We start from the raw sequence: 172,474 nt of genomic DNA on the forward strand, positions 1-172,474 counted from the left end.
CCAGCAACGCTTCCCCGACTCCCGCGGCGTCCGCAGCCTCCGACCAGCGGCGTAGCCCGTACGCCGTGGTGATCACGGCGTAGTCCGGCCGAGCTGCAATGATCTGCTGCGTGTCCTCGACGAGCGGCAGGTCAGCTGCCACGGGAGCGATCTTGAGCGCCGGCGCGTGCATCACCGTAGCGCCGCGCCGCTCCAGCGCGTCAATGAGGTCAGCCGAACGCCGATCGGACGTCACGCCGATTCGGAATCCGGCGAGGGAGCCCTCAACCGGTAGATCCGGTGCTTCCGGCGACGGCGTCGATGAGGGCGCTGTCACCGTCACGATGCTCCCAGCGGCTGCGCCAGAACGTGCTCAAGCGTGGCGGAAAAGTCCCGGTGCTGACGCACCACCTCACCGATCACGACGACGGCGGGAGACGCGCAGCGCGCCCGCCCCGCCGCTGTGACGGCGTCACCCAGGGTGGTGACGGTGGTCCGCTGCTCGGGGCTGTAGCCTTTTTCGACGATGGCGACGGGCACGCTCGAAGCCAGTCCGGCCTTGCGCAGGCCGGACGTCAGCTGCGGAAGCGTCCCGATTCCCATCAGCACCACGATAGTGCCGCCGAGCTTCGCCAGCGCCTCAAACTCGGTATCAATGAGCGGTTGATGACCTGAGATGACGGTGAACGCATGAGCCACCCCTCGATAGGTGACGGGTATGCCCGCGGCCGCCGGAACGGCAATGGAGCTGCTGATCCCCGGCACGGTGGTCACCGGGATGCCCTCCGCCAGGCAGGTGTTGACCTCTTCGCCGCCCCGCCCGAAGACAAACGGATCGCCGCCCTTGAGCCGCACCACGTGCTTGCCCTCGCGCGCCTTGGCGACCATGAGCTTCTCGATCTCCGCCTGACTGACCGGGTGGTGGCCTGGGGTCTTCCCGACGTCGATCAGCTCTGCACCCGGGGCCAGCTGCGGCAGCGTCCGGTACGGTCCCAGTCGGTCATAGAGCACGACGTCGGCCTCCCGCAGCGCCTGCTTCGCCCGCACGGTCAGGAGGTCCTCCACACCTGGCCCGCCGCCGATCAGGGTGACCCTCCCGCCCGTCGTGGCGGGTTCCTCGGAAGCGGTGAGGATCCGGCGCTCGCGGCAGGCCGCACGCAGCGGTTCCCAATCCTGCTCACCGAGGGGAGCGCCGCCGGCTCCGGAATAGCCTGGCATCGTCCTGTCCGCAGTAGCGCCGTCCATCACTACCGCAAGGCTCACTGCGTCCAGCAGCCGCGGCTGGAACTGGGCCGGCGTCGCGATGCGGCGGACTGTCGCTCCACCGGCGGTGTAGCGGCGCACCGTGTGGCGGGCCGCCGTCGTCGTGCCTGCGATAAGGACGGTCAGTCCTGCGCAGTCGAGGGTGAGTTCGATGCCGTTGACGTTGATTCCAGCAGCGGTGCTCATTCTGCTGCCTCCAGCGTCTCCATTGCTTCCAGCGACCCCGGTCTCTGCGGCAGTGCGGCGCGGACCGGGATCCCGGCACCCAGCAGCACCGGCCCGGTACCGGCCTGCGCGGCTGCACGTTCCTCGTCGGTGGCGGGTCGGATCTGGCCCCGTTCGGGAACATTGGCGATCCAGTCGTCCTTCTCATGCGGGGCGTTGACAAAGGAGCGGAAGCGGCGCAGGCGCTCGGGGTCCTTGAGGGTGGCGGCCCACTCGTCCTCGTAGTTGTCGATGTGGCGGGCCATGGCGGTTTCGAGGTCGTCGGCGATGCCGAGGGAATCGTGGATGATGACGTCTTCGACGTGCTTGAGGCCGCCGTCGAGCTCTGCCTGCCACGCCGCGGTGCGTTGCAGCCGGTCGGCGGTGCGGATGTAGTACATGAGGTAGCGGTCGATGTAGCGGATGAGGGTGTCGTCGTCGAGGTCCTTGGCGAGCAGCTGCGCGTGGGCGGGCGTCGCGCCGCCGTTGCCGCCGACGTACAGGTTCCAGCCGTCCGAGGTGGCGATGATGCCGACATCCTTGCCGCGGGCCTCGGCACACTCGCGGGCACAGCCCGAGACGCCGAACTTCAGCTTGTGCGGGCTGCGCAGGCCCCGGTAGCGCAGCTCCAGGTTGATGGCCATGGCCACCGAGTCCTGGACGCCGAACCGGCACCACGTCGAGCCGACACAGGACTTCACGGTCCGCAGGCTCTTGCCGTACGCCTGGCCGGACTCAAAGCCGGCCTCGACGAGGATCTTCCAGATCTCGGGGAGTTCCTCGAGCCGGGCACCGAACAGGTCGATGCGCTGGCCGCCGGTGATTTTGGTGTACAGGTTGAAGTCCTGGGCCACCCTGGCGATGACACCCAGCTTCTCCGGGGTGATCTCGCCGCCGGGGATGCGCGGGACCACTGAGTAGGTGCCGTTCTTCTGCATGTTGGCCAGCGCGCGGTCGTTGGTGTCCTGCAGGATGCCGCGGCCGCCGTCGAGCACGTACTCGGCGCGCTGCGAGGCGAGGATGGAGCCGATGACGGGCTTGCAGATGTCGCAGCCGAGGAGCCCTGATTCGGGGACACCGAAGCGTTCGATGATGCCTTCGAAGCTGTCGAGCTCCAGCACCCGGACGGCTTCGAACAGCTCCGGGCGGGACATGGTGAAGTGCTCGCAGAGTGCCTTCGAGACCTCGATACCGCTCTTCTTCAGCTCGCCCTCGAGGAGCTTCTTGAGCATCGGCACACAGGATCCGCAGCCGGTGCCGGCCTTGGTGCAGCCCTTCAGCGGGCTGAGTTCCCGGACCGGTGCGGAACCCTCGCAGGTGCCGCAGCCGTTGACGGCGTCGCGGATGGAGCCGGCGGAGACGTTGTTGCAGGAGCAGAGAATGGCGTCGTCGGGCAGCTCGGTGTCCGGGGCCTCACCTGCGCCGGCAGCGGAGAGGTAGGCGCCCGGCTCGGCGCTGAGCTCGCGTCCCAGCAGCGGGCGGAGTGCCGTGTAGGGGGAGGCGTCGCCCACGAAGATGCCGCCGAGGAGGGTCTTGGCATCATCGGTGACCACGAGCTTCTGATAGAGGCCGCGAGCGGGATCCGCATACACGATTTCGAGGCTGTGCTCGGTCTTCGCGAAGGCGTCACCGAAGCTGGCAACCTCCACGCCGGAGAGCTTGAGCTTGGTGGCGGTGTCAAAGCCGGGGAAGGTTGCGGTGCCGCCGTGCAGCCGGTCAGCGACGATCTCCGCCATGGTGTTCGCCGGCGCCACGAGGCCGAGGCACATGCCCTCGAAGCAGGCCACCTCGCCGATGGCCCAGATGCTCGGATCCTCGGTGGCGCAGGCGTCGTCGATCACCACGCCGCCGCGCTGGCCCATGGTCATTCCGGCGTCGCGGGGGAGCTCATCGCGGGCGCGGACACCGACCGCGACGACCACGAGGTCAGCCGGGATCCGGCGGCCGTCGGCCATGTCGACCCCGGTCATCCGACCGTCCTCCAGCACAAAGCCGGCGGGGAAGACGCCCCCGTGCACGGTCAGCCCCTTGGCGGTGATCAGCCGGTCGAGGGCCTGCCCGGCGCCCTGGTCCAGCTGGGTATTCATGAGCCAGGGAGCTCCGTTGATGACGGCGGCGTTGGCGCCGAGGGACTGCATGCCGCCCGCCGCTTCAAGGCCCAGCAGACCTCCACCGATGACGACGGCGTCGATAGTCCGCCCATACTCCTCCGTCAGGCGGGCGACTTCCGCGCGGAGGGTACGGACGTCATCGACTGTTCGGTAGACATGCGCGGATTCCATGCCGGGAAGCGGTAGCCGGGCAGCGTTGGAGCCGGTGGCGAGAACCAGTTGGTCATAGGGGTACACCTCGCCGGCCTCGGTGGTGACCGTGCGGGCTTCCCGGTCCAGCGACACCGCACGGGAGCCGGTTGCGAGGGTGACGGCCGGGTGGTGCCACATGGTTGGCTCGCCGAGGGTGAGGTCGACGTCGTCGAGCAGTGCCTGGCTGAGGGCAACGCGGTCATACGGCAGCCAGGTCTCCTCGGTGAGGACGGTGACGCAGAACCCGTCCAGCCCACGGGAGACCATGGCCTCGACGAAGCGGTGGGCAGCCGGGCCGCCGCCGACGACGAGGATCTGTTGGAAGTTCATGAGGGGTACCTTTCGCCGCTTTGCAGCTTCCGAACTCAGCCGGTTGCCGCACTTAGGTACCGAGCGTACGGACGCCCAATTGCCCCGCGATTTCGCTTATGTAAACGAAGATTAACTTCACACTCACCGGTGACAGGCGGCTTGGTGAGGTGCGTTTTACGCAGCCGCAACACTTCGGGCGGGAGCGCGTAACGCGGCGTTCCTAGCGTCGGATGCAGGCTCAGTTAACCAGTAATCGCAACTGATCAAACAATCCGAACGGGGAGACTCATGACTCTGCAACTCGATCACACACCGACGCTCGCTGCTTTCGAGGACGGCACCTGGTATCCCATCTGCCGGCTTGAGGACCTCGAGCTGTGCTGGGGAGAAGCTGCGCTGATCCACGGCCGTCAGGTGGCGCTGTTCCGGGTGGATTCAGCGACGGTGTTCGCCGTTTCGCACCGCGACCCGGTCAGCGGCTCACAGGTCATGGCACGCGGAATTGTCGGCTCACGCGGGCAGAGGTTCACCATCACCTCGCCCCTGCACAAGGAGGTCTACTTCCTGGATTCCGGCGTTCCCGCAGCGGGATCCGGGACGGCCCTGCGAAGCTTCCCGACGCGGGTGATCAGCGGAATGGTGGAAGTGCTCGTCTAGAGCCCTAGCGCTTCCTCAACATCGCGGATCACGGCATCGAGCCGGGTCCGCGCTGTTGCTTTCGCGTCCGCTACCTCTGCTGCGGAATCCACCGGTTCAATGACCTCCAGGTAGCACTTGAGCTTGGGCTCGGTGCCGCTGGGGCGGATGATCACGCGGGTGTCGTCCCGGGTGACGTAGAGCAGCCCGTCGGTGGGCGGCAGATGGACGCCTTCAGCCAGGTCCTCCTCGACCACCACATCTGAACCCGCAAACGACGACGGCGGCGCCTCGCGAAGGCGGTTCATCATGGCTCCCAGCAGCCCCAGGCTGCCTACCCGTACTGACAGTTGGTCGCTGGCGTGCAGCCCGTGGACGAGTGCCAGTTCGTCGAGGATGTCGAAGAGGGTCTTGCCCTCGGCTTTGCAGGCAGCGGCGAACTCGGCCAGCAGCAGGGCTGCGGACAGGCCGTCCTTGTCCCGTACCAGTTCCGGTGCCACGCAGTAGCCGAGTGCTTCCTCGTAGCCGTAGGTGATGTCCGGAACGCGGGAGATCCACTTGAAGCCCGTGAGCGTTTGGGCGTGGCTGATGCCGGAGGCGTCCGCGATCCTGCCGAGCAGTCGCGAGGAGACGACCGAGTTGGCGAAGACGGCGCCGTGCTTTGCATCGTCCGCGAGCCGGGCCGCCACGTGGAGGCCGAGCAGCGCGCCCGTTTCATCCCCGCGCAGCATCCGCCATTCACCTGTCGCAGGGTCCTTGGCCGCGGCGGCAACGCGGTCGGCGTCGGGATCATTGGCCAGCACAAGGTCGGCGTCCTGATCAGCCGCAGCGGCCAGCGCCAGGTCGAGCGCACCGGGCTCCTCGGGGTTGGGGAAGTCGACCGTGGGGAACGTGGGGTCCGGTTCTGCCTGTTCCTCGACGACATACACGGTGTCGAACCCGGCGGAGGCGAGGACGCTCTGCGCGGTCCGCCCGCCCACTCCATGTAGAGGCGTGAGCACGATCGACAGGTCGCGGGACGGGTACGCCTCCCGGTCCGCGAGGGCAAGAACGGAAGCAACGTAATCCGTCTCAATGCTTTCGGGGAGGACGTTCCAGCCCGGCGCCAGTTGAATATCGCCAGCGGCTGCAATCTGCTCGGCGATCTGCGCGTCATGCGGGGCGACAATCTGCACGCCGCGCGCAGTCTCCTCCACCGCACGGCCGCCGAGGTACACCTTGTACCCGTTGTCCTGCGGCGGGTTGTGGCTCGCCGTCACCATCACACCGACCTCGCACTCAAGTGCACGGACCGCGTAGGCGAGCACCGGCGTCGGCAGTTCAGAGGGCATGAGGAAGGTTTCGAGGCCGGCCGCAGTGAAGATCGCTGCAGTTTCCTCCGCGAAGATGCGCGAGTTGCGGCGTGCATCAAAGCCGACGACGGCGCGCGGCGAGTAGGCGCCTTTCGCCAGGTTGAGCGCGTGGGCGGCCACTCCCGCCGCGGCACTGCGCACGACGACCCGGTTCATCCGGTTGGGACCGGGGCCCAGCGCGGCACGCAGGCCGGCCGTGCCGAAGAGCAGCGGTCCGCTAAAGGCGTCCTCAAGCTGCTGCAGGGCAGCGGCCTGGCCGGCGTCGTCGTCGTTCCGGGCTCGGGCGAGGAGGTCTTCCAGTTCGGCGCGGGTCTCGGGATCCGGGTCCTGGGCGGCCCATTCGCGGGCGGCGGTGAAGAGGTCGGTGGAGGATGGCTGCATGTCTAGAGCCTGCCGATGATGTCGGCGAGGAGCCGGGAGATGCGCGGGCCTGCTGCCTGCCCGGCTTCGAGAACCTCGGCGTGGCTGAGCGGGATGGGGCTGATGCCGGCGGCCAGGTTGGTGACCAGGGACATGCCGAAGACCTCCATGCCTGCGTGGCGGGCGGCGATGGCCTCGAGTGCCGTGGACATGCCGACGAGGTCCGCGCCGATCCGCTTGGCGTACTGGACCTCGGCGGGGGTCTCGTAGTGCGGGCCGGTGAACTGTGCGTAGACGCCCTCGTCCAGGGTGGGGTCAACTTCCCGGGCCAGGTTGCGCAGGCGTGGGGAGTAGAGGTCGGTGAGGTCCACGAACGTGGCGCCCTCGAGCGGGGAGGCGGCCGTGAGGTTGAGGTGGTCCCTGATGAGCACCGGTGTGCCGGGGGTCCACTGTTCCTGCAGGCCGCCGCAGCCGTTGGTGAGGACGACGGTCTTGGCGCCTGCGGCGGCGGCGGTGCGGACACCGTGGACCACTGCGCGGACACCGCGGCCCTCGTAGTAGTGGGTACGGGCGCCGAGTACGAGCGCGCGCTTGCCGGCGGGCGTGAGGATGGAGCGGACGGTGCCGACGTGGCCTTCGACCGCGGGGGCGGCGAAGCCGGGAATGTCCGTCGCCTGCAGGGTGTGCGTGGTTTCGCCGATCAGCTCGGCGGCCTCACCCCAGCCCGAGCCCAGCACCAGGGCAATGTCATGGGACGCTACCGACGTCTGGCGGGCAATGTAGTCCGCGGCATCGCGGGCAAGGGCAAACGGGTCCGTCGAGGATTGGTCAATCACCGGTCCAACCTACCGGTCGAGCGCGTGTTGTTCCACCCGTCCGGGGCTTCGGCGCGGTGATTCGGGCGGGTGCGTGGCGCCGTCGGGCTGTTTGAGGGCTGGTGCCTGATAGGACAGAATGGCAGGTGTGACGAGTCAACTGGATTTCAGCGCCCTCCGTATCGCAATCCTCGGGGGTGGTCCGGGCGGCTATGAGGCGGCCATGGTCGCTGCCTCGCTGGGTGCGAAGGTCACCATCGTTGAGCAGAACGGGCTTGGCGGCTCAGCGGTGCTCACCGACGTCGTTCCTTCCAAGACACTCATTGCCACGGCGGACACCATGGCGCGCGTGGCGAATGCCCACAGCCTTGGCGTGAAATTCGCTGATGCCTCCTCGGCGTACGCCGACTTCACCCAAGTGAACCAGCGGCTGCTTGACCTGGCCGTGGACCAGTCCAAGGACATTTCGGCGGCGCTGGAGCGGGCCGGCGTCACCATCATCATCGGCACCGGGAAGCTGCTGGACAACCACCGGCTCGAAGTTGAAACGGACGCCGGCACCAGCATTGTGGAGGCCGACGCGATCCTCCTGGCCCTCGGCGCCCATCCGCGCGAGCTTCCCACCGCTGTTCCCGATGGTGAGCGGATCTTCAACTGGAAGCAGGTCTACAACCTCACCGAGGTCCCGGAACACCTGATCGTGATCGGCTCAGGCGTGACCGGCGCGGAGTTCGCTTCCGCCTATCACGGGCTCGGCGCTGAAGTGACGCTGATTTCCAGCCGCGACCGCGTGCTTCCGGGTGAGGACGCCGACGCCGCCGAGGTGCTGGAGGGCGTCTTCCGGTCCAGCGGGATGACCGTGCTGTCGAAGTCCCGCGCCGAGGGCGTGGAGCGGGTAGGGGACGGCGTCCGGGTCACGCTGTCCGACGGACGAACGGTTGACGGCAGCCACTGCCTCGTTGCCGTCGGTGCCATTCCCAATACCGCAGGGATCGGGCTCGAGGAAGCGGGCGTTGCCCTGACCGAGTCGGGGCACATCAAGGTGGACGGCGTCTCGCGTACCACCGCGCCGAATGTGTACGCATCGGGTGACTGCACGGGCGTGCTGGCGCTCGCCTCGGTGGCCGCGATGCAGGGGCGGATCGCCATGGCGCACCTGATGGGGGATGCGGTGTCACCGCTCAAGCTCAAGACCGTCGCCTCCAACATCTTCACGGCTCCGGAGATCGCCTCCGTGGGTGTTTCGGAAGCCGACGTCGAGTCCGGCCAGTACCAGGGCGACATCTTCAAGCTCTCACTCAGCACCAACGCCCGCGCCAAGATGCTGAACGTCAAGGACGGGTTTGTGAAGATCATTGCGCGGAAGGGTTCGGGGACGGTGATCGGCGGCGTTGTGGTTGCTCCGCGTGCGTCTGAGCTGATCTTCCCGCTGGCGCTCGCCGTCACCAAGAAGCTGCACGTGGATGATGTGGCCAACACGTTCACCGTGTACCCGTCGCTGACCGGGTCCATCTCGGAGGCCGCGCGCCGCCTGCACGTCCACTGATCCCTCTGATTCGCGCCCGCGGGCCGGATCCCCCAGGTTCTCCCGTCGTCGTCGTTGTTTTGGCGGCGTGTCGTCGTGCGACACGCGGGTTGGGGCTCAGTAGGTGGGGGATCCGGCCCGCCTGCGGGGAGTCGACCGTCCCTGCACAAGCCGCGATATGCGGGCATTTTGTTCACATCGTCGTTGTTCCTCCGCAGGCTGACGTGGGCGCACGTGAGCATGGGATCGTGGATGCAGTTGAGCTGTTGCGGAGCGTCGGGTCGGTAGCGCGAACCCAGACACTTCGGGACCGCGGGTTGAGTAAGCGGCAGATCGCAAACGCCGTGGCGCGCGGTGAGATGATGCGGCTGCGGAAGGGGGTCTTGGCTTTGCCCGGAGCCTCTGACGATTTCAAGGCCGCGCTCATCAACAACGGGCTGCTGACCTGTGCATCGGCCTCGCGGCACTACGGTCTCTGGCTACTGAACCCGCATAGTCGCCTCCACCTTAGTTGTCTGCATGGCCATGGACGGGGTTTCGCAAACCATCGTGAGCGCTCCGTTCCCCCGCATGAGTACCTGCCGCTCGTCGGAGTGGTCGACGTACTGATTCATGCTCTGCATTGCCTTCCACCGGTGGAAGCTGCTGTCATGGTGGAGTCTTCCCTCAGGCGGAGCGACACCGTGAAGCCCTTCCTGCTTGAACGACTTCAGGGAGACCGAAATGGAAAGGCTCGTTCCGCACTCGAGCTGGTGACAGGCTGCGCCGACTCGGCGCTTGAGGTCGTTGCCAGAATCCTGTTTCGCAACGCCGGATTCCATGTCGAAACCCAGGTGCCCATCAACGGAGTCGGCCGCGTTGACTTCCTGCTCGAGGGTTTTCTGGTGGTGGAAGTCGACGGCGCTGCCTACCATTCCGACCGCAGGGCGCTGCGCCGCGACCTGCATCGCAACAACACTACGATCGCCGGCGGCTACCTCGTACTGCGCTACAGCTACGAGGACATCATGTTCAACCAGGAAGCCGTTCTCGAGCAGGTACGCGCTGTGCTTTCCGGCCGGGTAATCCGGTGAAAGGCGGGCCGGATTCCCCAGGTCCCGGCGTCGTCGTCGTTGTTTTGGCGGCGTGTCAGGGCGGGACACGCGGTTTGAGGCTTTGTACCCGGGGAAAGTGGGCCGGGCCAGGGCGTCAGACGGACGCGGGCTGTTGGAAGTGCTGCTCGATGATCGTGCGGATGTCCGCGTGGCAGCCGCCGCAGCCCGTGCCCGCCCGCGTTGACGCCGACACCTCCGCCACACTCGAACAGCCGACGACGGCGGCCTGCTCGATGCTGCCCCGGCTCACCCCCGCGCACCGGCAGACAACGGACGCGGGATCCGTCACCGAAGCCGACGCCGACGATGACGCTTCCGCTCCATCCAGCCGCAGCAGGCTCGACCGGTCCGACGGCAACACCGCACCGCTCTCGAACAGCAGCACCAGCTCCGCCCCCGCACGCGGCATTCCGACACACACCAGACCCTGCAGCACTCCGTTTCGCGTGACCATTTTCGCGTAACTGCCCTGCTGCGGATCGGCCCAGAGCGCGACGGCGGTGCCGTCCTCGTGCGCGGCCCACGGGTTGGCAGAAACGTCACCCGCCACCACGGCATCCAGGCCACGAGCCTTCAACATCAGAACCGGTGGGAGAGCCGCCTCCACATAGCGGCGGGAGCCTGAAGAAGCGCCAGCCGCGCGCAGCCTGCCGCCAGCCGCGCGGTGCCCGTTGCCGGCCAGATCCGCAGCGAACGACTCCGCCAACCACTCGGCCTGCTTCCACCCCGGACCAATCAGCCCGGACGGCGCAGTGTTACCCGAGCAGTTCCCGCAGGAAGGAGAAGCACAGCGGACCTCGGCACAATCTCCGATGGCATAAACGTGCTCGTCATGATGCGCCCGCAGCGAGTGGTCCACGAGGATGCCCGACGAGACCGGAAGCCCCGCGCCCTCGGCCAACTCAACCCGGGGCCGCACTCCGCAGGACAGCACCAGCAGGTCGCCGGACACCAACCTGCCATCATCGAGCCGCAGGCCAGTGAAAGCACCACCGCCCGACTGCTCAAGACCCACGGCCTTCGCCCCGGACACCAGCCGCACGCCCTGCGAACGGAGCACGGACGCCAGAACCAGCCCGCCGCCGTCGTCAATGTTCCGCGCCAGCGGATAGTCGCCGTGGTGCACCACGGTCACCCGCGCGCCCTCCTCAGCTGCGGCGAGCGCCGCCTCAAGTCCGAGGATTCCGCCACCCAGAATCACCACATCACCCCGGCGCTCGACGACGGCGCGGAGCACACGCGCGTCAGCCAGGTCCCGCAGTGCCGTGACGCCGTCAGGCAACGCAGGGTGCAGGGGATCCGGATTCAAGCCGGCCAGGTACGGAATCACCGGGCGTGCTCCGGTTGCGAGGACCAGGCGGTCATAGGAACGGACGGTGCCGTCATCGAGCAGAACCTGGCGCCGCGCCCGGTCGATCCGCCGTACGCCGGTTCCGAGCAGCACCTCCGCCCCCAGCGAGGCGAGACGGTCAGCATCACTCAGCCCGATCGCCGAAGGGGAAGTCCGCCCCACTCCGACGTCAGCGACCAGCACACGGTTATACGCGGCGTCAGCCTCGGATCCGATCACGGTCAACTGCACGGCTTCCGAAACCACGGAAGGCTCCAGGACGTCGATGAAACGCGCCGCCACGGGCCCGAATCCCACCACCACAACGCGCTCGGAGGAACTCATACCCCCACCACCTCACTCTGCGCAGGCCGGTGCACCCGCACCAATACCTGCGTGGTCTTGAATTCGGGCATCCCGGACACCGGATCCGTCTCCGACGACGTCAGCACATTCGCGTTGCCCGTCCCAGGGAAATGGAAGGAGAGGAAGACGGAGTCGGGCCGCACGGCAGGGGAAAGCCGGGCGACAGCACGCACGATTCCCCGCTCATTGCTGACCTCAACCTCCGCACCGTCCAGGATGCCGAGGCCCGCAGCCGTTACCGGGTGGATCTGCAGCGCCTGCTCGCTGCTTGTGGAGTGGAGGTCACTCACCCGCCGGGTCTGCGCGCCGGACTGATAATGCTCCAGCAACCGCCCTGTCATCAGCGTGAGCACGCCATCTGGAGTAGAGGCAAAAGGAGCAGACGACGACGGCGCAACCGGATGCAGCACGGCCCTCCCGTCCGCGTGGGCGAACCTGTCGAGGAAGAGTCGCGGTGTTCCGCTGGAACCGGCCGGGTAGGGCCAGTAGGCGCCGGCGCCGCCGTCGTGCAGTTCCCTGCCGTGCAGTTCCCCGCGGTGCAGTTCAGCATCGTGCAGTTCCGCATCGAGCATCGCGTAGTCCACGCCGGAGTAGTCCGCGAGGCCCCCGGCGCTCGCAGCCCGCAGCTCGGTGAACACCGTTTCCGGGTCATCAGGAAACGACGACGGCGCCTCCAGCAACTCCGCCAGCCGCGCCATAATCCACAGCTCACTGCGTGCCCCCGGGGGAGGGCTCACCGCTGCACGGCGCCGCAGGATGCGTCCCTCGAGGTTGGTCATGGTGCCTTCCTCCTCCGCCCACTGCAGCACCGGCAACACCAGGTCCGCCTCCGCTGCGGTTTCGGAAAGGAAGAAGTCGCACACCACCAGGAAGTCGAGGCTGCGGAGGCCCATCAGCACGCTCGACGCGTTCGGAGCCGATACCGCCACGTTCGCGCCGTGCACAAACAGGCAGCGCACCCCGCCCGGCTGGCCAAGAGACGCCAAGAGTTCGACGGCGGGAAGTCCCGGTCCCGGAATGAGAGACTCCGGCACTCCCCAGACTCCGGCGACGTGTTTCCGGGCTGCCGGGTCGGTGATCTTCCGGTACCCGGGAAGCTGATCCGCCTTCTGCCCGTGTTCGCGTCCGCCCTGCCCGTTGCCCTGCCCGGTCAGGGTGCCGTACCCGTTTCCGGGTGTTCCCGGCAGGCCGAGCAGTAGGGCGAGGTTGATCGCGGCCGTTGCGGTGTCGGTGCCGTTGGCATGCTGCTCGACTCCGCGTCCGGTCAGGATGTACGTGCCGCCGGGCTCCGCCAGCCGATGTGCCGTCTCGCGGATGAGCCGGGCCGGGACGCCCGTGACCGAGGAAACGCGTTCGGGCCACCAGGGGGCTACGCTGCGCACGACGTCGTCGTACCCGTTGGTTCGACGGTGCACATACGGCTCATCGATCAGCCCCTCCATGATCACCACGTGCGTGATCCCGAGCAGCAGGGCGAGGTCCGTTTTCGGTGCGGGCTGCAGGTGCCGGCCGCGGCCTTCCGAGGTGAGCTCGGCGGTGGCGGACCGGCGCGGGTCAACGACGATCAGCCCGCCTGCATCCCGCGCGGCCTGCAGATGCTGCACAAACGGCGGCATCGTGTCTGCGGTGTTGGAGCCGAGCATCAAAATGGTCCTCGCTGTCCCGAGATCCGTCAGCGGGAACGGTAGGCCTCGGTCCAGACCGAACGCCCGATTGCCGGCGGCAGCCGCCGAGGACATGCAGAACCGTCCGTTGTAGTCGATCCGCGAGGTACCCAGAGCCAGGCGTGCAAACTTCCCGAGCAGGTAGGCCTTCTCGTTGGTGAGCCCACCGCCGCCGAAGACGCCCACCGCATCGGCGCCGTACCGGGCGCGGGTCGCAAGGACACGGTCACGGATGAGCCCCAGCGCACGGTCCCAGGAGATGGGGTGGTGCTCGCCGTCGTCGTTCTTCAGCAGGGGTTCGCGGAGGCGGTCCGGGTGCTTCAGCAGCTCGGCGGAGCTCCAGCCTTTCCGGCACAGGCCGCTCTGGTTGGTGGGGAAGTCCCGGCCGCTTACTTCGACCGAAGCCGAAGCCGAACTAGACGCGGCCCCCGGCCCGGACACAGTCAGCGTCATGGCGCACTGCAGCGCGCAGTAGGGGCAATGGGTGGCGGTGGCGCCTGGCGAACTGCACATGCTAGACGTGACCCACCCTCGAGGTGCTGCGGCGCAGGTAGAAGAACCACGTCACCGCGAGCATCAGGACGTACGCGGAGACGAAACCGTAGAACGCGGCGTCGTACGTGCCGGTTGCGCCCTTGGAAGCGTTCAGGACCTGCGGAATCACGAAGCCGCCGTAGGCACCGATCGCGGAGATGAGGCCCAGCGCGGCTGCCGCTTTGCGCCCGGTACTCATGGCCGCGTCCGACCGTCCGCGGAGCGCGAAGATTACCGGGATCATGCGGTAGGTGGAGCCGTTGCCTGCGCCGGCGGCGGTGAAGAGCACCAGGAAGAGGCCGAGGAAGAGCCAGAAGTTCCCGAGCGGTAGGGTCCACACCACGGCCAGCGCCGTCAGGGCCATGACGGCGAACGCGCAGACTGTGATCCGCGCGCCGCCCCATCGGTCAGCCAGCCGGCCGCCGTAGGGCCGCGCGAGCGAGCCGACCAGCGGACCGAGGAACGCCAGCGAGAGCGCAGCAGGCCCCAGCGCAAAGGTGGAGAACTCCGGGAACGAATCGAGGATCAGCTTGGGAAAGACTCCGGAGAACCCGATGAATGAGCCGAACGTCCCGATATACAGGAACGCCATAATCCACAGGTGCGGTTCGCGCAGGGCGGCGAGGGAGCCGGCGAGGTCGGACTTCGCGCTGGACAGGTTGTCCATGTACTTCCACGCGCCGAACGCGGCAACGAGAATCAGTGGGACCCAGATCCAGCCCGCCAGCGGCAGATTCAGCGTCGCGGCGGCACCCGCTGCAATCACCAGCGGAACCACCAACTGCGCGACGGCGGCGCCTAGGTTCCCGCCCGCGGCATTCAGTCCCAGCGCCCAGCCCTTTTCGCGGACCGGGTAGAAGAAGGTGATGTTCGCCATCGAGCTTGCGAAGTTGCCGCCGCCAAAGCCGGCAAGCGCCGCAATGCCGAGGAGTACTCCGAACGGTGTGTCCGGATTGCCCACCGCGACCGCCAGGCCAACCGACGGAATCAGCAGCAGGAGCGCCGAGACGATCGTCCAGTTCCTGCCGCCGAAGCGCGGCACCATGAAGGTATAGGGAATACGCAGGGTAGCGCCGACGAGGCTGGGCATCGAGATCAGCCAGAAGATCTGCGAGGTGGTGAAGTTGAAGCCGGCAGCCGGCAGGTAAATTACCACAATGGACCAGAGCTGCCACACCACAAAGCCGAGGAACTCGCAGACAATGGACCACTGCAGGTTGCGGCGGGCAATCGCCTTTCCACCGGACTCCCATTGCTCGGCGTCCTCAGGATTCCAGTTGTCGATCCAGCGGCCCGGACGCTGAGCAAGGCCCGGACGCTGAGCAAGCGCTCCGCCGGGCGTCGTCGTCGGAATATCCGGGGAAACTGCGCGGTCAACGCTCATGGTGAACCTTTCATTCAAGGAGCAGTACCGCCACACTAGGAAAGGCGCGTTTCGACTCTGGGCGCTGCGTGTAAACGGGATGTGACATCCGGCTATCCGCGAACGGGAAGATTTGCGCAGCTCCGGTGACTCCGACGCCGTCGGAATCCACCGAAGATGCGCAAAAGTTCCCGATGGGGCGAGATGTCCACTATGTGGACGGGTTATCTCACGCTTCGGTTCCGGTGATGAGATTGATAGGCACCAAATACTCCGGCTTTCGGTTTCCTCGACGGCCGTCTTCGAGAAAGCAAGCAACCATGTCATCGTCATCTTCGACCGTGGAGCCGGCGGCAACAAAGCCCCTGAACTCTCGTGGTCGCGTTATCTTCGCCAGCCTCATCGGCACCACCATCGAGTTCTACGACTTCTACATCTACGCCACGGCGTCGGTGCTGGTGTTCCCGGCGCTCTTCTTCCCCGACTCCACCCCCGCCAATGCGCTGCTCCAGTCCTTCGCGGTCTTCGGCGTTGCCTTTGTTGCTCGTCCGCTTGGGTCCATCCTCTTCGGGCACTTCGGGGACCGGATCGGGCGCAAGGGCACCCTGGTGGCGTCGCTTTTGACGATGGGTATTGCTACCTTCCTCATCGGTGTCCTGCCGGTTGCCAAGGACAACCCAGGCTGGATTTTCCTGGCCCCGGCCCTGCTCGTCCTGCTGCGTTTCCTCCAGGGCCTCGCACTCGGCGGCGAATGGAGCGGCGCAGCGCTGCTCGCCACGGAGAACGCACCCAAGGGCAAGCGGGCCGTCTACGGCACGTTCCCCCAGCTTGGCGCACCGATCGGCTTCATCCTCGCCAACCTGCTGTTCGTTGTCCTCAACGCCACCCTCTCACCCGAAGCGTTCATGGCATGGGGCTGGCGTGTTCCGTTCATCGCCAGCGCGGTGCTCGTCATTGTTGGGCTGTACGTCCGGCTGAAGCTGATCGAAAGCCACTCATTCCAGCAGGTGCTGGACAAGGGCAAGGTCGTCAAGCTGCCGCTGGCCTCGGTATTCACGAAGCAGTGGCGTCCGCTGCTCCTCGGCACGTTCATCATGTTCGCCACCTACGTTCTGTTCTACCTGATGACCTCCTTCACGCTGACCTTCGGCACCTCGCCGGCCTCGGTGGAAACGGCTTCCGCAGCGGCGGAAGCGGCAGGCAAGCCCTTCAACCCGGACGCCTTTGTGCCGGGTCTTGGAATTGCCCGCGGTGACTTCCTCTGGATGCTGATCATCGGCGTCGTGTTCTTCGGAATCTTCACCCTCGTGTCCGGACCGCTGGCGGAGAAGTTCGGCCGCCGTCGTATGCTGCTGGCCGTCACTACCGGTATTGCAATCTTCGGCCTGACCTGGGTTCCGCTCTTCGGTGCCGGAACCATGGGCGCCATGGCGCTGCTGATCATCGGCTTCATCCTCATGGGCCTTACCTTCGGACCCATGGCCGCGATCCTGCCCGAACTGTTCCCCGCGAACGTTCGCTATACCGGTTCCGCGGTGGCCTACAACCTGTCCAGCGTGATCGGGGCGGCACCGGCGTCGTTCGTTGCTATTGCGCTGTGGCAGGCGGCGGACGGCAGCACGTTCCTGGTGGGCCTCTACCTGAGCGCTGCCGCCGTGCTGACCTTCATTGCTCTGTGGCTCACCCGTGAAACCCGGGACAACGACTACGAGAACAACATCGCCTAACCCGAACCGCAATTTCAAGGCTCCCGTTCACCTGCAAGGGTTGGACGGGAGCCTTTTGCATGGGCTCACTTCCCAAGTTTTCCGCAGGGCGCCTCGGCCAGAATGATCCACAGGCTTACCTTCTCTAGCGGGAGCGAATTGGCATGAATCAGGAAACGCTCGCGAGCGGACGGTACGTCCTCGACCGCGTGATCGGCGCCGGCGGCATGGCCGATGTCTACCGCGCACGGGATACCCGCCTGCACCGGGATGTTGCGGTGAAGATGTTCCGCCGCGGTTCTGCCGAGGGTGTCGCGCGCGGGTCCGGCGAGGCGCGCATGCTGGCCGCCCTCCACCACCCCGGCCTGGTTCGCGTCCTGGACATGGACGCCGAGTGCGCCAGGCTGGAACCGTCCTACCTCGTCATGGAGTACATCAAGGGCCCGGACCTCGGCGCAGTCCTGAGGGATGGCGCACTGCCGATCCACAGCACGACGACGGCCGGCCGGGACATCGCCCGCACCCTTGAGTACATCCACGGCCAGGGCATAGTGCATCGCGACATCAAGCCCTCGAACGTCCTCACCCGCTACGGCGAGACATCCTCCGGGATGTTCAGCTTTCTGCTCACGGACTTCGGCATTGCACGGTTCTTCGAGAGCAGCCGGGTCACCGCCACGGGAAGCCTCATCGGCACCGCAACCTACTTCAGTCCGGAGCAGGCACGCGGAGACCGGGTAGGTACCCCGACCGACATCTACGCACTCGGCCTCCTGCTGATCGAATGCCTCACCGGCGAGCCGGCCTTCCCCGGCACCGGACTGGAGAGCGCGCTTGCCCGGTTGAGCCGCCCGCCGGCGATCCCTGAGTGCTTTGGGGAGGGCTGGCACCGCCTGCTCACCAGGATGACGTTGGATAATCCGCTTGAGCGTCCCACCGCAACCGAGGTGGTGCGGCTCCTCGATGCCATCGACGTCCCTTCCGTGGGCGCAGGATTTCCTGCCGGACTCGCTGCCGGAACGGGCACTGAAGAAACGACGACGACGACGGCGCAGCCTTTCGCTGCCGGGAGCGAAGTCGCTGTCGCGACCGACGGCGCTGATGCGCCGGCCGTCGTCGAGTCAGGCACAGTCGAGCCAGGAACCGTCGAACCTGCTCCCGCCGAATCGGCCGCCGCCGTGCCAGCCGCAGATCGATCCGCGGCCACCACGTCGCGGAGCTTGCCCCCGAGTCCGGCGCAGCGGCCGTCCGGTCACCGCACGCTCGAGTCTTTCGATGTGGAGACGGCGTTCCGCCCTGAGCCCCCGCGCGGACGAGCGGCAGCGAAGGTGAGGCTGCGCGCCCGTGCGCTGGCCGCCGTCGTCGTGTTGGTGGGGTTGACGCTTGCCGTCCTGTTCACTGTCTTCGACGTCAATGCCGGGCCGGGGCCGACTCCGCTGCCCACCGTGCCCGGCAGCACAGGCGCAATGCTCGATAGCCTGTATGAAAGCGTCCAGCCGTGAACCTGCGTGCCGGTCTCAGCGCGCTGATCGTGTCCGCGTTCCTCACGTTCAGTGGGTGTTCTGCGCCACCGATTGCGGCCGACGTTGCCCAGGAACTGCAGTCCGAAGTGCAGGGGATTGCCGTCCTCACAGCCCGCGGGGACACCTCAGATGCCGTAGCCGCTGCCCATGGCCTCGCCTCGAGGGTGCGGACTGCGCAAATCAACGGGGAGATTTCCGGTGACCGAGCGGTGATGATCCTGCAGCGGATCGAGCAGCTCATCGACCGGCTGGTGAGCTCCGGTGCGGCGCCCGCAGCGGCGGACCTGCCGCAACCCCTCGCCGGCCCGGCCGTGCCGGTCGTGCCGCCGCCTGCCGTGCCCGAACCTGTCAAAACCCTCGAGCCTGCTCCTTCAGCGGCACCGGAACCTCAGCAGGCCCCCGTATCGCCGGAAACGCCCGAGCCGGTCCCCAATGTGAACACCGACACCCCGGAGGCGGGCGAGCCGGAGGGCGACGCTCAGGATTCTTCGGGCAGCGGATCCTCGGGAAGCGGTTCCGACGTCGGCAGCTCATCAAACGGCGGTGCGGGTAACCGGAGCGTCCCGGTCCCCGTTGGCGCCGACCCCGCGAACGACGCAGACGATGATGATGCGAACGACGCCGCTAACGATGACGACGATGATGACGACGGCGGCAAGGGCCGCGGCCGCGGCCGTAGCAGCGACGACTAGCCCGGATCCGGGGGAGATTCTGTGTCACCGCATATGCGCAACCGTTCCCTACCAGCGAACGTCCACGAGGAGTGGGGCGCAGAAATCGGAGAGCCAGGCACGGTCAGGACCAAGTTCAAAAACCCGGGCGAAATCTGGATCGATGTGGAGGTCGGTGTAGCTGACACGGTCGCCGAAGAAGACGAAGGCTCGGTCGGTGTTGCAGCGGTGACTCATCCACACCATTCCGTCGTAACCTGCCCCATGAGCTGCCTTGGCCCAAGTCACAGTCTCTCCATACCTGGAAGCCGGTGTTGCGGTGACATCCGTTTCCTCCACCTTGAGCCGACGCAGCCCCGTCCCCATGAAAGAGGCCAAATTCAGGTCGCGGGCCACGATGAGCCGGGCCATGACCTGGTCGCCGTAGTCGTCGTGGTTGATCATCCCACCGTCGACCGGAACATCGTGCAGCAGCGTTTCGCAGACTGCCGCTTGCTGAGTTTGGGCTGCATAAAGCACCGGGACGACAGGATCGCCGAAGAATGCGAAGCGAGTTGGTCGGCCCATGCCAGGGTTGAAGACGTTCGCGAGACGGCCTGATCGATTGCTGAACACCCGGTAGAGCTCCGACGAGGACTCGAGCTCAAAACTCTGCGGGTTGAAGGCGCCCTTCGGCCCCGTTACCACTCCACCCCGTAATGGTTTTCAGCTGCTTCGAGGACCAGGGAAGCCTGGTGCAGATGATCGACCGGCCGGTCACCGTCGAGTTGGCCAGTTGGCGCGCACAGCCACTGCGCCAAACCCTCTTGCGTTTTGCCGTACTTCCTGGCAACCATCAGCAGCTCGGGGATGACGGGCAGCACCGTGCCTTCCGTCCGATCAAACTGAAACGCCGGGTAGTGGAATGCGTTGCGGCGGCGGACACCGATCAGCTTCCCGGCGCGCCGCTTGTCAGTGGCATATCCAGTGGGGCTGCTGGAACGAGAGCCCAGCAGTTCGGCGACTTCGGCCCCGGTGAGCATTCCGAACTCTGCTTCGATCTCGCGCCAGGCATTCTCGGTGGCCTGTACACCGCGGGCCATCTGCGGAGACACCGGGACCTCCACCGCCGAAACGGCGGCGCCAAGGGCCGCCATGCTCTTATGCATATTGGCGATAGCCTGTTCGGCTTCAGCGGATAACCGTTCGGGAAGTGCTGTACTCACGGGAAAGACCACCTCTTCCATTTTTTCCAGATAAGCAGTCTATCGCTGGAAAAGCTTGATCGGAAGGTGCTGTCCGCCAGGGGACAGTTTACGGTCTCGATCGCATATAGGCGGTAAATCTAGTTGATCGCCGCGATGACCGCGCCGGCGGACACAGTGTCTCCGGGCACCGCCGTCAGACCGGAGAGCGTTCCTGCCTTGTGGGCCGTCAGCGGCTGCTCCATTTTCATGGCTTCGAGCACCACAATGAGATCGCCCTCGGACACCACGTCGCCGTCCTGGACTGCCACCTTCACGATGGTGCCCTGCATGGGGGACGTGAGGTCATCGCCGCCGGCACCGGAGGCCGCACCTGCCCGTGAGCGGGCAACCTTCTTTGGTTTCCCGGGCTTGCCTGCCCCTTTGCCTGCGGCTCTGCCGGTGGCGACTCCGAGGGAAGCGGGAAGCACAACTTCCAGTCGCTTGCCGCCTACCTCAACGGTCACGCGCTGGCGGGTGTCGTCGTCATCAGCCGGCGCCGCAGCACCGCCTTCGGGGGTCCACGGCGCGATGGTGTTGGCAAACTCAGTCTCGATCCAGCGGGTGTGCACCGAGAAGGTTCCGGACTCGGGCGCAAAAGCCGGGTCGCTGACCACGGCGGCGTGGAACGGCAGGACGGTCGGCATGCCGTCAATCTGCATTTCCGCCAGCGCACGCCGGGACCGCTCGAGGGCTTGTCTGCGGGTAGCGCCGGTGACAATGAGCTTGGCGAGCATCGAATCGAAGTTGCCGCCGATAGTCTCGCCTGCCTCGATCCCGGAGTCCACACGGACGCCGGGTCCGGTGGGAAGCTTCAGGGTCTGAACGGTCCCGGGCGCGGGCATGAAGTTCCGGCCGGCGTCCTCGCCGTTGATGCGGAATTCGAAGGAGTGGCCGCGGATCTCGGGGTCGGAATAGCCGAGCTCCTCGCCGCGGGCAAGGCGGAACTGCTCTCGCACCAGGTCAATACCGGTGACCTCTTCAGAGACCGGGTGCTCAACCTGCAGACGCGTGTTGACCTCGAGGAACGAGATAGTGCCGTCCTGACCGACCAGAAATTCACACGTACCCGCACCCTGATATCCGGCCTCCTTCAGGATGGCCTTCGACGCCTCATACAGCCGGCGGTTCTGGTCTTCGGACAGGAACGGCGCAGGGGCCTCCTCCACCAATTTCTGGTTGCGGCGCTGCAGGGAGCAGTCGCGGGTGGAGATGACAGCGACATTGCCGTGTGCGTCCGCGAGGCACTGAGTTTCGACGTGGCGGGGCGCGTCAAGGAAGCGTTCCACGAAGCACTCGCCGCGACCGAACGCCGCAGTTGCCTCACGTACCGCCGACTCGTAGGCCTCGGGAATCTCATCGCGGTCACGTACCACCTTGATGCCGCGTCCACCGCCGCCATAGGCAGCCTTGATCGCCAGCGGCAGGCCGAACTCATCGGCGAAGTCGAGGACTTCCTGGGTCGAATCGACGGGATCCTTGGTGCCGGGAACCAGCGGTGCACCGACCTTCTCAGCGATGTGGCGGGCCTGCACCTTGTCACCGAGCTGCGCAATCGATGAGGGGGAGGGGCCAATCCAGGTAAGTCCGGCGTCGATGACTCTCTGCGCAAACTGGGAGTTCTCGGACAGAAAACCGTAGCCAGGGTGGATGGCATCCGCACCGCTGCGTGCGGCCGCGTCGAGGATCTTGTCCATGACCAGATAGGACTCGGCAGCGGTGTTGCCGCCCAGCGCAAACGCCTCATCGGCCAGGCGCACATGCAGCGCGTCCCGGTCCGGCTCGGCGTAGACGGCGACCGAGGCTATACCTTCATCACGGGCCGCCCGGATCACACGCACCGCGATCTCGCCGCGGTTGGCAATCAGGACTTTGGTCACGGGCGCGGAAGGTGCGGACATCGACTCGCTCATGGGTTAGGGGCTCCTTTGATCTGTTGGGAGCCTAGCGCGGTTTTGTTGCTACTGCCCATAAACCATGCCGATTCCCCGTGTTGGGCAGGGATTATTTGTAGGGAAGCTACAAAGCGCTGCTACTGCCACACATCGGTGATGCTCACTTCTGCAGCGCGGAGCAGCTCGCGCAGCGTGGAGACACTGAGCCCGACGACGGCGTGTGGGTCACCGTCGACCTTGCGGATGAAGGCCCCGCCGCGTCCGTCGATTGTGAAGGAGCCGGCACAGTTCAGCGGCTCACCGGTTGCGATGTAAGCCTCGATCTCGGCGTCATCCAACGGCATGAAGTGAACCTCAGCGGAGGCGACTGCGCCCGCCGCGGCGCCTGATCCGCCGTCGTTCATTTCCCGGGTGTCCACGAGCCAGTGGCCGGTGTGGAGTGTTCCGGAGGAGCCGGACATGCGCTTGATGCGCTCCCTGGCAACCTGCGCCTCATACGGTTTGCCGTGCGCCTCGCCCTCGAACTCGAACACCGAATCGCAGCCGATCACCAGGGCGCCGCGCGCTTCGGGAAGCGCTGCAACGGCCTCGGCCTTGGCGCGTGCCAGCAGCTGGGCGGTGTCGTACGGACTCGGCGAGCCATGTGCGGCTGTGACGGCGTCCTCGTCAACGTCGGACACCGTGACCGTATGCGCGATGCCCGCCTCGGTGAGGAGTTTCGTGCGTGCGGGGGATGCGGAAGCGAGGATCAGCCGGAGGGTCATGCGAACCAGCCTAGTGTTCCCGGAGCTCCTACAAACACCCGTGAGTTGGAAGGACACACCCCTTACGAAGGTTCATGAGGGGTGTGTCCTGCCAACTCAACGACGGTGGTTAGGCCTTGGCCCCCGCGAGCTCAGGCGCTGCGTCAGAGCTCGGGGTGTCATCCACGAACGGATCCCCAGTGCGCTTTGCGTTGTAGAGCTCCGTGTCGAGGAGGTTTTCCCGCTTCGCGACGATCGTCGGGACGAGCGCCTGGCCGGCAACATTCACCGCGGTTCGGCCCATGTCCAGGATCGGGTCGACGGCAAGCAGAAGTCCGACGCCGGCGAGCGGCAGTCCCAGCGTGGACAGAGTCAGGGTAAGCATGACGACGGCGCCCGTAGTGCCCGCGGTCGCAGCCGATCCCAGTACGGAAACCATTGCAATCAGTACGTACTGCCCGAAGTCCAGCTGGATGCCGAAGAACTGGGCCACGAAGATCGCTGCGATGGCGGGGTAGATCGCGGCGCAGCCGTCCATCTTGGTGGTAGCGCCGAGCGGCACGGCGAAGGATGCGTAGCTGCGCGGTACGCCGAGGTTGCGCTCGGTCACCCGCTGGGTCAGCGGAAGGGTGCCGATGGACGAGCGGGAGACGAAAGCCAGCTGGATGGCGGGCCATGCGCCGGAGAAGTACTGCTTCACGGATAGACCGTTGGCGCGGATCAGTACGGGATAGACGGCGAACAGCACCAGCGCAAGACCAACGTAGATGGCGAGCGTGAACTTGCCGAGTGAACCGATGGTGTCCCAGCCGTAGACAGCAACGGCCTTGCCGATCAGGCCGACGGTGCCGATCGGTGCAATCCGGATGATCCACCACAGCACCTTCTGGATGACGGCGAGAGCGGAGGCATTGAGAGCGAGGAACGGTTCGGCCGGCTTGCCCACCTTCAGTGCGGCAATGCCGATGGCGACGGCGACCACCAGGACCTGCAGCACGTTGAAGCTGAGTCCAGTGGTGACGGCGCCGGCGTCGTCCACGCTGGACGAGGCCTGCAGGCCAAGGAAGTTTGCGGGAATGAGTCCGGTCAAAAACGCCCACCAGTCGCCGGTTCGGCCGGTGTACTCGCTCGGAGGCGCCGCGTTGGTATTTGCACCGGGCTGGAAAATTGTTCCAAGCCCGATGCCGATCACCACAGAGATCAACGCGGTGATGGCGAACCAGAGCAGCGTCTGTCCAGCCAGGCGTGCAGCATTGTGGACAGCGCGGAGGTTGGCGATCGAGCTCACCACTGCGGTGAAAATCAGGGGTACGACGGCGGCCTTCAGGAGCGCGACGTAGCTTGAGCCGATGGTCGCGAGGGTTGTGCCGAGGGCGGTGGGAGTCTCTTCGGTGTGGCCGGAGTACTTGGCCACGAGGCCGAGCGCCAGGCCAACGATGAGGGCAGCGATGATTTGCGGTCCGAAGGAGGTAGCCCAGCGGGGCAGCCTGCGGGACGCCGGAGCGGAAGTTTCTGAAGTCACCCGAGAACAGTAGGTTCGTTCCTCTAACAAAAAAATTGCTTATTGCGAAATGTTTCATCCTGAACTAAATGAGTTGGCAGGACACACCCCTGATGAACCTTCATGCAGAGTGTGTCCTGCCAAACTCAACGCCGGGGGACCAGCGAGGGGACTAGCTCAAGAGCGCCCGGCGGAGCGTGTCGAGACCGACCGAGCCGAGGTTGAGCGCGCGGGTGTGGAAGTCCCGCAGGTTGAAGGACTCGCCTTCACGCTGCTTCACCTCGTCGCGGATCTGCTCCCAGAGACGCTGGCCGATCTTGTAGGAGGGCGCCTGTCCCGGCCAGCCGAGGTAGCGGTTGAACTCGAAATTCAACTGACCCTCACTGATGGCGATGTTCTTCTTCAGGAACTCGTACCCCTTGTCCGGCGTCCAGGTACCGGAGCCCCACCGCTCGGGGATCTCGAGCTCGAGGTGGACGCCGATGTCGAAGACCACGCGGGCCGCGCGCATCCGCTGGGCATCCAGCATCCCGAGGCGGTCTCCCGGATCATTCAGGTAGCCGAGGTCTTCCATGAGCCGCTCCGCATACAGCGCCCAGCCCTCGCCGTGCCCGGAAACCCAGACGGCGTTGCGGCGCCAGGAGTTCAGGAGCCCGCGCTGGAAGGTTGCCGTGGCAATCTGCAGGTGGTGTCCCGGAACGCCCTCGTGGTAGACCGTGGTGGTTTCCTTCCAGGTGGTGAAGGTGTCCTCACCCTCCGGAACCGACCACCACATGCGGCCCGGGCGGGCGAAGTCGTCGCTGGGACCCGTGTAGTAGATTCCGCCTTCTTTGGTGGGAGCGATCATGCATTCGATGGTGCGCATGATGTCCGGGATGTCGAAGTGCACACCGGCAAGCTCCCGGACAGCGCGGTCGGACAGTCCCTGCATCCAGGCCTGCAGCGCATCGGTGCCCTGCAACTGGCGCTCGGGCGATTCATCGAGGATGCGCATGGCTTCCTCGATGGATGCGCCTTCCTTGATCTCGTTGGCGACGGACTCCTGCTCGGCAATCAGCCGGTCCAGTTCCTCGACGCCCCACTGGTAGGTCTCCTCGAGGTCTACCGCCGCACCCAGGAACTGGCGTGACATCAGCGAGTAGCGCTCACGGCCCACCGCGTCCTTCTCCGGAGCCTCGGGCAGCAGTTCCTCCTCGAGGAAAGTGCTGAGGTGGCGGTAGGCGTTGCGTGCGGCCTCGCAGCCGGCGGCGAGTTCCGTTAGTACGGAGTCCGGAAGGCCGCCGTCGTTCTCCATGGTTGCGCCGCTGACGTATTCATCGAAGTAGCCGCCGTCCGCAGCGTAGGCGTTGGTCTGTTCCATGACGATGCGGATCTGGCGCGCTGCGGGCAGGATGCCGCGGTTCTTGCCCTCGCGAAGGGAAGTGATGTACCCGCCGATGGCGTCCGGCACATTGCAGAGCCTGCCGGCAATGTGATGCCACTGCTCAGCGGTGTCAGTGGGCATGAGATCAAAGATCATGCGGATTTCCTGCGCCGGGCAGGCCAGGTTGTTCAGGTCCGCGAGGTTCAGGCCCGTCTCGTGGATCTCCAGTTCCAACCCGAGGCGTTCATGCATCGCATCGAGGGTGACGGCGTCGACCTCGTCGGTAGGTTCGAGGTCATCAAGGCGGCCGAGGGTTTCCCTCGTGGCCTCTGCGAAGGCCTCCAGCCCGGCGGGCGAGTAGTCGCGGTATTCGGTCTCGTGTCCCGGCAAGCCAAGCTGGGTGGCAAACCCGGGATCGAGTTGCAGCAGCATCTCCGTATAGGCCTCGGCAACGGCGTCGATGGCCGTCTGGGCGCGGGTGGGTGCCTCAGCGGTCAGGTGTGCGGTGGAAGTCTCGTTGATCACCCGTAGAGCCTAACGGCACGTTATCGCCCACGGCCACAGAGCTGTCCATAGTTCAGCGGGATCGTGACCGGATTGTGTTCCGGCCCTGCTGGAGGCCGGCCCCGATGGTGCCCTACGTTTGAAGTCCGGCGGTTCACTCAAGGGAGACAGCCATGGGCACCATTCCGAAACGCCTCCTCACCTCCATTTTGGCCGCCGGAATGCTGGTGCTGACCGGTTGCGGATCACCGGCGCTGCCAGAACAGCGGATCGCCGATGTGGAGCGGGAAACCGTTCTGCTCACAGATCATCCCGACGCCGTCGCAGCCCTCCGCGACTCCTCCTACCGGCTCGGCGCAGCAATGCTTGCCGCAGATCCCGAGGGCAACCAGGTCACCAGCCCCGTCAGCGCGCTCGCGGCCCTTGCCATGCTGAGGATCGGAGCAGGAACGACGACGGCGGAAGAGTTGGACTCCGTTCTCGCCTTCCCGGCGGAAAACCGGGACGAGGCGATGAACGCGCTGCTCACCAACTGGGCCGCATATGATGGCGATCCCGCCACGGTCGATGATGAAGAACCGCCGGAAGAACCTCTGCTGCACCTGGCGAACGGGCTATTCCCGGCGGAGGCCCTCGTGCTCGAGGATGACTTCCTGGAACCTCTCGCCCAGCACTTCGGCGCCGGTGTGTACCCCGTGGATTACCCCAGCGGTGACGCACTCGATGCAATGAACGCGTGGGTGAAGCAGCACACCGGCGGGCGGATTGAAGAAGTACCACTGGAACCGACGCCGGACACCCGCCTCAACATCATCAACACCGTCTACTTCGCAGCGGCCTGGGCTGCCCCCTTCGACCCTCAAAGCACGCAGACCGGACCTTTCAGGACGAGCGGCAGCGTGATCCAGACCCCTCTGATGCACGCCGTGCTCCCGCTGAAGTACGTCGACGGCGGCAGCTGGCAGGGCGTTGACCTGCCCTATAACAACGGGTTCGTGATGCGATTGCTCCTGCCGGAGGAAGGCTCAAACCCGGTCCTGGGCGAGGCTGCCCTCGCGGAGGCCAATGGGAAGATGGACGGCGCCGGCGAAGGGTTGGTGGCGCTGACGCTGCCTTCGTGGGACCACACCCGTGAGCTGGACCTCAAGGAGGTGCTCACCACCATGGGACTGGAAGAGGCCATGGGTAGGACGCCGGACTTCAGCGGCATCGGCGCCGACGGACTCTACGTGGAGGGCGCGGCCCAATCGGCGAACATCACCGTTGCCGAGAAGGGCACCATCGCCGCTGCCGTGACGCAGATCAGCATGGCCGAGAGCGGATTCGCGGAGCCGGACGTCGAGATTACGTTCGACCGGCCGTTCCTCTACCAGATCCTCCACGAGGACACCGGCATGCCGCTGTTCCTGGGCACAGTGATGGACCCGAGTGTGAGCTAGCCGGGCGACTCAGGAAAGTTTCGCCACCGTCAGGAGAACGATCGACTCCTCGATCGCCTCCAGCGAGTGGCGGGCCTGCGGGACAATCAGCAGGTCCCCGGGAGACCCTTCCCAGGACACGTCCCCTGCACGTAGCGTTACCCTGCCCTGCAGCACCTGAACCGTCGCCTCACCGGGATTCTCATGTTCAGCCAGGTGCGAGCCCGCAGCGAGGGCGATCATGGTCTGGCGCAGGGTCTGCTCATGCCCGCCGAATACTGTCCGGGCGCTGCGCCCGCTCGAAGCGTTGCGGGCGAGCTCGAGTTGATGCCGCATCAGCGCGGTCAGTGACGATTTTTGCATGGGCTCCTCCGCCTCAGACTGCCTGGACACTGCGGCCGCTGATCTGTGTGGGCTGAATTCCGACGAACGTTGTCCGCGATCCGCCCGCCCATGGTTCCTCTGCTGAGCGCCCCCAGAGTTCGGTCAGCAGCGCCTCGTCGCGCACGGCGTCCGCAGTTCCATTGGCCAGCACGGACCAGCCGGCCATCGCCTCCGAACGGACCTCGTCCACCTGGAAAGCGCAACCGTTGAGGGGGAGCAGACTGCCGATGTCCCCGTCATCCCGGGTGCGGAAGTAAATTGCGCCGTCGTGCACCAGATAGTTCACCGGGTAAATCTGCACGGCGCCGTTCCGGAGGAAACCGATCCGGCCCGTCTGGTGCGTACTCAGCAGCGCCCAGCACCTGGTTTCCGAAAGATCCTCCGACATGTGAAGCGTGCCGGGCTGTCCTCGCCACTCGTCTTCCCTGGAATCCATCAGCTTCCTTCCGCCGGAACAATTCCGCGATTGCCGTGCTCGGTCTCGTACCCCCACCCTAGGGTGGTTGCCGACGGAAGTGGAAGGATCCTGCCTATTGTGGCCGTGTAAGTCACCGCCGGGCGCTGCGCCGCCACGATCCCGGGCCCGGCCGGGGTCCGAGCCGCAACTGATCGCGGCGGATCCAGGTGCGGTGCGGCGCGTGTCCGCGCGCGCCGTCGTCGTTCGCCTGCAGTCCAAGCACGACGACGGCGAGAGCCGCCAGCTCCTCCGCCGTCGGGTTCCCTGCCACCACCTGAAACAGCGGCTCGGCTTCTTCTGTAGGCGAGAGGTCCGCGCTCACAGCGGGATGTTCCCATGCTTCTTGGCGGGCAGCGAAGCGCGCTTGTCGCGCAGCGCGCGCAGACCGCGGACAACCTGAATCCTGGTGTCCGACGGCGCAATCACCGCGTCCACATAACCCAACTGCGCGGCCTGGTAGGGATTCAGCAGTTCCTCTTCATACTGATTGATCACCTCGCTGCGGGCGGCTTCAACGTTGCCTCCGGCGTCGGCTACTGATTTCAGGTGACTGCGGTACAGGATGTTCACCGCGCCCTGTGCGCCCATGACGCCGATCTGCGCCGTGGGCCAGGCGAGGTTGAGGTCCGCGCCAAGCTTCTTGGAACCCATGACGATGTACGCGCCGCCGTAGGCCTTTCGGGTGATGACGGTGATCTTGGGAACCGTGGCTTCGGCGTAGGCATAGAGGAGCTTGGCGCCGCGACGGATGATGCCGTTGAACTCCTGGTCCTTGCCCGGCAGGAAGCCCGGGACGTCCACCAGGGTGAGGATGGGAATGTTGAACGCGTCGCAATGGCGGACAAACCGTGCGGCCTTCTCTGAGGCAGCGATGTCCAGGGTGCCCGCGAACTGCATCGGCTGGTTGGCGACGATTCCGATGGTGTGGCCCTCCACACGGGCGTACCCGATCACCACGTTCGGCGCATAGAGAGACTGCATCTCCAGGAAATGGCCGTCATCCACGATTGTTGAGATGACGGTGTGCATGTCGTACGGCTGGTTGGCGGAGTCGGGGATGAGCGTGTCCAGCTGAGTGTCAGCCTCATTGATTTCGAGGTCCTCGGTGAACTCGGTCAGCGGTGCTTCGGCGAGGTTGTTGGAGGGCAGGAAGTCGAGCAGCTCCCGGACAAAGTCGATGGCGTCCTGCTCATCGGTGGCCAGGTAGGCGGAGGTTCCCGTGGTGGAGTTGTGCTGCCGCGCGCCTCCCAGGGTTTCCATGTCCACGTCCTCGCCGGTGACGGTCTTGATGACGTCGGGGCCGGTGATGAACATATGCGAGCTCTTGTCCACCATGACCACGAAGTCGGTCAGCGCGGGGGAGTACGCCGCGCCGCCGGCACACGGGCCCATGATGAGCGAAATCTGCGGGACCACGCCGGAGGCATGCACGTTGTTGCGGAAGATGTCAGCGAACATCGCGAGCGACGCAACGCCCTCCTGGATGCGTGCGCCGCCGCCGTCGTTGATCCCCACCAGCGGGCAGCCGTTACGGAGCGCGAATTCCTGAACCTTGACGATTTTCTCGCCGTTGACCTGGCTGAGCGATCCACCGTAGACCGTGAAGTCCTGGCTGTAGATCGCGATCTGCCGGCCGTCCACGGTGGCGTAGCCGGATACCACCCCGTCGCCGACGGGCTTTTTCTTCTCCATGCCGAATGCCGTGGACCGGTGGACGGCAAGGGCGTCGAACTCCACGAAGGAACCCGGGTCCACGAGCAGGTCGATGCGCTCGCGTGCCGTGCCCTTGCCCCGGGCATGCTGCTTCTCGATCGCCTCCGGGCCGGAAGGCGCTAACGTCCGTTCCTGGCGTTGCCGGAAGTCGGCTAGCTTGCCTGCGGTTGTCTGGAGGTCTGGCCCGGTGTCGACTGCGTCTTCGGTGCCCTGCTCGAGGGGAAGCGTTTCGGGTTGCATCGAGTCTCTTCCGATTGGTGTCCTGGTGGCGGGCGAGTAGCCGGTCTCGAGGGGCCTTAAGTAGGTTTCCTCCAAAGAACCGGGCTTCTCGCCCAGTCTAGTAAGCAAAACGAACCGCATAGCTGTAGAACACCTACAACAACTTCTTGAAAGACTTAGCGCCCGCCCCGAAGTTACCCACGAGTAACAATTAGGTTTCCCACCCCCTGTGCCGATTATGGTGTCACCTATGACCCGCAATGGCGCACCTGTGTCCGGCACCCTTTCAGGGCGCACCATCCTCATGTCCGGCGGCAGCAGGGGGATCGGCCTGGCCATCGCCCTCCGTGCGGCGCGTGACGGCGCCAACGTCGCCATTCTCGCCAAAACGGGCGAGCCCCACCCCAGTCTCGAAGGCACCGTGCACACCGCCGCGGAAGAGATCCGCGCAGCCGGCGGCGGAGCACTGGCCCTCGTGGGGGATGTAAGAAACGACGACGACGTCGCCTCGGCGGTGGAGGCGACGGTCGCCGAATTCGGAGGTATCGACGTCGTTATCAACAATGCGTCGGCGATCGACCTCTCGAAAACCGCCGACGTGTCCATGAAGCGCTATGACCTGATGGCGGACATCAACGTGCGCGGGACGTTCATGCTGAGCAAGTTCGCCTTGCCGGCGCTGTGTAAGGCTACGAATGCCCACATCCTGACGCTCTCCCCGCCGCTGAACCTGGATCCGGTCTGGGCGGGAAAGCACCTTGCCTACACCATGGCCAAGTACGGCATGAGCCTGACAACGCTCGGGCTCGCCGAGGAACTCCGGGACGAAGGCATCGCCGTCAACTCGCTCTGGCCGGCCACGTTGATCGACACCGCGGCGATCCGCAACATGCCCGGCGGGAGCGAACTCATCAAGGCTGCCCGGACACCGGACATCGTCGCTGACGCCGCCCACACCGTGCTGGTCCGGCCGGCGCGCGAGTGCACCGGGAACTTCTTCACCGACGAGGAAGTCCTGCGCTCCGAAGGCGTCACCGACTTCAGCCGCTACAGCCTCGGCGCTCCCGAGGATCGCCTGGTGCCTGACATCTTCCTCTAGGTTGACGGCTGCCCGGCAGCCGTGCGCCGGCCGGGCCCTGCATCTGCCTGGTGGGAACCGGTCATCGGTGCTGTACTTCTGTCATGACTGATCCAGGAGGACACGCGGCTGAACCGCATGACAACGGGGTTGCAGCTCGCTTGAACTGGCTTCGCGCCGCAGTCCTGGGAGCAAACGACGGTATCGTATCGACTGCCGCCACCGTCGTCGGTGTCGCAGGAGTGACTAATGTTGTCGCCCCGATCCTCATCGCTGGAACGGCCGCCGTCGTCGGCGGAGCGGTGTCCATGGCGCTCGGCGAATATGTTTCGGTGAGCAGCCAACGGGACAGCCAGGAAGCCTTGATCGAGAAGGAGCGCCAGGAACTGCGCGATGATCCGGACGGAGAGCTGACCGAGCTGGCCGGTCTGTATGAGCAGCGTGGGCTCAGCAGCGAAACTGCCCGCCAGGTCGCCGAGGAGCTGACCCAGCACGATGCCCTCGCCGCGCACCTCTCAGCGGAGCTGAACATCGACGAACTCGAGGTCGTCAATCCGTGGCATGCTGCCTTTGCGTCTGCTGCATCCTTCGCGGCAGGGGCCGTCCTGCCCCTCCTGACAATTCTCATCCTCCCCGCAGGTGTCCGCATCCCGTTCACGTTTGTAGCGGTTCTTGTTGCACTGGCCATCACCGGTGCAGTCAGCGCGCAGGTCGGGGGCAGCTCCCGGCGCCGGGCGATGGCGAGGCTCGTCCTCGGCGGAGCGCTTGCCATGGCCGTCACCTACGCCGTGGGATCCCTCCTGGGAACCACCGGAATCGTCTGACTGCGGGCCGTCTCCAGCGCGGTTCCGGCGCCCAGTAGGCTTGGACAATGACATCCCGCTACTCCAACCTTGAACGTCCGGGCCTGGACGAGAACGGCCTGCGCGAGGCGCTGTGCCGCCCGCAGGGTCCCTACGGCAGGCTGGACCTGGTGGAGGCAACGGGCTCAACCAACACCGACCTTGCGGAGCACTGCGTCGAGGATCCCGGGAACTGGCCGGATCTCAGCGTGCTCACCGCCGAGGAGCAGGCGGCCGGCCGCGGCAGGCTGGACAGGATCTGGACGGCGCCGGAGCGCTCCTCGCTGTTCGTCAGCGTTCTGCTGCGCCCCCATAATCCGGAGGGCCGGCCCCTGCCAACGCAGAGTTACGCGTGGATGTCCCTGCTGGCGGCGCTCGCGCTCTCGGAGAGCATCGAGGAACGCACCGAAATCTCTCCCCAACTCAAGTGGCCCAATGACGTCCACGTTGACGGCCGCAAGCTGGCCGGTGTCCTCGCCCAGCTCGTGCCGGGCGCCAACGCCGAGCCGCCCGCCGTCATCGTCGGTGCGGGTGTGAACGTCAGCCTCACCGATCAGGAACTGCCGGTCCCCACCGCCACCAGCCTGCTGCTTGAATACGCCGCCACCACGGACCGGAACATCCTCCTGAAGGCCTATCTGCGCCGCCTGTCAGCACATTACGGTGACTTCACCGCGGTCGACGGCGACGCAACCCGCCCCTGGAAGGGCGGCGCCTCGCTGCTCACACGGGTCAGCGAACGCATGGTGACGCTGGGCCAGGATGTCCAGGCTGATCTGCCCAACGGCAGCGTCATCACCGGGCGTGCCATGAATCTCGATTCCCACGGTGCCCTGGTGGTGCGCGATGAGGATGGTGAGAGGCATACGGTCTCGGCGGGCGACGTCGTACATCTGCGGCCGCTGACGCTGTAAGGAGGAGCTCGACCAATGCGGCACGCACCGGATGCACGATCATGCGGATAAGACTCGAGCCGGGGGAGCACGTGGTGGTGCGTACCCGGCCACACCCGCGGCGCCTGCTGGTTCCGTTCTGCCTGGCCCTGCTGATTCTGGCCGGTGCCGGCTACGGGCTCGGTTGGTTCAGCCGGTCACAGCTGCCGCTCGGGTGGGAGCAATGGGGCCCGGCGACTGTCACCGTATTCCTGCTCCTTATGCTGCTTTTCCTGTTCCGCGTCTTCCTCCGGCCGCTGCTGCGCTGGGCCGGCACCCGGTATATCCTGACCAGCCGGCGGCTGATCCGGCGGGCAGGTATCACCAGGCGCAGTGAGCGGGAAGTTCGGCTGACGGGAATCTTCCAGATCATCATCGAGCAGGCCCTCGTCGAGCGGCTTACCGGTGGAGGCACTTTGTTTGTTGATCTGGGCCGAGACCGGATCCTCTCCTTCCGCGAGGTTCCGCAGGTGCATACGTTCAAGGAGTACATGGTGGCTGCGATCAGCGACCTACCGCTGACCGCCATGTTCGATGGTGTAGATATGGAAGCGGAGCCGGTGGACGGGGTAGAAGACGAAGCATGGAACAGGAGCGGTGATGAGCGCCAACAGCGGCACGGATGGAACTGAAGCCGGTGGCACCGGCTCCTTTGCCGATGACCCCGACAACCCCTTGACCCTTTCCATGCCGGCGTTCAACCGGGCAGACCTGCCTCCGCCGCCGGAGAAGCTGGACCGCGACGCCATCCGGCGCCTCGAGGTTGAACTGCTCGGCGCTGAACGAACGCTGCGCCGCAGGGATGTGGCAACAGGTGCCGGGGTGTCCCTGCTGTCCGCGCGGAAGCTCTGGCGCGCAATGGGATTTCCCAACATCGGGGACGACGACGTCGCGTTCACCGAAAAGGACATGGAAGCCCTGACCACCATCATCGAACTGGTGCGCAAGGAGCAGCTGACGGAATCGGCGGCAATTTCCATCACCCGTGCCATCGGGCAGATGACGGATCGCATGGTGGTGTGGCAGATTGAGGCGCTTGTCGAGGAGATGGTGGTTCAGCGTGGAATCTCCGACTCCGCTGCCCGCCGGAACCTCGTTGCCGAGCTTCCGCACCTGCTCGAGCCGCTCGAGAAGACGCTGGTCTACGCGTGGCGCCGCCAGATGAACGCAGCGGTCCAACGGCTGGCCGTCCGCTCGGAGTCGGGGCTCGCCTCTAGCGCGGGAGGGCCTGAAGGAGCCGAGGACGACGCACCGCTGCCGCTGGCCCGCGCCGTCGGGTTCGCGGACCTGGTCTCCTACACGAGCCTGTCCCGGCAGATGAATGAACGCACCCTCGCCCAACTGGTGCAGCGGTTCGAAAACCGAAGCGCGGAGATCATCTCTGTCGGCGGCGGACGCCTGGTGAAGACCATCGGCGATGAAGTGCTCTACATTGCCGAGACGCCCGAGGCCGGCGCTGAAATTTCGCTGGCGCTCGCCAAGGCGTTCACCGAGGACGACCTGCTTCCCTCGGCGCGCGTCTCCATGGTGTGGGGCCGGATCCTGTCCAGGCTGGGTGACATCTACGGGCCCACGGTGAACCTGGCGGCCCGCCTGACCTCGCTGGCGGAGCCCGGCACGGTGTTGATCGACGCCTCCACCGCCGCAACCCTGCGCGAGAACGAACGCTTTGTGCTGATGCCCCACAAAGCGCGGACCGTACGCGGTTTCGGGGAAGTTCACCCCGTGACGCTCGCGCGCGGCACCGGCACCGGCCTGGTTCTCGACTGACGGTTTCATTCACGACTGACAACGCCTCACCGATGGGCACAAGTACCCACGAGTGCCGGTCGGCCGGTTTGCGAAGTCATGCAACACTTTAATCGGTCAAGTATTCCGGCCGCCTCCTATTGAGTGAGGAAGCGGCCGTCCAGCGTCTCACCCGGGGAACATTGTGAAGCTACTGAACCGCCTTCGACGATTCAGCACCAAACACAAACGAGCATTATCGGTATCCACTGCCTCTGCCGTCAGCATGGGTGTGATCAGCGGTGCCTTGCTTTATCCCGGTTTTGCCACTGCCGAAGTTGACCTGAACGACGGCGGTGTGTGGGTGACGAATAACAACACCGGAATGGTGGGTCACCTTAATTACCAGTCGCGGCTCCTGGACGGCGGCTACGCAGCGAACAGTGACAGCTTCGACATCATTCAGGACCAGGCCACGGTCTTCAATATCAACTCTGATCAATCCAAGGTCAGCCCCGTCGACGTGGCCAACGTGGTCCGCGGCACTGAAGTTCAGCTGCCCGGTTCAGCAGCGGTGGCCATGGGGGGTACGACGGCGGCGGTGACGGACCGCGCCGGTGGTGCGGTCTGGATTACCACGGTGCAGAACCTGGCGGCGTTCAGTGACCAGGAAACGGAGCCGGTGGTGACCGGTTCGTCCGGTGTGGTTGCGGCGGTTTCTTCGAACAACCGTGTTCTGGTCGCGGACCCGTCCGCCGCGACGGTGTCTACCTATGTGGTTGCCCCCGACGGCACCTATGAGGAGCCCGCCCTCGTCGAGGCGGAGGCACTGGGATCGTTCGGTGACGCGCAGATCGCCGCTGTGGGAGATCAGGCAGTGGTGTTCGACGGCGAGTCCGGTCAGCTCGTCCTGCCCGGCGGAGAGGCGGTGACCCTTCCGGATGCTGTGGGTGGGCGTCTGCAGCAGAGCGGCCCGGCGGGCAGTTTCGCGGTGGTGGCCACACCGACGTCGCTGATCAAGCAGCCGCTGAGTGGCGGGGATCCGATCATTACACCCCTGGATTCCACCGGTGTTCCCGCTGCGCCGGTGCAGTTGGACGGTTGTGTCCACGCTGCCTGGGCCGGAGCTGCGGTCTACGTCCGCGACTGCGCCGATGATGCCAGTGATCAGCGGCAGGACATCCCCGAACTCGGTGCGGAATCGGAACTGGTGTTCCGGGTCAATCGCAGCGTTGTCGTTCTCAACGATGTCAACGCCGGTGATGTCTGGCTGGTGCTGCAGAACATGCAGTTGGTCGATAACTGGGGTGACATCATCCCGCCGAAGGATGAGTCCGATGACGAGGACCAGGAATCCGCGAGTGAGAACCCGGTCAACACGCTCCCTGACCGCACCGGTGAAAACCGTCCTCCGGTAGCCGAAGACGATACGTACGGCGCAAGAGCCGGCCGCACCACTATTCTGAACGTCGTCGCCAATGACACAGACCCGGACGGCGATCTCCTGACGAGTACCCTGACCGGGGAACCGCCGGCCGCAGGCAGCGTGCAGCCCATCTACAACGGTGCAGGACTGCAGATTGTGGTCCCGCCGAACGCCACCCCCGGCAACTCCACCTTCACCTATGAAGTGTCCGACGGACGCGGAGGCAGCGATTCCGCGCAGGTCACCCTGGATATTCGCGGGGCTGATTCGAATGAGCCGCCCAACGCATTGCGCTCCACGAAAATTCTTGTGGAGGAGGGCAAGTCCGTCAGCCAGAACATCCTCTCCAGCTGGATGGACCCGGACGGCGATGACCTGTTCCTGGTGAGTGCGGAGCCGACGCCGGACGGTGATCAGGTGAGAACCCGCTCGGACGGGCTGCTGACCTTCCGTGATGTCGGCAAGGGCCAGGGCGTCAAGGAAGTCAATATTGTCGTTTCGGACGGCCGTGAAGAGGTGTCCGGCGTCATCAGTTTCGATGTCCGGGCAGCAGGGACGTTGGCGCCGGTGGTCAATTTCGATCACTTCACTGCCGTCGTCGGGCAGGAATCCCAACTGAGCCCGCTGCAGAACGATCTCGATCCGGCAGGTGGTCAGCTCAGCCTGGCGAAGGCGGAACTCACCGGCGGGGATGCGGTGGCAACACCGGATTATGACACCGGCACCATCGCTTTCACTCCCAACGCGGCGGGCACTTACTACGTCGAGTACCTGGTGACCAACGGACCGCAGAGCGCGAGCGGACTGATCCGGGTTGATGCAAAGGCCGAGGGTGCGGAGGGCGCGCCGATCGCCGTCCGAGACGTTGCTCTGCTGCCGCGCAACGGCGATGTGCTGGTTGACGTTCTGGGCAACGACAGCGACCCCTCGGGTGGGGTGCTTGTGGTGCAGTCAGTGGATGTACCCGCGGGGTCACCCCTGGAGGTCGCGGTACTCGACCACAACGTGTTGCGCATCCACGATGTGCGGAACCTGAGCGAGCAGACCACCATCACCTACACGATTTCAAACGGCACGGCCTCGGCCACCGGGGAAGTAAGCGTGCTCTCGGTGGAGGGCCCGGAGACGCCCCTGCCGCCGCAGGCCAACTCCGACGAGGTCACGGTACGCGCCGGTGACGTCGTCAACATACCGGTGCTCGACAACGACACTCACCCCAACGGCGATGAGCTGACCCTGAATCCCGTCCTCGCTCAGGGGATCGACCTCGGGGACGGCCGGATTTTCGCCTCGGAGAACTCACTGCGTTTCGTCGCCGGCACCACAGCCAAAACTGTGTACGCCATCTACGAGGTGCTGGACAGCACCGGGCAGACGGACTCGGCGGAGGTACGGATCAACATCCGGCCGCTCGATGAGCGCAACACGCCTCCGGTACCGAAGAACCTCGACGCGCGCGTCATCGCCGGATCGACGGTCCGGATCCCGGTCCCGCTGGACGGTATCGACGCGGATGGCGACTCGTCCTTCCTCACCGGCATCGACGCCGCTCCGACGATGGGCGCAGCGATCCCGGGACCGAACTACATCGACTTCACCGCATCGGCCACCGGAGCGGGGACCGACACCTTCACCTACACCGTCCGCGATCGGCTTGGCCTGGAGAACACCGGCACCATTCAGGTGGGCATAGCTCCTGCCGCGGAAGCGAACCAGAAACCCATTGCCGTCAACGACGGCGTCATCCTCCGGCCCGGCCGCGCCATTGCCGTCGACGCGCTGCGCAACGATTCAGACCCCGACGGCGACCCCATCGCGCTTGATCCCGAGGGGGTCACTGCCACCCCCGAGGAAATGGCTCCGGAGGTGGTCGAGGGCCGCGTGCTGTTCAGCGCACCCCAGGCCGAGGGAGACTTCAGCGTCCGCTACTCAGTGGCTGATGATCGCGGTGCCTCCGCCAACGGCAACATCAACGTGACGGTCGACCAGAACGCTCCACTGCTCCTGCCCATCGCGCGTGATGACAGGGTCGAGGTGACCGAGACCCGCGGACAGACCGCCGTGGACGTTCCGGTCCTGAAAAACGACGAGGATCCGGACGGCGTCGCAGAGGATTTGGAAGTCAGCGTTGACCCCGCCGATGCCACCGCGGCCGTGGGTGCGGAGAACGTGGTCCGCGTCGAGCTGACACCGGAGCCGCAGTCCATTCCGTACTCCGTCGAGGACATCGACGGTGGTGTCGCGACCGCCGTCATCTGGGTACCCGGGCTGAGTGAACAGTATCCGACGCTCATCAGCAACGCTCCCATCGATGTGCAGGCGGGGGAGGAACTCGCCCTCGACCTGCGCGAGCTGGTGGAGGTCCGCGAGGGCCGCACGCCGCGCCTGACCGTCACTGAGAAGGTCACGGCGATCGGCACCAGCAACGCCAACGACTGGGTGGTCGATCCGAACAACCTCCGCTACGCCGCGGACGCGGATTACGCCGGCAAGGGCTCCATCACCTTCGAGGTCACCGACGGCACCGGACCCGATGACCCGGAGGGCTTGAGCTCCACCCTCACCGTCCTCACCAACGTGATCGCCGCTGAGGAAAGCCCCAACTTCCCGCCGACCCTGGATTCCGGGTCCCTCGAAGTTGCCATCGCCGAGCCGGCAGTCACGCTCGATCTGGCCGGTCTTGCCGCCGACCAGAATCCTGAGGACACCCTCGAGTTCTCGCTCACCGGTGAGCAACCTGCCGGCTTCGATATCTCCTTCGCCGGTTCGGTGCTGACCGTCGCAGCCCAGGACGGCGCCGAGGTCGGCACCACCGGAACCATCGGAATCTCCGTGACGGACGGGGAAGACACGGCGAACAGTTTGGTGGCGCTGACGGTGTTGGCGTCCAGCCGGCCGGTTCCGGTCGCTAACGACGACGAAGTGCCTGACGCCGTTCAGGGCGAGCCGGTGACGGTGGACGTGCTCACCAACGACGTGAACCCGTTCCCGGAAGAGCCGCTGCGGATCGTCGACGTCATCGCGGACGGCAACGGCAGCGTTTCCCAGCAGGGAGACTCAGTCCTCGTGACGCCGGGTGAGTCCTTTGTGGGAAACATGACCGTGCAGTACACGATTGAGGACAAGACCGGGGAACTGTCCCGCGTCGCAACGGCCCAGATTCTCCTCACGGTCAAGGGCAAGCCGGGCGTTCCCTCCACACCGGTGGTCGAAAGCACGCGAAATAAATCGGTGGTCCTGTCCTGGGATCCGCCGGCTGACAACGGTTCACCGATCACCGGTTACACGGTCACCAGTAACAACGGGTTCACCCAGGAGTGCCCGGCGACCACGTGTACGCTGACCCGGCTCACCAATAACGTCGAGTACGTGTTCACCGTCACCGCCACCAACGACATCGGTACGTCCGACCCGTCGCCGGAATCGGCGGTCGCGCGTCCTGACACACAACCGGCTCAGCCTGCTCCTCCGGCGCTGGTGTTCGGTGACGGATCGCTGACGGTGAGCTGGACACCTCCAGCCAACGAGGGTTCCCCGGTCGAAGGCTATGACCTCCAGATCTCTCCCGCACCACCCAACGGGGCGGTCCAGCGCAGCGCAACCGGCAGCCCGCTGACCTGGGAAGGCCTGGAGAACGGCACCGCCTACAAGGTTCGGGTGCAGGCACGCAATGCCGCTCCGGATCCGTCGGAGTGGAGTGATTACTCCGCTGCCGAGATTCCGGCCGGCCTGCCGGGAACACCGGCGGCGCCGACGACGACGCGCGCCGACTCAGTGGGCACGGAAAGTCAGCTGGTGGTCGACTGGGCAGACGTGGCGCCGAACGGCGACACCGTGACGAAGTACCAGGTGCAGGAATTCCGCGGGGGCGCCCTGGTGCGCACGTTGCCCGAGGTGCAGGCGTCCGAGCAGACCATCGTCGTTCCCAACGCCGAGGCGGACTACAGCTACGCGGTCCGTGCCTACAACAAGGCCGGCTGGACCGAATATGGCGCGCAATCCGCACCGCGCCGCGCCGTAGGAAGCCCTGAGGCGCCGCAGGCCCCCTCCCTGGTGGAAACGAATACCGGGGGAGCGGGAGAGACCGTCACGATCAGCTTCCAGGAAATCGCGGCGTCGCAGCGGAATGGCGCGCGGGCCTCCGAAGTCAGCTACGTCGCCGAATTCAGCAACGGCAAAGTCGTCAACGGTGTGCGTAATGGCCAGAACGTGGGGGGTTTCCCGAACGGATCCAACGTGTGGGCTGTGGTTCGGGCCGTTGCTACAACGGACGGATCAAGTTACAGCAGTGCTAACAGCGCGCGCTCCACTACGGTCGTTCCGTACGGGAAGCCGCTTGCACCGCGTGCGAGCTCGGGCAAGAGTGCCCAGGGTGATATGGAAGTCCACTTCGACTGGTCTGCCCGGCGTGACAATGGTCGTCCCGTGGTGGAGGTGCAGCACCGCAAGCTGAACCCCGCAACCAGTTGGGTGTCGCGAGGCACGTCCGGAAACGTGTCCTACAAGGTCGGTGATTACGGAGACCAGGAGACCGTCGAGTTCAAGGCCTGTGACTCGACCGGCCAGTGTTCGGAATCGACAATCGTATCCGGCAATGCAGGGAATGCGCCGGCACCGACGACGTGGGACATCACAGCGGGCGGCCCCGGCCTCGATGCTAGCTCAAGGACGTGCATGGACGGCCTGGGTGGAACCAACTGGAGACCGAATGCCTCCGGAGACGCCAAGTGCAGCGGGAACCACTGGCTCTACGACCGGCAGACCATCGTGTCGAACTGCTTCAGGTACCTCTACACCAACGGTGAAGCCTGGTACCGCCAGCAGTCAGGGCCAAACACTGACGCCATGAACAATGGTTTGTTTGTGCGCGGAGACACAACCACCGAAGGGTTCTCGCCGCCGCAAGGCATGCCATCCTGCTGATCTTTCTCACGCTCCAAGCCACTGACTGCGACTGTCCTCCGATGGGTACCTGTACCTATGGGAGGACGGCAGCCCAGCCTATAGACTTGCTACGGCGCCGCTGACGGTCGAGGCGCCCATTTTCGGGGGACAGCAACTTTGATGAAACGTGTATTCGATCGCCTGCGTCGTTTCGGCACTAAACACAGACGAGCGCTGTCGTTTTCAACCGCTTCCGCGGTCAGCATCGCTGTGGTGAGCGGTGCTCTGCTCTATCCCGGTTTTGCTACTGCTGAGGTTGACCTGAACGACGGTGGCGTGTGGGTGACCAACCGCAACACCGGCATGGTGGGTCACCTCAATTATCAGTCACGGCTTCTGGACGGTGGGTACGCAGCGAATAGCGACAGCTTCGACATCATTCAGGACCAGGCCACGGTCTTCAACATCAACTCCGACCAGTCGAAGGTCAGCCCCGTCGATGTCGCCAACGTGGTTCGCGGAACCGAGGTACAGCTTCCCGGTTCAGCGGCTGTGGCGATGGGCGGTACGACGGCGGCAGTCACCGACCGCGCCGGTGGTGCGGTCTGGATTACAACGGTGCAGAACCTCGCTGCCTTCAGCGATCAGGAGACCGAACCGGTGGTGACCGGTTCTTCCGGTGCGGTCGCGGCGGTGTCCTCGAATAACCGTGTGCTGGTCGCAGACCCGGGCGCAAAGACGGTCTCTACCTACGTGGTCGCCCCCGACGGCACCTACGAGGAGCCGACGGTCGTCGAGGCGGAAACGCTGTCAACGTTCGGTGACGCGCAGATCGCCGCCGTGGGAGACCAGGCAGTTGTGTTCGACGGCGAATCCGGGCAGCTCATTTTGCCTGATGGGGAGGCGGTCACCCTGCCGGATGCTGCCGGTGGCCGGTTGCAGCAGAGCGGACCGGCGGGCAGCTTTGCGGTGGTGGCGACGCCGACGTCGCTGATCAAGCAGCCGCTGAATGGTGGCGATCCGGTCATCACACCGCTGGATGCGACAGGGGTTCCTGCTGCGCCGGTGCAGTTGGACGGCTGTGTCCACGCGGCGTGGGCCGGGCCTGCCGTCTACGTCCGCGACTGCGCGGATGACGCCAGCGACCAGCGGCAGGACATCCCTGAACTCGGTGCGGAATCGGAACTGGTGTTCCGGGTCAACCGCAGCGTTGTGGTCCTCAACGACGTCAACGCCGGCGACGTCTGGCTGGTCCTGCAGAACATGCAGCTTGTGGACAACTGGGGCGACATCATCCCGCCGAAGCAGGATTCCGATGACGAGGACCAGGAATCGGCGAGTGAGAACCCGGTCAACACACTCCCGGACCGCACGGGTGAGAACCGTCCTCCGGTCGCCGAAGACGACTCCTACGGTGCACGTGAAGGCAAGACCAGCATCCTCAACGTCGTCGCCAATGACACGGACCCGGATGGTGACCTGCTCACGGCGCGATTGAGCGGGGACCAGCCGGCCGCAGGCAGTGTGCAGCCCATCTATAACGGTGCAGGACTGCAGATTGTGGTGCCGGCAGATGCCCCTGTGGGTATTTCTACATTCGCTTACGAGGTCGAGGACGGACGTGGCGGCACGGATGCCGCCCAGGTCGACGTCGAGGTTCGCGGGGCTGACACGAATGAGCCGCCAAATCCTCTGCGTCCCACGAAGATCCTTGTGGAGGAGGGGAAGTCGGTCAGCCAGAACATCCTCTCCAGCTGGACTGATCCCGACGGCGATGACCTGTTCCTGGTGAGTGCGGAGCCGACGCCGGATGGGGATCAGGTGCGCACGCGCTCGGACGGATTGTTGACGTTCCGCGATGTCGGCAAGGGCCAGGGGGTGAAGGAAGTCAACATCGTCGTCTCGGACGGCCGTGAAGAGGTGTCCGGTGTTATCAGTTTCGATGTGCGTGCGTCGGGGACACTGCCGCCGGTGGTCAATTTTGACCACTTCACCGCCGTCGTCGGGCAGGAATCGCAACTGAGCCCGCTGCAGAATGACCTCGATCCGGCGGGCGGCCAGTTGAGCCTCGCGAAGGCGGAGCTGACCGGCGGGGATGCAGTGGTGACGCCGGACTATGACACCGGCACCATCGCCTTTACTCCGAATTCGGCGGGAACCTATTACGTCGAATACCTGGTGACCAACGGCCCGCAGAGCGCCAGCGGTCTCATTCGCGTCGATGCGAAAGCCGACGGTGCGGAGGGCGCGCCGATCGCCGTCCGTGATGTGGCACTGCTGCCACGGAATGGCGACGTGTTGGTCGACGTTCTCGGAAATGACAGCGACCCGGGCGGCGGCGTCCTGGTGGTGCAGTCCGTCGAAGTCCCGGCAGATTCGCCAGTGGACGTTGCAATCTTGAATCACAATGTGTTGCGCATCCATGACGTGCGGAATCTCAGCGAGCAGACCACCATCACCTACACGATGTCGAACGGCACGGCCTCGGCAACCGGTGAGGTGAGCGTGCTGCCCGTGGAGGGCCCGGAAACGCTGCTGCCGCCGCAGGCCAACTCCGACGAGGTCACAGTACGCGCCGGTGATGTCGTCAACATCCCGGTGCTCGACAACGACACTCATCCCAACGGCGACGAGCTGACACTGAATCCGGTCCTCGCACAGGGGATCGACCTTGCGGATGGCCGAATCTTCGCCTCGGAGAACTCACTGCGTTTCGTCGCCGGCACCACAGCCAAAACTGTGTACGCCATCTACGAGGTGTTGGACAGCACCGGGCAGACGGACTCGGCGGAGGTACGGATCAATATCCGACCGTTGGATGCACCGAATACCCCACCCGTGCCGAAGAACCTCGATGCCCGTGTGATCGCCGGATCGACGGTGCGCATCCCGGTTCCGCTGGACGGCATTGACGCCGACGGTGACTCCGCTTTCCTGACAGGAATCGACGTCGCTCCGACGATGGGCGCGGCGGTTCCCGGCCCCAATTACATCGACTTCACCGCATCGGCCACCGGAGCGGGTACGGATACCTTCACCTACACGGTCCGTGACCGGCTTGGCCTGGAGAACACCGGCACCATTCAGGTGGGCATAGCGCCTGCAGCGGAAGCGAACCAGAAACCCATCGCCGTGAACGATGGTGTGATCCTCCGGCCTGGGCGCGCGATCGCTGTCGATGCGCTGCGAAATGACTCGGACCCGGACGGTGACCCGATCGCGCTTGATCCGGAGGCTCTGGCGGGCACGCCGGAGGAGATGACTCCGGAGGTGGTCGAGGGCCGCGTGCTGTTCAGTGCGCCTCAGGCAGAAGGTGATTTCAGCGTCCGCTATGGCATCCAGGACAGCCGGGGTGGCACCGCCGCAGGCAATATCAGTGTCACCGTCGATCAGAACGCTCCGCTGTTGTTGCCGATCGCCCGTGATGATCGGGTGGAGTCGGAAGAGACCCGCGGCCAGACGGCTGTGGACGTGCCGGTCCTGAAAAACGATGAGGACCCTGACGGTGTGGCCGAGGACCTCGTTGTTCGGGTCGATCCGGCAGCCGTCACCGCCTCAGTGGGAGCGGAGAACGCAGTCCGCGTTGAGCTCACCGAGCAGGCTCAGATCATCCCGTACACGGTGGAGGACATCGACGGCGGTGTTGCCACCGCCGTGATTTGGGTGCCGGGACTGAGCGAGCAGTACCCCACGCTCATCAGTGACGCACCGATCGACGTGCAGGCAGGAGAGGAACTGGCTCTCGACCTGCGGGAGTTGGTGGAGGTCCGGGAAGGCAGGACGCCGCGGCTGACGGTGACCGAGAAGGTCTCCGCAATCGGGACCAGCAACGCCAACGACTGGGTGGTCGATCCGAACAACCTCCGCTACGCCGCGGACGTCGGTTACGCCGGCAAGGGCTCCATCACCTTCGAGGTCACCGACGGCACCGGCCCCGACGACCCCGAAGGGTTGAGCTCAACCCTGACCGTACTCACCAACGTGATCCCCGCTGCGGAAAGCCCCAACATCCCGCCCACCCTGAACTCTGGATCGCTGGAAGTTGCAGTTGCTGAGCCGGCGGTCTCCCTGGATCTGGCCGGCCTTGCATCCGATCCGAACCCGGAAGATACCCTGGAGTTCTCGCTGACCGGTGATCAACCCGCCGGGTTCGAAGTGTCCCTCGACGGCTCGGTTCTGAGCGTGGCACCCGGTGAGAATTCTGAGGCTGGGCTCACCGGCGTCGTGGGAATTTCGGTATCTGACGGTGAGGAGACCGCAGCGAGTTCAGTTGCGTTGGCGGTGTTGGCGTCGAACCGGCCGCTTCCGGTGGCGAATGACGATGAGGTGCCTGACGCCGTGCAGGGTGAGCCCGTCCCGGTGGATGTGCTGGCCAACGACGTGAACCCGTTCCCGGAGGAACCGCTGCGCATTGTCGATGTGGTCGCTGACGGGAACGGCAGCGTGTCCCAGCAGGGCGAGTCGGTTCTGGTGACGCCGGATGAGTCCTTTGTTGGGACGATGACGGTGCAGTACACGGTGGAGGACAAGACGGCTGACCAGTCGCGCCTGGCGACGGGGCAAATTGTGCTGACGGTGAAGGGCAAGCCGAGGGCGCCGTCAACGCCTGTGGTCGAAAGCACCCGGAACAAGTCGGTGGTCCTGTCCTGGGATCCGCCGGCCGACAACGGTTCGCCGATCACCGGTTACACAGTCACCAGCAACAACGGGTTCACGCAGGAATGCCCGGCGACCACGTGCACGCTGACCGGGCTCACCAACAACGTCGAGTACGTATTCACGGTCACCGCCACCAACGACATCGGTACCTCCGATCCGTCGCCGGAATCGGCTGTAGCGCGTCCGGACACACAGCCGGCCCAGCCCGCTCCGCCGGCGCTGGTGTTCGGTGACGGATCGCTGACGGTCAACTGGACTCCGCCGGCCAATGAGGGCTCACCGATTGAAGGCTATGACCTGCAGATTTCGCCTGCACCGCCGAACGGGGCGGTGCAGCGTAGTGCCACCGGCAGTCCGCTGACGTGGGAGGGTCTGGAGAACGGCACCGCGTACAAGGTTCGGGTGCAGGCACGCAACGCGGCGCCTGATCCGTCGGAGTGGAGCGATTACTCCGCGGCTGAGATTCCGGCTGGGTTGCCGGGAATCCCTGCTGCGCCGACGACGACGCGTGCCGATTCGGTGGGCACGGAGAGTCAGCTGGTGGTCGACTGGGCAGACGTGTCGCCCAATGGTGACGCGGTGACGAAGTATCAGGTGCAGGAGTTCCGCGGTGGCGCGCTGGTGCGTACCCTGCCCGAGGTCCAGGCGTCTGAGCAGACCATCGTGGTGCCCAACGCCGAGGCGGACTACAGCTACGCTGTCCGCGCCTACAACAAGGCAGGCTGGACCGAATACGGTGCCCAATCAGCACCTCGTCGCGCGGTTGGTTCTCCTGCAGCGCCGAGTAACGTGAGCCTGAAGGAGACTCGTACCGGCGCCGAGGGCCGCCACGTCCAAATCAGCTTCAGCGAACTCAACGCGGAGCAGCGCAACGGCGCACGAGCGTCCGAAGTCAGCTACCAGGCGACGTTCAACAATCGTCAGATGACAGTCAGGCCCGGCCAGGAGATCGGCGGGCTCGCCAACGGATCCGCAGTGACCGCTACGGTCACGGCCATCGTCAACAGCGACGGCGCCAGCTACTCGAGTTCACCCGCCACCTCCAACCAGGTAAGCCCCTACGGCAGCCCGGGCAAACCCTCGGCCAGCGGACAGAACGGTGCGCAGAACGAAAACAGCGTCACCTTCAACTGGGGACCGCCCAACACCGGCGCCCATGATGTCAAGCAGATTCAGATCAGCATCGACGGCGGTGGTTGGCAGAATGTTGCCAATTCCGGTTCGAGGCGGGTCAGCGGCAACTTCGAACAACAACACGAGATTCGGGTTCGCTCGCTGAACTCCCGCGGCGAAGCAGGGGGAATCGCGAACGCTACAGCCCGCGCGGGCAAGGAACAACCGAGCCAGCTCGACACACGGCTCCTGGGACATATGCAGCGCAGCTGCACCGACCCCGCGAACCGGGCCACCTACGATCCCGAGGAGTTCACCTGTGAAGGCGTGGGCGGAAATAATCCCCCGTGGTTCTACGCCGAGCACCAGTTCACTGTCGGTTGCTGGATCAGCCACACCGATGGCTACGGCCGGACCGGTCAGTGGTACCGGATTGTTGGAGGGCCGCGCAACGTTGGCCGCTACATCGACGCCGGCCACGTGACCGTCGGCGGGCCGGCCCAGAGCAAACTGCCGCAGTGCTGACAGCCGACGTCCTGCACGTATTCTTTCCCGTGGGCAGCACGGATTCCGCAAGAGAAAAAGGAACAGATCATCATGACAATGACCGCTGAACAGGCCGCGTGGTTCGCCGGGACGTTTGACAAGCTGGTTGGCAACGTGGGGCAGGCAGTCCTCGGCAAGTCCCACGTGGTACGGCTTGTCCTGACCGCGATGCTCGCCGAGGGTCATGTGCTGCTCGAGGATGCTCCGGGAACCGGAAAAACCATGCTGGCGCGGTCACTCGCTGCGACGGTGCAGGGAACGCACTCCCGCATCCAGTTCACCCCGGACCTCCTGCCCTCTGATGTCACGGGCATCACCATCTATGACCAGAAGACGCAGGAGTTCGAGTTCCACAAGGGCCCCATCTTCGCGAACATCGTGCTCGCAGACGAGATCAACCGCGCCTCGCCGAAAACCCAGTCGGCGCTGCTGGAGGTCATGGAAGAATCCCGCGTCACAGTGGATGGCGTGAGCTACACCAACGACCGCCCGTTCATGGTGATCGCAACGCAGAACCCGATCGAACAGGCCGGAACCTACCGTCTTCCGGAAGCGCAGCTTGACCGCTTCCTGATCAAGACCATGATCGGCTACCCGGACCATGCCTCCACCGTCCAACTGCTCAGCGGCTCGGCAACCCGTGACCGTTCGGCGGCGCTGACCCCGATCATCACCACCCAGGCCATCAAGGACATGGCGGATCTGGCGACGGAAACCCACGTGGATAACGCGGTGCTCGAGTACATCTCCCGGTTGACGGAGGAGACCCGCTCTGCACCGGAGACGCGTCTCGGAGTGAGCGTGCGCGGAGCACTGGCCATGGTCCGCACAGCGAAGGTCTGGGCTGCCGGCCAGGGCAGGCATTACGTCCTGCCCGACGACGTCAAGGAACTGGCGCCGTACGTGTGGACCCACCGCTTTGTCATGGACCCGGAAGCGGAGTTCGCCGGAGCAACACCCGAGGCCGTCCTGCGCCGCGTGCTTGCCGACGTGTCAGCTCCCCAGCAACGCGCCACCGCCTGACACTCCTGAGGATTCATGGCAACGAACACGGAAACCGCGGAAAAGAGCGCCTCACGACGGCGCGCGGCTGATCCTGCGCGCCGTCGGGCGTCCCAGCCGTCCCCGGAACGGACCGGAAGACAGAAACGCACGGCGTCGTCGTCCCGTCTCCACCCACGGTCGCTGACCCGGGAAGCCTGGCAGCTGGCGCGGGACGCAGGCGCGCCGGTGGCCAGCCGGATCCTCGACGGACTGAGGAAATACTGTGGCCCCGTAGTGGGAGTGGTCAGTCCGCTCGGGTGGATCATTGCCGCAACTGTCACCGCACTCTGGATACTCGGCTCTGTCTTCGACTGGCGGGAAGCGCTCGTTGCAGCGCTGCTGGGCACGGTTCTCTTTCTCCTGGCCGTCGGATTCATTCTCGGCCGCTCCTCCTACGCTGTGGAGCTGGACCTGACGCGTACGCGCGTGGCGGTGGGGGACCGCGCCGTCGGAAGCGTTGCCGTCTCCAACACCTCAGCCAAGGCGCTGCTTCCGGCCTCGCTGGAGCTGCCGGTAGGAGCGGCGACGGCAATTTTCCACCTGCCAAGACTCAAGCCGAACCAGCAGCACGAAGACCTGTTCACCATCCCCACGCAGCGCCGCGCCGTCATCGTGGTGGGGCCGGTCCGCTCGGTGCGCGCTGATCCGCTGAGCCTGCTGCGCCGCCAGGTGTTCTGGACCGAACCCACCGACCTGTACGTGCACCCGCGGACGGTGGCGCTGGTCGGCTCGGCGGCCGGCTTCATCAAGGATCTGGAGGGACTGCCCACCAAGGACCTCTCCAGCGCTGACGTCTCCTTCCACGCGCTGCGCGATTACGTACCCGGAGACGACCGCCGCCACATTCACTGGAAGACGACGGCGCGGACCGGCCAGCTCATGGTCCGCCAGTTCGAGGAAACCCGCCGCTCCCACCTCGCCGTTGCCCTCTCAACCAACACATCCGAATACGCATCAGACGCCGAGTTCGAGCTCGGCGTGTCCGTTGCCGGTTCCATCGGACTGCAGGCCATCCGCGAGCAGCGGAACCTGAGCGTGCTCACCCAGGACGGCCCCGTGCGCTCCGAAACCGGGCGTAACCTGCTCGATGACATGACGCGGATCGAGGGCCGGAACCGGCGCCTCACCGCAGTGGACCTTGCGAGGACGACGGCGGATTCGGTACCGAATGCCTCGGTTGTGTTCTTCGTGGTGGGCCCGCACGTCACCCCGTCCCAGCTCCGCTCCGCAGCCGCCTCGGTTCCGCCCGGCATCAGATGCATTGCCATCCGTTGCGTGAGTGACCAGGATCCGGGACGGGCCACGATCGGAGATCTCACCGTGCTCACCCTCGGCAACCTGTCCGACCTCGCCCTCATCCTCCGGAAGGCAGCAGCATGAGCCGCCGTGCGGGACGCTCCGCAAGGACGCTGCCGGGAAGGCTGCAGACCGGCATCGATATCGGCGCCCTGGTCCTCCTTCTCGGTCTCGGAATCGTTGGATTCGGCCCCACTTTCGGCGGGGACCTGCGCTATCTTGCGGCGGGATTCGGTGGGATCGCGATCGGCCTCGTCACGGCCTGGCTGAGTACCCGCCACCGCTGGGGTTTCTGGCCGACTGCAGGGGTCCTGCTGGGCGCCTACCTGGTGCTGGGACACGCGCTGGCCGCGCCGGTGGAATCCTTCCTCGGGTTCCTGCCCACGCTTGAATCGCTGCGGGTCGTGATCGCCGGCGTCGTCTTCTCCTGGAAGGATCTGCTGACGGTCGCGGATCCGGTGGGAATCAGCCGCGGCATGCTTGTGGTGCCTTTCCTTTCAGCCCTCCTGCTCGCGGCGGTCGCCGGGCTGCTGGCCTGGCGCGTGCGCACGCCGTACTGGGTGCTCCTGCCGGTCCTCGGACTGTTCCTCGTCAGCATCGCCTTCGGCACCAACCGGGCAGCGCTGCCGGAACTCCGTGGCATCCTGCTGATCGTCGCAGCAACCGCCTGGCTGGCCTACCGCCGGGACATTGCACGAACTGACCAGACCGGAGCGCTGTCGGCGAATACAGCTGCGCAGCCGGACCCTCCCGGCGTCGGAATCGTTGGAGTTCGCGGTCTTCTCCGCTCCAACACGGCACGCCGGCTGGGACTGGGCGGAGCTGTCCTCGCCGTCGGCACCATTCTTACCCTCGTGGTGAGTCCGGTGCTGGCCGGCAACACGGACCGCGATGTGCTCCGCGACGTCGTCGAGCCTCCGGTTGATCTGTTCGACTACCCCAGCCCACTGACCAGCTTCCGCAAGTACGTCAAGGACCAGGCTGATGAGACGCTCCTGACCGTGGACGGGCTGCCCGAGGGCCAGCGCATCCGGCTCGCCGCGATGGATGCCTACGACGGCGTGGTGTACAACGTGAATCCGCAGGCTGCCGGGAACTTTGCCCGGGTAGGGGATGCGCAGCAGCTCGGCAGCGCGGACGTCGCGGAGGACGAGGGCACCGTCGCCACCCTCGACATCACCGTCGAGGCGTACAACGGCGTGTGGCTGCCCACGGGAGGCGAGCTGCTCGGCGTGGATCTGGACGGACCACGCTCACAGGACCTCAACCGGTCCCTGTACTACAACAATGACGCCTTGACCGCACTGTCCACCATCGGGGTGCAGTCGGGCGACACCTACAGCATCAACGTGGTCTTCCCGGAGGTTCCGGGTGACGAGGTGCTCACCCAGTATGACTTCGCGGACCTTAGCCTCCCGCGCGTCAAGAACGAGCCGCCCATCATCGCGTCCAAGGCGAGCGAATACGTGGGAGAAGTTTCCGACCCGATCGAGCGGGCGCGTCGCCTCGAGCAGGTGCTCAGCTCGCAGGGCTTCTTCAGCAACGGCAAGGACGGTGAAGCGCCGTCCCTGCCCGGCCACGGCGCCGCCCGCATGCTCACCCTCCTTGACGCCGAGCAGATGGTCGGCGACGACGAGCAGTACGCCGTATCGATGGCCCTGATGGCTCGCAAGCTCAACATTCCGGCCCGGGTAGTGATGGGTTTCTACCCCGACTGGGACGAGGTCGAGGACCCTTCAGCGCCCCTCGCCCTCACCGGTGAAGACGTGCACGCCTGGGTGGAGATCGCCTTCGACAATGCCGGCTGGGTTCCGTTCGACCCCACCCCTCCGGAGGACAACGAACCGGTGCCGCCGCAACAGCAGCCCAAGTCCTCGCCTAAGCCGCAGGTTCTCCAGCCTCCGCCGCCGCCGCAGGAACCGGCCGAACTGCCGCCGGATTCCGCACCGGAGCCCCAGGACGCCGAAGACCGCACCAAGGACTTCTGGGATGACTGGGGTCCGCTGGTCCGCGCCATAGCGCTCGCCCTGATCCCGTTGGGTGTCCTGCTGCTTCCGCTGCTGCTCATTCTTCTGCTGAAAGTACGACGGCGGAAGCGGCGCGCGAACATCGGCGCGCCTTCCCAGCGGGTCGGCGGAGGATGGAGCGAGGTGTTGAGCCTCGCTACGGACCTCGGTGCGGAGACCAACGCCAGGGCAACCCGCCGCGAGAGTGCACATGAACTCGGAACGGCTTTTCCCGCCAGCGCAGGATCAACCACGCTCCTCGCACAGCGCGCAGACGCCAACATCTTTGCGTACGGTGAACCGACCGAACGTGAGGTCGAGGAGTACTGGAGCGCCGTCGAGTCATCGTTGGAGGGTATGCGCGGCTCGGTTGGCTGGTTCCGGCGGCAGCGTGCCCGCTTCTCGCCGCGTTCCCTCATCCGGGAGGCGCGGTCAAAGGTGCGTCCGCGCAGCACTGCCCGGGGAGCACGCCGTGGTTCAGAGCGAAGGCAGGACCCGTGAGCGTGGACGGGCTCCAGTGCCCGCGTTGTTCGTCACGGGTGGCCGCCGGCACGGCGTATTGCGTGCGCTGCGGCGCTTCCATTCCCAATCGTGCCCCGCATGTCCGTACAGTGGACCCACCGGGCGGTGCGTTGGCGCATCCTGATGCCCGGATGAACGGTGAGGGAGGAACGCGGGGCACCATGGCTCAGCTCAACCTTGAGAACGGTTCGGCAGGCAAGCGGCTCGGAGCAAAGCTGGTTGACGGTATTCCGCCTGCGCTGATCAGCGGACTGGCCGCCGTGGTCGGTATGCCACTGATTGGCTACGAGCAGGTGTCGGCGAGTTCCGCCGTCGTCGATCTGTCCATGTTTTTCGTTGTGATGGGTGCAGGCAGCCTGCTGGCGCTTGGCTACTGGATCTTCCTCTGGGGCTGGGAAGCGAAAACCGGCAAGACCCCTGGCAACCTGATGTTCGGCCTGCGGACCACCGACGAGGAGGGCTTCGCGCCCGGCTGGCTGGCTGTCTTTCTGCGCAACCTCATCATCGCGCTCTCGGGGATCATTCCGGTGCTTGGCTTCGTGATCGTCATGATCTCCAACCTGTTCGACTCCCACGGGAAGCGTCAGGGCTGGTATGACAAAGCCGCGCGAACGTTTGTGTTCGATGTCCGGCGCGGCCGCAATCCGCTGCTGACCGGAGGAATCAACGGGCCGTCGTCGTTCGCTCCGCAACCGGTTCCGCCTGCCGTCCAGCCCATCCAGTCGCCGGTCGTTGCCCGGCCTGAACCGGTGGCGCGCACAGCAGAACCGGTGCTCTTCCAGCCAGAGAAGGTTCCAACGGGCAGGACGGCCCCGCTTCCTGACTTCGGCACCCTGCACCCCGATGAGGAAGCCGGAGAGACGGTCATGTCCCGGGGGTCCGCGCCGGTGAAAACGTACGCTGAGCCGGCCGGCCGTAAAGCTGTGCGTATCCTGCTCGACGACGGCCGCGACCTGGTGCTGGAATCCGTGGCGCTGATCGGCCGCAACCCTGCAGGGAAGGACAACGAGCCGGCACAGCTGATCCCCGTGAAGGACGAGGGGCGCTCAGTCTCGAAAACCCACCTTCACCTGCGCGTCGACGCGGGCAGGCTGTGGGTGACCGATCGTCATTCAACCAACGGCAGTGCCGTGGGCGGTGCGGACGGTGAACGTACTCCGCTGCCGGGAGGCCAGCCTTCGTGGGCGCCACCCGGTTCCACTGTGTACTTCGGCGACCGCAGCTTCAGGGTGGAACAGGCATGAGCAATTTCGAACAGATGAAGGACCGGAACATCGAACTCACCGTCGGGTACGCGACCGACCGCGGCCTCAAGCGCCAATTGAACGAAGACTCCCTGATTGCGTCCGAGCCGATCTTCGCGGTGGCGGACGGCATGGGCGGGCACGAGGCAGGGGAGGTCGCTTCAGGAATCTGCGTGCGGACCCTGGCGGAGAGCAGCATCATCGGCGAGCATGCCCCGCACTTTTCAGCGGCGGATCTCGAGGAATTGCTGCGCACTGCTGATGAGCACATCCGCTCAGAGACGGGAGGCCGGGCGGGCACTACGCTGTCCGGCGTCGTCCTGGTGGAAGAGTCCGGGATGCCCTACTGGCTCTTCTTCAATGTGGGCGATTCACGCACCTACCGGTTGTGTCAGGGCCGGTTCGGGCAGATTTCCGTTGATCATTCCGAGGTGCAGGAGCTGGTGGACCGCGGCCACATCACGCAGGAGCAGGCCGTTGGCCACCCCAGACGGCATGTCATCACCCGTGCGCTGGGAACGGGTGACGATTCCGAGGCCGACTACTGGCTCATGCCGGTGGAAGAGGACGACAGGATCCTCATCTGCTCGGATGGACTGAGCACCGAGGTCTCCGACGATCGCATCTACACGCTCCTCAGTTCCACGGCCGATCCGCAGCAGGCTGCTGACGCGCTGGTGCAGGAGACTCTCCGCAATGGTGCCCGCGACAACGTGACCGTGGTGGTGATCGACGCCCACGGGATCGACCCCGATGCCGAGCTCCACACCACAGCGCCACGCATGATCGGTGCGGATACCGCTGCTGCGGATGGTCCGAATGGTCCGGGTGCTCCGGACGCTGATGCTTCCAACGCCGAGGTGGAGCGTTCGTGAGCGCAGTCCGTTACCTTCCAGGGGAGGGGTGGCTCAGTGTGGTGCGTTCCGGCGTCGTAGTGCTGGTCCCTGCTGCCACCGCACCTGAGCTGACCGACCGGCTCTGGAACCAACTGGGGGAGAACCCCAATTTGCAGGCTGTGCTGCCGATCGTCGCGGGTGGTTTTGGGCAGGGGCTCGAATCCATGCCTCCGTTCGGTGTGGTGTCCCACACGGACCGGCTCCATGTACTGCTTCGAGGCGATGTTCACCTGAGTGTCGACACCGACGCCGGCGGCGCGCAGGTTGAGTTGTCCGGGCAACAGGTGACCACGTGGGTGGAGCGAATCGTCGACGGCGGCGGAAACGGCTTCACGCTGAGCGGCGGCTCTGTCGACGCAGCCGGTTCTATTGGCCCAGGCGGTTATTCCGGGGCAAGCGGGGACACTGCTACCCTGCCGCTTGAGTCAGGGATTGTCCGGGCGTCTGTCGTCTCCGTTAAGTCTTTTGGGCCGGTCGGGCCGGCTGATCCCGTGCGCGCCGAGCCCGAACCCGCTGATCCCGAACGCGCTGTGACGGGTGCTGCTGAGGCTGAGGAACTCGCCACAATCAACCCGAGCCTTTATCTGAGCTCCACTGACGGCGTCGATGAAGACGGCCAACGTGCGGCGGACGGTGCGGACAGCATCGGTGAGGACCAGAACCAGCAGGCCGAACCGGATACCGAGCTCCAGACCACCGGCTACGACCACCTGTGGGACCAAACTGTCATGCGGCGCGTGGAGGACGCTGCGGTGCGTCCACCTGAGGAAGCTAACCCGTCGAACGAGGTAGACGTTCAGGAGGACGTTGCTCAGGTGCCGGAACAACCGTCACGGCCGTCGGAACGACCACAGCAGGCGGAGCTGTCAGAGTCGTCAGAGCAGTCAGAGCTGTCAGAGCTGTCAGAGCTGTCAAAGCCACAGCCGGAGCCGTCCACGCCGCCGGCCGATGCGTCGCCGATACCGCTGACTGCACCCGGGCAGCTGATCGACTCCGTACCGTGGGCACGCAAGAGTGCCGGGACCGGCGGACCGGCAACAGGGCCCGCAACCTTAAACAGGTCCGCAACCCCAATCACGCCTGACACGTCGATCACGCCTGACGCCCCCGCACCGAAGCAGCCCCGCGACCTCCCCGACGCCGAAGATCACGATGGCCAGACGATCATGCGCAGCGACCTGCAGGTCCAACCATCGCAGCAGCCTGCCCAACCGGCAGCTGAGCCGCGTCTCGGTACCGGACCTTTGGTGCTGGCGAGGCTGTGCGGGCAGGGTCACGCCAATCCGCCGGAAGCATCGGACTGCAAAGTCTGTTCCCAGCCCCTTGACAGCGAACCGCGTGAGGTCCGCCGGCCAAGTCTTGGCACCATGCGCATTTCAACCGGTGAGGTGGTGGAACTGGACCGGTCGCTGATCATTGGCCGGCAGCCGTCCGTCTCACGGGTTCAGGGCCGTGGTATGCCGAAGCTGGTGCAGGTCACCAGCGCCGGCGGGGATATTTCGCGCTCACACGTCGAGGTGCGGCTCGACGGCTGGCACGTCCTGCTGTGCGATCTCAAGGCCACCAACGGCACGGTGCTGATTCGCGCGGGCCAGCCGCCACGCCGCCTGGGCGAATCGGAGACCGCGTTCCTCCTTGATGGTGATGTCGCCCAGCTCGGTGACGACATCTTCCTGCGCTTCGAGGGCCTGCGATGACTTCACGGCGCGCCGCCGCACCACCGCCGCACATCCCGGGCTACCGCTACGTCAGCCTGCTCGGATCGGGTGGTTTCTCCGACGTGTACCTGTACGAGCAGGACCGTCCGCGCCGTCGCGTAGCCGTCAAGGTCCTGGTGTCCGGTCTGCTGACCGAAGGCGCCCGCAAGGCGTTCGAGTCCGAGGCCAACCTCATGGCCCAGCTCTCCACGCACCCGTATATCGTCACGATCTACGAAGCGAACATCACCGACGACGGGCACTCCTACCTCGCGATGGAGTACTGCTCGCGCCCGAGCCTGGACGTGCGGTACCGCAAGGGGCGGCTCTCGCTGGCCGAAACACTGACGATCGGCATTCAGGTCGCTTCAGCCGTCGAGTCTGCCCACCGCGCCGGCATCGTGCACCGCGACATCAAACCGGCAAATATCCTGGTCACCGAATACAACCGCCCTGCGCTCACGGACTTCGGCATCTCCGGCACCACGGACGGCGGCGCCGATGAGGACCTCGGCATGTCCATCCCCTGGTCCCCGCCGGAAGCATTCGAGGGCGGCAGCGTGGACGGGATCCGGATGGACGTCTGGTCCCTCGGAGCCACCCTCTACACGCTTCTTGCCGGCCGCTCGCCCTTCGTGTTCCCGGGCCTGGACAATTCGCAGAGCCAGTTGATGGACCGCATCGGGTCAATGCCGCTTGCCCCGATCGGCAGGGATGATGTGCCGCAATCCCTGGAGCTTGCGCTGGCAACAGCGATGGCCAAGAACCCGGCCGCCCGCTACAGCTCGGCACACTCCTTTGCGCTTTCGTTGCAGCGGATCCAGACGGAACTGGGCATCTCGGTCACCCCGTTTGAAGTTCTGGATGACACCGAACACGTGTATCAGAACGACGACGGCGCCGAAGCCACCCGCGTGCGCAAGGTCGTCTCCATCGACCCGGAGTCTTCCACCTTTTCACCCACCTTCCCGACGGCGTCACCCACCGCGCCCAGTCGCCCTTCGCACGGTTCCGTGCCCACCTACTCCGCGCCGTCGTCGTCCATGTCCTCCAGGGTCGACCAACCTCCAGCAGCGGAGGACGCGGCAGACAATAGCGCAACCGAAGACCACGCGTGGCGGGACCGCACCATCCTCCGTGGGGGTGAGCCGCAGGGCGACTCCGTCCGTCTGGATACGACGCTCGGCAGGCCCGTGGGTACGGGGCTGGAAGCCGCTCCAGCCGACGCCGAACCTGTCCGTCGCAAGCGCAGCCCACTGGTGGGCATCCTGCTGGGGCTGGTGCTGCTGGCCGGCGTCGGAATCGGGGTATTCGCCATCGTGAACGGGCAACCGGAAGACCAACCGACCGTGGCACCGCCCACCCAGCCGCCGCCGGACGCGCTGGCCGGTGTTGAGGGCGTTGTGCCGGCGCCCACGGGTATCACCGCAGGGGAGTCCGGCAACACTGTTGTCTTCACCTGGACCAATCCCGATCCGCAGGAAGGTGACGTGTACCGCTTCCGGACCGTGACCGTCACCGAGGAGGGGGACTGGGACCGCACAGTGCAGACCGAGGCGCCCGTCGCGGCCAATCCGGACGGACGCACCTGCGCTGATATACAGATAGTGCGGGCAAACGGAACTGCTTCCGAGCCCGAACGCGCCTGCTGGCCTGAGTGAGTTGAAGGGAATACCCGTGGGGGAACTGGCAATAGATTATTGCGGTGAGTGGCATGAGCCGAAGGACGGAGAGCCGTTCAACATCGGTCGCGAAGGCGATCTTGAGGTGGACGACAATCCGTACCTACACCGCAAGTTCCTCCAGATTGCCCATCAGAACGGAATCTGGTGGCTCAATAACGTGGGCACCATGCTCTCGGCCACCGTTGCGGACACCACCGGCGGAATGCAGGCGTGGGTTGCGCCCGGTGCCAGGATTCCGCTGGTCTTCGGGCAGACCCGCGTTGTCTTCACGGCCGGCCCCACTACCTACGAGTTCGACGTGCACCTCAAGACCCCCGCCTTCCGCCAGGAGCGCCAGGTCGACGACGGCTCCGGGACAACGACGATCGGCCCGGTTCGCTTCACCGATTCGCAGCGTGCGCTGATCGTAGCGCTCGCTGAACCGATGCTGCGCCGTGAAGGGACCGGGTTCAGTTCCATTCCATCCTCTGCGGCGGCTGCGCAACGGTTGGGCTGGGCGCTGACCAAGTTCAACCGCAAGCTGGACAACGTGTGCGACAAACTGGACCGGGTGGGAGTCGTGGGCCTGCGCGGCGGCGGCGGCAAGCTCGCCACCAACCGGCGCGCCCGGCTGGTGGAACATGCCGTGACCTCGCACCTGGTCACGCCCGAGGACCTCGATCTGCTCGAAACCATGAAGGGCAAGGCGGATGAGGACTGAGCTGTCCGCGCCGTTCCGTCCTGACGTCCACCTCAACCACCCGGAGTGTTCCTGACATGTTGCTGCGCCTCACCCTGCGGCGTGATCCTGACCCCGCGAAGGATCTCGCTGTCACCGTGGACGGGCTCGCTACCGTAAGCGATGTTGCCCGCGAGCTGTATGTGGCTGATCCGGCGCGTGCGGGGGCTGAACCTCCTGGTCAGTTGTCCCTGACAGTCGAGGAGTCCTACGTTGCCGGCGGCATGCGCGGCCGAACGCTCAATCCCGACGTCAGCCTGTTTGAATCAGGTCTGCGGCCCGGCTCCGCCGTGACTATCAGCCGGGTCAGCGACCAGTTCAACGTGCCGGGACAGGACCGGGGGCCGGCGGTCGCCACGCTACGGGTTCTGTCAGGGCCCGACGCCGGCAAGGAATTTTCCCTGCCGGCCGGCGCCAGCTACCTGGGCCGGGACCGCAACTGCGATATCCGCTTCGCCGATCCGATGATGTCCAAGCGGCACGCGCGGATCAACGTGGCCGACGGCATTGAAATCATTGACACGAACTCCGCGAACGGCCTCCTCATGGGCGGCACGAGGGTGGAGCGGACAACCCTGACCAGCGCGGATGAGATCACGCTGGGAGACACCACCCTTGCAGTGGTGCCGCTGACCCGCGCCTACTCCGCCGATCCCACCAACCCGCTCATAGAGTTCAACCGCTCGCCGCGCGTTGTACCGGCCTTCGTCGAAAAGCCCAAGCAGATTCCGGCGGGCCCGAGGCGGCCGAATCCCATGCGCTTCCCCTACCTGCTGCTCATTGCGCCGATCCTGCTGGGCGCCATCATGTTCTCCATTACACGCAGCCCGTTCAGTCTGATTTTCATTCTCATGATGCCGATGATCCTGGTGGGCAGCTACCTCGACCAGCGGATCAACGCCAAGCGGACCTTCCGGGAGGCTGTGGCGCAGTTCCGCGACTCGATGGCGTTCTTCCGCAGCGACATCGAAAGGACACGGAAAGTAGAGCGTGCCGTCCGGCATGCCGAGGCGCCCTCGGTGGCGGACACGGTCGACGCCGTCTACAAACTGGGCCCACTGCTGTGGACGCACCGCCCGGAGCACGACTTCTTCCTGAGCCTGCGGTTCGGTACCGGACGTGCACCGTCCCGGATCGAGCTGTCTGAACCTGCCGGCTCAGACACACTGCCCGAGTTCTCCGAGGAGATCCGCGACGCCGCAGAGGAGTACGCCTACATTGACGACGTACCCATCGTGGCGAATCTCCGTCTGTCCGGCGCACTGGGCGTCGCTGGGGCACGCGGGATCGTTGACGACGTAGCACGCGGACTGGTCATCCAGGCGATCGGGCTGCATTCACCGGCCGAGCTGACCGTTGTTGCGTTGACCTCGGTGCAGTCGAAGGAACGGTGGGGTTGGCTGCAGTGGCTCCCGCACACCGGCTCAGTCCACAGCCCGTTGACCGGTGACCATCTGGCGGCCGGACCGGCCGCGGCGGGACTGCTGTTGTCCCGGCTGGAGGACCTCGTCTCGGTCCGCGCTGCCGAACGCTCGGGGGTCGCGCTTCGCGGGCGGTTGGACCCCACGAAGGAAGTGGAACAGCCTGTGCCGGTCACGCCGTCGGTCCTCGTGGTCGTGGAGGACGATGTCACGGTTGACCGCGCCCGCCTGACCAGAGTTGCCGAGGCAGGAGCGGACGTCGGCGTCCATGTTGTGTGGGTTGCCGGGACGGTTGCGGCGCTGCCGGCGGCCTGCCGCGACTTCCTCTTTGTCGACGGCGACGCGGCGAATGTCAGCGGCCAGGTGCGGTTGGGTGAACTGTCGACGCCGGTCAGCTGCGAAAGCGTGGATCTTGAGCTGGCAGGGCAGCTGGCGCGGATGCTGACTCCCGTCGTCGACGTCGGCAAGCCTGTGGAGGATGATTCGGATCTTCCGCGTGCAGTCTCCTACGTGACGTTGGCGGGGCATGAACTGGTGGAGGCGACGACGGCGGTCGCCGACCGCTGGACGGAGAATAACTCGGTGGCGTCCCGTGCGCTGCCCAACCGGAAGCACCAGGGATCGCTTCGTGCACTGGTGGGTTCGAAGGGCGTCGAGCCGATGTACCTGGACCTCAAGACCGAGGGCCCGCACGCACTGGTCGGGGGAACCACCGGCGCCGGCAAGTCCGAGTTCCTGCAGTCCTGGGTGCTCGGCATGGCCGCTGCGTACAGTCCTGACCGGCTCACGTTCCTGTTTGTCGACTACAAGGGTGGAGCGGCGTTCGCCGACTGCGTGAAGTTGCCGCACACGGTAGGGCTGGTCACGGACCTGTCGCCGCACCTGGTGCGGCGGGCGCTGACCTCGCTGCGGGCCGAGCTGCACTACCGGGAACACCTGTTCAACCGCAAGAAGGCCAAGGACCTGTTGGCCATGGAGCGGGATGCGGATCCGGAGACGCCGCCCTCCCTTGTCATCGTTGTGGACGAATTCGCGGCGCTCGCCCGCGAAGTGCCGGAGTTTGTCGACGGGGTGGTCGATATAGCGGCGCGCGGTCGGTCACTCGGCCTGCACCTGATCCTGGCAACGCAACGGCCGTCCGGTGTCATCAAGGACAACCTGCGCGCCAACACCAACCTCCGGATTGCTTTGCGGATGGCTGACACGGATGATTCACAGGACATCCTCGGGACGCCGATGGCTGCCTACTTCAGCCCCACCATTCCGGGCCGTGGTGCTGCCAAGACGGGGCCCGGCCGCATCCAGAGCTTCCAGACGGGCTATGCGGGGGGCTGGACCACGCGTGCGCCTGCGCGTCCGCGCATCGACGTGGTCGAGATGAATTTCGGCTCAGGCACGAGGTGGGAGTCTGCAGCTGATGAGGTTGTCTCCGAGCCGGGTGGGCCGAATGACATCGCGCGGATCGTGGGCAATGTTTCCCAGGCGGCGCTGGAGCTTGGCATCAAACCGCCGCGCAAGCCCTGGCTGGCCGAACTGGCCGAGGCATACGACTTCTCGAAGCTGCCCAACCCGCGTACCGATGAATCGCTGCTGCTTGGCGTCACTGATGATCCGGAGCACCAGGAGCAGCCCACGGTCTTCTACCAGCCGGATGTCGACGGGAATTTGGCGATCCTTGGATCCGGTGGGTCCGGCAAGTCCACCGCCCTGCGGACACTCGCCATCGGGTGTGCTGTGACGGTGCGGGGTGGTCCGGTGCAGGTGTACGGCATTGACTGCGCGTCCAATGGGCTGCAGATGCTCGGTCAGTTGCCCCACGTGGGCGCGATCCTTGACGGGGATGATTCCGAGCGGATCGGCAGGCTGCTCCGGTACCTGCGCGGAATCATCACCGAGCGTGCAGACCGGTTCGCCGAGGTGCGGGCCGGAAGTATCTCCGAGTACCGGAGGCTGGCTGGCCGGCCGGACGAACCGAGAATCCTGCTCCTGGTCGACGGCATCACCACCTTCCGGGAGACCTACGAGTTCAAGGGGCGGGAGCGCCACTTCGAACTGTTCCAGCAGATCGCGACCGATGGCCGTCCCATGGGTGTGCACATTGTCGTGACCGGTGAACGCACCAATGCACTGCCGCCGTCGTTGGCGTCATCGATCAGCCGCCGGATCATCCTGCGGATGGCAGCCAAGGACGACTACTCGACCCTCGGGGTGCCGCGCGACGTACTTTCGAGCTCGTCTCCACCCGGGCGCGGGCTGCTCGACGGGCTGGAGGTGCAGCTCGCCGTCTTCGGCGGCAACGCCAACCTGGAACTCCAGGCTCGCGAGGTCGAACGCATGCGTGATGCCATGCTGCGCCAGGGCGTTCCGCAGGCGCCCGGCGTGCTCAGCCTGCCGGAGTCGATCGATCTGGACGTGCTGCCGGAGGCGCAGGCGGGTTCAGCAGTGATCGGCGTCGACGACTTCAACCTCGAGCCTGCAGCCGTTGCTGCAACCGGGGCCTTCATGGTGTCCGGCCCGCCTGGGTCCGGGCGGACCGTCGCGCTCGTGACGCTGGCAGCGGCGCTGCAGAAGTCGTCGCCGAATGTCAGGCGGATCTACCTCGGTGCGCGGCGATCGACGGTGGCGTCGCTCGGGCTGTGGGACGAGGCCCATGTAACGGCGGCACTGGTACAGCCGGAGCTAGCGCGGCTCGCAACCTTGGCGGACGGCGCCGAAGGATCGGTGGCGTTCTTTATCGAGGGACTGACGGAGTTCAGCGATTCGCTGGCGGAACTCGAGCTGGGCTCGCTGGTGAAGGCTGCAGTGAAAGCCGGGCAATGGGTGGTCGGGGAGGCTGAGACCTCAACCTGGTCCAGCGCCTGGAACCTGTCCGGTCCGTTCAAGTCGGGCAGGCGGGGGCTTCTGCTCAACCCGAACGAGCTCGACGGCGACACGCTCCTGAACACGTCGCTCGGACGGACGGCCGGAAACCGCTTCATTCCGGGCCGCGGGTACGTGATCGGCCGCGGAAAGGCCTACAAGCTACAGGTCGCTACAACCATGGGCGGCCTGGACTGACACGCCGATCCAGCCCGTACGTGGGGAGTGCTGCTTGGGGAGCGGTCCCCATCGACACCGGCAAGCGGGCTTGGATAGGTTGTAGTTGGTCGCTCAGCAGGGGAGCCCGCGAGGGATATCCCGGCTTGGGCAGGCGGTTCCGGAAATGCCGGACCGCCACAGACGAAAGGTGGGGACAATGAGCAACGTTACACACGGTAACAACCCGGAGCAGATGGGACAGCTGGCACAGCTGCTTACCCAGAAGTCCGAAGAACTGAACCAGACCGCCAACCAGCTGACGCAGCAGCTTGGCAACACAGCCTGGGTTGGCCCGGATTCCGAGCGCTTCCGCGGCGAGTGGGAAACCCACCGCGCGCAGCTGACCCAGATTGCAGCCCAGCTGCAGGAAGTCAGCGCAACCGTACAGCGCAACCGCCAGGATCAGGAAGCAACCTCCAACGCGTAGGTTCTTTCGGACGGCTGAACGGCCCGCGGCTTCGGCTGCGGGCCGTTTGCGTTGACCCCATCCTTCAACGCGGGCAAGTGTCGGAGGTCTGGGGCAAGATAGGAAGCGTGGCCACAGTGAACCAACACGCCGATGCGCATTCCGAAGCAGGTCCCAACGTCGAGCTGCCCGCCGGCGAGGTGCCGGATGACTCCCTGAAGGAGGAATACGGCAGCCTGGTTGAGGAGGTTCGGCGTCACCGTTTCGCGTACTACAACGAGAATGCGCCGCTGGTCTCGGACGCAGAGTTCGATGATCTGTTCCGCCGGTTGGAACAGATCGAGGCAGAGCACCCGGAGCTGATCTCCAATGATTCCCCTACACAGGAGGTCGGCGGGGATGTGTCTGCCGCCTTCTCGCCCGTGCAGCATCTGCAACGGATGTACAGCCTGGAAGACGTATTCTCCACGGATGAGCTCGAGGCATGGGTCCGGCGTGCCGAGGCCAGTATCGAGTCGCAGCGTCCGGGAAGCGGCGTGTCGTGGCTGACCGAGCTGAAAATTGACGGCCTCGCGGTCAACCTTCTCTACCGCAACGGGGAACTAGTCCGGGCAGCAACCCGCGGTGACGGAGCAACCGGAGAGGACATCACGCACAATGTCCTCACGATCAAGACAATCCCGCGCAGGCTCAAGGGCTCCGAGCATCCGGCGGAGGTGGAGATCCGGGGCGAGGTGTTCTTTCCCTCGAAGGAATTCACCCAGCTCAACGAGTCGATGGTTGAAGCAGGCAAGGCACCGTTCGCCAATCCCCGCAATGCAGCGGCAGGTTCACTTCGGCAAAAGGACCCGGCGCTCACTGCCCAGCGGCCGCTGGACATGTATGTGCACGGGATCGGTGCGCGCGAGGGTCTGCAAGCCGAAAGCCAGTCGGAAACTTACGGCTTGCTTGAGCAGTGGGGGCTGCCCGTCTCGCCGTACTTCAAGGTGCTCGGTTCCTATCAGGAGGTCCTCGACTTCATTCAGCACTATGGCGAGCACCGTCATGATCTGCTGCATGAAATTGACGGGATTGTTGTCAAAGTAGACAGCTTCGCCCTGCAGCGGGCCCTCGGACACACCTCTCGTGTGCCGCGGTGGGCTGTCGCGTACAAGTATCCGCCGGAGGAAGTGAACACCAAGCTCCTGGATATCCGGGTCAATGTGGGCCGAACCGGGCGCGTGACGCCCTACGGCATGATGGTTCCCGTGAAGGTCGCAGGCTCCACCGTGGAGATGGCCACACTGCACAACCAGGAGGTCGTCAAGGCCAAGGGAGTGCTCATCGGTGACATCGTGGTGCTCCGCAAGGCCGGCGATGTCATCCCGGAAATTGTCGGTCCGGTAGTGGCGCTTCGCTCGAAGCAGGATCCGCCGCCCCACGAGTTTGTGATGCCTACCGAGTGTCCCTCCTGCGGGACACCGTTGGCACCTGCAAAAGAGGGCGACGTCGACATCCGCTGTCCCAACGCAAAGTCCTGTCCATCCCAGCTGCGGGAGAGGGTCTTTCACGTAGCAGGCCGCGGTGCCTTCGACATTGAGGCGCTGGGCTGGGAAGCGGCGATCGCCCTCACCCAGCCCGCTGAACCTCACGAACCGCCGCTGGCCACCGAAGCGAACCTGTTCAGGCTGACCCCCGAAAAGCTCGCCGATGTGCGAATCCTTCGGGACAAAAAGATCAAGGGGGTGGTCAGCGGCCAGGAACTCGTTCCCTATTTCTATACGCGTGGAACAGCAAAGAAACCTTCGGAACCAACCGCGAACACACGGAAGCTGTTCGCGGAGCTGGAAAAAGCCAAATCGCAGCCGCTGTGGCGTGTGCTGGTTGCGCTGTCCATCCGCCATGTCGGGCCAACGGCGTCGCGGGCACTGGCCACGGCATTCGGTTCGATGGATCGGATCCGCGGTGCCAGCGAAGAGGAACTTGCCAATGTCGACGGCGTCGGCCCAACCATCGCGGCAGCTCTGAAGGAATGGTTCGCGGAGGACTGGCACTGCGAGATCGTCGACCGGTGGGCAGAAGACGGAGTTCGCATGGCGGATGAGGTGGATGAGTCCATGCCACGCACGCTGGAGGGGCTCACCGTCGTCGTCACCGGTTCTCTAGAGGGTTTCAGCCGTGACGAAGCGAAGGAAGCCATCATTCAGCGCGGAGGCAAGGCGTCGGGTTCGGTGTCGAAGAACACCAGTTACGTGGTGGCGGGGGAGAACGCGGGAACCAAGCTGGACAAGGCTGAGCAGCTTGGACTGCCGGTCCTGGATGAAGACGGTTTCCGGAAGCTGCTTGAGGAGGGAAGCGTATGAATACCAGTGCCAGCCCGGCAGAACTGCTGCACGTCGCGTTGCAGGCCGCTGAAGCGGGTGCGGCAGTGTTGCGGAAGCGCGGTGAGGGTGAGCTTCAGGCGGAGAACAAGAGTTCGGACAGTGACTGGGTGACGGCTTTCGACACGGCTGCCGAGCGGGCCGTCCGTGATGTGATCTGGCGGTCCCGCCCGCATGATGCGATCACCGGCGAGGAGTACGGGACCACCGTGCCTGAAGGATCATCTTCCGGCGTCCGCTGGTCCATAGACCCACTTGATGGAACCACCAATTTCATCCGGAACATCGTCTACTACGGTACGTCTGTAGCAGCCGTGGACAACGACGGCGTGTGGCTGGCGGGCGTCGTTCATGCGCCTGCGCTGGACCGGGTGTACTGGGCATCGCACGGGCAGGGAGCATGGGTACGTGAACGGGGTGCCGTGCGGCAGCTGCACGGTCCGGCTGAAGGCAGGCCGGGCACGCTGGTGGGGAGTGGCTTCACCTACAACCCGGGGCAGCGTTCCCAGCAGCTGGGTGAACTGGGTGAGCTGCTGGCGGGGCACGGTGATCTGCGGCGGATCGGGTCGGCTGCTCTGGATTTGTGCATGGTGGCTGACGGCACGCTGGATGCTTATGTCGAGCGAGGATTGAACGAGCATGACTGGGCGGCCGGTGCGCTGATTGCCGAGGAAGCAGGCGTGGCCGTACGTCGGCCCGGCATTACGTCCGTCCTCGATGGCGGGCCGGATGAAGCCGAGCGCTTCTCGGCTTTCACAGTGGCTGGTCCGCAGTCGGTTATTGATGTTACGGAACGTCTGGAGCTCAGGACATGACGGTCAGTTGGCAGAAGGTCTTTTCGACGCTGGCTTCAGAACCTCTTCGGGAAGCGTATGCGCGGGCCATTCTTGGTGAGGACGTCAGCGCCCGGTCCAGGGAGTTTTCGAAGCTCGTTGAATCGGGGCTGCTGTTGAGCGATGGATCCGTCAATGACGGGATGTTCAAGGACGTACTGGGTTCTGCGGCGGGTGCGCGGCCACGGGGAGTGGACCGGTTCTTTCACGAGGGCAGACTCGATGGATTGCCGGCGGGCCAGGAGGACCGGTTGGCGGTGCTGGAGCACCTTGCCGATCGCTTGTTCCCGCTTGATCAGGAGCTGGATGAGCCGGCAGTGAACCTATTGATAGCGACGGTTACGGGGGACATCCCGACTCTTCGGCGTGCGCTTGTCGACTTCGGGTTTCTCGTGCGCAACCCAGACGGAACGCGGTACCGGAGAGCGCCTGCCGGCTAAATTAATCTGATCGTTGCATTCGTCCGGCGCTCGCGGTTCGTTGGTCTGCCACACTCAGATCATCGCTCGTCCAACGCAAGAGGAGGCGTCCATGGACATTAATATCAGGTCGGCGGACAGGAACGATTTCGCAGAGATCCGGCGTATCACTGTGGCCGCCTATTCGGATGCCGGCTACATCGACGATGAGTACGCATACAACCACATCCTGGCGGCGATTGAGGAGGGGTACTCCGGGTCATCATTACTGGTTGCGGAATCGGCCGGAAAAATTATGGGATCGGTTTTTGTTACGAGGGCCGGCGGTGATTTCAGCGATGTCGCGCATGACGGTGAACTCGAGTTTCGGATGCTCGCAGTTGAGCCCGGCGAACAGCACAAGGGGATCGGGCACGCGCTGGTGGCGGCCGTGATCGAGCGGGCTCGCATGGATCCTGACGTGTCGGCGGTTGTCCTGACCATCGCACCGAACATGGATGGACAGCACAAGTTGTACGAGTCAATGGACTTTGTCCGAGTTCCTGCCCGGAACTTTCTCTTGTCCGATACATTTGCGTTGCACGTCTACAAGTTGACTCTTTAGGACCGTTTCGCCGTGTCGACGATATGTCGGATCGCTGGATCGCTGGATCGCTGGATCGCTGGATCGCTGGATCGCCGGATCGCCGGATCGCCGGAGTGCTGGAGTGCCGGAGTCCGCCGGGAGTCAGCGGGTTTCACCGGAATCAGTCAGCGTGTTCCGGTGGCCAGGTGACAGCAAAGCGCTCGAAGATAATCTCGTCATCCTCTGACCATCGCCGGCCGCTAGCGGCGCTGACCCGTGTGAAGTAGCGCCGGTGTTCACGCTGCCAGCTTGCCAGGGTTCCGTCGTCTTCGCCTTCGTCGGCGGCGAAGGCCGCGTCAGCACTGGTGAAAGGGCCAACACGAAGGCCAGTGCTGCGGATGATGATGCGGGGGTTTCCTTCGCTGTCGCACGCGACCCAGTGGGAACCGATGCGCGGTAGCTCGTCACCGCGTGCCAGGAATTCAGCGACGAGATCCGCGGTAGCCCGCTTCCGACCGCCGATGACCAGGCTCAGGAGCTCGTCGGCCAACCACTTCGAATCACCAAAGTGATCAACCGTGTATTCGGGCGAGGCAGCTACTGCTTCAGGATGTGCTTGGGCATAAGCGTTCCACATGAGGCTGACTGCTGAGAGATCGGGTGGAGAGACTGGTTCAGGCTGCACGTCATCATGGTTGCAGGCAGCATCAGCCGGCCGCAATAGCTGTAAATGACAGGTCTGGGGACTGCTCCTCTGCTACTCGCGCGTGATCGCTCAGCCGCGTGATTGCTCGGCCGTCTGCTTTCCAGCCGGGTGCGATTGTTCAGCAGAGTGTCCAGTAGTGGTTGCGTTGGGGTTGTTGGTGTGGGTCGAGGTGTGGGGGTGGGATGAACCAGGGGAGGCGGTCCGGTATCTGGATGGTCCATTCGTTTTGATGGATCAGATGGTGGTGGTGGCTGCACAGAAGTATTCCGTTGTCGGTGCTGGTGGTTCCGCCGTGTGACCAGGGTTGGATGTGGTGGGCTTCGGTCCAGTGGGCAGGCATGGTGCAGGCGGGGAAGGCGCAGCCTTGGTCTCGGGCGATGAGGGCTTTGCGTTGTTTGGCTGTGAAGAGCCGTTGTGGGCGGCCGAGGTCGAGGATTTCGCCTTGTCCGCCGAGGACGACCGGGATGATGTCGGCGTCGCAGGCGATTTTGCGGGCCGTGCGTGCGTTGACGGGCCCGGTGTAGGCGAGCGAAGCGCCGCCGGCTGAGGAGAAAGAGGCGCCGGTCGACGGTCCGGTGGCGGATGGGCCAGCAGAAGTGCCGGTGGACGTACCGGTGGCGGGGGAAAACACTCCGGTGCGGGTTTCGAGGTCGCCGAGGAGTGTTTGGTAGTCGATGGTGACGAGGACTTGTGGCCGCTGTCCGCCGGTGGCCGGGAGTTTGTCGGTGGCCAGGGCTAGTTGGCAGGCTCCGACGAGTCCGTCCAGGAGCAGCTGGGCGCGGGTTCTGGTCTCGATTGCCGCGCCCGTCGCTTCCGCTGTCTCCGGGGTTGGTGGTTCGGGGGTTGGTGGCGGTGTTCATGATGGTGGTGAGGTATTCGTATTGTTCATCGGTGGCGGCGATGTCGAGTAGGTGGAGGCCGCGTTTTTTGCCGCGGAGGAATACGCCTTGGCGGGCGGTGAGTTCCTTCTCGCTCGGTTCCGGTCCGCCGGGGTCCAGGTGTGCTTCGACGCGGCCGATGAGTTTGGTGAGGAAATCGGGATCGAAGCGGGTGGCGCTGGCGGTGAGTTGGGCTTCGATCGTGTTGAGCACGGCTGGTTCGGTGGTGAACTGTGCGCGGTCCAGTGCGCTGCTGATCATGGTGGCTGCTTTGCCGGACACCACTCCGGCTGAGACCGCCGCTGCGAGGTGTGCACAGGCGGCGGGTAGGGGTTCTCCGGTGAGGGTGGTGCGGGGGATGAGTTTCGCGCCGAGGCGGAGCCGGCGGTTGGCTTCGCTTCTGCTGATCCGTAACCGGTCCTGCAGGTATTCGGCGGTGCACCGGTAGGCCGAACGCCCACCGGACTGACCGGACAAACCGAACGCGAAACCGGCACCACCACCGGTGGGGGTCCCGTCGTCGTCGGTCGTGGTGTTGTTGGTGTCGGCGGGCTTGCCGCCCGCTGCGGCGCTGCTGCGATCCACTGCCGTTGCCGCAACGAGCTGAAGGTACTCGACCGTCCGGGACAGATCCTCGATTCCGGTCAAATGCTCGGCGAGTTGGTCCTGTCCCATTTCCGCGAACTCGGCCACCAAACGCGAGGTGTACGCGGCCAGGAGCTGCTTCAGCTCGCTGATCGAAGGTTCGGAGCAACCGGCCGGATCATCGAATCCGAAGGCTGGGAGAGCGCGCAGCCGTTCGCCGGGGAGGGCGTCGAGTGCGGCTGTCAGGCTCATACTTTATTCTATTAGAAGACATCTTCGAAAGAAAGGGGCTGTGGGTAACGGGATAAACCGTTAGCTCGCCTCACCAACATCGGAAGCGTCTCAGGCCGTCCGGTTGACCGTAATGAATTCAGTGGCGAGGGCGCCTCGGCTTTCATCCAGGAAGCCCGGTAATAAGAACCGGGTGCGTCACAATAGATAGGCGGATCTTCCGCCCGCTTCAGATCCGCCCACTCTACGACAAGGCTTGCGTTATGCCCTTCACTATCCGTCGCGTCACTGCAGCAGATTACGACGACGTCCGCCGGATCACCCGGGACGCCTACATTCACGCCGGCTACTTCAGCGACCCAGACCACCCCTACGTGCAGATTCTCTCCGATATCGAGCACAGGGCCGAACACGCCGAGGTATGGGTAGGGGAGGAGGACGGCGTAGTCGTCGGTTCCTTTGCCATTACGTTCGAGGGTCAGCGCTACACCGACATCGCACTCGCGGGGGAGCTGGAGTTCCGCATGCTCGCTGTGGATCCCGCCGTCCAGCGTGGTGGGTTTGGGCGCCGGATGGTCGAGTGGATCATTGACTACGCGCGCGCCCTGGACGGCATCGACGCCGTCAGCCTGACCAGTGGCTCCGACATGGTGCGGGCACACCGACTGTACGAATCCTTGGGGTTCGAACGCGTGCCAGGCCGTGACTGGTGGGTGCGCGACGAAGACATCCAGCTATGGGTCTTCAGGCTTGGGCTGCAACCGGACAGGACTGTCACCTCCCGCCCGTAGACTAGAACCCGAAACCCAGCCATCTCGAGATCCTGGAGAAACATGCCCGAGATCACCCGTGAGGACGTCGCGCATCTGGCACGGCTTGCCCACATCGACATGACCGGCGAGGAGCTGGACCGGATGACCGGCGAGCTCTCCGTCATCGTCGACTCCATCAAGACGGTCAGCGAAGTTGCCGGTGATGACGTTCCCGCAACCAGCCACCCCATTCCGCTGAGCAATGTCTACCGCGATGACGTCATCGGTGAAACGCTCACCAACGAGGAAGCTGTCAGCGGCGCCCCGGACAACGCAGCCGGCCGCTTCAAGGTCCCCGCAATCCTGGACGAGGAGTAGAAATGACCGATCTCACCAGGCTCAGCGCCGCCCAGCTCGCCGACAAGCTTTCCTCCCGCGAGGTGTCGGCAGCGGAAGCTGTCCAGGCTCACCTCGATCGCATCGGTGAAGTGGATCCGGCGATCAACGCGTTCCTCCACGTCAACACTGATGAAGCCCTCCGTGTGGCATCCGAGGTGGACAAGGAGCGGTCAATTGGAGATACGATGCATCCGCTCGCAGGCGTCCCTATTGCCGTCAAGGACCTCATCGTCACCAAAGGCCAGCCAACCACCGCCGGCTCGAAAATCCTCGAGGGCTGGCACAGCCCCTATGACGCCACTGTCGTCCGGCGCCTTCGCGACGCCAAGATGCCGATCCTCGGCAAGACCAACCTGGACGAATTCGCCATGGGCTCCTCCACGGAGCACTCCGCTTACGGTCCAACCCGCAACCCGTGGGACCTCGACCGCATCCCCGGCGGTTCCGGCGGCGGGTCAGCGGCCGCCGTCGCCGCCTTCGAAGCGCCGTTGGCGCTCGGAACCGACACCGGCGGTTCCATCCGCCAGCCCGGTGCCGTGACCGGAACCGTCGGCGTCAAGCCGACCTACGGTGGCGTGTCCCGCTACGGTGCCATCGCCATGGCGTCCTCCCTCGACCAGATCGGCCCCGTCACCCGCACGGTGCTGGACGCCGCACTCCTCCACGAGGTCATCGGCGGCCATGATCCACACGACTCCACCTCGCTGACTGATCCCGTCGGCGCTCTAGCCGAGGCTGCACGCAACGCGGACGTCAAGGGCCTGCGCATCGGCGTCATCAAGGAATTGCAGGGAGAGGGTTATCAGGACGGCGTCCAGGCACGCTTCACTGAAGCACTGGACCTGCTGCGCCAAGCGGGTGCCGACGTCGTCGAGGTTTCCTGCCCCAATTTCAAGTACGCGCTGGGCGCCTACTACCTGATCATGCCTTCGGAAGCCTCATCCAACCTTGCAAAGTACGACGGTGTCCGCTTCGGTCTGCGTGTAGTGCCCGACGGCGCTCCCACGATTGAGCGCGTCATGGGCGCCACCCGCGCAGCCGGCTTCGGCGACGAAGTGAAGCGCCGCATCATCCTTGGCACCTACGCACTGAGCGCCGGGTACTACGACGCCTATTACGGCTCCGCACAGAAAGTCCGCACCCTGATCCAACGGGACTTCGACGCCGCCTTCACTCAGGCAGACGTTCTTATCTCGCCCACCACTCCCACCACGGCTTTCAAGCTGGGGGAGAAGCTGGACGATCCGCTCGCCATGTACCTGAACGACGTCGCCACTATCCCTGCGAACATGGCCGGCGTGCCGGGCATCTCAGTACCCGGAGGCCTGGCTGACGGACTGCCGGTGGGCATCCAGTTCCTCGCCCCCGCGCGCCAGGATGCACGGCTCTACCGGGCAGGCGCCGCACTGGAAGCGCTGCTGGAAGACACCTGGGGCGGACCTTTGCTGGCACAGGCACCCGAGATCGCTGGAGTGAAGTAAATGAGCACTGCAACCGCCGAAATTCTGTCCTTCGACGAGGCCATGGAGAAGTTCGATCCAGTCCTCGGGTTCGAGGTGCACGTTGAATTGAACACCCGCACCAAGATGTTCTCCTCAGCGCCGAACGCCTTCGGAGACACACCCAACACCAACGTCACACCGGTCGACCTTGGGCTTCCCGGCGTTCTGCCCGTCATCAACCGGGTAGCCGTCGAATCCTCCATCAAGATCGGCCTGGCGCTGGGCTGCAAAATCGCCGAGAAATGCCACTTCGCGCGGAAGAACTACTTTTACCCGGACACTCCGAAAAACTTCCAGACCTCGCAGTATGACGAGCCAATCGCCTACGACGGCTCCATCGACATCGAGCTCGCCGACGGCACCGTGTTCACCATCGAGATCGAACGCGCCCACATGGAGGAGGACGCCGGCAAGCTGACGCACATGGGCGGCGCCACCGGCCGCATCCAGGGCGCCGAATTCTCGCTGGTCGACTACAACCGCGCCGGCGTACCCCTCGTGGAAATCGTCACCAAGCCGATCGTCGGCGTTGGCGAGCGCGCGCCGGAACTGGCCAAGGCCTACGTGGCAGCTATCCGCGAGATCGTGAAGAACCTCGGCGTTTCCGACGCAAAAATGGAGCGCGGCAACGTCCGCTGCGATGCCAACGTCTCCCTCAAGCCCAAGGGCCAGGAGAAGTTCGGCACCCGCACCGAGACGAAGAACGTCAATTCACTGCGTGCCGTTGAGCACGCTGTCCGGTACGAGATCCAGCGCCACGCCGCAGTGCTCGACGCCGGAGGCACCATCACGCAGGAAACCCGCCACTGGCACGAGGACACACGGTCGACGACGGCGGGGCGCCCCAAGTCCGATGCCGACGACTACCGCTACTTCCCGGAACCTGACCTGGTGCCCGTGGTTACCGACGACGCCTGGATCGAGAAGCTCCGCAGCGAGCTCCCTGAACCTCCCGCCGCACGTCGCAAGCGCCTCCAGGCCGACTGGGGTTACTCGGACGCTGAGTTCCGCGATGTGGTGAACGCCGGTGTCATGGACGCCATTGAGGAGACCATCGCTGCCGGCGTCAAGCCTGCAACCGCACGCAAATGGTGGATGGGTGAGATCTCCCGCCGAGCCAAGGTCGCTGATGTTGAACCCGCCGAGTTGGGCGTAACCCCTGCGCTGATCGTGGAACTGCAGGGCCTCATCGACGCCGGCAAGATCAACGACAAGCTCTCCCGGGAGGTGCTCGACGGCGTCCTCGCCGGCGAAGGCACGCCCACCGAAGTAGTCTCGCAGCGCGGCCTTGAGGTCGTGTCAGACGACGGCGCCCTCCTCGAAGCGATTGACGGCGCCCTTGCCGCGCAGCCCGATGTCGCGGAGAAGATCCGTGGCGGGAAGCTGCAGGCAGTCGGAGCAATTGTGGGCGGGGTCATGAAGGCCACCCGCGGCCAGGCAGACGCCGGGCGAGTTCGTCAACTCATCCTCGAACGCCTCGGGGTTGAGGGCTAGCCGGCATCAGCAGAAGATCAGGTTCAGCGGTGAGGACAACGTGACCAGAATGCCGCCAGCAGAGGTGGACGTCACCGCCGCCCTGGTCATGCGCCTGCTCGCTGACCAGCACCCTGATTTCGCCGAGTTGCCGCTCTTGGAGGTGGCCAACGGCTGGGACAACGTGATCTTCAGGCTCGGTGACGAGCTCGCTGTCCGCCTTCCGCGGCGGCAGGCGGCGGCGGAGCTCATCCGCAACGAGCAGCGTTGGCTGCCGGAAGTGAGCCGGGGCCTCGCGACTGTCATGCCTCTTCCGGTGCGGACGGGCACGCCGTCGTCGTACTTTCCGTGGTATTGGTCCATCACGCGCTGGCTGAAGGGGACCGTGGCGGCTGACATCGAAGCAGCGCACAGGTTCGACGCGGCCGCCGATCTGGCACGGTTCGTGAACGCTTTCCACCGCCCGGCACCGGCTGACGCCCCACGAAATACGGTCCGCGGAGTACCACTGTCCACACGGAGCGCGGTTGTGGAGGAGCGAATCGCCGCAGCCGGCCAGCCCGAGGAACTCCTGCACCTCTGGCGGGTCCTGCGGGACCAACCCGAGTGGACCGGACCGCCGCTGTGGCTGCACGGCGACCTGCACGCAGCGAACCTCGTCCTGAATCCGCAGGGCAGGCTCGCCGGCGTCCTTGACTTCGGCGACCTGACGGCAGGGGACCCCGCCACGGACCTCGCCGCGGCCTGGCTCGTCTTCGACCGCATTGGAAGGCGTACCTTCATCGAGACGGTCACCAGGGAACGGTCTGTGGATTCCGCGACCTGGCAGCGGGCACGCGGTTGGGCGCTCTGTATCGCCGCAGCCATGGCAGCAACATCCGATGACAATCCCGCCTTCCACACGATGGGGATCCGCATCCTCGAGGACGTTCTCGCCGATGACATATTGATCGACGAAGGGCCTTGCCGATGAAATTCACACATGTCTCGCGGGTCCAGACCGAGGGTGACAACCACGTCATGGAAGACGCATGCGGATACCGCGCCAACGCCGCCTGGATGATCGACGGCGCAACGTCGCTGCTCGACGAACTCGATCTCCCCGGCGCGTCGAACCCTTCCTGGTATGCGCAGGTCCTGGGGCTGGCGCTGGCGGAAAGCGCCGGACCACAGGACCCCCGCGCCGTTCTGGCCGCCGCGCTGGCGAAAGTGGACGAGCTCGGCCACCAGTTGGTGGGACCGGAATCCCAGCGCTTCCCGAGCGCCGCGGTCTCCCTGGTCACAACCGACGACGACGGCGCCCTCTCGGTCCTCAGCCTCGCCGACTGCCACGTGGTGGCGGCCCTCAATGACGGGGAGGTCAGACACGTGGGGCAGGCCCTCGACGGACCGTCATCGCGTGACGAATTGCGCCGGGCACGGCTGGAGCGAAACACGCCGGAAGGGGTCTGGGTTGCACGCCGTGAACCGGCAGCGGCGCAACACGCCCGGCTGGTCACGCTCGGGCCTGCCCATACCGTGGCGCTGGCATCCGACGGCGCGTGGCGGGCGGTGGACCTCGGGCTGGTCAGCGGCCCGGCGGATTTCCTTGAGGCTGTACAGACTCCGATGGGCGCGCAGGAGCTTATGCTGATGCTGCGGACCACACAGGATGAGATCGGCGAATCGGCCGATGACGCCTCAGTCCTGTGCGTCGCACTGGAGTAGCTGTGGCTGGTGTGAAAGCGCCATGGAAGCGGAACGAAGGAGCGCAATGACTGAGACTGCGGACGTTGTGATTGTTGGCGGCGGTATCGCGGGGCTCTCGCTCGCGGCCGCGCTGGCATCGGACCAGCGGGCCCAGTTGAGGATCATCCTCGTCGAGGCGGAACATTCCCTCGCGTACCACACCTCCTCGAGGTCGGCCCGGCAGCTCATCCCCAGTTACGGGCCCGAGGCGATCCAGCAACTCACCGCACGGACGCTTCAGCTCATCCGGGAACGTGAAGATGAGCTACCCTCGCCGGTGCTCACTCCCCGCAGTTTCATGCTGATCGGTTCGGACAACGACGTCGCTGCCAGAGCCAGCGGCGCCATGGAACGCCTCCCATGGGAAGAAGCAGTGCAGCTTTGTCCGCAAATCGAGCCGGCCGCCCGGCAGCAGGGTTACAACGCCGCCGGACTCGACACCACGGCGGTCGGCTGCAACACGGACGTCCTGCTGGATCATCACCGGTCGGCAGCGGAGGCAGGCGGCACCAGGATCATGACCGGCGCGCGCGTTCACTCGGTCCAGCGGCTCCGGACGGCCTGGGAAGTCGGTGCCGGTTCGCAGGCAGTGCACGCCGCCGTCGTCGTCAATGCGGCAGGCGCGTGGGCTGATGAACTGGCTGTCCTCTCCGGTGTGGCCACACAGGGCATGCGGCCCTACCGACGGACGGCAGCGGTTGTCGGCGCAGACAATATCCCCGCCCCCGATTCGCCGATGGTAGCGGCGGCGGATGACAGTTTCTATTTCCGCAGGGACGACGACGGCCTCCTCATCTCACCTGCCGAGACGGTCCCGAGCGTGCCGGAGGACGCACAGCCGCGTCCCGAGGACCTGGAGGCACTGATCGCTCGCCTTGATTCCATGACCACACTCGGAATCGGGAGCGTGATGCGCGCCTGGACAGGATTGCGGACCCAGGTGGCAGACGGTCTCCCGGTTGTCGGATTCGATCCGGAAGCCGAGGGATTCTTCTGGTTGGCGGGCCAGGGCGGCTACGGGTTCCAGACGTCGTCGGCCATTGCCGAACTGTCGGCCGGGCTCATCACCGGCACTGGAGCAGGAGCCGCCGCCGGCCAGTCTCTCGCCTCAGCGCTCGCCGCCGGACGCTGAATCAGGAATCCTGAGCATCCCGAGTGCACCGGCGGGTCTAGAGTAAAACCATGAAGGTTGAAGAGACGCCGCTGCCCGGAATCGGCGTGCGCAAGGACATTGTGACGGCGTCGGGCCGCCGGATCGGCACAGTCACCCAGCGCAGCGGAGAGACGGAGTTGATCGTGTCCCGTGCCGATGATCCCGATGCGTGTCTGGCATCGATCCCGTTGACTGCCGAGGAGGCCTCTGCGCTGGGTAACCTGCTCGGATCCCACGAGATTGTGGCGCAGTTGACGGAAGACCACCGGGATCTGCCGGGGGTCAACACCCGGCAATTCCTCATCGATGTCGACTCCCCGTATGACGGACGCAAACTCGGTGACACGAAGATGCGCACGCGCACCAGCGTCTCGCTGGTTGCGGTGCTCCGGCGAGGGCAGGTCCAGGCCTCGCCCACACCGGATTTCACGTTGGCTGCCGGCGACTTGCTGGTGGCCGTTGGAACCTCCGAAGGGCTCGACGCCGCGGCCGAGATTCTTAGCGGCGGCTGAGCCGCCCGTGGAGAATCACAGCGCGCTGGTCCTCATTGAACTGGGAGCGGTTTTCCTTGGCCTCGGTATCCTCGGAAGGCTCGCCGGGCGGATCGGTCTCTCGCCCATCCCGCTCTACCTGATCGGAGGGCTGTTCTTCGGGCAGGGCGGTTTTGTCGAGCTGGACGGGCTGGAGGAGTTCAGCGAGATAGCCAGTGAGATCGGGGTCATCCTCCTGCTCCTGCTGCTTGGCCTGGAATACACCGCCGGCGAACTGGTGACCGGCCTGAAACAGTCATGGATGGCGGGAGTCCTCGATATCCTGCTGAATTTCCTGCCCGGCGCGATTGTTGCCCTCATGCTCGGCTGGGGCGGTGTCGGAGCACTCGTCCTCGGCGGAGTGACGTACATTTCGTCGTCGGGCATCATCGCCAAAGTGCTGACGGACCTGGGGCGCCTCGGGAACCGTGAGACCCCGGTCATCCTGTCACTGCTGGTCTTCGAGGACCTCGCAATGGCCATCTACCTTCCCATCCTCACTACGGTGCTCGCGGGGGTCAGCTTTGCCGGCGGGCTTCAGGCAGTCGGCGTGTCGCTGGTGGTGGTCACCATCGTCCTGGTGATCGCGCTCCGCTTCGGCCGCACAGTTTCCGCCATCGTTGACTCCAAGGACCGCGAGGTGTTCCTGCTGACGCTGATCGGCGGTGCGCTGCTTGTCGCGGGCTTTGCAGCGGCGATGCAGGTTTCAGCCGCCGTCGGCGCCTTCCTGCTCGGCATTGCGATCTCGGGGGCCACTGCCACCAATGCCACCCGCCTCCTGGAACCACTGCGCGATCTGTTCGCAGCCATCTTCTTTGTGGTGTTCGGACTCAATACTGACCCCGCGACCATTCCTCCGGTGCTCGGCTACGCGTTGCTCCTGGCCGCCATCACGGCTGCAACCAAAGTGGCAACCGGCTGGTGGGCGGCGAAACGGCAGGGTGTCGGCAAGTTGGGCCGTGCGCGCGCAGGTGCAGCGCTGATCGCCCGCGGCGAGTTCTCCATCGTCATTGCCGGCCTTGCCGTGGCGTCCGGAGCCATCACAGACGAGCTTGCTGCACTGGCAACGGCCTACGTGCTGCTAATGGCCATCCTTGGTCCAATTGCGGCACGGCTCGCAGAACCAGCCATGCGTCTGGTCCTACGCATGACGCCGCAGCCAGCCTAGAACCCTGCGTAAACCCAGCAGAAGCAACACAGGATCCCGCAACACACACGGTGTCATTGCGGTGTCCGAATGATTGCGATTTACCGCCGAAAAGCCCGGTGAACATCCGGCACATGCGCCGCCCGTAACGGTTGGGCGCCGATGGTTCACAGACCGGATCTTCCCCGGAAACGCGGCCCTACGATGATCCCACCTACTTCTTTGAAAGGTGGTGCATCATGCACACACTCCGTGCGCTGCTGGCGAGCCTGCTACTTATTATCGGGTTCGGGCTGGTAGTGCCGTCTTCCGCCTCCGCTGCTCCCTACTGCGGAATAACCTGGGGCTCACTGGCCAAGACCAGCACGGCCCAGACCAGTGCCCCGGTGGTGAACGCACGGGCCGGCCGCCATGCCTGTTTTGACCGGCTCGTGATCGATGTTCGGGGCAAGGGTGCCGGCTACACCGTCCGGTACGTAAGCGCCGTCGTCGGGACCTCCGGCCTGGCCACGCCGCTGCGCGGTGGGGCCGACATCCAGGTGACCGTCAACGCACCGGCCCAGGACGGACGGGGCAACGCAACCTACCGTCCGGCCGTCAGGTCCGAAGCGGTCAATGTTGCCGGTTTCACAACCTTCCGGCAGGTGGCCTACGTGGACAGCTTCGAGAGCCGCACCACGTTTGGCCTCGGCGTTCGCGCCCGCCTTCCGTTCCGGGTCTTTTCACTCGACGGGCCGGGTACCTCATCCCGGCTGGTCATCGATGTGGCTCATCGCTGGTAGGGGATCCGCCCCCAACCCTCCTGCGTGTGGAGTCACATAATGGCGCTTTGAGTTACTCAAAGCGCCATTACTGCGCGTGCGATGGGGTAATGGAGTAATGGGGACTACCTAGGCGAGCGGCTCGCCCAACACGCGGTCGACGGCGGCAAGAACCGCCCCGGCCTCCACCAGCTTCCGCACCGCCTCAATTTCGGGCGCGAGATACCGGTCCGTCCCCGGACCCTCCACCACCTCCCGGAGCGCGGCCCGCGCCGCAGAGATGGCGGGCGAACTGTAGGAGGTGCTGATGCCGCCGTCGCGCATGTCCAGCGCGCGGGCCGCGGTCAGCAGCTCGATCGCCACCACGCGCGTCAGTCCGTCCAGCGCCCGCCGCAGCTTCAAACCGGCGGACCAGCCCATTGACACATGGTCTTCCTGCATTGCGGAGGACGGGATGGAATCGACGGAGGCCGGAACAGCCAGGCGCTTGAGCTCGGACACAATGCCGGCCTGGGTGTACTGGGCGATCATGTGCCCGGAGTCAACACCCGGATCATGCGCGAGGAACGGATTGAGCCCGTGGCTTCGGCTCTTGTCCAGGAACCGGTCGGTCCGGCGTTCGCTCATGGACGCGAGGTCCGCAACGGCGATCGCGAGGAAGTCCAACGCATAGCCGATCGGCGCGCCGTGGAAGTTGCCGTTCGACTCTACGCGGCCGTCAACGGTCACCACCGGATTGTCGATGGCGGAGCCAAGCTCGATCGCCGCGACGGACTCGACGTGTGCCAGCGTTGCCCGCGCGGCCCCGTGAACCTGCGGCGCGCAGCGCAGCGAGTAGGCGTCCTGGACCCGCGTGAACCGGTGTGCCTTGCGCTCATCAGAGGCGTGTTCGCCGATGAGGCGCGACCCGGAAAGCACGCGACGGATGTTCGCCGCGGAGACAATCTGTCCGGGATGCGGCCGAAGCTGGTGCAGATCCTCCGCGAAGACACTGTCGGTTCCCAGCAGGCCCTCCACGCTCATTGCCGTTGCAAGGTCAGCGGTCCGCAGCAGCCGGTGCAGATCCGCAGAGGCGAGAACGAGCATGCCCAGCATGCCGTCGGTGCCGTTGATGAGGGCGAGGCCCTCCTTCTCGCGCAGTTCGACCGGGGTGATTCCGGCGGCACTGAGCGCCTCGGCGGCGGGCAGCAGCGCGCCGTCGTCGTTCCTTACCTCTCCCTCGCCCATCAGGGCCAGCGCCACGTGGGATAGGGGAGCGAGGTCGCCGGAGCAGCCCAGCGACCCGTATTCACCGATCACGGGAGTGATGCCTGCGTTCAGCAGGTCCGCGTAGGTCTGCGCGACGACCGGCCGCACGCCGGTCCGGCCGGTAGCCATGGTGGAGAGCCGCCCGAGCATCAGCCCGCGCACCACCTCGCGGTCGACTTCCGCGCCCGACGACGCCGCGTGGCTGCGGATGAGGCTGCGCTGCAGGTGCGTGCGCTCCTGGACGGGAATGTGTTTGGTTGCCAGGGCGCCGAAGCCGGTGGACACGCCGTAGTGGGGTGTCGGATCATCGATGAGCGCATCAATCACCGAGCGGCTGTCCTGCATGGCAGACAGCGAGTCGTCGCCGAGCTCCACCCGCGCACCGTACCGGGCCACGGCAACAACCTCCGCCGGCGCCAGTGCTCCTAAACCGATTGTCACGGTGCTCTCTTCTGGCATGACCTGTCCCTTTTCTCGTCCCGCAATCGACCGCTCTTGCCAACAGATGAAATGAGCGTTTCAATAAGTGAAATACATATTTCCACCGAACGCAAGGAAGAACTCGTGGCGGATACCTCCACCCGCACCGTTGAGCGGGCCCTGCTCCTGCTCGGCACGGTCTGTGACCGTGGTTCGGTGACCCTGGCCGATGCTGCCCGTGATGCCGGACTTTCGGCATCGACTGCGCTGCGGCTGTTGCGCACCCTCGAGGGCACCGGTTTTGTCCGCAGGGACGACGACGGCTACCGGCCCGGCATGCGCGTGGTCCAGCTCGGCGCGCAGGCGCTCTCGCACGAATCGCTGGTGTCGCTGGCGGAGGGCGCATTGGAACGATTGGTCGACTCAACGGGGGAGTCCGCCTACCTCAATGTGCCCTCCCACGATGGCCACGGGATCTACCTGTCCGTCCGGGAAGGAACCCACTCGGTTCGCCACACCAGCTGGGTGGGCAGGAGCATTCCGCTGGACGGTTCCGCCGCCGGTGCTGTCCTGAGCGGCAAGACTCCCGACGACGGCTACGTGGTGGTCAGCAACGGCATCGAACCCGACGTCACCGCGATCGCCGCACCCGTGCTGTCCGGCGGACACGTGGTGGCAGCGCTGAGTGTCGTTGTGCCCTCCTACCGGATCACCGACGACGGCGCGCGCCGGATCGGGCGCCAGGTCGCCGGCGAAGCCACAGGTATTCTCACCGCCCGAACAGACACTGCCCCGCAGGAAACTGAAACCTCTCCCACGAACGAGTCCTCAACGTCAGGAGCACAATCATGACCTTCACCCAGCACGATCCGTCGCGCACCATCCGCGCACCGCGTGGCACCGAACTCACGGCGAAAAGCTGGCAGACAGAAGCACCCCTGCGGATGCTGATGAACAACCTCGACCCCGAGGTGGCCGAGCGGCCCGAAGACCTCGTTGTCTACGGCGGCACCGGCCGGGCGGCACGCAGCTGGGAGGCATACGACGCCATCGTGGCCACGCTGAAGGACCTGGAGGACGACGAAACCCTGCTGGTGCAGTCGGGCAAACCCGTGGGCGTCTTCCGCACCAATCCCTGGGCACCGCGGGTCCTCCTGGCCAACTCAAACCTGGTGGGAGACTGGGCCAACTGGCCCGAGTTCCGGCGGTTGGAGGCCGAGGGTCTCATGATGTACGGGCAGATGACCGCCGGGTCCTGGATCTACATCGGTACCCAGGGGATCCTGCAGGGAACCTATGAAACCTTCGCCGCCGTGGCTACGGCCAGATTCGGCGGGACTCTTGCGGGAACGCTCACACTCACCGCCGGCTGCGGCGGGATGGGCGGTGCCCAGCCGCTGGCCGTCACACTGAACGGCGGCGCGGTGCTGATTCTTGACGTCAGCGAGACCCGCCTGCGCCGGCGGGCCGCCAAGCGCTACCTCGACGTCGTTGCCGCTGACCTTGAAGACGGACTGAAGCAGGTCCTCGAAGCGAAACGCCAGAAGCGTGCGTTGTCTGTCGGCGTCGTCGGGAATGCTGCCGAAGTGCTGCCGGCGTTGCTGGAGCGCCAGCGGAACGGTGAGTTCACCATCGATATCGTCACCGACCAGACTTCCGCGCATGACCCGCTGAGCTACCTTCCCGAGGGCATCGGGATGGACGAGTGGGAGCGGGAAGCCTCAGGGGACCCGGATGGGTTCACCAAGAAGGCCCAAACCTCCATGGCCCGTCATGTCGAGGCAATGGTTGGGTTCCAGGACGCCGGAGCCACCGTCTTCGACTACGGCAACTCCATCCGCGATGAGGCACGCAAGGGCGGCTACGGGCGGGCGTTCGAATTCCCCGGCTTTGTACCGGCCTACGTTCGGCCGCTCTTCTGCGAGGGCCTCGGCCCGTTCCGCTGGGTCGCCCTATCCGGTGACCCCGCCGACATCGCCGTCACCGACGCCGCGCTCAAGGAACTGTTTCCGGAGAACGAACACCTGCACCGCTGGCTCGACGCCGCCGGTGAGCTCGTGGAGTTCGAAGGACTGCCTGCCCGGATCTGCTGGCTGGGTTACGGCGACCGCGCGAAAGCCGGCCTGCTCTTCAACCGGCTCGTCGCCGAGGGCAAGGTGTCCGCACCCATCGTGATCGGACGGGACCACCTCGACTCGGGTTCGGTTGCCTCGCCCTACCGCGAGACCGAAGCCATGGCGGACGGCTCCGACGCCATTGCAGACTGGCCGCTGCTCAACGCCCTGCTCAACACTGCCTCCGGTGCCACCTGGGTCTCCATCCATCACGGCGGCGGAGTCGGTATCGGCCGTTCGATCCACGCCGGGCAGGTGTCCGTAGCGGATGGAACGGCGCTGGCAGCAGAGAAGCTCGAACGTCTCCTGACCAATGACCCGGGAACCGGCGTCATCCGCCACGTTGACGCCGGCTACGAGCGAGCCCGGGAGGTGGCCCATGAGCGTGGAGTCCGTGTGCCCATGGAGGGCTGACCCGGGGTCCGTGCCCGAAAGGTCAGGGGTTCTGCCAGAGGCCCATCACATTGCCCTCGGGGTCACGGAAGTAGGCGGCGAACCCCATGTCACCGACGGTCATCTTCTCGCCGACGGCGGACCCTCCGAGCGCTTCGACCTTCGCGATCGACTCCTCGATGTTCTCGACGTCAATCGTGATGATCGGACCGGAGAGCGGGCCGCCGTCGCGCTTGAACATGCCGCCGTTGATGTAGCCCGGCTCAGTGGGACCCTGTTCTCCGGCAGGTCCGGTGCCGGCGGCGGTGTAGTCGAACTCGGGCATTTGGGTCACGTCCCAGCCGAACGCCTCGCGGTAGAACTCCCGGGCGCGATCGCCATTGTCAAAAGGGATTTCGAAATGTACAACGCGTCCGGCCACGATGAACTCCTCCAGATTGATCGGTTAGCGAGATGCTGGTGAGTCTAGGCCTGATCAATCAGTCTGCACAGGGGTACCTGTGGCACTGGGAAAACTCTGAAGAACCGGAAGGGAAACCGATGGACAGCGTAAGCAACCTGCTGGAATCAATCGAAGGTGTGGGGCGGGATACGGTCCGTGGCGGCTACTCCCGCCCTGTGTTCTCTCCGGCTGAACTGGACCTGCGGTCCTGGTTCGAGCAGGAGGCCCGTCGGCGCGGACTGGATATCGAAACTGACCGTAACGGCATCCTCTGGGCCTGGTGGGATGTCGATGGCGCTGACCGGAACGACGGCGGCACCCGGGACGGCGCGCTCGTCACCGGCAGCCACCTCGACTCGGTGCCCGGTGGAGGTGCATTTGACGGTCCGCTCGGCGTCGCCGCTGCCCTTGCTGCAGTGGACCTCCTGAAGGAACGCGGAGTCCAGCCGCAGCGGGCGCTCGCCGTCACAGTATTTCCCGAGGAGGAAGGCTCGCGCTTCGGTGTGGCGTGCCTTGGTTCGCGGCTGCTGACCGGTGCCATTGACCCGGATACAGCCCGGAATCTCAAGGATCCGGACGGCGTCACATTCGCCGAGGCCGCACGCGCCAACGGGCTGGATCCCGCACATCTGGGCAGGGACGACGAGGCACTTCGCCGGATCGGTGACTTCGTGGAACTCCACGTCGAGCAGGGCCGCGGACTCATCGACCTCGACTCCGCCATCGCCGTGGGCACCTCGATCATCGGCCACGGCCGCTGGAAACTGACCATCAGCGGACAGGGCAACCATGCCGGGACCACCTTGATGGAGGACCGCGCGGACCCCATGGTGGCCGCAGCACAGGTCATCCTCGCCATCCGCAAGACCGCCGCCGCCACGCCCGAAGCCCGCGCGACTGTGGGCAGGCTGCAGCCGATCCCGGGCGGTACCAACGTAATCGCTTCCCGGGTGGAGCTGTGGATCGACATCCGGCATCCCGACGACGCCACCACGGCCTCGCTGGTGGAGTCGATCCACGGCCAGGCGCAGAAGGCTGCGGCGTTCGAAGGGTGCACCGCCGCGCTGACCCGGGAGTCCGTCAGCGGCACCGTGACCTTCGATGGAGAACTCCAACGGCAGCTGCAGCTCGCCATTCCGGGCGCTCCCGGCCTGCCTACCGGTGCCGGTCACGACGCAGGCATCCTCGCCGCCCACGCACCGTCAGCCATGCTGTACGTGCGGAATCCGACCGGCATCAGCCATTCCCCCGAGGAACATGTCGAAGACGACGACGCCGACTACGGCGCCGTTGCGCTCGCCGACGCCCTGGAGCGGCTGCTGTGAAATCACTCTGGTGCGAGCAGGCCTGGCTGGAACCGGGGGACATTGCGGCGGGCGTGCGGGCCGAGGTCGATGACAACGGCGTTGTCCGCACCGTTAGCCGCGGTGCTGAACCGGAACCCGATGATCTGCGGCTGAACGGCGTGGTCTTCCCGACTGCGGCAAATGCACACTCGCATGCATTTCACCGGGTGCTTCGCGGGCGAACCCATGCCGGCACGGGCACGTTCTGGACGTGGCGGAACGCGATGTACCAGGCGGCCGGTACCCTCACACCCGAGCTGTACGAGGAACTTGCGACCGCCGTCTACACCGAAATGGTCACGGCCGGCTGGACCAGCGTCGCCGAATTCCACTACGTGCACCACCGGCAGGACAGCACCGAGTACGGCAAGCAGCGTATCGGGCCGCCAGAAACCGCAGCGCCAACGCACGCAACACTAACGCAGGCAGCACCAACGCACGACGACGGCCCGCATGCCATGGAGCTGGCGCTTGCCCGCGCTGCGGTCACCGCCGGCATCAGGCTGACACTGCTGGACACCTGCTACCTCTCCGCCGGCTTCGGCGCGCCGGTGCTGCCCGAACAGGCACGCTTCACCGACGGCAGCGCGGACGCCTGGCTCAGCCGGTGGCACTCCCTGCACACCGCCATCACGGGCAGTTTCGACGCATCCCAGGTCTCTGTCGGTGCTGCCCTGCACTCCGTGCGCGCCGTGGATGAACCTGCGCTTGCATACATTGCACAACACCTTCCCGCAGACGTACCCCTGCACATTCACCTTTCCGAGCAGCCTGCCGAGAACCGTGACTGTCTCGAGGCGACCGGAACCACACCTACCGGGTTGCTGGCCAGGCATGATCTACTCTCGGAACGGTTGACGGTGGTTCACGCGACCCACCTGACCGCCCAGGACATGAATCTCCTCGGTCAGGCGCGGGTCACCGTAGCCATGTGTCCCACAACGGAGGCGGATCTCGCCGACGGCATCGGTCCGGCACGCGCTCTGCAGGATGCCGGCGCGGTGGTGAGTCTGGGGACGGACCAGCACGCCGTCGTCGACCCCTGGCTCGAAATGCGGGCGCTGGAACACGGCGAACGGCTGGCCAGCGGCGGGCGGGGGCGATTCTCACCTGCCGAGCTGGTGCGCGCGGCCGCCAGCGGCGGGGCGCGGGCACAGGGTCGGCCCGCAGCCGGTCTGGCACCGGGACAAGTCTGCGACCTGGTCGCACTTGATCCCGCAACCGCACGCACGGCCGGCTCTTCTCCGGCCCAGCTCGTGCTGACGGCGACAGCGCAGGATGTCACCGCCGTCGTCGTCGGTGGGGAAGTGGTGGCCCGGAACGGGCGCCATGTGCGGCTGGGGGGTCCGGGCACGCTGCTCGCCGCGGCGATTGCGCGGATGGACGAGGCAGCACCAACAACGAAGGCCACAACGGGGAAGGCACTCTCATGACGGGCGCTACAACGATCATCACCGGCATCGGCGAGCTCATGACGCAGGACGCCGAGCAGCGGGTTCTCAAGGACGCGGCGATCGTGCTCGAGGATGAGCGGATCGCCTGGCTCGGTCCGGCCGCAAACGCTCCTGCCGCTGATTCCCGGTACGACGCCGGTGGCCGCGCCTGCCTGCCCGGCTGGGTGGACAGCCATACCCACCTGGTGTTCGCCGGCGACCGAACCGCGGAATTCGAGGCACGCATGGCCGGGCAGTCCTATGCCGCGGGCGGGATCTCTGTGACGGTGGACGCCACGCGGCGCGCCTCGGATGAGGAACTCGGCTCGCTCGTGGCCCAGCGGGTGGCCGAAGCCGGAGCGAACGGAACCACCTACCTCGAAACCAAGACCGGCTACGGTCTCAACGTCGAGGAAGAAGCCCGCAGCGCACGGATCGCCGCTGCAACAGCGGACGAGCTGACCTTCCTCGGAGCACACCTCGTTCCGCAGGGGTGGAAAGCGGACGACTACGTTCAGACCGTCACCGGACCCATGCTCAGCGCCGTCCGGCCCTACGTGCAGTGGGCTGACGTATTTTGCGAAACGGGCGCGTTCACACCGGACCAGAGCCGTGAAGTGCTTCGCGCATGCCGGGACGCGGGTCTGGGACTTCGGGTGCACGGGAACCAGCTCGGCCCGGGGGAGGGCGTGCGGCTCGCTGTGGAGGAGGCAGCGGCCAGCGTCGACCACGTGAACCATTTGGAGCTGTCGGACATCGACGCCCTCGCAGGTTCCTGGTCCGGCTGGGAGGGTGATCCGGACAGCCGGGGGACGGTGGCAACCTGCCTGCCCGCGTGCGATCTGTCCACCCGCCAACCCCTCGCGCCCGCCCGGCAGCTGCTGGATGCCGGAGTACCCATCGCGCTTGCCTCCAACTGCAATCCGGGGACGTCCTACACCTCGTCCATGGCGTTCTGCGTAGCTACGGCCGTGCTGCAGATGGGACTGACGGTTGCCGAAGCCGTCCGCGCGGCAACCTACGGCGGTGCGCTTGCCCTCCACCGCGAACAAACAACCGACGACGGCGGCCGGCTGGCCGTTGGGTCGCTCGCTGTCGGACACCGCGCGGACCTGCAACTGCTGGACGCACCGTCCGCAACCCACCTGGCTTACCGTCCGGGGATGCAGCTGACCCATGCGGTGTGGCGCGCCGGGCAGCGCCTCCGTTGAGTTTTTGTCGCCTAGTTGCTGTTTCACGACGCTCAGAACAGCAGATAGGCGACAAAAACTTCCCGGGGAACCGTTTTTGTACGCTTTGGCAAGCACCGAAGCGTACGGCACCATGAAGGCATGCCAACCGCCAAAACCAGCCAGCCGTCGTCGTTATCCCCGACCGCCCGCCGGAAGAGGATCAAAGCGGAAATCCTGATTGTCCTTGGTCTGTCCCTCGGCCAGGCCGGGGTTTACGCGGTGGTGGAGTTGATCGACAAGCTGACCCGTGCGCCGCTGGCTGCGCAGACCACCAGGCTCAATCCGGTTCTGGACAACCGGCAGTACTTCGATCTCACCTACCAGCTGCTGGGAATCTTCTTTGCGCTGGTTCCCGTGGTGCTTGTGCTGTTCCTGCTCACCCAGCCGGGGAAGTCGGCCTTCCGCCGGATTGGCTTCACCTTCAGCAAACCGAAGGTCGACTTCGGTCTGGGAGTGGGGCTGGCCGCGGTGATCGGGGTGGGAACGCTCGGGGTGTACGCCGCGGGCCGGGCACTGGGGCTTACCACTGCGATCATCCCGACGGCGCTCGACACCTACTGGTGGACGCTGCCTGTGCTGGTGCTCTCGGCGATCCGTCACGCGGTGCTCGAAGAGGTCATTGTGGTGGGCTACCTCTTTGAGCGGCTCCGGGAACTGGGCTGGTCAGTCCCGGTGATTATTGTGACTTCGGCGCTCCTGCGAGGGAGCTATCACCTGTACCAGGGGATCGGCCCGTTCATCGGGAACGTGATCATGGGGCTGATCTTCGGCTACGCCTACACGCGCACCAAGCGGGTGATGCCCCTGGTGATAGCGCATGCGCTGCTGGACATTGCAGGCTTTGTCGGCTTCGCGCTCTTCGGCCCGGCTATCGGCATCGGAAGCTAACCCCCGGCCACGCGGCCTGGGGAACCAGCGTCCGAAAGAACCAATTAGATCCGGACCGCACCCTTCGGGGTTTCGAACGCTACCGACATGATGCCGGGCGTGCCGTTGGGGGCGATCCACTCGACGTCGACGTCGTCCAACGGGTGGGTGACGGGCGTTCCGAGCCACTCTGTGACGCGCTCTGCCGACCCGGCGATGGTGAGCGCGCTGAGGCGCACGGACGCGGTGCGCGCCTGGGATGGGTGGAGGGACTCCGTGCCTTCATCCCAGCGGATCATGTAGGGGACCTGAGGGTCAGCGATGAGGCCCTTGATGCCGATCTGCTGCCAGGTCAGCTCCTGCCCGTCCGGGAATTTGCGGTTACCGGGGACGGCGCTGCGGCCAAGGCGGTCCTCGAACGGGGCGAGGTCATCAACGGCTACGCACCAGCCCATCCAGCCGCCGCCGGCCTCGGACCGTGCCCGCACCGCCTGGCCAAATGGAGCCTTGTCCGAGGCTGGGTGGTCAAGGACCTCGACTACCTCGAGGTACTGGCCGTTGACCAACGGAAAAATCATGTTGCGGGTGCCAAACCGCGGGTGGATTCCACCCTTCACGAATTCAACTCCGAGGGCGTCGGAAATCCGTTCCGCAGTAGCAGTCAGTCCGTCAGGTTCGCAGGCATAAGACACATGATCCAGGCGCATGGCCCCATTTTGGCACTTTGTGATGGAGGCCTCGACTAAGGGTTACCTAAGTCACACCGCGGGCGACGATGTTCCAAGCAAAACCCAAGGTCAGAGCCGGATAGTTGCTTCACACAGGGAGCCCGGTTCCGAGACCGCCGGAGTTTCCTGCCAGGGACGCCCACTGGGTGTCCCCCTTGAGTGGGGCCGACCGTTTTCCCATAGACGCCGAACGGCCCCACTCAAGCATCCTCTGCCGCACGCGCGCCTTTCACGGCTACTACGCCAGCCGGCTTCATTTCACGGCGAGTCACACAAGTTGCCCTCACCCGCGCTGGTCAGGTTTCCTAATACGAGGTAACGAGTGACAGTGCGGCAGGTTCCACCCGCCATCAGCCCCGGCTTGCTGTCCGGCAACCCTCCCTCGCGGCGGGGTGCCCCGGGTGAAGACCAGGCCCTGCATGCAGTGCAGGAGCAAGCGCGATTCAGTGAGGCGGCAGGGTTTTGACAGGCATCACCACAGCGGTTCCGCAGCCGGAAGCGGGGCTGGTTGACGGCGTCGTCGTGCAACGGTTCCGGATTGGCCCGTTGGCGCTGGAAACAGGCGGCCATTTGCCCGATGTCGTCCTCGCCTACGAGACCTGGGGCACGCTCAATGCCGATGCCTCCAATGCGGTGCTGATCGAGCACGCACTCACCGGCAGCTCACATGTAGCGCGGGGCGAGTCCTCCGAGGATGGCTGGTGGGACGGGTTGGTGGGTCCGGGCAGAACCATCGACACGAACCGCTACTTCGTGGTGTCCATCAATATGCTGGGCGGCTGTTACGGATCCACGGGGCCGGCGTCGCTTGATCCGGAGGGCAAGCCGTGGGGTTCGCGTTTCCCCTTCGTCACCATCCGCGATTCCGTGCGTGCCGAGGCACTGCTCGCAGACCTGCTGGGCATCTCCTCCTGGCACTCCGTGCTGGGTGGGTCAATGGGAGGCGCGAGGGCTCTTGAGTGGGCTGTCACCTATCCCGGGCGGGTGCAACGGTGCGCCGTCATCGCGTGCGGAGCAGCGAGCACCGCGGAGCAGATCGCCTTCGCGCAGGCCCAGGTGCAGGCCATTCGCCTCGACCCGCGGTTCACCGGCGGCGACTACTACGGAAGCGCCGGTCCCGAGGATGGGTTGGGCCTTGCCCGGCGCATCGCGCACATCACCTACCGTTCGGAGGCGGAACTCGTACACCGGTTCGGTCGGGCAGCGCAGGGTATGGAAGAGCCTTTTGGGTCGTCGGTGCCGGGCGGGCGCGGCCGCTACCAGGTGGAGAGCTACCTGGACCATCAGGCGGAAAAGCTGGTCCGGCGGTTTGACGCCAACAGCTACGTCATCCTCACTGAAGCGCTCATGAGCCACGACGTTGCCCGTGACCGGGGGAGCCTCAGCACTGCACTCGCAGCTGCCTCGGCAGAGTTCTTCGTCGCGGCGGTGGATTCGGATCGCCTCTACTGGCCTCGCCAGTCCGTTGAACTGGCGTCCGCATTGCCCGGGAACGTTGCCGTCCACACCATTGAATCTCCCATCGGCCACGATGCCTTCCTCACCGAGATTGCGCAGCTTGAGCCCGCGCTGGCAGCAGCGTTCTATAGCAACACCGACGACGGCGATGTCAAGGAGAGCGCCTCAGCGCTACGGTTGCGCGCGGGCTGAGTCGCAGCCTGCCGCAGCACGCAGCCGGCACAGTTCAACATGCCACTATGGAGCTATGACGAATTTTTCCTCGACTGACGGTTCTGCTGCGCCCTCCTCCGCCTCCTCCTCCGCCTCCGCCTCCGCCCCCGAGACCGGGCCCGGGACCGGCCCGGCCTCGACCGCACCGACTGTCGTCTGGTCGAAGCCCGAAGACGAGCGCTCCGGCTCGCCGCTCCTGGTGCTGCTGCACGGACACATGGCCAACGAGGAAGACCTCATGGGTATCCTCGACTTCCTGCCCGACGAGTTCACCGTGGCATCCGTACGTGCGCCGGTCGCCCTGGGAGCAGGTTTCACCTGGTTCCCGCTGATGCAGGACGCCGCCTATTCGGTCGACAAGGTCACCGCCGCCGTCCAGGACGTCATTGACTGGGTCGACTCCATCAAGCAGTCGCACTCGAGCGTCACCCTGCTCGGCTTCTCGATGGGCATGGCAGTGGCAAGCTCCATGCTGCGTGCCCGGCCCGCAGACTACGCGGCCGTCGTCGGGCTCTCAGGGTTTGTTGTGCCGACCGACGGCAGCACGTTCTTCAACGACAGCGCGCTTGTTGCGAAGCCAGTGCCGTTCTTCTGGGGCCGGGATCAGGAAGACCCGGTCATTCCCGCCGATCGAATCGAGTTCACCCACGGCTGGCTGAACCGCCACACCAAGCTCACCAAGGTGCTCTACGCGGGCATGTACCACAGCATCAACGCACAGGAACTGGGACATGTGCGGGAATTTCTGCAGATGGTGGTGCCCGGCGTCAGCCGGACACCACTGTCACGGTAACGCCGTTACGGTGGCGGGTTAGACTCCCGAATGTGAAGAAAGAAACGCTCTGGGACGCAGGAAAACGCGCGGACCCCAACAGGTCAGCCGCCTACATCCAGCGTTTTGAACAGCTGATATCCGAGGGTGCGGACTTACACGGGGAAGCCCGGTGCGTCGACGCAATGGCTCCCCGAAATGCGCGTATTCTCGACGCCGGCTGCGGGCAAGGCCGGGTTGGCGGGGAACTGGCGCTGCGTGGCCATTCCGTGGTGGGAGTTGACGCGGACGCCCAGTTGGTCGAAGCGGCGAGGGCAGCCCACCCAGGGCCTGTGTGGCTGGTGGGAGACTTGACAGAGCTGGATCTGCCGGCCCGCGGAGTGGCTAAGTCCTTTGACGTGATTGTCTGCGCAGGAAACGTCCTCGCCTTCCTTGCTCCGGGCACGGCGCCACAGGTTCTTGCACGCCTGCATCGCCACCTGGCGCGCGGTGGACGCCTGATCGTCGGGTTCGGCGCCGGGCGCGGCTACACCTTCGACCAGTTTTTCACTGACGTCGCCGGCGCCGGCTTCTCCGTCTCCTTGCGCCTGGCCACGTGGGATCTTCAGGCCTGGACGCCAACATCGGACTTTCTCGTTGCGGTGTGCGAAGCCGAAGCCCGCGATGCCTGCGTTATCCCTGCACCACTGTCACGGTAACGCCGTTCACCGTCACGGAATCACCGGGATGAATCTGGCGTCCCCGGCGATCCTCGATCTCACCGTTGACTTTCACCAGGCCGTTCTCGATGAGTTCCTTGGCCTCCACCCCATCCTCGGCAAGATTGGCCAGCTTGACCAACTGGCCCAGCCGGATCATCGAGTCACGGATGGGCACTTCAGTGGCGGCGCCGGTCTCATCGTTTATGCTCATGGTTACATTCTGCCCGCCGGAAGTGACCGGCCGGAACAGGCCAGTGCCCTAGGGTTTAACGGGTGTCTCGAGCCCCCCACCTTCCCGCCGTCATCGGCCTCCCGCTGGCAATATCCTCCGGCGTAGCCATTCCGCTTCAAAGCAGGATCAACGGAGCACTGGGGCAAACGCTCGACGACGGACTTGCAGCCGCGCTCATCAGTTTCGGTACCGGATTGGTGCTGATGATCCTGATCTCGTTGCTGCTTCCGCGCGGACGGGCGGGCCTCGGCCAGCTGATCCCTGCCGTGCGGCAGCGGCGGTTTCCCCGCATCTACCTGGCCGCAGGGACCATCGGTGCGTTGTTTGTTTTCTCGCAGGCGCTCACCATCTCGGTCCTTGGAGTCGCGCTCTTTACGGTCGCCGCGGTCATGGGCCAGACGCTGAGCGGACTCGCCGTGGACAGGCTCGGGATCGGACCCGGCGGGCGGCGCACAATCACCATCATGCGGGTAATCGGCGTGACGCTGACGGTCGCGGCAGTTATCTGGGCAGTCTCACCCCGCCTCGGCGGAACAGGTACGACGGCGGCACTCATCCTTCCGCTCCTGCTTCCCATCGCAGCCGGCATCCTGGTGAGCTTCCAACAAGCCATGAACGGAACCGCCGCCGTGCAGTACGGCACACCCATTACCGCCACCCTGATGAACTTCATTGCCGGATCGGTCGTGCTCCTCGCCGCCTGGCTAGTGAAACTGGTGCTCACCGGCCCTCCTGAACCGCTGCCGGCAGAGTGGTGGTATTACCTGGGTGGACCGATGGGATGCATCTTCATCGGTATCGGTGCACTCCTGGTGCGATCCCTGGGTGTGCTGCTTACCGGCCTCGGAATGATCGCAGGCCAGCTGCTGGGTTCGCTGGCACTGGACCTTGTGCTCCCCACGCCGGGGACCGTCGTCGTCTTCGCCACCGTGGCGGGGCCGATCCTCGCACTGGGGGCCATCATCCTGACCACGCTGCCCTGGAACCGGCGCCTGCTGCGACGCTGATCCAGGAAAAGATCGCGGGCAACGAAAAGGCGGGTCGGTACCACCTGAAAGAAGTGGTCCCGACCCGCCTTTGGCTAGCCCGGGATACTACCGGTCGGCCAGTTCGGAATCGTGGTCATGCTCCGGGTGGAGCCCGCCGCCGCTTTCGGTGCCGCCGCCCAGCGGGTTACCTTCGAAGCCGCCCTTTTGCTTGAAGTTACCCTTCACGTTGTCTCCAACGCCGTTCACCGCGGTCGTGTTCATGGCGTAGGTGAGGGTCAGATGAGCAATCGCGTCGCTCATCTGGTCGAGTGACTCAACGCTGACGTTGCTCAGGTCATCACATTCTGCGTGGTAGCAGGCATCGTAGGGTGCGCCCGCAACGCCACCGAAGAGCACTGCCTGCTCTTCGGTCTTGATTCCCTCTGCGCCGGTGAAGAGTCCGCCTGCGGGAATGCCCTCTGCGATGAATGGTCCATAATCACTACGGCCGCTGAACGCTGTTTCACCTGAGGCCAGTCCCTCAGCTGCGAAGTAGTCGTGGAAATCCTGCTCGATCTGACCGGATCCCGCAGGACCCTCAGCAGCGCCGGGACCGACAGGGAAGGCCGAGTTGTCACCGTCGTACACGAAGCGGCCAAAGTTGGCGGAGCCGATCATGTCGAAGTTCAGGTACAGCCCAACCCTGTCCAGCTCTCCCGTTTCCGCGAGGTCTGCGACATAGTGCTCCGCGCCGAGGAGTCCCTGTTCCTCTGCACCCCACCAGGCAAAGCGGACCTTGTTTGCAGTCTTGACCTTCTGCATCGATTCCGCGACCGCAAGGATTGCGGCGCTACCCGTGCCGTTGTCATTGATGCCGGCACCGGCCACCACGCTGTCGAGGTGAGCGCCGACCATCACCACATTGTCGGCGTCGCCGGTTGCGGTTTCCGCAAGCACGTTGTAAGTCGCGCGGTTCTCGGAGACGGTGTCCACCGTCACTGTGCCCGTGACGTTCTCGCCGATCAGGCTGACGCCCACGTCGAAGCTTGCTCCCAGGACCGGAATTTCGATTCCCGGTGCCCCGAGGGTGCCGTTGATCGGACCGGTGCTGCCTTCCGATCCGGTATTAAAAATGACGACGGCGGTGGCCCCGGCTGCTTCTGCGTTGCTGGCCTTCTGCGCGAACGAACAACTGCCACGCTGTATCAGCGCAATTGATCCGGCTGCGAATCCATCGAAGTCGGTGGCTTCACACCCGCTGGTGTTGGCGCCGGCGGTACCGGTGGTGTCGACGGCGGTGATAGCGCCCACCGCTTCTCCTGCCCCGGAATAGGTCATGGTCGCGAAGGATTCCGCTGCGTAAACCTGTGATTCCGGGCTGATCTGGGTGAGGACCGAAGGGCTCAGCTGCTGGAAGTACGGGAACATGAATTCCTGCACAACGGGGGAGTACCCAGCAGCCTGGAGCTTCCCGACCACGTAGGCCACGGAGTCGTCATATCCCGGGGTTCCGGATGCCCGGGTGCCATCATTGGCATCGGCGATCGCGTCCAGGGCTTCAAGATGACCGACCACCCGGTCAACCGAGACGGCGGCGCGGAGCTTTTCAGAGGTGTTGTTGTTGCTGTTCTCGTGGGTTGGCCCGGCAGTTGCCGCCAGCCCTCCCGAGGCAACGAGCGCGAGTCCACCGGCAAATGCAAGCGATGCTCGCCCAAAATGGGCGCGCTTAAGTAGAGCGTTTGGGATCACCGTTGTTCCTTCTGTCGCAAAGGCGTGCCTACGGTTGCAGACACTCGAACCCCTGTGACGCGGATCACGGCACAGGGGTGCGTTCAATCTATGGACAGTTGTCCCGCCGCGTCAAGGGCTCCCTACCCGCCGGTAGATCACCGGTGGAAACCGCCCTCATCACCGGTAGAAACCCCCCCCATCACCGGTAGAAAACTGCCCCCAAGGCGCGTAGGGTCGGAACTCCCGAAGCGGGGAACTATGTGAGGCAAAGGAGATTTCCCATGGGCCTAAGCAACATCATCAGGAGCGCCGCCGGCCGATTCGCAGGCGGAGGCAGCGCCGGAACAACCCGAGGCACACCGCGGACCGGCGGGATGCGAACGGGACGTAGCGGCGCCAACCGCCCCGGTTCCGGTGGAGTCGGCGGAATGATCCGCAGCATCCTCAACCGGCGGTAGTCATGAAGCTGTTTTCACTACGAGGACGTCGCACGGAGCGTTGTGAACAACGCTCCAGGCGACGCTCCCCAGCACTCGCCCTAGACCCTTGATGCCCACATTGCCTACCACGAGCAATTGGGCGCCCGAGCGCTCGGCCTCTTCCATCAGGACGTCCTGGGGCTTCCCGCGGCCGGCAGCAGGGCGAATTTCCACCCCCGGGTGCTCACCGCGCAGTTTGGTTGCCACTTGCTCTGCCATCTCCAGCGCACGCTCGGCATCATCCAGCACCCAGGTTTCGCTGCCGATCTTGACGATCTCCGTGTTGCCGGTGATGTGCGCGCTCAGAACGACCAGTTCGGTTCCCAGCCCCTGCGCGAGCGTCGCTGCCCGTGATGCCGCCTTATAAGCGGTTTCGCTGCCATCGACTCCCACAACCACATTCCCTGCCATGCTGTTCCTCCTTGAACGGTGAATCCCGGGCGGTTCCCGCGCCGGACCAACAGGAACGACCTTAGCGCCAGCGAGCAGGCAGGCGTGTTTCGGTAGGCTAAGGTAGTAGCTTCGCCCGCCCGGTCCGGCACGGCAGTTCGCGTTGAATTCCGGCTGCTGGGCCGTTCCGCACGGCACAACGACGACCGCACCCAGCGGCCTGTCCAAACATGTAGAGGATGGCATTCATCGTGGCCAAGCAGGTTTCAGCCCTGGACCCAATCATTTCCCTCGCCAAGCGGCGCGGCTTCGTCTTCCAGGCCGGTGAAATCTACGGCGGTTCCCGCTCCGCCTGGGACTACGGACCCCTTGGCGCCGAGCTCAAGGAAAACATCAAGCGCCAGTGGTGGCAGTCAATGGTCCGTGGGCGCGAGGACGTCGTCGGTCTGGACTCCTCGGTTATCCTTCCCCGCCAGGTATGGGAAGCATCCGGCCATGTCGAAGTATTCTCCGACCCCCTGGTGGAGTGCCTCTCCTGCCACAAGCGCTACCGGGCTGACCACCTCGAGGAAGAGTATGAGGAGAAGAAGGGCAGGCCCGCGGAGAACGGCCTGGCGGACATCGCCTGCGCCAACTGCGGCACCCGCGGCCAGTGGACGGAACCCCAGGAGTTCTCCGGTCTGCTGAAAACCTTCCTCGGCCCTGTTGCCAGTGACGAGGGCATGCACTATCTACGGCCCGAAACCGCGCAGGGCATCTTCGTGAACTTCAACAACGTGCTCACTACGTCCCGCAAGAAGCCACCGTTCGGCATCGGCCAGATCGGCAAGAGCTTCCGCAACGAGATCACACCCGGAAACTTCATCTTCCGCACCCGTGAGTTCGAGCAGATGGAGATGGAGTTCTTCGTCGAGCCCGGCACCGATGATGAGTGGCACGAGTACTGGATCAAGGAACGGTTCGACTGGTATACCGGCCTCGGCATCAACCCGGACAACCTGCGCCTCTTCGTCCACCCGCAGGAAAAGCTGAGCCACTACTCCAAGGGCACCACGGACATCGAGTACCGCTTCGGATTCTCCGGCTCCGAGTGGGGTGAGCTTGAGGGCGTCGCCAACCGCACCGACTTCGATCTCTCCACGCACTCGAAGCACTCCGGCACAGAGCTGAGCTACTTCAACCAGGCCACCAACGAGCGGTACACCCCCTACGTCATCGAGCCTGCCGCCGGGCTGACCCGCTCCTTCATGGCGTTCCTCGTGGACTCCTACGCAGAAGATGAGGCGCCCAACGCGAAGGGCGGCGTGGACAAGCGCACCGTCCTCAAGCTCGATCCGCGTCTTGCTCCGGTGAAGGCCGCCGTTCTCCCGCTCAGCCGCAACGAGGACCTCTCGCCCAAGGCCAAGGATCTGGGAGCCCAGCTGCGGAAGAGCTGGAACATCGACTTCGACGACGCCGGTGCCATCGGCCGTCGTTACCGCCGCCAGGATGAAATCGGTACCCCGTTCTGCATCACCGTGGACTTCGACACGCTCGAAGACCAGGCCGTCACTATCCGTGAACGCGACACCATGGCCCAGGAACGCGTTTCCCTCGACAAGGTCGAGGGCTACCTGGCGCAGCGGTTGGTAGGCGCGTAAGTGGCAATCCAGTACCGCCCCTGGCGTGACGGCGACGACCTCGAACTCCTGCAGGTGTGGGGAGGCCCGCCGAATCCGCAGGCGGAGCAGTCCCGGGCACTGTTCCGGCCGTCGTCGGATTCCCCGTGGCTGCGCTGCATCGTGGCAGAAGATGCAATGGACGGTGTGGCCGTGCCGGTCGCTGCCGCTTACGTCTTCGAGCCGAAGCTTCATGATCAGCGGCTCTGGGCCTACGTTGAGGTCAGCCAGGCTCATCGGGGAACAGGGATCGCCGCCACGCTCCTGGGAATGCTCCGCCACGAAGCCGGCTCGTCGCCGTCGGGCGTTTCCACGCTGCGGGCAAAGGTGGTCCCCGGATCTGACGGCGCTGTCTTCGCAGCGGCGGCAGGCTTCCGGGAGATCCAGCGCTCGCGGATCATCGAGGTTGCACCCGGAGCGCTCGCGGTACCGAACTTCGACGACGACGACGGCCCCCAGCTTGAGGAGGCTGCCACCGGTTCGGTTGAGCTCACCAGGGCGGTGACCGAGTGGTACAACGCGGTGCACTCGTGGGACCCGGCTGATATGACGCTGGGCCAGGCGCAGCAGTTCCTGCTCGCTGATACGGCAGGTGCCGGTGGTGCCGTGGTCCTGCGTGACAAGCCCAAGAGCGCCGGCGGTGCGATTGCGGCATTCGCGCTGAGCTACACACAGAGCCGAACGGACGCGCCGGCAGACGTGCTCATCGGGTGCGACACAGGCCTGCGGCCCAGCGAGCAGAGCGCTGCCGTCGCGTCGCTGCTGGCGATGCTGGTGTATCAGTACCCCGTGCAGTTGGAGGTTGATGACTCCATGACCGCGCTGGTTGAGGTGCTTGATCCGCTGCTTGCCACTGGTGCCGCCAGGGTCGTGGCGGAAACGCGGGTTGTCAGCGACTGACCGAAGTCGTGGTCGCTTGCGTCACCCGCGTCGCCTAGATCATCCGCGGCGGTAACGTCCGGCCGCGGCGTCCCGTGCATCCGCTGCAGCACGCTCGGCCTCGGTCAGCGCACCTCCACCGAGATGGGCAGGCTGCCACCACGCGCCAGGTGGCGGCACCAGCGGAAAATCAGCAATCCCGCGGTCAATGCCGTCCTGCAGTTCCGCACGTAGTTGTTCCGTCTCGAGGGCTATGTCCGCGTCCTGGGTATGCCTGATCGGTTCGCTGATGTGAACCCGGATTGGTGCACGCCAGGCCCGGCGGAGTGAGAACCCGTGACCGCGGGTCATCAGCCGGTGCGCTCCCCAGACTGACACGGGAATGAGCGGCACATCGGCTTCGGCCGCAAGGCGTACCGCGCCCGTCTTGAGCTCGCGCACCGTGAAGCTACGGCTTACACCGGCTTCGGGAAGGATGGCGATGTACTCGCCGGCGCGAAGTTTTTCGAGCGCACCCTCGTAGGCCGCGGCGCCTGCGCTGCGGTCGACGATCACGTGTCCGCAGGCGGAGATGGCCGGTCCTGCAAACCAGTGCGACGCCGCAGCCTTGGTAATCAGAAACTTCAGTTGGGCGCGGGTATGCTTCCACAGCACAAGCTCGGCAAACGCAAAGTCGAGGTAACCGAAGTGGGTGATAGCGAACACCGCTCCCTCTCCAGGCACAGGCGTTCGTGACACCCCCGTGCCTGCGTGCGCGGAAGGCAGATGTGATTCGCCGCTGACCATGACGCGCATCCGGAAGATCCACCGCAGCAGCAGACCGCTGTGCACCAGCATGCGGTAGAACCGGACGCTCTGCTTCGGAACCCAGGCCATCGTTCAGACGCCCCGCTTCGAACGGGGGGATAGGGACAACGGGTTCACAGCGTGACGCCGAGCGGTGAGGGTTCAACGAGCACGTCCGCAGCGCGCCGGAGGTACTTCGCGTCCACCGGTGCGCCGGTGTCGTCGGAGAAACTCTTCAGCAGGTAAGAGGCGCTGAGCTCGTGCCATACGGAAAGTTTCGTGAACATGAAGTGTCCGGCACCGGTCAGCGTGACGTACCGGACGTCGTCGGCAATGTGCTGAATTCGCTGCGCGTATCTCAGTGACTGCCGCGGCGAGGTCCAGCGGTCCGCGTCCCCATGGACGATGAGCACTCTTCGTCCGGACACCTGCTGCAGCGGCGTTGTGCTGTCAAGCCATGGTGCCAGGGCTACGACGGCGCGGACCTGCGGATCATCCGCCGCGCACAGGGCCGTCAGGCCACCCATCGAGTGGCCCAGCAGGTAGACAGGCTTGCCGGGGTGACGCTTCCGGATCTGCTGCAGCGCCCAGCGCGCATCGTGCAGCGCGGACATGTGCTCGCCGTTCCATCCTCGCACCCTGTTCCGCAGGCTCCAGGTCTCAAGGCCGGCCGGGGATCCCCAGGAAGAAAGCAGCCGGGCAAACGGAATCATCCGTGCCGGGCTCAGGTGTCGTGACCGCACCGGCTCGAAGCTGTTCGAGCGCCCACCGTGCAGCACCAGCACAACCCCGCGTACGGCGCCAGCCGCCGGCCGGACCGTCACTTCCGGCGCATGCGCCATTGACCCGTCCGCATCCTGGTCGGCTTCACTGAACCGTTCCTTCGCCATGCACCCTCCACTCACTTCCGATCCGGATACACACAGGCCATGCGCTGCGTCCCTGCTCCCGACCGCCATCCTGCGTAGAATCCTCGGGGGACTCCGCACCAGGCAGGCCGGTTTCCATCCTGCCAGTAGTACACCGACAGCAAGGAACGATGAGTGGGCCACAGCCATATCCATCCTTCTGACGGGGCCGCTCCTCCACCCAACCCGGAGCAGATCGCTGCCCTGTCAAGAACGCGCCGGCGGGCGAATTTTCTCCTCGCGGGGATCCTTGTTCCGCTCGGCGTCATCACACTCGTCGCGATGATGATGCTGTGGCCGGGCGCCGACCGGCCCGGCATCACCGTTGCCGATCCGCTCGCCACCGCGCCCGGCACCTCAATGGATGTGGGTACGGTGCAGCGCGTGGTTTCGGAGGACTGCCCGTCCTCCCAACCAACCGTCGACGCCGGCGGCGAAGCGCAGCAGTGCCTGGTCGCCTACACAGAGCCTGACTCCGGCGGCTCAGCCGTTCCGGTGGAACTCAACCCTGAAATTGCACATTCCGGTCAGGTGGAACCGGGCGATTCAATCCGCTACCTCAATCTCGACGGTGTCATCAACGGTGGAGGCACGCCCTACATTTTCGTGGACTTCGTGCGCACGCTCCCCGTGGCAGCGCTCGCGGTGCTGTACGCCGTCGTCGTTGTTTCTGTTGCCCGGTGGCGCGGACTGCGGGCGATCATCGGACTGGTGGGCGCGCTCTTCGTCCTGGCACAGTTCATGCTGCCCGGGCTGATCGAGGGCAAACCTCCCTTGCTGCTGGGGCTGGTGGGCTCGGTTGTCATCATGTTCGGGGTCCTCTACTTTGCGCACGGCTTCTCGGCGCGAACCTCGACGGCGCTGCTCGGCACGATCTTCGGACTCGCCATCACCGCGCTGCTGGCAGCCTGGGCCACGGACACCGCGAACCTCACCGGTGTGGGCAATGACAGCGCAAGTGCACTGATCAATGCAGCGCCTGAGGTCTCGCTCTCCGGAATCATCCTCTGCGGACTGATCATTTCCGGGCTCGGTGTGCTCAACGATGTGACCATCACCCAGTCCTCGGCGGTCTGGGAGCTTTACGAACTGGCGCCAGGAACGTCCACGCGGCGGCTGTTCGCCGGGGCCATGCGCATTGGGCGCGACCACATCGCCTCAACGGTCTACACGATTGCCTTTGCCTACGCGGGCGCCGCCCTTCCACTGCTGATCCTCGTGTCGCTACAGGACAGTTCCCTGATGACCGCCCTGACCAGCGGTGAACTCGTTGAGGAGGTGGTTCGTACCCTGGTCGGATCAATAGGCCTGGTTCTTGCCATCCCGGTTACCACGCTGGTTGCCGTCCTGGTGGTCAAGGCGGTCGGCCGTGGAGCCGGTCCGGTCGTCTCCAGGAAACAGCACGACGGCGCACCCACCCCTGCAGCGCTCGCCGCCGAGGAGGCGCCTGGGCAGCCGGCTGAAGGCGCACACAGCGAGCAGGTTGCGGCGGGCGCGCTGCCGAGCCGCAGGGAGCTGCGCGAGCAGAGGCAGGGCTGACGCCCCTCGATTTGCCCTGTCTTGCGACAATGGTTGGGTGAGCATTGCACCGACTACTACCTCCACGCGGCTCGACCTGCCGCCGCTGCGCCTGGGCGGGATAACCGTCGATACCCCTGTGGTTCTCGCTCCCATGGCCGGCATCACCAATACAGCGTTCCGCCGGCTGTGCCGCGAGTACGGCGGCGGCCTGTACGTCTCCGAAATGGTGACGTCCCGCGCCCTCGTCGAACGCAATCCGGAGTCCCTGCGCATCATCTCCCATGACGAGGATGAATTGGTGCGCTCCGTCCAGCTGTACGGCGTGGACCCCAAGACCGTCGGAGCCGCCGTTCGTATCCTCGTCGAGGAAGACCGCGCGGACCACATTGACCTGAACTTCGGCTGCCCGGTCCCGAAGGTCACCCGGAAGGGCGGCGGAGCGGCGCTTCCGTGGAAGCTCGACCTCTTCACCGGCATCGTGCAGACGGCCGTCCGGGAAGCTTCGCGGGGGAACATCCCGTTGACCATCAAGATGCGCAAAGGCATCGACGAGGATCACCTGACTTTCCGTGAGGCAGGCAAGATCGCGCGCGATGCCGGCGTGGCCGCCGTTGCGCTGCATGGACGCACTGCCTCCCAGTTCTACTCCGGCAAAGCCGACTGGAACGCCATCGCCGAGCTGCGTGAGGCCCTGCCGGATGTTCCGGTACTGGGAAACGGTGATATCTGGAGTGCGGAAGACGCAATCCGCATGGTTCAGCAGACTGGTGTTGACGGCGTCGTGGTAGGCCGTGGCTGCCAGGGTAGGCCGTGGCTGTTCGGTGACCTCATGAACGCCTTCGAGGGCAGGGATGAGCGGCACCAGCCCGGGCTCGGGCAGGTGGCGGACACGGTGTACCGCCACGCGGAGCTGCTGGTGGACACCTTCGGCAACGAGATGATGGCGCTGCGCGACATCCGCAAGCACATGGCCTGGTACTTCAAGGGCTACGTGGTGGGTGGAGAATTGCGTGCAGCGCTCGCCGCCGTACCCACGCTCGAGGTTCTGCGCGGTCTGCTCGATCAACTGGACCGCACGTCTCCGTATCCCGGCACTGACGCCGAAGGACCGCGCGGGCGTGCGGGATCACCCAAGCGCACGTCGCTGCCGGACAAGTGGCTCGAGGCCCGCCAGCTCAATCCTGAACAGCAGGCGGACATCGCCGCGGCGGAAGTCGACATATCGGGTGGATAGGGCGGCTGAGCACATGCAGAATTCCCCCGTCGGCAATGCAGCGCCGATTACTCCCGGCTACACGGATGCGGACATGCAGCGCTGGGTCGATGAAGCGCCCAAGAGCCTGCATCGTACGCACTTTGAGCGTGACCGCGCACGCGTCCTCCACTCCTCGGCGTTGAGACGGCTTGGCGCGAAGACGCAGGTGGTCGCCCCCGATACTGACGACTTCGTGCGGACCCGATTGACCCACAGCCTCGAGGTGGCGCAGGTGGGGCGGGAGCTGGGTCGCTCCCTCGGCTGCGACCCGGACATCGTCGACGCCGCCTGCCTCTCCCACGATCTTGGACATCCTCCGTTCGGGCACAACGGCGAGGCCACGTTGAATGACCTGGCGCACTCCATCGGCGGGTTCGAGGGCAACGCACAGACACTTCGGCTCCTGACCCGGCTTGAGCCCAAAGTCATCCGTGCCGACGGCGAACCGGCCGGGCTCAACCTCACCCGAGCCAGCCTCGATGCCGCGTGCAAGTACCCGTGGACTGCTGTGAACGCGCCGGTGATCCACGGACACCGCACCTCGAAGTTCGGCGCCTATGAGGACGATCTCCCCGTCTTCACCTGGCTGCGGCAGGGGGCACCGGCCGGCCGGTCCTGCCTTGAAGCGCAGGTCATGGACCTGGCCGATGACATCTCCTACTCCGTCCATGACGTCGAAGACGCCATCGTGGCCGGTCACTTCCAGCTCAAGTGGATGGACAACCCCGACCACCGCGCCCGCGTTGTCGGGTACACCCAGCAGTGGTACCTGCCGCACTCCGATCCGGCCGCCGTCGACGCTGCGCTCGCACGGCTGGAAGCAACGGACGTCTGGGTTCGCGAGGCTGACGGCAGCCGCAAAGCCATGGCCGCGCTGAAGAACATGACCAGCCAGCTGATCGGTCGTTTCTGCCTCAGTGCACTGCAGACAACACGGGGCATTTACGGCACCGACCCGCTCACCCGGTACGCCGCCGAGATGGTGGTTCCCGAGGACACGGTCACCGAGATCGCGGTGATGAAGGGCCTTGCAACCACCTACGTGATGACCAGCGTCCACCGCCAGCCCATTTATGAGCGGCAACGTGAGGTGCTGTCCTCGCTGGTGCAACAGATGGCCGCCGCAGGGGACAGCTTCCTTGAGCCCATGTTCGCCTCCGATTGGCGCCAGGCGGACGACGACGACGCCCGCCTCCGCGTGGTGATCGACCAGGTGGCATCCCTGACGGATGCCTCCGCCCTCGCCCTGCACGAAAGGGTTGTCGGGCCCGTTCCCGCGCTCTGGTAGAGGTTATGCACACGCCCGGATAGCGGTATTCACAGGGCCGGGCTACCGGACGGCGGAACCGGAGACCGAACACTAGACTGGATAATATGGCCGGACTCATCAAGCGTGAAGACATCGATGAGGTTCGCCAGCGCACCGACATCAAGGAAGTGGTGGACGGGTACGTCACCCTGAAGTCCGCCGGTGTGGGGTCCTGGAAAGGTCTCTGCCCCTTCCACGATGAGCGGTCGCCGTCGTTCCATGTCCGTCCGCACATGGGCTCCTATCACTGCTTCGGATGCGGTGAAGGTGGTGATGTCATTTCCTTCGTGCAGAAGATGGATCACACGTCCTTCGCGGAGACGGTTGAAAAGCTGGCCGCACGCATCTCTTTCGAACTGCGCTATGAGGATGGCGGAACCGGCCCCCGGCGCGAGGATTCCGGCAAGCGGCAGCGCCTCCTCGATGCACACAAGATTGCTGCGGAATTCTACCGCGACCAACTGTTGACACCAGAGGCGGCGACCGGCCGCGCTTTCCTGCAGGAGCGCGGCTTCGACCGGGCCGCCGCTGAACACTTCGGCGTCGGCTACGCGCCCCAGGGGTGGGACGGCCTGCTCAATCACCTGACCGGCCGCGGGTTTCTCCTGGACGAGCTGAAGCTGACCGGCATGTTCAGTGTTTCGTCCAACAACTCGGGCCGGCTCTACGACCGCTTCCGGGGCAGGCTGATGTGGCCCATTCGGGACATCACCGGGGACACCGTGGGATTCGGCGCACGCAAGCTGTATGAGGATGACCCGGGGCCCAAGTACCTGAATACCCCTGAGACCACCCTCTACAAGAAGTCGCAGGTCCTGTACGGAATCGATCTCGCCAAACGGGAGATCGCAAAGTCACGTCAGCTCGTGGTGGTGGAGGGCTACACCGACGTCATGGCGTGCCACCTCGCCGGAGTAGGCACCGCCGTAGCCACCTGCGGCACGGCCTTCGGTGCCGAGCACATCAAGATCGCGCGCCGGCTCCTGTCCGACGACGGCACCGGCGGAGAGGTCATCTTCACCTTCGATGGCGACGCCGCCGGGCAGAAAGCGGCACTGCGCGCCTTCGAGGAGGATCAGCGGTTCAACGCGCAGACTTATGTGGCGGTCGGCGCTGACGGCGCTGACCCCTGCGAGCTGCGACAGACCGCGGGGGACCAGGCCGTTCAGGACCTCATGAGCACCCGGCGCCCGCTGTTTGAGTTCGCCATCAAAGCATCGTTTGACCAGTTCGATCTCTCCACCGGCGAGGGCCAGACAAAAGCGCTACGGCACGCGGCTCCCATCGTGGCCAACATCCGCGATGTGTCCCTGAGGTCGGTCTACACCCGGGAACTGTCCCGGTGGCTCGGCATGCAATTCGTTGGCGAGGACCAGGTGGCGCGCGCGGTCACGGCCGCGGCAAAGCGGGCAACCCAACCGGCACAGGATGGCAAGCAGGGTGCACAGAACCCGCAGAGCCGCCAGCCCGCCCAGGCACCGGGCAGCGGCCCTGAATTGGTGGAAGAAGTGCCGCAGTTCCGGCGTCCAGATCCGCGTGATCCTGTTGCACGGATGGAGCGCGAAGCGCTCGAGGTGGTTCTCCAGTATCCGCAACTGCTTGATCAGGACCAGTGGGACCGTTTTTCTGATTCCCGCTTCTCCGTGCCCGCCTACGCCGCGCTGCATGATGCAGTGCGTGCTGCCGGAACTACAGGGAGAGACAGAGCCGACTCCGCATCGAACTGGGTGGAACGGGTGCGCCAGGAGGTTCCCGACATGCTGCGTGGTTATGTGAGCGAACTCGCCGTGACGCCGCTGCCCGCGACGGATGGAGAGGGGATGGCCGCGTACTGCCGAGACATCCTCAGCAGGCTCTCGGAGCTGCGCATCACCCGGCTGAAGGCAGAGAAGCTGAGCTCACTGCAGAGGCTCGATCCGGCGGCTGATCCATCCCTCTTTCAGCAACTGAACCGGGAGCTGATGGAGCTCGAAATGGAACGCCGCGCCCTGCGCTCGGACTAGCAGCCGGCCAATTTCACTTACCCGGTTTTCCTATGTAAAGTTGTTTCTGCTGCTTTCCCCCGTAGCTCAATTGGCAGAGCATTCGACTGTTAATCGAAGGGTTACTGGTTCAAGTCCAGTCGGGGGAGCAAATAGGCTCCTGACCTGCGTTTTCGCCGGTCAGGAGCCTTTCTCGTTAGCCGCCGGGTTGCCACTCAGGCTGGGCGCGTAGTCTGACCCCTATGCGCAATGATGATCTTGTTCTGGTAACGGGCGCCACTGGATATATCGGAGGTCGGCTCGTCTCCCGGCTGCTGGAAGACGGCCGGCGGGTCCGCGTGGTTGTGCGGTCACCCCAGAAGCTGCGGGACGTACCGTGGGCAGCGCAGGTCGAGGTGGTCGAAGGCGATCTGCAGGACGCCGAAACTATGAACCGTGCAAGCGAGGGCGTCTCCACGCTCTATTACCTCGTGCACTCCATGGGCTCCGGACGGGGGTTCGAGGAGCGGGAAGCGCAGATCGCATCGACCGTCGCCAAGGCTGCCTCGCAGGCTTCCGTCAAGCGCATCGTCTACCTCGGCGGTCTCCACCCGCAGGGTGTAAAGCTCTCAACGCACATGCGCTCCCGCGTGGCCGTGGGTGAAGTGTTGCTGGCATCGGGCGTTCCCACCATCGCTTTCCAGGCCGGCGTCGTCATCGGTTCCGGCTCCGCGTCCTTCGAGATGATCAGGCACCTGGCCGATGTATTGCCGGTCATGCCCGCGCCGAAGTGGGTACTGAACCGCATCGAACCCATCTCCGTGCGTGACGTCATCCACTACCTCCTCGGCGCATTGGACCTGCCGGAGGGGCTCAACCGGACCTTCGACATCGGTTCCGGAGACGTCCTGACCTACGCGGACATGATGAAGCGCTATGCGGAAGCCGCCGGTCTGCCCGGTCGAACGGTCCTGGCGCTGCCGGTGCTCACTCCGCGACTGGCCGGGCACTGGGTGAACCTCGTGACCCCCATCCCGCGGGCTATGGCGATGCCGCTGATTGAATCCCTCCAGCACAACGCGGTCACCGCCGAAGCAGACATCCATGAGTATGTGCCGCTGCCGGAGGGCGGGCTCACCGACTATCGCGCCGCCGTCGACCTCGCCCTGAACAAAATGAGCGCCGGTGAGGTAGAAACGAGTTGGGCGGGAGCTTCGCAGCGCGACGCTGTCGCGGATCCGCTTCCCTCCGACCCACAGTGGGCCGGCCACACGGTCTACAAGGACGAGCGCACCTTCCGCTCCAGCGCACCCGCTCCCGCGGTCTGGAAAGTGATCGAAGGCATCGGCGGGGAAAACGGCTGGTACTCCTGGCCCGTGGCGTGGGCTGCCCGCGGCTGGCTGGACAAGCTCGCCGGCGGTGTCGGCCTGCGCCGCGGACGCCGGCACTCGTCGGAGCTGATGGCAGGAGAGGCCCTGGACTTCTGGCGCGTTGAAGAGCTGGTGCGCGGCGAGAAGCTCCGTCTGCGGGCGGAAATGAAACTTCCTGGACGAGCCTGGCTCGAACTCTCGGTAGTGCCCGACGGCGGAGCGAGCGAATATCGTCAGCGCGCCATCTTCTTCCCCCGCGGCCTGGCCGGCCGGCTCTACTGGCTCGGCGTGCTGCCGTTCCACGGCGTGGTGTTCGCCTCCATGGCGCGCAACATCACGCGTACAGCCGAACGCGCCGGGCACCAGGCGTAGAGCCTGCTGTCCCTGGCCGTCGCTTGAGAGGAGCTGGCTAGCTGATCGCGGGTACGGTCCTCGGCCGCACAATCGTCCAGAGGAACACAATCCCGAGGGCAATACAGCAGGCCATGACCGCCGCCATGGGTGTGGCTGACGCTATCCCGAGAACTCCCACAATCGGTGAGATGATCCCAGCCAACCCGAAGGTGGTCGCGCCGAGAAGTGACGCGGCGGTTCCGGCCTGCGCGCCATGGTTGGCCAGCGCGAGCACCTGGACGCAGGGGAACGTGAAGCCGGCAGCCGAGATGTAGAACCAGAGCGGAACCGCGGTACCCCAGAATCCGAAGCCCAGGTAGTCGAAGAGGATCATCAGGAGCGCCATCGCGAGCATTGCCGCGGTGGAGCAGGCGATGATCCACTGCGGACCCACCCTCCGAACCACCCGGGCGCTGATCTGGACAGCAGCCACAATGCCGAGCGAGTTCACTGCGAAGAGCAGCCCGTACTGCTGGGGATCAAGCCCGTACACGTCCTGGAACAGGAACGGCGATGCCGACAGATAGGAAAACAGGCCCGAAAAGTTCATGCCGCCCACCAGCAGAATGCCGATGAAGACACGGTCGGTCAGCACCGCGCGATACCGCTGAAGAGCCGTGGACGACGACGCTTTCCGCCGGTCCGCAGGCAGGGTTTCAATGATGAACAACGAGACGGCGAGGATCACCAGGAACCCGTACGCGGCGAGGAACCAGAAGATTCCGGGCCACGGCATGATCACGAGTAACTGGGACCCGATGACGGGCGCGAAGATGGGGGCCATCCCGTTCACCAGCGCCATGTAGGAAAGCATGCGAACCAGTGGGTAGCCGCTGAAGAGGTCGCGGATCATCGCCATGGCCACCACGCCGCCTCCGGCTGCGCCCATTCCCTGCAGCACACGAAAGACCATGAGCATGCCGATCTCTGTGGACAGCGCGGCCCCGAGCGAGGCGATGACGTGCAGGCTGGTGGCCATGATCAGCGGCAGGCGCCGGCCCACCTTGTCACTCAGCGGACCCACGATCAGCTGGCCTGCAGCAAAGCCCACAATCGTTCCGGTCAGGGTGAGCTGCACAGCAGCCTCGGTGACGCCGAGATCATCCTGCAGTGCCGGGAACGCGGGCAGGTACAGGTCGATGGTGAACGGACCGAGCGCGGTGAGCGTGCCGAGAATGACAACGTAGATCAGCTTCTGGCGCCTGGTGAGCGCGTCGCCGGGGTGCGTGGTGGTGCTCAACAGATACCTATCTGGCGTGGCGGATGCGGGAGTCGCACTGCGGCGCTGCAGACGAAAGGTGGTGGAGAGCCGGTCGAGGCATCGAGGTGGTTGCCGGAACGAATCAACATCCATCTTAGGGCCCTCAGCCAACCTCGCGGAAGACCTGCCGCTATGAATGCTGACACTCATGTGCTCAGTAGGCTTCGGATTGTCGTAGGGTGAAATGCAGCTCAGAGGTCCACAGGGTAGCGCAGAGGTCAGGAGAACGCGTGAACGCCGGAGATCGGGATACAAGTGCGCCCTCAGGTGCACCGCACCCGCACATGGGAAAAGTCATCGGAGTCAGTGTCGCGGCCGCTGTCGGTGGACTCCTGTTCGGCTTCGACACTGCCGTCATCAATGGTGCGGTTGACGCTATCCAGGAAGACTTCAGCCTGGGGGAAGCCGTCCTGGGGTTCACTGTCGCGATCACGCTCCTGGGCTGTGCCGCGGGCGCCTGGTTTGCCGGTGAACTCGCGGACCGGCTCGGCCGCAAACGCGTCATGTTGGGCGCAGCTATCCTTTTCCTGATCAACTCGGTCGGATCCGGTTTCGCATTCAGCGAGTGGGACCTGATGCTCTGGCGCCTCATCGGTGGCGTCGCCATCGGAGTCGCATCAGTCATCGCGCCCGGCTATATCGCCGAGATCGCTCCGGCCAAGTGGCGTGGCGGACTCGCATCCATTCAGCAGCTGGCAATCACCGTCGGCATCTTCGCTGCACTGCTGTCCGACGCCTGGCTTGCCGACCTGGCAGGCGGAGCCACCGGAGAACTGTGGTGGGGGCTGCCGGCCTGGCGCTGGATGCTGCTTGTCGGCGTCGTACCGGCAATCATCTACGGAGTGCTGGCGCTGACCATTCCGGAATCGCCCCATTATCTGATTCGCGGTGGCCGCGACGCAGAAGCCGCACACGTGCTGTCCCGCGTGACCGGTATTCGGGACACCACCGCCAAACTGACCGAGATCCGTTCCACCCTCCGGATGGAGGACAAGACGACGCTGCGGGATCTCCGTGGATCGATGCTCGGCCTGCAGCCCATTCTCTGGGTGGGCATGACCGTTGCTGCCCTGCAGCAGCTTGTCGGCATCAACGCCATCTTCTATTACTCCACCACCCTGTGGCAGTCAGTCGGGTTCAGTGAGAGCGAGTCATTTACGACGTCGGTGATCACGTCGATCATCAACGTCGCGATGACCTTCGTGGCCATCTTCTTCGTTGACAGGATCGGCCGCCGCAAGCTGCTGCTGGTAGGTTCCGCAGGAATGTTTGTCGGCCTTCTCGCCGCAACCGTGTCCTTCGCGCAGGCAACGGGGAGCGGAGCGGATGTTTCGCTTCCCGGTGTGTGGGGGCCGGTGGCCCTGGTCGGCGCAAACCTGTTCGTCATCTTCTTCGCGGCGACGTGGGGGCCGGTCATGTGGGTGACACTCGGAGAAATGTTCCCGAACAAGGTGCGCTCCATCGCACTGGGCGTAGCAACGATGGTGAACTGGATTTTCAACTTCATTGTCACGCTCGCATTTCCCTGGGTCAGTGAGAACCTTGGCGTCTGGATCATGTACGCGGTGTTCACCGGCTTCGCCGTTGTTTCCTTCTGGTTCGTGAAGACCCAGCTTCAGGAGTATGCCGGCCGGGAACTCGAGGACCGGGACGAATTGCCGGCCCGCTGAGCCGGTGATCGGCCCGGGCGCGGGCGGGAAGTATGCGTCAGTGGTAATTTTGGGAACAGATGCAGGATGAACGGATGGGAGCAGGGCATATGGACAGCTCGACCAGCACGCGGGTGAACCGGGCCGGCGGCAAGCCGTCGGTGATCGGCTTGATCAGATTGCTGCTGCGGCTGACCCCGCGCCAGTTGGGCGACGAAGTCTCGCTTGCCCGCGAACAGCTCAAACAGAAGGGCATCACGGCCGGCATTGCTGCGGCGTTCTTCGTCGTGGCGCTGGTGTTTGTGGCATTCCTTGCCGTAGCCCTCATTGTCGCGGCGATCATGGGGCTGGCTACGGTCATGCCCCCCTGGCTGGCTGCTCTGTGCTTCGCTGCCCTGTTCCTCATCATTGCCGCCATTGCAGCACTGATGGGCCTGTCCCGCTTCAAGAAGGCGCTGCCGCTCCTGCCGGAAGACGCCATTCGCGGCATCAAGTATGACATCGGTGTGCTCAAGGAAGGGCGCAAGTTCAACCCGGCCACGCTTGACGTCAAGAAGCCGAAGGAAGAAAAGAAGCCCAAGCACAAGGAAACAGGGGAGCCCAAGCCGCCTGCGCCGTCGTACGCTGAGCTCCGCAGCCGCTCCGGCCGCCGCCGCGATCACATTGCAGAAACCAGGGATGATCTCGGGCGCGGACTGGACTTCAAGTCCCAGGTGGACCACACGAAATCACGCGCGCGCACCGCCGCTGCCCAGGCCAAGTCCTCGGCAGTTCATGCCCGGGAAGCGCAGCGGACCCGTAGCGGCTCGACCCGCGTGACCCACACTCCTGGGTCATCTGCCCCTGCACGTCACAACCAGACGCTCGCTGACCGCTGGAAGCCACTAAGCGTTGTCGCCGCTTCTGCCGCTGCAATCGCTGTCATGGTAAGACGGCTCGTCGCCAAGTAGGCACTGCACATCGCGCGGACACTGCGTCAGCCGCTTCGGTGCATCCAGGGCCCTGCCTGCATAATGGGAGCGGAGGGACTGTGATCAGACTTATTGGCGCCGGGGGAAAGCCTGGTCAGGCGACGTCCGAACTGGACACGTTCTGGACCGTACCGAACATCATCACCGTTGTCCGGTTCCTTGGGGTCCCGCTGTTTGTGATGTTCATTGTCCAGCGCGAATATGCCGCGGCCGTCATCACCCTGGTGCTGCTCGGATCAACCGACTGGATCGACGGCTATATCGCCCGCAGGTTCAGCCAGGTGTCCTCGGTGGGCAAGTGGCTTGATCCCGTGGCAGACCGAACGGCGCTGATCGTGGTTGCCGTGACCTTCGTGGTGGACGGCGTTGCGCCCGCCTGGCTCGTGTGGGCCATCGTGATCCCTGATGCAATTCTCATCATCAACGTCCTGATCCTCTTCGGCGGACGGCTGCGTCTGCCCGTGTCCAACATCGGCAAGATCCGGACCGCACTGCTGCTGGTGGGATCCCCCCTCCTGCTCCTGCAGCGTGTGGAAGGGTTCGACCAGCTGTGGCTCGAGATCACCGCCAACGTGCTGCTGATCCTCGGGTGCATCGGTCACGTCATTGCGTTCTACGGTTATTTCACGGCGTCGCACCGGGTGTACCGGCTGGAGCGCACCGCATGACGAAAGCGGGCGCATGGCCTGGGTAGCGGTACTCCTTGCGCTCCTCGGCGCCTGCTTCCTTGCTGTCGGTGCCCAGCGCCAGGGCAGTGCGGTGCGCTCCAATACCGGCGGGCTGTCCCTCAACTCCACGGGGTTCGTCCGGTTGCTGCGCAATCCGCGCTGGATTCTCGGCCTGATCCTGCTCGGTGCCGGGATGGTGTGCAACGTCATCGCCCTCAGCCTGGCCAGCCTTACCGTTGTGCAGCCGATCGGCGCCATCGCGCTGGTCATTACCACCGTCGTGAACTCCAGGGACCAGGGCGTGCGCATCAACCGGCCCACCGTCGTCGCAATCTCCGCGTGCGTCGCAGGCAGTGCGCTGTTCGTGCTGCTGGCACTCAATGTGACACGCAAAGACCATGTTGTCCTGCCGGACCAGGAACTGACCGCCGTGTTGCTGCTGTGCATCGCCGTCGCGCTGTTCGGCACGCTTGCGGTTGTCTTCAAGCGCAGGCTCAGCGCTTTCGCCTACATTCTCGGCGCCGGCGTCCTCTTCGGCTTCGTTGCCGTGCTGACCAAGATCATTGCTACGCACCTGTTGGACCCAAACGGCCGGGTCTTCCTCAACGTCCCCATCTACAGCGTCATTGCGATCATCGCAGCCGCCGGCCTCGGCTCATGGTTCGTCCAGAGCGCCTATGCCACCGGCCCGCCGGATCTGGTGATTGCCGGCCTCACGGTCATTGATCCCATCGTGGGAATTGCCGTCGGCATAGTGGTGCTGGGTGAACTCCAGCCAAACGTTGAATCGGTGATTGCAATTGCCATGGGTGCGGCCGCCATCGTTGCTATTGTTGGAGTAATAGCACTGTCGCGCCACCATCCGGATGTGGTCAAGCGCCAGAAAGAAGCACGACGGCGGTAACGCCCGTAACTTCTCCCACCGTTGCCAACCCGAGGACTACTTCGTGACCGATACGGCAGCAGATGCGCCGCTGACCATCCTGATCGCTGCAGACACCTACCCGCCGCATGTCAACGGCGCCTCCATGTTCGGCTACCGCCTGGCCAAGGGGATGACGGCCCGCGGCCATGACGTTCACGTTCTTGCCCCGAACACGATCAACGGCCGGAGCTTCACCGAGCCGGGCGGAGACTGGACGGTGCACCGACTCCGTTCGCACTCTGTCCCCACCCACGAATACTGGCGGATCTGCCTACCCTGGGAAATCAAGCGCGAGATCAGCATGCTCTTCGACCGGGTGCAGCCCGATGTGGTGCACATCCAGTGCCACTACATGGTGGGGGAGTATGCGCTGTATGAAGCCGTGAAGCGCGGGATCCGTGTGGTCGCCACCAATCACTTCATGCCGGAGAACCTGAACCCCTTCCTGCCCTTCCCTCAGTGGTTCAAGAACATCGTCGCGAAGAATTCCTGGCGCGACATGGGCAAGGTCATGGGGAAAGCAGACGTTGTGACCACGCCTACGCCTCTTGCCGCAAAGGCCATGCACGAACACGCGTTTCTGCGCAAAGTGCTGCCGCTGTCGAACGGCATCGACGCGGCAGCCTACGAGGCCAGGCCCGGCGAGCAGCTCGAGCATCCCGGTCACCCGACCGCCCTGTTCGTGGGGCGCCTCGCTGAGGAAAAGCACGTCGACGTGCTCATCGACGCGGTCGCGAAGACTCCCAGCGAGCTGAACCTGCACCTGGAGATTGTCGGCGGGGGAGAAGTGAAACCGGCTCTGCAGGCGCAGGTCAAGCGGCTGGGGCTTGAAGACCGGGTCACATTTCACGGCCTCATCTCTGATGAGGAACTCCGTCAGGCGTACCTGCGTGCCACCGTGTTCTGCCAACCGGGGACAGCGGAACTGCAGTCCCTGGTCACACTCGAGGCGATGTCCGCTTCCACCCCGGTTCTGCTGGCAAACGCCATGGCATTGCCGCACTTGGTCGAAGACGGGGCAAACGGCTATTTGTTCACTCCCCATGACAGTGCCGAGCTGGGCCGCCGCCTTACCGAAATCATCTCCATGCCGGAGGCTGAACGCGAGCGGATGGGGAAGATGAGCCGTTCCATGGTTGAAAAGCACAGCATCGATGCCACACTGTCCACGTTCGAGGACCTCTACTTCGGCAGGTTCCACGACACCGAAACGGTCTAGCCGTCTGATTCACGGCCACCATCGTGGCTACAATGGACTGCGCCGGCGCGTCGTCGGCGTTGCGGGGCTGTAGCTCAGCTGGTTAGAGCAGCGGACTCATAATCCGTTTGTCCTGGGTTCAAGCCCCAGCAGCCCTACTCGTGCAGGAAACCCCGGTCCGGATGGGCCGGGGTTTTTTGCATCGTGCGCACGGGTGGCACTGGAAGTTACCCGCGGGTAACATAGGCCGAGGTGATCCGCACCGCGAGGGTACGGACAGCGCCGGTGCAGTTGAGCGCCGGTGCGACTGATGGTGAGGAACGTTTCATGGGTGCACCCGCAATCGACGCTGACAACCTGCCGTACGCGGACGGCGACTTCTACTTCTTCGAGCAGATGCTCGACCCGAAGGAGCGTACCCGGCTCCTTGAGGTGAGGGAATGGCTGGCCCAGGAAGTCCGCCCGCACGCAGCGTCCTGGTGGAACGTTGGCGCTTTTCCCACTGAGCTGATCCCGCGGATCGCCGAGCTGGACATTGTGTCTCCAGTCAAACGGCTGGGCTATTCAAACCTGTTCGCGGGCCTGCTGCACGCCGAATTCACCCGTGCCGACACCTCTATTGCAACGTTCATGGGTGTTCACGACGGCCTGTTCACCGGCTCCATCGAGACGCTCGCCTCCCCGGAGCAGCAAGCCGAATGGCTTCCGGACATCTACGCCATGAAAAAGATCGGCGCTTTCGGCCTGACGGAACCGCTCGGCGGTTCCGACGTCGCGGGCGGTACGCGGACAACCGCGGAGCGCAGCGGAGACGGGTGGGTCCTCAACGGTGCAAAGCGCTGGATCGGGAACGCTACCTTCTCCGACTGGGTTGTCATCTTCGCCCGTGATGTTGCGGACAACCAGGTCAAGGGGTTCATGGTTGACACCTCGCTACCTGGCTACAAGGCCACCAAGATCGAGAACAAAACCGCTCTGCGCACCGTTGAAAATGCCGACATTGTGCTCGACGGCCTCCAGATCAGCGACGACTACCGGCTCACCGGCGCCAACAGCTTCAAGGACACCAACAAGGTCCTGCGCATCACGCGGCTTTCGGTGGCGTGGCAGGCTGTAGGGCAACAATTGGCAGCCTTCGATGTTGCCCGGCGGTATGCCGTGGAGCGCCAGCAGTTTGGCCGCCCGCTCGCGTCCTTCCAGCTCATCCAGCAGCAGCTGGTCGAGATGCTCGGCAACACGGTGAGCTCCCTGGGCATGATGGTGCGTCTGGCGCAGTTGGCCGACGATGGCGGCGCGCGGGATGAGCAGTCCGCCCTCGCCAAAGCGTTCACCACTGCCCGGATGCGGGAAACAGTTGCCCTGGGCCGCAGCATCCTCGGCGGCAACGGCATAGTCACCGATTACGAGATGGCCAAAATCTTCGCCGATGCCGAAGCCGTCTATTCCTACGAGGGAACCTACGAAATCAACTCGCTTGTAACGGGTCGGGCCATCACGGGAATTGCTGCCTTCGTCTAAGTCGCTGCACCGGCTCAGGGATCGGCCAGCGGCAGCAGGACTGACGGCCGCCGGTCCGAGACGAAGGGTAGTGGGTTGACGTATTCCCCGTGTTCCCGCACGCCCCAGTGCACGCACAGGGATGGGCAGTGGGGTTCCGTGCTGATACGCCCCACCTCCTGCCCTGCGACGACCGTATCTCCTTCCGCTACCGAGGCTGTCACAGGTTCGAAGCTGGATAACAGTCCGCCGCCATGGTCGAGAGTCAGTACCGGCCGGTCCACCACCGTGCCGACGAACACCACCACGCCCTCAGCCGGGCTGAGGACTACGCCGTCCGACGCGCCGAGGTCAACACCGCGGTGCCCAGCCATCCAGGGTTCCGGCGGCCGGTCAAAGTGCCGCAGTACGGGCGGGGTTCCGTCGAGCGGCCAACTCCAGGGAGCTTCCGGATTCGAGGAAGCAGGCGACGGCCCGGGGGAGAGCAGCAGTCCGATGCAGACGGCGGCGCCCGCCAGGAAGCGGAATATATTCGCGAAAGTAGCCACCCACCCACTGTGAACGAGCCTGGCTGCGCGGGATCGGCGTCGTGCGCTCTATGTGGACAGCTTCAGCGGAAGCGGCGCGCTGTGCAGGTCGAGTGTTGTGGAGGCGGAGTGACGCCTGCCTTTGCCAGTCCGGGGGATGTGGCGGCTGTAGTACACTTGATGAAGCAGTTCTCCGTATCCCGTCGTGCCATGAAAGGCTCTTTCGGTCCGTTGGGTGTCGGGAACTGACTACGCGTGTCCCCGATTCGCAGGCATCTCGCCATCGATTTTCATGAGTGAGCTTACGCCTGGGAACACTGCTCCAGCGGTCCGGAGAAATCCGGTTGGAGGAGTGAGCGCACAGCTGACGGGCACCAGGACCCCCGCGTTCACCCGCGGGACATCAACCGTCAAACCGGCAGAACACAGCAGTGCCTGTGCTGCCCAACGAAAGGAACGGCATGCCAGTCGTTACCATGCGCCAGCTGCTTGACAGCGGCGTCCACTTCGGCCACCAGACCCGTCGCTGGAACCCGAAGATGAAGCGCTTCATTTTCACGGAGCGCAACGGAATCTACATCATTGACCTCCAGCAGTCGCTGTCCTACATCGACCGCGCCTACGAGTTCATCAAGGCCACTGTTGCCCACGGCGGCACCGTCCTGTTCGTCGGCACCAAGAAGCAGGCACAGGAAGCAATTGCCGAGCAGGCAACCCGTGTTGGCCAGCCGTACGTCAACCAGCGTTGGCTGGGAGGCATGCTCACCAACTTCCAGACGGTTTCCAAGCGCATCCAGCGCATGAAGGAACTTGAGGAGATCAACTTCGAGGATGTCGCCGGTTCCGGGCACACCAAGAAGGAACTGCTGTTGCTGCAGCGCGAGCTGACCAAGCTCGAGACCAACCTGGGTGGCATCCGCAACCTCACGAAGGCTCCGTCCATCGTCTGGGTTGTCGACACGAAGAAGGAACACCTCGCAATCGACGAGGCGAAGAAGCTCAACATCCCGGTTGTCGCCATCCTCGACACCAACTGTGATCCTGACGAAGTTGATTTCCCGATCCCGGGTAATGATGACGCCATCCGCGCAGTCAACCTGTTGACCCGCGTTGTCGCTGACGCCGTTGCTGAGGGTCTCATCGCCCGCAATAACCGGTCCTCCGGCAATGATGCTGCCGCAGCAGAAGAGCCGCTCGCCGAGTGGGAGCGTGAGCTGCTTGAGGGTAGCGCCGCACCTGCCGAGAGTGCACCCGCTGCTGATGCACCCGCTGCAGACGCGCCTGCTGAGGAAGCTCCGGCAACTGAGGCTCCCGCCGCTGAAGTAGCTCCCGCCGCTGAAGAAGCACCGGCTGCCGCTGCTGAGGAAGCCCCCGCAACTGACGCTCCTGCTGAGGAAGCTGCAAACAGCGAGAGCAAGTAGTTTCATCGACAGGGTGCGGGACGTCAAAGCCCGCACCCTTTCGCTTGTGCCGGAGAAAGATCCGGAGAACTTTTACTCAATACTTGACGAGAAACCCACATCTGAGGAGTTCAAATGGCAAACTACACTGCCGCTGACATCAAGGCTCTCCGCGAGCGGACCGGCGCCGGAATGATGGACGTGAAGAAGGCGCTCGACGAGGCCAACGGCGATGCCGAGAAGGCCATGGAGCTCATCCGCATCAAGGGCCTGAAGGGCGCCACCAAGCGCGAAGGCCGCTCAACCGCTGAAGGTCTCGTGGCCGCCAAGGTTGACGGTAACGTCGGTGTCATGGTCGAGGTCAACTGCGAAACCGACTTCGTGGCCAAGGCCGGGCCGTTCATCGAGTTCGCCAACAAGGTGCTCGCTGCGACCATCGAGTCCGGCGCCTCTGACGTTGAGTCACTGCTCGCTTACACCCTTGACGGCAAGCCGGTTTCCGAACATGTCATCGAGGCCGGTGCGCTGCTCGGCGAGAAGGTCGACATCCGTCGCGTGGCACGCGTCGAGGGCGCCATTGTCGATGCCTACCTGCACAAGACGTCAAAGGACCTCCCCGCACAGGTGGGCGTGCTGTTCGCCGTTGAAGGTAGCGGAGACGCCGCGGCTGAGGCTGCCCATGATGTGGCAGTTCACATTGCAGCCTACTCGCCCACGTACCTCACCCGTGAGGACGTACCGGCAGAGCTGGTCGAGACCGAGCGCCGTATTGCCGATGAGACCGCACGCGCCGAAGGCAAGCCCGAGGCCGCCCTCACCAAGATCGTCGAAGGCCGCCTGACCGGGTTCTTCAAGGAGGGCGTGCTGGTTGACCAGGCGTTCGCCAAGGACGCCAAGAAGTCGGTTGCCCAGGTACTGAAGGAAGCTTCTGTCGAGCCCAAGGAATTTGCTCGCTTCCGGGTGGGTGCCTGATCAGGTACTGACCCTTCCGGGCCGGTTTTTGTTTGAGATGATGGAGGGGCGGTCGCCACGGTGGCCGCCCCTCCGCCATGTCCGGCGAGTGGACCTGCCGGAAACCTGTAAGACTTACCAAGCCGGACATCAGTTCCACTGCTGACGCGCTGACACCCACACGGAACTCAGATTCTGACACGCACGTACGACTGCCCGGGAGGCATCATGGACACATACGACAAGGCCGGTCACAGCGAATCCCCGAGGCGGCGCGTGCTGTTGAAGCTCTCGGGAGAGGTTTTCGGCGGGGGCAAGCTCGGTGTCGATCCTGACATGGTGCGCGGCATAGCCAAGCAGATTGCCGCGACGATCGGCGAAGTGGAGGTTGCCATCGTGGTGGGCGGAGGCAACTTCTTCCGCGGTGCCGAGCTCTCGCAGAGCGGGATGGACCGCTCGCGTGCGGATTACATGGGCATGCTCGGCACGGTCATGAACTGCCTGGCGCTGCAGGATTTCCTGGAACAGGCCGGCGTTGAAACCCGTGTGCAGAGCGCAATCACCATGGGCCAGGTCGCCGAAGCCTACATCCCCCGCCGGGCAATCCGCCACCTGGAAAAGAGCAGGGTCGTCATCTTCGGTGCAGGTGCAGGCTTGCCCTACTTCTCCACCGACACAGTCGCCGCCCAGCGGGCGCTGGAAGTCCGTGCCGACGTCGTTCTGATGGCCAAGAGCGGTGTCGACGGCGTCTACACCGCGGACCCCCGCAAGGACCCGAGCGCGCAGAAACTCGATTCGCTGTCCTATGACGACGCGCTGCGCCAGGACATCCGGGTCATGGACCAGACGGCCATGACCATGTGCAAGGACAACAATCTTTCCATGGTGGTCTTCGGCATGGAGGGCGAGGGCAACGTCACCAGCGCGATCATGGGTGAACGGATAGGCACGGTCGTCACGGCCTGAGCGCCGCGCAGCGGTCGGTGAAGTCCCGGCAGGAGCCCGGCTGTGAACTAGGATTATCAACTGAATCGGACGCTCAGAAGCAGCGGATTTCGAACCAAAGGAGCAATCGTGATCGAAGAGACCATGTCAGAGGCAACCGCGCGCATGGACAAGGCAGTCGAGGCGGCGAAGGAAGATTTCGCAACCATACGCACTGGCCGTGCCAACCCGTCCCTGTTTTCGAAGGTCGTCGTGAACTACTACGGCTCGCCGACGCCGCTGCAGCAGCTGGCATCCTTCCAGAACCCGGAAGCACGCACGCTGCTCATCACGCCGTTCGACCGCTCCGCGCTCTCTGAGATCGAGAAGGCCCTCCGTGACTCAGATCTTGGCGCCAACCCGTCCAACGACGGCAACGTCATTCGTGTGGTTCTTCCCGAACTGACCGAGGAGCGGCGCAAGGAATACGTCAAGGTAGTGCGCGGCAAGGCTGAAGACGCCAAGATCCAGATCCGGAACATCCGCCGCAAGGCCAAGGACGGCATTGACAAGGCGGTCAAGGACGGTGACGCCGGCGAGGACGACGGCGCCCGCGCCGAGAAAGACCTCGACGCACGGACGAAGTCCCACACTGACACCATCGACGACATGCTCAAGCGCAAGGAAACCGAGCTGCTCGAAGTCTGATGAGCGACTCCCAGCCTTCTCCAGAGGCTGGCCGCACGCCTGCCGCTGATGCTGCAAACGCTGATGCCGCGCACCAGGCGCCGGCCGGTCCGCCGGCTTCCGGTGCGCTGTCCGGCAGGCGTGCACTGCGCGAAGGGGCACTCCAGAGCAAAAGCATGTTCAAGCGCCGTCCGCCCCGTGCCAAGTCCGGCGAGCCCTCACGGGCAGGGCGGAACCTTCCCGCGGCCATCGGGGTCGGGCTTGCGCTGCTGATCTCGCTGCTGGTCGGCATGCTGTTCCTTCCCCTTGCGTTCGTGGCGCTGACCACGATGATCGGCGTCGTCGGCGTCTGGGAAGTCGGCAGGGCGCTTGAGGTGCGCCAAATCAAGGTTCCCACCGTTCCGGCGCTGGCTGCCGGCGTGGCGCTGCCTTTCGCCGCCTACCTCGGCGGCCCTGAGGCGTTGGCATTCGCCACAGTGGTGTCCGTGACCGCGATCGCTCTGTGGCGCAGCCTCGACCCTGCGCCCGACGCCGCGCGGAGCATCATGGCGGGAACCTTCGTCCTCCTCTGGGTACCGTTCCTCCTGAGTTTCGCAATGCTGCTGCTGCAGGAGCCTTCGGGACCGATCAAGGTGGCAACCCTGCTGCTGCTCGTGGTTGCCAATGACACCTTCGGCTACCTGGTGGGGGCGTTCTTCGGCAAGCACGCCATGGCACCCCGGATCAGCCCGAAGAAGTCCTGGGAAGGCTTTGGCGGGTCGATCGGCGGAGCAATGGTTGTCGGCGTACTTGCAGTGGTTTTCCTGTTGGACAGGCCCTGGTGGGTCGGTATCTGCCTGGCGGTCGCCGTTGTCGCCGCGGCTACCGCCGGAGACCTCGCCGAGTCCATGATCAAGCGGGAACTCGGAGTCAAGGACATGAGCAGCATTCTGCCTGGACACGGCGGCGTGATGGACCGGCTTGACTCGATTGTTTTTGCTTCGCCGGTTGCGTTCCTGCTGTCCGTTACATTGGTACCCGGGACCCTATAGAACTTGACGACGGCGCGTCGTGACTGCGCCGTTGCACCGAAGCCGTTGCAAAGAAAGTGAAACGCACAACTATGGATGGAGCACGCAACGGCAGTTCGCCGTTCGCCCGTGTCGGCCGCCGTGAATACGGCTATAAGGCAAAGCAGGTCGACAGGTTCCTGACCCGTGCACGCACCTTCTACAACTCGGACGGCACCGACGGTGAGCCTGTGACCAGTGCCGAAGTCCGCACCACCGCCTTTGATCCTGCCCGGGGCGGATATGAACCACGCGCGGTCGATGCCGCACTGGACCGGCTGGAAGACGTCTTTGCCCAGCGGGAGCGGGACACCCTGATCGCGGCGAGCGGCGAACAGGCGTGGCTGATGCAGATCGGGCGCACGTCCGCCGTCCTGAGGAGCAGGCTGCACAGGCCGCCGGGGGAGCGGTTCCGGCGTCCTTCCCGGAAGAACACGACCAGCTATGACATCGAGGACGTAGATGCCCTCTGCAACGAGCTGCTCGGGTACTTCGAGAGGGACATGCCGCTCAGCGTCGATGTAGTCCGCCGGGCCGTTTTCCGTGAAGCTATCGGCCAGGACGGGTACGAGGAGACCCAGGTGGATGCCTTCCTGGACCGCGTGGTTGAACTCATGGCGGCCATCGACTAGCTTCCGGGCACGTACCAGTACCGTCACACAGCCTCAGGCGTATGCAGCCGCGCAAGCACCCGTGATGTGTTCATCGGCCGGCGGTTTGCGGTCAGCCGCGACACCGTGATGGTGACCGCAAACGCAGCAGGGACCGTCCAGAGCGCGGGCAGCTGGAGCCACTGCGGGGCCTGATCCATACCCAGGCCCGCAGCTATCAGGATCGATCCGCCGCACAGAACCGCCCCGGAAACCATGCCCGCGATGGCTCCTGCATCCGTGAGCCCCCGCCACCAGATGCCGAGCACCAGCAGCGGGCAGATCGTGGAGGCAGTGAAGGCAAAAACCATGCTCACGCTGCCGGCCAGGGCAAGGGTGTCCGTCAGCAGGGCAAACCCCAGCGGTATGAGCGCCGAGACAATCGCCGCCCATCGGAACCCGGAAACGCTGGCACGGAAGAAGTCCTGACTCACCACGCCGGCCAGCGAGACCACAAGACCGCTGGTGGTCGAGAGGAATGCGGCGAATGCACCCGCCGTGACGAATGCCGACAGGATGTCTCCGCCAACGCCGTCGAAAATGCGGCTCGGGAGCAGCAGCACGGTGGCATCGGCCGCGCCGCGGACCGCCAGATCCGGAGTGTGGATCCGTCCCAGCAGTCCATACAGCGTCGGGAAGAGGTAGAACACGGAGAGCAGCCCCAGCACCAGCAGGGTTGTCCGGCGGGCGGAAGCGCCGTCCGGGTTCGTATAGAAACGCACCAGCACGTGGGGCAGTCCCAAGGTACCGAAGAGCAGGGCGATGACCAGCGAGATGTTCTGGTACAGGGTGGCATCGGCGGTGGTGTTGAGTTCCGGTGCGAAGACCGCGCCGTCGTTCGTGATCGATTCACCGGTGCCGGTCAGCTGAACCAGGATGAAGACAATGGGGACGGCAAGCGCAGTCAGCTTCAGCCAGTACTGGAAGGCCTGGACAAAGGTGATGGACCGCATGCCGCCGGTAATGACGCTGAGGCAGACAACCACGACGACGGCGACGGAACCTACCCACGACGGCAGCCCGGTAGTGATCCGCACGGTAAGGGCGGCGCCGTGCAGCTGCGGCACGATGTAGAGCCAGCCGACGGCGATGACGAGGAGGCTGGTGATCCGGCGGACATTGCGGGACTCGAGGCGGGCTTCAGCGAAATCAGGAATGGTGTAGGCGCCGGAGCGCCGCAGGGGAGCGGCCACGAACAGCAGGAGCATGAGGTAACCGGCCGTGTAACCGATGGGGAACCACAGCGCATCCACCCCGGAGAGCAGGATCAGGCCGGCCACGCCGAGGAAGCTGGCTGCTGAGAGGTATTCGCCCCCGATCGCCGAGGCGTTCCACCAGGGTCGCACCGTACGCGAGGCCACGTAGAAGTCACCGGTGGTCCGGGAGATCCGGAGTCCATAGATGCCGATCAGGACGGTGGAGACCGCGACCATCACCAGTGACACGTAACCGACCACAGGGTTCAGCTCAGGGAATGTCACCGGTCGTCCACCAGGTCCCGGAAGCGCTGCTCAATGCGCCCGGCGCTTCGCACATACAGGACGGCGCAGCCAATCACGAGCGGATAGATGCCCAGGCCGAGCAGGAGCCAGGGAACGGGCACGGTTGCGACGGTCCACGTTGTGACGGCCGGGAAGATGCTGAACAGGATGGGGATGCCCACCAGGATTACAAGGAAACCGGAGGCGACCACCACGGCGAGGCGCAGCTGGGATCGGATGAGTGAACGCACAAACAGCTCGCCGACGTCGGACTGTTCAGCCATCTCTCGCGAGACGGGAAAGGTTCCGGCGGGCCCGGCGGCGGAGTGCGGCGCGGTGACCCGAACCCGGGCCGGGCGGTCCTCAGGCTCTGTCACGTTCGTTACTGTCCCGGCCTCAGGCGGGTGGCTTCCAGCTTGCCGCGGATCTGGGACAGGTGCCGCCGGCTGACGGGCAGTTCCGCCTCGCCCACGAGGACACTTGCCCTGCCTGACCCGAGCTTGACCTGGGTCACCTGATCCATGGCCACGAGGTAGGAGCGGTGCGTCCGCAGGAAACCGGCATCGGCCCATTGCCGTTCAAGGTCGTTGAGTGGAATGCGGATGAGGTAGCTCGCCTCGGCCGTATGCAGCCGGGCGTAGTCGCCCTGCGCCTGCACGTAGCGGATCTCGTCGCGCCGGATCATCCTGCTGATGCCGCCCTGATCCACGGTGATGACGTCCGGGGTGGCTGCGCCGTCCTCCATCAGCTCGCAGATCCGCCGGACGGACTCGGTCAGCCTTTCCGTGCGCACCGGCTTGAGCAAATAATCGACGGCGCGAAGTTCGAACGCCTCGAGCGCCCGGTCCTCGTCCGCCGTGACGAAGACGACGGCGGGAGGCCGGCTGAAGCGCGAGATGACCCTGGCGATGTCCAGCCCTGAGAGGGACGGCATGTGGATGTCGAGGAACAGTGCATCTATCGGGTGGCTTTGCAGGATCCGGAGAGCCTCGGCGCCGCTGGACGCCTGATGGATTGCGTCGATGCGGGCGTCCTTGGAGAGCAGGAAGCCGAGTTCGGCGAGCGCCGGGAGTTCATCGTCCACGATGACCACGTTGACCATGCTCCTTAGGTTACGCGGTCGATCAGGCGTCCGCGCCACGGGACGCAGGGCAACCCTCAGGTCTGGTGGGCGGGCTGGGATTTCGGAACGCGCAGCGTGATCAGGGTGCCGGCGCCGGGTGCGGTATCGATGATCAGCCCATGGGCGTCACCGTACACCTGACGCAGCCTGGAATCGACGTTCCGCAGCCCCACGTGGACTCCGTCGACGTGCCCGGCAAGGACGGCGCGCAGGCGATCGGGATCCATCCCCACGCCGTCGTCCTCGACGGTGACCACCGCGTAGGCGCCGGCGTCGTGCGCTGTGATGGTGATGTTGCCTGTCCCGTCCTTTGAGTCGAGGCCGTGGCGGACGGCGTTCTCCACCAGCGGCTGGAGGCTGAGGAAGGGGATCACGGTGCTGAGCACCTCCGGACCGATCTGGAGGCTGACGCGGAGCCGGTCACCGAAACGCGCCCGCTCCAGCAGCAGGTAGCGGTCGATGGACCTCAGCTCCTCCGCGACGGTGGTGAAGTCGCCGTGGCGGCGGAAGGAGTAGCGCGTGAAGTCCGCGAACTCGACGACGAGCTCCCGCGCCCGCTGTGGGTCCGTATTGATGAAGGACGCGATGGCGTTCAGGGAGTTGTAGATGAAGTGCGGGCTGATCTGCGCCCGGAGCGCACGGACCTCGGCCTCCATCAGTTGGGTGCGCGAGGAATCCAGCTCGGCCAGCTCCACCTGGGTGGCCACCCAGGCGCCGACCTCATTCGTCGCGCGGACGAGCCCTGCGCTGACTGTCGGTGCGAAGGCTCCCACCGTTCCCACCACCCGGCCGTTTACCCGGATCGGTGCCAGAACTGCCTCGGCAAGTCCTTCCTCTCCTCCGGTCACCGGCCCCAGCCGGAGCCTCTTGAAGATCTGCGTCCGCCCGCTGGAGAGGACCTCCTGCACAACGGTCATCACCTCAGCGGGTTCGGCGGAGGTGCCATCCCACGCCAGGACGCCGTTCAGGTCCGTCACCAGGAGAGCCTGGCTGCGCAGCAGGCCCCGCAGGTGCCGTGCCGCCTTCGACGCTCCGCCGGGCGTCAGGCCGGTCCTCAGGTGCTCAGAGGCCAGCGCAACGGTGTGCAGCGTCGCGTAGGTGGCGCGGTCCGCGTCGGAACCGAGGTCACGGTAGGAACGGGAGAACCTGAAGCCGAGGACTGCCACCACCGCGAGGGTGACGAGAACGACGGCGCCGACCAGCGCGGCGTCGACGGCGGGGCTCAGCATGGGTCAAGAGTAGCCGTGAACCCTGCCATGCCCTGAACCGTTCGGCACGATGGCCTTGAATCGTCTGGCGCAGTGGCCGTGAGCCGTTCGGCGCAGGCGCGCACCGTTTATCGCAGGCCGACGCGCGTTGGGCGATGTGCCTGCCCAAGGTGCTGGCGCCCTCACACGATGTGACCAACAGTGATGGGAGTCACACTCCCTCGTTCCCTGCCGTCCAGTGCGGTACTGATCCTGCGTGGGAGCCTAACGAGGAGGTATCAATGGGCCACGACCCATCCGCACCCGGCGCACCGCCGTCGGCGTCCGTGGACTTCACGGAAGTCCAGCAGCGGCCGCAGTTTCAGGAATTGAGGAAGCGTCACCGCAGCTTCGTTTTTCCCATGGCAGCAGCATTCCTGCTGTGGTACTTCCTGTACGTGCTGCTCGCCGATTACGCACACGAATTCATGTCCACCCCCGTGTGGGGGAACGTCAACATCGGACTGCTCCTCGGGCTGCTGCAGTTTGTCAGCACCTTCGGGATCACCATGTGGTACGTCAGCTACGCCAACAGGAGACTCGATCCAATCGCCGAGGAACTGCGCAACGACCTCGAAGACGCCGCACCTGAGGTATTCAATGCCCCAGAGGGAGGAACCAAATGAGGCAGTACCTGCCGCTGCAGACCGTTGAGACGACGCAGGTCGGCGAGCCCTGGCTGAACATCACCATTTTCGGCATTTTCGTGGCAATCACCCTGGTGATCGTGCTGCGCGCGAGCCGCAACAACAAGACGGCTGCGGACTACTACGCTGCCGGACGATCCTTCACCGGCCCGCAGAACGGAACGGCTATTGCCGGGGACTACCTGTCCGCCGCGTCCTTCCTCGGCATCGTGGGCGCCATTGCGATCAACGGCTATGACGGATTCCTGTACTCGATCGGCTTCCTCGTCGCCTGGCTGGTGGCACTGCTCCTCGTCGCGGAACTGCTCCGCAACACGGGAAAGTTCACGATGGCGGACGTCCTGTCCTTCCGGCTGCAGCAGCGTCCCGTACGGATAGCAGCGGCCATCACTACGCTCGCTGTCTGCTTCTTCTACCTCCTGGCGCAGATGGCCGGAGCCGGCGCCCTGGTGTCCCTGCTCCTCGGCATCGACGATCGGCTGGGACAGTCCCTCGTCATCACCGTGGTTGGCGGGCTCATGATCCTGTACGTGCTGATCGGCGGCATGAAAGGCACCACCTGGGTCCAGATCATCAAGGCCTGCCTGCTCATCGCGGGCGCATTCGTGATGACCATCTGGGTGCTCGCCCTGCACGACTTCAACCTCTCGACCCTGCTCGGTGCCGCCATCGAGACCTCCGGCAACCCTGCCATCACCGGCCCGGGGCTGCAGTACGGCGCCTCGGGCACCACCCGCCTGGACTTCGTGTCCCTGGCCCTGGCGCTCGTCCTGGGAACCGCGGCCCTGCCGCACGTTCTCATGCGCTTCTACACCGTTCCCACAGCCAAGGAAGCCCGCCGCTCAGTGGTGTGGGCGATCTGGCTCATCGGAGCGTTCTACCTGTTCACGCTGGTTCTCGGCTACGGCGCCGGAGCCCTCATCGGCGCTGACCGGATCAATAATGCACCCGGCGGCGTCAACTCGGCCGCACCGCTCCTGGCGTTCGAACTCGGCGGGCCATTCCTGCTGGGAATCATCTCCGCAGTTGCCTTCGCCACCATCCTCGCGGTGGTTGCGGGACTTACCATTACCGCCGCCGCATCCTTCGCGCATGACATCTACGCGAACGTGGTTCGCCGGGGCAAGGTGGATCCGGACGGTGAGGTGAAGGTGGCGCGCCGCACCGTCGTCGTTATCGGTGTGCTGTCGATTGTCGGCGGAATAGGTGCGCAGGGACAGAACGTTGCGTTCCTCGTCGCGTTGGCCTTCGCCGTGGCGGCGAGCGCCAACCTGCCAACCATCATCTACTCGCTGTTCTGGAAGAAGTTCAACACCCAGGGCGCGCTGTGGAGCATGTACGGCGGCCTGCTCACCGCAATCATCCTGATCGCGTTCTCGCCGGTGGTCTCCGGCGGGGAGAAGTCGATGATCCAGACGGCTGACTTCTCCTGGTTCCCGCTCAGCAATCCGGGCATCGTCTCGATCCCGCTGGCGTTCTTCCTGGGCTGGCTCGGCACCGTGCTGGCCAAGCGGACTGAGGATGCGCAGAAGCAGGCGGAGATGGAGGTCCGCTCGCTGACAGGGGTAGGCGCGGAAAAGGCGACCAACCACTAGTCCCAACTAGACGCAGCAGGGGCCGGAATCATGTCGATTCCGGCCCCTTCTGTCATCTTCGCGAACTTGCCTGTTCATGAACTCGCTTGTTCAGTGACCGGGATGCTCCGCCGGCGCGGGAACCAGGCCGTGCTCGCCGTGCGGCACCGCATTGTCACCGGCCGTTGATGCGGCGAGTCCCGGCGTCGTAATTCCGGCAACCAGGACGGCACAGAGGAAGAGCCCGGTGAGAAGCCTGCCGGGGGAGAGCTTCGCGCCGGCAGCTGAACGGTCTGCCCGCCGGTGCAGGGCGCCGCGGCAACCGAGCTGCAGGAGGACGAGCGCCAGTGCGGAGGCAAGCGTGAGGTCGAAGTTCCTGCTTTCGGCCGGCGCGAGCAGCGCACCCCACACCAGAACACCCAGCACGACGGCGGCGGCACCGGGAAGAACGGCGGGCACCACCACTGCCAGCAGGGCAGGAACCCGGTTCCGCCCGGGCGTTCCGCGCAGCGCCAGAATTCCCCACAGGGTAAGTGCGGCCGCCCACAGCCCGGTGAGCATTCCCACCACAACATTCAGGATGCCGCCGGCAGCCAGCAGGGCGTCGGCTGCGAGGGCAAAGAACGTCAGGCCTGAGCCGAGGGCAGTGAATCCGGCCAGCAGGCGGAGCAGTTCACCCGTGGTGCCCTGCTCCGCGTCGGCGCGCGGTTGAAAAGCGGGCAGGGCCCGCTCCTCAACCGCAGCACTGTTCATCAAAGCGACGTCCGGACTACGCGGTGTGTGCGTGGGTGCTGGCGGTGCGCACGTTCTTGTCCTGTGACAGGCCTACGCCCAGCAGGAGGACGGCGCTCGCGAGGTGCAGAACGTTGTCGGCACCGTTGAGGGCAATGATGTTCAGCGAGGTGCCGACCAGGAAGAGCCCGAGGATGCCCACCAGGAGGTAGACCGCACCCACGGTGGTGTTGACGCCCTTGGCGGCGCTCACCGAGTTGAGGCCGGCAAGCAGCAGTGCTGCGCCGATGGCCAGGTGGATGATGTTGTGGAGCGGGTTGACCTCGAAGATGATGAGCGTGTTGCCCTCAGTGGCGAAAAAGCCGACTCCGGCGGTAACGAAGAAGCCGAGGATCCCGACGAGCAGGTAGACGGCTCCGAAGACGGTTGCGAGTAGCCGGTTGGGGGAGGTTCCCATGGTGATGCCTTTCGTGTGATGTGCGCTCCCTGGTGGAGCTCTGCACACCATTCGGATCAGTGCTCACTTTGGATGGTTCTGCTGTTCGGATCAGGAATGGAAGAGGTTACTCCGCGGAACCGCGCTCCAGCAGGGGCTCCATGCGGTAAGGGATCAACTCGTGCATGGCGAGGGAGGTATCGCAGCGTTCCACTCCGTCGCAGGCCAGGATCTTTCCGTTGATCCGGAAGAGGTCTTCGGCGTCCACTGACACCACGCGGACCAGGATGTCCGCCTGCCCGGTCAGCCCGTGCGCCTCGAGGACCTCGGGGATACCGGCGAGCTGGCCGGTGATGGAGCCGAGTTTCCGCTGGTCCACGTGGACATTGATGAACGCGGTGAGCGGGTAGCCGAGCGCTGCCGGATTGATCCGCCGTTCAAAGGACAGGAACGTCGAATTCTTCTCCAGCCGGGTCATCCGTGCCTGGACGGTATTGCGCGAGAGCCCCAGCTTCTGGGCGAGGGCGACGACGGTCCGCCGGGAGTCCCGGGCCAGCGCGAGAAGGAGCCGCGTGTCAGTGGCATCAAGGGGCTGCATAGTGCGCAACGGTAGCACGGCGCGAAGGCAGCAAATCGAGCACAATGCTCAGTCATTCCATGTTCGGTTGTGCTGTGTGGCTTGCGTGAGTATCGTCACACTAAACCTCGGGCAACGGCGCCCTCGGCCCGCCGAACACCCACGGATCGGCGTCGGAGGCTGCGGTTGACCGGTGTACAAACGCCGAAGCCGGTAAGAAGAAGGATGAGTGAACGTGCCTCTGAACAACGATGCGGATGCCACGCAGGATGAGCTGGTCCAGCTCATTGCGCCCAATGGCGAACGCCGAAGCAACGCCGCGTATGACCGCTGGGTCTCCGACGTCGACGACGCCGCTCTGCAGGCCCTGTACGAGGACATGATCGTCATCCGCCGGATCGACGCCGAAGCCACGGCTCTCCAGCGCCAGGGTGAGCTTGCGCTCTGGCCGCCGTTGCTGGGACAGGAAGCGGCGCAGATCGGCTCCGGCCGCGCTCTGCGCGAAGATGACTTTGTTTTCTCCAGCTACCGCGAGAACGGCGTTGCCTACTGCCGCGGCGTGGACCTCACGGATCTCCTGCGCGTCTGGCGGGGCAACGCCTCCGCCGGCTGGGATCCCTACGCCATCAACATGGCTCCGCCGCAGGTCATCATCGGCGCGCAGACCCTGCACGCCACCGGATACGCCATGGGTGTCCTGGCGGACGGTGCGGATTCCGTTGCGGTCACCTACTTCGGAGACGGCGCCACGAGCCAGGGCGATGTCAACGAGGCAATGGTCTTTGCCGCCAGCTACCAGGCGCCCGTCATCTTCTTCTGCCAGAACAACCAGTGGGCCATCTCCGAGCCGGTCGGGTTGCAGGCACACGTGCCCATCGCCCACCGCGCGCCCGGATTCGGCATCCCCTCCGTCCGCGTGGACGGCAACGATGTGCTCGCGTGCCTCGCCGTTACCCGTGAGGCGCTCGATCGCGCCCGGACCGGCGGCGGTCCCACCTTCATCGAGGCGGTGACCTACCGGATGGGCCCGCACACCACGGCCGATGACCCCACCCGCTACCGGGACGCGAACGAGCTTGAGGACTGGGCCGCGAAGGATCCCATCGCACGCCTGGCCGCGCTTCTGGACGCACGCGGACTGCTGTCCGCGGAGGTGGCGGATTCCGTCAAGGCCACCGCCGACGACGTCGCCGCCCGGCTTCGCGAGGGCTGCATCTCTATGCCGGAGCCGCAGGTCCTTGACGTCTTTAAGCACGTCTACAGCGAGCCGAATTCATGGCTCGATCGCCAGCAGGACTCCTATGAGCAGTATCTGAAGTACTTTGATTCCGCCGACGCAGATACCGCTGCATCCAACTCCTCCAGGGAGGCGAGCCGCTGATGTCCACCATGACATTCGGCCGTGCCATCAACGCAGGCCTTCGCAGGGCCATGGAAAATGACCCGAAGGTTGTCCTGATGGGCGAGGACATCGGAAAGTTGGGCGGCGTTTTCCGCATCACCGACGGCCTGCAGAAGGACTTCGGGTCCCACCGCGTCCTCGATACGCCGCTCGCGGAGTCCGGCATCATGGGCACGGCAGTCGGCCTGGCCTACCGTGGCTACCGTCCCGTCGTCGAAATCCAGTTCGATGGCTTCATCTACCCGGCGTTCGACCAGATCGTGTGCCAGGTTGCCAAGCTGCACTACCGGACCCAGGGTGCAGTCAAGGTGCCGCTGACCATCCGGGTGCCGTTCGGCGGCGGTATCGGATCCCCGGAGCACCACTCGGAGTCCCCGGAAGCGTACTTCACCCACACGTCCGGGCTGCGGGTGGTGAGCGTCTCCAACCCCCAGGATGCTTTTGTGATGATCCAGCAGGCCATTGCGAGCGATGACCCTGTGCTCTACTTCGAACCGAAGCGCCGCTATCACGTGAAGGGTGAGGTGGACGAGGGCGTGGATCTGGGCGCCACCAGCATGAATGACGCGAAAGTGGTTACCGAGGGCAGCGACGTCACGCTCGTCACCTACGGGCCTCTGGTGCCGACGGCACAGAACGCCGCCATTGCAGCCTCCGACGACGGCATTTCGATCGAGGTGATTGACCTGCGCTCCCTGGCTCCGATTGACTTCGCCACCGTGGAGAAGTCGGTGCGGAAAACCGGACGCCTGGTCATTACGCATGAAGCCGCTCAGTCAGGCGGCCTCGGCGCCGAAATTGCGGCGAGCATCACCGAGCGTTGCTTCTACCACCTGGAGCACGCACCGGTCCGCGTGACGGGATTCGACATCCCGTACCCCTACTCCAAGCTTGAGTTCCATCATCTACCGGATCTGGACCGCATACTCGATGGAGTTGACCGCGCCCTGGGCCGGTCAAACTCCCTTAGCTCCCGCAGTGGACTGGAAGGATAGTGTCACCGGTGATCAAGGAATTCCGACTGCCCGACCTCGGCGAAGGCCTGACTGAATCGGAGATCGTCGCCTGGCATGTAGCGGTGGGCGACACCGTGGAGCTGAACCAGGTCATCGCGGACGTTGAAACCGCGAAAGCGGTCGTGGAACTGCCGTCGCCGTACGCGGGCGTTGTGGCGAAGCTGCACGAACAGCCCGGAACGGTTGTGGAGGTCGGCTCGCCGATCGTGTCCTTCGACGTGCCGGGTTCCGGCGGACACTCCACCAATTCTCCGGACGCCTCAGCGGACACAAACGACGACGACGCGCCGCCGGCCAAGCGGGAACCCAACCTCGTGGGGTACGGAGCGGCTGTTGAGAAGACGGGCCGGCCCGCGCGGCGGGCTCGGCGCAGCAGCGGAGCGGCAGAGCCTGCCCGCGCTGCAGAACCCGTTGGCGCTCCTGTGATGGCTGAGGCACCGCAGCCCTCCGTTCCGGCGGAGGCGCAGCTGGAGCGTCCGCGGTCAACCCCGCCGGTACGCAAGCTTGCACGTGATCTCGGCATCGACCTCACCGCTCTGAACGGCAGCGGTCCACAGGGTCTCATCACCCGCGAAGACGTGCTGGCGGCACAGGGGGGATCCGGTCAGGAAGGATCCGGAGAGCAGGGATCCGACCGTGGGGTGCAGCCTGCAGAGACAGGCGGGGCGCCGGCGTCGCGCATGAGTGGCGAGCGGGAGACACGCACACCGATCAAGGGCGTGCGGAAGCACACCGCCGCTGCCATGGTGGCCAGTGCCTTCACTGCGCCGCACGTCACCGAGTTCCTGACCGTGGATGTCACGGCTTCCATGGACCTGCTGGCACGGTTGAAGACGAGCAGGGCGTTCGCAGATGTCCGCATTACTCCGTTGGTGCTGGTGGCCAAAGCACTGTGCATCGCGCTGGACCGCAATCCCACGCTGAACTCCCGGTGGGATGAGGCCGCCCAGGAGATTGTGCAGCATCACTACGTGAACCTGGGCATTGCAGCCGCTACTCCGCGCGGCTTGGTCGTCCCGAATATCAGGGATGCGCACACGCTCGGGCTCCGCGAGCTGGCAGATGCGCTTAAAGGATTGACGGAAACGGCACGTGCCGGCAAGACCAGTCCCGCGGATCTCTCCGGCGGGACCATCTCCATCACCAACGTCGGTGTGTTCGGCATTGACGCGGGCACGCCGATCCTCAATCCGGGAGAAGCGGCGATCCTGGCCATGGGGTCGGTGCGGAAGATGCCGTGGGAGTACCAGAATGAGGTTGCCCTGCGGCAGGTCATGACCCTCAGCCTGTCCTTCGACCACCGGCTGGTGGACGGCGAACAGGGATCACGCTTCCTCGCGGATATCGGGACCATCCTGTCCGACCCGGGCATGGTCCTGACGATGGTCTGACGGACCTGTCCACCTCGGGTTGGGCCGCCCGTCCACCCTGAACTTTTGTGCAGCTCCGGTGACTTCGACAAGCGTCGAAGTCACCGGAGCTGCACAAAAGTTCCGTTATGTGGAGCCGTTAGCGAAGCTCGAGGACGAGCTCCCTGACCACCGCGCCGCGAGCGTTCGCGAAACCCTGCGTCTCACCGACCTGGGTGAATCCGTAGCGTTCGAGGATCCGGATCGAATTGGTGTTGTCTGCGACTGCGCGTGCCCGGAGCGGGCGCTCGGTGAACTCTTCGAGGAAGAGGCCGACTGCCGCCGTCGTAATTCCCTGGCCCCAGCGCGCCTTGTCGATCCAGTAACTGATCTCGGGGATGTCGGCGTCGCGGTAGGCGAGAATACTTCCCACCACCGCTCCGTCAGCCTCGATGGTGCGGACTGTGACCGTGGGGTCATTGAGGATGTTCTGCCAGTGGAGGTCGAAGACCCCCCGGTCCGAGGGGTTCTTGGCACTGAAGGCGGCCATGTGGTTGGCGCTGGGGTCGAGCTGGTGTGAGAAGAACTCGTCCAGATCGGTGGGTTCAACGGCGCGTAGCGTGATCACTGGAGACTTTCCGGTAGGCGGAACAGGGGTGGTTTCTGCGAGGTTAGGGTGCACGTGAGGTGCTCTACTCATCAGCGTACTAGGACGCGGGAAGTGGCGCCCCGTGTGCACTCATGGCTCCACGCTGAGGGCGGCCCACGCCATTTCCTCAAGCAGCTGGCGCAGGTCTGCGGTGTCCTTGCTGCTGCGGCGACGGTGAGTGGAGTGCGGGGTGGAGTTGATGAGCCCGAATGCGGCGTGGGCCTTGCGGCGCAGATGGGTTCTGTCTGGTTGTTGCGCGAGAGCGGCGAGGGCATCCACCCATACCTCCACGTAGGTGCGCTGCAGGGAACGCACGGTCTCCTGGTCCTCATCAGCCAGGGAGCTGAGATCCCTGTCCTGAACCCTGATGACGTTGGCATTGCGGAGTGCAAAGTCCACCTGGAACTCGATCAGCCCGCGGAGCGCCTGCTGGGGGCCGGGGGATTCAGCAACAACGGCACGGCTGCCCTCGAGCAGATCCTGGCTGACGCCGGCCAGCAGCGCGGCGAGCACTGCTGGTTTTCCGCTGAAGTGCCGGTACACCGCCGGTCCGCTGACACCGGCTGCTGCTCCCAGGTCCTCGATGGAGACTCCGTTGTAGCCGCGCTCGGCGAACAGTTGCGCGGCCGCATCCAACAGTGCCGCTCGCCGTGAGGCCTTGGCGAGGCTGCGGCCGGTCATCCGGGTGGGAGCTGGGGCTTCCATGCCTGTCTTTCTTCGGTGGAGGAACTTCGGTGGCGGAATACTTCGGAGGGGATTCCTCCATTCTGGTGGACAGTTCGGTTAATAGCTACTAACCTAAATTTGAGTTAATCCCTGCTAACTGAGTGGTTGCGTGCGTGAAGTTTGAAGGCTCGCGCGCGGACCGAAAGGACGTCAATGGAGACCCTGGCCTCGCGACTGGACCCGAACGCCGAAGCGTTCCGGCAGAACGACGCCGGCCAGCGCGCACTCGCTGCCGAGCTGCGGGACCGGCTCGCTGACTCTGCCCTCGGCGGCCCGGAGCGTTCCCGCGAACGTCACGTCAGCCGCGGGAAGCTGCTGCCGCGGGACCGGATCGACCACCTGCTCGATCCGGGCAGTCCGTTTCTGGAGATAGCCCCGCTGGCCGCCAACGGGATGTATAACGACGAGAGCCCCGGAGCGGGAGTCATCGCGGGTATCGGTCTGGTGCACGGACGTCACGTCCTCGTCATTTCCAATGACGCCACAGTCAAGGGCGGCACCTACTATCCGATGACGGTCAAAAAGCACCTTCGCGCCCAGGAGATCGCGCTGGAGAACAACCTGCCCTGCGTGTACCTGGTGGATTCAGGCGGAGCGTTCCTGCCCCGACAGGATGAGGTATTCCCGGACCGCGAGCACTTCGGCCGCATCTTCTACAACCAGGCCACCATGTCCGCGCGGAAGATTCCGCAGATCGCCGCAGTCATGGGCTCGTGCACCGCAGGTGGAGCGTATGTTCCGGCGATGAGTGATGAAACGGTGATCGTCCGGAACCAGGGAACCATCTTCCTCGGCGGCCCGCCGCTGGTGAAAGCCGCCATCGGTGAGATCGTCACCGCCGAAGAGCTCGGCGGCGGGGACGTGCACGCGAAGACGTCCGGCGTTGTCGACCATCTCGCGGAGAACGACCAGCACGCACTGGAGATCGTTCGGGATATTGTCTCGACCCTGCCCGTGCCGGAGCAGGCGTGGGCGCCTGCTGTTCCCGAAGAACCAGCCGTGGAGCCGGAGAGCCTCTACGGCGCCGTGCCGGTCGACGTGAATGCGTCCTATGACGCCCGGGAGATCATCGCGCGCATCGTGGACGGCAGTAAGTTCCACGAGTTCAAGAAGGAGTACGGCACCACTCTCGTCACCGGTTTTGCCACACTGCATGGCCACCACGTGGGCATCGTTGCCAATAACGGCGTGCTCTTCGGCGAGTCAGCTCTCAAAGGCGCCCACTTCATCGAACTGTGCGACCAGCGGGGCATTCCGCTGATCTTCCTGCAGAATCTCTCGGGTTTCATGGTCGGCCGCGACTATGAAGCCGGCGGCATCGCCAAGCACGGGGCAAAGATGGTCACAGCGGTGGCGACGTGCCGCGTGCCCAAGCTGACCGTCGTCGTCGGCGGTTCCTTCGGTGCGGGTAACTATTCGATGTGCGGGCGCGCCTACTCGCCGCGCTTCCTCTGGATGTGGCCGGCCAGCCGCATTTCCGTCATGGGCGGCAACCAGGCGTCTTCCGTGCTGAGCACGGTCAAGCGCGACCAGCTGGAAGCGCGCGGGCAAGAGTGGAGCGCCGAGGATGAGGAGGCGTTCAAAGCTCCTATCCGCGAGCAGTACGAAGCACAGGGGAGTCCCTACTACTCCACCGCGCGGCTCTGGGACGACGGCATCATTGACCCGGCGGACACCCGCCGTGTGCTTGGCCTCGCGCTCGATGTCTGCGCCAACGCGCCGCTGCCGGAGACCTCCTTCGGCCTCTTCAGGATGTGAGTGAGATGCCCCTTTTTGAAACAGTCCTGGTAGCCAACCGCGGTGAAATCGCCTGCCGGGTGATCCGGACGCTACGCGCACTGGGCATCCGCTCGGTCGCCGTGTACAGCGACGCCGACGCCGGTGCACGCCACGTGCTAGAGGCTGATCAGGCAGTGCGGATCGGCCCGGCTGCCGCTGCCTTGAGCTACCTCAACATTGAAGCGATCATCGCGGCTTGCAAGGCGACCGGCGCCGACGCCGTGCATCCCGGATACGGGTTCCTCAGCGAGAACCAGGCCTTTGCCCGCGCGCTCGAGGAAGCCGGCCTGGTGTTCATCGGGCCGCGGGTCCACGCCCTCAACGTCATGGGTGACAAGATCCGGTCCAAGAACCACGTCAGCGGCTTCGACGTGCCCGTGGTCCCCGGCATCGCTGAGTCGGGCCTGACCGACGAAGACCTCATCGAAGCAGCCGGCCAGGTGGGCTACCCGCTGCTCATCAAGCCCTCGGCCGGCGGCGGCGGCAAAGGCATGCACGCCGTGGAACGCGCTGAAGATCTCTCGGAGAGCCTCAAGACGGCGCGCCGCGTTGCAGCGTCCGCCTTCGGTGATGACACCCTGTTCCTCGAGCGGCTCATCCGCACACCGCGGCACATCGAGGTGCAGGTGCTCGCGGATTCCTATGGCAACGTGATTCACCTGGGGGAGCGGGAGTGCTCGCTGCAGCGGCGGCACCAGAAGGTCATCGAGGAAGCTCCCTCGGCGCTTCTTGACGAGGCGACCCGCGCGCGGATCGGCGAGGCCGCGTGCAACGCGGCCCGCAGCGTGGACTACGTGGGGGCCGGGACCGTTGAGTTCCTGGTGTCCGACGACGCGCCGGATGAATTCTTCTTCATGGAGATGAATACGCGGCTCCAGGTCGAGCACCCCGTCACCGAAATGGTGACAGGCGTGGACCTCGTCGAGTGGCAGGTGCGTATCGCCGCCGGCGAGAAGCTCACGCTGGCACAGGACGACGTCGTCCTCACCGGCCACGCAGTGGAAGCGCGCGTGTACGCGGAAGACGCGGAGGCGGGCTTCCTGCCCTCGGCGGGGACCGTCGTCGACCTGGCCGAACCGCAGGGTGAGGGCATTCGGGTTGATAGCGCGCTGCTGCCGGGGCTGGAAATCTCCCCCACCTATGATCCGATGCTGTCGAAGGTCATTGCGTGGGCGCCGTCCCGCTCGGAGGCCCTCGACCGGCTGAATTCTGCGCTTGCGCGCACCCGGATAGCGGGCCTGCGCACCAATGTGGAGTACCTCCGCCTGCTCATCAATGACGACGACGTCCGCGCCGGCCGGCTCGACACCACCATGATCGAGCGGAAGCTTCCCCACCTCGCCTTCCGGACGGCCTCCGACGCGGAGATCGCTGCGGCCGCCGTCGTACTGGCAGGGCATTCCACAGGTGGCGGTGCGGCCTCCCCGTGGCACTCAAGGGACGGCTGGCGCATTGGCGGGGTGCACGCGGCAACACCCGTTCAGCTTCAGGTCGGGAACACTTCGCCGCAGACCGTGTTCCTGACGCGCGACGGCGCGCGCAGTGTGGTTGCTCTCAATGACAATCGCTATGAGGTTGACTGGCTCGTCGATGGGGAGGGAAACGGGACGGGCCGCGCCGTTGTCGACGGTGTCACGCTGGATGCCCGGTTCGCCCCGAACGGCTCCACACTGTGGCTGACGGATGCCGGTTGGTCCCAGCCAGTACGGATGCTGAGCCGCGAGGAGGTCCTCCAGACACAGCTGGCTTCCATTGCCCGAACGGACGGCGCCGCCGATCCGGAAGTGCGCTCGCCGATGCCCGGCACGGTGATCACGGTGAATGTCGCCGACGGTGATTCCGTTGCCGAAGGGCAGGTGCTTGTGAGCGTCGAAGCAATGAAGATGGAACACCAGCTCACCGCGACAGTGTCCGGCACCGTTGCTATCACCCTCAGCCCGGGTGACCTCGTGTCAGCAAACCAGGTTGTTGCCCGCATTCACCCCGTCCCGTCCGGCGAGGCAGAAGATCCTGCCGCCGGAACAGTTCCCACCGAACAGGAAGAGCCCCAATCATGAACTTTGAACTGAGCGAGGAATACCAGGACCTGGTTGATACCGTCCGGGAGTTTGCTGACCAGGTCGTGGCGCCGGTATCCGCCAAGCACGATGAAGAGCACAGCTTCCCCTACGAGGTCATCGCCCAGATGGGCGAGATGGGCCTGTTCGGGCTCCCGTTCCCGGAGCAGTACGGCGGCATGGACGGCGATCACTTCGCGCTGTGCCTGGCCCTTGAGCAACTGGCGCGGGTCGACCAGTCGGTGGCGATCACCCTCGAGGCGGGCGTCTCACTGGGCGCCATGCCCGTGTACCGGTTCGGTACCGAGGAACAGAAGCAGCAGTGGCTGCCGATGCTGACCAGCGGTGAGGCGCTCGCCGGGTTCGGGCTGACCGAATCAGAGGCCGGCTCTGACGCTTCCGGCACCAAGACCAACGCGAAGCTGGTTGACGGTGAGTGGGTCATCAACGGCAGCAAGGAGTTCATCACCAACTCCGGAACCGATATCACGCGGCTGGTCACGGTCACCGCCGTCACTGACACTGCCACGCGGGAGGACGGCTCGGTGAAGAAGGAGATTTCCACCATCCTCGTGCCCACCGACACACCGGGCTTCACGGCGGAAAAAGCGTACAACAAGGTTGGCTGGAACGCGTCGGACACTCACCCGCTGACCTTGAAGGACGTGCGCGTACCGGAAGCCAACCTGCTCGGGACGCGGGGGCGCGGTTACGCGAACTTCCTCCAAATCCTCGACGAGGGCCGTATCGCCATCGCTGCGCTCGCTACCGGAGCCGCCCAGGGCTGTGTAGAGGAATCCATCCGCTACGCCAAGGAACGCCAGGCCTTCGGCGCCAATATCGGCAGCTACCAGTCGATCCAGTTCAAGATCGCGCGGATGCAGGCACGCGCTCACACTGCCCGGCTCGCGTACTACGACGCCGCTGCGCGGATGCTCGCGGGCAAGCCGTTCAAGACCCAGGCATCCATCGCTAAGCTGGTCGCAGGCGAGGCAGCGATGGACAACGCCCGCGATGCCACGCAGATTTTCGGCGGCTACGGGTTCATGAATGAGTTCACGGTGTCCCGCCACTATCGTGACTCGAAGATCCTCGAGGTTGGAGAGGGAACCACCGAGGTGCAGCTGATGCTGATTGCCCGCGAACTGGGACTCTGAGCCGGGCAGTCGGCCACTCACCTGATTGAAACGAGTAAGGGAGAAGCAGTGATAGACAAAGTCGTCGCCTCAGCAGCCGAGGCCGTAGCGGACATTCCTGACGGCGCGTCCCTGGCCGTGGGCGGGTTCGGGCTCTGCGGTATTCCTGTGGCCCTCATCGATGCGTTGCACCAGCAGGGAACCAAGGAACTCGAAACCATCAGCAACAACTGCGGTGTGGACGGCTGGGGCCTGGGACGGCTCCTTGACGACCACCGGATCCGGCGCACCATCAGCTCGTATGTCGGTGAGAACAAGGAGTTCGCCCGCCAGTACCTCGCGGGGGAACTTGAGGTTGAGCTGACGCCGCAGGGAACGCTGGCGGAGAAGCTGCGGGCCGGCGGCGCCGGCATTCCCGCCTTCTACACGACTGCCGGGGTAGGCACGCAGGTGAGCGAGGGCGGGCTGCCCCAGAAATACGACGACGCCGGCAACATCGCCATTGCTTCCTCCCCCAAGGAAGTGCGGGAGTTTGACGGGCAGGACTACGTGCTGGAGGAGTCAGTCACACCTGACTTCGCCCTCGTCCATGCGTGGAAGGGCGACCGCCACGGGAACCTGGTGTTCCACGCGACGGCCATGAACTTCAACCCGCTCTGTGCGCAGGCCGGCCGCATCACTATCGCGGAGGTGGAGGAACTGGTGGAGCCGGGCGAGCTCGATCCGGCGCACGTCCATATTCCCGGCATCTTCGTTCAGCGGGTTGTGCATGCGCCGGACACCGAAAAGCGCATCGAGAAGCGGACGGTTTCCCTGACTACCTCCAGCCCGGAAGAATTCTCCGGCCAGGCGAAGGAGCTCTAACCATGGCCCTGACACGTAACGAACTGGCTGCGCGGGTGGCGCAGGAGCTGGAGAACGGGCAGTACGTGAACCTGGGCATCGGCATGCCCACGCTCATTCCCAACTACATTCCTGCAGGCGTTGAAGTGGTACTTCACTCGGAGAACGGAATCCTCGGTGTCGGACCGTATCCCACGGAGGACCAGCTGGACCCGGACCTGATCAACGCGGGCAAGGAGACTGTGACCGTCAATGACGGCGCGGCCTTCTTCGATTCCGCTTCCTCCTTCGGCATGGTGCGGGGAGGGCACGTCGACGTCGCTGTCCTCGGTGCCATGGAAGTTGCCGCCAACGGGGATCTGGCCAACTGGATGATCCCGGGCAAGATGGTCAAGGGCATGGGCGGCGCCATGGACCTGGTGTTCGGAGCCAAGCGGCTGATCGTCATGATGGAGCACGTGGACCGGAACTCCAACCCGAAGATTGTCGAGCGGTGCTCGCTGCCGCTGACGGGCAAGGGGTGCGTGGACCGCATCATCACCGACCTCGCCGTCATTGACGTGGATTCCGGGCGCAACTCAGGAACGCTGATCCTTCGTGAGACCGCTCCAGGAGTCAGCGTTGATGACGTGATCGCGGCCACCGGTGCCCCGTTGGAGGTCGACCTCGATGAGCGGTAAGGAACCAGCGCCCGGAACAGTGGTGCAGCGCGGCCTCTACTATGACGAACTGCAGACGGGCGTGGTGTATGCGCACCGTCCGGGCAGGACGCTCACTGAAGCGGACAACGTCCTGTTTACCACCATGACCATGAATACGCAGGCGCTGCATCTTGATGCTGCGTGGAGCGGGGAACAGCCCTTCGGGCAGCGGTTGGTGAACTCGATGCTGACGCTGGCGACCGTCGTCGGGCAGTCAGTCACGCAGCTCACGCAGGGGACCATCGTGGCGCAGCTGGGACTGACGGACATTTCCTTCCCCAAGCCGGTCTTCCATGGCGACACCCTGTACACCGAGACGGAGATCACCGAGAAGCGGCCGTCGAAGTCCCGCCCCGGCCAGGGGCTCGTGACCATGAAACATACCGGACGCAATCAGGACGGCGAGATCGTGGCGCTCGCTACCCGCACCGTCCTGATGTGGACGGCTGTGGCGCATGGAGTCGGGGAGCGCGTTCATGACTGACTTCGGCATGGGCCCTGCCCTGCTCTTTTGCCCTGCTGACCGTCCCGAGCGGTACTCCAAGGCAGCAGAGCGCGCGGACGCCGTCATCCTCGACCTCGAAGACGCGGTTGCCCCTGAGAGCAAGGCAGCAGCCCGCGAAGCCCTGATCGCGAACCCGCTTGATCCTGCGAGGACCATCGTGCGGGTGAATCCCGCCCAGAGCCACGAGTTCGCGCTGGACCTGCAGGCGCTTCGGGACACCCAGTACCGCACGGTCATGCTGGCCAAGGCGGAGGGCGTAGAGGACCTGTGGTCGCTGAACGGTTTCAGTGTTGTCGCGCTCTGCGAGACGGCGTGCGGAGTGCTGAAGGCGACCGAGCTTGCCGAGGAACCCAACGTCGTCGCCCTCATGTGGGGAGCCGAGGATCTGGTTGCCTCGCTGGGTGGTACGGGCAGCCGTAAGGAGGACGGCAGTTACCGCGACATCGCGATGCATGCCCGCTCCACGGTCCTCCTGGCGGCGGCCGCTGCAGGGAAGCAGGCGATTGATTCGGTCTACGTCAATATCCCGGACGTGGACGGGCTCGCCGCGGAGGCGCGTGACGCCGTCGCTTCGGGGTTCGGTATGAAGGCCTGCATCCACCCGAGCCAGGTCAGCATCATTCGGGAGGCCTACCAGCCTTCGGCCGACGAGGAACAGTTCGCGCGCGACGTGCTGGCAGCGGCGCAGCACGAGGGCGGCGTCTTTACCTTCCGCGGCACTATGGTGGACGGGCCGATCCTGCGGCATGCCGAGCAGACCCTCCGCAGGGCTGGCCAGCCCTAACGCGATGGTGTGAGCGTTGCCGCCTCAGGCTCCGAGTGACATGAGCCGCTGTCGCGGTGACTGGCGGTACCACTGGAGGGTACGCCGTATCCCGTCCTCATAGGCTGTCGGTTCCACCGGACCGAAGCGTTCCTGATAGGCGCTCGCATCCACTACGTGCGGCTGGTGAAACTGGTAGAGCATTTCGGCGCCTTCCTGCGCCACTTTCCACACCAGACCGAGCGGCCGAGCGGTTCCGGCGCCTACACGAAGCGCGCGCACTCGGCTACCTGACTCGGCTTCGAGGATTGACAGGAACTTCCGGGCGGTTATTGCCGGCGGAGTAGGAATATGCCACACCGAACCATAGGACGCCTCCTGCTCACCGAGCTCGATCATTCCACGGGCAAAATCGTCAATGAACAGCGGGCCGAGCGGCTGATCCATCGCACCCACCCACACCGCCGGCGAACGGCCGACGGCGGCCCCGAAGAGGTTGCGGGCCAGGAGGGACTCAACCTGGGGTCCATAGAGTTCGGGTGCCCGCGCTATCACCGTCCGGACCTCGCCGCGGGAATGGCTGGCCAGAACGCGCTCAGCCAGCCACGCGCGCAACACCCCCTTGTCGCTGACCGGACGATAGGGCAGATCCTCCCTCATCGCACCTTCAACCCGGCCGTACATCCACGTGTCATCCGCGAAGACCATGACCGCACCTGCGGCTCGCGCGCCGGCCAACACACCATCAACGGCTTTGGGGAAGGCCTCTCTCCACTGCACAAAGGGGACGTTGACGGCGTTGTAGACAACAGCCGCTCCCCGGCACAGCTCAATCATCCGATCCGGGTCGGTTGCATCGCCGGCGGCAACCTCCACACCCTCCGGCACCGGTATGCTGCCGCTGCGGTTGATGGCCCGTACCTGACGGCCGCGCCGGACTAGTTCGCGTACCAGCGCTCTGCCGGTGCCGCCGCTGGCTCCGACCACCACATGAATGCCAGTCACTCGCCGTCCTCCGCTTCGATCGGCAACGATCAAGAAATATCCATACCTTGGCAGAGCAGGTGGAAAGGTACAAGAGGACGGTTGTTCCGCCTCGCTCAAGGCAGTGCGGGATACTGGGGAGATGGAGTTCCCGCTGCCCCAACCCGATCCTGCACAGTCCGCGCGTCGCGTCATCATTCTTGGATCCACCGGTTCAGTCGGTACCCAGGCCCTGGATGTCATCGCACAGTCTCCGCACCTGTTCACGGTCGCGGGTCTCTCCGCCGGAGGATCCAACCTGGCGCTGCTCGCTGAACAAGCGGTGAACGCCGAGTCTCCGGCGGTGGCCGCGGCGGCCAGCTCTGAGGAGGAACTCAACGCCGCTATCTCTGACGCCGCCCGGAAGGCAGGCAAAGCGGGGTACCGGCCGGAACTGCTCACTGGTCCCGACGCATCCGCCGGCCTTGCCGCCCGGCCGGACGCCGACGTCGTTCTCAATGCCATCACCGGTTCGATCGGCCTTGCACCTACTCTTGCAGCACTGAAGCAGGGCCATCTCCTGGCGCTCGCCAACAAGGAATCGCTCATCACCGGCGGTCAACTGGTCCGTGACGCGGCCCGTCCGGGGCAGATCGTTCCCGTCGATTCTGAGCACTCCGCCATTGCCCAGGCACTCCGCTCCGGAACCGCCGAGGAGGTCCAGCGCCTGGTGCTCACAGCTTCCGGCGGACCGTTCCGCGGTCGGTCCCGCGCCGAAATGGCGTCGGTCACCCCTGCGGAAGCACTCGCCCACCCCACCTGGGACATGGGGCTGATGGTCACTACCAACTCCGCCACCATGGTGAACAAGGCCCTCGAGGTGATTGAGGCGCACCTGCTGTTTGACGTGCCGCTCGACCGGATCGGCGTCGTCGTGCACCCGCAATCCGTGGTGCACTCGATGGTGGAGTTCATTGACGGCTCCACCATCGCCCAGGCCTCGCCGCCCGACATGCGCCTGCCCATCGCCCTCGGTATCGGCTGGCCAGACCGCGTACGCGGCGCAGCATCGGCGTGCGACTGGACCACGGCCACCTCCTGGACGTTTGAACCGCTGGATGAGGACGCATTCCCCGCCGTTGCGCTTGCAAAGGACGCAGCGGCGCGCGGGGGGACCTTCATGGCGGTCTACAACGCAGCAAACGAGGAGGCAGTAACGGCATTCCACGCCGGCCGGATCCGCTTTACGGATATCGTGGACACCGTGCGCGCCGTAGTCGAAGACCATACCAGCGAAGCGCACCTCACCCTGCAGTCAGTGCTCGACGCCGAAACCTGGGCACGGCGCCGGGCTCGGATTCGTTGTGGTTTCCAGGACTGAGACTTACCAGCGAGAAGGAACTGACGAGTGACCATTGTGCTGTTCATAGCCGGCGTGCTCTTTGTGGCCGTCGGTATCGCGGCCTCCATCGCGCTGCATGAGGTGGGACACCTGGTGCCCGCGAAACTCTTCCGGGTGCGGGTCACGCAGTACATGATCGGGTTCGGTCCCACCATTTTCTCCCGCCGAAAGGGCGAAACCGAGTACGGAGTCAAGGCCCTCCCGCTGGGCGGCTACGTGTCCATGGTCGGTATGTTCCCTCCGGCGAACAAGGCCGACGGCGGCGCAACAGTCCGCCAGTCCAGCACCGGTATGTTCCAGCAGCTTGCAGCAGATGCCCGCCAGGCGGCAGCCGAACAGCTCCAGCCCGGTGACGAGTTCAGGGTGTTCTACAAGCTGCCCATCTGGAAGCGGATTGTGATCATGCTCGGTGGGCCGCTGATGAACCTGCTGATCGGCATCATCATGTTCGCCGTCCTCATCATGGGCTTCGGATCCGCGCAGGCAACCACCAGGGTCTCGGAGGTGTATCAGTGCGTGGTTGCGGCCGATCAGCAGCAGGAAACCGGTCAGACAGACTGCGGCCCAGCGGATCCGGCCGCTCCCGCTTTCGAAGCCGGGCTCCAGCCGGGGGACCGCATCGTAGCTTTCGACGGACGCGAGGTGACGAGTTGGAGCGAACTCTCGTCCTGGATCCGGGATGCAGCCGGCCAGGAAGTGCCGATCACCTACGTTCGGGACGGCGAGACGATCAACGAAACCATTGAACCGCTGCTCACCGAGCGCCCCGTCCCCGACGTCGATGGCAGGGCAATGCTCAATGACGACGGCACCCCGGTCATGCAGGAAGTCGGTTTCATCGGGGTCGGGTCCCAGCAGGAACTGGTGCCGCAGCCGGCTTCGGAAGTGATGCCGGCGGTGGGCGAGAGCCTGGTCCGCGTGACCGGCGTCGTGCTCAATCTGCCTCAACGTGTCGCGCAGGTGGCCGAAGCCGCGTTCTCCGACGCACCGCGTGATCCGAATGGCCCCATCAGCGTGGTGGGTGTCGGCCGGATCGCCGGGGAGGTCTCCGCTATGGAGGAAATCCCCTTGGAAGCCCGTGCAGCGACGTTGGTCGGCCTGGTGGGAGGCGTGAACCTGGCGCTGTTCGTGTTCAACCTGATTCCGCTCCTGCCGCTCGACGGCGGCCATGTAGCCGGCGCGTTGTGGGAGGGACTGCGGCGCGGCGTGGCTAAACTCTTCAAACGCCCGGACCCGGGGCCATTTGATATGGCGAAGCTGCTGCCCGTGACCTACGCCGTCGCGATTCTGCTGATGGGAATGGGTGCGCTTCTCATTTACGCCGACATTGTGAAGCCGGTGGATCTTTTCGGCTAGGTTGAATTCATAAATTCACCTTAAATAGATTGAATTTCTAAGATCAACCTTCTAAGGTTCCAGTATGTACGTTCTGACGATCGATCAGCGGAACAGCACCAACGAGCCCGACCGCGTTCCCGCCCTGCTCAACTATCTGGAGGGGGTCCCCGCAGCCGTTCCGTTCGAGCGGTCAGTGGGGGATGAGATCCAGGGAGTCCTGGCGGCCGGGGAAGACGTTGTTGAAGCTGCGTTGCGCTGCCTGCGTTCCGGCGGATGGTACGTCGGCATCGGCATCGGCACAGTGGAGCTTCCGCTGCCGCCGACCCCGCGCGAGGGAAGGGGGAGCGCCTTCGTGGCTGCAAGAGCCGCCGTCGAGCGGGCAAAGAAAACAGGTGACCGTGCGCCGCTCGCCGTGGAGGGTGCAGACGGCGCCGCTGACGCGGAAGGGGTGCTCTCGCTCATTGGACGCTTCGTCATGCACCGGACCGATGCGGAGTGGCGCATCCTGGACCTGCTCGAACCGCAACAGAGAGGGAGCCAATCGGCGGTGGCCAGGACGCTGGATATCAGCCCGCAGGCGGTCAGTAAGGCGGTCTTCCGATCAGCCTGGATCGAAGAGTGGGCTGCCCGTCCCGCCGCCGCAGTATTGTTGCAGCTGGCAAGTGCAGATGCTGGGCATACCGCAGATGGGGTAAGGGAATAGTGGAATTTTTTTGGGGCGTTATGGCGCTCGTCGTTGCAGGCGGCCTGGGCTCTCCCATCACGCTCGCCGTCCTGCGCCTGGCGCGTGCTGTTGATCACCAGAAGCGGCCCCCTGCCCCCGTCACCAACAGTGAGACGCCCGCTGTCGAGGTAACGGGTGAAACGGAAGCGGCGCTCGAGGAGACCGCTCCGGACACACCGGGTGTGCTCCGCGGCGGGCTGGTGATCGGCATCCTGGAGCGCACGGGTGTGGCGCTCGCAATTCTATTGAACGAACCGGTTGCCATTGCCTACGTCGTTGCTATCAAGGGACTGGGGCGTTACGCGGAGCTGAAGGAAACGCCCGCGGCCGCCGAACGGTTCATCATCGGGACGCTGACGTCGTTGTTGTGGGCCTGCGCTGTCGCGGGACTCACAGCTGCCTACCTGCTCTGATCACGTAGGGTGGAGCCATGAGTGTTTTCGCAGTCGAGTACGTGTATGGCGCTGAATCCGCAGCCAGCCGGGATGAGTACCGTCCCGCACACCGGGAGTGGCTGAACCAGCTGGTCAGCCAGGGAAACGTCCTTGCATCCGGCCCTTTCGTGGACAATGCGGGAGCGCTGCTGCTTTTCGTCGCGGACGGTGAAGCGCAGCTCAATGAGCTGCTGAAGCAGGATCCTTTTGCCGCTGCAGGTGTCATCTCCGCGGTCAAGACAACGCAGTGGAATCCAGTGATTGGCGTTCTCGCCGAACATGCGGATCGCTGACTGATCGGTAGCGATCAGAAACGTATCCATCCACATCCAGCCAAGAATCTAGCCCTGGAGGACATTTTGACCTCGGTCAACCTCGGAATGCCTGCCGCTCCGCCGCCAACACTGGCACCGCGGCGCAAGACCCGCCAGATCAAGGTGGGTTCCGTAGGGGTGGGCTCGGACTCGCCTATCAGCGTGCAGTCAATGACCACCACGCCCACCACGGACATCAACGCCACCCTGCAGCAGATCGCCGAGCTGACGGCTTCAGGCTGCGACATCGTCCGGGTGGCCTGCCCCTCCGCAGATGACGCCGAAGCGCTGCCCATCATCGCCAGGAAGTCGCAGATACCGGTTATCGCGGACATCCACTTCCAGCCGAAGTACGTGTTTGCAGCCATCGATGCGGGCTGTGCTGCTGTCCGGGTCAACCCCGGCAATATCCGGAAGTTCGATGACCAGGTCAAGGAAATCGCCGCCGCCGCGAAGGCTGCAGGGACGTCCATCCGAATCGGCGTCAATGCCGGCTCCCTCGACCCGCGCCTGCTTCAGAAGTACGGCAAGGCAACTCCTGAGGCGCTCGTTGAATCGGCCGTCTGGGAAGCCTCCCTGTTCGAGGAACACGATTTCCACGACTTCAAGATTTCCGTCAAGCACAATGACCCAGTGGTGATGGTGCGCGCCTATGAGCTGCTCGCTGAGCGGGGCGACTGGCCCTTGCACCTGGGTGTGACTGAAGCCGGCCCGGCCTTCCAGGGCACCATCAAGTCGGCCACTGCGTTCGGGGCACTACTCGCCAAGGGAATCGGGGACACCATCCGGGTCTCGCTCTCAGCGCCTCCCGTGGAAGAAATCAAAGTCGGGAACCAGATTCTGCAGTCGCTGAACCTGCGCCCGCGCAAGCTGGATATAGTCTCCTGTCCGTCCTGCGGCCGCGCCCAGGTGGACGTGTATACCCTCGCCGAGCAGGTGACCGCCGGGCTCGAGGGCATGGAGGTCCCGTTGCGGGTCGCGGTCATGGGTTGCGTGGTGAACGGTCCCGGCGAAGCACGTGAAGCTGACCTCGGCGTTGCCTCCGGAAACGGGAAGGGGCAGATTTTCGTCAAGGGAGAGGTCATTAAGACTGTTCCTGAGGACCAGATTGTTGAGACACTCATTGAAGAAGCAATGAGGATTGCAGAAGAGATGGGCGAAACCGATGGCGAAACTGCTGGCTCGGGTAGCCCCGTGGTTTCCGTCCGGTAAGCACACCCCGGGCGGAGTTGCATTCCGTACCCTGGGCGGGAAAGACACCTGTGATCTCTGGCAGCTGGTGAACACAGACAGCACGGCCAATGTCTTCATGGCTGCGCATCTGGAGGCAGCAGGAACGGCGGCACCTTCGTCGTCCGGCGGTGAAGTGATCGGCGCGTTCCACGATTCACGCATGGTCTCCGCATGCTGGACCGGGGTCAACCTTGTTCCTGTGGGGATGGCAGGTAGCGATGCCGCCGCCCTGGGAACCCTCCTCGGCGAGAGCGGCCGCCGCTTTTCCTCCATTTTTGGTCCCGCGGCTTCCGTGATGGGCATTTGGTCCACGTTGAGTTCCTTCAGCGCGGAGCCGTTCGACGTCCGGTCCGAGCAACCGCTGCTGGAGATCCGGGAGCCGTCGCCGGTGCCGCCCACCTCCACCCTCCGGCATACCAAACCGTCTGAGTTGGAAAAGATCCTGCCCGCATGCGCGGCCATGTTTGAGGAGGAAGTGGGCTACTCCCCGTATGTCGGCGGCGAGGAGCACTACCGGCGGCGAGTGGCCAACCTGATTCGAAGGCGGCACTCGCTGGTGGATTTCGACGACGCCGGCCAGGTGATCTTCAAGGCGGAACTGGGAACGGTTTCGGCCACTACTGCCCAGGTCCAGGGTGTCTGGATCAATCCCGCTTACCGCGGGCAGGGGCTGGGTGCAGGCTATATGTCGGCGGTGGTGAACGAGGCGCTCAAGCTTGCACCCGTTGTCAGTCTCTACGTCAATTCATTCAACACACGTGCCCTGGCGCTGTACCGGACCGTCGGGTTTACCCGGACGGGTGAGTTTGCGACGGTGCTCTTCTGAACCGTTTCGCCGCCGCTCCTCCCCGCCGTCCTGAAAGGTCAACCATGAGGCGTGTGGTTCGTCTTGCCGGCGGATTAACGCTGGTTCTCGCGTTGACGGCCTGCACCGCGGATCCGCCGCGCGGACAGCCGCCGGAACAGCCATCCCAAACCGCGGCGCAAACAGCCGCTCCGGCTTCAGGGACGCCGGCCCCGGCCACATCCAGTCCAACGGCAACCCCTTCTTCCACACCGGGCAGCGGGTCCCGACTGAGCGCCGAACAGCTCGAGGCGGTGCTGGCGGCAGTCAGCGAGGCGGAGTCCCTTAATGCGCAGATCATCGCTGACGCGGAGCTGCGCGCCCTTGAGGAGGAGGGAGCCCGCGGGGCAGAGGACATCGTGGTCACTCCCGAGGAGTGCAACGTGTACGCGGAATCCAGTACGGAGAGCCTTTCCGCTGAAGCCAGCCGCGCAGCGATGACCTTCGCGGGGGAGTCCTCGCTGCAGCCGGACACCGTGAGTCTCTCCGGCCTCGCCTCGGAGGAAGCAGCCCGCACGCAGCTACGCGCCGGCAGGGACCAGTTGGACGCCTGCTCAGAGTTCACCATGGAGGTATCCAACCAGGAGATCAGAACCACAGTCTCCGAGGTTGACGTTGATACTGCCGCGGATGAGGACCTTGCCCTGCGCACCACCGCGCAGGTTCCGGGAACCATCCAGGAATCCATTACGGTGCGTGCCGTTGTGGGCAGCACCGTCGTTGACGTTTTGGTGGGCGGCTCTCCCGATCCGGCAGCCGATGCGGCGCGCGCTGAACGCCTCACGGATCTCGTGGCGGCTGAGCTCCGCGCGCGCTGAGACTGCCTGTCACCGGCAACCCGCCGGACCGGTTAGATTGGTAGGTGTTGTTGCTGCCGCCCTGATCCTAGAACCGCGGCAGAAAAGTGCCAAAGAAACGGATTCCAAGCGTGGTCCTTCGACTCTCCACTCTTTTCCTGCGCACGCTGCGCGAAGATCCCGCCGAAGCTGAGGTGGCAAGTCATCGCCTGCTCCTGCGCGCAGGCTACATCCGCCGCGCGGCTCCCGGAATCTACAGTTGGCTTCCGCTGGGCCTGAAGGTGCTCGCCAGGGTGGAGTCCATCATTCGCGAGGAGATGGACGCGATTGGTGCGCAGGAGGTTCACTTCCCTGCGCTCCTGCCGAAGGAGCCTTACGAGGCAACCAACCGCTGGACCGAGTACGGCGAAGGGATCTTCCGCCTGAAGGACCGCAAGGACGCGGACTACCTTTTGGCGCCTACGCATGAGGAAATGTTCACCCTGCTGGTGAAGGACCTGTACAACTCCTACAAGGACCTCCCGCTCAGCCTCTACCAGATCCAGACGAAATACCGTGATGAGGCCCGGCCGCGGGCAGGGCTCCTGCGCGGCCGTGAATTCATCATGAAAGACTCCTACTCGTTCGACATCGACGACGCCGGTCTGGAACGCAGCTATGAGCTGCACCGGGAAGCGTACCTGCGCATTTTCTCCCGGCTGGGACTCGATGTCATCCCGGTCGCCGCGACAGCCGGCGCCATGGGAGGCTCCCGGAGTGAGGAGTTCCTGCACCCTTCCGCAATCGGCGAGGACACTTTTGTAGTGTCCGACGGCGGTTACGCGGCGAACGTCGAGGCCGTCACCACAGTGGTGCCCTCCGAGCTGGATTACGCGGACGCGCAGCCGGCGGAAGTTCGGGATACCCCGGACACTCCGACGATCGAAACGCTGGTTGATCACGCCAACGCCGCGCTGCCTCGGCAGGATCGTCCCTGGTCGGCCGCAGACACGCTGAAGAACGTGGTGCTGGCCGTGGTCCTGCCTACCGGTGGGCGCCAGCTGGTGGTGATTGGTGTTCCCGGTGACCGCAGCGTGGACCTCAAGCGGATCGAAGCCAACATCGGTCTCCACCTGTCCGTCAGCGGAGAGGTAACTGTGGAGGCTGCAACTGATGAGGACCTCAAGAAGCACCCGGGCCTCGTCAAGGGCTACATAGGGCCCGGCCTGAGCCTTGACGCGGCAGTACTTGGGTCGAAGGGCTCCACCGGCCTGACGTTCCTGGTTGACCCGCGCATCGTGTCCGGGACCACCTGGGTGACCGGCGCCAACGTCCGCGGGAAGCACGTCTTCGGGCTCGTTGCCGGCCGGGACTTCACCTGGGACGGGGTGATCGAATCCGTCGAAGTGCGTGTTGGTGATGAAGCTCCTGACGGCTCCGGTCCGCTCCGTACCCAGCGCGGCATCGAAATGGGCCACATCTTCCAGCTCGGGCGAAAGTATGCCGAGGCACTGCACCTCAAGGTTCTGGACCAGAACGGCAAGCTGACCACGGTCACCATGGGTTCCTACGGCGTCGGAGTCACACGAGCGGTGGCCGCACTGGTGGAATCCAACCGTGACGACAAGGGCATCATCTGGCCGCGGAACGTGGCACCGGCTGACGTTCATCTAGTAGCAACAGGCAAGGGTGACGAGGTATTTGCCGCGGCAGAGCAGCTTGCCGGGGAGCTTGAGGCCAGGGGACTGAGTGTCATGTTCGATGACCGCCCGAAGGTCTCGCCCGGGGTGAAGTTCGGCGATGCCGAGCTGATCGGTATTCCGACCATCGTCGTCGTCGGACGCGGGCTGGCCGAAGGCCACATCGAGGTCAAGGACCGCCGTTCGGGCACAAGCGAGAACGTCGCTGTTGTCGACGTCGTCGATCATCTGCATGCGCTGATCAGCGCCTGAGGCGCGTCGATGATGTCCGGGCTGGAGGAGATCCAGCTCTCTACGATCGTGCTTGTCGTGGTAGCCGGCTTTGCCGCGGGGTGGGTCGACGCCGTCGTTGGCGGGGGCGGCCTGCTCCAGCTTCCCGCGCTGCTGATGGTTCCCGGCATCACGCCGGTGCAGGCGCTGGCCACGAACAAGATGGGCTCCATCTTCGGGACCACAACAAGTGCCATCACCTACTTTCGTCGTGCGAGACCGGATCTCCGGACGGCGGTACCGATGGCGCTGGTTGCGCTCGTGGGCAGTTTCGGCGGCGCGATGCTGGCGGCGTTCCTTCCGGCTTCGGTGTTCAAGCCGATCATCATCGTCGCCCTCGTCGCCGTCGCGATCTTCACCGCGTTCCGGCCTACCGTCGGTACCCTGACCAAACTCCGGTATACGGGCCACCGGCACTACGGGACGGCCGGGGCGATCGGTCTGGTCATCGGTTTCTACGACGGCCTGATTGGGCCCGGCACGGGTTCATTCCTGATCATCGCGATGGTCACGCTGCTCGGGTACAGCTTCCTCGGTGCCAGCGCCAAGGCGAAGATTGTGAACATGGCAACCAATTTCGGCGCCCTGGTTTTCTTCCTGCCCAACGGATCTCTGCTGTGGGGGCTCGGACTGATCCTTGGCGGCGCCAACATGGTGGGCGGCTACCTGGGATCCCGGATGGCCATCACCCGCGGCAGCACCTTCATCCGGGTGGTGTTCCTGGCCGTGGTCGGTGCGCTTATCGTGAAGCTCGGTTACGACGTCTGGGTGGAGAATATCCGCTGACGCCGTTCAGGGCGCCGTCAGCCGGGCCGCCGGCGGCAGGTTCTCCAGCGGTTTGCGCAGCAGGTTGCTCGCCACCCAGAGTGAGCGGTCCGCGTCGTCCGATCTGCCTTCCCTCAGGTAGTCCAGCGCGTTATCAACCTCCCGGACCACCGACCAGTCGCGGGCCAGCATCGGATCCAGATCCGCAGCGAGTGCCAGATCCGTGCAGCGATCACGCAGATGGCTGGCAGGGTCAACCGCAGAGAGCTCACTGATCCGGTTCCAGAGCATCGGCGCCACCGCGAACTCCGCATCGCCCAGGAGCGGTTTCGGATCGATCGCCAGAAACTGCCGGGGATCTCCAAGGACCGGCAGGATGTTCAGGTAGTGCAGGTCGGAGTGAACCAGCACATCGTGATTCCGGCGTCGGCCAACTGCGCCGTGCAGCTGGCACACCTCGAGTGCGTACTCCAGCAGCCAACGGTCAAAGGGGCGCCCGAGGGCCTCCCATTCAAGCGGCAGCGTATCTGTCCACTGTTCTGCCTGGTCGGCAACAGAGGGAAGGGAGAACCAGCGGGGATCGGAACCGGCCGCACCAGCCGGAGGAATCGAGAGCCGGCGCATGATCGATCCCCAGATGTCGGTGGTCTCGGCCAGCGGCAACTCAGCCAGGGATGAGTCCCCGTCCAGCCGCTCAAGCAGCAGGACGAAATCTTCCGGCGCACTGTCCAGGAGTCCGACGGCGCCGCGTCCCTCCCACAGTGCTAGCGCGTCCGGCTCCGGAACTGCCTCCGCATGCGGGACGGTGATCTTGAGGACGGCTGGCCGGCCGCCGGCGCGGACAACCGGAAGCACGACGGCGCAGTGACCGCTCCATGGCTCAGCTCCCGGTTCCAGCTCAAAAACCAGATCCCATGTCTCGAGGTAGCGGTTTGCGATGTCAGCCCAGGCTTCCACCCACGCCCTGCCACCCGGCAGGTTCAGCACCTTGCGCACAAGGGTGCGCGGGAGCTCGATGTTGCGTGCGTCCACCCGCTAAGACTAGCTGCCCGGCCCGGACAGCTGCGGGTACTGGTCCGGGTTGATACCGGGAAACGCCTCGGGTTCTCCGCCGGCGGGCACGCTGTCCGCGGATTCAAAGGAATACTGCGCTGTACCGACCAGTTGCCGTAATGCCCAGTCACGCAACGGTCCGCGCCCGCTCATACCGACCAGGTCCGCGTAGGTACCGACCAGCGACTCCTCCAAATCCCGCAAGGCGGGTCCAGGATCAGCCAGGAACACTTTGTCCAGCGCATAGGCCGCTGCCGGCAGGGGCTCAGCGACGCAGTGCCGGGTCAAAACGGCCGAACCCACGGCCGCCGCGGCTTCGTGCTGCGCCATCCGTTGCAGAAGCTGTGCGGGGTCGGCGGAACGGGCCGCAACCACTTCATAGGCGTAGGCTGCACGCTGTTCGGCGAGTACGGCTGTCCGGGCACCGGCCAGGCCGCTAACAGCCGTGAGCGTTGTCTCCGGCGGGCAGGTGGGGGCGTCGTCGTCGTACTGTATCTCCGGAACAGGAATCGCAGGCGGCTCCTCGCCCAGGCTCGCTGCAAGCGTGCGGCTCCGGAGCCACTGGGCTGTCGCAGCCGATGCCAGCACCCGTGCCGGCCCGGCGTCAACCACCGCTGCTGCTTCAAAGGCACCGGTGTAGGAGTTCCTGAGGCCGCTCAGAAGGTCTGTCGGCGTTGGAGTACCCGGCGATGCGGACGGCGATGCAGGTGTGGATGATGGTGCCGCCGCGAAAGCGGAAGGGGTGGGCTCGGGGGAGCTGGCTCCAGGGTGCAGGGCGATCGCGTGCAACCGAAGCATCCCGGCCAGCGCCGCGTAATCAGGCCCGGCCGGGGGAGCGGCATCTTCGAGGAAGGCGGCGGTTTCCGCGAGGGCCTGAGCCGCTTGCGTTCCCTCGCTGAGGGCCAGTTCGGAGGCACTCGGCTCAGCCTCCGGGGACCCTCTGCCGATGACGAGCCCGATCGAAGCCACGAGGAGGAGGATCAACAGCAGTATCACCGTGCGGACAACACGCCACACTGCTGCCTTGAAGCCGCTGCCGGTGGAGGCGGAACGGGCCTTCGAGTGCGTCACAACCGATCATCATGCCATGCGGACGACCGTTCCGTGTGCCATTCACCGACCTGTCATAAAGTCGTTAGGGTAGTAGCTACAAGATCATCGAGCGGGAGGCGGCAATGGCGAGTAAATCCGGCAAGCAGAACACTGCTGCAAGGCAAGACACTTCCATACCCCGCCGGAATCCGGCCCCTGCGCACCTCGATGCGGCGGCTGAGGCCGAACGGCTGCGGGAGTTCCTGCGCCCCACAGTGGAACGGCACAAGCTTCTCCTCGAAGACGTTGAAGTCCGCATCGTCGGCAGCCACCGTACCCTCCATGTGGTGGTGGATCTGCCGGATGACGGCGTCGACGGCGTGAGTCTTGACACTGTCTCCGAGGTGTCCCAGAGCGTCTCCAATGCTCTCGATAATGATCCGGGGGATGATGGACGCCCCTACAATCTGGAGGTTTCCTCACCCGGAGTTTCCAGGCCGTTGACCCAGCCACGTCACTGGCGAAGGAATATCGGCAGGCTGGTTGATGTGAGACTTGTCGATGGCGAGGTGCTGGAAGGCCGCTTGATTGATGCTGATGAGACGTCGGTGTCGCTAAAGCCGCTGATGACGGTCAAGAAGGGCACCAAACCGAAGTTCGGGGAAGATCGGGCAATTCCCTACGACAAGATCCGCAAGGGGACCGTCCAGGTTGAATTCGCCCACGCTGATGCCGAGGAATCCGGCGGCAACAATGACTGATTACCACCGCTGGTTGCTGAGGAGGCCCCAATGGACATAGATATGAGCGCTCTGCGGCTACTGGAACGGGAACGCGAGATCCCCCTTGAACTGCTGATCCCCACGATCGAGCAGGCACTCCTTGTTGCCTACCACAAGACCACAGGTGCGCAGGAGATTGCCCGGGCGGAGCTGGACCGGCGGACGGGCCACGTCACCATCTGGGCTACCGAGGTCGACGACGACGGCGTGGCCGTGGGGGAGTTCGACGACACACCGACCGGTTTCGGACGGATCGCGGCGAGCACAGCTCGTCAGATCATCCTGCAGCGGCTGCGCGATGCGGAGGATGACAACATCCTCGGCGAATTCCGCGGTAAGGAAGGCGAGCTCGTGGCCGGCCTTATCCAGCAGGGCAACAACCCCCACATGATCCAGGTGAACCTGGGCTCAGTTGAGGCATTGCTTCCGCCGCCCGAGCAGGTACCCGGTGAAAAATACCTGCACGGTACCCGCCTGCGCGCTTTCGTCATTGACGTCCACCGCGGGATGAAGGGTCCGTCCATCACGCTCTCGCGGTCGCACCCCGGTCTCGTCCGGAAGCTGTTCGAGCTCGAGGTACCGGAGATCGCCGACAAGAGCGTGGAAATCGTCGCGTTGGCAAGGGAAGCCGGCCACCGCACCAAGATCGCTGTGAAGGCACATGTTCCCGGAGTGAACGCCAAGGGCGCCTGTATCGGAGAGATGGGATCACGCGTCCGCGCCGTGATGAACGAGCTCAACGACGAAAAGATCGACATTGTTGACTACAGCGACGATCCAGCCACCTTCATTGCCAGCTCACTCTCGCCGTCGCGGGTTTCATCGGTGACCATCACTGATGAAAAAACCCGCAGCGCCCGGGTGGTTGTGCCGGACTACCAGCTGTCACTCGCCATCGGCAAGGAAGGCCAGAACGCGCGGCTCGCCGCGAAGCTGACCGGATGGCGGATCGACATCGCCTCGGACGCCGCCGGCGCGTGAAGCACCGGGGCTCGCCTCAATAAACCCGCCGATGCGTCATATCGAGATGCTTGGCGCTAGAATGGATAGGGCTTATGTCGTTACGTCATCAACCGGTACGAACCTGTATCGGTTGCCGAAGTCGTGATGACCAAGCCAATCTGGTTCGATGGTCAGCGGTCAGCCGCAGCGGCGTCACTGTCGCCGAGGTGGATCACCGCCGTCAGCTAGCGGGCAGGGGTGCCTGGTTGCATCCCCGACCGTCCTGTGTGGAGCTTGCGCTCAAACGCAAAGCGTTCAACCGCGCCTTTCGTGGTGTCGTTGATTCGCAGAGTGTTGAGCGGTGGCTGCACACACTCCGGGGCACCTCCTGATGGAGGTTCCCCGCACGTACACCGTCCTCCCTGAAAGCGGGTCAGAAAACTGATGGAAACCCGATGAGTACCCAGCGATGAGTGCCCAACGATGAACAATCTGTTGAGCTCTGCAATCAGCGCGTCAGCTGCCCCGGCGGCTGGGGTCTGCAGTAGGAATTAGACGGTTCGCTCCTGACTCGGTGCGGACCGAGACAGGAGAAATGTGGCCAAGGTCCGCGTACACGAGCTCGCCAAAGAGCTCGGAATTACTTCGAAGGATGCAGTAGCAAAGCTGCAGGAACTGGGCGAATTCGTCCGGTCGGCATCCTCAACCATTGAAGCGCCCGTCGTGAAGAAACTTCGCGGCGCTTTCCCGGACGCCCCGGCGGCAGCCAAGGCACCGGCGTCGGCACCGGCACGTGGGTCGCAGCCCACCCCCAAGGCGGCAACGCCAGGTCCTGCTCCGGCAGCCCCGGCACCTGCCCCGGAAAAGCCGGCAGCGCCGGCCCCCGCTGCTCCGCAGGAGCAGGCTCCGGCAGCGCCCGCATTCAAGGCGCCGGAGACTCCCGCAGCAGAGACGACGACCCCTCAAGGCGCGGGCACGGATGCTGCTCCCAGCAGCGACTCCGGCACCGACAGCAAGCCGGGGCCAAAGCCCGCAGCCGCACGGCCAACCTCTGCCCGTCCGGGAGCAGCCCGCCCAGGCAGCGACCGCTCCGGTGGGCCGCGCCCCGGCAACAACCCCTTCGCGACATCGCAGGGTATGCCGCGGTCCGGCCGCGGAGAAGGCGACCGCGCCGGTGGTCCGCGTCCGGGCAACAACCCGTTCGCGCCATCCCAGGGCATGCCCCGTCCGGGAGGGCGCCGCGACGATGAGCGCAGCCCCCGTCCTGCCGCGGGTGCAGGCGGCCCACGTCCTGCCGCTGGTGCAGGTGGTCCGCGACCCGGAGCGCCGCGTCCGGGTGCGCCTCGCCCCGGCGCTCCGCGCCCCGGTGGTGCCGGTGGAGCCCGACCGACTCCGGGCATGATGCCCAACCGTACCGAGCGTCCGGCTGCGCCCGGTCGTGGTGGAGCTGCCGGTGCAGGCGCTGGACCTCGGCGCGGCCCCGGGGGAGCCCCCGGTGCCGGTGGTGGAGCGCCCGCCGGTGGCGGTTTCGGCAAGGGCGGCCGCGGTCGCGGCGGCACTGCCGGTGCTTTCGGCAAGGGTGGAGCCGGCCGCGGCAAGCAGCGCAAGTCGAAGCGGGCAAAGCGGCAAGAGCTTGAGCAGATGTCAGCTCCATCGTTGGGCGGCGTCAGCGTTCCCCGCGGCGACGGCAACACTGTTGTCCGGCTGCGTCGCGGATCGTCGATCACCGACTTCGCCGAGAAGATTGATGCGAACGCCGCAGCACTGGTTACCGTTCTGTTCCACCTCGGTGAGATGGCCACAGCAACCCAGTCCCTGGACGAAGCGACCTTCGAGGTACTGGGCGGCGAGCTCGGCTACAAGATCCAGGTTGTGTCGCCGGAAGACGAGGAGCGCGAGCTGCTCGACAACTTCGACATCAACCTGGATGCTGAACTTGCGGCCGAGGGTGACGAGCAGCTTGAAGCACGTCCCCCCGTAGTGACCGTTATGGGCCACGTCGACCACGGTAAAACCCGTCTGCTGGATGCGATCCGCAAGTCGAACGTCGTGGCCGGCGAACACGGCGGCATCACCCAGCACATCGGTGCGTACCAGATCGACCATGAGCACGAGGGCGACAACCGTCCCATCACCTTCATTGACACCCCGGGTCACGAGGCGTTCACCGCCATGCGTGCCCGTGGCGCGAAGGTTACCGACATCGCTGTGCTTGTTGTGGCAGCGGATGACGGCGTCATGCCGCAGACCGTCGAGGCGTTGAACCACGCCCAGGCGGCCGGCGTGCCGGTTGTCGTGGCGGTGAACAAGATCGACAAGGAGGGCGCCAACCCGGACAAGGTCAAGGGCCAGCTCACCGAGTACGGACTGGTCCCCGAAGAGTATGGCGGCGACACCATGTTCGTGCACGTCTCGGCGCTGCGCGGCGAGGGAATCGACGAACTGCTCGAAGCGGTTCTGCTGACCGCCGATGCCGCACTTGACATGCGCGCAAACCCGAACAAGGACGCCCGCGGTATCGCGATCGAGGCAAACCTCGACAAGGGCCGCGGTGCGGTTGCTACCGTGCTGGTCCAGTCCGGAACGCTGGTTGTCGGAGACACCATTGTCGCGGGCATCGCGCACGGCCGTGTCCGCGCAATGTTCAACGAGAACGGCGACAACGTCACCGAGGCGGGCCCGTCCCGTCCGGTCCAGGTACTGGGTCTGTCCACGGTTCCCCGTGCCGGCGATACGTTCCTCGTCACCCCGGACGAGCGCACGGGCCGCCAGATCGCCGAGAAGCGCGAGGCAGCAGATCGCAACGCGGCCCTGGCCAAGCGCCGCAAGCGCGTCAGCCTGGAAGACTTCGACCAGGCCGTGGCCGAGGGCAAGGTTGACACTCTCAACCTCATCCTCAAGGGCGATGTCTCCGGTGCCGTGGAGGCGCTCGAGGACTCGCTGCTCAAGATCGACGTCGGCGAGGGAGTCGCACTGCGCGTCATCCACCGCGGTGTCGGTGCGATCACGCAGAACGACGTCAACCTGGCAACGGTGGACAACGCGATCATCATCGGGTTCAACGTCAAGCCGGCCGAACGTGTGGCTGACCTCGCTGAGCGCGAAGGCGTGGACCTGCGCTTCTACTCGGTCATCTATGGAGCCATCGATGACATTGAGCTTGCACTCAAGGGCATGCTCAAGCCGGAGTATGAGGAAGCGCAGCTCGGTACCGCGGAAATCCGGGAGGTCTTCCGGTCTTCGAAGTTCGGCAACATCGCGGGCTCGATTGTCCGTTCCGGTGTTATCCGCAGGAACACGAAGGCACGTCTGATCCGTGACGGAGTGGTGGTTGGCGACAACCTCAGTGTTGACACGCTTCGCCGCTTCAAGGACGACGCCACCGAGGTCCGCACGGACTTCGAGTGTGGTATCGGGCTCGGATCGTTCAATGACATCAGGGAAGGCGACACCATCGAGACCTACGAGATGCGTGAGAAGCCTCGGGTCTAGGCCCGTATCGGGTGGGTCCGCTGCTCGCAGCGGGCCCATCCAGCCCATACCGGCGATCGACGCATGAGCGCTCGATCGCCGTTGCAGCTCCCCTGGGGGAGGAAGTAAGGAGAAGTCATGGCAGACGCCGCACGCGCTGCACGGCTGGCACAGCGCATCAAGGTCATCGTTGCGGAGGCCCTTCGCCGCCGGGTGAAGGACCCTCGGCTGGAAGCGGTCACCGTTACTGACGCCCGTGTTACCAACGATCTGCAGCATGCCACCATCTACTACACAGTGTTCGGTGAGTCCGAAGAGCAGGCAGCAGTGCATAAGGCACTCGAGTCGGCCAAGGGCGTGCTCCGTTCTGAGGTGGGTCGGAACATCACCGCACGACTGACTCCCACGTTGGAGTTCGTGCCGGACGAGATCCCGGTCAACGCAAGCCATCTGGAGGAACTGCTCCGGACCGCCAAGGAACGGGACGCCGAGGTGGCCGAACTCGCGAGGAAGGCCGCCTTCGCCGGCGACGCCGATCCTTACCGCAAGCCAAGCGAGGACGACGAGCAGGAAGACTCCCTCTAGTCTCCACCCGCCGCGGGATTCAGCGTTTGGGAAGCCTGCTCACTCCGGTGAGCAGGCTTTCCCTGTCTGTGCACAGCGCAATCCGGATCCAACCCTCACCCTGTGAGCCGAAGGCCGTTCCGGGCGCGACGGCGACCCCCTGCTCCGCGAGGAACGTGCGGACCCAGCTGCGTACATCTCCGCCGGTGGCGTGGGACATATCAGCCCATAGGTAAAAGGCCCCCTGCGCTTCGAGGTACTTGATGTTGAGCGAAGACAGCTCTGCCGCCGCTGCATCCCTGTTTGAACGGTAGTGGTGCGCCGCTGTTTCCACGTAGTCGGTGGGACCCGTGAGCGCAGCAATTGCCGCGTACTGCTGGGCCGCACCGACACAGGACACAATCGACTCCATCACTGCGTTGAATTCGGCACCGAGCCCCTCCGGCAGTACAAGCGCACCGATGCGCAGACCTGTCAGCCCGAACGTCTTTGAGAGGGTGAGCGAAGTCAGCACCCGCGTGGCATCAAATCGTGCAGGGCTCACGTGGGGAACGCCGTAGGTGAAGGCCTCATAGCATTCATCCGACAGAATCCAGAGGTCGTGACGTTGCGCGAAACGCACCAGATCTCGCGTGAGTTCCTCGCTGAAGACGGCTCCCAGCGGGTTGGACGGCGAGTTCAGCACGAGGAGGCGGGTACGCGAACTTACAAGCTCCTCGAGGTCGCTGATGTGAGGTTGGAATCCGTTCTCAGGACGAAGCGGGTAGCTGACGGGACGGGCATGAACCAATTGCGCGGTCATGGCAAAGGTCGGGTATCCCGGATTGGGAATCAACACCTCGTCGCCGGCGTCAAGCAGCATGCTCATGGCAAGGTGCAGTCCCTGCTGCGCGCCTGCAGTCACGTAGACCCGGTGTTGTGTCACGTCCATGCGGTTTCGGCGGCCGAACCACTCCGCGAAGCTCCGCCGCAAAGGAGCGATACCTTCGTTCGGGGTGTAGTTGGTGTCATCGCGATCCAACGCCGCCATCCCCGCGTCCAGGATGTGGCGTGGAACCGGAAACGCCGGTTCGCCGATGCTGAGGACAATTGCGTTCGGCGTAGCCCAGGCAGCCTGGGTGATCTCCCTGATCTGATTTGAGGGGAGTTGCTCGATGTGCTTTGCAATGGACGGCATAGGGGCATCGTAGCGGTGAGGGTTGGCTCGCCACTGACACCTATACTGGGAGGCGTGAATTCGGGGCAGGTCCACTCAGGACTAGTGATAGTGGACAAGCCGCAGGGCTGGACCAGCCATGACGTTGTGGGCAGGATGCGGCGGCTTGCCGGCACCCGCAAAGTGGGACACGCAGGTACCCTCGATCCGATGGCCACCGGAGTGCTCGTGGTTGGGATCAACCGGGCTACCCGCCTTCTGACCTATGTTGTCGGCACCTCAAAGACCTACACCGCAACCATCCGTCTGGGTCAGTCGACTGTCACTGATGACGCCGAGGGAGAAGTGACAGCTGAAACTTCCGCCGGGGCGGTTCCGGCCTCAGCGATTCGCGCCGCAGTCGAGGAGCTGACCGGTTCCATCAGCCAGGTTCCCAGCAGCGTGAGCGCCATCAAGGTCAACGGCGAACGCGCCTATAGCCGGGTACGGTCGGGCGAGGAGGTTGTCTTACCGTCGCGTCCAGTCATCGTGCACAGCTTCGACATTGCCGATATCCGGCGCGAGAACGACGGAGCAGTCCAGGACCTCGATGTGACGGTCAGCTGCAGTTCCGGAACCTACATCCGTGCCCTGGCGAGGGACCTGGGCGCAGCCCTTGGCGTGGGAGGCCACCTGACAGTGCTTCGCCGCATGGAGGTGGGCCCTTATACGTTGGCCCAGGCATCCACGCTGGAGGAACTCGCCCAGGACTTCCGGCTTCTCGGCATTGACGAAGCTGCCCGTGCGCTGTTTCCTGTGCGCGAGTTGAGTTCCACCGAGGCGCTGGACCTTTCCCACGGACGGCGTATCAGCGCGAGCGCCGGTGGTGACTGTGGCGGTTCGCCCAGGAATGATGCCGGCGACCAGCGGCCCGTTGCTGCCTTTGCCCCTGATGGTGCGCTGATCGCGCTCCTCGAGAATCGGGGGAGTGAGGCGAAGCCGGCGCTGGTCTTCGCGCCGGGACAGGCCGGCAGCTGATGGTCGTCGACGGATTTTTCATCGCCGGTACTGTGGTGTGCCTGATCTCAACCTTGATCTGCGTTGGTGCTGCCGTGATCAGGCAACCTCCCAACGATGTGACCATCCTTACTGTGGCGGCTGTGGAACTGTTCCTTCTCGTCTACGCGGTGGCCGGGATTGTTCGGCAGGTAGGCGGGGAGACTGTCACCGGTGAGCTGTGGGAGTTCTGGGGTTACCTGCTCACCGCGCTGCTGGTTCCAGTGGGCGCGTTCTGGTGGGCAATCCTTGAACGTTCACGCTGGAGCAATCTGGTCCTCGGCGCAGTGGGCCTCACCATCTTCGTGATGTTGTACCGGATGGAACAGATATGGGACGGGGCGGTGCCGGCGTGAACCTGCACAGTAAGCCGGCCGGATCTGCGGGGACGTTGAGCCGCGGGCCCGGTAGGCTGCTCATCGCCGTGTACGGCGTTTTCGCCCTGGCGGCCACAGCGCGCGCGGCCTTCCAGATCGCTACCAAATTCTCCGAGGCTCCGCTCGCCTACACGTTGACGGCGTTTGCGGCCCTCGTCTATGTCTTTGCGACCGTATCCCTGAGCCGCTCGGGACGGCGCTGGTACCGGCTGTCCGTCGCTGCCGTGGGAATCGAGCTGGTGGGGGTGCTCACCATCGGCACACTCAGCGTCGTCGACCCTGTCCTCTTTCCAGCGGACACCGTGTGGTCGGTATACGGCAGGGGTTACGGATTTGTTCCCTTGATCCTGCCTGTGCTGGGCCTTTGGTGGCTGTATCGCCACCGCCGCACGGTAGCTACCTGAGGCCTGCCGGGCACAGGGTCGTCCGGGGTGAGAAGATGAATTGTGCAGGCCTTGCCCGGCCGAACCGTCGACCACAGAGGGAACACCATGAACAGCAACACCCCTGACAACCCGCAGCCGGAGCGTCGCAGTTCTTCCGCGGATACGGGAAAGGGCCCAGCGGGCTCACACGGCTCGGACCAGACCTCCGCTTCGGGCCGCCCCGCTGCAAAACAACCCGCGACAGGTGGCACCACGGTGAAGACCTCGAAGAAGGACTCAACGAAATCCGACAAAACCGGGAGTGACTGGAGCGTCTTCCGGACGGTGGTAGTGCTCGTCGGACTCGTTATTGCCGGCTTCGGGGGCTACTACCTGATTACCGGCACCGCCGGGCTGCCGGAAACCGGGGACGGTCCAGTGAACCCGACACTCGAGAACCAGTTCCGGTTCTTCGCCGCGATGATGATCGGCGTGGGCGCCGCTTTCGTGACCATCGCGATCAAATTCCAGTGGGCAAACATGCTGTGGCTGGTTTGCCTCATGGTATTCATCGGCGGAATCGGGCGGGTCCTTTCCTGGGCCTTCTCGGGGACTCCGCACTTTCTGTTGATCATTCTCATGGTTGTCGAGCTGGCATTCCCCGCAGCGCTGCTGGTGTGGCACCGCTACATCGCCAAGACCAGCGAACTGCGCAGGGAGTACGCAGCCCGCCCTTAGCATGGGACGCTGCCACTGACCCTACGCGTGGATTCCCGTCCCCGGCGCAGGCAGGCAAGGCCCGCTCCGAGCAGTACCAGCGCCGCTCCGGCGGTGACCTCAGCGCGAACTCCCGTCTGAGCCAGCTCGGGGCGGTGCGGCGGAGCAGCCTGCGCAGCGGGGCCGTCGTCAGCGGCCGGAGTCCCGGGGGTCTCCTTCGTGTCAGGGGCAGGGGATTGTGTAGGGGCCGGCGCTTGAACGCACACCGTTTCAGACGGCTCCCCAAACGCGGAGGTGAATGGATCTGTGTGCTCGTCGCCGGGGTAGGTTGCCACGACGGTATAGCAGCCGGGCTGCGTGAAGGCGGCGAACGGTTCACTGGACTGGCTCCCGTTTACCGCGGGCACAGAGGTCTGGGAGTGCAGCGGTGCATCCGCAGGAATCTCGGTGGTGGGCGAGGGCAATTCTGCGAGCGGGCCATACATCGTCAATGTGATCGTGCTGCCTGATCCCTGTGCAGATGGGCCGAATCCCTCTCCAACCACAGCATCGGTGACCTGGTCGCCCAGGAAGGCATCGCCCGCCGACAGCTGCGTGCGAATGTTCGGTGCCCAGGGCACAAAGGTTGTCTCAGCCGCGATCCCGAACTGTCCCTGCCAACCGAGGACATAGGGGGCCGCCTCCGCCGGGAGCACGCTCTCAGGGGAAATTGACTCGGTCCAGACGTACCACCCGGGTGAGGGAACGACGAGGTCAGCGGTGCTGTACGTGCCCGGCCCCGCCACCCGCGTGGTGACCTCGCCAACGCGCGGCGTACCCTCCGGTACGGCTTCCTGCAGGACGGGTTCAGCGTCGAGTGGTCCCCACAGTGTGGAGACCACCTCCACGGATACCGGCGAGTCGCTGCCGGGCACCGACAGCCACGGAGCGGGCTCCGCCGAACTGCCCTCGGCAGGAGGGGCGCTGCCTACGGTGAGCACATCATGGATGGATGCGCCTGGGTGTGTTCGGGCAGCCGAGGTCCTCGTTGCTACGGCAGGCTGGAAGGCGGGGAGGTCTGCCACCGCTGCCGCCGCGTCGCGCGGTTCCAGCACTGAGGCGAACAGCAGCCGCTGTACTTTACTGCTGGAAGGGGCCAGCCACTGGACTCCCGCCGCGGGCGTCCGTGGGACGGTCACCGTGATGGATCCACTGCCCAATCCCGTCCTCTGAAGCATGAGGCGGTGTGCCTCTTCTCCGGTCGTCCAGGTCGATGCGGCGGTTTCCGCAAGGACGAACGGTCCAGTCAGCTTCGCGGCTGCGCCCAGCCCGGCGGCCGGTTGCCCATTGGCTCCTAGCACCTCGATCACCGCGGAGACGGTTCCTGCGTCCGTAGCGTCAAGATCGATATGGACTGCGTAAGGACCAGCTTCGTTGAACGCCGTCCTGGTCATGGAGCGGGCTCGTTCCACTACATCAGCCGGCAGTTGTTCGGCCCTGAGGATGTCGTTCATGCCCGGGGAATCCCAGGACATCCCGGGTGAGGTAAGCGCCCAGACAGCCAACTGAACAGAGGCCGCCGTGGCATCATCGGCCGTAGCGCCCCACCGGTGCAGCAGGTAGGACAGCGCCGCATTCTCCGCCGTACTTAGCGCACTGCCGTCGCTGCGCACAAAGCCACCTGATTTGCCGTCACCGTAGCCGCCGGAGTTTTCCGGGGACAGCCGTTCGAAGTCGGTGCAGTAGGCCACCTGGCCGCCGGCATCCCTGTATTGGCCTACGAAATGCTCGGCCGCGTGTATGCCGGCAGCCCGGGACCAGTCTGATCCGGCCGGAGCGGCCTGCGACGGCGGGACCTGCGGAACCAGGAGGAGCACCGCGATGAGTAGCACGAGACCACCCGCCGGCAGCAAGCGCAAACGCAGGAAAAGAGATGAGAAAAGTTGCACGGATGTCCTCCAGATCGCAGGTTTCAGGGCGGCGCCGAAGCCGGCAGAGCAGCGCACAGGAACCAACACTGGTCCTTCCAAACAACACTGAACGGGACTGAGCCGGCTATGTGCGCAAGTGGCCTGATCGGACGGCGATGTGGAGGAACAGTGACAGTTCCACTGGCGCGACGTCGAGACCGCCCGCAACCATCGGCCATAATGAGAGGAACGACGAAGGGCTCCTGCTGCCCGTCCAACCGCTAAAGGGAGATGCGTGTTCTACTGGAGAGACCTGGCCGACGTGCCGGAAGGTTTCGGTCCCGCAGTTATCACCATCGGAAACTTCGACGGCGTGCACCGAGGCCACCAGAGCGTGCTGGGGCAGCTTGTTGCCGCCGCCCGGGAACGCGACGCAGCCGCCGTCGTCATCTCCTTTGAGCCGCATCCCGCGCAGGTGCACCGCCCGGAAAGTGCTCCGGAACTCATTATGGGCCTGCAGGACAGGGTGGAAACCCTTGCCGACACCGGCATCGACGGCCTGCTGATGATGCACTACACCCTCGAGCTTGCCGCACTCACCCCGGAGGAGTTCGTCCAATCCGTCCTGGTAGACGGACTGCGGGCGAAAGCGGTCGTCATTGGTCATGACGTGCGGTTCGGACGCGGCAATTCCGGTGACCTCTCCACCATGCGGACACTCGGCGGGCAACTGGGTTTTGACGTGATTGTCATCGATGACTACGGCTCCAGCCTGCAGAGCACGACGGCGGCAGCCGGGGAACGACGCTGTTCCTCGACCTGGGTGCGTGAGGCTTTGGTCGACGGCGATGTCACCACTGCCGCCCGCATCCTGGGCCGGCCGCACCGCATGCGCGGCGTTGTAGTTCACGGCGCGGCGCGCGGGCGGGCGCTTGGGTTTCCGACGGCAAACCTGTCGCCGGACTCAACCGGTTTCATCCCCGCAGACGGAATTTACGCCGGCTGGCTCATTGACAGCAGCCAGGTCCGCTGGCCCGCCGCGATCTCCGTTGGGTCCAACCCGACGTTTGAGGGAGTCAGCAGACAGGTCGAGGCTCACGTCATCGACAGACCCCAGGAGGAAGTTGACGTCTTCGACCTGTACGGGCAGACGGTCATCGTGGAATTTGTCCGAAGACTTCGCGGAATGGTTGCCTACCGCGGGCCGGAAGCGTTGATCGAGCAGATGCGGCTGGACGTCAACCAGACCCGCACTGTGCTTTCGACAGAACAGCGCACGTACGGGTAAAGTTGACTGCGGTCCTGCTGCAGTCCGTGGTTGCTGGGCCACCGCCGGAGTTCCGCTCGCTTGCGAGGGGAACCGGCATCTACTTTGTTCACGGTACAACTCATAGGAGTTATTTGTGGCACTTGACGCCGCTCTGAAGCAGGAAATCATCAAGCAGTACGCAACTTCCGAGGGCGACACCGGTTCGCCCGAGGTGCAGATTGCAATGCTTTCCCGCCGCATTCTCGACCTGACCGAACACCTCAAGATGCACAAGCATGACCACCACACCCGTCGTGGCCTGCTGCTGCTGGTGGGTCGCCGTCGTCGTCTGCTGGATTACCTGCGCGACACCGACATCACGCGCTACCGTACGCTCATCGAGCGCCTCGGCCTGCGCCGCTAAGCAAGCAAACGCGGGGTCCCCGGGCGAGCGAAGCGAGTTCGGGGAAGGTGCGAAGCGTTAGACTGTGAGGCGGCGCCTTCCTTCGGGAAGGGGCCGCCTTCAATCTTTATGGGTTCCTCTCGGTGCCCTTGAAGGCCGCATTCGCAGCGCGGATGCAAAGAAGTACGAAGTTCATAACCAGGAGCCAGGCGGACACGCAGGCATTCGCGGTCCTCGGTAGTGGTCTCCGGGAAACCATCGTGTGATGGATTTCCCGTGGACCTCGATCGAAGACCGGGTGCCACAACCCGTCCTAACGGCGTTGATCAGCAAAACGCCGCCTGCCTCCGCCACCAAAGAAACGGAGGTGACTCTCTTGGAGGGTCCCGAAATCCAGTTCGCCGAAGCCGTCATTGACAACGGGCGGTTCGGCCAGCGCACTGTTCGCTTCGAAACCGGGCGCGTCGCCCAGCAGGCCGCAGGCGCTGCCATGGTTTACATCGACGAGGACACCGCGCTCCTCTCCGCCACTACCGCCGGAAAATCTCCGCGTGAGGGCTTTGATTTCTTCCCGCTGACCGTGGACGTCGAGGAGCGTATGTACGCGGCCGGCCGCATCCCGGGCTCGTTCTTCCGCCGTGAAGGCCGCCCGTCCACCGAAGCCATCCTCGCCTGCCGCCTGATGGACCGTCCGCTGCGTCCCGCTTTCGTCAAGGGTCTGCGCAACGAGGTCCAGATCGTCGTTACGGTGCTGGCCATCAACCCGGACGTCCGCTATGACGTCGTCGCGATCAACGCTGCGTCAATGTCCACGCAGCTTTCGGGTCTGCCGTTCTCCGGGCCGATCGGCGGCGTACGCGTTGCGCTCGTGTCCGATGGCTCCGGCGAAGACCAGTGGATCGCCTTTCCGAAGCACTCCGAGCTCCAGAACTCCGTCTTCGACATGGTCGTAGCCGGACGTGTCGTCGGTGACGACGTTGCCATCATGATGGTCGAGGCCGAAGCTACCGACAACTCCTGGTCGCTCATCAAGGACGACGGCGCTACCGCACCTACCGAGGAGGTTGTCGCTGACGGCCTCGAGGCTGCAAAGCCCTTCATCCGCGCATTGTGCGAAGCTCAGGCTGACCTCGCAGGCCGGGCGGCAAAGCCGACCGTTGAATTCCCCGTGTTCAAGGATTACCAGGACGACGTCTTCGCTGCCGTTGAGGGTGCTGCCGGTTCACGCCTGGCGGAGATCTTCACGATTGCTGACAAGCAGGAGCGCGAAGAGACCGCCAACGCCTACCGCACGGAAACCATCGAATCCCTCTCCGGTCAGTTCGAAGGCCGCGAGAAGGAAATCGCGGGTGCCTTCAACTCGGTCACCAAGAAGGTTGTCCGCCAGCGTATTCTCCGCGACCAGGTCCGCATCGACGGCCGCGGCCTGAGTGACATCCGCAAGCTCACCGCCGAGGTCGAGGTCCTTCCCCGCGTGCACGGATCGGCTATCTTCGAGCGTGGCGAGACCCAGATCATGGGTGTCACTACGCTGAACATGCTCAAGATGGAACAGCAGATCGACTCGCTGTCGCCGGTTACGCGCAAGCGCTACATGCACAACTACAACTTCCCGCCGTACTCCACCGGTGAGACCGGCCGCGTCGGTTCCCCGAAGCGCCGCGAGATCGGCCACGGTGCACTTGCCGAGCGTGCGCTCGTTCCAGTGCTTCCGAGCCGGGAGGAGTTCCCTTACGCCATCCGCCAGGTTTCCGAGGCCCTCAGCTCCAACGGCTCCACCTCGATGGGTTCGGTCTGCGCTTCGACGCTGTCCCTGCTCAATGCCGGTGTGCCGCTGAAGGCTCCGGTTGCCGGCATCGCCATGGGTCTTGTATCCGATGAGGTTGACGGACAGACCCGCTACGCTGCGCTGACCGACATCCTGGGTGCGGAAGACGCCTTCGGAGATATGGACTTCAAGGTTGCAGGTACCTCGGAATTCGTCACTGCCATCCAGTTGGACACCAAGCTTGACGGGATCCCCGCATCGGTGCTCGCCGCAGCGCTGAAGCAGGCCCGGGAAGCGCGCCTGCACATCCTCGGTGTGCTTGAGGCAGCAATCGACACCCCGGATGAACTGTCGGAATTCGCGCCGCGCATCATTTCGGTGAAGATCCCTGTTGACAAGATCGGCGAGGTCATCGGTCCCAAGGGCAAGATGATCAACCAGATCCAGGAAGATACCGGCGCGGACATCTCGATCGAAGATGACGGCACGGTCCTGATCGGGGCCACGGACGGATCCTCCGCCGAGGCGGCGCGGGCAGCTGTGAACGCCATCGCCAACCCGCAGGTCCCCGAAATCGGCGAGCGTTACGTGGGCACGGTTGTCAAGACCACCACCTTCGGTGCGTTTGTCTCGCTCACGCCGGGCAAGGACGGCCTGCTCCACATCTCGGAGCTGCGTAAGCTCGCCGGCGGCAAGCGGGTGGATAACGTCGATGACGTCGTCTCCGTGGGCCAGAAGGTCCAGGTCGAGATCACCAAGATCGATGACCGCGGCAAGCTCTCCCTCTCGCCTGTAGTTGCAGAGGAAGCCGGCGAAGCGGATTCGGACAATGCTCCGAATTCAAACGCACAGGATTCCGCTGAGGGCGACGACAACAACTAGGCGCCAACAACCAACTGTTGGGCTCACGCTCAAAGTACAAACCGGCGGCTCCGCGG

At 64.9% G+C, this 172,474-nt stretch carries 146 protein-coding genes, 2 tRNA genes, 1 pseudogene and 1 riboswitch (1 of these 150 running past the window's edge); of the genes and pseudogenes, 104 read left to right on the forward strand and 45 right to left on the reverse strand.

Translation table 11 applies throughout. From position 1 onward, the window contains the following. The 3 genes in view from ABFX19_RS14985 to nirB are tightly spaced (at most 29 nt apart) and all read right to left on the reverse strand, a layout consistent with a single transcriptional unit that may run on beyond the window. Positions 1 to 322, reverse strand: the 5' end (the start) of a protein-coding gene (locus tag ABFX19_RS14985; protein ID WP_428831058.1) for a uroporphyrinogen-III synthase. The gene continues 827 nt to the left of window position 1, outside the view; 322 of the gene's 1,149 nt are visible here — the first part of the coding sequence; it begins with the start codon at positions 320 to 322; its stop codon lies off the left edge, out of view. Further along, a complete protein-coding gene (gene cobA / locus ABFX19_RS14990) occupies positions 319 to 1,395 on the reverse strand; it encodes a uroporphyrinogen-III C-methyltransferase (protein WP_428831062.1) in 1,077 nt (358 codons plus the stop codon). Before cobA ends, ABFX19_RS14985 begins: the two co-directional genes overlap by 4 nt. A gap of 29 nt (positions 1,396 to 1,424) precedes the next feature. Continuing rightward, entirely contained in the window at positions 1,425 to 4,079 is a 2,655-nt protein-coding gene (gene nirB / locus ABFX19_RS14995; protein WP_346028806.1) for a nitrite reductase large subunit NirB, read from the reverse strand. Between the two features lie 270 nt (positions 4,080 to 4,349). Between nirB and nirD the strand changes: the two genes are divergently transcribed. Further along, on the forward strand, positions 4,350 to 4,718 hold the full coding sequence (gene nirD, locus ABFX19_RS15000; RefSeq protein ID WP_277359900.1) for a nitrite reductase small subunit NirD: 369 nt from the start codon (positions 4,350 to 4,352) through the stop codon (positions 4,716 to 4,718). On the opposite strand, the gene ABFX19_RS15005 is transcribed toward nirD, so the two are convergent. Both ABFX19_RS15005 and ABFX19_RS15010 read right to left on the reverse strand, forming a co-directional pair. Next, positions 4,715 to 6,430: a phospho-sugar mutase gene (locus ABFX19_RS15005; protein WP_346028807.1), complete on the reverse strand. Its 1,716-nt coding sequence runs from the start codon at positions 6,428 to 6,430 to the stop codon at positions 4,715 to 4,717. The genes nirD and ABFX19_RS15005 overlap by 4 nt on opposite strands. 2 nt (positions 6,431 to 6,432) lie before the next feature. Further along, the gene (locus tag ABFX19_RS15010; protein ID WP_346028808.1) at positions 6,433 to 7,245 is read right to left on the reverse strand and encodes a purine-nucleoside phosphorylase; all 813 of its coding nucleotides are present in this window, start codon (positions 7,243 to 7,245) and stop codon (positions 6,433 to 6,435) included. A gap of 127 nt (positions 7,246 to 7,372) precedes the next feature. Between ABFX19_RS15010 and ABFX19_RS15015 the strand changes: the two genes are divergently transcribed. Together ABFX19_RS15015 and ABFX19_RS15020 are read left to right on the forward strand one after the other, a co-directional pair. After that, complete coding sequence (locus ABFX19_RS15015; protein WP_277359827.1) at positions 7,373 to 8,770, forward strand: NAD(P)H-quinone dehydrogenase; 1,398 nt, start codon at positions 7,373 to 7,375, stop codon at positions 8,768 to 8,770. A 227-nt stretch (positions 8,771 to 8,997) separates the two neighbouring features. After that, on the forward strand, positions 8,998 to 9,822 hold the full coding sequence (locus tag ABFX19_RS15020) for a DUF559 domain-containing protein (RefSeq protein ID WP_346028809.1): 825 nt from the start codon (positions 8,998 to 9,000) through the stop codon (positions 9,820 to 9,822). 115 nt (positions 9,823 to 9,937) lie between these two features. Here the strand turns inward: ABFX19_RS15020 and ABFX19_RS15025 are convergent, their stop codons facing one another. The 3 genes from ABFX19_RS15025 to ABFX19_RS15035 are packed head-to-tail and all read right to left on the reverse strand — an operon-like array spanning position 9,938 to position 15,121. Beyond that, positions 9,938 to 11,518, reverse strand: a complete 1,581-nt coding sequence (locus ABFX19_RS15025; RefSeq protein WP_346028810.1) for an FAD-dependent oxidoreductase — start codon at positions 11,516 to 11,518, stop codon at positions 9,938 to 9,940. Beyond that, the gene (locus ABFX19_RS15030) at positions 11,515 to 13,716 is read right to left on the reverse strand and encodes a molybdopterin oxidoreductase family protein (protein WP_346028811.1); all 2,202 of its coding nucleotides are present in this window, start codon (positions 13,714 to 13,716) and stop codon (positions 11,515 to 11,517) included. The genes ABFX19_RS15025 and ABFX19_RS15030 overlap by 4 nt, the downstream gene beginning before the upstream one ends. A 1-nt stretch (position 13,717) precedes the next feature. Then, positions 13,718 to 15,121 (reverse strand): MFS transporter, encoded by a 1,404-nt coding sequence (locus ABFX19_RS15035; RefSeq protein WP_346028812.1) that lies wholly within the window; start codon positions 15,119 to 15,121, stop codon positions 13,718 to 13,720. A 299-nt stretch (positions 15,122 to 15,420) separates the two neighbouring features. Between ABFX19_RS15035 and ABFX19_RS15040 the strand changes: the two genes are divergently transcribed. The 3 genes from ABFX19_RS15040 (at position 15,421) to ABFX19_RS15050 (ending at position 19,021) form a co-directional block, all read left to right on the forward strand. Beyond that, a complete protein-coding gene (locus ABFX19_RS15040; RefSeq protein WP_277359603.1) occupies positions 15,421 to 16,827 on the forward strand; it encodes an MFS transporter in 1,407 nt (468 codons plus the stop codon). Positions 16,828 to 16,970: 143 nt separating this feature from the next. After that, complete coding sequence (locus tag ABFX19_RS15045) at positions 16,971 to 18,308, forward strand: serine/threonine protein kinase (protein WP_346028813.1); 1,338 nt, start codon at positions 16,971 to 16,973, stop codon at positions 18,306 to 18,308. Then, on the forward strand, positions 18,305 to 19,021 hold the full coding sequence (locus ABFX19_RS15050) for a hypothetical protein (protein ID WP_346028814.1): 717 nt from the start codon (positions 18,305 to 18,307) through the stop codon (positions 19,019 to 19,021). The genes ABFX19_RS15045 and ABFX19_RS15050 overlap by 4 nt, the downstream gene beginning before the upstream one ends. Positions 19,022 to 19,069: 48 nt before the next feature. Here the strand turns inward: ABFX19_RS15050 and ABFX19_RS15055 are convergent, their stop codons facing one another. The 6 genes from ABFX19_RS15055 to ABFX19_RS15080 form a co-directional block, all read right to left on the reverse strand. Further along, positions 19,070 to 19,687: an RES family NAD+ phosphorylase gene (locus ABFX19_RS15055; RefSeq protein WP_346028815.1), complete on the reverse strand. Its 618-nt coding sequence runs from the start codon at positions 19,685 to 19,687 to the stop codon at positions 19,070 to 19,072. After that, positions 19,681 to 20,205 carry a hypothetical protein gene (locus ABFX19_RS15060; RefSeq protein ID WP_277359599.1) on the reverse strand — a complete coding sequence of 175 codons (525 nt, stop codon included), beginning with the start codon at positions 20,203 to 20,205 and terminating at the stop codon, positions 19,681 to 19,683. The genes ABFX19_RS15055 and ABFX19_RS15060 overlap by 7 nt, the downstream gene beginning before the upstream one ends. Before the next feature lie 119 nt (positions 20,206 to 20,324). Further along, on the reverse strand, positions 20,325 to 22,136 hold the full coding sequence (locus ABFX19_RS15065) for an ATP-binding protein (protein WP_346028816.1): 1,812 nt from the start codon (positions 22,134 to 22,136) through the stop codon (positions 20,325 to 20,327). A gap of 119 nt (positions 22,137 to 22,255) precedes the next feature. Beyond that, complete coding sequence (locus tag ABFX19_RS15070; protein ID WP_346028817.1) at positions 22,256 to 22,882, reverse strand: Maf family protein; 627 nt, start codon at positions 22,880 to 22,882, stop codon at positions 22,256 to 22,258. 109 nt (positions 22,883 to 22,991) lie between these two features. Then, positions 22,992 to 24,383, reverse strand: coding sequence for a dicarboxylate/amino acid:cation symporter (locus ABFX19_RS15075; RefSeq protein WP_346028818.1), 1,392 nt, complete (start codon positions 24,381 to 24,383; stop codon positions 22,992 to 22,994). 151 nt (positions 24,384 to 24,534) lie between these two features. After that, complete coding sequence (locus tag ABFX19_RS15080) at positions 24,535 to 26,157, reverse strand: DUF885 domain-containing protein (protein WP_277359605.1); 1,623 nt, start codon at positions 26,155 to 26,157, stop codon at positions 24,535 to 24,537. Positions 26,158 to 26,402: 245 nt separating this feature from the next. On the opposite strand from ABFX19_RS15080, the gene ABFX19_RS15085 reads away from it, so the two are divergent. Beyond that, complete coding sequence (locus ABFX19_RS15085; protein ID WP_346028819.1) at positions 26,403 to 27,668, forward strand: serpin family protein; 1,266 nt, start codon at positions 26,403 to 26,405, stop codon at positions 27,666 to 27,668. A gap of 9 nt (positions 27,669 to 27,677) precedes the next feature. On the opposite strand, the gene ABFX19_RS15090 is transcribed toward ABFX19_RS15085, so the two are convergent. The 4 genes from ABFX19_RS15090 to ABFX19_RS15105 form a co-directional block, all read right to left on the reverse strand. Further along, positions 27,678 to 28,010, reverse strand: coding sequence for a cupin domain-containing protein (locus ABFX19_RS15090; protein WP_346028820.1), 333 nt, complete (start codon positions 28,008 to 28,010; stop codon positions 27,678 to 27,680). Positions 28,011 to 28,023: 13 nt separating this feature from the next. After that, entirely contained in the window at positions 28,024 to 28,467 is a 444-nt protein-coding gene (locus tag ABFX19_RS15095) for a pyridoxamine 5'-phosphate oxidase family protein (protein ID WP_346028821.1), read from the reverse strand. Between the two features lie 112 nt (positions 28,468 to 28,579). Beyond that, a complete protein-coding gene (locus ABFX19_RS15100; protein ID WP_346028822.1) occupies positions 28,580 to 28,810 on the reverse strand; it encodes an acyl-CoA carboxylase subunit epsilon in 231 nt (76 codons plus the stop codon). Beyond that, complete coding sequence (locus tag ABFX19_RS15105) at positions 28,807 to 30,441, reverse strand: acyl-CoA carboxylase subunit beta (protein ID WP_277358293.1); 1,635 nt, start codon at positions 30,439 to 30,441, stop codon at positions 28,807 to 28,809. The genes ABFX19_RS15100 and ABFX19_RS15105 overlap by 4 nt, the downstream gene beginning before the upstream one ends. Before the next feature lie 229 nt (positions 30,442 to 30,670). Between ABFX19_RS15105 and ABFX19_RS15110 the strand changes: the two genes are divergently transcribed. From ABFX19_RS15110 to ABFX19_RS15210, 21 genes are all read left to right on the forward strand, one after another. Next, a complete protein-coding gene (locus ABFX19_RS15110) occupies positions 30,671 to 31,519 on the forward strand; it encodes an SDR family oxidoreductase (protein ID WP_346028823.1) in 849 nt (282 codons plus the stop codon). A gap of 83 nt (positions 31,520 to 31,602) precedes the next feature. Next, the gene (locus ABFX19_RS15115; RefSeq protein WP_277358295.1) at positions 31,603 to 32,322 is read left to right on the forward strand and encodes a VIT1/CCC1 transporter family protein; all 720 of its coding nucleotides are present in this window, start codon (positions 31,603 to 31,605) and stop codon (positions 32,320 to 32,322) included. A 47-nt stretch (positions 32,323 to 32,369) separates the two neighbouring features. After that, positions 32,370 to 33,254, forward strand: coding sequence for a biotin--[acetyl-CoA-carboxylase] ligase (locus ABFX19_RS15120; RefSeq protein ID WP_346028824.1), 885 nt, complete (start codon positions 32,370 to 32,372; stop codon positions 33,252 to 33,254). A gap of 41 nt (positions 33,255 to 33,295) precedes the next feature. After that, a complete protein-coding gene (locus tag ABFX19_RS15125; RefSeq protein ID WP_346028825.1) occupies positions 33,296 to 33,904 on the forward strand; it encodes a PH domain-containing protein in 609 nt (202 codons plus the stop codon). 55 nt (positions 33,905 to 33,959) lie between these two features. Then, positions 33,960 to 35,042: an adenylate/guanylate cyclase domain-containing protein gene (locus ABFX19_RS15130; RefSeq protein ID WP_235563308.1), complete on the forward strand. Its 1,083-nt coding sequence runs from the start codon at positions 33,960 to 33,962 to the stop codon at positions 35,040 to 35,042. A 244-nt stretch (positions 35,043 to 35,286) separates the two neighbouring features. Further along, positions 35,287 to 41,349, forward strand: coding sequence for an Ig-like domain-containing protein (locus ABFX19_RS15135; protein ID WP_346028826.1), 6,063 nt, complete (start codon positions 35,287 to 35,289; stop codon positions 41,347 to 41,349). Between the two features lie 234 nt (positions 41,350 to 41,583). Then, positions 41,584 to 47,607: an Ig-like domain-containing protein gene (locus ABFX19_RS15140; RefSeq protein ID WP_346028827.1), complete on the forward strand. Its 6,024-nt coding sequence runs from the start codon at positions 41,584 to 41,586 to the stop codon at positions 47,605 to 47,607. 72 nt (positions 47,608 to 47,679) lie between these two features. After that, positions 47,680 to 48,651 carry an AAA family ATPase gene (locus ABFX19_RS15145; protein WP_056548647.1) on the forward strand — a complete coding sequence of 324 codons (972 nt, stop codon included), beginning with the start codon at positions 47,680 to 47,682 and terminating at the stop codon, positions 48,649 to 48,651. Between the two features lie 15 nt (positions 48,652 to 48,666). Further along, complete coding sequence (locus ABFX19_RS15150) at positions 48,667 to 50,052, forward strand: DUF58 domain-containing protein (protein ID WP_277358300.1); 1,386 nt, start codon at positions 48,667 to 48,669, stop codon at positions 50,050 to 50,052. Further along, positions 50,049 to 52,475 (forward strand): transglutaminase TgpA family protein, encoded by a 2,427-nt coding sequence (locus ABFX19_RS15155; RefSeq protein WP_346028828.1) that lies wholly within the window; start codon positions 50,049 to 50,051, stop codon positions 52,473 to 52,475. The genes ABFX19_RS15150 and ABFX19_RS15155 overlap by 4 nt, the downstream gene beginning before the upstream one ends. Positions 52,476 to 52,657: 182 nt before the next feature. Continuing rightward, a complete protein-coding gene (locus ABFX19_RS15160; protein WP_346028829.1) occupies positions 52,658 to 53,740 on the forward strand; it encodes an RDD family protein in 1,083 nt (360 codons plus the stop codon). Then, a complete protein-coding gene (locus ABFX19_RS15165; RefSeq protein WP_277358303.1) occupies positions 53,737 to 54,615 on the forward strand; it encodes a PP2C family protein-serine/threonine phosphatase in 879 nt (292 codons plus the stop codon). The genes ABFX19_RS15160 and ABFX19_RS15165 overlap by 4 nt, the downstream gene beginning before the upstream one ends. After that, positions 54,612 to 56,333, forward strand: a complete 1,722-nt coding sequence (locus ABFX19_RS15170; protein WP_346028830.1) for an FHA domain-containing protein — start codon at positions 54,612 to 54,614, stop codon at positions 56,331 to 56,333. Before ABFX19_RS15165 ends, ABFX19_RS15170 begins: the two co-directional genes overlap by 4 nt. Further along, the gene (locus ABFX19_RS15175) at positions 56,330 to 57,994 is read left to right on the forward strand and encodes a serine/threonine-protein kinase (protein WP_277358305.1); all 1,665 of its coding nucleotides are present in this window, start codon (positions 56,330 to 56,332) and stop codon (positions 57,992 to 57,994) included. The genes ABFX19_RS15170 and ABFX19_RS15175 overlap by 4 nt, the downstream gene beginning before the upstream one ends. Positions 57,995 to 58,010: 16 nt before the next feature. Further along, entirely contained in the window at positions 58,011 to 58,718 is a 708-nt protein-coding gene (locus tag ABFX19_RS15180) for a flagellar basal body rod protein FlgC (RefSeq protein WP_056548635.1), read from the forward strand. A gap of 56 nt (positions 58,719 to 58,774) precedes the next feature. Then, positions 58,775 to 63,214: a type VII secretion EssC family protein gene (locus ABFX19_RS15185; protein ID WP_346028831.1), complete on the forward strand. Its 4,440-nt coding sequence runs from the start codon at positions 58,775 to 58,777 to the stop codon at positions 63,212 to 63,214. Positions 63,215 to 63,392: 178 nt separating this feature from the next. Next, positions 63,393 to 63,662: a WXG100 family type VII secretion target gene (locus tag ABFX19_RS15190; RefSeq protein WP_026544706.1), complete on the forward strand. Its 270-nt coding sequence runs from the start codon at positions 63,393 to 63,395 to the stop codon at positions 63,660 to 63,662. A gap of 179 nt (positions 63,663 to 63,841) precedes the next feature. Beyond that, positions 63,842 to 65,983 (forward strand): NAD-dependent DNA ligase LigA, encoded by a 2,142-nt coding sequence (ligA, locus tag ABFX19_RS15195; RefSeq protein WP_346028920.1) that lies wholly within the window; start codon positions 63,842 to 63,844, stop codon positions 65,981 to 65,983. Continuing rightward, positions 65,980 to 66,816, forward strand: coding sequence for an inositol monophosphatase family protein (locus tag ABFX19_RS15200; RefSeq protein ID WP_346028832.1), 837 nt, complete (start codon positions 65,980 to 65,982; stop codon positions 66,814 to 66,816). The genes ligA and ABFX19_RS15200 overlap by 4 nt, the downstream gene beginning before the upstream one ends. After that, on the forward strand, positions 66,813 to 67,274 hold the full coding sequence (locus ABFX19_RS15205) for a DUF2087 domain-containing protein (RefSeq protein ID WP_346028833.1): 462 nt from the start codon (positions 66,813 to 66,815) through the stop codon (positions 67,272 to 67,274). Before ABFX19_RS15200 ends, ABFX19_RS15205 begins: the two co-directional genes overlap by 4 nt. 91 nt (positions 67,275 to 67,365) lie before the next feature. Beyond that, on the forward strand, positions 67,366 to 67,857 hold the full coding sequence (locus ABFX19_RS15210) for a GNAT family N-acetyltransferase (RefSeq protein WP_346028834.1): 492 nt from the start codon (positions 67,366 to 67,368) through the stop codon (positions 67,855 to 67,857). Positions 67,858 to 67,999: 142 nt separating this feature from the next. On the opposite strand, the gene ABFX19_RS15215 is transcribed toward ABFX19_RS15210, so the two are convergent. From ABFX19_RS15215 to ABFX19_RS16120, 3 genes and pseudogenes are all read right to left on the reverse strand, one after another. Further along, positions 68,000 to 68,455, reverse strand: coding sequence for an ASCH domain-containing protein (locus ABFX19_RS15215; RefSeq protein WP_346028921.1), 456 nt, complete (start codon positions 68,453 to 68,455; stop codon positions 68,000 to 68,002). A 187-nt stretch (positions 68,456 to 68,642) separates the two neighbouring features. Further along, positions 68,643 to 68,864: an HNH endonuclease gene (locus tag ABFX19_RS16115; RefSeq protein WP_428831063.1), complete on the reverse strand. Its 222-nt coding sequence runs from the start codon at positions 68,862 to 68,864 to the stop codon at positions 68,643 to 68,645. 87 nt (positions 68,865 to 68,951) lie between these two features. Continuing rightward, positions 68,952 to 70,239 (reverse strand): annotated as a pseudogene (locus ABFX19_RS16120) (DUF222 domain-containing protein); the annotation flags it as partial. A 242-nt stretch (positions 70,240 to 70,481) separates the two neighbouring features. Between ABFX19_RS16120 and ABFX19_RS15230 the strand changes: the two are divergent. The 10 genes from ABFX19_RS15230 (at position 70,482) to ABFX19_RS15275 (ending at position 79,684) form a co-directional block, all read left to right on the forward strand. Next, positions 70,482 to 71,009, forward strand: coding sequence for a GNAT family N-acetyltransferase (locus ABFX19_RS15230; RefSeq protein ID WP_277358310.1), 528 nt, complete (start codon positions 70,482 to 70,484; stop codon positions 71,007 to 71,009). Between the two features lie 42 nt (positions 71,010 to 71,051). Beyond that, the gene (gatC, locus tag ABFX19_RS15235; protein WP_346028836.1) at positions 71,052 to 71,348 is read left to right on the forward strand and encodes an Asp-tRNA(Asn)/Glu-tRNA(Gln) amidotransferase subunit GatC; all 297 of its coding nucleotides are present in this window, start codon (positions 71,052 to 71,054) and stop codon (positions 71,346 to 71,348) included. Positions 71,349 to 71,350: 2 nt separating this feature from the next. Then, positions 71,351 to 72,850 (forward strand): Asp-tRNA(Asn)/Glu-tRNA(Gln) amidotransferase subunit GatA, encoded by a 1,500-nt coding sequence (gene gatA, locus ABFX19_RS15240; protein ID WP_346028837.1) that lies wholly within the window; start codon positions 71,351 to 71,353, stop codon positions 72,848 to 72,850. Continuing rightward, positions 72,851 to 74,365, forward strand: a complete 1,515-nt coding sequence (gatB, locus tag ABFX19_RS15245) for an Asp-tRNA(Asn)/Glu-tRNA(Gln) amidotransferase subunit GatB (RefSeq protein WP_277358313.1) — start codon at positions 72,851 to 72,853, stop codon at positions 74,363 to 74,365. It begins immediately after the preceding gene. 49 nt (positions 74,366 to 74,414) lie between these two features. Then, positions 74,415 to 75,317, forward strand: coding sequence for an aminoglycoside phosphotransferase family protein (locus ABFX19_RS15250; RefSeq protein WP_346028838.1), 903 nt, complete (start codon positions 74,415 to 74,417; stop codon positions 75,315 to 75,317). Beyond that, positions 75,314 to 76,051 (forward strand): glycosyltransferase family protein, encoded by a 738-nt coding sequence (locus ABFX19_RS15255; RefSeq protein ID WP_277358315.1) that lies wholly within the window; start codon positions 75,314 to 75,316, stop codon positions 76,049 to 76,051. Before ABFX19_RS15250 ends, ABFX19_RS15255 begins: the two co-directional genes overlap by 4 nt. Positions 76,052 to 76,097: 46 nt before the next feature. Further along, positions 76,098 to 77,204, forward strand: a complete 1,107-nt coding sequence (locus ABFX19_RS15260) for an NAD(P)/FAD-dependent oxidoreductase (protein WP_277358316.1) — start codon at positions 76,098 to 76,100, stop codon at positions 77,202 to 77,204. 50 nt (positions 77,205 to 77,254) lie between these two features. Beyond that, the gene (locus tag ABFX19_RS15265) at positions 77,255 to 77,737 is read left to right on the forward strand and encodes a cation:proton antiporter regulatory subunit (RefSeq protein WP_277358317.1); all 483 of its coding nucleotides are present in this window, start codon (positions 77,255 to 77,257) and stop codon (positions 77,735 to 77,737) included. A gap of 7 nt (positions 77,738 to 77,744) precedes the next feature. Beyond that, complete coding sequence (locus ABFX19_RS15270; protein ID WP_277358318.1) at positions 77,745 to 78,923, forward strand: cation:proton antiporter; 1,179 nt, start codon at positions 77,745 to 77,747, stop codon at positions 78,921 to 78,923. Positions 78,924 to 79,141: 218 nt separating this feature from the next. Then, on the forward strand, positions 79,142 to 79,684 hold the full coding sequence (locus ABFX19_RS15275; RefSeq protein ID WP_346028839.1) for an AMIN-like domain-containing (lipo)protein: 543 nt from the start codon (positions 79,142 to 79,144) through the stop codon (positions 79,682 to 79,684). 108 nt (positions 79,685 to 79,792) lie between these two features. Here the strand turns inward: ABFX19_RS15275 and hutH are convergent, their stop codons facing one another. Further along, entirely contained in the window at positions 79,793 to 81,370 is a 1,578-nt protein-coding gene (hutH, locus tag ABFX19_RS15280) for a histidine ammonia-lyase (RefSeq protein WP_346028840.1), read from the reverse strand. A gap of 51 nt (positions 81,371 to 81,421) precedes the next feature. Between hutH and ABFX19_RS15285 the strand changes: the two genes are divergently transcribed. Together ABFX19_RS15285 and hutU are read left to right on the forward strand one after the other, a co-directional pair. After that, the gene (locus tag ABFX19_RS15285) at positions 81,422 to 82,183 is read left to right on the forward strand and encodes an IclR family transcriptional regulator (RefSeq protein WP_277358321.1); all 762 of its coding nucleotides are present in this window, start codon (positions 81,422 to 81,424) and stop codon (positions 82,181 to 82,183) included. After that, a complete protein-coding gene (gene hutU / locus ABFX19_RS15290; protein ID WP_277358322.1) occupies positions 82,180 to 83,859 on the forward strand; it encodes a urocanate hydratase in 1,680 nt (559 codons plus the stop codon). The genes ABFX19_RS15285 and hutU overlap by 4 nt, the downstream gene beginning before the upstream one ends. A gap of 22 nt (positions 83,860 to 83,881) precedes the next feature. Here hutU and ABFX19_RS15295 read toward each other — a convergent pair whose 3' ends face one another. Next, positions 83,882 to 84,259, reverse strand: a complete 378-nt coding sequence (locus tag ABFX19_RS15295) for a VOC family protein (protein WP_277358323.1) — start codon at positions 84,257 to 84,259, stop codon at positions 83,882 to 83,884. 119 nt (positions 84,260 to 84,378) lie between these two features. On the opposite strand from ABFX19_RS15295, the gene ABFX19_RS15300 reads away from it, so the two are divergent. The 4 genes from ABFX19_RS15300 (at position 84,379) to ABFX19_RS15315 (ending at position 89,179) form a co-directional block, all read left to right on the forward strand. Then, complete coding sequence (locus ABFX19_RS15300) at positions 84,379 to 85,605, forward strand: allantoate amidohydrolase (RefSeq protein WP_346028841.1); 1,227 nt, start codon at positions 84,379 to 84,381, stop codon at positions 85,603 to 85,605. Further along, a complete protein-coding gene (locus ABFX19_RS15305) occupies positions 85,602 to 87,059 on the forward strand; it encodes an amidohydrolase family protein (RefSeq protein ID WP_346028842.1) in 1,458 nt (485 codons plus the stop codon). The genes ABFX19_RS15300 and ABFX19_RS15305 overlap by 4 nt, the downstream gene beginning before the upstream one ends. Next, on the forward strand, positions 87,056 to 88,270 hold the full coding sequence (gene hutI, locus ABFX19_RS15310) for an imidazolonepropionase (RefSeq protein ID WP_346028843.1): 1,215 nt from the start codon (positions 87,056 to 87,058) through the stop codon (positions 88,268 to 88,270). Before ABFX19_RS15305 ends, hutI begins: the two co-directional genes overlap by 4 nt. Positions 88,271 to 88,390: 120 nt before the next feature. Then, positions 88,391 to 89,179, forward strand: a complete 789-nt coding sequence (locus ABFX19_RS15315; protein ID WP_277359566.1) for a CPBP family intramembrane glutamic endopeptidase — start codon at positions 88,391 to 88,393, stop codon at positions 89,177 to 89,179. Between the two features lie 44 nt (positions 89,180 to 89,223). Here the strand turns inward: ABFX19_RS15315 and ABFX19_RS15320 are convergent, their stop codons facing one another. After that, positions 89,224 to 89,865, reverse strand: a complete 642-nt coding sequence (locus tag ABFX19_RS15320) for a VOC family protein (protein WP_277359567.1) — start codon at positions 89,863 to 89,865, stop codon at positions 89,224 to 89,226. A 335-nt stretch (positions 89,866 to 90,200) separates the two neighbouring features. Further along, a riboswitch (SAM riboswitch) is annotated at positions 90,201 to 90,331 on the forward strand. A gap of 17 nt (positions 90,332 to 90,348) precedes the next feature. Here ABFX19_RS15320 and metX point away from each other — a divergent pair. From metX to ABFX19_RS15335, 3 genes are read left to right on the forward strand one after another with little or no spacing between them, the layout of a single operon-like run. After that, positions 90,349 to 91,536 carry a homoserine O-acetyltransferase MetX gene (metX, locus tag ABFX19_RS15325; protein WP_277359568.1) on the forward strand — a complete coding sequence of 396 codons (1,188 nt, stop codon included), beginning with the start codon at positions 90,349 to 90,351 and terminating at the stop codon, positions 91,534 to 91,536. 55 nt (positions 91,537 to 91,591) lie between these two features. Beyond that, positions 91,592 to 92,350: an alpha/beta hydrolase gene (locus ABFX19_RS15330; protein WP_277359569.1), complete on the forward strand. Its 759-nt coding sequence runs from the start codon at positions 91,592 to 91,594 to the stop codon at positions 92,348 to 92,350. A gap of 32 nt (positions 92,351 to 92,382) precedes the next feature. Continuing rightward, positions 92,383 to 93,027, forward strand: coding sequence for a class I SAM-dependent methyltransferase (locus ABFX19_RS15335; RefSeq protein ID WP_346028844.1), 645 nt, complete (start codon positions 92,383 to 92,385; stop codon positions 93,025 to 93,027). On the opposite strand, the gene ABFX19_RS15340 is transcribed toward ABFX19_RS15335, so the two are convergent. After that, on the reverse strand, positions 93,002 to 93,241 hold the full coding sequence (locus ABFX19_RS15340) for an RNA-binding S4 domain-containing protein (RefSeq protein ID WP_056548587.1): 240 nt from the start codon (positions 93,239 to 93,241) through the stop codon (positions 93,002 to 93,004). The genes ABFX19_RS15335 and ABFX19_RS15340 overlap by 26 nt on opposite strands. Before the next feature lie 62 nt (positions 93,242 to 93,303). On the opposite strand from ABFX19_RS15340, the gene ABFX19_RS15345 reads away from it, so the two are divergent. Further along, positions 93,304 to 94,269, forward strand: a complete 966-nt coding sequence (locus ABFX19_RS15345) for a DMT family transporter (RefSeq protein WP_346028845.1) — start codon at positions 93,304 to 93,306, stop codon at positions 94,267 to 94,269. A gap of 87 nt (positions 94,270 to 94,356) precedes the next feature. On the opposite strand, the gene ABFX19_RS15350 is transcribed toward ABFX19_RS15345, so the two are convergent. Then, positions 94,357 to 95,979, reverse strand: a complete 1,623-nt coding sequence (locus tag ABFX19_RS15350; RefSeq protein ID WP_346028846.1) for a M28 family peptidase — start codon at positions 95,977 to 95,979, stop codon at positions 94,357 to 94,359. Between the two features lie 263 nt (positions 95,980 to 96,242). Here ABFX19_RS15350 and ABFX19_RS15355 point away from each other — a divergent pair, with 263 nt between their 5' ends. Then, positions 96,243 to 96,419, forward strand: a complete 177-nt coding sequence (locus tag ABFX19_RS15355) for a hypothetical protein (protein ID WP_157359096.1) — start codon at positions 96,243 to 96,245, stop codon at positions 96,417 to 96,419. On the opposite strand, the gene ABFX19_RS15360 is transcribed toward ABFX19_RS15355, so the two are convergent. Then, positions 96,420 to 96,851 carry a universal stress protein gene (locus tag ABFX19_RS15360; protein ID WP_277359575.1) on the reverse strand — a complete coding sequence of 144 codons (432 nt, stop codon included), beginning with the start codon at positions 96,849 to 96,851 and terminating at the stop codon, positions 96,420 to 96,422. It abuts the gene before it with no gap. Positions 96,852 to 97,078: 227 nt separating this feature from the next. Here ABFX19_RS15360 and ABFX19_RS15365 point away from each other — a divergent pair, with 227 nt between their 5' ends. Next, a complete protein-coding gene (locus tag ABFX19_RS15365) occupies positions 97,079 to 98,470 on the forward strand; it encodes a glycine--tRNA ligase (protein ID WP_346028923.1) in 1,392 nt (463 codons plus the stop codon). Further along, positions 98,471 to 99,388, forward strand: a complete 918-nt coding sequence (locus ABFX19_RS15370) for a GNAT family N-acetyltransferase (protein ID WP_346028847.1) — start codon at positions 98,471 to 98,473, stop codon at positions 99,386 to 99,388. A gap of 39 nt (positions 99,389 to 99,427) precedes the next feature. Here the strand turns inward: ABFX19_RS15370 and ABFX19_RS15375 are convergent, their stop codons facing one another. Both ABFX19_RS15375 and ABFX19_RS15380 read right to left on the reverse strand, forming a co-directional pair. Then, positions 99,428 to 100,243, reverse strand: coding sequence for a lysophospholipid acyltransferase family protein (locus tag ABFX19_RS15375; protein ID WP_277359577.1), 816 nt, complete (start codon positions 100,241 to 100,243; stop codon positions 99,428 to 99,430). A 44-nt stretch (positions 100,244 to 100,287) separates the two neighbouring features. Beyond that, complete coding sequence (locus ABFX19_RS15380) at positions 100,288 to 101,043, reverse strand: alpha/beta hydrolase (RefSeq protein ID WP_277359578.1); 756 nt, start codon at positions 101,041 to 101,043, stop codon at positions 100,288 to 100,290. 153 nt (positions 101,044 to 101,196) lie between these two features. Between ABFX19_RS15380 and ABFX19_RS15385 the strand changes: the two genes are divergently transcribed. From ABFX19_RS15385 to ABFX19_RS15410, 6 genes are all read left to right on the forward strand, one after another. After that, entirely contained in the window at positions 101,197 to 102,600 is a 1,404-nt protein-coding gene (locus ABFX19_RS15385) for a YibE/F family protein (RefSeq protein ID WP_428831059.1), read from the forward strand. 37 nt (positions 102,601 to 102,637) lie between these two features. Further along, on the forward strand, positions 102,638 to 103,816 hold the full coding sequence (gene dusB / locus ABFX19_RS15390; protein WP_277359871.1) for a tRNA dihydrouridine synthase DusB: 1,179 nt from the start codon (positions 102,638 to 102,640) through the stop codon (positions 103,814 to 103,816). A gap of 13 nt (positions 103,817 to 103,829) precedes the next feature. Next, the gene (locus ABFX19_RS15395; protein ID WP_277359870.1) at positions 103,830 to 105,125 is read left to right on the forward strand and encodes a deoxyguanosinetriphosphate triphosphohydrolase; all 1,296 of its coding nucleotides are present in this window, start codon (positions 103,830 to 103,832) and stop codon (positions 105,123 to 105,125) included. Positions 105,126 to 105,211: 86 nt separating this feature from the next. Then, positions 105,212 to 107,149 (forward strand): DNA primase, encoded by a 1,938-nt coding sequence (dnaG, locus tag ABFX19_RS15400; RefSeq protein ID WP_346028848.1) that lies wholly within the window; start codon positions 105,212 to 105,214, stop codon positions 107,147 to 107,149. 55 nt (positions 107,150 to 107,204) lie between these two features. Beyond that, positions 107,205 to 107,277: transfer RNA gene (locus ABFX19_RS15405), tRNA-Asn, on the forward strand. A 93-nt stretch (positions 107,278 to 107,370) separates the two neighbouring features. Further along, the gene (locus ABFX19_RS15410; RefSeq protein ID WP_346028849.1) at positions 107,371 to 108,849 is read left to right on the forward strand and encodes an SDR family oxidoreductase; all 1,479 of its coding nucleotides are present in this window, start codon (positions 107,371 to 107,373) and stop codon (positions 108,847 to 108,849) included. A 37-nt stretch (positions 108,850 to 108,886) separates the two neighbouring features. Here ABFX19_RS15410 and ABFX19_RS15415 read toward each other — a convergent pair whose 3' ends face one another. Next, positions 108,887 to 110,110: a multidrug effflux MFS transporter gene (locus tag ABFX19_RS15415; RefSeq protein WP_277359646.1), complete on the reverse strand. Its 1,224-nt coding sequence runs from the start codon at positions 110,108 to 110,110 to the stop codon at positions 108,887 to 108,889. Between the two features lie 251 nt (positions 110,111 to 110,361). Between ABFX19_RS15415 and ABFX19_RS15420 the strand changes: the two genes are divergently transcribed. The 7 genes from ABFX19_RS15420 (at position 110,362) to ABFX19_RS15450 (ending at position 117,060) form a co-directional block, all read left to right on the forward strand. Then, positions 110,362 to 111,801, forward strand: a complete 1,440-nt coding sequence (locus ABFX19_RS15420) for a sugar porter family MFS transporter (RefSeq protein ID WP_346028850.1) — start codon at positions 110,362 to 110,364, stop codon at positions 111,799 to 111,801. Positions 111,802 to 111,875: 74 nt separating this feature from the next. Continuing rightward, positions 111,876 to 112,730, forward strand: coding sequence for a phage holin family protein (locus ABFX19_RS15425; RefSeq protein WP_235563272.1), 855 nt, complete (start codon positions 111,876 to 111,878; stop codon positions 112,728 to 112,730). Between the two features lie 80 nt (positions 112,731 to 112,810). After that, entirely contained in the window at positions 112,811 to 113,419 is a 609-nt protein-coding gene (locus ABFX19_RS15430) for a CDP-alcohol phosphatidyltransferase family protein (protein WP_346028851.1), read from the forward strand. Between the two features lie 13 nt (positions 113,420 to 113,432). Further along, positions 113,433 to 114,323 carry a DMT family transporter gene (locus tag ABFX19_RS15435; RefSeq protein ID WP_346028852.1) on the forward strand — a complete coding sequence of 297 codons (891 nt, stop codon included), beginning with the start codon at positions 113,433 to 113,435 and terminating at the stop codon, positions 114,321 to 114,323. 43 nt (positions 114,324 to 114,366) lie between these two features. Then, complete coding sequence (locus ABFX19_RS15440) at positions 114,367 to 115,563, forward strand: glycosyltransferase (RefSeq protein ID WP_277359643.1); 1,197 nt, start codon at positions 114,367 to 114,369, stop codon at positions 115,561 to 115,563. A 63-nt stretch (positions 115,564 to 115,626) separates the two neighbouring features. Further along, positions 115,627 to 115,700, forward strand: a tRNA-Ile gene (locus tag ABFX19_RS15445). Between the two features lie 169 nt (positions 115,701 to 115,869). After that, positions 115,870 to 117,060, forward strand: coding sequence for an acyl-CoA dehydrogenase family protein (locus ABFX19_RS15450; protein ID WP_277359642.1), 1,191 nt, complete (start codon positions 115,870 to 115,872; stop codon positions 117,058 to 117,060). 14 nt (positions 117,061 to 117,074) lie between these two features. Here the strand turns inward: ABFX19_RS15450 and ABFX19_RS15455 are convergent, their stop codons facing one another. Next, positions 117,075 to 117,587, reverse strand: a complete 513-nt coding sequence (locus ABFX19_RS15455) for a M23 family metallopeptidase (protein WP_346028853.1) — start codon at positions 117,585 to 117,587, stop codon at positions 117,075 to 117,077. Positions 117,588 to 118,027: 440 nt separating this feature from the next. Here ABFX19_RS15455 and rpsB point away from each other — a divergent pair, with 440 nt between their 5' ends. The 6 genes from rpsB (at position 118,028) to ABFX19_RS15485 (ending at position 123,209) form a co-directional block, all read left to right on the forward strand. Further along, the gene (gene rpsB / locus ABFX19_RS15460; RefSeq protein ID WP_277359640.1) at positions 118,028 to 118,987 is read left to right on the forward strand and encodes a 30S ribosomal protein S2; all 960 of its coding nucleotides are present in this window, start codon (positions 118,028 to 118,030) and stop codon (positions 118,985 to 118,987) included. 114 nt (positions 118,988 to 119,101) lie between these two features. Continuing rightward, complete coding sequence (tsf, locus tag ABFX19_RS15465) at positions 119,102 to 119,938, forward strand: translation elongation factor Ts (protein ID WP_277359639.1); 837 nt, start codon at positions 119,102 to 119,104, stop codon at positions 119,936 to 119,938. Between the two features lie 207 nt (positions 119,939 to 120,145). Then, on the forward strand, positions 120,146 to 120,883 hold the full coding sequence (gene pyrH, locus ABFX19_RS15470) for a UMP kinase (protein WP_277359638.1): 738 nt from the start codon (positions 120,146 to 120,148) through the stop codon (positions 120,881 to 120,883). A gap of 108 nt (positions 120,884 to 120,991) precedes the next feature. Then, on the forward strand, positions 120,992 to 121,549 hold the full coding sequence (gene frr / locus ABFX19_RS15475; protein ID WP_056548557.1) for a ribosome recycling factor: 558 nt from the start codon (positions 120,992 to 120,994) through the stop codon (positions 121,547 to 121,549). A gap of 155 nt (positions 121,550 to 121,704) precedes the next feature. Continuing rightward, positions 121,705 to 122,559, forward strand: coding sequence for a phosphatidate cytidylyltransferase (locus ABFX19_RS15480; RefSeq protein ID WP_346028925.1), 855 nt, complete (start codon positions 121,705 to 121,707; stop codon positions 122,557 to 122,559). Between the two features lie 71 nt (positions 122,560 to 122,630). Beyond that, positions 122,631 to 123,209 carry a DivIVA domain-containing protein gene (locus ABFX19_RS15485; protein ID WP_346028926.1) on the forward strand — a complete coding sequence of 193 codons (579 nt, stop codon included), beginning with the start codon at positions 122,631 to 122,633 and terminating at the stop codon, positions 123,207 to 123,209. Between the two features lie 23 nt (positions 123,210 to 123,232). Here ABFX19_RS15485 and ABFX19_RS15490 read toward each other — a convergent pair whose 3' ends face one another. Genes ABFX19_RS15490 through ABFX19_RS15505 form a run of 4 tightly spaced genes read right to left on the reverse strand, consistent with a single transcriptional unit; the run spans position 123,233 to position 127,060 of the window. Beyond that, the gene (locus tag ABFX19_RS15490; RefSeq protein WP_346028927.1) at positions 123,233 to 124,693 is read right to left on the reverse strand and encodes a sodium/solute symporter; all 1,461 of its coding nucleotides are present in this window, start codon (positions 124,691 to 124,693) and stop codon (positions 123,233 to 123,235) included. 11 nt (positions 124,694 to 124,704) lie between these two features. After that, positions 124,705 to 125,085 (reverse strand): DUF485 domain-containing protein, encoded by a 381-nt coding sequence (locus tag ABFX19_RS15495; RefSeq protein ID WP_318533045.1) that lies wholly within the window; start codon positions 125,083 to 125,085, stop codon positions 124,705 to 124,707. A 5-nt stretch (positions 125,086 to 125,090) separates the two neighbouring features. Beyond that, positions 125,091 to 125,810, reverse strand: a complete 720-nt coding sequence (locus tag ABFX19_RS15500) for a LytR/AlgR family response regulator transcription factor (RefSeq protein ID WP_056548551.1) — start codon at positions 125,808 to 125,810, stop codon at positions 125,091 to 125,093. Positions 125,811 to 125,866: 56 nt separating this feature from the next. Beyond that, positions 125,867 to 127,060: a sensor histidine kinase gene (locus ABFX19_RS15505; protein WP_277359681.1), complete on the reverse strand. Its 1,194-nt coding sequence runs from the start codon at positions 127,058 to 127,060 to the stop codon at positions 125,867 to 125,869. 260 nt (positions 127,061 to 127,320) lie between these two features. Between ABFX19_RS15505 and ABFX19_RS15510 the strand changes: the two genes are divergently transcribed. Together ABFX19_RS15510 and ABFX19_RS15515 are read left to right on the forward strand one after the other, a co-directional pair. Then, positions 127,321 to 127,704 (forward strand): DUF485 domain-containing protein, encoded by a 384-nt coding sequence (locus tag ABFX19_RS15510; protein WP_346028854.1) that lies wholly within the window; start codon positions 127,321 to 127,323, stop codon positions 127,702 to 127,704. After that, complete coding sequence (locus tag ABFX19_RS15515; RefSeq protein WP_277359679.1) at positions 127,701 to 129,320, forward strand: solute symporter family protein; 1,620 nt, start codon at positions 127,701 to 127,703, stop codon at positions 129,318 to 129,320. The genes ABFX19_RS15510 and ABFX19_RS15515 overlap by 4 nt, the downstream gene beginning before the upstream one ends. A 90-nt stretch (positions 129,321 to 129,410) precedes the next feature. Here ABFX19_RS15515 and ABFX19_RS15520 read toward each other — a convergent pair whose 3' ends face one another. From ABFX19_RS15520 to ABFX19_RS15530, 3 genes are all read right to left on the reverse strand, one after another. Continuing rightward, positions 129,411 to 130,052: a hypothetical protein gene (locus ABFX19_RS15520; RefSeq protein ID WP_346028855.1), complete on the reverse strand. Its 642-nt coding sequence runs from the start codon at positions 130,050 to 130,052 to the stop codon at positions 129,411 to 129,413. Positions 130,053 to 130,068: 16 nt separating this feature from the next. Next, the gene (locus ABFX19_RS15525; protein WP_346028856.1) at positions 130,069 to 130,488 is read right to left on the reverse strand and encodes a DUF4383 domain-containing protein; all 420 of its coding nucleotides are present in this window, start codon (positions 130,486 to 130,488) and stop codon (positions 130,069 to 130,071) included. Between the two features lie 106 nt (positions 130,489 to 130,594). Continuing rightward, positions 130,595 to 131,065, reverse strand: a complete 471-nt coding sequence (locus ABFX19_RS15530; protein ID WP_056549215.1) for an Lrp/AsnC family transcriptional regulator — start codon at positions 131,063 to 131,065, stop codon at positions 130,595 to 130,597. Between the two features lie 214 nt (positions 131,066 to 131,279). On the opposite strand from ABFX19_RS15530, the gene pdhA reads away from it, so the two are divergent. From pdhA to ABFX19_RS15545, 3 genes are read left to right on the forward strand one after another with little or no spacing between them, the layout of a single operon-like run. Continuing rightward, positions 131,280 to 132,425 carry a pyruvate dehydrogenase (acetyl-transferring) E1 component subunit alpha gene (gene pdhA, locus ABFX19_RS15535; RefSeq protein WP_346028857.1) on the forward strand — a complete coding sequence of 382 codons (1,146 nt, stop codon included), beginning with the start codon at positions 131,280 to 131,282 and terminating at the stop codon, positions 132,423 to 132,425. Next, the gene (locus ABFX19_RS15540) at positions 132,425 to 133,441 is read left to right on the forward strand and encodes an alpha-ketoacid dehydrogenase subunit beta (protein WP_346028858.1); all 1,017 of its coding nucleotides are present in this window, start codon (positions 132,425 to 132,427) and stop codon (positions 133,439 to 133,441) included. Before pdhA ends, ABFX19_RS15540 begins: the two co-directional genes overlap by 1 nt. 8 nt (positions 133,442 to 133,449) lie before the next feature. Continuing rightward, complete coding sequence (locus tag ABFX19_RS15545) at positions 133,450 to 134,853, forward strand: dihydrolipoamide acetyltransferase family protein (RefSeq protein WP_346028859.1); 1,404 nt, start codon at positions 133,450 to 133,452, stop codon at positions 134,851 to 134,853. 118 nt (positions 134,854 to 134,971) lie between these two features. On the opposite strand, the gene ABFX19_RS15550 is transcribed toward ABFX19_RS15545, so the two are convergent. After that, complete coding sequence (locus tag ABFX19_RS15550; protein WP_318533035.1) at positions 134,972 to 135,511, reverse strand: GNAT family N-acetyltransferase; 540 nt, start codon at positions 135,509 to 135,511, stop codon at positions 134,972 to 134,974. 39 nt (positions 135,512 to 135,550) lie between these two features. Then, positions 135,551 to 136,165: an SACE_7040 family transcriptional regulator gene (locus ABFX19_RS15555; protein WP_346028860.1), complete on the reverse strand. Its 615-nt coding sequence runs from the start codon at positions 136,163 to 136,165 to the stop codon at positions 135,551 to 135,553. 174 nt (positions 136,166 to 136,339) lie between these two features. Here ABFX19_RS15555 and ABFX19_RS15560 point away from each other — a divergent pair, with 174 nt between their 5' ends. The 7 genes from ABFX19_RS15560 to ABFX19_RS15590 are packed head-to-tail and all read left to right on the forward strand — an operon-like array spanning position 136,340 to position 143,991. Beyond that, complete coding sequence (locus ABFX19_RS15560) at positions 136,340 to 137,944, forward strand: carboxyl transferase domain-containing protein (protein ID WP_346028861.1); 1,605 nt, start codon at positions 136,340 to 136,342, stop codon at positions 137,942 to 137,944. Positions 137,945 to 137,949: 5 nt separating this feature from the next. Beyond that, entirely contained in the window at positions 137,950 to 140,022 is a 2,073-nt protein-coding gene (locus tag ABFX19_RS15565) for an acetyl/propionyl/methylcrotonyl-CoA carboxylase subunit alpha (protein ID WP_346028862.1), read from the forward strand. Beyond that, entirely contained in the window at positions 140,016 to 141,179 is a 1,164-nt protein-coding gene (locus ABFX19_RS15570; RefSeq protein WP_346028928.1) for an acyl-CoA dehydrogenase family protein, read from the forward strand. Before ABFX19_RS15565 ends, ABFX19_RS15570 begins: the two co-directional genes overlap by 7 nt. A gap of 48 nt (positions 141,180 to 141,227) precedes the next feature. Continuing rightward, positions 141,228 to 142,022: a CoA transferase subunit A gene (locus ABFX19_RS15575; protein WP_346028863.1), complete on the forward strand. Its 795-nt coding sequence runs from the start codon at positions 141,228 to 141,230 to the stop codon at positions 142,020 to 142,022. A gap of 2 nt (positions 142,023 to 142,024) precedes the next feature. Further along, positions 142,025 to 142,681 carry a CoA transferase subunit B gene (locus tag ABFX19_RS15580; RefSeq protein ID WP_056548528.1) on the forward strand — a complete coding sequence of 219 codons (657 nt, stop codon included), beginning with the start codon at positions 142,025 to 142,027 and terminating at the stop codon, positions 142,679 to 142,681. Beyond that, positions 142,671 to 143,186 carry a MaoC family dehydratase gene (locus ABFX19_RS15585; protein ID WP_277359197.1) on the forward strand — a complete coding sequence of 172 codons (516 nt, stop codon included), beginning with the start codon at positions 142,671 to 142,673 and terminating at the stop codon, positions 143,184 to 143,186. Before ABFX19_RS15580 ends, ABFX19_RS15585 begins: the two co-directional genes overlap by 11 nt. Beyond that, the gene (locus ABFX19_RS15590; RefSeq protein WP_346028864.1) at positions 143,179 to 143,991 is read left to right on the forward strand and encodes an HpcH/HpaI aldolase/citrate lyase family protein; all 813 of its coding nucleotides are present in this window, start codon (positions 143,179 to 143,181) and stop codon (positions 143,989 to 143,991) included. Before ABFX19_RS15585 ends, ABFX19_RS15590 begins: the two co-directional genes overlap by 8 nt. Positions 143,992 to 144,015: 24 nt before the next feature. On the opposite strand, the gene ABFX19_RS15595 is transcribed toward ABFX19_RS15590, so the two are convergent. Continuing rightward, positions 144,016 to 144,975 carry an NAD-dependent epimerase/dehydratase family protein gene (locus tag ABFX19_RS15595; protein ID WP_346028865.1) on the reverse strand — a complete coding sequence of 320 codons (960 nt, stop codon included), beginning with the start codon at positions 144,973 to 144,975 and terminating at the stop codon, positions 144,016 to 144,018. Between the two features lie 121 nt (positions 144,976 to 145,096). Here ABFX19_RS15595 and dxr point away from each other — a divergent pair, with 121 nt between their 5' ends. From dxr to ABFX19_RS15645, 10 genes are all read left to right on the forward strand, one after another. Then, complete coding sequence (gene dxr, locus ABFX19_RS15600) at positions 145,097 to 146,314, forward strand: 1-deoxy-D-xylulose-5-phosphate reductoisomerase (RefSeq protein ID WP_346028866.1); 1,218 nt, start codon at positions 145,097 to 145,099, stop codon at positions 146,312 to 146,314. A gap of 27 nt (positions 146,315 to 146,341) precedes the next feature. Further along, entirely contained in the window at positions 146,342 to 147,691 is a 1,350-nt protein-coding gene (locus ABFX19_RS15605; RefSeq protein ID WP_346028867.1) for a M50 family metallopeptidase, read from the forward strand. A 64-nt stretch (positions 147,692 to 147,755) separates the two neighbouring features. Next, positions 147,756 to 148,376, forward strand: a complete 621-nt coding sequence (locus ABFX19_RS15610) for a MarR family transcriptional regulator (protein ID WP_277359202.1) — start codon at positions 147,756 to 147,758, stop codon at positions 148,374 to 148,376. Beyond that, on the forward strand, positions 148,376 to 148,810 hold the full coding sequence (locus ABFX19_RS15615; RefSeq protein WP_346028868.1) for a hypothetical protein: 435 nt from the start codon (positions 148,376 to 148,378) through the stop codon (positions 148,808 to 148,810). The genes ABFX19_RS15610 and ABFX19_RS15615 overlap by 1 nt, the downstream gene beginning before the upstream one ends. A 17-nt stretch (positions 148,811 to 148,827) precedes the next feature. After that, positions 148,828 to 149,124, forward strand: coding sequence for a YciI family protein (locus tag ABFX19_RS15620; RefSeq protein WP_277359203.1), 297 nt, complete (start codon positions 148,828 to 148,830; stop codon positions 149,122 to 149,124). A gap of 66 nt (positions 149,125 to 149,190) precedes the next feature. Continuing rightward, positions 149,191 to 150,357 (forward strand): flavodoxin-dependent (E)-4-hydroxy-3-methylbut-2-enyl-diphosphate synthase, encoded by a 1,167-nt coding sequence (gene ispG / locus ABFX19_RS15625; RefSeq protein ID WP_056548510.1) that lies wholly within the window; start codon positions 149,191 to 149,193, stop codon positions 150,355 to 150,357. Next, the gene (locus ABFX19_RS15630) at positions 150,311 to 151,204 is read left to right on the forward strand and encodes a GNAT family N-acetyltransferase (RefSeq protein WP_346028869.1); all 894 of its coding nucleotides are present in this window, start codon (positions 150,311 to 150,313) and stop codon (positions 151,202 to 151,204) included. Before ispG ends, ABFX19_RS15630 begins: the two co-directional genes overlap by 47 nt. Positions 151,205 to 151,248: 44 nt before the next feature. Then, entirely contained in the window at positions 151,249 to 152,040 is a 792-nt protein-coding gene (locus ABFX19_RS15635) for a hypothetical protein (protein WP_346028870.1), read from the forward strand. A gap of 110 nt (positions 152,041 to 152,150) precedes the next feature. Continuing rightward, positions 152,151 to 153,950: a proline--tRNA ligase gene (locus ABFX19_RS15640; protein ID WP_277359206.1), complete on the forward strand. Its 1,800-nt coding sequence runs from the start codon at positions 152,151 to 152,153 to the stop codon at positions 153,948 to 153,950. 9 nt (positions 153,951 to 153,959) lie between these two features. Then, positions 153,960 to 154,754: a sulfite exporter TauE/SafE family protein gene (locus tag ABFX19_RS15645; protein ID WP_277359207.1), complete on the forward strand. Its 795-nt coding sequence runs from the start codon at positions 153,960 to 153,962 to the stop codon at positions 154,752 to 154,754. A 6-nt stretch (positions 154,755 to 154,760) separates the two neighbouring features. Here ABFX19_RS15645 and ABFX19_RS15650 read toward each other — a convergent pair whose 3' ends face one another. Continuing rightward, the gene (locus tag ABFX19_RS15650) at positions 154,761 to 155,765 is read right to left on the reverse strand and encodes an aminoglycoside phosphotransferase family protein (protein ID WP_346028871.1); all 1,005 of its coding nucleotides are present in this window, start codon (positions 155,763 to 155,765) and stop codon (positions 154,761 to 154,763) included. Positions 155,766 to 155,774: 9 nt separating this feature from the next. After that, entirely contained in the window at positions 155,775 to 156,857 is a 1,083-nt protein-coding gene (locus tag ABFX19_RS15655) for a DUF4439 domain-containing protein (protein ID WP_346028872.1), read from the reverse strand. 104 nt (positions 156,858 to 156,961) lie between these two features. On the opposite strand from ABFX19_RS15655, the gene rimP reads away from it, so the two are divergent. The 5 genes from rimP (at position 156,962) to rbfA (ending at position 162,598) form a co-directional block, all read left to right on the forward strand. Next, positions 156,962 to 157,579, forward strand: a complete 618-nt coding sequence (rimP, locus tag ABFX19_RS15660; protein ID WP_346028873.1) for a ribosome maturation factor RimP — start codon at positions 156,962 to 156,964, stop codon at positions 157,577 to 157,579. A 30-nt stretch (positions 157,580 to 157,609) separates the two neighbouring features. Beyond that, entirely contained in the window at positions 157,610 to 158,581 is a 972-nt protein-coding gene (gene nusA / locus ABFX19_RS15665; RefSeq protein WP_277359211.1) for a transcription termination factor NusA, read from the forward strand. A gap of 74 nt (positions 158,582 to 158,655) precedes the next feature. Beyond that, complete coding sequence (locus ABFX19_RS15670) at positions 158,656 to 158,934, forward strand: YlxR family protein (RefSeq protein ID WP_346028874.1); 279 nt, start codon at positions 158,656 to 158,658, stop codon at positions 158,932 to 158,934. Between the two features lie 205 nt (positions 158,935 to 159,139). Next, positions 159,140 to 162,034: a translation initiation factor IF-2 gene (gene infB, locus ABFX19_RS15675; protein ID WP_346028875.1), complete on the forward strand. Its 2,895-nt coding sequence runs from the start codon at positions 159,140 to 159,142 to the stop codon at positions 162,032 to 162,034. Between the two features lie 117 nt (positions 162,035 to 162,151). Beyond that, positions 162,152 to 162,598, forward strand: coding sequence for a 30S ribosome-binding factor RbfA (rbfA, locus tag ABFX19_RS15680; protein ID WP_277359862.1), 447 nt, complete (start codon positions 162,152 to 162,154; stop codon positions 162,596 to 162,598). A gap of 19 nt (positions 162,599 to 162,617) precedes the next feature. Here rbfA and ABFX19_RS15685 read toward each other — a convergent pair whose 3' ends face one another. Then, complete coding sequence (locus ABFX19_RS15685; protein ID WP_277359863.1) at positions 162,618 to 163,754, reverse strand: pyridoxal phosphate-dependent aminotransferase; 1,137 nt, start codon at positions 163,752 to 163,754, stop codon at positions 162,618 to 162,620. A gap of 54 nt (positions 163,755 to 163,808) precedes the next feature. Here ABFX19_RS15685 and truB point away from each other — a divergent pair, with 54 nt between their 5' ends. The 4 genes from truB to ABFX19_RS15705 all read left to right on the forward strand — a co-directional run bounded on the left by truB (position 163,809) and on the right by ABFX19_RS15705 (position 166,248). Then, the gene (gene truB, locus ABFX19_RS15690; protein WP_277359864.1) at positions 163,809 to 164,750 is read left to right on the forward strand and encodes a tRNA pseudouridine(55) synthase TruB; all 942 of its coding nucleotides are present in this window, start codon (positions 163,809 to 163,811) and stop codon (positions 164,748 to 164,750) included. Next, positions 164,750 to 165,124, forward strand: coding sequence for a hypothetical protein (locus ABFX19_RS15695; RefSeq protein ID WP_277359865.1), 375 nt, complete (start codon positions 164,750 to 164,752; stop codon positions 165,122 to 165,124). The genes truB and ABFX19_RS15695 overlap by 1 nt, the downstream gene beginning before the upstream one ends. Further along, complete coding sequence (locus ABFX19_RS15700; protein ID WP_277359866.1) at positions 165,121 to 165,549, forward strand: hypothetical protein; 429 nt, start codon at positions 165,121 to 165,123, stop codon at positions 165,547 to 165,549. The genes ABFX19_RS15695 and ABFX19_RS15700 overlap by 4 nt, the downstream gene beginning before the upstream one ends. 87 nt (positions 165,550 to 165,636) lie before the next feature. Next, positions 165,637 to 166,248, forward strand: coding sequence for a DUF4345 domain-containing protein (locus ABFX19_RS15705; protein ID WP_346028876.1), 612 nt, complete (start codon positions 165,637 to 165,639; stop codon positions 166,246 to 166,248). Here ABFX19_RS15705 and ABFX19_RS15710 read toward each other — a convergent pair. Further along, positions 166,245 to 168,155, reverse strand: coding sequence for a hypothetical protein (locus ABFX19_RS15710; RefSeq protein WP_346028877.1), 1,911 nt, complete (start codon positions 168,153 to 168,155; stop codon positions 166,245 to 166,247). The two genes, ABFX19_RS15705 and ABFX19_RS15710, sit on opposite strands and share 4 nt — an antisense overlap. Before the next feature lie 256 nt (positions 168,156 to 168,411). Here ABFX19_RS15710 and ABFX19_RS15715 point away from each other — a divergent pair, with 256 nt between their 5' ends. The 3 genes from ABFX19_RS15715 (at position 168,412) to ABFX19_RS15725 (ending at position 172,418) form a co-directional block, all read left to right on the forward strand. Then, positions 168,412 to 169,404, forward strand: coding sequence for a bifunctional riboflavin kinase/FAD synthetase (locus tag ABFX19_RS15715; protein WP_056548476.1), 993 nt, complete (start codon positions 168,412 to 168,414; stop codon positions 169,402 to 169,404). A gap of 115 nt (positions 169,405 to 169,519) precedes the next feature. After that, complete coding sequence (gene rpsO, locus ABFX19_RS15720; protein WP_056548475.1) at positions 169,520 to 169,789, forward strand: 30S ribosomal protein S15; 270 nt, start codon at positions 169,520 to 169,522, stop codon at positions 169,787 to 169,789. Positions 169,790 to 170,144: 355 nt separating this feature from the next. Continuing rightward, positions 170,145 to 172,418, forward strand: a complete 2,274-nt coding sequence (locus ABFX19_RS15725) for a polyribonucleotide nucleotidyltransferase (protein ID WP_277359474.1) — start codon at positions 170,145 to 170,147, stop codon at positions 172,416 to 172,418. Positions 172,419 to 172,474 lie beyond the last annotated feature (56 nt).

This window comes from Arthrobacter parietis (assembly GCF_039530425.1).
GTDB classification, from domain to species: Bacteria; Actinomycetota; Actinomycetes; order Actinomycetales; family Micrococcaceae; genus Arthrobacter_D; species Arthrobacter_D parietis.

What these genes read in the sequence shown, in the direction of transcription:
- ABFX19_RS15130 (WP_235563308.1), top strand. Translation starts at nt 33,960, where the DNA reads ATGCCGGCGTTCAACCGGGCAGACCTGCCTCCGCCGCCGGAGAAGCTG.
- ABFX19_RS15320 (WP_277359567.1), bottom strand. Translation starts at nt 89,865, where the DNA reads ATGCGCCTGGATCATGTGTCTTATGCCTGCGAACCTGACGGACTGACT.
- ABFX19_RS15410 (WP_346028849.1), top strand. Translation starts at nt 107,371, where the DNA reads ATGCGCAATGATGATCTTGTTCTGGTAACGGGCGCCACTGGATATATC.
- ABFX19_RS15375 (WP_277359577.1), bottom strand. Translation starts at nt 100,243, where the DNA reads ATGGCCTGGGTTCCGAAGCAGAGCGTCCGGTTCTACCGCATGCTGGTG.
- hutI (WP_346028843.1), top strand. Translation starts at nt 87,056, where the DNA reads ATGACGGGCGCTACAACGATCATCACCGGCATCGGCGAGCTCATGACG.
- ABFX19_RS15610 (WP_277359202.1), top strand. Translation starts at nt 147,756, where the DNA reads ATGTACGTTCTGACGATCGATCAGCGGAACAGCACCAACGAGCCCGAC.
- ABFX19_RS15275 (WP_346028839.1), top strand. Translation starts at nt 79,142, where the DNA reads ATGCACACACTCCGTGCGCTGCTGGCGAGCCTGCTACTTATTATCGGG.
- ABFX19_RS15030 (WP_346028811.1), bottom strand. Translation starts at nt 13,716, where the DNA reads ATGTGCAGTTCGCCAGGCGCCACCGCCACCCATTGCCCCTACTGCGCG.
- rpsB (WP_277359640.1), top strand. Translation starts at nt 118,028, where the DNA reads ATGCCAGTCGTTACCATGCGCCAGCTGCTTGACAGCGGCGTCCACTTC.
- ABFX19_RS15190 (WP_026544706.1), top strand. Translation starts at nt 63,393, where the DNA reads ATGAGCAACGTTACACACGGTAACAACCCGGAGCAGATGGGACAGCTG.
- ABFX19_RS15265 (WP_277358317.1), top strand. Translation starts at nt 77,255, where the DNA reads ATGAAGGTTGAAGAGACGCCGCTGCCCGGAATCGGCGTGCGCAAGGAC.
- ABFX19_RS15505 (WP_277359681.1), bottom strand. Translation starts at nt 127,060, where the DNA reads ATGCTGAGCCCCGCCGTCGACGCCGCGCTGGTCGGCGCCGTCGTTCTC.
- ABFX19_RS15590 (WP_346028864.1), top strand. Translation starts at nt 143,179, where the DNA reads ATGACTGACTTCGGCATGGGCCCTGCCCTGCTCTTTTGCCCTGCTGAC.
- gatA (WP_346028837.1), top strand. Translation starts at nt 71,351, where the DNA reads ATGACCGATCTCACCAGGCTCAGCGCCGCCCAGCTCGCCGACAAGCTT.
- ABFX19_RS15620 (WP_277359203.1), top strand. Translation starts at nt 148,828, where the DNA reads ATGAGTGTTTTCGCAGTCGAGTACGTGTATGGCGCTGAATCCGCAGCC.
- ABFX19_RS15555 (WP_346028860.1), bottom strand. Translation starts at nt 136,165, where the DNA reads ATGGAAGCCCCAGCTCCCACCCGGATGACCGGCCGCAGCCTCGCCAAG.
- ABFX19_RS15205 (WP_346028833.1), top strand. Translation starts at nt 66,813, where the DNA reads ATGACGGTCAGTTGGCAGAAGGTCTTTTCGACGCTGGCTTCAGAACCT.
- ABFX19_RS15380 (WP_277359578.1), bottom strand. Translation starts at nt 101,043, where the DNA reads ATGGCGAAGGAACGGTTCAGTGAAGCCGACCAGGATGCGGACGGGTCA.
- ABFX19_RS15540 (WP_346028858.1), top strand. Translation starts at nt 132,425, where the DNA reads ATGTCCACCATGACATTCGGCCGTGCCATCAACGCAGGCCTTCGCAGG.
- ABFX19_RS15250 (WP_346028838.1), top strand. Translation starts at nt 74,415, where the DNA reads ATGCCGCCAGCAGAGGTGGACGTCACCGCCGCCCTGGTCATGCGCCTG.
- ABFX19_RS15580 (WP_056548528.1), top strand. Translation starts at nt 142,025, where the DNA reads ATGGCCCTGACACGTAACGAACTGGCTGCGCGGGTGGCGCAGGAGCTG.
- ABFX19_RS16115 (WP_428831063.1), bottom strand. Translation starts at nt 68,864, where the DNA reads ATGCCTGCCCACTGGACCGAAGCCCACCACATCCAACCCTGGTCACAC.
- ABFX19_RS15210 (WP_346028834.1), top strand. Translation starts at nt 67,366, where the DNA reads ATGGACATTAATATCAGGTCGGCGGACAGGAACGATTTCGCAGAGATC.
- ABFX19_RS15005 (WP_346028807.1), bottom strand. Translation starts at nt 6,430, where the DNA reads ATGCAGCCATCCTCCACCGACCTCTTCACCGCCGCCCGCGAATGGGCC.
- tsf (WP_277359639.1), top strand. Translation starts at nt 119,102, where the DNA reads ATGGCAAACTACACTGCCGCTGACATCAAGGCTCTCCGCGAGCGGACC.
- ABFX19_RS15565 (WP_346028862.1), top strand. Translation starts at nt 137,950, where the DNA reads ATGCCCCTTTTTGAAACAGTCCTGGTAGCCAACCGCGGTGAAATCGCC.
- ABFX19_RS15525 (WP_346028856.1), bottom strand. Translation starts at nt 130,488, where the DNA reads ATGGGAACCTCCCCCAACCGGCTACTCGCAACCGTCTTCGGAGCCGTC.
- hutU (WP_277358322.1), top strand. Translation starts at nt 82,180, where the DNA reads ATGACCTTCACCCAGCACGATCCGTCGCGCACCATCCGCGCACCGCGT.
- hutH (WP_346028840.1), bottom strand. Translation starts at nt 81,370, where the DNA reads ATGCCAGAAGAGAGCACCGTGACAATCGGTTTAGGAGCACTGGCGCCG.
- ABFX19_RS15045 (WP_346028813.1), top strand. Translation starts at nt 16,971, where the DNA reads ATGAATCAGGAAACGCTCGCGAGCGGACGGTACGTCCTCGACCGCGTG.
- ABFX19_RS15110 (WP_346028823.1), top strand. Translation starts at nt 30,671, where the DNA reads ATGACCCGCAATGGCGCACCTGTGTCCGGCACCCTTTCAGGGCGCACC.
- ABFX19_RS15300 (WP_346028841.1), top strand. Translation starts at nt 84,379, where the DNA reads ATGGACAGCGTAAGCAACCTGCTGGAATCAATCGAAGGTGTGGGGCGG.
- ABFX19_RS15175 (WP_277358305.1), top strand. Translation starts at nt 56,330, where the DNA reads ATGACTTCACGGCGCGCCGCCGCACCACCGCCGCACATCCCGGGCTAC.
- ABFX19_RS15095 (WP_346028821.1), bottom strand. Translation starts at nt 28,467, where the DNA reads ATGGATTCCAGGGAAGACGAGTGGCGAGGACAGCCCGGCACGCTTCAC.
- ABFX19_RS15340 (WP_056548587.1), bottom strand. Translation starts at nt 93,241, where the DNA reads ATGAGCATAAACGATGAGACCGGCGCCGCCACTGAAGTGCCCATCCGT.
- ABFX19_RS15510 (WP_346028854.1), top strand. Translation starts at nt 127,321, where the DNA reads ATGGGCCACGACCCATCCGCACCCGGCGCACCGCCGTCGGCGTCCGTG.
- ABFX19_RS15025 (WP_346028810.1), bottom strand. Translation starts at nt 11,518, where the DNA reads ATGAGTTCCTCCGAGCGCGTTGTGGTGGTGGGATTCGGGCCCGTGGCG.
- ABFX19_RS15155 (WP_346028828.1), top strand. Translation starts at nt 50,049, where the DNA reads ATGAGCCGCCGTGCGGGACGCTCCGCAAGGACGCTGCCGGGAAGGCTG.
- ABFX19_RS15035 (WP_346028812.1), bottom strand. Translation starts at nt 15,121, where the DNA reads ATGAGCGTTGACCGCGCAGTTTCCCCGGATATTCCGACGACGACGCCC.
- ABFX19_RS15090 (WP_346028820.1), bottom strand. Translation starts at nt 28,010, where the DNA reads ATGCAAAAATCGTCACTGACCGCGCTGATGCGGCATCAACTCGAGCTC.
- ABFX19_RS15315 (WP_277359566.1), top strand. Translation starts at nt 88,391, where the DNA reads ATGCCAACCGCCAAAACCAGCCAGCCGTCGTCGTTATCCCCGACCGCC.
- ABFX19_RS15080 (WP_277359605.1), bottom strand. Translation starts at nt 26,157, where the DNA reads ATGCTGCTGCAACTCGATCCCGGGTTTGCCACCCAGCTTGGCTTGCCG.
- ABFX19_RS15160 (WP_346028829.1), top strand. Translation starts at nt 52,658, where the DNA reads ATGGCTCAGCTCAACCTTGAGAACGGTTCGGCAGGCAAGCGGCTCGGA.
- ABFX19_RS15135 (WP_346028826.1), top strand. Translation starts at nt 35,287, where the DNA reads ATGGGTGTGATCAGCGGTGCCTTGCTTTATCCCGGTTTTGCCACTGCC.
- rimP (WP_346028873.1), top strand. Translation starts at nt 156,962, where the DNA reads ATGGCGAGTAAATCCGGCAAGCAGAACACTGCTGCAAGGCAAGACACT.
- rbfA (WP_277359862.1), top strand. Translation starts at nt 162,152, where the DNA reads ATGGCAGACGCCGCACGCGCTGCACGGCTGGCACAGCGCATCAAGGTC.
- ABFX19_RS15635 (WP_346028870.1), top strand. Translation starts at nt 151,249, where the DNA reads ATGAGGCGTGTGGTTCGTCTTGCCGGCGGATTAACGCTGGTTCTCGCG.
- ABFX19_RS15065 (WP_346028816.1), bottom strand. Translation starts at nt 22,136, where the DNA reads ATGAGCGAGTCGATGTCCGCACCTTCCGCGCCCGTGACCAAAGTCCTG.
- gatC (WP_346028836.1), top strand. Translation starts at nt 71,052, where the DNA reads ATGCCCGAGATCACCCGTGAGGACGTCGCGCATCTGGCACGGCTTGCC.
- ABFX19_RS15105 (WP_277358293.1), bottom strand. Translation starts at nt 30,441, where the DNA reads ATGCAACCCGAAACGCTTCCCCTCGAGCAGGGCACCGAAGACGCAGTC.
- ABFX19_RS15450 (WP_277359642.1), top strand. Translation starts at nt 115,870, where the DNA reads ATGGGTGCACCCGCAATCGACGCTGACAACCTGCCGTACGCGGACGGC.
- ABFX19_RS15550 (WP_318533035.1), bottom strand. Translation starts at nt 135,511, where the DNA reads ATGAGTAGAGCACCTCACGTGCACCCTAACCTCGCAGAAACCACCCCT.
- ABFX19_RS15230 (WP_277358310.1), top strand. Translation starts at nt 70,482, where the DNA reads ATGCCCTTCACTATCCGTCGCGTCACTGCAGCAGATTACGACGACGTC.
- ABFX19_RS15500 (WP_056548551.1), bottom strand. Translation starts at nt 125,810, where the DNA reads ATGGTCAACGTGGTCATCGTGGACGATGAACTCCCGGCGCTCGCCGAA.
- ABFX19_RS15185 (WP_346028831.1), top strand. Translation starts at nt 58,775, where the DNA reads ATGTTGCTGCGCCTCACCCTGCGGCGTGATCCTGACCCCGCGAAGGAT.
- ABFX19_RS15040 (WP_277359603.1), top strand. Translation starts at nt 15,421, where the DNA reads ATGTCATCGTCATCTTCGACCGTGGAGCCGGCGGCAACAAAGCCCCTG.
- ABFX19_RS15395 (WP_277359870.1), top strand. Translation starts at nt 103,830, where the DNA reads ATGCAGAATTCCCCCGTCGGCAATGCAGCGCCGATTACTCCCGGCTAC.
- ABFX19_RS15200 (WP_346028832.1), top strand. Translation starts at nt 65,980, where the DNA reads ATGAATACCAGTGCCAGCCCGGCAGAACTGCTGCACGTCGCGTTGCAG.
- ABFX19_RS15560 (WP_346028861.1), top strand. Translation starts at nt 136,340, where the DNA reads ATGGAGACCCTGGCCTCGCGACTGGACCCGAACGCCGAAGCGTTCCGG.
- ABFX19_RS15530 (WP_056549215.1), bottom strand. Translation starts at nt 131,065, where the DNA reads ATGCAGCCCCTTGATGCCACTGACACGCGGCTCCTTCTCGCGCTGGCC.
- ABFX19_RS15705 (WP_346028876.1), top strand. Translation starts at nt 165,637, where the DNA reads ATGAACAGCAACACCCCTGACAACCCGCAGCCGGAGCGTCGCAGTTCT.
- ABFX19_RS15645 (WP_277359207.1), top strand. Translation starts at nt 153,960, where the DNA reads ATGATGTCCGGGCTGGAGGAGATCCAGCTCTCTACGATCGTGCTTGTC.
- ABFX19_RS15165 (WP_277358303.1), top strand. Translation starts at nt 53,737, where the DNA reads ATGAGCAATTTCGAACAGATGAAGGACCGGAACATCGAACTCACCGTC.
- ABFX19_RS15255 (WP_277358315.1), top strand. Translation starts at nt 75,314, where the DNA reads ATGAAATTCACACATGTCTCGCGGGTCCAGACCGAGGGTGACAACCAC.
- ABFX19_RS15425 (WP_235563272.1), top strand. Translation starts at nt 111,876, where the DNA reads ATGGGAGCAGGGCATATGGACAGCTCGACCAGCACGCGGGTGAACCGG.
- ABFX19_RS15485 (WP_346028926.1), top strand. Translation starts at nt 122,631, where the DNA reads ATGGATGGAGCACGCAACGGCAGTTCGCCGTTCGCCCGTGTCGGCCGC.
- ABFX19_RS15085 (WP_346028819.1), top strand. Translation starts at nt 26,403, where the DNA reads ATGGGCACCATTCCGAAACGCCTCCTCACCTCCATTTTGGCCGCCGGA.
- gatB (WP_277358313.1), top strand. Translation starts at nt 72,851, where the DNA reads ATGAGCACTGCAACCGCCGAAATTCTGTCCTTCGACGAGGCCATGGAG.
- ABFX19_RS15125 (WP_346028825.1), top strand. Translation starts at nt 33,296, where the DNA reads ATGCGGATAAGACTCGAGCCGGGGGAGCACGTGGTGGTGCGTACCCGG.
- ABFX19_RS15115 (WP_277358295.1), top strand. Translation starts at nt 31,603, where the DNA reads ATGACTGATCCAGGAGGACACGCGGCTGAACCGCATGACAACGGGGTT.
- ABFX19_RS15150 (WP_277358300.1), top strand. Translation starts at nt 48,667, where the DNA reads ATGGCAACGAACACGGAAACCGCGGAAAAGAGCGCCTCACGACGGCGC.
- ABFX19_RS15630 (WP_346028869.1), top strand. Translation starts at nt 150,311, where the DNA reads ATGGCGAAACTGCTGGCTCGGGTAGCCCCGTGGTTTCCGTCCGGTAAG.
- ABFX19_RS15285 (WP_277358321.1), top strand. Translation starts at nt 81,422, where the DNA reads ATGAGCGTTTCAATAAGTGAAATACATATTTCCACCGAACGCAAGGAA.
- ABFX19_RS15260 (WP_277358316.1), top strand. Translation starts at nt 76,098, where the DNA reads ATGACTGAGACTGCGGACGTTGTGATTGTTGGCGGCGGTATCGCGGGG.
- ABFX19_RS15515 (WP_277359679.1), top strand. Translation starts at nt 127,701, where the DNA reads ATGAGGCAGTACCTGCCGCTGCAGACCGTTGAGACGACGCAGGTCGGC.
- ABFX19_RS15070 (WP_346028817.1), bottom strand. Translation starts at nt 22,882, where the DNA reads ATGACCCTCCGGCTGATCCTCGCTTCCGCATCCCCCGCACGCACGAAA.
- pyrH (WP_277359638.1), top strand. Translation starts at nt 120,146, where the DNA reads ATGGACACATACGACAAGGCCGGTCACAGCGAATCCCCGAGGCGGCGC.
- ABFX19_RS15435 (WP_346028852.1), top strand. Translation starts at nt 113,433, where the DNA reads ATGGCCTGGGTAGCGGTACTCCTTGCGCTCCTCGGCGCCTGCTTCCTT.
- nirB (WP_346028806.1), bottom strand. Translation starts at nt 4,079, where the DNA reads ATGAACTTCCAACAGATCCTCGTCGTCGGCGGCGGCCCGGCTGCCCAC.
- ABFX19_RS15360 (WP_277359575.1), bottom strand. Translation starts at nt 96,851, where the DNA reads ATGGCAGGGAATGTGGTTGTGGGAGTCGATGGCAGCGAAACCGCTTAT.
- nusA (WP_277359211.1), top strand. Translation starts at nt 157,610, where the DNA reads ATGGACATAGATATGAGCGCTCTGCGGCTACTGGAACGGGAACGCGAG.
- dxr (WP_346028866.1), top strand. Translation starts at nt 145,097, where the DNA reads ATGGAGTTCCCGCTGCCCCAACCCGATCCTGCACAGTCCGCGCGTCGC.
- ABFX19_RS15695 (WP_277359865.1), top strand. Translation starts at nt 164,750, where the DNA reads ATGGTCGTCGACGGATTTTTCATCGCCGGTACTGTGGTGTGCCTGATC.
- ABFX19_RS15685 (WP_277359863.1), bottom strand. Translation starts at nt 163,754, where the DNA reads ATGCCGTCCATTGCAAAGCACATCGAGCAACTCCCCTCAAATCAGATC.
- ABFX19_RS15480 (WP_346028925.1), top strand. Translation starts at nt 121,705, where the DNA reads ATGTTCAAGCGCCGTCCGCCCCGTGCCAAGTCCGGCGAGCCCTCACGG.
- ABFX19_RS15670 (WP_346028874.1), top strand. Translation starts at nt 158,656, where the DNA reads ATGTCGTTACGTCATCAACCGGTACGAACCTGTATCGGTTGCCGAAGT.
- dnaG (WP_346028848.1), top strand. Translation starts at nt 105,212, where the DNA reads ATGGCCGGACTCATCAAGCGTGAAGACATCGATGAGGTTCGCCAGCGC.
- ABFX19_RS15330 (WP_277359569.1), top strand. Translation starts at nt 91,592, where the DNA reads ATGACGAATTTTTCCTCGACTGACGGTTCTGCTGCGCCCTCCTCCGCC.
- ABFX19_RS15120 (WP_346028824.1), top strand. Translation starts at nt 32,370, where the DNA reads ATGACATCCCGCTACTCCAACCTTGAACGTCCGGGCCTGGACGAGAAC.
- ABFX19_RS15145 (WP_056548647.1), top strand. Translation starts at nt 47,680, where the DNA reads ATGACAATGACCGCTGAACAGGCCGCGTGGTTCGCCGGGACGTTTGAC.
- ABFX19_RS15520 (WP_346028855.1), bottom strand. Translation starts at nt 130,052, where the DNA reads ATGAACAGTGCTGCGGTTGAGGAGCGGGCCCTGCCCGCTTTTCAACCG.
- ABFX19_RS15355 (WP_157359096.1), top strand. Translation starts at nt 96,243, where the DNA reads ATGGGCCTAAGCAACATCATCAGGAGCGCCGCCGGCCGATTCGCAGGC.
- ABFX19_RS15585 (WP_277359197.1), top strand. Translation starts at nt 142,671, where the DNA reads ATGAGCGGTAAGGAACCAGCGCCCGGAACAGTGGTGCAGCGCGGCCTC.
- ABFX19_RS15215 (WP_346028921.1), bottom strand. Translation starts at nt 68,455, where the DNA reads ATGTGGAACGCTTATGCCCAAGCACATCCTGAAGCAGTAGCTGCCTCG.
- nirD (WP_277359900.1), top strand. Translation starts at nt 4,350, where the DNA reads ATGACTCTGCAACTCGATCACACACCGACGCTCGCTGCTTTCGAGGAC.